A 224,773-nucleotide genomic window follows, 5' to 3' on the forward strand; every position below is an offset into this window, starting at 1 on the left:
ACGCCGAGCGAGCGCAGGGCGCCCTCGATGGCCTTGCCCTGCGGATCGAGCACGGCGGATTTCAGGGTGACGAGGACGCGCGCCTTCATGGAATCACTCTCGAGGACGTTCTTGCGGAAACAAAAGCGGGAAAAATAGAAACGGGGGCTTTTGCGGCCCCCGCCTATCATCTGGCCGCGAACGGCTCAATGCTTGAATGCGGAATGGCTGACCCGAGGGAACTGCATCCACGGGCCGCCCACTCTCACTCCTCGGGTTCGGACTTCACCAGAACCGGCCCGACGCCCTGCAGCCGCTCGTTCTCGGCCATGATGCCGAGGCGACGGGCGACTTCCGAATAGGCTTCGACCAGCCCGCCGAGATCGCGACGGAAACGGTCCTTGTCGAGCTTGTCGTTGGACTTGATGTCCCACAGACGGCACGAATCCGGACTGATCTCGTCGGCGACGACGATCCGCATCATGTCGTTTTCCCACAGGCGGCCGCATTCCATCTTGAAGTCTACGAGACGGATGCCGACGCCGAGGAAGAGGCCGGAGAGGAAATCGTTCACGCGGATGGCCAGCGCGATGATGTCGTCGATTTCCTGAGTGGTCGCCCAGCCGAACGCCGTGATGTGCTCTTCCGAGACCATCGGGTCGTTGAGCGCATCGTTCTTGTAATAGAATTCGATGATCGAGCGCGGAAGCTGGGTACCTTCCTCGATGCCCAGGCGGGTCGACAGCGAGCCGGCGGCGACGTTGCGCACGACGACTTCCAGCGGGATGATCTCGACCTCGCGGATGAGCTGCTCGCGCATGTTCAGCCGCTTGATGAAATGCGTCGGGACGCCGATGTCGTTCAGCTTCTGGAAAATGTATTCCGAGATGCGGTTGTTCAGCACGCCCTTGCCGTCAATGACGTCGTGCTTCTTGTTGTTGAAGGCAGTGGCGTCGTCCTTGAAGTGCTGAATCAGCGTGCCGGGCTCAGGGCCTTCGTAAAGGACCTTCGCCTTACCTTCGTAAATGCGGCGGCGGCGGCTCATGGGTGGGTACCGTCGGTTGAGGAAGTCCATTAGGGTGCCGGGGCTCCGGTTCCGGGTTCGCGGCTGGGGCGCCGTTTCGCGCGATCCGTTCGCGCTCTCACGATTCGTCTCGCATGGCACCGGCGTCCACGCGCGGACACTAGCCCATCGGGGGAGCGGATACAAACGGCACGGGACGCCACCACGCCGCATGGCTGCCATGTGGGCGCCATGTGCGATCGTGTCCTTTCGGGATATGAAATGATGAGCGTCACATTGACGTAGGGGCCATTGAGGCATCTCGACGGCGTTGATTTGGGGACGGGGGCGGGATAATCAAGCCCGCGCTTTATCGAGACAAAGGGCGATCACATGAGCACGTTCGACAACCGCAAAGACGCGTTCGAGGCCAAGTACGCCCACGACCAGAACCTGCGTTTCAAGGCGCTGGCGCGCCGCAACAAGGCCCTCGGCCTGTGGGCGGCGGAGAAGCTCGGCTTGACGGGCGCCGAGGCACAGGCGTTTGCCAGTTCGATCGTCGAGGCGGACCTCGAAGAGGCCGGCGACGAGGACGTCTTCCGCAAGCTGAAAACCGAATTCGACGCCAAGGGCGTCGATGTCTCCGAGCACCGCATCCGCCGCACGATGGAAGAGTTGCTGATGGCGGCCATCGAGACGCTGAAGAACGAAGGCTGAGGCCTTCCGGGCGCCGTCCCTGGCGCGACCGGCGAATCGACGGTCGCGCGGTAAGGCATGATGGTTGCACCTTGGCAACCATCTTCCGTTCATTTGATTGCGAAGGAACCGTATTCGCGTCATCCCTGATCCTCGCCGTTACCGTCCGTCATGGGCGGCGGTGGCATGGGAGGGACCGATGCGGTTCACGACTTCCTTCGCGTGGGCCACGGGCCTGTTCGTCACGGGTACGCTTGTGGCCGGCATGCCGGCTGCCGTCGCGGGACCGGCGCTGACGACGGCAAGCTCGAACGTGCGCGGCGGCCCGGGCATGGGCTACGAGGTGCTGGGCACGCTGCCGGCGGGTTCGCCGGTCAACGTCGTCGGCTGTTCGGGCAGCTGGTGCCAGACGCAATACGGCTATGTCAGCGCGCGCCTGCTGTCGCAGGGCAGGGCAGCCTATGCGCCGGCCGCCGGCTATGCCGCGTCGGCCTATCCGAGTCCGGGCACCAATTACCGCCAGCCCACGAGCGCGGCGAGCGTCCACACCTATTCGTCCTATCCGGCGGCCACGCCGGCCGGCGCGGCGGCGCTCGGTTATGGCGCCGCGTCGCCCGCCCTTGCCGGGACGACTGCCGTGCCGGCCGAGCGCGATGCCGTGCATCCGGGCACCGACACCACCATGGCCGGCCCGCGCACCACCATCGGCACCACCAATGTGCGCTCCGGTCCGGGCGTCGAGTACGAGGTGACCAAGACGCTGCCGGACTTCACCAAGGTCGAGGTGACGGGCTGCGCGAATGGCTGGTGCCAGACCAATGAGGGCTACATCAGCATCTATCTGCTGTCGCGGGGACCGGTGCAGCAGGTGCTGAACGAGGCGGCGCAGCCGCGCGTGCCCGGTTCGCAGACGCGCGATTCGCTCGCCTGGAACGCCGGCGCGCAGGCCGCCATGGGCTATGGCGCACCCGGCGCCGCGGTGCAGGGCTACGCGCCAGCGACCAGCGCGGCATATCCGGTCGCGAACTATGCCCGCACCGCGCCGCAGCTTGCGCGCAGCTATGCGTCGACACCTGCGGCAGGAACCCTCGGCGCGGCCGGCACGGCGCTGACGACGGCAAGCTCGAACGTGCGCGGCGGCCCGGGCATGGGCTACGAGGTGCTGGGCACGCTGCCGGCGGGTTCGCCGGTCAACGTCGTCGGCTGTTCGGGCAGCTGGTGCCAGACGCAATACGGCTATGTCAGCGCGCGCCTGCTGTCGCAGGGCAGGGCAGCCTATGCGCCGGCCGCCGGCTATGCCGCGTCGGCCTATCCGAGTCCGGGCACCAATTACCGCCAGCCCACGAGCGCGGCGAGCGTCCACACCTATTCGTCCTATCCGGCGGCCACGCCGGCCGGCGCGGCGGCGCTCGGTTATGGCGCCGCGTCGCCCGCCCTTGCCGGGACGACTGCCGTGCCGGCCGAGCGCGATGCCGTGCATCCGGGCACCGACACCACCATGGCCGGCCCGCGCACCACCATCGGCACCACCAATGTGCGCTCCGGTCCGGGCGTCGAGTACGAGGTGACCAAGACGCTGCCGGACTTCACCAAGGTCGAGGTGACGGGCTGCGCGAATGGCTGGTGCCAGACCAATGAGGGCTACATCAGCATCTATCTGCTGTCGCGGGGACCGGTGCAGCAGGTGCTGAACGAGGCGGCGCAGCCGCGCGTGCCCGGTTCGCAGACGCGCGATTCGCTCGCCTGGAACGCCGGCGCGCAGGCCGCCATGGGCTATGGCGCCCCCGGCGCCGCGGTGCGGGGCTACACGCCCGCGACCAGCGCGGCATATCCGGTCGCGGGCGCCAGTGCGCTGGGCTATCCGGCCGCGGCGCGGGCCTATGCTCCGTCCACGACGGTCGGGACCTACGCCACCGCCGGCACGGCGACCACCCGCGCGAGCGTGAATGTCCGCAGCGGACCCGGCGCCACCTTTGACGTGCTCGGGACGCTCCCGGCCGGCTCGCCGGTCGACCTCGTCGGCTGCACCGGAAGCTGGTGTCAGACGCAATATGGCTATGTGAGCGCCCGTCATCTTGACCGGGGCGGGAACCTCGGCGCCGGAGCGAATTACCGCCGGGCCGGTGCGGCGCCGGTTGCGCGCAACTATCCGGTCGGCACCAATATCGGCACGGTGCGCATCTCGCCCTCGCAGGCGCCGCGCTATCTCGGCGCGCCGGGGCGCGGCGCGGCGGTGGATCCGGCGAATGCCGCCGTCGCCACCACGCTCAGCGACCTCAATGTGCGCGGCGGCCCGGGCACGTCCTATGACGTGCTCGGCACGCTGCCGGCGGGTTCGCCGGTGGATATCGTCGAATGCGCCGGGAACTGGTGTCAGACGCAATATGGCTATGTCAGCGCCCGCCATCTCTCGTCCGGTGCCGAGGCGGGCGGGGTGCTGGCGCAGCCGGCCACTGTGCCGGGCGCCGACTATTCCAGCGCCGCCTATGTCGATCCCACCCTCGTCGACACCGCCTCGGCCTATGGGAACGTCGCCGAGGTGCAGGAGATCTATCCGCAGGGCGGCTATGTCACCGCCGCCAGCCTGCCGGTGCAGGATACGCTCGGCGGCATCGAGACCAGCCAAGGGGGCTATGGCCGCGGAATCGGCTGGACCAACTGGCGCACGAGCTGGGGACCCGGCTATTGGGGACCGGCGCTCTATGGCCGCAACGTGCCGTCGAACTGGGGTGCGCGCACCAGCTATTGGGGTGGCCGCACCAGCTACTGGAACGTCCATCCCGGCTATCCGACGCGCGCCTATGTCGGCGACAGGCGCGGCAATTACTACTGGTCGCGCCGGGGCGAGGGTCGGCTGCCGCAATCGGCCAGCTGGTACGGCATGGGACCGCGCTGGCAGGGCCCTTATGCCGAAGGTCCCCGCTACAACGGCCGACCTGTCCTGTGGCAGGCGCGCTCGGGCGTCTGGTGAGCATTACCACGAGTAACTTCGCGTATGTAATGCAACCAATTCCGCCGAACTCGATTGCTATCGAGGATGCTGCTGCCCACCGCGCCCGCCGGGACACAATGCGTGGATGGCGCTCCGATAGGGAGGTTCGAATGAAACTCATGAAAACACTGGCGCTGGCCGCCGGCCTGTTGATCGTCGGCAGCGTGGTGAACGCGGCCTCGGCGGCGGTTGTCACGCGCTCCGTGAACATTCGCAACGGTCCAGGCACGAACTACCGCGTCATCGGCCAGTTGCGGGCCGGTACGCGGGTCGATGTCGGTGGCTGCCGCGGCAATTGGTGCCGCGCGGCTGGTGGTTGGGTGAGTGCGAGCTATCTGGCGGGCGGAAGCTCCACCGTGATGGTGAATCCGAGCTACGAGGTCGCCGACGACGTCGCCCTCGGCGTGGGCGCCTTCGCGCTCGGCGCGGTCGCCGGTTCGGCCTGGGGGCCGGGCTGGGGCGGTTATTACGGTCCAGGCCCCGGCTGGGGCTGGTACCGTCCGGGCTGGCGTCCGGGCCCGTGGGGCCCCGGCTGGCGCGGTCGCCCGGTCTATTGGCGCGGCGCGCCCGGCTGGCGGGGCGGTCCGGGTTGGCGTGGTCGCCCCGGCTGGCGCGGTGGTCCGGGCTGGCGTGGTCGCCCCGGCTGGCGCGGCGGCCCCGGATTCCGTGGTCGCCCGGTCTATTTCCGCGGCGGTGGCTTCGGCCGCGGCTTCGGCGGTCGCCGTTTCTGACACCTTTAGGGTTAGGCCGGAGCTCAGCTCCGGCCGAACACCCGCCTGAAGATCGTGTCGACGTGCTTGAGGTGGTAGCCGAGATCGAACTTCTCGGCGATTTCCTCGGCCGACAGATATTTGCGGACCTCGGCGTCGTTGGTCAGCAGGGTCTGGAAGTCGCCTTCGCCGCGCCACACTGGCATGGCGTTGCGCTGCACGAGGCGATAGGCGTCCTCGCGCTGCGCACCCTTCTGGGTCAGCGCCAGCAGCACGCGCTGCGAATGCACGAGGCCGCCGAGGCGGTCCAGATTCTTCTGCATGTTCTCGGGGTAGACGACGAGCTTCTCGACCACACCGGCGAGCCGGTTCAGCGCGAAGTCGAGCGTCACCGTCGCGTCGGGGCCGATCATGCGCTCGACGGATGAGTGGGAGATATCCCGCTCGTGCCAGAGCGCCACATTCTCCAGCGCCGGCGTGACCATGCCGCGCACGAGGCGGGCGAGGCCGGTGATGTTCTCGGTCAGCACCGGGTTGCGCTTGTGCGGCATCGCCGACGAGCCCTTCTGGCCGGCCGAGAAGAACTCCTCGACTTCCAGCACCTCGGTGCGCTGCAGATGGCGGATCTCGGTGGCGACGCGCTCCATCGACGAGGCGACGACGCCGAGCGTGGCGAAATAGGCGGCGTGGCGGTCGCGCGGGATCACCTGCGTCGACACCGGCTCGACCTTCAGCCCCATCCTGGCGGCGACATACTCTTCCACCCGCGGGTCGATCTGCGCGAAAGTGCCGACCGCGCCGGAAATGGCGCAGGTCGCGACTTCCTCGCGCGCGGCGACGAGGCGGGCACGGTTGCGCTGGAACTCGGCATAGGCCTGGGCGAGCTTCAGCCCGAAGGTGGTCGGCTCGGCATGGATGCCGTGCGAACGGCCGATGGTCGGGGTCAACTTGTGCTCGAACGCGCGGGTCTCCAGCGCCGCGAGCAGCCGGTCGACATCCTTGATGAGCAGGTCGGCTGCACGCACGAGCTGCACCGAAAGGCAGGTGTCGAGCACGTCCGACGAGGTCATGCCCTGATGGACGAAGCGGGCCTCGGGTCCGACGATCTCGGCGAGATGGGTCAGGAAAGCGATGACGTCGTGCTTCACCTCAGCTTCGATCTCGTCGATGCGGGCGACGTCGAAGGTGGCATCCTTCGCCTTTTCCCAGATCTTCGCCGCGGCTTCCTTCGGCACCACGCCGAGTTCGGCCAGCGCGTCGGTGGCGTACGCCTCGATCTCGAACCAGATGCGGAAGCGGGTCTGAGGCTCCCAGATGGAAGCCATTTCGGGACGGGTATAGCGCGGGATCACGGGCGGCTCTTTCGGATGGAGGCTGACGGGCGCGCTCTAGCAGATAGGCGGGTGCGGGACAAATCCCGCGCGTCTCAGCCGGTCGCGGGAAAGCCGAGCCGCTCGAACCTCAGGCCGTCGATGTCCTGATGGCAGATGCAGTGGAACTGTCGCGCAATGTCCTCGACCAGACGGGCGCGCGTCACGCGAGATCCGGCGATGGTGCGCTCCATCCAGGCATCCGGCACGCTGAGGACCATGCCCGCTTCCAGGCGGCACAGGATTTTCCGGAGTTCTTCTCCGTTCACGGCGGTCTCCATCGTTCCCTCGCTCCCGATCTAGACCAGTTCGCCGCGCTCGCGCGCAGCGGCGTCGCGGATTGCCGCGATGTTGCCGGCATAGGCCCCCGCGCCGTCCTTGAACACGGCGGAACCGGCGACCAGCGCGTTGGCGCCGGCGGCGATGCAGGCCGCCGCCGTCTCCCGGGTGACGCCGCCATCGATCTCGATGTCGATCGGCCGCCCGCCGACCATGGCGGAGAGCCGGCGCACCTTGTCCATGACCGAGGGAATGAAGGCCTGGCCGCCGAAGCCGGGGTTCACCGTCATCACGATGATGACGTCGACCAAGTCGAGCACGTTCTCCACCGCGCTTGCCGGGGTGGCGGGATTGATAGCGACGCCCGCCTTCTTGCCCAGCGCGCGGATCGCCTGCAGCGAGCGGTGCAGATGCGGCCCGGCCTCGGCATGGACGGTGATGTGATCGGCGCCGGCCTTGGCGAAGGCTTCGAGATAGGGATCGGCCGGCGCGATCATCAGATGCACGTCGAACGGCTTGGAGCAGAGCGGGCGGATCGCCTTCACCACATCCGGGCCGAAGGAGATGTTGGGCACGAAATGCCCGTCCATGACGTCGATATGGATCCAGTCCGCCCCGGCCGCGTCGACCGCGCGCACTTCCTCGCCGAAGCGGGCGAAGTCGCAGGCCAGGATGGAGGGGGAGATGATCAGCGGACGGGTGGTCATGGAAAGAGGCTCCGGCTGTTTGCCGGGGCGTAGCATCATGGAGCCGGGGCGGCAATGCCGTCCCAGCTCTCCAAGGCCTCAGAGGCCACAGCTCGCACTGAGCGTGCCGGCCGGCACCGCCGCGCCGCCGATCGAGAAGACCTGGCCGTCGGTCTGGATCAGCTCGGTGCCCGACCACGCGCCGGCATCGGCGCTGCACGGCGCGGCGACGTCCGTGATCGCGATGTTGCCCGAGATGTCCTGGATCGGACCGGAGACATAGACGGCGGAATCGCCGCTGCGTACCACCTCGACATCGGCGAAGCTGACGCCGGTGACGGGACCGCCGGCGAAGCCCCAGGCGTCGCCGTAGAAATACACGCCGTAGCTGCCGGGTTCGACGATGGTGACGTTCTCGAAGCGGATGTCGCTCGACGGGTTCAGGAAGATACCCGCCCGGTAGGTGTCCTCTATCCAGGCGTTGGAGACCGCGATATCGGTCGTCTCGCCCGGCAGGTTGAAGGACGAGGCGAGCATCAGTCCGTTGATTCCGCCCTTCAGCGTCAGGTCGTCGAGCGTGGCGTGCACGGTCTTCTGCAGCACGATCAGGTCCATCGAGCGCTCCATGGCGGAATTGTCGATGCTGATGGAGCGCAGCGCGGCGCCGTCCACGCCGACGAGCAGAATGCCCTCGCGCCGGCTATTGACGATCGAGAGGTTGTCGATGGCGATGTTCCGGCTCTGGCCGGTGACGACGTTCTCCCAGTCGATCTCCTCGTAGCGGCTGCCGACGAAGAGGCCGTAGGTGACGTTCTCCATCGACACGTCGCTCAGCGTGAGGTCCTCCACCGCGAGCGCGGCGATGCCGGCATTGTGGACGACGTTCGGGTTGAAGATCGACCATTCGCATTCGGTGTTGTCCTCGCAGGTGGCGAGGTCGTGGATGCGGGTCGAACGGATCGCGGCTGCCGAGACATCGGCGAGCGAAATGCCGTGACCGGCGGTTCCGGCGATGTCGAGATCGCGCATGACGATGCCGGAAACGCCCTCCGCCACGACGCCCGAACGACCACCGCGCACGCCGAGCGCCGCGACCGCGCTCTGGTTTCCGGTGAGCGCGAGGACGTCGGCGAGGGGATCGCTGCCGGTGATGGTCGCGGCAGCAAGGTTGTTGCGGAACGCCGCCGTGCCGCCGCTCGAAGCGCCGCGCACCATGAGCGCGCCGCCGCCGCCGAGCAGGAACTGACCGGTACCGAGCGCGACGGCGGTATCAATGCTGATCGCGCCGGAAGCCAGTACAAGAGCGCCGGCGCCGGCGGCGTCGAGCTTCTCATTGATGTTGCTCGCGCTGTCGCTGGAGCCGATGCTGACCACCTTGCCGGCGGCATGGCCGGTCTCGACATAGATGGCGGTTTCCGCCGCGCCGGTGGCGCCGGCATAGGTGCGGATGGCGTCCTGCCGCTCCACGCGGCGGTAGAGCGGATCGTAGGGCGCCTGCGCCGAGGTATCGCCGAGCGGAACGCGCAGGCGGGCGAGGAAGATGCCCTGGGTGTCGCGCTGGTCGTCATGGGTGAGCCCGGCGATCAGGGTGAGGCGCGACCCGTTGCCGAAGGCGGGGAGGCCGGCGCGCGAGAGCTCGGCGCGCGCGGCGACGCCCGGGACGTCCTCCACATCGTCGCCGGTGTACCAGTAGCCGCCGGCGAACAGCTTGATCTGCGTGAGGTCGTCCGGCGACAGGAAGGGCAGGCGGTAGCCGATCTCGGCATCGAAGCCCTCCATGGCGGTTTCCTCGCCGGCGCGGAAGACGAGACGGCCCGCCTCGATCAGCGCGGCGTTGGCGATGGCCAGCGACGCCTCGATATTGCCGATCGGCAGGTAGGCGTTGGCCCGCATCTCCCAGTCCTGGCTCAGCGCCTCCGCGCCGAGGCCGAGCTGGGTGAAGCCGTTGTCGTACTGGCTGTTCAGATAGTCGAAATAGCCATTGATGCCGTAGACCCAGCCATTGTCGTGCCGGAAGCGGTAGCCGAGGCCGATCGAGCCCTGCTCGACTTCCTGCTCGCTGCCGAAGCTGGCGCGGGCATCGAGGAACAGCAGGCGATTCTCGTCCCCCATCATCGGAAGAAACAGGTCGAGGTTTCCGTAGGCCTCGTCTCCCACGCTACCGAGCGTGGCTTCCACCGAGGCGGGGCTTATCCTCACGGGCTCCGCCATCGCCGGCGAGCTCACCATGGCCGCCAGGACCACGGGAAGTACGGCGCGTCTCATGTGCACACTCCTGGGAAATGTGTCGGAGGGTTTCCGAACCTCTTTCCCGGCGCACTGCGTTAGCATCGCTGCTTGCCAAAAAGAACGAAGAACGACTCTAACTTATTGATAAATAACGTAATTTATAATTATTAGCAGTCTAATGAAATGACGTTTCGCCGTTGCTGACGTGCCGCAACGGCGGGGCGTCGGTGTTGCTGGAGACCCTGCGGAAGTTGCGTATTGTCGTGCACGTCGAAAAAGCCAACCATGGCGGCGTCGAATCCGGCTGCGAGCGACGGCGCCAGTGGACGGGCGAATTTCGAGAGGGAGAAACTCATGATCAGAAAGAGCATGCTCGCCGGGCTGGCGCTGCTGTCGACTATCGGCGTCGTCGGCACGACGCAGGAAGCGAGCGCCTGGCGCGCCGCCGGCTGCGGCGGGCGCGGCTGCGCTGCCGCCTGGGGCCCCGGCCCCGGCCACTATTACGGCCCCGGCCGCTATTACGGCCCCGTGCCGCGCGGTGGCGGTGTCGTGGTGGTCAATCCGCGTCCCTACTGGCCGCCGGGTGGCGCGGTTGCCGCCGGTGCCGCTCTCGGCTTCCTCACCGGCGTCGCGGCCGCCAATCTGGCAGGCCCGCCGCCGCAGCCGAACTATTGCTGGTTCTACACCAACCCGCAGCGCACGCAGGGCTTCTGGGAGCCATGCCCCTGAGGGGACGCGAAAGCAAAGCGGCCGGGTACGAGACCCGGCCGCCGTCAGCCATCCAGATGGGCCGGATCTTGTCCGGCCCATTTCATTTCATCGGATCCGTCGTTTCCGCGACCGCGCCGCGCCGGTTCTTCCCGGCTCGATCACTTGGTCCAGGCGTCGACCTTGGCCTTGTTCGCCGCGACCCAGGCCTTGGCGGTGGCGGCCGGATCGGCACCGGGCTTGTTGTTCTCGACCATCACCGCCTGCTCGTCGGCGAGCGACAGGTTGAAATTGTCGAGGATCTTGTAAGCCTCCGGCGCTTCTTCCTTCAGCTTGGTGGAGACGACGGTGTTGACCGTCTCCTCGCCGCCGAACACGCCCTTGGGATCGGCCAGATATTTCAGGTCCCATTCCGCGAACATCCAGTGCGGCGTCCAGGTGGTGACGACGATCGGCTCCTTCTTCGCGTAGGCGTCCTTGAGCGCCGCCACCATGGAGGCGTCCGAGCCCTCAACCAGCTTCACCGGCAGGTCGTAGTCCTTGATCGCCTTCTCGGAGGCCTTCATCAGGCCCGCGCCGGGATCGATGCCGATGACCTTGCCGCCGAACTTGGCCGGGTCCTTCTTGATGTCCTCGATGGTGGCGATGTCGACATAGGTCGGCACGGCCCAGCCGATCTTGGCGCCGGTGACGTTCGGGCCGAGGTCGTCCACCTTGCCTTTCAGCTTGGCGGCATAGGCGGCGTGGGTCGCCGGCAGCCAGGCGGCCACCATCGCATCGGCCTCGCCGGTGGCCACGGCCTGCCACATGGCCGCGCCGGAGAGCGGCACGATCTTGACCTTGTAGCCCTCGTCCTCCAGCACGGTCTTGATGATGTTGGTGGCGACCACCGCATCGGACCACTCCACATAGGCGATGGTGAGGTCCTTCTTCTCCGCCTGCGCCGCACCGGCGGCAAGGCCGAGGGCCGTGGCGGCGACGGCCGCGGTTCTCAGGAATTTTCCGAGGATCGACATGTCGGTAGCTCCACTCTGAAAGGGCTCGTTTGGGGGCGGAAGTCGTTGTCCTGCTTCCGTTGGTGATTGATCAGTCGCGCTGGCGGTCGCGGCGCATCTGCCGGGCGATGTGCTGGGTGATGCGGTCGAGGATGACGGCGAGCACCACGATGGCGATGCCGGCCTGGAAGCCCTGGCCCGCCTCGAGCCGCTGGATCGCCTTCCACACCTCGCCGCCGAGGCCGCCGGCGCCGATCATCGCCGCGATCACCACCATCGACAGCGCCAGCATGATGGTCTGGTTGATGCCGGCCATGATGGTGGGGATGGCGAGGGGGAGCTGCACCTTGAACAGCTTCTGCCAGCGACTGGAGCCGAAGGCGTCGGCCGCTTCCACCAGTTCCGGCGGCGTCTGCATGATGCCGAGCGCGGTGAGGCGGATGGTCGGCGGCATGGCGAAGACGATAGTGGCGAAACACGCCGACACCGCGCCGAGGCCGAAGAACGGGATCGCCGGGATCAGGTAAACGAAGCTCGGCATGGTCTGCATCATGTCGAGCAGCGGCCCGACGACGCGCCAGAAGCGCTTGCTGAGCGCGGCCGTGATGCCGATCGGAATGCCGATGGCGAGGGCGAACAGGGTGGAGACCAGCACCAGCACGAGCGACTGCAGCGTGGCGCGCCACAGTTCGAGGTTCCACAGGAAGGCGAAGCCGACCACCGTCCCGATGGCGATGCGGGCATTGGTCAGCCGCCACACCAGCAGCCCGAAGGCGATGATGACCACTGCGGGCGGCAGATCGACGAGGAAATCGGTGGTCGTCTCGATGCCGGTGCCGACCACCGCGCTCACCGCGCGCGTGACACCGGAAAAGTGTTCGGTCGCCCAGTCCAGCGCGATGTCGCACCATTCGGCCAGGGGAATGCGCGGGATCTCGAAGTCCATCGTCGTCTTCCCCTCAGTGCGCCGTTTCCGACCGGCGCCGCGCGAGGGCGGCGACCAGGTCGACATTGGCGATGACGCCCGCGAGTTCCCCGCCCGGCCCGATGACGGCGATCTCGCCGCGGCCGGCGGCCAGCTTGGCGACGGCCTCGTTCAGCGTCGCCGTGCCGGGCACCCAGGCCTCGCGGTCGCTGAGCAGCAGGCGCAACTCGGTATCGCCGGCGCGCCGCAGGGTCTCGGCGTCCACCGTGCCCTGGAAGCGGCCCTCATGGCAGACCACGGTGACGACCGGCTCGCCCGACTGGACGAGGCTCGCCAGTGCTTCCGCCGCTGTGCTCATCCAGGGCTTGACGGCGACCGGCTGGCGCATGGCGTCGCCGGCGGTGACGACCCCGAGCACGTCGATGTGCTCGACGAAGCGGCGCACATAGTCGTCGGCCGGATTGGCGAGGAAGTCGGCCGCGGTGCCCTCCTGCACGACGCGACCGTCCTTCATCAGCACGATGCGGCCGCCGAGCGCGATGGCCTCGTCGAGGTCATGGCTGACGAAGACGATGGTCTTCTTCAGCCGGCGCTGCAGCGCGACGAGTTCCTGCTGCATGTCGCGGCGGATCAGCGGGTCGAGCGCGCTGAAGGCTTCGTCCATCAGCAGCACGTCCGGATCGAGCGCCAGCGCGCGGGCGAGGCCGGCGCGCTGCTGCATGCCGCCGGAGAGCTGCGAGGGATAATGCTGGTCCCAGCCCTTGAGCCCCACCGTCTCGATCGCCGCCATCGCCCGTTCGCGGCGGCTGTCGGCCGCCACGCCCTGGACCTCGAGGCCGTACTCGACGTTGCGCAGGATGGTGCGGTGAGGGAACAGTGCAAATTGCTGGAACACCATGCCAAAGCGGGTCCGGCGGATCTCCATCAGCTCGCGCTCCCCGAGCGCGGTCACGTCGATATCGTCGATGAATACCGATCCGGCGGTCGGCTCGATCAGCCGGTTGATACAGCGCAGGCAGGTCGACTTGCCCGAGCCCGACAGGCCCATGACGACGAGGATCTCACCTTCGCCGACATCGAACGTCACATCCTGCAGGCCGATAACGGCGCCCGTCGCCTTCTGCACCTCGGCGCGGCTCTGTCCGGCCCGCAGCAGCGGCAGCGCCGCCCCGGCCTCGTCGCCGAATATCTTGGTGAGTCCCCGAACCCGGATGCGTGGCCGCTTGTCGCTCATGCGCTCCCCTCGCTGGTGAGGTGAGTGTCGGGCGCATGGCAGCCATGCCGATTGGACAGAAGCGACAAGCCGGGCTGCAAAGACGACAATACGCCGGTCTTATTGCGTCCTCGTCAATAAGCGCAGCTTGCGTCGCCGGATCGGCCGCTTCAGCGCTGGCCCCAACGGTCGCGCCACGCCGGCAGGGTGCCCGGCTGCGGCAGGGCGGTCGCCTCATAGATGGCGCGGGCACAGGCGCGAGCGAGGGTGCGCACCACGGCGTCGCCGATCAGCGCCAGGTCGAACACCGGGTCGGTGAGCGTGCGCTTTCCGGTGGCCGCGGCGAAGATGGTGTCGCCGTCGAGCGGCGTGTGCACCGGCCAGATCGCGTGGGCGTAGCCGTCATGCGCCATCACCGCGAGCCGCTTGCATTGCGCCTTGGTCAGCACCGCGTCGGTGGCGACAACGGCGATGGTGGTGTTGGCGCCCGGCGGCAGCCCCTTGAGCGGCGGCCGCTCGGGCAGATCGGGCAGGGGCGAGGGCAGGCCTAGCCCGCCGAATTCGCCGTTTCGCTCGAAGGGCGCGGCCCAGAAATGCGGCCCGCCGGCGAGGTTGGTGGCGCCGCAGGCGTTCACCGCCACCAGCGCGCCGACCCTGTGGCCGGAGGCGGAAACCATCGAGGCCGAGCCGAGGCCACCCTTGAGGTCCACCGTTGTCGCGCCGGTGCCGGCGCCGATCGTGCCGAGCGGGAAGTCGAGCCCGGCCGCGCCGGCCGCCTGGTAGCCGAGGTCGCGATAGGGGGCGAAGCGGCCCCACTGCTTGTTGCCGCCATTGATGAGGTCGAACAGCACCGCGCCCGGCACGATCGGCACCAGCGCATCACCCACCGGAAAGCCGATGCCGCGTTCGGCGAGCGCCGCCATGACGCCGGCGGCGGCGTCGAGGCCGAAGGCCGATCCGCCCGACAGCGTCAGCGCATGGATGGCGCCGACCGTCTCGTCGGGGGCGAGCAGGTCGGTCTCGCGGGTGCCCGGCCCGCCGCCGCGCACGTCGACGGAGGCGACGGTCGGCTCGTCGAACAGGATGGCGGTGACGCCGGAGGCGAGGTCGAGATCGGTGGCATGGCCGACTTTCAGGCCGGCGACGTCGGTAATCAGGTTACGCATCACGATCCTCGTTCACGGCGCATCACATCACGGGTAGAGGCCAAGCGGCCGCATTGCGCAAGCGGATGCAGCGGTGCATTGGGAAGCTCCCGGGAACGGCTAAGGTTGCCCATTTCATGGCCGACGTCACTCTACCGGCCGCCTTCGTGGCCGGCATCGCCAGCTTTGCCTCGCCCTGCGTCCTGCCGCTGGTGCCGCCCTATCTGTGCTACCTCGCCGGGACCAGCCTCGACCAGATCACCCACAAGGCGCCGACCGACGCGGCGGCCCGGCGCACGCTCGGGGCTGCAATGCTCTTCGTCGCCGGTTTCTCGACGGTGTTCGTCGCGCTGGGAGCCGGCGCGTCGGTGGCCGGCGGCTATCTGCGCCTCTATTCGCAGGAGCTCGCCATCGTGGCGGGCGTGGCGATCCTGCTGATGGGGCTGCATTTTCTCGGCATTCTCAGGTTTGGCTGGCTGACCCGAAGCAAGCGGGTGCATGTCGATGCGCCCACCACGCTGCTCGGCGCCTATGTGATGGGGCTTGCCTTCGCCTTCGGCTGGACCCCCTGCATCGGCCCCGTTCTGGCGGCGATCCTCGCGGTCGCGGCGAGCGAGCAGACGCTGACGCACGGCGCGGGCCTGCTGGCGGTCTATTCGGCCGGCCTCGGCGTTCCCTTCCTCGCGGTGGCGGCGATGGCGCGGCCGGCGCTGGGCGTGCTCGGCCATGCGCGACGCTACCTGCCGATGGTCGAGAAGGTCATGGGCGCGCTTCTGGTGCTGACCGGAATCGGCTTCCTGTCCGGCTGGATGGCGCAGATGAGTTATTGGCTGCTGGAGACGTTTCCGGCGCTGTCGAGCTTCGGCTGATCCCGCCGCCTCGTCGCCCGCTTTCGGAAAAGCAAAAAACCCGCCGGATCGCTCCGGCGGGTTTTCAGTAACGGGCCGCGCTCCGGGGAGCGCGGCCGCGAGCCAAGAGGCTCAGAGCTCGGTGTAGCCGCCGTCCTTCCAGACGTAGACGACGTAGTCGAGGTTGGTGCGGTCACCCTTCTTGTCGAAGGTGAGCTTGCCCAGGACGGTGTCGAAGGAGGCGCCCGAGTGCATGTACTCGGCGACCTTCTTGGGGTCGACCGACTTCACGGCTTCCGCAGCCTGCTGGATCACCTGGCCGGCGGCGTAGGAGTAGAGGACATAGCCTTCCGGATCGATGCCCTTCTTCTTGAACTCCTCGACGACCGCGGCGGCGGCCGGGTTCTTGCGCGGATCGGGACCGAAGGTCATCAGGGTGCCCGCGGCGCCCGGACCGGCGATGGTCCAGAACTCCTTGTCGGTGATGCCGTCGCCCGAGAAGAGCAGGGTATCCATGCCCTGGTCGCGCATCTGGCGCACCAGCAGGCCGGCTTCGGTGTGCAGGCCGCCATAGTAAAGGACGTCGACATCCGCCGCCTTCAGCTTGGAGACGAGGGCCGAATAGTCCTTTTCACCCGGGTTGATGCCTTCGTAGATCACTTCCTTGACGCCGGCGGCGTTCATCGCCTTCTGCGTCTCGTCCGCCAGACCCTTGCCGTAGGGGGTCTTATCGTGAACGATGCCGACCTTCTTGTCCTTCATGTTCTTGACGATGTACTCGGCGGCGACGGCGCCCTGCTGATCGTCACGGCCGCAGGTGCGGAACACCTCGGTAAGGCCGCGCTCGGTGAGCTTCGGGTTGGTCGAGGCCGGGGAGATCGCCAGCACGCCGGCTTCGGCATACTGCTCCGAGGCCGGGATCGAGACGCCGGAGTTGAAGTGGCCGATCACGAAGGTCACGCCGTCGGCGATGAACTTGTTGGCGACCGAGACGCCCTGCTCGGGCTTGGCGGCGTCGTCACCGACGAAGAGTTCGACCTTCTGGCCGAGAATGCCGCCCTTGGCGTTGACGTCGGCGACCCACTGCTCGGCGCCGTTTTTCAGCTGCGCGCCGAAGGTGGCATTCGCCCCCGTGATGGGACCCGCAACGCCGACCTTGACCTGCGCCGATGCCGGCACAGCGAGGGCCGCCATGGCGCCAAGCGCCATGCCAGCAATCAGAAGCTTCTTCATGAACTTCTCTCCTACTTCTGGAAGGATGGAATTCGCGGCCGTAGCGGCACGGCGGCTGTCGCCCCGGATCGCTATCATGCCATTTTCCCCGCTCTTGTCGACGAGCGAGCGAAACTTGGTGAAGGTACTCACGTGGCGTCGCCGGGTGTCTTGCCGACGGTGCCCTCGAACCAGCCGAAGAAGCCCGACTGACGGAATATCCAGCTATAGCGGGTCACCATCTGCTGCGCCCGTTCGGCACGGAAGCCGAGCGTCGCGACCGCGACCAGGAAGGCCGTGTCGGTCAGGAAATAGTGCCAGGAGAGCAGGGTGCCCTCGAACAGCGCGAAGTGGAAGAAGCGCACCACGCATCCCAGCAGCAGGGCATAGCCGAGCGCCAGCCGGTAGGGCCGCCAGGTGCGGGCGATGGAGCGGCCGGTCAGCCACGCCGCGCCGCCGCCGAGAAAGATCGTGACGAGCAGGAAATCGCTGCGCGAAACCTCGACCACGAGTTCCGGCATGAACATGCCGGCAGCCGCGACGAGGGCCACCACGAGGGCTGGGATCACCACCGCCGCGCTCGCGGAGCCGCCCTGTGAGACGAGTGTGCCGGGCTTGGCCATCAGTGCGCCCCTCCTTCGAGATAGGCGGCCCGCACTTCCGGGCGCTGCAGCAGTTCCTGGCCCGGACCGGACATGGTGATGGCGCCGTTCACCAGCACATAGCCGCGATGGGCGAGCCTCAGGGCGTGGAAGGCGTTCTGTTCGACAAGAAACACCGTCAGTCCCTCGGTGCGGTTCAGCTCGCGAATGGCGTCGAAGATCTGGCGCACAACGAGCGGCGCGAGGCCGAGCGAGGGCTCGTCCAGCATCAGCAGGCGCGGCCGGCTCATCAGCGCGCGGCCGATGGCCAGCATCTGCTGCTCGCCGCCCGAGAGCGTGCCTCCACGCTGGTTGATGCGTTCCTTCAGGCGTGGAAACAGGATGAAGACCTTTGCCAGATCCTCGTCGAAATGGGCGAAGCCGTCGACGGCCGCACCCATCTGCAGGTTCTCGAACACGGTCATGCGCGGAAAGATGCGCCGCCCTTCAGGTGACTGGGCGATCTTGAGCTTGGCGATGTCGTGGGTCGGAACGCGGGTGATGTCCCGCCCTTCGTACACGATCATGCCCTCGCGCGGGCGGGGCTGGCCGAAGATCGTCATCATCAGCGTCGACTTGCCGGCGCCGTTGGAGCCGATGAGGGTGACGATCTCGCCCTTGTAGACGTCGACGTCGACGCCCCTGAGGGCCATGATGTTGCCGTAGAAGGTCTTGACGCCGCGTAGCGAGAGCATCGGGGCGTCGGTGCGCGCGGGTGCGGCGGTGGCCGGTGCTGCGGCGGAGAGAGTGTCGCTCACGAGCTTGCTCCCGTCGCGGAATGTTCGATGTGGAGTTCGGCCTCGACTTCCTCGACGGCGTCCTCGTCGACGCCGAGATAGGCGGCGATGACGCGCGGGTCGTTCTTCACCGCCTCCGGCGTGCCGTCGGAGATCTTGGTGCCGTAGTCCAGAACGACCACATGGTCGGAAATCTCCATCACCACACTCATGTCGTGCTCGATCAGCAGGATCGAGGTGCCGTGCTCGGCACGGATGGTGCGCAGCAGCGTGTTGAGCTCGAGGCTCTCCCGCGGGTTGAGGCCGGCGGCGGGTTCGTCGAGGCAGAGCAGGATCGGCTCCGAGCACATGGCGCGGGCGATCTCGAGGCGTCGCTGGGCGCCATAGGGCAGGTCGCCGGCAGGATCGTCCGCCCGGTCGGTGAGGTTGACCTTGTCGAGCCAGTACTTCGCCTTTTCCGTCGCCGCGCGCTGCGCCCTCGACCAGCCGGGCAGGCCGAACAGGCCCTTGAGGGAATAGCCGGAGGCGGCCATCAGCGCGTTGTGCTGGGCCACCATCAGGTTCTCCAGCACCGTCATGCCGGTGAACAGGCGGATGTTCTGGAAGGTACGGGCCACCTTCGCCTGGCCGGAGACGAGATAGTCCGGCATGCGCTCCAGCAGGAACACGCTGGCGTCCGGCCCGGCGAGCGAGCGCTCGCCGATGCGCGTCACTTCGGCGATCTCCTCCGGCGTCGGCGTGCGTCCGTGCGCCAGCGCCAGGCGCCCCTCGCTCGGCTTGTAGAAGCCGGTGATGCAGTTGAACACCGTGGTCTTGCCGGCGCCGTTGGGGCCGATCAGGGCGGTGATGTCGCCGCGCCCGACCTTGAAGCTCAGATCGTTCACCGCGATCAGGCCGCCGAAGCGCATGAACAGGTGTTCGACCGAGAGGATGGTGTCGGCGTCCCAGCGCGGGATGCCGGCTACGGGAGAGGTTGCCATCAGCCGTGGCCCTCCTTCACGAGATCGCCGGATACTGCCTTGCGCTCCTTCAGGAAGATCGTCGGGTCACGGGTCGAGACGAGGCCGCGCGGCTTCCAGACCATGATGGCGACCATGGCGAAGCCGAAGATCAGCATGCGGTAGAGGCTGGGGTCGAAATCATTGCCGAAGAGCTGGGTGAGGAAGCCCAGATTGCGCAGCATCTCCATGCCGCCAATCATCACCGCAGCGGCGACGGCGACGCCGATCTGCGAGCCCATGCCGCCGAGAACGACGATGGCCAGGATCATCGCCGAGATGTCGAAGGTGAAGCTTTCCGGGCTGACGAAGCCGGCGCGCACGGCGAAGAAGCAGCCAGCGAAGCCGCCGAACATGGCGCCGGTGGCGAAGGCCGACAGCTTGGTGGTGGTGGTGTTGATGCCGAGCGAGCGGCAGGCGATCTCGTCCTCGCGCAGCGCCTCCCAGGCGCGCCCCACCGGCAGCCGGCGCAGCCGCACGGTCGCGAAGGCCGTGACCAGCGCCAGCGCCAGGATGACAAAATAGAGGAAGATGATGCGGTGCATCGGGTTGAACGGAAGCCCAAACAGCGCCGCGAAGCCGTCCTCGCTGGCATTGAACGGGATGCCGAAGAAGGTCGCCCTCGGGATCGAGGCGATGCCCGCCCCGCCATTGGTGAAGTCCACCCAGTTGATGAGCACCAGGCGGATGATCTCGCCGAAGGCCAGGGTGACGATGGCGAGATAGTCGCCGCGCAGGCGCAGCACCGGGAAGCCGAGGATCATGCCCCAGACGCCGGCGAAGAGGCCGGCCATCGGCAGGCAGATCCAGAACGCCCAGTTGGCCCAGAAGGTCTCGCCGAGCAGGCCGGCGAAGAAGTCGTTGATCGGCGCCGAGGTAGCGAGCAGGGCATAGGTGTAGGCACCGACGGCATAGAAGGCGACGTAGCCCAGGTCGAGAAGGCCCGCGAGGCCGACCACGATGTTGAGGCCCCAGCCCAGCATCACATAGGTGAGGATCAGGATGCCGAGGTCGATGAGGTAGCGGCTCTGGTTCATTCCTCCCATCGCGAAGGAGGCGATGAAGGGGAACATGACCGCGAAGGCCAGCAGCGCCGGCTTGACGGCGGGCCCGATCGTCGTGCCGGCACGGTCGATCAGGCTCGGGCCGCTGCGCGCCGAGGGTTTGCGGTTCGGCGACCAGATGGTCAGGTTGAGCAGCAGGCGGCCGACGAAGATGATGCCGACCATGATGGCCAGCAGCGAGGGCCTGTAGGCGAGCCCCAGCGCGCCGTCGATGATGACGGTCTCGAAGCCGATGAGCGGGCCGAACAGGCCGAGCGCGACAAGGCCGGCGATCAGCGCGTCCTTGAAAGCGTGAGCGAGCAAGGGGGTGGAACCGGCGGCCGGGGCCGCGGGCGGAGCGGAATCGGCGGTCTGGACAGCCATGATGTGCGACCTCAGACCTTCTCGACCTCAGGCCGCCCCAGAAGGCCCTGCGGCATGAAGATGAGGGTGATGGCAAGGATCGAGAATGCCGCCACGTCCTTGTATTCGATCGAGAAATAGGCCGACCAGAAGGTCTCGATGAGGCCGATCAGCAGTCCGCCCAGCACGGCGCCCGGCAGCGAGCCGATGCCGCCCAGCACGGCTGCGGTGAAGGCCTTGACGCCCGGCACGAAGCCGTCGGCGAAGTTCGCGACGCCGTAATACATCAGGTACAGCGTGCCGGCGACGGCGGCGAGCGCGGCGCCGATGACGAAGGTCAGCGAGATAGTGTGGTCGACATTGATGCCGAGCAGCGCCGCCATCTTGCGGTCCTGCTCGCAGGCGCGCTGTGCCCGGCCGAGCGAGGTCTTCTGCACGAGATACCAGAAACCGGCGAGCAGGATGGCCGTCACCGCCATGATGATGACCTGTTTCCAGGCCAGCGTGACCTGGTAGGTGCCGGTATCCATCAGCACGATCACGTCGGTGATCATCGGCGGGATCGGCTTATTGCGCGGCCCCTGCGTGACCTGGACGAAATTGGCGAGGAAGATCGACATGCCGATGGCGGAGATCATCGGCGCGAGGCGGAAAGAGCCGCGCAACGGCCGATAGGCGACCCGTTCGATGGCCCAGTTCAACAACGATGTGAAGAACATCGCCACGACCAACACGATGGCGAGCGCCAGGAAGATCGAGGTTATGCCGAGAACGGTGGTGACCAGCAGGAAGCAGATCAGTGCGATGAAGGCCGAGACCATGAAGACGTCGCCATGGGCGAAATTCACCATGCCGATAATGCCGAACACCATGGTGTAGCCGATGGCGATCAGCCCGTAGATCGAGCCGAGCGTCAGCCCGTTGATGAGCTGCTGAACAAAGATTTCCATAATTTTTGCCGGCTCCCCTCAGCCGAATTCGCGCAAGGCACGCCCGCCGGGCTTTTGCACAGTTTATAACCGTGCCCGTACAGTGTGCGCCTCTGACTCTTAGCCTGCGTCGCGCTCCGATACAATTCGATCGAAAGACGAAATGCAATCGATCGAAACAAATGATATAACGGTACTTAAATACCAGTTTGTTGAAATCCCTTGCAACTCAAGCGCTTATTCTGAGCGATGTGTGCAACGTATCCGTCGTCGAACCTTCGGGTTTTTGTCATGATCCGGTCGCACACACCGTGAGGAAGGCGCGGTTTTCAAATTCGCACGGGCGGAGTTATGCACAGTGCCAGCGCGCGAGGCTGACCGGCTACGGTGTGGAGCGCTTCCGGCAGGAGATGAGGACGCTTTGGACGAGGCAAGGGGACATGGTGCGGAGCGGCCGGTCGAGGCCGGTCTCTATCGGGAGGCGATGAGCCGCCTCGTGGCGGCGGTACATGTGGTGACGACGCATGGTGCGGAAGGGCGCGCCGGCTTCACGGCGACGGCGGTCGCCTCGGTCTCGGACAGTCCGCCGACCCTGCTCGTCTGCCTCAATCGGCGCATCCGCTCCGCCCCGGCCTTCCGGCATGCCGGCCGATTCGCCGTGAACATGCTGGGCGGCGACCAGCAGGCGGTGGCGGAGAGCTTCGGCGGGCGCGCGGTGCTGGCCGGTGAGCAGCGTTTCTCGGTCGGCCATTGGCGCGAGGGAGCGCTCGGCGTGCCCTGTCTCGAGGGTGCCGTCGCGGTGTTCGAGTGCCTGATGGTGGAGGTTCGCACCATCGCCACGCATGACGTGCTGGTGGGACGGGTCGAGGCGGTGACGCTTGGTCCGGACCGCGGCAAGCTCGCCTATCTCGGGCGCGAATTCCGGGTGGTCTGAGGCGGCGTCAGGCGAACTGTCCGGCGACCCAGCCGGACGACCAGGCCCACTGGAAATTATAGCCGCCCAGCCATCCGGTGACGTCCACCACCTCGCCGATGAAATAGAGGCCCGGCACCTCGCGCGCCTGCAGCGTGCGGGAATCGAGGCCGTCGGTGTCGACGCCGCCGAGCGTGACCTCGGCGGTGCGGTAGCCCTCCGAACCGGTTGGCTTGAGCCGCCAGGAATTCACCGCCTCGTCGATGCGGCGCAGCACCTTGTCGGAGAAGTCGGCGAGGTTGCCGGAGCCGGCCTCGCGCTCGGCGATGGTCTGGGCGAGCCGCTTGGGCAGGAGACCCGCCAGCACGCTCGCTGCCGCCTGCCGGCCATTGCCGGCGCGGGCCGCGCGCAGATGGGCGAAGACATCGGTGCCCGGCGCCATGGCGATGGCGATCTCGTCGCCCTCGCGCCAGTAGGACGAGATCTGCAGGATCGCCGGACCGGACAGGCCGCGATGGGTGAACAGCAGGCCTTCCTCGAAGCGGGTCTTGCCGTGGCTCACCCGCGCCTCCAGCGCCACGCCGGCAAGCGGCGAGAGGCGCTCCAGCAGCGCCGGGTCGAGGGTGAGCGGCACGAGGCCCGGGCGGGTGGGCTGCAGCTTCAGCCCGAAACGTTCGGCCACCTCGTAGCCGAAGCCGGTGGCGCCCATCTTCGGAATCGACTTGCCGCCCGAGGCGACGACCAGCGCGCGGCAGGCGAGCGGGCCCGTCGTCGTCGCGAGCGCGAAGCCGTCCGGCGTCCGGTCGATCCGCTCGACCGATGTCGACAGCCGCAACTCGCCGCCCGCCTCGCGCAGCCCGTCGGTGAGCATGTCGACGATCTGCCGTGCCGAGCCGTCGCAGAAGAGCTGGCCGAGCGTCTTCTCGTGCCAGGCGATGCCGCGCGCGTCGACGCGCCGGATGAAGTCCTGCGCCGGGAAGCGTTTGAGCGCGGAGATGCAGAAGCCCGGATTGGCTGAGAGGTAGTTACGCGGGCCGGCGTCGCGATTGGTGAAGTTGCAGCGCCCGCCGCCGGAGATGCGGATCTTTTCGCCCGGCGCGCGGGCATGGTCGATCACCACGACGCGGCGCCCGCGCCGGCCGGCCTCGATGGCGCACATCAGCCCGGCCGCGCCGGCGCCGATCACCACCACGTCGACGGTAGGCGTGCGGCTCACACGGCTTCTCCATAGGCGTGCACGCCGCCGCAATAATCCGTGACGCTCCAGCCTTCCGGAGCGGCGTCGAGATAGGAGGGGCCGACCGGTACCTTGCCGTGGCCGCCGGGAATGTCGAGCACATAGGTCGGCAAGGCGAGGCCGGAGACGCGCCCGCGCAGTGCCCGCATCAGTTCCTGGCCGCGCGCGATGGGCAGGCGGAAATGCGCCGTGCCGGGGGCGAGGTCGGGATGATGCAGGTAGTAGGGCTTCACACGGCATTCCACGAGCGCGCGGAACAGGGCGGCGAGCGTGTCGGCATCATCGTTGACGCCGGCGAGCAGCACGCTCTGGCCGACCAGCGCGACGCCGCTGTCGGCCAGCCGGGCGAGGGCGGCGCGCGCCTCGGGGCCGAGTTCGCGCGCATGATTGGCGTGGACGGCGACATAGGTCGTGCCCCCCGGCGCGCGCAGCGCCTCGACCAGCGAGGCGGTGACGCGCTCCGGTGCGGCGATCGGCACGCGGGTATGAAAGCGCACGATCTTCACGTGAGGGATGGCGGCGAGCCGCGCCATCAGCGCGGCCAGCCTGCGCGGGGCGACGACGAACGGATCGCCGCCGGTCAGCACGACCTCCCAGATCTCGGCATGTGCCGCGACATAGGCCAGCGCCGTCTCCAGCGCTTCGTCCGACAGGCTCGTCTCGGCGCCAGGCCCGACCATTTCGCGGCGGAAGCAGAAGCGGCAATAGACGGCGCAGACGCCGACCAGCTTGAGCAGCACCCGGTCGGGATAACGATGCACGATGCCCGGAACCGGGCTGTGCGCATGATCGCCGATGGGGTCGTCGCGCTCCTCCGGCCGTGTCTCCAGCTCGCGCACGTCCGGGACGAACTGGCGGGCGATCGGGTCGTTCGGGTCGTCGCGGTCGATCCGTGCGGCGAGCGTCGGCGTCACTGCGACGGCATAGCGGCCGGCGACCTTCTCGAGTCCGGCATCGGGCGCGACGAGGCCGGCGTTGGCGAGTTCGTCGAGACGGCGCAGCGTGCGGGCCGGCATTGCGGCAATGGGTGAGGAGGAGCGCGGAGGGGTCATGCGCGGCTTTGTGATGCTTTCCGGTCATCGGAGCAAGCGGGCCCACTCGCGGTGCCGTATATTGAGCCCGACATCGAAGACGCTATATTCATCCTAATGATAGGATGATTGGGAGGTTCGGATGCTGGCGCGCGAGGACGATGTGCTGGAGGCGGCGGCGACGTGGCGGCGTGGGGGACGCGGGGTCGCGCTGGCGACCGTCGTCGAGACCTGGGGCTCGGCGCCCCGCCCGGTGGGGAGTCATCTCGTCATCGACGGGGAGGGCAACTTCGTCGGCTCGGTCTCCGGCGGCTGCGTCGAGGGCGCGGTCGTGGCCGAGGCGGCCGATGTGATCGCCGACGGAAAGGCCCGCCTGCTCGAATTCGGCGTCGCCGACGAGACCGCCTGGCGGGTCGGGCTTTCCTGCGGCGGCCGCATCGCGGTCTATGTCGAGAAGGTCGCCTGATGGATCTCGCCCTTCTCGAAGCCCTGAACGGCGAGCGCGCCGCCCGGCGCACGGCGGTTCTCGTCACTGAAATGGATGGCGGCGCGCAGCGCCTGGTCCGGGCGGACGAGGTCGCCGGTGATCGGTTGGCCGGACCCTTGGCCGAGGCGCTGCGCAGCGGGCGCAGCCGGCTGGTCGAGGTCGAGGGGCGGCGGGTGTTCCTGACCGTCCAGATGCCGGTGCCGCGTCTCGTCATCACCGGCGCGGTGCACATCTCGCAGTCGCTCGCGCCGATGGCGGCGGCGATCGGGCTCGACGTCGTCATCGTCGATCCGCGCACGGCCTTCGCCACGCCGGAACGCTTCCCCGGCATCGACCTGCGTGCCCAGTGGCCGGAGGAGGCTCTGCCGGGCCTCGGGCTCGATGCCTTCACCGCCGTGGCGGCACTGACGCACGACCCGAAGATCGATGATCCCGCATTGAGCGCGGCGCTGGCGGCCGGCTGCTTCTATGTCGGGGCGCTGGGCTCGCGGAAAACGCATGGCGCGCGGCTGGAGCGGCTGGCGGCGCGCGGGGTGTCGCGCGAGGCGCTGGGAACCTTGCGTGCCCCCATCGGCCTCGACATCGGCGCGGTCAGCCCGGCGGAGATCGCGGTGTCGATCCTGGCGGAGATCGTCGCCACGCTGCGCCGCCGCCCGGCTCGGCCGCCCGCGGCGCTGGTGCTCGCCGCCGGACGCGGCACGCGCATGCCGCACGCCAACAAGCTGACGCTGCCCATCGACGGCGTGCCGCTGGTGCGCCGCGCGGTGGCGGCGGCGCTGGCGTCGACGGCGCGGCCAGTGATGGTCGTCACCGGCCATGAGGCCGCGCAGGTCCGCGCCGCGCTCGACGGGCTTGACGTCGTCTTCGTCGACAATGCTGCCTATGCCGAGGGGCTCTCGACCTCGCTGAAGGCCGGCATCGCCGCCTTGCCGAAGGAAGCCGAGCGAGTGGTCGTCCTGCTTGGCGACATGCCGAAGGTGGACCCGGCGCTGGTCGGGCGCCTCGCCGACGCGCTCGCGCCGGAGCAGGGGAGGCTTGTCGCCGTGCCGGTGTCGCAGGGGCGACAGGGCAATCCGGTGGCGCTATCGCGGCGGCTGTTCCCGGCGCTGATGACGCTCGACGGCGATGCCGGCGCCCGCCATCTCATTGCCTGCAATCCAGATATGGCCGTCGAGGTGTCCGTGGAAGGCGAGGGCGCCTTCCTCGACATCGACACGCGCGACGCGCTGGAGGCGCTGGAGATCCACGAGATCGCCGCGCGCGCGGACATCGACGCGCAGGTGGCGCTCGAGGCCATGAAGGCCGAGGACGCCTGAGCCCGGCCGGCGGCCGGTCAGAACGGCATGAAGATGGAGAGCGTGCCGTACAGGCTGTCGTCGCTGTCGCTGCTCCAGCGCCAGCCGCCGGCGGCGCGCAGTTCGCGGCCGGCGAAAGGGTAGGCGAGGAAGAGGCCGATGCGGGCGCTTTCGTCCAGCCAGTCGGTCGTCGCGCCGGTTTCCACGCCGACATCGAGCCAGTCGAAGGCGCTCCAGCCGGCGGTGGCGCGGCCGGAGACCGTGCCGTCGGCGGTCGAGGCGCCGATGGCGGCGGTTAGCGTCCAACGCGCGTCGAGCCGGTAGAACCACTCCGCGACGAACTTGGCGCCGACCTGCGTGCCCTGGTCGGGATTGCCGGGGTCCGGCTTGTCCAGCCGGTTGTCGACGACATTCACGCCGCCATAGAGCGCGAGGGCGTGGCGGCCGCGCTGGAATTGCCAGCCGAGCAGGATCTCGCCATCGAGCTTGTTGCCGGTGTTCCAGCCGCCGGGCACCGCCTGCGTGCGGTATTTGTAGCGCCCGCCGCCGGTCTGGGTGCGCACCCGCAGCCCTTCCGCGTCCATCGGCGCGAAAGGTGCCCAGGCCATGCCGCCCCAGCCGTAGCCATTGTCGCGGGCGATATCGATGCCGGAATAGAAATACAACCTGTCCTTGAGGGACGCCTCCGGCCGCTCCTCGGCGCCCGCGCCGGGACCGAGGCAGGCGAGGAACGACGTCGCCGCCAGAAGGCGCGCGCGGGTCGGCACTGGCGAAGGGAGCATCGCCGCGCTCGCGAAAGGAGGATTGGACGGGCTAACGTGCAACCCATCCGAGCACCGCTGACTAGCCAGCTCAATCAACGTTGGATTGAGTGTTGGAAATATGCTCGGCACGGTTGGAGACATTTTGTCGCATATCGGCGTCAGACCGGCGGAGCCGCCAGATGCTCCACATCCACCGCCACCCGCTCGCAGATCAGGTCGGCGATCATCTGCCGATGGCAATGTTCGGGATGGCGTTCGAAGCAGAGCAGGCAGACGCGCCGCCCCGCCTTCACCAGCCCGGTCAGTTCGTCGAGCTGCTCCTGCGCGGTCGGGGTCGCCAGATGCGCGTCATAGATGCGCCGCAGCTCGTCGTAGCGCCCGCTGCGTGCCGCCTGGCGTCCTTCCGCCGGGGTGCCGAGGCCGCGCAGGTGGAGATAGCCGATGTCGCGGCTCGCCACGCCGGCGGCGAGCAGGCTTTTGGAGAAGCCGGCGCGCCGGGAGGCGGCCACGGCGCGGACGTCGACCAGAAGTTCCACGCCCGCCGCGCTCAACGTGTCGAGCACGGCGGTGGACGAGACCTGCTCGTAGCCGATGGTGAAGAGCGGTGGATGGGCTGCCATGGGCGGAAGATGAACGTCCGACAGGCTCTTGTCGAGCGTCCCCGAATCTGTGGACTTCTCCCTGTCGGCCCTCCCATGCGCGCCCTGCGTGCTACACCCGGGGCCGAGTGGGACGGTCGACCAGGAACGCGTCATCGCAGATGAAGATCGGAATCGAGCTCGGGAGCAGCACTGCCGGCCAGCCGGTGCGGCTCGATCTGGAGGAGCTCCTGTCCACGCGCCTGCTGGTGCAGGGCAATTCGGGCTCGGGAAAGTCGCATCTGCTCCGCCGCCTGCTTGAGCAGAGTGCCGGCCATGTGCAGCAGGCGATCATCGACCCGGAAGGCGACTTCGTCGGCCTTGCCGAGCGCTTCGGTCATGTCGTGATCGACGCCGAGCGCACCGCCGGCGAGATCCAGCGCATCGCCGCCCGCATCCGCAAGCACCGCGCTTCCGTCGTGTTCAACCTCGAAGGGCTCGATGCCGATGCGCAGATGCGTTCGGCCGCCGCCTTCCTCAACGGCCTGTTCGACGCCGAACGCGAATACTGGTTTCCCATGCTGGTGATCGTCGACGAGGCGCAGCTCTTCGCGCCGGCCGGCGGCGGCGAGATATCGGACGAGGCGCGGCGCATCTCGCTCTCGGCGATGACCAACCTGATGTGCCGCGGCCGCAAGCGCGGCCTCGCCGGCGTCATCGCCACCCAGCGCCTCGCCAAGCTGGCCAAGAATGTCGCGGCGGAAGCCTCGAACTTCCTGATGGGCCGCACCTTCCTCGACATCGACATGGCGCGCGCGGCCGACCTGCTCGGCATGGAGAAGCGGCAGGCGGAGAGTTTTCGCGATCTCAACACCGGCTCCTTCGTGGCGCTCGGCCCGGCGCTGTCGCGCCGTCCGCTGCCGGTGAAGATCGGCCATGTCGAGACCGCCAGCCGCAACGGCCGCCCCTCGCTGATGCCGCCGCCGGAAATGGGCATGGCCGAGCTCCAGGACCTCATCTTCGACGATCTCGGCACCGAGCCGCTTCCCGCACCTCCGCGGCGCGTCGAGCCACGCCCGACGGAGACAATCCTCGAGACGCTGGAAGACGCACCGGCACTCGAGCCGGTACCGGTCGATCCGGAAGCGGCGGCGGCGTTCGACGCAGAGCGCGAGGCGCTGGTCGGCGAGATCGTGCGCCAGTTCGTGGCGGATCCGGACGCGCCGTTCCGCTCCGCCGCCTCGCTCTATCCCGATTTCCTGGTGCATTGCCGGGTGCGGCGGGTCGGCTCGAAGGTGCCGGACCTCGCCGAGTTCACCCGGCGCCTGGCGATCGCCCGCGCCGGGCTCGATGCGCCGGTCGGGGACGAGGGCTGGCAGCGTGCCGTGGAGCAGGCGGCGGGCCTGCCGGAGGAGATGCAGGGCGTGTTCCTATTGCTGGCCCGCGCCGGCATGGAGGGCGCGCCCTCGCCCGCCGACGAGGCGCTGGCGCGCGCCTATGGCAGCCGCTCGCCCTCGCGCGGGCGCTGGCTGCTGACCTATATGGAGGAGCGCGGCCATCTCGTCTGCGAAGCCGATTTCCGGGGACGGCGCGTCGTGCGCTTCCCCGCGCTCGGCTGGAAGACGGCGCCGGGCGATCCCAAGGCGCTCACCGTTTAGGACAGTCCATCGCCTAGCATGCCCCATCGCCGGACATGAAAACGGGCCCGTCGCCGGGCCCGTTTCCTTTTTTCTGTCAGCTGCGATCAGCCCCCGTAGAGGTAGTTCGGCAGCCAGAGCGCGAAGCCCGGGAAGGTGTAGAGCAGGATCATCGCGAAGACGACGATGAAGATGAAGGGCATCACGCCGGAGAAGATCTCGTCGATCGAGACATGCTTCGGCGCCACGCCTTTTAGGTAGAATGGTGCCATTGCCACGGGTGGAGACAGGAACGAGGTCTGCAGGTTCAGCGCCACCAGTACCCCGAAGAAGATCGGGTCGACGCCGAAATGGTCGAGCAGGGGCAGGAAGATGGGCAGGAAGATCACGATGATCTCCGTCCATTCCAGCGGCCAGCCCAGCACGAAGATGATCACCTGGGTGAGGATCAGGAAGCCGACGGGCCCCAGATTCAGCCCCATGATGAACTCTTCCACCACCCGCTGGCCGCCGAGCAGGGCGAAGACGGCGGAGAACACCGCCGAGCCCACGAACAGCCAGCAGACCATCGCCGAGGCACGGGCCGTCAGGAATACCGAGTCCTTCAGCTTCTCGATGCTGAAGGTGCGGTAGGCGAGGGCGAGAAGGATGGCCCCGAGTGCGCCGACCGCCGCCGCCTCCGAAGGCGTGGCAAGGCCGAAGATGATGCAGCCCAGCACCGTGACGATCAACGCCACCAGAGGAAGGAACGATGTCAGCAGGGCGATGACGATGGTCATCGTCGGAACGTTGCGTTCCGACTCCGGCAGCTTCGGCGCCAGTGACGGGTTGAGCATCGCCCGGATGACGACATAGGCGATGTACATGCCCGCAAGCGTGATGCCGGGGATGAAGGCGGCAGCATAGAGCTTCACCACCGAGACGCCGGCGGTGGCGCCATAGAGGATGAGCATGACGCTCGGCGGGATCAAGATGCCGAGACAGCCGCCCGCGCAGACGACGCCGGACGCGATCTTGGTGTCGTAGCCGGCACGCAGCATCGCGGGGAAGGCGAGCAGCCCCATCAGCGTGACGACGGCACCGACGATGCCGGTCGCGGTGGCGAACAGCGCGCAGGTGATGAGCGTGGCCACGGCGAGCGAGCCGGGAATCCAGCCGGCGGCGAGCTGGATGGCGCGGAACAGCCGATCGAGGATGTTGGCGCGCTCGATCACGTAGCCCATGAACAGGAACAGCGGGATCGAGATCAGCACGTCGTTCGCCATCACCGAATAGGTGCGCTGGACGAAGAGCTGGAAGATGCCGTCGCCGATCGAGAGGTAGCCGAAGGCCACGCCGAGCGCCATCAGGGTGAAGGCGATCGGGAAGCCGAGCATCAGCAGGATCAGGAACAGCACCAGCATCAGGATGCCGAGCGCGGGATCGGAGAGAAACATCACAGGGACCCCCGGGTGGTGGACTCACGCTCGGCGGCGTTGGCGGCGGCTTCTTCCAGCGCGGCCTTGGCGGCCGCTTCGTCGAGGATGACCTTCTCCAGTTCCTCCACATCGTGCAGGCGCTGCGGCCAGTCGCCGTCGCGGATGCAGATCCAGCAGCGCACGACCTCCACCATGCCCTGAAGCAGCATCATCACGCCGACGAAGGGAATGATGGCCTTGAACGGCCAGATGACCGGGCCTTCCGGACTGAAGGAGGAATGCTCGTTCAGCAAATAGGAGAGGTAGAAATAGCCCCAGCCGGAATAGATCAGCGCCAGGATGCCCGGGAAGTAGAACAGGAAGTACAGGACGAGGTCGCTCTTGGCCTGCGTCGTCGGGTGCCATTTCCGATAAATGAAGTCGCCCCGCACATGGCCGTTGCGCGACAGGGTATAGGCACCCGCCATCATGAAGAGGGCGCCATAGAGCATCAGGCTGACGTCATAGGCCCAGGTGGTGGGGTCGCGCAGAACATAGCGGCGGAACACCTCATAGCAGATGGCCGCCATGAGGATGACGATGCACCAGGCGAAAAGCTTGCCGATGAAGGCGTTCAGCCGGTCGACGCCGAGAAGGATGGATTGCATGGGGAGTGGCCTTTTGTGGCATGGCCTCTTGGCGCGGTTGCATAGCTGTGACTCATCGCCGAAACCGTGCCCCGAGGCAGGTTCCGCGATGCACTGTCATCCATGATGCGACCGAAACAAGAGCCCCCCTCCGTTGCCGGAGAGGGGCGCGCTAAGACAGCGGGATCAGGCCGTCTTGAAGAAGTGGTCGTAAGCGAACTTGGAATCCGGCTCGTATTCCAGACGGAAGCCGACGATGCGCTTGGCCCATTCCTTCTGGCTGTCGACCACCTTCTTGAAGACGGGGTCGGCCGAAAGGTTGGCGATCACGACGTCCCAGGCATTGAGCTGAGCCTCGAGCACCGCCTTCGGCGTCGGCAGCACCTTCACGCCACGCGCCTTGATCGCCGCAAGGTCCTTGGAGTAGCGGTCCTGCGCCTTCCACATCATGGTGGAGGAGGTGGCGTCGGACGCGCCCTTCAGGATCTCCTGTACATCCTTGGGCAGGCTGTCGAACTTGGTCTTGTTGAACAGGATCTCGAAGCACTCGAGCGCCTGATGGTAGCTGCCGAGCATGTAGACCTTGGCCACATCAGGGAAGCCGAGAATGAGGTCGGAGGACGGGTTGTTGAACTCGGCGCCGTCGAGCAGGCCGCGGTCGATCGCCGGCACGATTTCGCCGCCCGGCACGATGGTCACCGCCGCGCCGAACTCCTTGAAGAGGTCCGCGCCGAGGCCGACGGTGCGGTACTTCATGCCCTTCATGTCGTCGGCGCTGGTGATTTCCTTCTTGAACCAGCCGAGCGGCTGGCTGGGCATCGGCCCGGTCAGCATGCCGACGACGTTCAGCTTCAGCGTGTTCTGCACCAGGTCGTCATAGAGCTCCTGGCCGCCGCCGTAGCGTACCCAGCCGAGCAGTTCGTCCGCGTCCCAGCCGAAGGCCGGGGCCGTGCCGAACAGCGAGAACGCCTTGCTCTTGCCGTACCAGTAGGCGGCGACGCCGTGGCCGCCATCGAGGATGCCGGAAGACACCGCGTCGAGCATCTGGAAGGCGGGGACGACCGAGCCGGCCGGCAGGATCTCCAGCTCCACGCGCCCGCCGGTCATGGCGTTGACGCGCTTCACATAGTCGCCGGCGAACTCGTGGAAGATGTCCTTGTTCGGCCAGGTCGACTGGAATTTGAGCTTGATGGGCGCCTGGGCATGGACGGCCGGGGCGGCGATGACCGTCGCGCCGGCAGCGGCGGCGGCAGTTGCGATGAAGCGACGACGATTGGTGCGGACGTCGTGACGCGAGTCCACACTCTTCCCTGACGTATCGGTCATGGGCGGTTCCTCCTATGGCGTTTCCTACGCGGGTTATCCCGCCGGGCGGCGATCAAGCGCCTTGTCCCGTTGGTTCAAGAGACGATGCCGAAAGGGTAAGTGCAAGCCAAAACTCGCGCCATAATCATAAATTCCATTCGACCTAAGTCGAACTCGGCAGGCGTTTCGGCATGCTTGACGGCGAAATCGTCATCGCGCTGTCACGGGCCGGGAATTGAACGGCGTCAGGCGGGCGTTCGTCCGCATTCTGACGGGGATCAATTCCATGCGCTCGATTCTTCTCGCCGGCGTGTCGGCGGCAGTACTCGGCCTTGCCGCATTCGCGGCGCCGGCTCAGGCAGCCGATGCCGCGTTCAATCGCATCGCCACCTTCAACGTGGTCGAAAACCTGCCGGCGGGCGCCGATCCGGCCAAGTCGACGGCCGCCGAGATCATCACCTTCACCGAGGACGGCAAGACGCTGATCTACAGCGACAGTCCCGGCCAGCGCATCGGCTTCATCGACATCACCGACCCGGCTGCGCCGAAGCCGGCGGGCATTGTCGCGCTCGACGGCGAGCCGACCACCAGCGTCGTCATCGGCGGCAAGGTCTATGTCGGCGTCAACACGTCGGAATCCAAGGCCAATCCGTCTGGCCACCTTGCCGTCGTCGACATCGCCAGCCGCAAGGTCGAGGAGAAGGTCGATCTCGGCGGGCAGCCCGACTCGATCACCAAGAGCCCGGATGGCGGCTATCTCGCCATCGCGATCGAGAATGAGCGCGACGAGGACGTCAATGACGGCGCCATTCCCCAGTCGCCGCCCGGCAACCTCACCTATTTCCGCATCAAGGACGGCGTGGTCGATCCGGCCAGCAAGACGGTGGTGAGCCTCACCGGCCTCGCAACCGTCGCGCCGGAGGATCCCGAGCCGGAATATGTCGATATCAACTCCCGCAATGAGGTCGTCGTCACCCTGCAGGAGAACAACCATATCGTCGTCGTCGACCTGCCGACCGGCAAGATCGTCTCGCATTTCCCGGCGGGCACCGTCGATCTCGACCATATCGACACCAAGAAGGATGGCGTCATCGACCTGTCCGGCACGCTCAAGGCCGTGGCGCGCGAGCCCGACACCGTGCAGTGGATCGACGACGACCGCTTCGTCATCGCCAATGAGGGCGACTGGAAGGGCGGAACGCGCGGCTTCTCTATCTTCGACAAGACCGGCAAGCTGCTGTTCGAGAGTGGCGCGGCGCCCGAGCACATGGCAGTGCGGCTCGGTCACTATCCCGACAAGCGCAACAAGAAGGGCATCGAGATGGAGGGCGCGGAAGTCGCGACCTTCGGCGACGAGCGCCTGATCTTCGTCGCTTCCGAGCGTGGCTCGCTGGTCTTCGTCTACCGCGACAAGGGTGGCGCCGAAGCGCCGGAATTCCTGCAGGTGCTGCCGGGCGGCGTCGGGCCGGAAGGGCTGATCGCCATTCCCAGCCGCGAGCTGTTCGTCACCGCCGCCGAGACCGACCGGCGCGAGGATGGCGGCATCGGCTCGGTCGTGACCGTCTATCAGCGCCAGCCGGGCGCCAAGCCGTCCTATCCGACGATTCTCTCGGCCGACGGCCCGGACGGGCTGCCGATCTGGTGGTCGGCCCTTTCGGGCTTCGCCGCCGACGCCAAGCAGCCGGGCAAGCTCTACGCAGTGTCCGACAGCGCCTACGCGCAGGCGCGCATCCTCACCGTCGACGCCACTTCCCTGCCGGCGAAGATCGTCGCCGCCACCGTGCTGACCAAGGGCGGCGAACCGGCCAAGGGCCTCGATCTCGAAGGCATTGCGGTGCGTCCCGAGGGCGGCTTCTGGGTGGTTTCGGAAGGCAATCCGGAGAAGAAGGAGAAGGCGACGCAGAACCTTCTGCTGCGCGTCGATGCCGATGGCGCCATCGCGGAGGAAATCGCGCTCCCCGAGGCGGTGGCGGCGCAGGCCACCCGCTTCGGCTTCGAGGGCGTCGCGGTGGTCGGCTCGGGCGCCGAGGAGACGGTGTGGATCGCCGTCCAGCGCGAGTGGAAGGACGACCCGAAGGGTTTTGCCAAGCTGATCGCCTACAGGCCGGCCGACAAGAGCTGGGGCTATGTGCGCTACCCACTCGAAAAGTCCGCCAAGGGTTGGGTGGGTCTTTCCGAACTGGCGCCGTACAAGGACGGGCTGATCGCCATCGAGCGCGACAACCTGATCGGGTCGGACGCCGCGATCAAGAAGCTCGCCTATGTCTCACTCAAGGGCGTGAAGCCGGTGGCTCTCGGCAGCGAGGAAAAGCCGGCCGAACTCACCAAGAGCGAGGTGAAGGACCTGCTGCCCTTGCTTCAGGCTCCGAAGGGCTACGTGCTCGACAAGGTCGAGAGCTTCGCCATCGACGCGAATGGAAACGCCTTCATCGTCACCGACAATGACGGCGTGGACGGGACCTCCGGCGAGACGCAGTTCATGGCGATCGGAAAGCTCGACTGACCGGGATGTCCTGAGCCGAGGCATCGACCTCCCCGTTTCCCTCATCCCCGGGCTTGACCCGGGGACCCAGCCTTGCCGCCGGCTTCCGGTCCAAGTCTGGGTGGCCAGGTCGGGTCCGGCTATGAGGGGAGCAGGGGCGCTCGGAAACGGAGCATGGACGGGCGCCTCGGGCGCCCGTTTGCATTCAGGGGGTGCGCGCCGCTCAGTCGAGCACGGCGGCCTTGAGCAGGCAGACCATGGTGGCGTGCGCCGTTTCGTCGCTGACGTTGCGGATGATGTGGCGGCGGTCGCAACGGTAGCGCAAGGTCTCGCCGGCCCGCGCGGTCTCGATCACGTCGCCGCATTCCACCTGCAACTCGCCGGCGAGCACGGACAGGCACTCCACCGAGCCGCGCTGGTGGCCGTCCGAGACCAGTTCGCCGCCAGGCTCGGCAACGAAGTCGAACCATTGCAGCCATTCCACCGTCTTGATCCAGCCGGTGATGGTGAGGCGGCACTTGCCGTCCTCGGAGACCAGGATCGGCGTGTCGCCCCGCGTCAGGTGCTCGACGAAGGGCTCGTCATCCGTCGCCGCCATGAAGCGGTCGATCGACATGTCGAGGGCCTGCGAGAGCCGCCAGACCGTGGCGAGTGTGGGATTGGTCTCGTTGCGCTCGATCTGGCTGATGATCGACTTGGCGACGCCGGACTGCTCGGAAAGCTCGGAGAGCGAGAGGTTGTAGGCCTTGCGCAGGCGCTGGATGGTGCGGCCGAGCTGGCCGGTGATCGCCTGCGCCCCGGCATCCATGTCGCTCCGATCGAGACTGCGCGTGCGACCCGACATGCCTGCTCCTGTTTGGTGTTATGGGACATACATCTAGGTCGGCCCGGCGAGGTGGCGCAAGCGCGCCGCACGGGGGAGCGAAAAAGGTCGCGCAAAAGGCGGTGAAATCGCATGCACGCGACCTGCCGGCGGACTAAGCTTGCCGCATGATGCAGAGCAACGCCCTTCCCACCGTCGACGACGTCATCTCGGCCGCCGAACGCCTGTCCGGCGTGGCGGTGCGCACGCCGCTGATCTCCTGCGCCCGCCTTGACGAGCTCACCGGCGGGCAGGTGTTCCTGAAGCCGGAGCCGCTCCAGCGTACCGGCTCGTTCAAGTTCCGCGGCGCCTATAACCGCATCTCGCGAATCCCCGCGGACCAGCGCGCCGGCGGCGTCGTCGCCTGCTCCTCCGGCAACCACGCGCAGGGCGTGGCGGCGGCGGCCACGCTCATGGGCATGCGCTCGGTGATCGTGATGCCGAAGGACGCACCGGCGATGAAGCGGGCGCGTACCATCGCCTTCGGCGGCGAGGTGGTCGAGTATGACCGCGAGCGCGACGACCGCGACGCCATCGCCGGCGAGATCGCCCGCGAGCGGGGCGCCGTGTTCGTGCCGCCCTATGACGATTTCCACATCATCGCCGGGCAGGGCACGGTGGGGCTGGAGATCGCCGAGGACCTCGCGACGCTCGGCCTCCCGCCCGACGTGGTGGTGGCCAACGCTTCCGGCGGCGGCCTCGTCTCCGGCATCGCCCTTGCGGTGAAGCATCATTTCCCGCAGGCGCGGGTGATGACGGCGGAGCCGGCCGGTTTCGACGATCACGCGCGCTCCTTCCGCTCCGGCGGGCGCGAGCGCAACAACCGCGCCACCGGCTCGATCTGTGACGCGCTGCTGGCGGCGACTCCGGGCCGCCTGACCTTCGAGATTTCCTCGCGCATCGTCGGTGAAGGCGTTTCCGCCACCGACGAGGAAGTGGCGCGCGCCGTGGCCTTCGCCTTCGAGGAACTGAAGATCGTCGTCGAGCCGGGCGGGGCGGTGGCGCTCGCCGCCGTGCTGGCCGGCAAGCTCGACCTCAAGGGCAAGGTGGCGGCCATCGTGCTGTCCGGTGGCAATGTGGACCAGTCGACCTTCGCCCGCTGCCTCGCCGCCGCCTGAACCTCAGCCTGCCGCCGCGCCGGAGGGGGCGGCGTGGGCGCGCAGGTGGGCGGCCTCGATATTGTGCAGGAACTGCTCGGTGCAGGCCCGCCAGGAGAAGCGCAGCGCATAGGCGCGTGCAGCCTCGCGGTCGATGTCGAGCGCGGCCAGCGCGGCCTTTTGCAGATCGTCGCCGAGCACTCCGACCGGCGTCTGCGCGTCGCCGATCACGTCCTTCGGCCCGGTAACGGGGAAGGCGGCGACCGGCAGGCCGCTCGCCAGCGCCTCCAGCAGCACGATGCCGAACGTGTCGGTCAGGCTGGGGAAGACGAAAATGTCGGCGGCGGCATAGATCCGGGCAAGCGCCTCGCCTTCCTTCAGGCCGAGGAAGTGCACATCGGGATGGCGGGCCTGAAGCTCCGCGCGTGCCGGCCCTTCGCCCACCACGACCTTGCTGCCGGGCAGGTCGAGCTGGAGGAAGGCGGAGATGTTCTTCTCCACCGCCACACGGCCGACCGAGAGGAAGACCGGACGCGGCAGGGCGGCGACAAGCGCATCCATCTCGTCGCGCGGACGCGGGCGGAACAGTTCCGCGTCGACGCCGCGCGACCAGCGCATGATGTTGCGGAAGCCGCGCGCGCGCAGCTCCGTCTCCAGCGTCGGGGTGGAGACCATCACGCCGGCCCCGGCATTGTGGAAGCGCCGCAGCCAGGCATAGGACAGCACTTCCGGCACCGGCGCGCGGGCCGAGAGATATTCGGGAAAGCGGGTGTGATAGCTGGTGGTAAAGCTCTGCCGCCGGCTCAGGCAGACCCGCCGCGCCATGATGCCGATCGGCCCCTCGGTGGCGATGTGCACATAGTCGGCGCCGATCTCGTCCATCCGCCGGCCTACGCGGCCGGGCGTGGCGAGCGCCAGCCGGATCTCCGGGTAGGTCGGCATCGGCACGGTGCGGAAATCGGCGGGGGTGAGGAAGTCGATCCGCGCGCCGAGCGTTGCTGCCTCGCGCGCGGTGTTCTGCAACGAGCGGACGACGCCGTTCACCTGCGGCAGCCAGGCGTCCGTTGCGATGACAATGCGCATCAGGCGGCGACCTTCGGCCGTTCGAGCAGCAGCGGCGCGCTCACCCGCGCCCGGGTCTGGCGCGCCCAGTCGATCAGCTCCAGGCGTCCGTCGTCATGTTCGACGATCGCCGTGCAGCTTTCCACCCAGTCGCCGCAATTAACGTACGCGATACCGAAGCTGTCGTGAATGACGGCGTGATGGATGTGGCCGCACACCACGCCGTCCACCTTGTGGCGGCGCGCCTCGGTGGCGACCGCCTCCTCGAAGCGGCCGATGAAATTGACCGCGTTCTTGACCTTCAGCTTCGCCCACTGGCTCAGAGACCAATAGGGAAAGCCGAGCTTGCGCCGTATCCAGTTGAGATAGGTGTTGAGGCCGAGCGCGGCGGTGTAGGCGCCGTCGCCGAGGAAGGCGAGCCATTTGGCGTGGCGCACGACGACATCGAACACGTCGCCATGGATGACGAGGTAGCGCTTGCCGTCGGCGGCTTCGTGGATCGCCGTCTCGACCACCTCGATGCCGCCGAAATGATTGCCGTAATAGTCGCGGAGGAATTCATCGTGGTTCCCCGGCAGGTAGACGATGCGCGCGCCCTTGCGGCCCTTGCGCAGCAGCTTCTGCACCACGTCATTGTGCGTCTGCGGCCAGTACCAGCCGGAGCGCAGCCGCCAGCCGTCGACGATGTCGCCGACGAGGTAGATCGTGTCGGCCTCGTGGTAGCGCAGGAAATCGAGCAGAAGATCGGCCTGGCAGCCCTTCGTGCCGAGATGGACATCGGACAGAAACAGACTGCGGTACCGGCGCGCCTCGGGTGCGTCGTTCACCTCGAAAGCCCTCTCGGTCATGCCCTCGAACGGGCTGGGCGATGAGTTCATGCGGGCAGATAAGCCCGAGTCGCATCACGCTTTTATGACGATTGCTGCGCTGCACTTTCAGATGAAAAGCAGGACCACGCTCGCGGCAACCAGCGCCGCCATCGCGTAGTTCACCATCCGCTGCTGGCGCGGCGTCGAGAACAGGCGGGCGAGAAGCGCGCCGAAGCCGGCCCACAGGCAGAGGCTGGGGAAGGTGACGGCGCCGGAGATGAGCGCGATGATCGCCACCTCGCCGAAGACGTTGTCGCCGCCGACCGTCGTGAAGGCCGGCACGATGGACAGCGCAATGGTCCATGCCTTGGGGTTGACCCACTGGAACAGCGCGGATTGAAGCACGGTCATCGGCCGCTCGATGGCGGTTCCGCCGGCCGGCCCGCCAGCATTGGCGATCTTCCAGGCGAGATAGAGCAGATAGAGCGACCCGGCGATCTTCAGGGTCTGGTGCATGTAGGGGATCGCCAGGAACAGCGTGCCCAGCCCCATGCCGATGGCGACGACCATCACGGTGAAGCCGACCGTGACGCCCCAGATCTGCGGCAGGGTGAGCCGGAAGCCGAAGGCGGCGCCCGAACCGGCCGAGATCATGTTGTTCGGCCCCGGGGTCAGTGCCCCCGCCAGCGCGAACAGGAACATGGGCAGAAGCTGGGACGACAACAGTTGAGACGACACGCTGGCTCTCCTCGCAGATCGGCCGGCCCGGTCGGCCGCCCCGACCGACCGTCGCGACATGGCGCGCGAGAGCTAAGCCGCCGGCCGGAGCCTCGCAACCCGGAAACGCCGTTCCTCGTATCGGAGGGCGCCGACGAAAATGCCGCCGGCCCTGTCGAGGCCGGCGGCACGTCGTCGCGACGGATATCTGGTTCGGCAGCGCGCTCAGTGAGCGACGAACAGCGGCACCGGCGGATCGGTGAGCAGCGAGGCGGTGACGCCGCCGAGCACCATCTCGGCAAGCCGCGAGCGGCTATAGACGCCCATCACCAGAAGATCGGCACCGAACTTCTGCGCCTCGTTGGAAATGGCGCTGCTCGCATGGCCGTCCTTGACGTGATTGTGCTTCGCATTCACGCCATGGCTGCCGAGAAACGCGGCGAGCCGGGCGCCGGAATCGGCCACGCCGGCGTTGCCTTCCTCGACGGTCAGGACCTCGACCTCTTCGGCGAGCGCGAGGAGCGGCAGGGCGAAGCGGACGGCATGGCCGGCCTCGCGCGAGGGCTTCCATGCCACAAGCACGCGGCCGATGCGCGTCGGTACCGGCTTGCCGGTCGGCACCACGACGACGGGGCCATGGCAGGAGAGGGCGAGATGCTCGGGCAGGGTGGCGGCGAGCTGGTCGTCCACGGTGCCATAAGGCGTCTCGCTGACGACGGTGAGGTCGGCGAAGGTGACTTCGTCGCGGAGCGCCGGCGCAACTTCGCCCTCGATCGTCTGCCAGGAAGCCGCAATGCCGGCGGCGGCGGTGGAGGCTTCGAACTGCGCCTTGAGGCCGGCTTCCTTCTCCTTCGCCTCATGCACCAGTTCGTTCACATAGATCGAGAGGGCGCGGCCGACGCGCGGAACGCCGGCGGGGTAGAGCGTGTAGAGCGCCTTCAGGCTGGCGCCGGACTGACGCGCGAGAGCGATGGCAAGGGCGAGACGATCATTGAAGCCAGAGTCGGGCGCAGCGTGCAGGAGAATTGTGCGGATGGACATGGGCGCTTCTCTCTCTCGTGACAACGGTTATTGATTTTTACGTAGGGTTAGAGCCTGCCAATGAAAATGCGGAAAACCACGATCCGCAAGAGGCATTAGGTATTCACCATACCTCATCCGGCAGGATCTGACGTTCCCTTCACGAGCGCGCGAACGCGACTTCCTGCCGATTGTCATTGTCTGGAGCGACAATAAGGTGGCGGGGTATGTGCTGCGTCGCAGCACGTCGATGAGGGAGCTTTTCATGTCGCGTCGCCTGACGATTGCCGGTGCAATCGCCATCTTCACTGCCGTCGCGACCACCGCGGTGGTCGCCCAGTCCGACGTCGTGAAGGAACGACAGACCCTGCTGAAGGAGTTCGGCAGCGTGACCAAGCCCGTCGGCGGAATGCTGCGCGGGAACACGCCGTTCGATCTCGCGGCCGTGCAGGCGGCGCTCGACACCTATGTCAAGAATGCCAAGGTCCTGCCGACGCTTTTCCCGCTGGGCTCCGGGCCCGGCCCGGATACCGAGGCGCTGGAGACGGTGTGGACCAAGACGCCCGAATTCGAGGCGCTCTTCGCCAAGCTCGGCAGCGATGCCGCCGCTGCCCGTGCCGCGATCACCGACGAGGCCAGCTTCAAGGCGAACTTCCCCGGCGTGATCCGCACCTGCGGAACCTGCCACGACACCTTCCGCCAGAAGAAGTGACGTGAGCGCGCGTACCGATTCGCCCGCGCCGGCCGGCGTGCTGGCGTGGGACCTGCCGACGCGGATCGCCAAATGGGGGCTGGCGGCGCTGGTCGGCCTCGCTTTCGCGAGCCGGTATTACGGCGACGCCGATCTCGTCTGGCACCAGTGGAACGGGCTTGCCGTGCTGGTGGTGGTCGTGTTCCGCCTGCTGTGGGGCCTCGTCGGTGGCTCGACGGCGCGCTTCGCCGGCTTCCTGCGCGGGCCGGCGGCGGGGCTGCGCTATGGGGAGAGACTGCTGCGCGGACGTCCGCCGCATTATCTCGGTCACAACCCGCTCGGCGGCTGGATGGTCGCGGCGCTGCTGATCATGGTCGCGGCGCAGGCGCTGAGCGGGCTGTTCACCAGCGACGACATCACGGTCTACGCGCCGATGACGGCGACGGTCAGCGACGAGACCATCCGCAGCGCCTCGGTCTGGCACCAGCGGCTCTACCCGGTCCTGCTGTGGCTGATCGGCCTGCATGTGGCGGCGAACCTCGTCTATTCGCTGTTCGGCAGGGACAACCTGATCCGCGCCATGATCAGCGGCCGCAAGCCGGCCGGGGACTACGCCGACCGCGCGCCGGCCACGCCCGGTGCCGTCGGAGCGGCATTGGCCTGCCTCGCGGCCGCGGTCGCCGTGGTGTTCGGCGGCATCGCGCTGGCGGGCGGTGATCCCTTCCCCTGAAATGACGGGTCCGTCCCGCTTGCGGGCGGGGCGGACTCGTGCTCCATGGCGCCATCATGCACGCGCTCAAGGGCATCGCGCTTCAGATCAGCGCGACGTTCCTTTTCACCATCATGTCGGCCCTCGTCCGTATCGTCTCGGAACATGTTCCGACTGGCGAAGTGGTGTTCTCGCGCTCCTTCTTCGCCCTGTTTCCGCTCATGGCGCTGCTCGCCTGGCGCGGCGAGATCAGCGCGGCGGTGCGCACCGCCCATCCGTTCGGCCATATCGCGCGCGGCACCATCGGCGTCTGCGCCATGAGCCTGGGCTTTGCCGCGCTGGCGCGGATCCCGCTGGCGGATGCGACCGCCATCGGCTTCGCCACACCGCTGCTCACCGTCGTCCTCGCGGCGATCGTGCTGCGCGAGCGGGTGCAGGCCTATCGCTGGGCGGCGGTGACGGTGGGGCTCGGCGGCGTGGTGGTGATGCTCTGGCCGCATATGTCGGGCTCGTTCGATACCCCGGAACACATGTTCGGCGCGCTCTTCGCGCTGCTCGGCGCGAGTTGCACGGCCGGGGCGATGGTCCAGGTGCGGCGGCTGACGCAGACCGAATCGACCGCGGCCATCGTGTTCTATTTCCAGGCGCTGGCGGCCATTGCCGGGCTCGCCACCGCCGGCTGGGGCTGGGTGCTGCCGAGCGCGCGGGAGGCCGTGCTGCTGCTGGCGATCGGCTTCCTCGGCGGGGTCGGCCAGATCCTGCTGACCGAGAGCTACCGCTACGCCCCGGCCTCGGTGGTGGCGCCGTTCGCCTATTCGGCGATGCTGTGGTCGCTGCTGCTCGGCTTCATCCTGTTCGCCGAGATTCCGCCGGTGCTCGTCGTGCTCGGCGCGGCCATCGTGATCGGGGCCGGGCTCTTCGTCATCTGGCGCGAGCGCCGGCTCGGCATCGACCGCAGCCGGGCCGAGGAGGCGGCGACGCCGCCCGCCGGGCCGACGGCCTGAGGCGCGACGTCAGAACGCCTTGAAGGTGATGATGGTGCGGGTGTCTTGGATGCCCGGGAACTGCTGCACCTTCTCGTTCACGAAATGGCCGATGTCGGCGCCCTCGGGCACGTAGAACTTGACCAACAGGTCGAACTCGCCGGCGGTCGAGTAGATTTCCGAGGCGATCTCCGCGTCGGCGATGGCGTTCGCCACCTCGTAGGAGCGGCCGAGGTGACATTTGATCTGCATGAAGAAAGGGACCATCGCGGCGTTCCGGCTTCGGGGCGGGAGGCCGATAAGGAACAGAACGCCGGTTCGCGCGCAACCCCCTCGGCCGCCCGGGACGAGCCCGGCTTGCGCGGGCGCGCGGCTTCGCCTATCGCTCGCGGGACGATCTCGTTGGGGTGCCCGTGGCGTTGAGGCGCGGATGGGCTGAGAGGCGTTCAGCCAACCCACGAACCTGATCCGGGTCATGCCGGCGGAGGAAACGGATCGCGCACGTCCGGGGCGGCCATGTGCCCCCCGACGGGGACGCTTCCGGCCTCGATGCGGCGAGAGAGGCGTAGCATGGGCGGTTCCACACCGATCGCGGTGACGATGGCGGGTTCGGATTCCGGCGGCGGCGCCGGCATCCAGGCCGATCTCAAGACCTTCTCGGCGCTCTGCGTGTATGGCGCCAGCGTCATCACCGCGCTCACGGCGCAGAACACGCTCGGCGTGACCGGCATCCACGACGTTCCGCCGGCCTTCATCGCCGCGCAGATCGACGCGGTCTTCTCCGATCTCGACGTGGACGCGGTGAAGATCGGCATGCTGTCGCGTCCCGAAGCGATCACCGAGGTGGCGTCCGGCCTCGTGCGCCATGGCGTGTCGACCGTGGTGCTCGACCCGGTGATGATCGCCGCCTCGGGCGACCGGCTGCTGGTGCCCGAGGCCATCGAGACGCTGCGCCGCGAGCTGTTGCCGCGGGCGCTCCTGATCACGCCGAACCTGCCCGAGGCGGCGGCACTGCTCGACGAAGAGCCGGCCGAGGATCTCGCGACGGTGCGGGCTCAGGCCGAGCGGCTGCTGGCGTTCGGGCCGCGCGCGGTGCTCGTCAAGGGCGGCCATGGCGAGGGGCCGGACAGCGTCGACGTGCTGCTCGACGCCGATGGCTTTCTCGAACTCAGCGCGCCGCGCATTGTCACTCGCAACACGCACGGCACGGGCTGCACGCTCTCCTCCGCCATCGCCGCCGGCCTTGCCAAGGGCCTGCCTCTGCGCGCGGCGGTCGAGGCGGCGAAGGACTATCTCACCCGCGCCCTCGCGCGCTCCGAGGAACTGACCATCGGGCGGGGCCACGGCCCGGTGCATCACTTCCACGCCTGGTGGTGAGGTTTTCGCGGTTCGCGGCGGCGCTGGCCACTGAGGCCTCGTAAGCCGGCCCCGCGCCTGCTATCGAGGCGGCGAATCCCGCGAGTAGCCGCGTGCCCGTCATCGCCCCACGCCATGCCATTGCCGCCGTCTATGCCGGGCTGTTCTTCGGCATCGGCGTCTTCATGCCGTTCTTCCCGATCTGGCTGGAAGCGCGCGGCTTCGACGCGGCGATGATCGCGCTCGCGCTCGCCGTGCCGCAATCGGTGCGCCTCGTCACCATGCCGGTGGGCGGACTGCTCGCCGACCGCAGCGGCCGGCCGCGCGCGACGCTGATCGGCTATTCCTGCGCCACGGCGCTGTGCTTCGTCGGCATCGTCCTCGCCCCCAACGCGACACTGATCCTCGTCGGGCTCGGGCTTGCCGCCGCCTTCTGGCAGCCCAGCCTGCCGGTGCTCGATGCCTATGCAGTGGCGCGCCGCCGCGAGGGGCTGATCGACTACGGACGCGTGCGGCTGTGGGGCTCGATGGCCTTCATCGGCGGCAATCTGGTGGCCGGCGGACTGCTCGGCGGGCTCGTCCTCGGCGCCGTGCCGCACGACACGGTGATCTGGCTCATCGTCGCGGCGAGCCTCGCGGCGGCGCTGGCGGCGGCGACCCTCGAGGAGGTGAAGCAGCCGCCGCGCGCCGCGACGGCGGAAGCGCGCCATGCGCTGGCCGGACTGGCGCCGGTGCTGTTCGTCGGTCTGGCGGCGGCGGCGCTGGTGCAGGGGTCGCACGCGGTGCTCTATGCCTTCGCCTCCATCCAGTGGCACGGCAAGGGGCTGTCCGACACGGTGATCGGCCTGCTGTGGTCGCTCGGCGTGCTGGCCGAGGTGGTGCTGTTCCATTTCGGCACGCCGGTGACGCGCCGGCTCGGGCCGGAGCGCCTGCTCCTGCTCGGCGGCCTCGCCGGCGTTCTTCGTTTCGGCGGGATGGCGTTCGACCCGCCGCTGCTGCTTCTGCTGCTGCTCCAGCCGCTGCACGCACTGACCTTCGGCTGCACCTATCTCGGCACGGTCGAACTCGTCGCCCGCCACGCGCCGCCGGGGCGCGGCGCCAGCGTGCAGGCCATGGCAGCCTGGGCGACGGCGGTCGCCATGGCCGGGGCCACACTCGCCTCGGGCCCGTTGTGGCAGAGTTTCGGCGCGGCGGCGTTCTTTGCCTCGGCGGGGCTTGCCGCCCTCGGCACGCTGCTGGCCATCGTCGCCTGGGCCGGCGCCGGTCAGCCCCAGAGCGCGGGATCGGGCGGGTAGACGACGCTGCCCTCATAGCGCAGGGCCGGGGTGCGGTCGGCGGCCAGCAGCAGCGGGCCGTCGAGGTCGACGAACCGCGCCAGCGGCGTGAGCAGCAGCGCGGGGGCCATGGCGAGCGAGGTCGCGACCATGCAGCCGACCATGATGTCGAGGCCGGCCGCCTGCGCGGCGCGGGCCAGCGCGATCGCCTCGGTCAGGCCGCCGGTCTTGTCGAGCTTGATGTTGAGCACATCGTAGCGGCCGATGAGGCCGGGGAGGCTGTCCAGCCCATGCGCGCTCTCATCCGCGCAGACCGGGACGGGGCGCGCGATCCGCGCCAGGAGCTCGTCCTGCGCCGCCGGCAGGGGCTGCTCGACCAGCTCGACGCCGGCCTGCGCGCAGGCGGCGAGATTTTCCGCGAGATCACCGGGCGTCCAGCCCTCATTCGCGTCGACGATGAGCCGGGCGCCGGGAACCGCCGCGCGGACTGCGGCGAGCCGCGCCATGTCTCCCGGCGCGCCGAGCTTGAGCTTGAGCAGTTCGTGCCCGGCCGCCCGCGCGGCGTCGGCCATGGCCTGCGGCGTGCCGAGGCTGATGGTGAAGGCGGTGACGACCGGCCGCGGCGCCGGCAGGCCGGCCAGCTCATGCACCGGCACGCCGGCGCGCTTGGCCGCGATGTCCCACATGGCGCAATCGAGCGCATTGCGCGCCGCACCTGCAGGCATGAGCGACATCAGTTCGTCGTGCCGAAGCCCGTCGGCGACAGGCCCCGCGAGCGCGGCGAGGGATTGCGCCACGCCTTCCACGCTCTCGCCATAACGGGCATAGGGCACGCATTCGCCGCGCCCGACGAGCGCGCCGTCGCGCAACTCGGCCGTGACCACGGCGGCCTCGCTCTTCGAGCCGCGCGCGATGGTGAAGCTGCCGCGGATCGGGAAGCGTTCGGCGGTGACGTGGAGCTGGATCATGTGCGGGTAGCGGCCGGTGGCAGCCACGAATCAGTGACCGTCCGCCAGCATAATGCGCCCGCCCCCACGCGGGGCGTCGCCGCGAAAGCACAGTGGCCGCGATTAAGCTGCCGATCCGGCATCATAAATCCGAATCGGGACGCTGATATCTCGACGGCCGGAAGCCTCACGGCTAAGTAATATATTGGGAATTTAGCATTGGCGCCGTCGCCTCGCATCGTTCCGCGCCAGCAAAGGGAGCCGATCTTGGGAGCTGCTGAAGCGCCGCTTCTGGCCACCGCCCGCAATGGCCGCGAACTCGTGTTCGTGGGCAATGGGCGCTGGGTCGCGGCGCAGGGCCAGGCGCTGGAGGGCAGCGTCGATACCGCGCTCGCCGAGCTGCAGGGCGCGTCGGCCGAGGCGGCCCGGCTAGACCTGTCCGGCGTGCGCAGCTTCGACACGCTCGGCGCGGTTGTGCTCGACCGGCTGATCCAGGCGCTCGACAAGGCCGGCATCCGCTTCCAGATCGTCGGTCTGGAGCGCCGCTTCCGCCCGCTGCTCGACGAGATCGTCAAAGGCAGCCACGAGATGCCGGAGCGCCGGCGCTACGTGAACCCGGTGCTGGGCGGCGTGCAACTCGTCGGCAAGACGACGGTCTCCACGGCCGAGGATGCGCTGGCGCTGCTGTCCTTCATCGGGTCGGTGGTCGCCGCGTTCCTGCGCGTGCTCGTGCGGCCCCACACGTTCCGCTTCACCTCGATGATCTATCACCTCGAGCGCACGGGCCTGCGCGCGGTGCCGATCATCGCGCTGATCACCTTCCTGATCGGCTGCATCATCGCGCAGCAGGGCATCTTCCATTTCCGCAAGTTCGGCGCGACCACCTATGTCGTCGACATGGTCGGCATCCTCACCCTGCGCGAGCTCGGCGTGCTGATCGTGTCGATCATGGTGGCCGGCCGCTCGGGCAGCGCCTTCACGGCGGAGCTGGGCTCCATGCGCATGCGCGAGGAGGTGGACGCGCTGCGGGTGATGGGGTTCGATCCCAACGAGGTGCTGGTGCTGCCGCGTCTCGTGGCGCTGATCATCGCCGTGCCGCTGCTCACCTTCATCGGCAACATGTGCGCGCTGTTCGGCGGCGGGCTGGTGGCCTGGCTCTATGGCGGCATCTCGCCGGAAATCTTCATGAACCGCCTGCAGGAGGCCATTGCGCTCAACACCTTCGAGGTCGGCATGATCAAGGCGCCGTTCATGGCGGCCATCATCGGCCTTATCGCCTGCATGGAGGGCATGCGGGTCGGCGGCAGCGCCGAGTCGCTCGGTGCTCACACCACCGCCTCCGTGGTGAAGGCGATCTTCCTGGTGATCGTGGTGGACGGGCTGTTCGCCATGTTCTTCGCCGCGATCGACATGTGAGGCGCGGGTGCAGGTCGAGAGCGAAACCATCCGCACCGACGGTTCGGCGATCCCCGAGGTGGCGCCGGGCGAGCCGATCATCCATGTGAGCGATCTCGTGGTCGGCTTCGGCGACCGCATCATCCTGAACGGCCTGTCGCTCGACGTGATGCGCGGCGAGATTCTCGGCTTCGTCGGCGCGTCCGGCGGCGGCAAGTCGGTGCTGACGCGGACCATTCTCGGCCTCGTGCCCAAGCGCGCCGGCACGGTGCAGGTGTTCGGGCAGGACCTCGACAGGCTGGACTATGCGGCGCGGCGACGGCTGGAACAGCGCTGGGGCGTGCTGTTCCAGCAGGGCGCTCTGTTCTCCTCGCTCAGCGTGCGGCAGAACATCCAGTTCCCGATGCGCGAATATCTCGACCTGTCGACCAGCCTGATGGACGAACTGACCATCGCCAAGCTGGAGATGGTGGGACTGGCGCCGGACGTGGCGGAGAAGGCGCCGTCGGAACTTTCCGGCGGCATGATCAAGCGCGTCGCGCTGGCCCGCGCGCTGGCGCTCGATCCGGAGATCCTCTTCCTCGACGAGCCGACGTCGGGTCTCGACCCGATCGGGGCGGGCGAGTTCGACGAACTGATCACGACGCTGCAGCAGACTTTGGGGCTGACCGTATTCATGGTAACCCACGATCTGGACAGTCTTCACACCGTCTGCGACCGAATCGCGGCGCTCGCCGAGGGCAAGGTGATCGCAGTCGGGCCGATCGAAACCATGCTGGCGTCGGATCATCCCTGGGTTTCCGCCTATTTCCACGGCAAGCGGGCGCGCGCCGTCGGCTTCGGACTTGAGGAGGCGCGCTGAGATCGCCCATGGAAACACGCGCCAACTACACCATCATCGGCCTCTTCACCCTTGCCGTCATCGCGGCCGGGTTCATGTTCGTCTGGTGGTTCACCGGATCGGTCAATCGCGGGCCGCGCACCTCCTATGACGTGGTGTTCAGCGGCGTGGTGAGCGGACTGCAGACGGGTTCGTCCGTCACCTTCAACGGCATTCCGGTCGGCGAGGTGACTGCGCTGCGCCTCGACACGCAGGACCCGCGCAAGGTCGTCGCAACCATCTCGGTGCAGCCGAGCACGCCGGTCAAATCGGATACGCGGGCCAATCTCGACACGCAACTGCTCACGGGCCTCGCCTCGGTCGGCCTGGTCGGCGGTTCGACGCAGGCCGCGCCGCTGCCGACACCGCCGGAAGGCGAACTGCCGCGCATCGACGCCAATACCTCGGCGGTGCAGGACCTCATGCGCACCGCGCGCGAGGTGCTGGGGCGCGTCAACGACGTCGCCATCCGCATCGACGATCTGGTCAAGGCCAACGACGCGAAGATCTCCTCGGTGATCGACAATGTCGACAAGTTCACCCAGGCGCTGGGCGACAATGCCGGCAATCTCGACAGCTTCCTGAAGGAGATGGGCGGGGCGGCCGAGCGCATAAGCAGGCTGGCCGACAACCTCGACAAGGTCGTCACCTCCTTCGATCCGAGCAAGGTCGGCAACACGATCGACGATGTGAGCCGCTTCACCGCTCAGCTCGACAGCATGGCGCTCAAGTTCAACACCATCCTCGACAACGTCAACGCGATGACCACCAGCGAGGAAGGCAAGGGCATGTTCAACGAGATCAGCGGCGCTGCCACCGAGGTGCGCAAGCTCGCGGCCAATCTCGACACCCGCACTGCCGAACTTTCGGTCAATCTCAACAAGTTCACCGGGCCTGGGCTGCGTCAGTACGAGGCGCTGGCGGTGGACGGACGGCGCACGCTGGCGGAGATCGAGCGCGTTTTCCGTAATTTCGAACGTAACCCCCGCCAATTCATCTTTGGCGGGTCGAACGTTCCCAATTACAGTGGGCGGTAGCCGATGGGGCTCTGGGGACGTGACGGCGGCAGGGGCTTAAGAGTGACCTTTGACGAAAGGTGCCGCAGGCTTGCCGGCCGTGCGAGCGTTCTGGCTGTTGCCCTGATGCTCGGCGGTTGCGGCACGCTGCTGTCCGGCGGCGACAAATCGGTGCCGACCTTCGACCTGAGCGCGCCGGCGGATTTCAACGCGCCGCGCCGCGGGACGGGGTTGCTCGTGATCGGTCCGCCGAGCGCGCTGGCAGTGCTCGACACCGAGCGGATCGTCGTCGAGCCGCAGCCCGGCCAGATCACCTATCTCGACCGCGCGCAATGGAGCGACCGTTTGCCGGCGCTGTTCCAGGCGCGGCTGATCGAATCGTTCGAGAACGGCAATCGCGGCCGCTCGGTCGGGCGCGCCGGCGACGGGCTGAGCGCCGACTACATGCTGCTGTCGGACCTGCGAGCCTTCGGGATCCGCACCTATGAGGGCGGGCCGGAGGCCGTGGTCGAGGTCTCGGTGAAGATCGTCGGCTCGGCGTCGGGCCGGATCGCCGCCGCCCATGTCTTCACCGCACGGGCCCCGGCCTCTTCGACCAGCGGCCCCGACGCGACGCAGGCACTGGACGCCGCGTCCGACGAGGTCTTCGTGCAGATCGTGCGCTGGGCGTCGAGCCGGTTCTGAGAACGGCCTGATCGAAGGGATACTGAAAAAGCCCGGCCATTGGCCGGGCTTTTTGTTTTCCGGCTGGTCCGGGCGATGGCTGTCGACGGTGGGCAAGCCGGGGATGGCGCTCTTTCCGGGAGCGCAAACGAAAAGGGCGCGGCTCGCGCCGCGCCCTCGGGTTTCGCAATGAGGAAGGACGTCCTCAGAAGTCCATGCCGCCACCGAAACCGGGCCTGCCCGGTTTCGGTGCTCGACGAACCGCAGGGGTGGATGGACGTCCTCAGAAGTCCATGCCGCCACCGAAACCGGGCTTGCCCGGTTTCGGCACTTAGCGAACCGCAGGGGCGGATGGACTTCCTCAGAAGTCCATGCCGCCCATGCCGCCGCCCGGCATCGCCGGGGAGGCGGCGCCGCCCTTCTTCGGGATGTCGGCGATCATCGCCTCGGTGGTGATCAGCAGCGAGGCCACGGAGGCCGCGTTCTGGATCGCCGAGCGCAGCACCTTGGCCGGGTCGATGACGCCGGCCTTGTACATGTCGACATACTCGCCGGTCTGGGCGTTGAAGCCGAAGGAGTAGCTGTCCTTCTCCAGGATGCGGCCGACGATCAGCGAACCGTCTTCGCCGGCATTGGACGCGATCTGGCGAGCGGGGTACTGAACCGCCTTGCGGACGATGTCGACGCCGGTCTTCTGGTCGGCATTGGCAGTCTTGACGCCGTCCAGCGCCTTGATCGCGCGCAGCAGGGCGACGCCGCCGCCCGGAAGGACGCCTTCCTCGACCGCCGCGCGGGTGGCGTGCAGCGCGTCGTCGACGCGGTCCTTCTTCTCCTTGACCTCAACCTCGGTCGCGCCGCCGACGCGGATCACCGCGACGCCGCCGGCGAGCTTGGCCAGGCGCTCCTGCAGCTTCTCGCGGTCGTAGTCCGAGGTGGTCTCCTCGATCTGCGCCTTGATCTGCGCGACGCGGCCCTCGATGTCCTTCTTCGAGCCGTTGCCGTCGACGATGGTGGTGTTCTCCTTCTCGATCACCACCTTCTTGGCGCGGCCGAGCATGTTGAGGGTCACCGTGTCGAGCTTGATGCCGAGATCGTCGGAGATCGCGGTACCGCCGGTCAGGATGGCGATGTCCTGCAGCATGGCCTTGCGGCGGTCGCCGAAGCCCGGCGCCTTGACGGCCGCGACCTTGAGGCCGCCGCGCAGCTTGTTGACGACCAGCGTGGCGAGCGCCTCGCCCTCGATGTCCTCGGCGATGATGAGGAGCGGCTTGGAGGTCTGCACCACGGCCTCGAGGACCGGCAGCAGCTCCTGGAGGCCCGAGAGCTTCTTCTCGTGGATGAGGATGTAGGGATCCTCGAAGTCGACGCGCATCTTCTCGGCGTTGGTGATGAAGTAGGGCGAGAGGTAGCCACGGTCGAACTGCATGCCTTCGACCACGTCGAGCTCGGTCTCGGCGGTCTTGGCCTCCTCGACGGTGATCACGCCCTCATTGCCGACCTTCTGCATCGCCTCGGCGAGATACTTGCCGATCTCGGCGTCGCCATTGGCGGAGATGGTGCCGACCTGGGCGATCTCGCTGTTGGAGGTCACCTTCTTGGCGTTCTTCTTGAGGTCCGCCACGATGGCCTCGACGGCGAGGTCGATGCCGCGCTTGAGGTCCATCGGGTTCATGCCGGCGGCTACTGACTTGGCGCCCTCGCGCACGATCGCCTGGGCGAGCACGGTGGCGGTGGTGGTGCCGTCGCCGGCGAGGTCGTTGGACTTCGAGGCCACTTCGCGCACCATCTGCGCGCCCATGTTCTCGAACTTGTCCTCGAGCTCGATTTCCTTGGCGACGGTGACACCGTCCTTGGTGATGCGCGGAGCGCCGAAGCTCTTCTCGATGACAACGTTGCGGCCCTTCGGACCCAACGTGACCTTCACCGCGTTGGCGAGGATGTCGACGCCGCGCAGCATCTTCTCGCGCGCGTCGCCAGCAAACTTAACTTCCTTGGCAGACATGATCTTTTCTCCGGTGAAGCGTTGCGAGCAGCGTAAGGGGCGACCTCACGCGGCCTTCTTGGCCGCGGTGGTGCCTTCCAGCACGCCGAGGATGTCGGACTCTTTCATGATGAGGTAATCGACGCCGTCGATCTTGACCTCGGTGCCCGACCACTTGCCGAACAGCACCCTATCGCCGGCCTTGACGTCGGGCGGCACGAGCTTGCCCGCTTCGTCGCGCGCGCCGGGGCCGACCGCGATCACTTCGCCCTGCGAGGGCTTTTCCTTGGCCGAGTCGGGAATGATGATGCCGCCCGCGGTCTTCTCTTCCGCGTCAACGCGCTTGACCACGACCCGGTCATGCAGGGGACGGAACTTCATCGGTTCTCTCCAAAATTCTGGAAGATCGTTTGATCCGGCAAACGCACCGGCCGGCACCCTGAAGGCAGCCAGCGTTGCGGCACGCTACCGCTCGGACATCTAGGCGCCGGGCGAAAGCGGCGCAAGGTGCGCGGGGCAAAAAATTGGCAGTCGTGCAGCCTGAGTGCCAACAGGGCGCGGACAGCACTGTCAGCACTCAAGTGAATATGCTGCTAGTGCATTGAATTTGAACATGAATTTGAAAAATTCACCTTGTCGGCGACTCCGGCCGGCCGCACAATCGGATTCGGTCGCGAAAGGAGGTCCGCATGGCAGGTCATGGGGTATCGTCGAAGGGCGTGGCGTCGGGCAGGGTGGTGACGGAGGACTTCCGGCGGCAGCTTTCCGGTTACGGGCTGACCACGGCCGAGATCCTCTACCGGATGCCGGACCACCCGGCGATTCTGCAAAGCTATCTCTGGCAGCATTACGATCTGTGTCCGCATTTTCCGGAGCTGAACCGCTTCCTGGAATTCTGGAAGCGGGAGCTGGAGGGGCCGCTGCATTCGGTTAAGGTGGCCCATTCGCGGCTCATCGGCCCGGCGGAGCTGCGCAGCGTGGACGGAGTTTTCCTGCTGAACTGAGCCTTGCGGCTTTGCCTGTCTTTTGATCGCGCTGCCCTCTTAATGTCGCTTACGACGTGCTATGAGGACGGCGAAAAGGGGCCCAATGCCGGGTCCCGTCGGAATGCAGGCATCTGGTCAGCCCCTTGGATCATCGCTCGCCGCGTACGTCGGAGCTGCTCTCCGCCATCGTCACCGCCCATTCGGCGGAGCGTATCGGCGTGGGCGAGATCGTGCACGCGCTGCGCAACCGCGCCTTCGGCCTGTCCATCCTTCTGCTGGGCCTGCCGAACTGCCTGCCCATGCCGCCGGGCCTGCCGGTGATCTGCGGCATCCTGCTCTGCCTTGTCGGCGGACAGATGCTGGTGGGGCGCGACGAGCTGTGGCTGCCGCGCTGGCTGGCCAACCGCACGATCTCGCGCACGCTGCTCGAGAAGATCGTGCACGGCTCGCTGAAGTGGATCCGTCGCTTCGAGGGCTATTCGCGCCCGCGGCTGCCCTATTTCTCCAGCGCCTCGGCGCGCTTCGTGCTGGGCGGCATGGTGCTGCTGCTTGGCCTGCTGCTGCTGCTGCCGATCCCGATCTTCGGCAATCTGCCGCCGGGTATCGCGGTGGTCATCCTTGGCCTCGGCCTGGTCGAGCGTGACGGCGTTTTCATCATCGCCGGCGTGGTCGCCACGCTCATCAGCTTCGGTGTGATGGGGCTGCTGAGCTGGCTGCTGTTCCAGGGCGCCGTCGCCTACATCTGATCGCCGGAAGCGACATGTGCCGGCGGTTGCATTCCGTGAAATACAACCATAGGATGCTATCAAGGTCTGGGCACAATCGATTTGTGTGGGGCGGAGATGGCATCGGCGGATGGGCGGACGGGGTCGGCGGCGCATCCGGCGCCCGCCAATGCGCGCAAGCGGCTGATCCTCTGCCTCGACGGCACGTGGAACACGGCCGATGGCGAGGAGATCACCAACATCGTCCGGCTGCGCGACATGCTGCAGCCGGGGATCACCGACGGCGTCGAGCAGCGCGTCTATTACGACGAGGGTGTCGGCACGCTGGGCGGGCTCGACAAATTGCTCGGCGGCGGCACCGGGAAGGGCCTCGATGTCAATGTTCGCCAGGCCTACAAATTTCTCAGCCACTTCTATGAGCCGGGAGACGAGATCTACATCTTCGGCTTCTCGCGCGGGGCCTTCACGGCGAGCAGCCTTGCCGGATATGTGGGCGCCAGCGGCCTGCTGCGCCGCGACAGCTGCACGCGGGAAAATGAGGAGGCCACCTGGCTGCACTACCGCACCGACGCCAAGGACCGCTATCCCAAGGAAGGGCTGAGGCTGAGGGAGCTTTGCCACGAGGACGTGCGCATCCGGATCCTCGGAGTGTTCGACACGGTCGGCGCGCTCGGCGTGCCGCTCGACGTCACGGACTATCTTGTCGGCCGCCGCAGCCGCTACCAATTCCACGACACGACGCTGTCGTCGGTCATCGATCATTCGCTGCACGCCGTGGCGATCGACGAGAAGCGCCGGTTCTTTCCGCCCTCGCTCTGGCAGGTGCCGCAGCACGCCAACTTTCGGACCGTCGAGCAGGTCTGGTTTCCCGGCGTGCACTCGGACATCGGCGGCGGCTATGGCGAGGGCGGCGTCGGTGCCCTGACCCTGCGGTGGATGCTCGACCGCATCGCTGGCCTGAACGGGGAGGCGGGGCAGGCGTCGCTGGTCTTCCGGCGTGGCGAGATGGAGGCGCTGCGCGCCGACGGACAGGCGCCGATCCACGAATCCCGGCACCGCTTCAAATCGGTCCTCAGCAACTACAAGCCGGCGCTGCGGGTGATCGCCCAGCAGCGGCCGGACACCAGAGATTACAAGCTGGCGGCGTTGCCGCCGCATGCGCGGCCCATTGGCGAGTTCGTGCACCTTTCCGCCTTGGAACGGCTGACGAGCACCAATGCTGCAAAAAAGAAAGATTACGCTCCGCTCAACCTGCTCCACGCCCTGGCGGAGTTCTTTTCAGCCGAACACGTCGCGCTGCCCCATCCCAGGGTGCAACTCGGCTTTATGGGCAACGACGGTCCGCTGGACTGGCTTCACGATACGACCGATTTCACCGCACTCCAGGATGCGCTGGAGCCGGGCCGACATCCGGCGCTGGCAATGGCGAAGGCGAACTGGTCCCAGCCCGCAGCTTAGCCCGTCCTCATCCCCGCCCGACGAAGGGCGCGCTCGTGGCCATGATGGTCATGGTCAGCACGTTGGCGTCGAGCGGCAGGCCGGCCATATAGGCGACCGCCCGGCCGGCATGGACCGGATCGAAGGTCGGCTCGACCATGATCTGGCCGTTGGCCTGCAGGATGCCGGTCTTCATCTTCACCGCCATGTCGGTGTCGGCATTGCCGATATCGATCTGCCCGCAGGCGATGTTGTGGGCGCGGCCCTCCAGCGCCACCTGCTTGGTGAGGCCGGTGACGGCATGCTTGGTCGCCGTATAGGGGCCGGTAAGCGGGCGCGGGGCATGGGCCGAGATCGAGCCGTTGTTGATGATGCGGCCTCCCTTCGGATCCTGCGCCTTCATCAGCCGGATGGCGTGCTGGGTGCACAGGAACACGCCGGTGAGGTTCACGTTCACCACGCGCTGCCAGTCCTCCAGCGCGATGTCCTCGATCGGCGTGGCTGCCGACCAGCCGCCGGCATTGTTGAACAATACGTCGAGCCGGCCGAAACGCTGCGCGACGGCATCGAAGAGCGCGGCGACGGAAGCGGGGTCGGCGACGTCGGAGGTGACGACATGGCCGTTGCCGTCCATGGCGCCGGCGACGGCCGCCAGCGGCTCCGCCCTGCGGCCGGTCAGCACGACGGTGAATCCGGCCTCGCCGAGGGCGAGCGCGGCGGCCTTGCCGATGCCGGTACCGGCGCCGGTGACGAGGGCGATGCGATTGGCGTTCATGCTGGTTCCTCCCGAGGCCGGCGAAGATGGACGAGAGCTGGCCGGCGGACAAGACGGGCCGGCCTTTCCCACCAGTTACCGCCGAAAATCGCTCTCGCAAGGAACCGTGAAGATATTCTCACGTTATCGGGGAGACGTAAAAGTCATTCATACAGGAGGTGGACACCATGCCCGCGATTCTGATGTGGCTCATCGGTATTCCGATTCCGATCATCATTCTCTTGTACCTCATTACCTGACGTTAGTGAGGCGATGCCGCCGGGCGGCCCTTTCGTCTATTGCCTCCGGCGCTAGCGGCCGTAAGGCGGGCGGGGGATCGCGTTATGCGCAGCCCGCAGTGCCGCGGACCAGCGTTCGCGCAGATCGTGGAAATACGGCTCGCCCGGCTCGATCCGGTAGCTGAGTTCGGACTGACCGGCGTCGCGGCGCGCGACGATCAGGTCGATCGGCATGCCGACGCCGAGATTGGAGCGCATGGTCGAGTCCATCGAGATCAGGCCCGACTTCACCGCGTCATAGAGGTCCATCTCGAAGGTGATCGAGCGGTCGAGCACCGGCTTGCCATATTTGTGCTCGCCGATCTGCAGGAAGGGCGTGTCGCTGGTGCACTCGATGAAGTTTCCGGCGGCGTAGATCATGAACAGGCGCATCCGCCCGCCATTGACCTGGCCGCCGAACAGGAACGACACGTCGAAACGCAGGTCGGCATCCTTCAGCGCCTCGCCGTACAGCTCATAGACATGGCGCACCGCGCGACCGACGAGCTGGGTCGCCCGGAACATACTGGTACAGGTCGAGAGGGTTTCCTTCTGGCCGGTCTCCGGGTTGTCCAGTCCCTCCTGCAGCGTGCTGATCACCGCCTGCGAGATGGAGAGATTGCCGGCTGTGGAAAGCGCCAGGACATGGCGGCCCGGCTCCTCGAAGATGTGGAGCTTGCGGAAGGTCGACACGTTGTCGAGGCCGGCATTGGTACGGGTGTCGGCGATCATGACGAGGCCGTCACGCACCAAAATACCACAGCAATAGGTCATGAGAAGGCGCTTCCCTTGGTCCGCCGCCGGTACGAGGCCGGCGACTGCTCCCTGCGCCCTTATAATGGGGCGCTTTCCTGCCCGGCAACCTCAGCCCTGTATCTGACGGCTCGACTGGTCGACTTTGAGGGCGACGGTGAGGTTCTCGTCGCCGCCGCCGTAACGGTTTCCGCGCACGGGCGCGGCACCGAGATAGTCGAGCCCCACGGCCACCCGGACATAGGTGTCGGTCGGGCACTGCCGGTTGGCGGCATCGAAGCCGATCCAGCCGAGACCGTCGATATAGGCCTCCGCCCAGGCATGGCCGGCCTGGTGCCCGGCGCGTTGCGCGGCCTCGGCGCCGTCGCCGACGAGATAGCCGCTGACATAGCGGGCCGGCACGCCGATGAGGCGCGCGCAACTGGCGAAGATATGCGCGAAGTCCTGGCAGACGCCGCGCTTGAGCTTGAACGCCTCGGCGGCGGTGGTGGAGACATGGGTCGGGTCGGGATCGAAGGCCATGGCGTCGGCGATGGCCTCCATCAGGGCATGGAGCCGGGCGATCCGGTCGGTCTCGCCGCCGTCCACCGCCGCCGCGAAGGCGGCGATCTCGGAATCGGGCGCGGTGAGATCCGTGCCGCGCAGGAACAGCGAAGGGGGAAACCGCTCGCTGATGCCGCGAATGACGCCGGCCGTGTCCTGCGTCTCGACCTCGCCCTCCACCAGCACCCGCAATTCGCCGATCGGGCCGTCGACGGCGAAGGTGTGGGTGAGGTTGCCGAACGCGTCCTGATGCGCCTGCAGCCGGCAGCCTTCCGACACGTCGATGCGCCACGAGACCACGTACTGGCCGTCATGGTTGCGGGGCGTCAGCCGCAGGGTCTGGATCGCGCCGTTGGCCGGCGGATCGTAGGTGTAGGTGGTGGCGTGGTTCACATGGATACGCATGACGCTGGCCGGTTCAGAGCAGGTATTGCTCGGTGACGGAGGAGCCGAGGCGGTTGTTCTCGATCACGAAGGAATCGATGAACTCGTGCAGGCCGGTCACGAAGATGTCGTCCATCCGGCTGTTGCCGAGCCTGGTGAGGGTTGAGCGGGCGAGGCGCTGGGAGCTGCCCTGCCGGCCGTAATAGGCGGCGATGTCGTCGAGATAGCGGGTGATGTTCTGGTAGCAACTCGTCAGCGAGCGCGGCATCTGCGCGTTGAGAATGAGCAGGTCCGCGACGAGCCAGGGCTTCACGCTCTCGCGGTACACCCAGTGGAAGCTGGTCAGCGCCGACACCGAACGCAGGATCGAGGCCCACTGGAAATAGTCCAGCGGCCCGCCGACATGCTCGGTGTCCGGCAGCAGCACATGATACTTCACGTCGAGAATGCGCGCGGTGTTGTCGGCGCGCTCGACATACATGCCGACGCGCGAGAACCAGAAGGCGTCGTTGCGCAGCATGGTGCGGTAGGCGGCGCCGTCGAAGCGCAGCGAGGTCTCCTTCACGAAGGACATGAAGCGGGCGAGTTCCTCGCGGGTCATGTTCTTGGTGGAGTAGCGCTTGAGCTCCAGCCAGGCCGAGTTGATGGTCTCCCACATCTCCATCGTCAGCGCCGTGCGCACCGAGCGGGCATTGGTGCGGGCGATCTCGAAGCAGTTGCGGATCGAGGACGGGTTCTCCGGCGCGAAGGCGAGGAAATTGATAACGTTCTGCTCGTTGATCTCGTCGCCGTGGATCTGCTTGAACAGGTCCGCGCAGCCGGCGGTGAGCAGCGCCGAACGCCATTCATTGGTGGAGCCGCCATAGGCCGCCGGAAGCTGCGCCAGGCGCTGGGTCACGTCGAGGATGCGGGCAAGGCACTCCGCCCGTTCCATGTAGCGGGACAGCCAGTAGAGATTGTCGGCAGTACGAGAAAGCATGGGACCCGCGTTCTATTTGGCGTTGCGCCAGGCGAGCGTGGCGACGCCCGCTGCGATCAGGAGTGAACCGCCGACCCGGTTGATGGCGGTGACCAGGCGCTCGTTGTGGACCGCGCCGCGCAGGCGGCCGGCGAGCAGCGCGTAGCCGAAGGCGTTGGCGGCGGCGAGGGTGAGGAACGTCGCCTCGAAGATCATCAGCTGCGTGAGGAAGTCGCGCGCCGGATCGAGGAACTGCGGCAGGAACGCCACGAAGAAGGTGATGCTCTTGGGGTTCAGCGCCGTCACCACCCAGGCATGCAGCATCATCTTCCAGGACGAGCCGGCCGTCCGGGCCTCCCCAAGGCTGGCGCTGCCGCCGGCCCGCCAGAGCTTGATGCCGAGCCAGATGAGATAGGCCGCGCCGACCCATTTGAGGACGGTGAACAGCGCCGCCGAGGTCGCCAGAAGGGCGCCGAGGCCGAGCATGGAAAGCGTCATGGCGGTGAAGTCGCCGAGCGCCACGCCGAGCGCGACGGGAAACGCCACCTTGCGCCCCTGGCCGAGCGCATAGGAGACGACGAGCAGGATGGTCGGTCCGGGTATCACCAGCAGGACCGCCGAGGCGGCAATGAAGGCCAGCCATGTTTCAATCGGCATTGGTGCTCCCCCTCTTTGTCGGCCCTTCCGCGGGGAGGGGCCGGTTCCCTTCAGCTCTCCTCCAGCACCCAGGTGTCCTTGGTTCCGCCGCCCTGGCTCGAGTTCACCACCAGCGAGCCGGCTTCCAGCGCGACGCGGGTGAGACCACCCGGCACGATGCGAACCCGGTCGGAGCCGGTGAGCACGAAGGGACGAAGGTCGACATGGCGCGGCGCGATGCCCTCGTCGACAAAGGTCGGGCAGGTGGACAGCGCGAGCGTCGGCTGGGCGATGAAGTTGGTCGGGTCCTGCTTCAGCTTGGCGCGGAACAGCTCGATCTGCGCCTTGTCGGCGCGCGGGCCGATGAGCATGCCGTAGCCGCCGGAGCCATGGACTTCCTTGACCACCAGTTCGTTCAGGTGATCGAGGACATATTTGAGATGATCCGCCTCGCGGCAGCGCCAGGTCGGCACGTTCTTCAGCAGCGGCTCCTCGCCGAGATAGAAGCGGATGATGTCCGGCATGTAGCTGTAGACCGCCTTGTCGTCGGCGACGCCGGTGCCGACCGCATTGGTCAGCGTGACGTTGCCGGCGTTGTAGGCGCTCATCAGCCCGGGCACGCCGAGCGCGCTGTCCGGCCGGAAGGCGAGGGGATCGATGAAATCGTCATCGAGGCGGCGATAGATGACGTCGACCCGGCGCGGTCCCTCGGTGGTGCGCATGTAGACGACGTCGTTGCGCACGAACAGGTCGCGGCCCTCCACCAGCTCGACGCCCAGCTTGTCGGCGAGGAAGGAGTGCTCGTAATAGGCCGAGTTGTAGATGCCCGGCGTCAGCACGACGACCGCGGGGTCGCTGCTGGAGCTGCCCGGTGCGAGCGACTTGAGCGTCGCCAGCAATTCGTCGGTGTAGTTCTCCACCGGTGCCACGCGGTTGTCCGCGAACAACTCGGGGAAGAGCCGCATCATGATCTCGCGGTTCTCCAGCATGTAGGAGACACCGGAGGGCGTGCGGGCATTGTCTTCCAGCACATAGAAGGTGTCGGCGTCGACGCGCACCACGTCGATGCCGGCGATGTGCACATAGAGGTCGTGCGGCACCTTCTGGCCGTTCATCTCCGGGCGGAAGGCCGGATTCTGGTAGACGAGATCTTCGGGCACCACGCCGGCCTTGAGGATCTCACGGCGCGAATAGATGTCCTTGAGATAGAGGTTCAGCGCCTTGACGCGCTGTTCCAGCCCGAGCGACATCCGGCGCCATTCGGTGCCCGTGAGGATGCGCGGAATGATGTCGAAGGGGATCAGGCGCTCCTGGGCGTCACTGTCGCCATAGACGGCGAAGGTGATGCCGATGCGCCGGAAAATGAACTCCGCCTCCCTCCGGCGATAGTCCAGCACGTCTGGCGGAACGTCGCTCAGCCAGCGTGAGAGCGCGGCATAGGCGGAACGGATGGAGCCGTCCGCATTGGTCATTTCGTCGAAGGCGACGCTCATAGGTGTAAATCTACTCCCCAACTCCCTCAAGTTAGCTACAAAGCCCATGCCAGCGGAAGGGGAGGAACACTCCCCAGAGCGAATATCGGCAGATTGCGTGCGGTTTGCCCATTTGGCAGGCGGACTGCCCTTGCTTGTGGCGCAGCTTGCGTTGAATTGCGGCGGACGGCATGCCGGCCTGCCGGGTGACGGAGGAGAATCGGATGACGGCCTCGGCAGAGCCGGTGACGGCGGCGATCCTGGTGATTGGCGACGAGATACTCTCGGGCCGCACCAAGGACCGGAACATCGGCTATATCGCGGAATATCTGACGGCCATCGGTGTGGATGTGCGCGAGGTCCGGGTGGTGCCGGACGTCGAGGAGGAGATCGTCGCGGCGGTCAACGCGCTGCGCGCGCGCAACACCTATCTCTTCACCACCGGCGGCATTGGTCCGACCCATGACGACATCACCGCCGACTCGATCGCCAAGGCGTTCGGCGTCGCGATCGACGTCGACCCGCGCGCCCGCGCCATGCTGCTCGAATATATCAAGCCGGAAGACCTCAACGAGGCGCGGCTGCGCATGGCGCGCATCCCGGCCGGGGCCGAGCTGGTGCCCAATCCGGTCTCCAAGGCACCGGGCTTCTGGATCGGCAACGTGATCGTGATGGCGGGCGTGCCCACCATCATGCAGGCGATGCTCGACCAGGTGGCGCCGAAGCTGCGCACCGGCATCCGCATGCTGTCGGAGACGGTGCGCGCGGACGCCAAGGAGGGCGACGTCGGCGGTCCGCTGGGCGAGATCGCCCGCGCGCATCCGGAGGTGAGTATCGGCAGCTACCCCTTCATGAGCGAGGACGGCCGGCCGAACACCAACCTCGTCGTTCGCGCCCGCGACCCGGAGAAGCTCGCCGCCGCGGTGGCGCAGGTGCAGGCGATGGTCGAGGCGGTGAAGCGGCGCTGATCCTGATCGGCCTCGTGGTGGAGATGCTGCTCTTCGCGACGGCGACCCGGCTTGCCGCGTGGTGCGGAGGCGGAGACGCAAGGCGGGGGATTCCGGCGGTGCGGCACTGGAGAAGGCCGCCCGCTCCCGCTATTGATCTCGGTTGAACATTCCAAGAGCCGACCGGGATACTGCTCGATGTCCGACGACCGCCAGAAGAAGGCCTTTCCGGTCTCCTGGGACCAGTTTCACCGCGATGCCCGCGCGCTTGCCTGGCGTCTCGCCGGGGCGGGCCCGTTCACCGGCCTCGTCTGCATCACGCGCGGCGGGCTCGTGCCGGCGGCCATCGTGGCGCGCGAGCTGGGGCTGCGGCTGATCGAGACGGTCTGCATCGCCAGCTATCACGACTACACCAAGCAGGGTGAGATGGAAGTGCTCAAGCCGATCGCCGAGGTCGTCACCGCGGCGGCCGGCGCGGGCGGGCGGGGGCTGCTGGTGATCGACGACCTCGTCGATACCGGCAAGACGGCGCGGCTGGTGCGCGAGATGCTGCCCGAGGCGCATTTCGCCACCGTCTACGCCAAGCCGCTCGGCCGGCCGCTGATCGACACCTTCATCACCGAGGTGAGTCAGGATACCTGGATCTATTTCCCGTGGGACATGGGGCTGAGCTTCCAGCCGCCGATCCGCGACGGGGTGGCGTGAGGACGAGGCGATGACCAGCGGCTACGACAACCCGGACGACGAGACTGACGAGGCCTATGACGCGGCTTTCGAGGCGCACCGCACGGCGCTCTACGACATGCTCATGACCTATGCCGACGAGCACGATCTGAGCGACGGCTTCCTGTCGCTTCTGGCCTCCGACATCGGCCTGTCCCTGCGCATGGTGGCCTATGCCTCGGAGACCGAGAAGCCGTCGGTCGGCGGGCTGCGGCTCGACCTCGACCGCTTTGCCCGCGAGCTCGGCGAGAGCGTGCGCGACGCCAAGAAATATGCCGCCGAGTTCATCGCCGAGGCGAAGGCGGCGCGCGAGGCGGAAGACTCCGAGGAGGACGAGGAGCCCGAGGAATCCGATCCGGAAAGCCGCCCGTCATGACGGGTTCGGCTCCCGGGCCGTCTCGCCTTTCGGCTGACCCTGCGGTATGCCGGGGTGCGGCAAAACGCGCCGCTTAGGGAACCTTACCGATGACCCCCGCGATCATTTCCGCCATCCTGCGTTCGCCGATCACGGCTCTCGTCGCGCGTCTCCTCCTGGTGTTCATGTTTCTCGGCAGTGCCATCAGCAAGATCACCGATTTCGCCGGCGCACAGGCCGAGATGGCCTATTTCGGGCTCAACCCGCCGCGGCTCTTCGCCGTGGCGACGATCATCACCCAGCTGCTCGGCTCGGTGCTGATCCTCGTCAACCGCGCCGCCTGGCTCGGCGCCGGCGCGCTGGCGGTGTTCACCCTGCTGACCATTCCGATCGCCCACCATTTCTGGACCATGGAAGGCCAGATGGCGCTGATCGAGTTCTATTTCACGGTCGAGCACCTCGCGGTGATCGGCGGCATGATGCTGGTCGCCATCCTGGCCGAGCGCACGCGCGCGGCCTGACGGCGAGGAGTTGAGACGGGAGCCTTCATGAATACCGCGGTGCGCAAGATCGACCCCAACAGCGATGCGGCCATCGCCGCGTCGGTGACGCCGCGCCCCATCGAGGAGATCGGCGCCAAGCTGGGCGTGCCGGCGGCCTCGCTCTACCGCTATGGCCCCGACAAGGCGAAGATCGCGCTCGACTTCGCCCGCAAGGCCGAGGCGAAGGCGGATGGCAAGCTGATCCTCGTCACCGCGATCAACCCGACGCCGGCGGGCGAGGGCAAGACCACGACCACGATCGGCCTCGGCGACGCGCTGGCCCGCGCCGGCAAGCGCGTCGCCGTCGCGCTGCGCGAGCCGAGCCTCGGCCCGGTGTTCGGCTCCAAGGGTGGCGCGACCGGCGGCGGGCACTCGCAGATCGTGCCGATGCAGGACATCAACCTGCATTTCACCGGCGATTTCCACGCCATCAGCGCCGCGCACAACCTGCTCGCGGCGATGATCGACAACCACATCTACTGGGGCAACGCGCTCGACATCGACACGCGGCGCATCAACTGGCGGCGCGTCGTCGACCTCAACGACCGGGCGCTGCGCAGCGTGGTGGTCGGCCTCGGCGGACCGGGCAACGGCTTCTCGCGCGAGGACGGCTTCGACATCACCGTGGCGAGCGAGGTGATGGCGATCTTCTGCCTCGCGCGTTCGCTGGAAGACCTCGAGGACCGGCTCGGCCGCATGGTGGTGGCGCAGAACCGCGCCCGCCAGCCGATCACCGCCGGCCAGCTCAAGGCGACCGGCGCGATGGCCGCGCTGCTGCGCGACGCTTTCCAGCCCAACCTGGTGCAGACGCTGGAGGCGACGCCGGCCGTGGTGCATGGCGGGCCCTTCGCCAACATCGCGCATGGCTGCAATTCGGTGATGGCGACGCGCACCGCGCTCGGCCTTGCCGACTATGTCGTCACCGAAGCCGGCTTCGGCGCCGACCTCGGGGCCGAGAAATTCCTCGACATCAAGTGCCGTCAGGCCGGTCTCGCGCCCTCGGCCGTCGTCATCGTGGCGACGGTGCGGGCGCTGAAGATGCATGGCGGCGTGGCGCAGAAGGACCTCGGGCCGGAGAACGTCGCGGCGGTTTCCGCCGGCACCGCCAATCTGGTGCGGCACATCGAGAACATGAAGTCCTACGGCCTGCCGGCGGTGGTGGCGATCAACCGCTTCACCAGCGACACGCCGGCCGAGATCGAGGCCATCAAGGCCGCCTGCGCGGCGGTCGGCGCCAGCGTGCATCTGTGCTCGCACTGGGCGGAAGGCTCGGCCGGCGCGGTCGACCTCGCCGCCGAGGTGGTGGAGCTCACCGCCGCGCCCTCGTCCTTTAAGCCGCTCTATGAGAACAGCCTGCCGCTGGTGCAGAAGATCGAAACCATCGCCCGGCGCATCTACCGCGCCGGCGCGGTCTCGATCGAGCCGGCGGCGCTGCGTCGGCTCGGCGAGTTCGAGGCGCTCGGCTATGGCGAGCTGCCGGTCTGCATGGCCAAGACCCAGTACAGCTTCTCCGCCGACCCGACCCGCCGCGGCGCGCCGGAAGGCTTCACGCTGCCGGTGCGCGAGGTGCGCCTGTCCGCCGGCGCCGGCTTCGTGGTGGCGCTGTGCGGCGACGTGATGACCATGCCCGGCCTGCCGTCGCACCCGGCGGCGGAGGACATCTTCGTCGACGAGACGGGCTTCATCGGCGGCGTGTTCTGAGAAGGACGCGGCCCGCCATTGTCCCGGCACATTACCGGGGCGATGTCGGGAAGACCGTCGCGCGTGCGGGCGTGGCGAAATTGGTAGACGCAACGGACTTAAAATCCGTTTCTCTCTGAGAGTGCCGGTTCGAGCCCGGCCGCCCGCACCAGTTCGATTTTGCTATATGTTTCAATCGCTTGGCTTGTCACCTGTAGTGAAATCCGGGAGAAAATGACGGGAGAAATCGGGAGGCAAAACGGCCTTTTGTTCTCTTTTCGTTCTCGTGGAATCAATGGCGCCTTAACGAGGGCGCGTAATATCCCTATGGCCAGCTATCGAACCGCAATCCCACAAGGTTGAATTACCGGCCAAGGGTGATGTCCCGGGCGGGGATACAGTCCCTCAATCCATTCAGCGGATCGAATAGCCCTAGGCCCTAGCAGAATTCTGCATGGGGCAATCCCCGGAAGCCATCCTTCGTTAAGTAGAATATGGCGACATTGCCTGCCAAACTTTTCAATCGAGTAAATAGGCTTCGGTCGCCTTATCCCAATTAGAACTTCATAAGTGGATTGACTGTGAGGGATCGCAAATATCCGATGCTCTCTCTCGTCAATATAAGCGGGACTTTTGTGTGTTCCACAGAAAACAGAAAGTCGCCTGATAAAACGTGTTTCGTCATATATAGAAGAAATTCCTGATAGCCATCGACGATCATTCGTAAGTTTATAAGCCTCTTTGGCGTATCTGCTAAACAATTGATCTACCAAATATTCAAATTCGGGATCTTTATTATCAATGCCATACTTTATTCTTTCAAATGATATGTGTTGGTATGCATGTTGGCTTGATTCTTTATGAACTAGTTTTTCAATGTCTTTGACGTTAAATTGAAGGCAATATCCCGTTTGTTTTGTGTATTGAGTCCATAGGGTTAATACTCCATGCTCATCTTGGGCGGAATTATCTGCTTTGGCAAATGAAGCCATATACGGGTGGCCATATCCGATTCCAGATGAAGCGGTGCTAAATATTGATTGGCATATTGCTTCATAAAATTGAGATACAAGCCGATCATCTAGCGTTTGATTGAATGCATCCGCCGGAACGGCGTTCTTCATTCGGTTGGCAACAGCTTTGAATATGTATTTAAATCCAAAAACGAACTCTGTCTCGTCCTCCAAACCGGTAAATTCGGTCGCGCGTAAGCAGCCCGATTCATAAATACCTCTAAGTCCAGCCTCAGAGGTGTAGTGCGAGAGAAGAAAATCCCGGTTTGTGCCTCTGGTGTTCATGGTGGGATGACACCGTCTGTCCGCATGATTCGGAAGTGCCATTGATCATATCGTCGGCTGTGACGGGCGTATCCAATCAAATAGAAGCGCCCGGCGTGTTTGCCGGGCGCTCTTGAGTGCGGAGCAGGCGTTACGAGCCGAGCCACTCCACCGAATCGTCGTGCTCGGTCCACCGGAACACGTCGCGGATGTCGTCCGCGAGGTCCGGCCGCTCGCGGCAGGCGCTTTCAATCTCGCCGATCAGCACCTCCTTACTGCCACCCTGCCGATAGTGGTCTTCGGCCTCGAAGAGCGCCGGGAAGGTATCGGCGTGGCGCTGCCGGAAGGCATGGGCACGCTCGCGATTGGCGCGCATAGCCGGGGTGAGGTTGGGCATGTCGCCGCGGCGCGCCCTTCGTTGCTGCGCATGCCAGCTTTCCTCAGGGCGCCGATGAGCGCGAGGTCTGGCTCGACCGCTACATGGCCTACCCGATCGCGTCCGGGGCAGATCCCGAACAGGTCCAAAAGGCGCGTGCCGCCGTCGCGACGAGTTTGAACAGCTTTAGTCCCGAGCAGGACGAGGCGATCCTCCAGGCTGGCGGTTTTTCAAACGTCAGCCTGTTCTACGCCGCCTTCACCTGGCGCGGCTGGGTCGGGAACGCGTGAGCGAAGAACAGGGCGGCAGCGCCAGCCGGCACTGATGCACCAATGTGCCGCGGCGTCCGATCGTCACGGATGTCCGGGCCGGCAGCGAACCGCACGGTGTCAGCTTCCGAACACCTCGCGGGCGATGCTGGCGAAGGCCGCGACCGCGCCGAGGCTGCGGGTCTCGCGCCGTGTCACGAGATATTCGCCCGCGGTGGTGTTCGCGTCGCTGATCGGGAGCGCGCGAAGGCGGGGATCGAAGCCGAGTTCGCGGTCCATGACGATGCCGACGCCGATGCCGGCCGCGACCGCTTCCTTCACCGCCTCGCGGCTGCCGAGCACCATATGCGGGGCGATCGTGATGGCGTCGCGTGCCAGCGCGCTCTCGAACAGCTGCCGCGTCATCGAGCCGGGCTCGCGCAGCACAAGGCGCTGGCCGATCAGCTCGCGCGCCGTGACGCTGTCGCGCTCCCACCACGCATGCGCGGCGTGGACCATGATCAGCACGCTCTGGTCCAGAAGGTGGTCGCAGGCGAAGGCCGGATCCGGCGCGCGTAGCGTGACGATGGCGACGTCCACCCGGTGCTGCGCCACGAGGTCGAGCAGGCTGCTGGAATTCTCCAGCCGCACATCGAGCTGCACGCCGGGATACTGCGCAGTGAAGCGCTCCAGCAGCGGCATGGCGACATAGGGCGCGCACAGGCCGATCGCCAGATAGCCGGCATGCAGGGTGCGCCCGTCGTCCATCCGCGCGCCGATATCGTCGAGCATCAGCATCACCTGCCGCACGCGGGGCATGAGATCGCGCGCGTCCGGGGTGAGCTCGATGCCCGCGCCGGTGCGCAGGAAAAGCCGCGCGCCGACCGCATCCTCCAGCGACTTCACGTGCTGGGTGATGGCCGACTGGCTGACGCCGAGCGCCTGGGCGGCCTGAGAAAAGGTGCGATGGGTGGCCACGGCATGAAAGGCACGGAGCTGGGCGAAGTTCATGGCGGGCGGTTCTCGCGACTTAAGTTCGGCTTCATTCTGGCGTCACACACTTTAACGACACTTATATCACGGACCTCAACTCCCCCGCCGCCGGAGAGACCGATGCACGTGATTTCGATGAAGAAACTGGCCCGAGCCACCGTTTTTGCGACGGGCCTGATCGCCCTTGGCGCAACCGCCTCGCTGGCCAGGGAAGTGGTGATCTACAACGCCTCGGACAGCGTCAACAGCGCGCTGGTCGGCGCCTTCAAGACGAAATACCCGGACATCGAGGTGAAGTTCGTGTCCGGCTCCACCGGTCCGATCACCGAGCGCGCCATCGCCGAAAAGGCCAAGCCGCAGGCCGATGTCGTCTACCTCGTCAACAATGTCGCGCTCGATCAGCTCAAGCAGGCCGGCGTGTTCGAGCCCTATGCGCCGAAGGACAGCAAGATCGCCCCGGCCTTCCGCGACCCGGATGATTTCTACAGCAAGTACTTCGCTACCACGATGTGCATGGTGGTGAACAAGGACCGGTTGGCGCAGAAGGAACTGCCGATGCCGACCAGCTGGGAAGACCTGATCAAGCCGATCTACAAGAAGGAAATCTCGCTGCCGTCGCCGCTCAAGTCCGGCACCGGCGGGGCGATCCTGACCACTTTCGTCGACGCGTTTGGCTGGCCTTTCGTCGAGAATCTCAACGAGAACGTCTATCAGTACGCCGACGGCGGCTCGGCCGGCGCGGCGCTGGCGGCGGCGGGGGAAGTGGCGATCGGCCTGACCTTCGACACCACCTGCTTCGAGACCAGGTCGTCCGGCAAGCCGGTCGAGATCGTCTATGGCCGCATCACCCCGAACGTGACCGAGGGCGGTGGCCTGGTCGCGGGCGGCCCTAACCCGGAGGAAGCGAAGATCTTCCTCGACTTCATGGCGAGCGAGGAAGCCGCCGCCGTGCTCGGCAAGGTCGTCGGCGCAACGGCGGTTCCCGGTCACGGCCTCGTCGATCTCTCGCAGATCACGCTGTGGCAGATGCGCCGCCCGGTCGACATCGCCGCGTTCCGGCGCGAATTCGCCAGCCGGATCCTGAAGCAGTAATGAACGACACGAGCTTCCTGCGCGTGCCGGCGCGGCCGACCCTGGACCAGGGCCGGCCGCATCTGGCCGTTCGCGATGTCCATAAGCGCTATGACGGCCATCGGGCGGTGGACGGGGTGTCGTTCGAACTGGCCAGGGGCGAGTTCGTGACATTGCTGGGCGATTCCGGTTGCGGCAAGACAACGCTGCTACGGATCATCGCCGGCTTCGCGCAGCCCGATGGCGGGCAGGTGCTGCGGGCGGGGCAGGACGTCACCCATATGCCGCCGGCCAGGCGCCGCATGGGTTTCGTGTTCCAGTCCTACGCGCTGTTTCCCACCAAGACGGTGGCCGCCAACATCGGCTTCGCGCTGACCGGCGGCCGGGCGGCGCGGGACCGGCGCATCACGGAGCTCGCCCATCTCGTCGAGATCGCTCCCTTGCTGGCGCGTTATCCGCACGAGCTTTCCGGCGGCCAGCAGCAGCGCGTGGCGCTGGCCCGGGCGCTGGCCTCCGATCCCGAGATCCTGCTGCTGGACGAGCCCATGTCGGCGCTCGACGCCCGCATCCGGGTGAAGCTGCGGACCGAACTGCGCGCCATCGTCGACCGGCTCGGCATCAGCACGGTCTATGTCACGCACGACCAGGAGGAGGCGCTCGCGCTGTCCGACCGCGTGGCGGTGATGCGCGACGGGCGTATCGACCAGATCGGTTCGCCGATGGAGATCTATCATCGGCCGCGTTCGCTGTTTGCCGCGCAGTTCATCGGCATCTCGAACCTCGTCGAGGGCCGGGTGGCCGCGGGCGGCCTCGACTCCGCCGACGAGTTCTGGCCACTGGCCGTGCCGGCCGACGTGCTGCGGGGTACCGTCGTCACAGCCGTCTACCGGCCGGAGCACATCGCGCTGGCGACGGGCGAGGGCGGGCTCGCCGGGCAGGTCGACACCGTGACCTTCCTTGGCGCCAATGTTCGGCTCACCGTGAGGCTCGCCTCGGGCCGGGTGGTGACCGCCGACCGTCCCTCGCATGAGGCGAGCCTTTGGACCCGCGGGTTGGACGTGTCGCTGCGACCGGACGCGATGCGCGCGGTCGTTCTGGCCGAGGGGCGCGGTCGATGACGCCGTCGCTTCGGCATCTCCCCGGCAGCGTGCTTTCCGCCACCGTCGCACTGATCCTCTTCGTCTTCATCGCCTACCCGATCGGCGCGGTGCTGGTGGAGAGCTTCGTCATTTCCGGCCCGATGCCGCTGGCGAAGCTGAAAGCCGTGACCGAGGAGGCGCTGGAAAAGCTGCCTCCCGGCGAACGCGCGAGCCTGATCAGCCGCTGGAGCGAGACCGCGAACCAGACGGAAGAGGTCGACGCGACCGCGGCGGCATTCGGGCTGAACGGCGTGCCCGTCGATTGGGACTGCAAGGCCGCCTATTCCGATCAGGTCGTGGCGATGGCGGCAGCACTCGCCGCGCTGCCGGCGGACCAGCGCACGGCAATTCATCGCGATACCGCCATCGCCCATGTGATGCTGCACAAGCGCACCGCGCTGGCCTTCAAGGTGCGCGACCAGCTCGGCACCGCCAAATTCGACGCGCTGCGCAACGGGACGGAGGACCGCTGGGGCCTCGACCACTATCTCAGGGTCTTCGATGTTCCCTATCTGCGCAGCGCCGCGCTCAACAGCCTGGCGCTGGCGGGCATATCGGTGCTGTTCACGGTCTCGCTGGCCTTCGCGCTGGCCTATGGCATCAATTGCGGCGGCGTGCCGTGGCCGGGCGCGACGCGGGTCGTGCTGCTGATGCCGCTGGTGGCGCCGCCGGTGCTGATCGCCACCGCCACCATCATGCTGTTCGGCCGGCGCGGGCTGGTGACGCATACGCTGCTCGACCAGGGGCTTGGCCTGATCGATGCCGACCAGACCAATCTCTACGGCTTCTTCGGCGTCGTGCTGGCACAGACGCTGTCCTTCATGCCGGCCGCGCTGATCGTGTTCGACAATGTGCTGCGCACGCAGGACGGCCGGGTGAACGAGGCCGCCGCCGGGCTTGGCGCCGCGCATTCACGCACCTTCCGCCATGTCACGCTGCCGCTGGCATGGCCGGCGATGAAGCGCGCCATCGTTCTGGTGTTCATCATGAGCCTGACGGATTTCGGCAACCCGATGATCCTGGGTCGCGATACGCCGGTGCTGGCCGGCATCGTCTATGACGAGATCACCGCCTATCGGAACACCCCCTTGGCGGCGGCGCTGTGCATGTGGCTGATCATCCCCTCGCTGCTGCTCTATCTCGGGCTCGAGCTGATAGGGCGCCGCAAATCCTATGCCGGCGCCGGCGGAACGCGCTCCGAGTTGCCGATGCCGGCGCACTGGCGCGCCGGACTCGGCGTCATGACCGGCACGGTCGTCGCGTTGGTGTTCGCGGTCTATGGCACCATGGCCCTCGGCGCGGTGACGCGGGTCTGGGGCGTCGACTGGGGTTTCACGCTCGGCTATTTCGCCCGTGCCGGGGTCGATGTCGGACTGTCCGGCACCGGCTATGGCAGCTCGGAGCGCGGGCTTGACCTGGTGTGGGACAGCGTGCGCCTCGCCGGCATCGCCGGTCCGGTCGGCGGCCTGTTCGCGGTCATCGTCGCTTATGTCGTGGAGAGGCTGCGCCCGCCCGGCGCCAATCTCATCATGTTCCTGGCGCTGGTGCCGGCGATCCTGCCGGGCATCATCTTCGGCATCGGCTACATCGTCGCCTTCAATGTTCCGTTCGGCATTCCCGCCCTGTCGCTCACCGGCACGTCGGCCATCCTTGTGCTGAACATATTGTTCTCGAACCTGTTCGTCGGCGTGCTGGCGGCGCGCGCGGCGCTGCAACGGCTCGACCGCTCGGTCGACGAGGCGGCGGAGAGCCTCGGCGCCGGGCTGGTCTCGCGCTTCTTCCGGGTGACGCTGCCGATGCTGCGGCCGGCGCTGCTGCTCGGTATGCTCTATGTCTTCATCGATGGGCTCACCACCCTGTCCTCGGTGATCTTCCTGGTGTCCGGCAATCACAAGTTGGCCTCGGTGGCGATCTTCAATCACGCGACATCGGGCGACTATGGCTATGCCGCCGCCAAGAGCCTCGTCCTGCTCGGCTTCGCGCTGGCGGCGATGGGGCTTGCGTGGCTGATCGAGAACCGCAAGCTGAACCTTGGCCGGCTTTCCCTGCCGCGCCTTTCCCTCATGCCCCAGCGAGCCAGCCTGTGACAGACGACCTGGTCCGACGCGACGCGGCCGCCTTTTTCCATCAGACCGGCTCCAGCCCATGCCTCGGAGCGCTGCGCGCGGCCGACGGCATCTGGCTGGAGGACATGCAGGGCCGCCGCTTCATCGACCTGCACGGCAACACCGCTCACCATCTCGGCCACCGCCATCCCGAGCTGGTCGCCGCGCTCAAGGACCAGCTCGACACGCTGGCCTTCGCGCCGCGCCGCTTCACCAACGAGCCGGCGATCCTCCTGGCGGAGAAGCTGCTGGCGCACTGGCCTGGCGAACCGGCCCGGGTGCTGTTCGCCACAGGCGGGTCGGACGCCGTCGAGATCGCGCTGAAGCTGGCCCGTGTCGCCACCGGGCGGCATGAGACGATCTCGCTGGAGGGGTCCTATCACGGCCATGGCTTCGGGGCGTTCGGGCTGTCGCAGGCACGGCCGGATGCGCGGCTCGGGCCGTTCCTGCCAGGGCGCCATCATGTGACGCCCTATTGGCACGGCCCTGACGGGCCGGAGCGGATGATCGAGGATATGCGCCATATCTTCGCGCGCTCCCCCGGCATCGCCGCCGTCATCGCCGAGCCCCTGCGCTCCAATTGCCATGTGCCCCCACCGATGCTCTGGCCCGAGGTGAGGAGGCTGTGCGACGCCCATGGCGCCAAGCTGATCTTCGACGAAATCCCCTCCGGCCTCGGCAAGACCGGGCGCTTCTTCGCCTTCGAGCATTTTGGCGCGACGCCGGACATGGTGGTGCTCGGCAAGGCGCTGGGCGGCGGTCTCCTCCCCATCGCCGCCGTCATCGCCGACGCTCGCCTGAATGTGGCGCCGGAGCTGGAACTCGGCCACTACACCCATGAGAAGAATCCGCTCACCACGCGTGCGGCGCTGACGGCGCTGGAGATCATCGAACGGGACGGGCTGGTGGCGCAGGCGGCCCGGATGGGCGCGCGGCTGGTCGCCGGTATCGACGAGATGGCGCGGCGAACGCCCTTCATCGTGAGGGTGCGCGGCCTCGGGCTGCTGCTGGCGGTCGAGTTCGACGCGTCCTTCTCGGACATGGTGCCGGGCGACGCCTTCTCCGGCCGGCTGGTGGAGGCATGCTTCGCTCAAGGGTTGTCCACCACCTCGAAGGGGCCGGCGAGCATCGGCCTGTCGCTGCCGCTCGTCGTCACCGACGACGAGGTCGACGACGTGCTCGGGCGGATCGAGCGGGTCGGCTCCAAAGCCGGCCGGCCGGCGCGACCGGCCTGAAGTTACCGGCCGCCAAATAGGCTATGCCGGCCGCGCCGAGGGGCCGCCGGCCCGGGATCCGTCCGCTGCCGCCAATGCCTGGTCGGCGTCGAGGCCGGCCCGACGGGAGCGCAGAACGAAGCCCCACCTTCCTGGCTCCGTCGCCGATACGGGGCGCGATGTTCGAGAGGCTTGCCGGTTCGAACCCGGCCGGCCTGCTCTTGCGCGCCTGTATCCCCTTCATATCGGCGGATGATTGAACGATAATTTCGAGTAAGGGCGCGACGAACGATGTATCAGGATACTCAGAGGTCGGCATCGCAGACTTGATGGGATTCAGCCGCGAGATGAATGTGCCTTCACCTCCCGATCGCGCATCCGGGATCACGGCTGTGATGCTCACCTATGGCAACCGGTTGCCATATCTGCTTCGCAGCCTTGCCCGCGCCAGGGAGGAGGGGGTTGCTTCCTGCATCCTCGTCGACAATGGCGCCTCGCCCTCGCCCGGCGAGGTCCTGACGCCGATCCATGGGGATTGGCTGAATGTGATGGCGGTCGGTCGGAATGCGGGACCGGCCGTGGGCAATGCGCTCGGCCTTCGCAGGGCCCTCGATGACGGGGCGTCCTACATATTGCTGCTCGACGACGACAACGTCCTGCAGCAGGGCAGCCTTCAGAAGCTGATGACCGTCATGCATCGCGCCGAGGCAGAGGGCGGGGGAGGTCCGTCTGCCGTCATCGGATACCGACGGCACCTGATCCAGCCCAGCCTTGATCTGATCGCCGACGGGCGGCTCGCCGCCGGTGGGATCGATCGCAAGCCCCATCTGTTCCTGGACTTCGATATCCTGTCGACGACATGGCGCAGGCTGGGCGACCCGTTCAGGGCGCCAGCGACATCCGTTTCGGGCCATGGAGAAAGCCTGCCCCGCATTCCCTTCGGCCCCTATGGCGGATGCTTGTTCAATCGGGCAGCCGTCGAAAGGATAGGGTTTCCCGACGAGAGGTATTGCCTGTATTTCGACGACACCGAGTACACGTACCGGATGTCCGAGATCGGGGAGCCCCTGATCGTCGTGCCAGACGCACGGATCGACGACATTGACGAGGTCTGTAGCGAGGAGGCCGGGCGCCAGCGCAGGGACTCGGTGGACAGGCCGACGGATGGCCGTTCCGATCTCGGCCTCTACTATCTGTTGCGCAACAAGGTTTTCTGGGAGAGGCATGTCCGTGGCCATGGCGGGCCGCGCTACTGCCTCAATGCCGCGGCGTGGATCGTCGTCGCCGGTCTGACGACGGTGTTTCAGGCTCGCTTCAGGAAGGGGCGCGTCGTCGCGCGCGCCATTCTCGACGGACTGGCCGGGCGCATGGGCGAGAGCCCGCACTTCAGACTGCCCTGATCGACGGGAGCCGGCGCTCGCGGGGCGGGCGGCCACGCGCGCGGCATCTCACCTGCGCGATATCTCAATGGGCATTGGGGTGGATGGCGACGCGCAGCGTCAGGATGAGGATCTTCACATCCTGCCAGAGCGACCAGTTGTTGATGTATTCGAGATCTGCGGCCACACGCCACTCGATATCGACGCGGCTGTGCGTCGCGCCGCGGAGACCACGGATCTGGGCCAGACCGGTCATGCCCGGCTTTACCGAGTGCCGGGTCCAGTAATCCGGCACCAGTTCCCAGAAGAGCGCCCCTTCCGCGCGCGAACCCAGCGCGTGCGGTCGCGGTCCCACCAGACTCATATTGCCGATGAGGACGTTGATGAGCTGCGGCAGCTCGTCGATGCTGGTCCGCCGCAGCACGCGTCCGACCCGGGTCACGCGCCGGTCGCCGCGTGACGTCGATATGTTGCCTGTCGCGTCGCTGCCGTCGAGGTGCATCGTTCGCAGCTTGAAGCAGCGATAGGTCTGGTTGTTCCGGCCCACGCGTTCCTGGACAAAGAAGGCCGGTCCGAACGTGTCCAGCTTCACCATGACGGCCGCGACGGCGATGACCGGTGCCGCCACGAGAAGCAGCGGAATGGCCACCGCGAGATCGAAGGCGCGCTTTATGAGGCGCTCGCCAATGTTGAGCGGGCCGCGCGAGATGACCAGCGTCGTGCGATCCGCCCAGTGCGACAGGGCGAGCGGCTTGAAGCCCTTGACGTCAACGATGATCTCGGCGTCAAGCCCGCTCAGGCGCATGGCCTCCGCCCATTTCAGCCGCTCGTTCATGTCGGAAAAGGCGAGGACCACGCGGTCGACATAGCTGACCGCGCGGCTGAGATTGTCGAAGAAGCGCGGATCCTGCAGCGCCGGCACGAACCCCGCCTTCCGGACATCGAGCAGCTTTGTCAGGCGATTGCCGGCCGGCAGCTCGGTATCGCTGCCATCCGTCAACACGATCAGGCGCGGCTCGACAACCAGCAGGAAGACGCGGCGGATGAGATAGATGCCGCCCAGACGCACCAGGGTGAGGAATACAAACGCCAGCACCAACGTATAGCCGGTTTCCAGGCGAGACAGCACGCTGCCGACCTTCAGCGCGAAGGCCGCGCTCAGCGAGGTGCCGGTGGCGATGAGCAGGGCGGTGTAGACGGCCAGAATGGAGCGGCTCAGCGAAGCGAGCGTGGGTACCCGATAGGCACGCAACGCCAGCGCCGCGAGCAGGTAGGTTGGCGCGAAAAGGAAGAAGCTCTGCTCCCAATTGCCCGCGAGCGGATCGCCATAGCGCAGGGCGGATCCCAGGAGGCACGCCACCACGATCGCCGCCACGTCGGCGGCGGCGGCTCCCCCCATCAGGCCGAGACGAAGCGAAGCCCTGTACCGGAAAAGCAGGTCATGAAATCGCGCAGCCCGATCTCCGCCGCAACTGGCGTCGGATCGGCCGCCGTAAGCGCTCATGCGTCAATGATCCTGAATATGCACAATTGAAGCGTTGAAGCGACGCGTCGGTATCGGGAAACCGTAACGGGCTTGCACAAAGAATGGGCGAAAGTGCCCCTTGATCATCATTGCGCCACCGCATCCCCCAGTCAAGTCAATCTGGGGTGTCGATCTGTCTTCGTGCCCGATTTTGACGAATGATTTGAAAATTGAAACGTTTTTAGTTGGCTTTATTCATTTATTCGCTGGAATAGTTCGGATGGTTCAGGCCGCCTTCTACTCGCCCGTGAATGCGAGGCTTGAATGCCGGCACGGGTGGGAAGGAAGGGGCGCAGCGATGTCCACATCGCAGGAGCGATGTTCTCGCAGCACTTCTTGGCCGACACGGCCCGGCCGCGTCAGCGTGCCCGCGCGGCCACGGGCTGCGTTCCGTCGCGGAGGCTTTCGACGCCGGCGTGCCGGACGGCCAGCCCTTGCGTCAGCGCCAGCAACACCCCGAATCTGAGGGCTTCGAACACGCCGAAGTCCGGCGTGGTGGCGATCAGCAGGCTGACGATGAACGGGGGGAAGAACGACCATTTCAGCGCGCTGCACATCATCTGGCCATAGGGGTCGCCGGCCGGCGCAGAACGCAGCATCAGCCGTATGACGAAGCCGAAATAGAGCAGGAAGCCGAGTATCCCGGTGCTGGCAAAAATCGATACGGCGAAGTTCGATGCCCGCGTGGAGCCCAGGCCGACGCCGACGAGGTAACTGTCGAGCCCCGCCTCGAAAGAGCTGCTCGTCCACATGCTGCGCTCGATATAGGAGCCGGTCTCGGTCTTGTTGAAGACCAGCTCGTCGATGCGCGCGATGGCGGGGTCGAACATGTTCGGAGCGATCATGAGCGCCGCGGCCACGAATCCGAGGCCCGCAAGGGCGAGGAAGAACTCCAGCTGCACGCCGCGCACCAGGAATTTCGGTCGCGCGATGCGGAACACTCTTGTGAACCAGTCAAGGCCGATCAGGCCGACGAGAACCCCGATCCCGACATACCCGCCCGAAGAGGTGGACATTGCGAGCAAGATCGCCATCGCGACGACAAGCATGTTCGCGCGCAACATCTGCACGCGATCGTCGATCATGCGTCGGAGGAAATAGAGGCACGACAGAAGCGTCAAGGTCAGCGCCCCAAAGGACGAGGCTTCGGGCATGAGGCCCGTTATCCGCAGGGTGCCGTCCGAGAGCGTCGCTCTGTCCAATATGGCGTATTGCGCGGTCTTGAAGATGTCCAGGAAGCGGTCGAGCGGCAGGAAAGACGACAGATAGCTCAGTATGCCGGTGATGACCGTGATCGTACTCGAGAACATGATCCCGCGGATCAACAGAGGGCGCATCTTCGGCGAGCGGAAGATCTGGGCGAAGGCGAAGACGGAGAATACCGACACGCTGATATAGGCGAACTGTGAGAAGTTCTGCTTGGTCGGCGTCAGGGGCATGATCTCCATGAAGTCGGACACGGTCATCGGCACGATATCGATCTGGCCGGCGAACAGCCGGGGAGCGAAGAACGTGACGACCAGCCCGACACCCCAGAAAAGCAGCAGGACAAGGCCGTCGCCGCGCAGGGCACGCTTGCCGAGGGACTGGAGGCCATTGCGATACAACAGGAACTGCCGAGCCACGATAAGGGCGGCGGTCATCGAGGATCCCACGAGGGAGAGATTGCCGGTCAGCTGCGGCGGCACGATCGCCAGGGTTCCGAACGGCAGGATTCCGAAGAACAGCCAGAGCAGCACCGGGCGCCGCGAGAACACCCCCCATACGGCCAGGCTCCAGTAGATGGCGATCGGCAGCAGGGCTTCCATCGGTCAGTCGCCCGCCTGTCTGATCTTGGCTGGCAAGTCGCGGGCCATGTCGCGGGCCATGTCCGGATCTGCGCCGGATCGGCCCTGTGCCACCGCGTCGATTACCTCGATCAGGCGCGTCGCGGCGGCGTGCCATGTGAAGCGCGCGGCGACCTCCTGTCCCGCGTGCGCGAGGCGGTTCCACAGCTCGGGCTCCCGCCGCAGCCGCAGCAGCGCCGCCTCCCAGGCGGCGGGGTCGTACGGGTCGGCCCGCAGCGCGCCCGGCCCGCAGACCTCGGGCAGCGCACCGCAGGGCGCGATCACCGCGGGCGTGCCGAGCCGCAGGCCCTCCGCCGGCGGCAGGCCGAAGCCCTCCGTGAGCGAGGGGGTGCAGACGGCGAGCGCCTGCGCCTGCAGGCTGCGCATCTCGCCATCCGAGACGAAGCCGGCGAAGACGACATTGTCGGTGGCCACCATGCCGGCCGCGGCGAAATCCTCCCGACCGGCCTTTCCCGTCAGGACGAGCTTCAGGCCGGACAGCGCCGGGCGCGAGAAGGCGCGGATCAGCAGGGCGATGTTCTTGTGCGGCTGCAGGTTGGCCAGCGCCAGCGCATAGCCGCGCGGCGCGAGCTCCAGCCGGGCGACGATTTCATCCTGCGGGAGCGTGCGCAGGACATGGTCCACGCCATTGGGGATGACGTGGATGCGCTCGGCCGGCGCGATGCCGAAAGCGACCAGCTCGGACTTGGCGAATTCCGACACCGTCAGAAGCCCAAGCTGACGCGCTCCGGCCAGGCGGATATTCGCCGCCAGCGTTGTCCGGAACGCCCGGGAATAGGAGGCGGGAGAGGTGAAGATCTGCGCGTCATGGACCATCGTGAGCGAATTTCTCACGAAGAATGGGCTACGCGCAGCGAAGTTGAGCAGAAGCCGTCCCTTGACGGCCTGCGGCAGGGATATCTGCTCCCAGGGGTTTCCGGACAGCCGCCCCACCGTCTCCATGGGCAGGCCCATGTCGATGTGCCGGGCGTTGGTCGGCACGAGGATACTGGCCGCTCCCACGCCGTCGGGGCCTTTATCCTGTACCAGGAGAGAGGCGAGGGCGCGTGTCAGGTGTTCGGCGACAGCATAGGTCGCGGCGGCGGGGCCGGCGAGAAAGCGACCATTGATGCAGATGTCCAACCGAAGTCCCTTCTCAATCCGGCGTCGCCGCGTCGATCACCTCGATCAGGCGCGTCGCGGCGGCGTGCCATGTGAAGCGCGCGGCGACCTCCTGTCCCGCGTGCGCGAGGCGGTTCCACAGCTCGGGCTCCTGCCGCAGCCGCAGCAGCGCCGCCTCCCAGGCGGCGGGGTCGTACGGGTCGGCCCGCAGCGCGCCCGGCCCGCAGACCTCGGGCAGCGCGCCGCAGGGCGCGATCACCGCGGGCGTGCCGAGCCGCAGGCCCTCCGCCGGAGGCAGGCCGAAGCCCTCGGTGAGCGAGGGGGTGCAGACGGCGAGCGCCTGCGCCTGCAGGCTGCGCATCTCGCCATCCGAGACGAAGCCGGCGAAGACGACATTGTCGGTGGCCACGATGCCGGCGGCGGCGAAATTCTCCCGACTGGCCTTTCCCGCCAGGACGAGCTTCAGGCCGGACAGCGCCGGGCGCGAGAAGGCGCGGATCAGCAGGGTGATGTTCTTGTGCGGCTGCAGGTTGGCGAGAGCCAGCGCATAGCCGCGCGGCGCGAGCCCCAGCCGGGCGACGATGTCATCCTGCGCCGGCGTGCGCAGGACATGGTCCACGCCATTGGGGATGACGTGGATGCGCCCGGCCGGCGCGATGCCGAAAGCGACCAGCTCGGACTTGGCGAATTCCGACACCGTCAGAAGCCCAAGCTGACGCGCTCCGGCGGTACGGCCATGCAGCTGGCCCCACATGCGGCTCAGCAGAGGATAGGACTGCGGTGAGGTGAAGCCCTGCGCGTCATGCAGCATGGTGAACCCGTCACGGGTGATCAGCGGTGTCCTGTTGCACAGGTTTAGCAAGATTCCGCCGCGCGCGGTCAGGGGCAGCGAAAGCTGCTCCCAGGCGATCCCGCTGAACCGCCCCACGGGGATCGCCGGTATCCCCGGATCGTTCTGCAATTGCGACAATCCCGGAGGAACCAGCAGGCGCAGCTCGCGGTCCCCGACCAGCCGCGCCAATGCCGCGACGAGCTCCTGCGCGACCCGGTGCACGGCCGTCGGGCCGGCCGACATGAACTTCCCGTTGATGAGGAGAGGGGTCTTGCCGGGCATCTCAGATTTCCAAGATCCGCCGTGGATCCGCCCGTCCCAGCAGAATGTCCCGGATTGCCAGCCAGTTTCCCGCCACTCGTCCTTTCCGGTCGATCCAGGCCTCGGGACGCAGGGCGCGCGCGTGGTTCGCCGCAAGGCTGCGCAACATGAGCCTGTGCGCAAAGGCAGCGGGCATGGTGCCCTTGCGTTTGAGGTACCAGGGGTTGGCGATCTGGCTGTATCCAAGCCGCCGGCCGTTCCTGTCGCGGCCTCGCTTCTCGCCGCAATGCACGCCGTGGAAGGCGTCGGTGTAGATCAGGCGCCCGGAGATCTGGCCGCCGAAATCGATGTCTTCCTGCCATCCATAAAGCGGCAAATTCTCGTCGAAGCGGATGCCGGGGATCATCGACATGCGGTAGGCCATGTTGCAGCCATACAGCCCCGGGCCCGGATCGAAGACGGCGATGCTGGCCGGCATGCCGCGGGCGTCTTCCTCTTCCACCATGGCAATCGCGGCGTCGAAGTCGATGCCCGGCCCGCTGATCCCGTCGGCCAGCAGACGCCCGCTCGCGCCGGCAATTTCGGGGAAGGCGGAGAAGAGTTTCGCGATCCCCGCGATCGCGAAGCGGGAAGGAATGTAGTCGTCGTCGAGAAACACCACGATGTCGGTATCGGGCTGCAGCCTGTCCAGGCCGCGATTGCGCTGCTGGCACGAACCGCGCGGCCCGAAAATGCGCGTCAGACCAAACGGATGCTCGGCTTCCGCCGGTGCGTCGGCCGGGCTCTCCATCGACAGGACGACCTGATCCGGCAGCAGGCTCTGTGCGGCCAGTCGATCGAGCAGTGTCGCGACATTCCCCGGCCGCCCGAGAGATGCGATCACCACCGCAATGGAAAGCCGGCGACTGCTGCTCATGCACGACCTCTCTGACTTCCAGTGCCCCGGCATCGTTCGATAGGTCACGTCTACGACAAGGCGATGCGCGACGTCTCGCACAGACGTTCGATATGAACACCCGGCCACCGCCGATCCCACCCGCCGATCGGACCGCGCGGCACGGACGGCGACGGAAGCACCGCAAGCCTGTCGCGACTACCACAGCGGTGAAGTGTTTGCGCAATTGGTTTGGCCGCAATCCTATCCCGACGGAATGCCGACCCTATGAATCGATTGGCCGTCCAGTATAATCGCGCCACGGTTGGGAGACCTCGCGAACGTTCACATCGGGAGAGCCAGGGCGCCGCAGAGCTGTTTTGCCGGGTATCTATCTGGAATGGTTACTATGCACGGACAGATTTCGCGAGCGCCTGTGCCCGAGGAGGATGATCGTATCGACCTGCATCAGGTCGTCGATTTCCTGTTGCGCCGCCGACTTCTTATCGGCGCCGTCGTGATCGTGACCATGGCGCTCTCCCTGGCGGCGGCTTTCCTGATCACGCCGCGCTATACGAGCACCGCCGAAATCCTGCTCGATCAGACGTCTCGCGTCGCTCTGGGGGCCGAACTCAGTGGTGTCGACGCCGGTTCGATCGCGGTCAGCGCGACGATCGAGAACCAGGTCTCCATCATTGAATCCCTCAACCTGCTGCGTCGTGTCGTCGAACGGGAGGGATTGGTCAACGATCCCGAATTCGGCGCCCAGGCGTCGGCTCCGTCCTGGCGGACGGCCTTCTGGAACCTGTTCCCGTCCTGGAATGGCGAGGTCCGCGAGGTCGTCGAGCCGGTAGCGGAAAGCTTCAGCATTCCCAACGATGTCCGGGCGTCCATCGGCAAGCTGAAAGGGGCGCTCGACGTCGTTCGCGTCGGGCGCTCCTATATCCTGCAGATTTCCGTCACCTCGACGGATCGCGACCGCGCGGCGCGGCTGGCCAATGCCGTCGCCGACGCCTTCATCGTCGACCAGCTCGAAACGCGGTTCGAGGCCGCCCGGCGTGCATCGGACTGGCTGAATGAGCGGCTGCAGCGGCTGCGCGATTCCCTGCGCAAGTCGGAAGAGGCGGTGTCGCAGTTTCGCACCGAGCACAATCTTGTCTCACTGGGCACGCGCTCCCTGAACGAACAGCAGCTGTCCGAAATCAGCGCGGAGCTGGTGCAGGTCGAGACGGAGGCGGCCGAGAAGCAGGCGAAATACGAGCAGGCCAAGAAGATCCTGGACGAGGGCGGCAACCTCGCGTCGCTTCCCGACGTGATGCGTTCCGGCGTCATCTCCAATCTCCGCAGCCGTCTGGCGGAAGTGTCGGGTCGCGAGGCCGATCTCGTGACGCGTTACGGCGAGCGCCACCCCATGGTGGTCAATGTGCGCGCCGAGCGCCGGGAGATCGACCGGCAGATCAGTGCCGAGATCAGTCGCATCGTCGCCAACCTCGAGAACGACTACGACGTGGCGCGCACGCGGGCGAACGCCATGGCGGCGAACGTCGCGGCCGCCTCCGGCCAGAATTCGGCGGAGAACGCCCTCACCGTGAGGCTGCGCGAACTCGAGCGCGACGCCGCCGCCAACCGCACCCTCTATGAGACGTTTCTGAGTCAGTCGAAGGTCAGCTCCGAGCGCTCGGAGATGGATATTCGCGACGCGCGCATCATCACGCCGGCCCTGCCGTCGGGTGCGCCTTCCTATCCCAGGAAGTCCCTCTTCCTTGCGGCGGGAACGACCCTCGGCTTGGTCCTGGGCGTAGGGCTCGCGGCGCTGCTCGGCATGTTCAATGCCGGGTTCGATAATCCGCGCCAGCTGGAGGAGATGACGGGGCTGCCTGTGCTCGCTTCGGTGGAGTGGGCGGATTTCACGGATCTGGAGAAGACCAAGGACGCCATTCCGATCCTGCACTACCTCGCGACCAAGCCGCTCTCGCGCTTCAGCGAGTCGATACGCAGCCTGCGGGCCGGCGTGCAGATGTCGGATGTGGACAATCCCCCCCGTGTGGTCGAGATCACCTCGGCCTCTCCCGGCGAGGGCAAGACGTCGATCGCGCTGTCCGTGGCGGCGTCGGCGGCCAGTTCCGGGAAGCGGGTCGTGCTGATCGATTGCGACCTGCGCCGCCCCTCGGTCACCCAGCTGTTCGCACTCGACGAAAAGCCGGGCCTTGTCGAATGGCTGGCGCAAACGGCCTCCTCCGAGGGCATGCTGCATCGCGACGCCTCGTCCGGCGTCTATGTGCTGGGTGCCGGTGCCAAGACCCAGAATCCGCCGGACCTGCTGGGCTCCGCCCGCATGGTCCACCTCGTCGAGCAGTTGCGGCAGAGCTTCGATCTGGTGGTGCTTGATGCGCCGCCGCTCGGGCCGGTGATCGACGCGGCCGTGCTGGCGCCGGTTGCCGACAAGGTGCTGTTCGTCGTCCGCTGGAATTCGACGGCGCGGGAGTTCGTGCGCCAGTCGATCGAGCGCATTCCCGGCGACCGCAAGATCTGCGGTATCGTCCTCAACATGATCGATCTGCGCCGAACGCCGAAATATGGCCGCTACTCCTATTATTCCTCGGCCTATTACAAGAAATACTATGTCGGCTGACGGCGGTGTGGTGCCGGCCCGGCGGCGGCTGCGCCATGTGGCCTTCTCGCTGGTCCTTATCGCCGTGGCGGGCTGGATGACCTTCAAGGGAGTCCAGTTTGCGGGGATGGGCGCCGTCGAATGGCAGATGGAGCGGGCCAGGGGCAGCCGGCACGGCGGCGGCGTTCAGGACCACCGGGAGGTCGATAGGCGTGAGCGGCTCGCCGGATGGCGGGATGTCTGGGGGCTGAGGGACAAGGCGCGCCTGCTCTATTTCAGCATCGGGCAGCGCGGGCTCGAACCGCCCTCTTCGAAGGGGATCGAGGAACTTTCTGCCGCGCTCGCCGTCGACCCCGTGCGGGCCACGTCATGGATCGACTTGGCGCAGATGACGTGGAGCGATCTTTCCCTGCGCCCGGTGTCCCTGGCCGCCTGGGAGATGTCCGGCCTGGCGGGGCCTTACGAATATGGGGACATGTTGCGCCGCGTGCAGTTCCTGGCGCGGCGCTGGGTTTCCGTTGGTGACGAGCCCAAGCAGCGCTTCGTCTACGAAGTCGTTCTGATGAGCCGTTTTCCCGATCCGTTTCTGCCCGCCTGGCGCGATCTTCTGGCGTCGCTGCCCGCGCCCCAGCGCGCACGGCTGCAGGATGAGATGGAGGCGTCGTCGCCGCTCTACCGCCGCTGACGCATTGCGGGAGTCGTCTCTCCAAGAATACGCACGCAGAGGCTGCAATTGTGGAGATTGTGTCATTATTGCACTGGCTACGCGCTTGCCGGCCGGGTTATTATACCTAACAAATAGGGAAGGTCGGTGCGGGGGCATGACGGGCAGGACGGCACGCGCATTCGCTTTGGCGTTGCTGGTCGGTGCTTCGGCGCCGGCGTTTTCTGTTGCGCTGAGCGATGCCGCATTCGCCGTCGTCGGGGCTGCCGAGCGCGCCGTGTTGGACGTGGTCGTGGCGTCCGAGGGGCAGCAGGGCGCCGCCGCACAGGTTGCCCATATCATGGCATCCTCACTGACGGGCCCCGAGAAAGCCTTGGCTCTGCAATGGCTGATCGAAGGCGCCGCCACCGATGCTCAGGTGAGTGACCTGGCCAAGGCGGTGATTGCCGCGGCGGTTGCCGCGAGCGTGGCGAACCAGCCCGGACTGGTGGTGATTCTCGGCACGGGCCTCGGTCAGGGAACGAAGGCACTGAACAGCGACGGTCGCGTATCGGCGGCCGAAGCGATCTCGGCGGCGGTTCTTGAAGCGGTTTCCGCGCAGGGCGCGATGGGGAGTGTGTCGGGCCAGATGGCCTCGCTTTTCATGGGATCGTTCAGCAGTGCCGCTGCCGGTACGTCGCGTAGCGTGGTCGGTGTCGATGGCGATAGCGTCGACCCCGGCGAGACGGATACTCCGAATCCACCAAGTCAGTCTTGAGATGCCGGGGGCGCATGGGCAGGCTTAGGACATGGGGTTTTGCACTGGGATTGGCGCTGTTCCCGGCCTCGGCCTGGGCGCAGGCGGACAATTATGCGCCGAGCATCCGCAAGGCCGTCGAGGTCGATCCGGCGCGCGCGAGCGTGCTCGACCGTCAATCGGTGAATTATCTGCCGCTCGGCGTTCCCGTCGGCTCGTTCATCCTGTTCCCGACGCTCGGCGTTTCCGAGAGCTATGACACCAACATCACCGCCAGCAATAACAACGAGAAGGAGGACTGGATCCTGACGGTTCGTCCGGCCTTCGACCTGCAGTCGGACTGGGCGCGTCATTTCCTGGCGTTCGATGGCTATTTCGAAAGTGCCACCTACGCGAAGTACAGCGACGCAAGTTATGAAGACTATGCGATCGGCACGCGCGGCCGGATCGACGTAACCGCGGATCTCGATGTCGGCGGTTATGTTCGCTATGCCCACCTGAACGAATTGCCGGGCGACGACGAAACCAATGTGAACAACCTTGGTGATCCGCTGCCCTACGATCAGGTGACGGCAGGTGTGAATTTCGACAAGCAGTTCAACCGTTTCTGGGCGAAGGGCGGCTTCGATTTCCGCTATCGCGAATTCGACAGCTGGCTGGGGGGCGAGCCCACCGACCAGTCCTACCGCAACGGAGACGACTATCTGGTCTCCGGGCGTGTCGGCTATGAACTCAGCCCGCTGACCAGCGTGTTCGTGGGCGGATCCTTTCACTGGTTCGACATGCAGGATGCGGATTTCAATGCCGATGAATACAGGGTCATCACCGGCCTCCAGTTCGAACCGACGCGGCTGACGCGCGGCGAGGCCTTCATTGGCTATTACGACTGGAGTTCCGAGAACGGCTATCTGAAAGGCAGTTCCGGCATGACCTTCGGCGCCAACGTACAATGGTTCGTGACCCCGCTGGTGACCGCGACCTTCACGGCCGGGCAGGAGGTGCTGACCTCGAACTTTGTCTATGAGGGCTTCAACGGTTCGGCGGTTGTGAGCTCCACGGCGGGTGTGCGGCTTGATTACGAATTTCGCCGCAACATCATCCTGTCCAGCTGGTTCAATTATCTGAATCAGGATTACGATGAATATCCGCGCGACGACAATCAGTATGCCGTCGGGGCGGAGCTCAAATATTTCATAAATCGCTTCGCTGTCGCTAAATTCAATTATGCCTATACCGATTTCGATACCAATTTTAATAATATAAACGGCGCCGAAAGCTATACGCGGAATGTATTCACGGCGGGCCTGATGCTTGCCTATTGAGGGGGCCGCCTCGCGGCGAGCCTGCTTGCTCGATGCCGGTGCTTTTGTGGCGGGCCGGCCGTTCTGATATGATTACCATTGTAATGGCCGCATGACGGCATATGGCGGCTCAGGCAGGGCATGTTCTTTTCCCGTTTCCGCGCGGCCCCGATCCTTCACCAGCCCGCCCGCATTCCCGACGGCTTGCGCGTCTACGCGGTTGGCGACATCCACGGGCGCCATGACCTGCTGCTCCGCCTGCTCGAGGCCATAGCGGCCGATACGGCGTCGGCCGCGGCGGAGTGCCGGATGGTGTTTCTCGGCGATTATATCGACCGGGGGGAGGGCAGTGCCGCGGTGATCGAGCGGCTTCTGTCCGGGACCGTGAACGAGGCCTGGACCTGCCTGACGGGCAATCACGAGTCGATGCTGCTCGCCGTGCTCGCCGGCGATCTCGATTGGGATGTCTGGCTCGGGCACGGCGGCGCGGAGACCCTGTTCTCCTATGGCGTCTCTTCCCGTGACTTCGCCGATCCGGGAAGGGACGAGGCATTGCGCGCCGCCGTTCTCGCCGCGATCCCCGCCGCCCATCTCGATTTCCTGAGAGGGCTCGCTGCGCGGCATGAGATCGGCGACTATTTCTTCTGCCATGCCGGAATTCGCCCGGGCGTCGCGCTCGACCGGCAGTCGTTCGACGATCTGATCTGGATCCGCGACGCGTTCATTCAGTCGCCGCTCGACCACGGCAAGCGGATTGTGCACGGGCACACGCCGACGATGCAGGTGGAACGGCTGCCCAATCGCATCAATGTCGACACCGGAGCCTATCTGACCCATTGCCTTTCCTGCGTCGTGCTGGAAGGTGAGACGGTCCGGGTGATCCACACATGAGGCAGCCGCGGGCGCCTGCCGGCGCGGTGCGAAAGCCCCCGGTCGAGCACGATGCGTCCACGCGACCCTCCGCCTTCCTGGCGCGCAGGACGGGCCATGAGACCTATAACGACATCGTCTTCCTCGGCCTGGTCCTGTGCCTCGCCTGGGTACCCTTCCTCCTGGGCAGCAATCGCCTTGTCGCCTGGGGCGTGAACGCGGCTCTGTTCGGCACGCTTCTCATCCTGTTCGAGGCGGGCGTGCTGGCGACGGGCGCGCGCCATGCGATCGCGCCGCGCCGGCTCTGGTGGGCCCTCCTGCTCGGGACGGCGATTGTCGGGTGGATCGTCTTCCAGCTGTCGGGCCTGGCGCCGCAGGGCTGGAACAATCCCTTCTGGCAGCTGGCGGCCGACGTGCTGGGGCGCGTTCCCGGTGCCGCGCCGGTGTCCGGCAGTATTTCGGTGACGCCGGATTCCGGCGTGCGCGGCCTCGTCGTCCTTCTGACGAACGCGATCGCCTTCTATCTCGCGCTGCAGCTCTGCCGCGACGGCCGGCGGGCCGATGTGCTTCTGCGTTCCCTGGTCGTCATCGCCGTCGGTTACGCAATCTTCGGTCTCGCGCAATTGGCGCTGTCGCCTGAAACCCTGCTGTGGTTCGAGCGGCGGGCCTATGTCGGGCAGGTGACATCGACCTTCGTGAACAAGAACAGCTACGCCACCTATGCCGGGATCGGCCTCGTCGCGACGGTCGGCCTGCTGATCGACGTCTACCGCAGGGCCGAGATCCGCCGGAGCCTGCTGATGGCGATGCGCGCCACGGCGATCGTCGACGTCACGCTGAAGAAGGCACCCGGCATTCTCGTGGCCGTCGGGATCATTGGGGTCGCTCTCGTTCTGACGATCTCCCGTGCCGGGTTCATCGCCAGCATGGCCGGGCTCGCCACCCTCATTCTGCTCATGCTGACGTCGATGCGCCGGCGCTGGATGATCGTCGCGCTGGCCGTGCCGGTATTGTGCGTCCTGTTCGCCGCGATGGTCGCCTTCGGCGACGACCTTGGCCGCCGGTTCGACCTGCAGGGGGCCGACGATCCGCGCTGGGGGGTGGTGACGCGTGCGCTGGAAGCCATAAGGGACGCGCCCCTTACGGGCTTCGGCTATGGCAGCTTCGACCGGATGTTCGCCGTCTATCGCGGGGCCGAAGCCTTCTCGCCCTGGCATCACTGGGACAAGGCGCACAACACCTATATCGAACTGCTCTTCGATCTCGGCATTCCGGCGGCTGTGGCGCTTTTCGTCCTGGTCGGCGCCCTGCTCGCGACGACGCTGGCGAACGTGCTGCGGCGGGACAGGCCGCATGTCATGAGCTTCGTCGCGCTGGGCGCGAGCGCGACGGTGCTGTTCCACGCCATGCTCGATTTCAGCCTTCAGATACAGGCGGTCGCGATCACCTATTGGGCGATCGTCGGCGCGGGTCTTGCGCAGAGCTGGAGCCGGCGCATCGACACCAGCGCCTGACCGGGTTGGCGAGTTCTCTGCCGGCGCGGTCTGCGCCGGCACTCTTCCCGTTCAGAACAGGCGCTCGCCGATGCGCACGATGTCGCCGGGGAGCACCGTCGTGGTCGTCGCGACCGGATAGGAATATTCCTGCGTCTGGCCGGCCCGGCGGATATAGACCGTGGCGTCGTTCGCCCGGTAGGTGAAGCCCCCGGCGACCGCGACCGCGCTCATGATGTTCATGCCGTTGCGATAGGGGTATTCGCCGGGCTTGGACACTTCGCCGATGATGTAGAAGGGACGGTATTGCAGGACCTCGACATTGACGCGCGGGTCGCGCATGTAGCCTGAAGACAGCTTCTGCGCGATCGTGGTTTCCAGCGCATGAGCCGTCTGTCCCTGGGCGGGGATGTTGCCGATGAGGGGTATCGAGATGATGCCCGCCGAATTGATCTCGAACTCACCCGACAGCGACGGTTCGTTGAAGACGGTGAGGCGCAGCTTGTCGCCGGTGCCGAGGACGTATTCGGTCGAGGCGGCCTGATCCCCCGGCGCGGGCGGCGGTGCGCTGGGCACGGTCGAGCAACTGGCGACGACCAGCATGGCGGGTGTCAGGAACAGTATCTTCCACATGGGAACGTGGCGTGCGCGCCGGTTCAGTCTCATATCGCTACGTCTCACGCCCCTATCGTCGCCTTGATACTGACAAGTGCCATTCAACAATCTGCATAAAATCAGAGCTGATAAGCGGCCGCTTCGAGCGATAGTCGGCGAAGGGGCCGGGATAGTCCAACAAGAGCTGGATCAAATCGTCGGGCGACACGGTCGCACCACTGAAACGGGCCGTCGACCCGGCAGCGCTGCATCGTGGGAACCACTGCCCGGACGAGCAAGACCCGATCCATGTTCCGTCCTCACGCCCCCTTTGCGGCCACCCTGCCGAGTTGGTCGTCGATAAAGGCCTTTATCTGGCTTTCGAACACGTCGCGGCCATACCGCGCCACATGGGCGCGAAACTCCTCGGGCGTGCCGGTCACCGCCCCGGCTTCGAGGCGCGTCACCGCATCGATGATCGAATCCGCCGTCTGTTCATGGAACAGCAGGCCGGTCTTGCCGTCGAGCACCGTTTCCGTCGCTCCGCCGCGGGCGAAGGCGAGCACCGGCCGGCCGCTCGCCATGACTTCCAGCGGGACGATGCCGAAATCCTCCACGCCGGGGAACACCAGTGCCTGGCAGCGGGAAAAATGGCGCTCCATCTCCGCGTCGCTCACCGCGCCGAGAAAGCGGATGGTCGGCCCGGCGAGGCGCTTCAGCCGCTCGCTCGCGCCGCTGCCGACGATGTCGAGCCGCTTGCCCATCCGGTTGAAGGCGTCGATGGCGAGTTCGATCTTCTTGTAGGGCGTGATCTGGCCGGCGCAGAGATAGGCATCGTCGAGCGTCGGGCTGGGAGCGAAGCGACCGAGTTCCACCGGCGGATTGATGACGTGGGAATCGCGCCGGTAGAATTTCGCGATGCGCTTGGAGACGTAATCGGAGTTGGCGATGAAGGCGTCGACGCGTGCCGCCGTCGTCACGTCCCATTGGCGCAATCCGGGGCCGAAGGCCGACATGGCCAGTCGCGACAGCCAGCCCGAGGAGGCGCGATATTGCGGCTCGAGGTCCCATATGTAGCGCATGGGCGACTCGCAGTAGCAGATGTGCAGGCTGTCGGGCCGGGTCACGACTCCCTTGGCGGGGCCGGACTCGTTGGAGATCACCAGATCGTAGCCGGTGAGATCGAGGCTCTCCAGCGCATAGGGCATCAGCGGCAGCATCTTCTGATAGTGCCGCCGGCCGCCGATCTTCTGCAGGAAAGAGGTCGTGATGCGGTGCCGCCGGATCGTTTCGGAGAGATTGCGCGGCTCGGCCACGAGCGTGAAGATGTCGGCCTGCGGATAGAGGCGGCAGAAGGATTCAAGGACTTTCTCGCCCCCGCGCATGCCGACGAGCCAGTAATGAACCAAGGCTACCTTCATGGGAGGGCGTCTCTTGTTGAAATCCGAACAGGAGTGAAACGGGCTCGCGGCTGGTCAGTCAAAGGCGCCCGCCGAATCCCGGCTCCAGCGCTTCAGTGCCGAGGCAAGAAGACCCGAATGGGCGGCGCCGCGCGATTCCAGCCACTCCGGCGCGATGTCGGTCGAGCGTACCAGCTTCATCACGCGGTCGGGGTGGATGCCGATGCCCGCGCTGGAGACCGGCCGCAGCGCCTGGGCAAGGCCGAGAACCAGCGGGCGCGGGATCATGTAGGTCCTTGCCGCCGGGAAATGATCCGCCCTGAACGTCTCGACGATCTGCTCCAGCGTGTAGCGGTCCGGATAGCAGCCGTTGAACACGATGTATCGCTCGTTCAGCGAGAGCGCGTAAAGGATCGACTGAACGAGATCCTCGACATAATAGCAGGCCTTGATCGTGTCCTTGCGGCCCGGATAGACGAAGAAGCCCTTTCGCAGCAGCCTGGCCAGGCGGGTGAAGTTGCCGCCTTCCCTGTGGCCGAAGATGACGGCCGGACGGCAGATCACCAGCCGGCGCTGCGCATCCTCGTCCGCCCAGGAGCGGTGGATGCCCTCGGCCAGCCATTTCGACCAGCCATAGGCGGATTCCGGCGTCGGCGCCGACGTCTCGGTCTTCGTCTCCTCGCCCGGCCCGTACACCGAGATCGAGCTGGTGAACATGAGGGTCCGCACGCCGCGCCGGCGCGCGAAGGCGGTTATCTCGGTCGCCCCGCGAATATTGGTTTCGTAGTATTCGTGCGTGGGATGGCCCGGCGTCGTGTGCACGGCGGCCAGATTGTAGACGAGGTCGATCTCGCCGCCGACGTCGAATCCCGACAGGTCGCGCACGTCGGCAGTGACGTAGTCGACACCGGGCACCTCGATTCTGGGCGACCGGATGTCGACGCTGACGAGGCGGTGGGTATCCAGTGCCGCCAGCCGACGCAGCAGATGCGACCCGATGAATCCGCCGCCGCCAAAGACGATCACGGTCTTGCGATGCATCTCGCTCAATGTCCACCTTCGGCGCGCGGCCGGGATTGATCTGCAATCATACGCAAAATCGAAATAAATCGGGGCCGGGTTGCCGCCGTGGTCCGACCGTTCCGTGCGTTTTATTCGGCAGCGGCGAGACGATGTCCACATCTTTACCGGCACACGGTTCAGGAATAGAGCCGGACGGCGCGGGCGAGGAGCCTTGCGAGCGAAGGAGGGGATTGCGCCGGCGCGCCGTTGTGCGATCAGATAGCCTGTCCCAATAGCCGGAGCCGACCATGGCCAACTACGTGAAGATCAGCGGCTTTCTCGGTGCCTGCATCACCGGTGTGGTCCATCTGCTCACCGACCTGCGCAAGGCGCCGGCGCTGGCGGAGGAAGCCGGCTATGGAGACCTGCCGAAGCTGCCCAAGCCGAAGCCGACCCTCATTCCGATCATGAAGATCGCCCCGGCCGTCGGCTGGGGGCCGGGGCAGCAGCCCAGGCCCGCGCCCGGCTTCAAGGTCGGCGCCTTCGCCGGGGACCTCGATCATCCCCGCTGGGTCTATGAGCTGCCGAACGGCGACGTCCTCGTCGCCGAGACGGCCGGCCCGCCCTGGCCGGCGGGCATCTTCAGCCTGCGCTGGTGGGCGATGGGCTTCGTCATGGTGCGTGCCGGCTCGGGCGTGAAGAGCGCCAACCGCATCACCCTGCTGCGCGACGCCGATGGCGACGGCGTGGCCGAGATCAAGGTGCCGTTCCTCGAGAACCTGTTCTCGCCCTTCGGCATGGCTTTGGTCGGCGACCAGCTCTATGTCGCCAATGCCGATGCGCTGGTGCGCTTCCCCTATGTGCCGGGCGCCACCCGCATCGACGCTCCCCCGGTGAAGGTCTGCGACCTGCCCTCGGGCCGCAATCATCACTGGACCAAGAGCCTGGTCGCCAACAAGGCCGGCACCAAGCTCTATGTCGGCGTCGGCTCCAATTCCAACGTCGCCGAGTTCGGCATGCAGGAGGAGGAGAACCGCGCCAACATCCTCGAGGTCGACATCGCGACCGGGGCGGTGCGCGTCTTCGCCGGCGGCCTGCGCAACCCCGTCGGCATGGACTGGAATCCGGTGACGGGGGAGCTCTGGACCAGCGTCAATGAGCGTGACGAGATCGGCGACGACCTCGTGCCGGACTACATGACCTCGGTGAAGGACGGCGCCTTCTATGGCTGGCCCTATTGCTACTACGACAAGATCGTCGACGAGCGGGTGAAGCCGCAGCGGCCGGATCTCGTGGCGGCCTCGCTCAAGCCGGATTACGCGCTCGGCTCGCACACCGCCTCGCTCGGCCTGACCTTCGTCGACGACGGGCGCTTCGGCGCGCGCTTCACCAACGGCGTGTTCATCGGCCAGCACGGCTCGTGGAACCGCAATCCGCCCTCCGGCTACCGGGTGATCTTCATTCCGTTCGCGGAGGGCAAGCCGGTCGGGCCGCCGGAGGAGATCCTCGGCGGCTTCCGGGTGGACGGCAAGGCGCTCGGCCGCCCGGTGGGCGTCATCGTCGACAAGCGCGGCGGGCTGCTGGTGGTCGACGATGTCGGCGACTGCATCTGGCGCGTCACCCCGGCCTGACCCACCACGGCAGCTCGCGATCCGGTCCGACGGCGTCCAGAGCCCTTTGCGATCCGGCGAGAACGCCGGATCGACGGGAAACCGCTCTCGGTTCAAGCGGCTCTAGCGCGCCGCCGGCTCGTTCCAGACGATGGCGAACACGCTGCCGCCGCCCGGTCGCGGCGTGACGGCGGCTTTGGCGCCGTGGCGCACCGCGATCTCGTCGACGATGGCGAGGCCCAGTCCCGTGCCCGGCGAGGTCATGGCGCGTCCGCGCTGGAAGCGCTCGAAGATCATGGCGCGCTCCTCCTCCGGCACGCCCGGCCCGCGATCGAGCACGCGAATGGCCGGCTCGCCGGTGATTTCGATGTCGATCGGCGTTCCCTCGGGCGTGTGCAGCATGGCGTTCTCGACGAGGTTTGTGAGTGCGAGCTGAAGCGCGTTGGCGTTGCCCGCGACCCTGACCGGGGTCGGCGGTGCGGCGAGTTGCAGCGTCCGGTGCTGACGAACGGCCAGCGGACCCAGTGCGACGAGCGCCTCGCGGGCGAGGACCACCAGATCGACGCTGGCATCCATCGGCAGCGGCGCCGCGTCGAGCCGCGCCACGTCGAGCATCTGCGAGACCAGCCGGCTGAGCCGTGTCGCATCGCTGGCGAGTTCGCTCCTCAGCGGGCCGGGCGGCATGGTGTCGATGCGTGCGGTGAGCACCGCGACCGGCGTGCGCAGTTCATGGGCGGCGTCGGTGGTGAAACGACGCTCGACATCATAAGCGCGCCCCAGCCTGGCCAGCGCGTCATTCACGGCGGCGACCAGGGGGCGGATCTCGTCGGGGAGGCCGTCCGGGGAGAGGCGCCCCCCGGAGCTGTCGGGCTGGATCGCGTGCGCCTGCTCGGCGACGCGGTCGAGCTCGCGAAACGCCCGGTTCAGCGTCCACATGGCGACGATCAGCGTCAGGACGAGCAGTGGTACCGCGGTCACGAGGCTGAAATTCACGAGTTCGCGGATCACGCTGTCCGCCAGCGTGTCGTCGTGCAGGTCGCCCTGCGCCACCAATATCCGATAGTCCCCTTTGGTGGTCGCATAGCCGTACCAGGGTACGCCGCCATCCGGGCGGGGGACGGCGAAGAACCGCTCGTCCTCACTCCCCAGCGCCGAGTCGAGTGCTGCGGCGGCTACCGGCGACGAGGCGGCGAGCACGGTGCGGTCGGGGCCGGCCACCAGATAGAGATAGGCGTCGCCGGAGTTCACGTAGGCTGCCGCCAGGTTGTCCGGCAGCCGGAGCTGCGCCGGCGTCGCGCTGGTGTCGAGCGCATTGGCGATATCGGATGCCTGATCCTGCAGGGCGCGGTCGTCCATGCTGTTGATGGCGATCATGGCGGCGCCGATCATCACCATGGCGGGGCCCAGCACGCCGAGCGTGAGCACGATGGCGAGCCGTATTGCCAGGCGCCGCTTCAGCGACCAGCGGCCGGATGCGGAGGGCAGGGGGGATGGCGTCTCCGGGGCCTGAATTGCCGGAGCCGGCGTCTCGCCTGGCGCCGTCTCACGGGGAAGCGTCATGGCACGTCGTCCATCAGGTAGCCGATGCCCCGCAGCGTATGGATGGACGGGGTCGCCTCCGCGGCGGCGAGCTTGCGCCGGAGCCGGTGAACCAGCACCTCGACGGCGTTGGATTCGAGTTCCTCGTTGAAGCCGTAGAGCGCGCCCTCGATGACCTCCTTGGTCACGACGCGGCCGGCCCGTCGCATGAACAGTTCCAGCAGCCCCAGTTCGCGCCGCGAGAGGGCGAGCGGCTGCTCGCCGACATGCACGGTGAGGTCCATGGTGTTGAGCGACAGATTGCCGATCCCGACCTTCACGCCCAGCGCCTGGTTCGGACGGCGCAGCAGGGCCCTCAGCCGGGCGATCAGTTCGTCGACATGGAAGGGCTTGAGCACATAATCGTCGGCGCCCTCTTCCAATCCCTGCACCCGGTCCGGCAGGCTGTCGCGCGCCGTCAGCACGAGCACCGGCAGCGTCATGCCGGCATTGCGGCGCTGCCGCAGCAGGTCGAGGCCGTCGCCATCCGGCAGGCGGCGGTCAAGTACCGCGATGTCGTAGGTCTCGGCGGCCAGGGCGGCGTCCGCCTCGGCCAGACTCACCACATGATCGACCGCGAATCCCGCTGCCTTCAGGCTGCTGGCGAGCAGGCGGCCGAGCTCGCGTTCATCTTCCACCAACAGTAGACGCATCGCCGCTCGCCCCGATATCGGCTCCGGCAGCAGACCAGAGGCCGATCCATCTTTTATTATAGCGTTGGTTCCAGAGCAGGGATGCGTCGAAACGCGGTGGATCACCCTTGTAGCGGGCAACGAGCTGGCCGTCGCGATGGCGCGCCAGCCAGCGGGCGGCGTCGCCCTCGCGCAGGACCTCGACCGGGTTCTCCAGCCGCGCCGCAAATCCCAGCTCGCCCTCATAGCCGCCGACGAAGGCGATCGGCCGCGCGCCATCGAGCCTTGCGGCGAGGGGCGCGATATCGAAGTTCGGCAGGCCGCCCGCCGACGTCTCCAGCAAGCCGGCGAGCAGCAGGCTGGCCGTCAGCGCCGGTGCGGCGCGCCAGACGTCGTTGCGCAGCAGCCAGACCGCCAGCGACAGGGCCATGAGCAGCAGCCCCTCCTTGGCCGAAAGCGGCGGCAGGGTGTCGGGAAAGACCGGCGCCAGCATCGCGCAGCCCCAGAGGGCGAGGCCGGCGGCCAGCGTGGCGATCGCGAACCCGTTCTCCGGCCGGTCGTCGCCGCCGGCGCGCGAGATCACACGGGCGATGATCAGGGCGGCGGCCGGCAGGAGCGGCAGGAGGTAATGCAGCTGCTTGCTGGAGATCAGCGAGAAGCCGATGAACCCGGCGAGCGTCGCGATCACCGGGAGCCGCCAGACCCTGTCGCTCCAGAGTCCCGCCCAGGCGCTCCTGCACCACATGCGGTGGCTGCAGCCCCATGGAAGCAGCAGCGCCGACAGTAGCGGCAGATAGAACCAGAAGGGCCGGCGGTGGGCAAAGGCCCCGACCATGCGGCCGGCCGTCTGCTTCCACAGCAGCACGGCCGCGAAATCCGCACCGCCCGCCCCCGCCGCCGACACGGCCCAGGCGAGGGCCGGAAGCGCGCCGAGAAAGACCATGAGAATCAAGCTCATGTACCAGCCGGCCCAGCCGCGCGGGCGCGCCGGCGCCCAGAGCGGCGCCAGCACCGCCGCCGGCACGGCATGCATCAGCATGACCGGGCCCTTCGCCAGAAGGCCGAAGGCGAGGGACACGGCGAACATGATCCAGCCGAGCCGCGCCCGCCCGCGTGCAGCGTGCAGCAGTCCCAGCAGCGCCAAAACCCCCGCCCCCGTCAGCATCGCGTCGAACATTACCGCCGTCGCCATCGCGGCGAAGACGACCGTGCTCGCAAGGACGAGCGCAGCGCGGGCGGCGAGGAGAGGGCCCGCGATCTCCTTCGCCAGCCGATAGGTCGCCAGGACACTGGCCGGATAGAACAGTGCCGGCACCAGCCGCGCGCTCCATTCCGTCGGTCCCGTGACGAGCCAGGCGAGATTGATCAGCCAGAACAGCATCGGCGGCTTGTGGCTGTAGGGCGCGCCGTTGAGGTGCAGGAGAATGGGATCGCCGGAGTTCCACATTTCCCAGGCGACGGTCAGGTAGCGCGTCTCGTCAATGGCGAAGGGGCGGCGCAGCGTGAGCGTGAGCACGATAGCGAAGAGGCTCAGGCTTACGGCCAGCAGAAGGGGTTCCCTCGCCAGCGGCAGGGCGCCCGTCTGCCCCGTCGCCGGTTCGGCAAATGAAGAGGCGTGGTTCATGCGTCGGCACGCGCGCTGCGGCGTTCTCCGCGCAGCAGGCGAATGTTGCGCACATAGACGAGGAGGCCGGCAGACTGCCCGACGATGAAGACCGGATCGCGCTGGTAAATGGCGTAGGTCAGCAGGCTGAGCGCGCCGGCGATGCTCAGATACCAGAAGCCATGTGGCAGGATGCTGCGGCCCGCGCGCTCGCTCTGCCACCATTGAAGGAGGAAACGGGCGGAGAACAGGGCTTGTCCCGCCAGTCCGAAGGCCGTCCAGAACATGGCGGTCACTCGACGACCTCCGGATGGCGCATGCGCGCCCGCAGCCACATCACCCCGAAGAGATCGGCGATGCCGACCCAGAGCCTGTTCCAGGTACCGTATTTGGAGCGGCCGGCGGACCGGGGGCGATGGTTCACGGGATGGGTGAGAACGACATAGCCCTCGCGCTGCATCAGTGCCGGCAGGAAGCGGTGCATGTGATCGAAGTACGGCAGCCGCAGGAAGCAGTCGCGGTCGAATACCTTCAGCCCGCAGCCGGTGTCGGCGATGCCGTCATCGAGGAGGGTGCCCCGCACGCCATTGGCGATGCGCGAGGAGAGCCGCTTGGCGAGGCTGTCGTTGCGCCGCCGCCGCTGGCCGGCCACCATGCGGACCGGGATCCTCGATACGGAGGCCCGGCGGTACATGGCCAACATCGCCGGGATATCGGCGGGATCGTTCTGCCCGTCGCCGTCCATCGTCACCACGGTGCGCCCCAGCGCCGCCTGGATGCCGGTGCGGATGGCAGCACTCTGGCCGCAGCACGCCCGATGCCCGAGCAGCGAGAGGCTGGGCCAGTTGCGTGCCGTCCGGCGCACCAGATCCGCCGTTCCGTCCGTCGATCCATCGTCGATGACGAGTATCTCGAACCTCTCGGCCCGCAGGACGGTGGCGATCTCCTCGATGAGGGGAAGGATGGCTTCCGCCTCGTCCCGGACCGGAATCACGATGGAGACGTCCGGCACGCTGGCGCGCAGGGCGCTCAGGCTGGCCAGTGGAAGATCGAAAGCGTCGTGGCGCATGTGGGTCTCCGCCGGCGCGTCGTTCGCCGATGGCGGATCTCTCGTCTGCTCAGCTTACGCGATCCTTACGGCGGCGCGGCAGAGGTCGTTCGTGCCTCCAGAGCATGTTTCGCGAATGCTGATCGACTTGCGCGAAACATGCTGCAACTAATTGAAACGTATACATTTTCATGCCGATAAGGCGTTTCGCCTGATCGGCATGGGCTCTAGCTTCGCTTCTGGTTATAGACGTCGAGGCAGACGGCGCCGAGCAGCACGAGGCCCTTGATCACCTGCTGGTAGTCGATGCCGATGCCGAGGATGGACATGCCATTGTTCATCACGCCCATGATCAGCGCGCCGATGACGGCGCCGCCGACGCGGCCCACTCCGCCATAGGCCGAGGCGCCGCCGATGAAGCAGGCGGCGATGACGTCGAGCTCGAAGCCGAGTCCTGCCTTCGGCGTTGCCGTGTTCAGCCGGGCGGCGAAGACCAGGCCGGCGAGCGCCGCCAGCACGCCCATATTGACGAAGGTGAGGAAGGTCAGCCGCTCCGTCTTGATGCCGGAGAGCTTGGCTGCCTTCTCATTGCCTCCCACCGCGTAGATCTGCCGGCCGATCGTCGTTCGGGTGGTGACGAAGGCGTAGAGGGCGATCAGCGCCGTCATGATCACCAGCACGTTCGGCAGGCCGCGATGCGAGGCGATGAGATAGGCGAAATAGACAATGACGGTGAGGAGCAGCAGGTTCTTGAGGACGAAGAATCCGTACGGCTCGGTCTCGACGCCGTGCGCTTCCTGCCGGCTGCGGCCGCGGAAGTTCAGCCAGACAAAGGCCAGCGCCAGTGCGGCACCGATGGCCAGAGAGGTCGGATAAAGCGCGCCCGCATCGGGCACGAGTTCGGGAATGAAGCCGGAGGAGAGCTTCTGGAACTCGGGCGGGAACGGCCCGACCGACTGGCCCTGCAGGATGGCGAGGGCCAGCCCCTTGAACACCAGCATGCCCGCGAGGGTGACGATGAAGGACGGGATCTTGAAATAGGCCACCCAATAGCCCTGCGCCGCGCCGATGAGGGCACCGAGGGCCAGGCAGATCAGCGTCGCGGGAATGAAGTGCATGCCGAACTTCACCATCAGCACGGCCGCGACGGCGCCGATGAAGCCCGCCACCGATCCGACCGACAGGTCGATATGGCCGGTGACGATGACCAGCAGCATGCCCAGCGCCATGATGACGATATAGCTGTTCTGCAGCACGAGGTTGGTGAGGTTCAGCGGCCGCAGCAGCGTGCCGTTGGTCATCACCTCGAAGAAGATCATGATGGCGAACAGCGAGAGCAGCATGCCGTAGTCGCGCAGATTATTCTTCAGGAAACCGGCATGATGAGGCTTGTCCTGAAGTGCGCTGGTCTTCTCGTTCATTGGCCGGCTCCTTCCCTGCGCATGATGGAGCGCATGATTTTTTCCTGTGTCGCCTCGCGGCCGGCAAATTCACCGACGAAGGCGCCCTCGTTCATCACGCAGATGCGGTCGCATATGCCGAGCAGTTCCGGCATCTCGGACGAGATCACCACAACGCCTTTGCCGGCATCCGCCAATTCATTGATGATGCAGTAGATTTCATACTTCGCGCCGACATCGATGCCGCGCGTCGGCTCGTCGAGGATCAGCACCTTCGGATTGGTGAACAGCCATTTCGACAGCACCACCTTCTGCTGGTTGCCGCCCGAGAGCTTGCCGGCTTCCTGGTAGACGCTGTGGCTGCGGATGCGCATGCGGCCACGATAATCGGAGGCGACGCGCAGTTCCTTGAGGTCGTCGATGACCTTTGCCGAGGCCACCGCCGGCAGGTTCGCCAGCGTCACGTTCTTGCGCACGTCCTCGGCGAGCAGCAGGCCGAGCTGCTTGCGGTCCTCGGTGACGTAGGCGAGGCCGGCGTCGATGGCGCGACGGACGGTCGAGAGGTCGACCTCGCGCCCCTCGATCTCGGCGCGGCCGGTGATCTTCTGGCCATAGGCCCGGCCGAACACGCTCATGGCGAATTCGGTGCGCCCGGCGCCCATTAGCCCGGCAATGCCGACGATCTCGCCGCGCTTCACCTCGAAGTCGACATTCTTGATGACTCTCCGGTCGGCGTGGATCGGATGGAAGGCCGACCAGTCGGAAACCCTCAGGATGGTTTCGCCGATGACCGGCTCGCGCCTGGGATAGCGGTGCTCGAGGTCGCGATCGACCATCTTGGCGATGATGCGGTCCTCCTCCACCGCCGCGTCGCGGCAGTCCATCGTGTCGACCGTGCGTCCGTCGCGCAGCACGGTGATACGGTCGGCGACCTTCGATACCTCGTTCAGCTTGTGCGAGATGAGGATGGAGGCGATGCCCTGCGCCTTGAACTCGAGCAGCAGGTCGAGCAGGGCGGCGCTGTCCTTCTCGGACAGGCTGGCGGTCGGCTCGTCGAGGATGAGAAGGCGCACCTTCTTCGACAGCGCCTTGGCGATCTCGACCAGTTGCTGCTTGCCGACGCCAATGTCGGTGACGCGCGTGTCCGGCGCCTCGTCGAGCCCGACCTTGGCCAGCAACTCGCGGGTGCGCCGGTGCACCGCGTCGCGGTCGATGATGCCGAAGCGTGCCGGCGGATTGGCGATGAAGATGTTCTCGGCGATCGACATCAAGGGGATCAGTGCCAGTTCCTGATGGATGATGATGATGCCGAGCGCCTCGGAATCGTTGATGTCGCGAAACTGCCGCTCCTCGCCGTCGAAGACGATGGAGCCCTCATAGGAGCCGTGCGGATAGACCCCGCTCAGCACCTTCATGAGGGTGGACTTGCCGGCGCCGTTCTCGCCGACAAGGGCGTGGATCTCGCCGGGTTCGACCGTGAAGGAGACATCGCTCAGCGCCTTCACCCCGGTGAAGTGCTTGCTGATGCCTTGCATTTCCAGAAGAGCGTTCATTCCGCGTGCCGCCTTGAGAGAGCGCCCGCGCCGGTGCATGCGACCGGCGCGGGCCTTTACGACCGTTCCGCGGGTCTCAGTTGATCTGGTCCGCCGCGTAGTAGCCGCTGCCAACCAGCACATCGTTCCAGTTGCTCTTGTCGACGACGACTGGCTTGAGCAGATAGGAGGGCACGACCTTCACGCCGTTATTGTAGGTCTTGGTGTCGTTGACCGTGACCTCCTTGCCGGACAGCGAGGCGTCGACCATGTCGGCGGTGACCTTGGCGAGTTCGCGGGTGTCCTTGAAGATGGTCGAGTACTGCTCGCCGGCGAGGATCGACTTGACCGAGGGCACCTCCGCGTCCTGCCCGGTGACGACCGGCATCTTCATGTCGCCCGAACCGTATCCCACGCCCTTGAGCGAGGAGAGGATGCCGATGGATAGGCCGTCATAGGGCGAGAGCACCCCGTCGAGCTTCTTGTCGGAGTAGTAGGCGCTGAGCAGGTTATCCATGCGGGCCTGCGCGGTGGCGCCGTCCCAGCGCAGCGTCGAGACCTTGTCCATGCCGGTCTGGCCGGAGGGGATCTTCAGCGTGCCGTTGTCGATCAGCGGCTTCAGCACCGAGAGCGCGCCGTCATAGAAGAAATAGGCGTTGTTGTCGTCCGGCGAGCCGCCGAACAGCTCGACGTTGAACGGGCCCTTGTTCTCGGGGTAGCCGAGGCCCTTGAGCAGGGATTGCGCCTGCAGCACACCGACCTGGAAATTGTCGAACGTCGCGTAGTAGTCGACGTTCGGCGTCTCGCGGATAAGGCGGTCATAGGCGATGACCTTGATGCCCTTGGCCTGAGCCTGCTTCAGCACGTCGGAGAGCGTGGTGCCGTCGATCGAGGCGATCACCAGCACCTTCGCGCCCTTCGTCACCATGTTCTCGATCTGCGAGAGCTGGTTGGGAATGTCGTCCTCGGCATATTGAAGGTCGGTGCCATAGCCGCGCTCCTTGAGCACCTTCACCATGTTGTCGCCGTCGGCGATCCAGCGGGCCGACGACTTTGTCGGCATGGCGATGCCCACCGTCGCCTTGTCCTGGGCGGCGGCGGGGGCGGCGATCGAGAGCGCGAACGCCCCGAGGGCGATGGCGGAAAGCGTGTTGGTCAGGCGTTTCATGTTGAACTCCCTGGGTGGATGGATGGCCGCGTTTCGCGTGTCGTCTTGTTGGCGGGCGAGCCCGCGTCGCGCTTCATGTCCGACGTCTTGGCGCGTCAGGCCTCCCCTTTTGGAGGAAAGACCGCGTCATAGGCGGCGATGACCGCCCGGGCCTTCACCTTCACCTCGGATGCCCCGGCGCCGGGCCGGTAGAGGCTGGAGCCGAGTCCGAAGGTGCGGATGCCCGCCGCCGCATAGGCGGCGAAATCCTTCTCGCCGACGCCGCCGACGGCGCCGACCACCGTGCCGGGCGGCAGCACGACGGACATCGCCTGGATGATCGAGGGGCCGAGCAGGCTGGCGGGGAAGAACTTCAGCGCCGAGGCGCCGGCCTTCACCGCCGCAAGCGCCTCGGTCGGCGTCAGCACGCCAGGCATGGTGACCATGCCGTGGCCGGCCGCATGCCGGACGATTTCAGGAGCGATGTTCGGGCTGACCATGAGCCGGCCGCCGGTATCGGCAAGGCGGTCGACCTCCTCGATCTCCAGCACCGTGCCCGCACCGATCAGCACGCCGGGCGGTGCCATCCGTGCTGCCAACCCGATCGAGCGGAACGGCTCGGGCGAGTTGAGCGGAATCTCGATCGCCTCTAGCCCCTCCTCGATCAGCGCGCCGACGACCGCCTCCGCCTCCGGCGGCGTCAGGCCGCGCAGGATGGCGACCAGCGGCCGGCGCAGTCGCGGCCAGGCGATGCGCGTCGCTTCCGGGATGGTCATGCCGGGGCTCCTTCTGCGTGGAAGGCGATGAGCGCCGCCGCATGCAGCCCGGCGCGCACGCAGTCTTCCGCCCCCCGGAGGACGACGTCGGTGACACCAGCGACATCGAGCGCGCCGAGATAGGCTGCCGCCAGCGGACCGGCCGCGACCAGCGCGATCCGGTTCTGCGTGCCGAACTGACGTGCGGCGCCAGCGAGTTCGATGCCGATCAGGAAACCCGACAGGCGCGACAGCGTCGCCGTCGGGTCGGTTCCGGTCAGCAGCCAGGAGGCCCGCAACCGGAACAGCGCGCTGCCGAGCCTCTCGGGCGCGGCGAGGCCCTCGCTCACGCCCTGCGCGAAGGCGGCGCTGGCGGGGGCGATATCGCCGGCATCGGCGACTGCCGGTGCGAGGACCGAGGCGGTGCGCAGCAAATGGAACATTTCGCCGGTCATGAAGGTGGCGAAGCGTTCGACCGAACCCTCCTTCAGCACGACCCATTTCGAGTGGGTGCCGGGCAGGCAGACGAGACCGCTGCCACCTTCGTGGGTCAGCGCGAGCAACTGGGTCTCCTCGCCGCGCATCACGTCGGGATGGGCCGGGTCGCGCTGGGCGAGGCCCGGCAGGATGCGGACCGGCCGCCGGCTCGACCGTACGGCAACGGCTTGTCGCGCCAGCTTGTCGAGCCGCAGCGGCGTGTCGAGATAGGGCGCCTCGATCCAGCCGCCGCGCGAGCCGACCATGCCGCACATCATCACGGGCACGCCGTCCAGAATGCCGAGGGCGGCAAGATGGGTTTCGAGAATCTCCTCGAAGCCATGGGGGGAAGCGGCGATGAGCCCCTGCGCGCTGCGCCGCTCGCCGAGCACGCGCCCCGCGCGGTCGAGCGCCCAGAGGCGGAAGCTGGACGTTCCCCAGTCGACGACGACATGCGCGATGTCCGCCATCACGCGCCTCCCAGCAGCACGCGCGGCTCGGCGCGCCCGCGAACACCGAGGTCGAGGATGAAGGTGCGGCCATGATGCGGGTCGGCCGCCCGGGCCGCCGCGCCCATATCCTGAAAGGCCGAGGTGACGAGCAGGAAGTCGAAGCCCGGCCCGACGAAGACGGGGCAGCTCACCTGCCGCGCCGGCGCGCGCGCCGTGCGTACGAGCTGGCCGTCCGGCGAATAGACGTTGAGCCGCGCGCCGCCCCAGATCGCGCACCAGATCAGTCCCTCGGCGTCCGTCACCGCGCCGTCGAGTCCGCCTTCGTCGCGATGGATGTGGATCACGGCCGGTACTTCCAGTGGCAGGCCGGTCGCCGGGTCCAGGCGGACGCGATGGAGCCGGTTCGCCGCCGTGTCGGCGAAGTAGCCGAGCCGGCCGTCCGGCGAGAAGCAGATGGCGTTGGGAATGGTCACGTTGCGGAACAGCGAAACGACCGCGCCCTTGTGGAAGGCGTAGACGGTTCCCGCCTCCCGTTCGGCATTGCGGCCCATGGTGCTGAACCAGAGCGTGCCGCTGGGATGCACCCGTGCGTCGTTGGAGCGCGTGCGCGGGTTGGCGGCCTCGACGGCGGCGACGAGGTCGAACTGCCCGGTCGCCTTGTCGCGCAGGACCAGGCCGTCCTCGGTCACGAGCAATTGCCTCCGGCCGTCGATCGCCGCCAGGGCGCTCGCCATGAAGGGGAGCGCGTGGCTGCGGATGGCCCGGCGGGCGAGGCTGGCCTCGAACAGCCTGCGCTCGATTATGTCGAACCACCATGCGGTGTCGCTCACCGCCTCGTAGCTCGCCCCTTCGCCGAGATGGCAACGCTCGGCGCACAGCACGGAGAGCGGCAGGGAGTCCGCCTCCATCTCCGGTGCCGCGTGGGCGATGGGGCCGAGGCTAGTGGTTGTCACGGGGCAGCCCCTTGGTCTGGGCGATGCGCTGGTAGCGCACGGCGGGCTCCAGCACAGCGCCGGTCTCTAGCTGGCTGACGAGGCCGCGCTGGATTTCCTGCCAGGGCGTCTGGTGGGCGGGGAAGGGATAGCCGCCCTGCGCGGCCAGTTCCTGCCGCCGCCGTTCCAGCTCCTCTTCCGGCACCAGCATGTCGGCGCTGTTGCGACGCAGGTCGATGCGCACGCGGTCGCCGGTGCGCAGCAAGGCGAGGCCGCCGCCCGCCGCCGCCTCTGGCGAGGCGTTGAGGATGGAGGGCGAGCCGGAGGTGCCCGACTGGCGCCCGTCGCCGACGCAGGGCAGGGCGTGTATGCCGGCCTTCAGCAGGTAGTCCGGCGCCCGCATGTTCACCACTTCCGCCGCGCCGGGATAGCCGATCGGCCCGGCGCCGCGCATGAACAGGATGGTCGTCGCGTCGATGGCCAGCGCCGGATCGTCGATGCGGGCGTGGTAGTCCTCCGGTCCGTCGAAGACGACGGCCTGGCCCTCGAAGGCGTCCGGGTCGTCGGGATTGGACAGATAGCGCTCGCGGAATTCCGGCGAGATGACGCTGGTCTTCATGATGGCGGAAGAGAACAGGTTGCCGCGCAGCACGCGAAAGCCGGCCCTGGGCTTCAGCGGTCGTTCGAAGGGACGAATGACGTCCTCGTCCTCGATCGCCACCCCGCGGCAGTTCTCCCCGAGGCTGCGGCCGTTCACGGTGAGGGCGTCCTGCGCGATCAGCCCCTGGTCGAGGAGCTGGCTGACCACCGCGGGCACGCCGCCGGCGCGGTAATAGTCCTCGCCGAGATACTCGCCGGCCGGCTGGAGGTTCACCAGCAGCGGCACGTCCTCGCCATAGGTCTGCCAGTCGTCGATGGAAAGCTCCACGCCGACATGGCGGGCGAGTGCGTTGAGATGCACCGGCGCGTTGGTGGAGCCGCCGATGGCCGAGGTGACGCGGATGGCGTTGAGGAAGGCGTCGCGGGTAAGGATGTCGGAGGGCTTGAGGTCCTCGCGCACCATATCGACGATGCGCAATCCGGTGCGGTAGGCGATCTCCTGCCGGTCACGATAGGGCGCGGGGATCGCCGCCGCGCCGGGCAATTGCATGCCGAGCACCTCGGCGAGCGAGTTCATCGTCGTCGCCGTGCCCATGGTGTTGCAGTAGCCGGTCGACGGTGCCGAGGAGGCGACGAGCTTGACGAAGCCGCGATAGTCGATCTCGCCGGCGGCGAGCAGCTCGCGCGCCTTCCACACGATGGTGCCCGAGCCGGTGCGCTCGCCCTTGTACCAGCCGTTCAGCATCGGCCCGACGGAGAGCGCGATGGCCGGGATGTTGACCGTCGCAGCCGCCATCAGGAGGGCGGGCGTGGTCTTGTCGCAGCCGATGGTCAGCACCACGCCGTCGAGCGGATAGCCGTAGAGCACCTCGACCAGGCCGAGATAGGCGAGGTTGCGGTCGAGCAGCGCGGTCGGGCGCTTGCCGGTTTCCTGGATCGGGTGGACCGGAAACTCGATGGCGATGCCGCCGGCCTCGCGAATGCCCTCGCGGGTTCGTTTGGCGAGTTCGATGTGATGGCGGTTGCAGGGCGAGAGGTCGGATCCGGTCTGGGCGATGCCGATGATCGGCCGGCCGCTCTGCAGCTCCTCCTGGCTGAGGCCGAAGTTGAGGTAGCGCTCCAGATAGAGCGCTGTCATGTCGGCATTGGCCGGATTGTCGAACCACGCCTGCGAGCGGAGCGGGCGGTCGGTCTCGGGTGCCTTGCCATGCATCGTGGCGCTCCAGCGGTTCAGGCGGCGGAGAAACGGTAGAGGGAGACGTGACGGTAGGTCTGGCCGGGGTCGAGCCGGGCCGAGGGGAAGTCCGGCCGGTTGGGCGTGTCGGGCCATGCCTGTGGCTCAAGGCAGAAGGCGTCGGACTGGCGGTGGAGCCGGCCGAATTTTCCCTGGGCGGTGCCGTCGAGGAAATTGCCGGAATAGAACTGCACGCCGGGCTGGTCGGTCAGCAGTTCCATCACCCGGCCGGACGCCGGATGCTCGACGCGCGCGGCAAGTCGCGGCTCGGCGGCGTGTCCGCCGGGAAGGCAGTACGTGTGGTCGTAGCCGTGCCCGAAGCGGAGCTGCGCGTGCGCCTCGCGGATACGCGCGCCGATCGGCTGCGGCGTGCAGAAATCGAAGGGCGTACCGTCGACGCTGTCCGGGCCGTCCAGCGGAATCGCCCCGGCATCCACCGGCAGATAGTCGTCGGCGTGGATCGTCAGCACATGGTCGAGCACGTCGCTGCCCGCCTCGACCCCGCCGAGGTTGAAATAGCCGTGATGGGTGAGGTTGACGATGGTCGCCCGGTCGGTGGTGGCCTGGAAGGCGATGGAAAGCTCGCCGGGGCCGCTCAGCGAAAACGTCGCGCGAACCTGCAGTGTGCCGGGAAAGCCCTGATCGCCATGCGGGCTGACGAGGCCCAGCGTCACGGATGGCGCGGGGCCGTCCTCCACCGCCTCGACGGTCCAGAGCCGGCGATCAAAGCCGTCCGGCCCGCCATGCAGCGCGTTGGCGCCGTCATTGGCCGGGATGCGGACGGGGCTGCCGTCGAGCGTGAAGGCGCCGGCGCCGATGCGGTTGGCGTAGCGTCCGACCGTCGCGCCGAAATAGCGGCGATGGGCGAGGTAGGGGGCGAGGTCGTCATGGCCGAGCACGACGTCGGCGACATGGCCGTGCCGGTCCGGCACGCGCAGTGCCTGTATCGTGGCGCCATAGGTGAGGAGGGCGACCTCGAAGCCGCCGCTGCCGCGCAGCCGGATGCGCTCCACGGATCGTCCGTCCGGCAGGGTGCCGAAGGGGTCGCGCGCGAGGGTGTTGGCGGTCATGGCGGTCATCCCTCGAACGGGGCGGCGACGATGCGGCGCCCGAGCATGAAGGCATCCGCCACATGCGCCAGCGGCGAAACGTCGACATCGGAGGCGCCGCGACGGATCAGATCGACGAAGTGCCGGTAGATGCCGGCATATTCGGCTTCCTTCTCGTCGACGAGCGACGCGCCGTCGTGCAACAGGCGCGCGCCGCCGGAGGCGAGGGTGAGCCGCCCGCGGTCGGTGTCGACATGGATGTCCCAGGTCTGCGGGCCGGTCTGGAGGAAGTCGAGGTCGGCGTGGATTGGTGTGCCGGTCATGTCGGTGAAGTCGAGTTCGGCGGCGATGGGGGCGTCGCGGTTGGCGGGAAAGGCCAGCGTCGCCCCGGTCAGGAAGAAGGGACGCGGCAATATGCGGGTCAGGATCGACAGGGCGTTGATCCCGGGATCGAACACGCCGAGCCCGCCGGGTTCGAAGATCCAGTCCTGACCCGGATGCCAGACGCGCACATCTTCCTTCCACTCCACCGAGACCGAGCGGATCGCGGCCTCGGCGAGGAGCGCGCGCGCCGGCTCGACGGCCGGGGCGTAGCGGGAATGCCAGGCGGCGAACAGGGTCGTGCCGGCCGCGTCGGCAGCGGCGACGAGCGGGCCGATCTCGCCGACGGTGGCGCCCGGCGGCTTTTCCAGCAGCACATGCTTGCCCGCGGCGAGCGCCGCCGCCGCCTGGGCGCGGCGCTGCTGCGGCGGCGTGCAGAGCGCCACCGCCTCGACGTCCGGCGCCTTCTCCAGCAGTTCGTCGAGCGTGGCGAAATGGGCGAGGCCGTCGAGCGAGGCATTGCGGCTGGCGACCGCGACAAGCTCGATGCCCTCAGTCCTGGCGATGGAGGGCAGGTGCTGGTCGCGGGCGATCTTGCCGAGGCCGACGATGGCGAGGCGGATGGGCTTCATGGCCGGGAGTCCCCATCGAGATCGGGCACGCCGTCGACGAGGCGCGGCAGGCCGAGTGGGTTGCCGGTCCTCACGGCGGCGGGCAGCAGCGCCTCGGGTAGGTCCTGGTAGCAGATGGGGCGCAGGAAACGCCGTATGGCCAGCGTGCCGACCGAGGTCGAGCGCGGGTCCGAGGTGGCCGGGAAGGGGCCGCCATGCACCATGGAATGGCAGACCTCGACGCCGGTCGGCCAGCCATTGGCAAGGATGCGCCCGGCCTTCTCTTCAAGGATGGGCAGCAGCCGGGCGGCGAGGCGGTGGTCCTCCGCCTCCAGATGCAGCGTCGCGGTGAGCTGGCCTTCGAGCGCGCCGGCCACCGCCAGCATGTCCGCCTCGTCGGCGCAGCGTATGACGAGCGAGGAGGCACCGAACACCTCGTGGGAGAGAACCGGCTCGTTCAGGAACGCGTCGGCCTCGGCGATGAAGAGGGCCGGACGGCAGCTATTGGGACCGCCCTCATTGCCGTGGGCGACCTCGGCCACCTCTGCGCGGCCTTCCAACGTGGCGACACCCTTCGCATAGGCGCCGGCGATGCCGGGGGTCAGCATGGTGCCGGCCGGCGACGCCGCGACGGCCGCGCCGGCGGCCGCGATGAAGCGGTCGAGCGCGTCGCCGGCGAGGGCGATGACGAGGCCGGGATTGGTGCAGAATTGGCCGGCGCCGAGTGTCAGCGAGCCGACGAAGGCGGAGCCCAGTGTCTGCGCCCGCGCTTCCAGTGCGCCCGGCAGCAGGAAGACCGGGTTGATGCTGCTCATCTCGGCATAGACCGGGATCGGCACCGCGCGGTTCGCGGCGATGCGCGAGAGCGCCAGCCCGCCGGCACGCGAGCCGGTGAAGCCGACCGCCGCGATGCGCGGATCGCCGACCAGAGCGCCGCCGAGGTCATTGGTCGCCCCCGACAGCAGGGAGAAGACGCCTTCCGGCAATCCCGCGCCGGCGACGGCGGCGCGGATCGCGCGTCCGACGAGTTCCGACGTGCCGGGATGGGCGGGATGTCCCTTGACGATCACCGGGCAGCCGGCGGCCAGCGCCGAGGCGGTGTCGCCGCCCGCCACCGAGAAGGCGAGGGGGAAGTTCGAGGCGCCGAACACCGCCACCGGCCCGATGCCGATATGGCGCATCCGGAGGTCGGCGCGCGGCAGCGGCTTGCGCTCGGGCAGCGGCGTGTCGAGGCGCGGCTCGTCGGCGCCGCCGGCGCGGATCCAGCTCGCGAACAGCCGCAGCTGGGCGGTGGTGCGGGCGCGCTCGCCATTGAGCCGGGCGGCGGGCAGCCCGGTTTCCCGCTGCGCGCGCTCGACCAGCGCGTCGCCGATCGCCTCGATTCCGTCGGCGATGGCGTCGAGGAAGGCGGCGCGGGCTTGCGGCGTCGTGGCACGGTAGGCCGGCCACGCCGCCATGGCGAGCGCGGCGGCCTCCGCCACATGGGCCGGGGAGGCGTCGACGAAGGCCGGCTCCAGCGCCGCGCCGGTCGAGGGATCGACCGCGCGGAAGCTCGCGCCGTCGGTGACGTCGCGCGCGCCGATGAGGAGGGCGCCGGTAAGCGTGCTCATGGTCACTTCCCCCAGCGCAGCACGAGCGGATCGAGCCGCCGGGCGAGTTCCAGCAGGCCGGCGCGGGCGGCGGGATGCACGGCCGGGAGCGGCGCGCGCAGCGTGTCGTGAGCGATGACGCCGCCTTCCTTCATCAGGATCTTGGCTGTAGCCAGGCCGGTCTGGCGGTTCTCGTAATTGATCAGCGGGAGCCAGCGCATATAGGCCACGAGGGCGGCCTCGCGGTCGCCGGCGACATAGGGGTCGATGATCTGGCGGATGCCGTCGGGATAGCCGCCGCCGGTCATCGCGCCGGTGGCGCCGGCGTCGAGGTCGGCCATCAGGGTGATCGCCTCCTCGCCGTCCCACGGGCCGACGATGGCGTCGCCGCCGGCCTCGATCAGCGCCCGCAGCTTGGCGGCGGCCTGCGGCACCTCGATCTTGAAATAGGCGAGGTTGCCGATCTCCTTCGCCATGCGGGCGAGGAAGGGCACGGAGAGCGGCGTGCCGGCGACGGGGGCGTCCTGCACCATGACGGGGATGGAGATCGCGTCCGAGACGCCCTTATAGAAGTCATAGATCGCCGCTTCCGGCACCCGGAAGGTGGCGCCGTGATAGGGCGGCATGACCATCACCATCGCCGCGCCCAGCTCTTGCGCCCGGCGGGAGCGCTCGGCGCAGACGAAGGTGGAGAAATGGGTGGTGGTGACGATCACCGGCACGCGCCCGGCGACATGCGAAAGCACGGTCTCCATCACCCGGTCGCGCTCGTCATCGGTCAGCACGAACTGCTCGGAGAAATTGGCGAGGATGCACAGGCCGTGCGAGCCGGCGTCGATCATGCAGTCGATGGCGCGCCTCTGGCCGTCGAGATCGAGCCGGCCATCGGCGTCGAACACGGTCGGGGCGACCGGGAAAACGCCCTTGTGGGGACCGGCGGCGGAGTTGGTCGTCATCATGCACCCTTAGTGATTGTCGCGGGCGACGGGGGAGCCGCTGCGCCCGACGAGAAAGTCGAAATCGGCGCCACGATCGGCCTGCAATACGTGGTCGATATAGAGACGCTGGTAGCCGCGCACGGCGTGGGGCTCCGGCGCTACCCAGGCCGCTCGCCGGCTCGCCAGCTCTTCCTCGCTCACATGCAGGTGCAGCGCGCGGGCGGGCACGTCGAGCGTGATCAGGTCGCCGTTCCTCACCAGCGCCAGCGGGCCGCCGGCCGTTGCTTCCGGCGCGACATGGAGCACCACCGTGCCGTAGGCGGTGCCGGACATGCGGGCGTCGGAGATGCGGATCATGTCGCGCACGCCCTGGCGCAGCAGCTTGGCCGGCAGCGGCATGTTGCCGACCTCGGCCATGCCGGGATAGCCCTTCGGCCCGCAGTGCTTCAGCACCATGATGCAGGAAGCGTCGATGTCGAGCGCCTCGTCGTTCACGCCATGGTGCATCTCCTCGACGCTTTCGAACACCACTGCGCGGCCGGTGTGGACCATCAGTTCGGGCGAGGCGGCGGAGGGCTTGATGACCGCGCCGTCGGGGGCGAGATTGCCCTTGAGGATGGCGATACCGGCATCCGGCTTGAACGGCGCCTCGAAGGAGGTGATGACCTCGGCGTTCCAGTTCGGCGCCTTCTCGACATTCTCCCAGATCGTGCGGCCGTTGACGGTGCGGGCGTCCTTGTGGATCAGGTTCCGTTCGCCCAGCGCGCGCAGCACGGCGGGCAGGCCGCCGGCATAGTAGAAGTCCTCCATCAGGAAGCGGCCGGAGGGCATCAGGTCGACGAGGCAGTGGATGTCGCGGCCGAGCCGGTCGAAATCGGCCAGCGTCAGGTCGACGCCGACGCGGCCGGCGATGGCCAGAAGGTGCACCACGGCATTGGTCGAGCCGCCGATGGCGGCCAGCGTGCGGATGGCGTTCTCGAAAGCCTGTCGCGTGAGGATGTCGGAGGGCTTGAGATCCTCATGCACCATTTCGACGATGCGGCGCCCGGCCATGCGGGCCAGCAGGTTGCGGCGCGCATCGGCGGCGGGGATGGCGGCGTTCTCCGGCAGGCCGAGGCCGAGCGCCTCCACCATCGACGCCATGGTCGAGGCGGTGCCCATGGTCATGCAGCTTCCGGCCGAGCGGTTCATCGACGCCTCGGCCTCGTGGAACTCGTCGAGCGTGATCTCGCCGGCACGCAACTGCTCGCTCATCGAGATGATGTTGGTGCCCGAGCCGATGATCTGGCCGCGATAGACGCCGCGCAGCTGCGGCCCGCCGGAAACGCCGATCGCCGGCAAATCGGCGGAGGCGGCGCCCATGAGCAGGGCCGGCGTGGTCTTGTCGCAGCCCATGAGCAGCACAACGCCGTCGAGCGGATGGGCGCGGATCGCCTCCTCCACGTCCATCGAGGCGAGGTTGCGGAACAGCATGGCGGTAGGGCGCATCGTCACCTCGCCGAGCGAGGAGACCGGGAATTCCAGGGGATAGCCGCCGGCGTCCAGCACCCCGTAGCGCACATGCTCGGCCAGCGCGCGGAAATGGCCGTTGCAGGGGGTCAGCTCCGACCAGGTGTTGCAGATGCCGATGACCGGGCGTCCCTCGAAGCGGTCCTGCGGCTGGCCGGAATTCTTCAGGAAGGAGCGGTAGTAGAACCCCATCTTGTCCTGCCGGCCGAACCAGCTCTGGCTGCGCAGCGTCTTCTTGTCGTCGTCGTTCGAGCCGTCACTCATGGGGCACCTGTTCAGCCTGTCGCGCCGTGGCGGCGCAGGCCGTTGAAGATCACATTGGTCATCGCCGCCGCCGCCGCCTCGGCATCCTCGTCCGCTATGGCCTCGACGATGCGCTCATGCGCGGCCACCGCGATGTCGTGCTCGCGCGCGTCGCCGGGGGCGGAGAGCACGAAGGAGGCGCGCAGCGCCGCCTCGATCACCGCGCCGATGGAACGCATGAAGGGATTGCCGGAAGCGGTGGCGACCGCGACGTGCAGGGCGAGGTCCGCCTCTGCGAAGGCGCCCGAGGTGCCGGCCTCCCCCTTCATCTGCGCCACGGCGCGGCGCATCAGCGCGAGATCGTCCTCGCTCCGGCGTTCGGCGGCCAGTGCCGCGGCACGGGGTTCGACGGCGAGGCGTATCTCCGAGAGATCGCGCAGGAACTGCTTGTTGATGCCCGCGTCGAGGTGCCAGGCGAGCACGTCGGGATCGAACATGTTCCAGGCGGCGCGCCCGCGCACCACCGTGCCGACCCGTGCCTTGGTGGTAAGCAGGCCCTTGGCCACCAGCGTCTTGACGCTCTCGCGCAGCACCGGCCGGGAAACGCCGAAGATCAGCGTCAGCTCGGCATCGCCGGGCAGCTTGGCGCCCTCGCCGTAGCGGCCGGAGATGATGTCGATGCCGATGGTGCGCGCCACCTCGGCGTGGTTCGAATGGGCGCGGCGGGCGGGGATGACGATGATCTGCGACGTCACGACTGGGCAACTCCCTGTGCGGTTCCCGCGGGGCGCGCGCGCGAGCGGCGCGCCATGTGGAGCGTGGCCTGCTGGAAGGCGATGAAGGCGAAGAGCAGAAGGCCGGTGGCGATCTTCGCCCACCAGCTCGACAGCGAGCCGTCGAAGCTGATGTAGGTCTGGATCAGGCCCTGGATCAGCACGCCGACGAAGGAGCCGAAGACGAAGCCGTAGCCTCCCGAGAGCAGCGTGCCACCGATCACCACCGCCGCGATGGCGTCGAGTTCGACGCCGACGGCGGAGAGCGAGTAGCCCGAGGAGGTGTAGAGCGAGAAGACGATGCCGGACAGTCCCGCCAGCAGGCTGGACAGGGTGTAGATCAGCACCGTGGTGCGCGCGACGTTGATGCCCATCAGCGCGGTGGCGACGCGCGAGCCGCCGAGCGCGTAGACATTGGCACCGAAGCGGGTGAGGTGCAGCAGCGCCATGCCGCCGCCGACGACGGCGAGCATGAGCATCGCCGGCACGGTGAGGCGGGCGCCGCCCGACAGACGGATCGCGTGGTCGGAAAGGTGCGCGTAGAGATCGGCGGTGATCGGGATCGATTCCGTCGACAGCAGGAAGCTCGCCCCGCGCGCCAGGAACATGCCCGCCAGCGTGACGATGAAGGGCGGCAGCTCGAAATACTGGATGATCGCGCCCATGCCGGCGCCAAAGCCCGCGCAGATGACGAGAATGAGCACGAAGGCGGCGAGCGGCGATACGCCCCATTGCTCGATGGCGAGCGCCAGGAAGACGGTGGTGAAGCCGACCACCGAGCCGACCGACAGGTCGATGCCGCCGGAGATGATGACGAAGGTCATGCCGACGGCGACGATGCCGAGAAAGGCGTTGTCGGTGAGCAGGTTCATCACCACGCGCAGCGAGGCGAAATTCGGGTAGAGCGCCGAGCAGATGAGGAAGCCGGCGAGGAAGACCACCGTGGTGGCGAGGACCGGCGTGAGGCGTTGCAGCGAGCGGGGCATCCGCATTCTCCTCACGAGCGGCCGCGGCGGAACAGGACGCCGAGCCCGGCAATATGGGCGCCCAGCCGCGGCGACTGGGCCAGCAGCACGGCGAGCACGACCATCGCCTTGACCACCAGATTGGTTTCGGGCGGAAAGCCTGAGAGCAGGATGCCGGTGTTCATCGCCTGGATGATGAGCGCGCCGACCACCGCCAGGATCACGCTGAAGCGGCCGCCAAACAGCGAGGTGCCGCCGATGACGACCGCGAGGATGGCGTCGAGCTCCAGCCACAGCCCGGCATTGTTGGCGTCGGCGCCGAGGATGTCGGCCGCCGCGACGATGCCGGCCAGCGCCGCGCACAGGCCGCTCCACATATAGACCGCGACGGTGATGAGCCGCGTGCCGATGCCGGCCAGCGCGCTGGCGCGCGGATTGCCGCCGGTCGCCTCGATCATCAGTCCGAGCGCCGTGCCGCGCACGATGGCGAGGGTCAGCCCGGTCATGCCGAGCGTCAGCACCACCGGGGTGGGCAGGCCGAGCACCGAGCCGCCGCCGAGGAAGGCGAGGTCCGGCGAGGTGAAGGTGACGATGCGCCCCTCGGTGATGAGCTGGGCGATGCCGCGCCCCGCCACCATGAGGATCAGCGTGGCGACGATGGGCTGGATGCCGAGCACCGCGACGAGCAGCCCGTTCCACAGGCCGCAGGCGAGGCCGGTGCCGAGCGCGGCGGCGAGCACGATCGGGAGCGGATGGCTGTCCGCGAGACTGGCGGCGATGGCGCCGCAGATCGCCATGACCGCACCGACCGACAGGTCGATGCCGCGCATCGCGATGACCAGAACCATGCCGAGCGAGAGCAGCGCCACCGGCGCGCCGCGATTGAACACGTCGATCAGGCTGCCGAACAGCCGCCCGTCCTGCAGGCGGATGTCGAAGAACTGCGGCGACACCACCCAGTTGGCGGCGAGGATGACGAGAAGGGCGACGAGCTGCGAGGTGCCGACGCGGGGCAGGCGAAGCGACATAAGGACCTCCCTCACGCGTGCGCCATCGCCGGCGTATCGGCGGCGATGGCGGCGAGAATGGCGGGAACCTCGATCTGGGTGCCGGTGAGGTGGGCAACATGGACGCGGTCGCGCAGCACGATCACCTCGTCGGCATAGGTGACGATTTCCTCCAGCTCCGAGGAAACCACCAGCAGCGCCACGCCTTTCGCGCACAGGTCGCGGATCAGGCCGATGATCTCGGCATGGGCGCCGACATCGATGCCGCGCGTCGGTTCGTCGAGAATGAGAAGGCGCGGCGCGGTGGCGAGCCAGCGCGCCAGCAGCGCCTTCTGCTGGTTGCCGCCCGAGAGCAGGCCGATGGGCCGCTCCGGGTCCGGCGGGCGGATGTCGAGCAGGCGGATGAACCTGGCCGCGATCTCGTCCTGCTCGCGGCGCGAGAGCGGGGACAGGGCGCCGCGCCGCGCCTGCAGGGCGAGCACGATGTTCTCGCGCACGGTCAATTCGGCGACGATGCCTTCGGTCTTGCGCTCCTCCGGGCAATAGCCGAAGCCCAGCCGCATCGCCTCGCGCGGCGAGGCAATGGCAACGGGCACGCCGCCGACCTCGGCCGTGCCGCAATCGGCCCGCTCCGCGCCGAAGACCAGGCGGACGGTCTCCGTCCGCCCCGAGCCGAGCAGGCCGGCGAGGCCGACCACATGGCCGGCGCGCAGGGTGAGGTCGAAGGGCGCGACGTCGCCGGCCTTGCCGAAGCCCTCGAAGGTGGCGACCGGCGTGCTGTCCGGCTGCGCGCTGCGGGGCGGGCGCCGCGAGGTCGCCTCGCTCAGTTCGCGTCCCAGCATCAGGCGCACGAGGTCGATGCGCGGCAGCTCGGCAACCGACGCGGAGCCGGCGAGGCGGCCATTGCGCAGCACGGTGATGCGGTCGCAGACGGCATAGACCTGATCGAGGAAGTGGGTGACGAAGACGATGCCGATGCCGCGCGCCTTGAGCTGGCGCATGACCGCGAACAGCACCTCGACCTCATGCGCGTCGAGGCTGGCGGTCGGCTCGTCGAGGATGAGCACGCGCGCCGACTGGTCCACGGCGCGGGCGATGGCGACGATATGCTGGATGGCGACCGAATAGGTCTCCAGCGGCGCCGAGACGTCGATGGACAGGCCGAACTCGGCCAGCAGCACCTGCGCGTGGCGGCGCATCTCCCGTTCGCGCACGAAGCCGAACCGGCTCGGCTGGCGGCCGAGATAGAGGTTCTGCGCGACCGTGAGGTTCGGCGCCAGGTTGACCTCCTGATAGACGGTGGCGATGCCGGCCCGGGTCGCTTCCTCGGCCGAACGCGGCGCGATTTCGGCTCCTTCGAGCCGCATGCTGCCGGCATCGCGGGTGACGACGCCGGTCATGGCCTTGATCAGCGTCGACTTGCCCGCGCCGTTCTCGCCGAGCAAGGCGTGGATCTCGCCGCGGCGCAGCGTGAAATCGACCTGGTCGAGCGCGACGAAGCCGGCGAAGGCCTTGGAGAAGCCGGCGAGTTCGAGCAGGGGCCGCCCGCCGTCGGTGGCGGGCGAGGCGGGTGGATGGGAAGCAAGCATGGCGGCCTCGGAGGCGACAGGGCGGCCGTGGCGAGCCGGCAGGAGGAGGGCCGGCTCGCCCGGGCAGGGCGGACACCGCGGGACGGTGCCCGCGGCGCGGCCGGCTCAGTAGCCGAGATCCTTCTTGGATTCGTAGACCGCCTTCGGGTTGTCGGCGGCGGTGTAGAGCTTGGAGTCCGTCTGGATCCACTTGGGCGGCACCGTGCCCTTTTCCTTGAAGGCGATGACCGCGTCGAAGGCCGGGCCGGCCATGTTCGGGGTCAGCTCGACGGTGGCGTTGGCCTCGCCGGCGGCCATGGCCTTGAAGATGTCGGGCACCGCGTCGATGGAGACGGTCAGCACCTCGGAGCCGGGCTTGAGGCCGGCTTCCTTCATCGCCTGGATGGCGCCGACCATCATGTCGTCATTGTGGGCGTAGACCGCGCAGATGTTCTTGCCGCCGCCTTCCGCCTTGATGAAGCTCTCCATCACTTCCTTGCCCTTGGCGCGGGTGAAGTCGCCGGTCTGGCTGCGCACGATCTTCACGTTCGCATGGTCGGCGATGCCTTCCTCGAAGCCCTTCTTGCGGTTGGTGGCGACGCTGGCGCCGACCGTGCCCTGAAGCTCGACCACGCTGCACGGCTTGGTGCCGACGGTCTTGACCAGCCATTTGCCGGCGACGCGGCCCTCATGCACGCTGTCGGAGGTGACGGCGGTCAGATAGAGGTCCTTGCCCGAAGGATCGATGTCGCGGTCCAGCAGCACGACCGGAATGTTGGCTTCCTTGGCCTCCTTCAGCACCGAGTCCCAGCCGGTGGAGACGACCGGGGCGAGGAAGATGGCGTCCACGCCCTGGGCGACGAAGGAGCGGATCGCCTTGATCTGGTTCTCCTGCTTCTGCTGGGCGTCGGCGATCTTGAAAGTGATGTTCCGCTTCTTCGCCTCTTCCTTGGAGACGGTGGTCTCGGCAGCGCGCCAGCCGGATTCCGAGCCGATCTGCGAGAAGCCGATGGTGAGGTCCGCGGCCTGCGCGCCAGCGGAGACGAACGTGCCGGCGAGGGTGCCCGAGAGGGCGGTCGCGAGCAGCAAGGCCTTGAAATTCATTGGCGTTTCTCCCGTGATGTCCTGCCGGCACACCACTTGCGGGCGCTTTCGGCGAGGAATCTATGCCACAGGAGTGGCGATCTGAATAGTCATACTGTTTGACTTTTTATGAGCGCGCCATCGCCCGTCGCCGGCCCGCCAGAAGGATCCGTTCCGGGTGCTGTTCCATACGAAGCGGATCAGGTCGGTGATAGTCCCGTTGCTGTTGTCGAGCGTCAATAAAGGTTCGTCGAATACGATCGTTTCGAAGACCTTGTGTGTCATCATGTCGACTCGAGACGATAAGATGCCGTATTTTGCGCATAAAATCGGTAGAACGATGGTGGCCGTGCCCATCATCCATCCCGACGTGCGATCGGAAAACGATACCAACATTTTTCTTGCCAGAAACGTCGTGAGATCGTCGCTCGCGACGCAAGCTCGTCTGTAATCTGGATGGCAATGGCGCAGTAGCCGCGCGTCGATGGGCGGAACGGCGTTAAAGTCCGATGATCTGCGAGTGATACGTTTGCGGATTTGATAAGCATCCAGACAGCGCAATCCGTTCATCGGCAGCAGGCCGGCAGCTTATACTTGCGTGTTCCAGGGCTATGGAGGAAGGGTGTGCGAGAGGCCATGTGGCGAGCCGCGCTTCGCCAGATTGGGCTGGAGGTACGATGAGGCCGCGTTTCCGCTTGCCGACCAACATGGTCGTCGTCGTGCTCACCCTCATTCTGTTTTCGACGGCCGCTTTCTTCGTCGTGTCCGGGCCCGAGAGGTTCCAGGGCTATGCCGAGGCCGATTTCATCTTTGTCGGGCCCGACGAGGCTGGCCGCATCGTCGACATGGCGGTGGATGAGGGCGACCGGGTCGAGAAGGGCGCCGCGCTCTTTACCATCGACGAGGATCTGCAAGCCGCGGACATCAAGTCGGCCGAGGCCAGTCTCGGGCAGGCGCTGTCGGACCTGGCCAACATCAAGGCCTCCACCAAGCGTCCGGCGGAAGTGGCGGTGCTTGAGGCGAGCCGGCGGCGGGCGGCGGCGGCGCTGGAGCTGTCCCGCCTCGAACTCGAACGCCAGAGGGAACTCCAGTCCAAGCAGGTGTCCTCCAAGGCGGCGCTCGATGAGGCGCAACAGACCTACAACCAGAACGAAGCGTCGCTCGACGAGGTCAGCCGGCAGATCGCGGCTGCCCAGCTCGCCGGCCGCGACGACGAGATCGCCTCCGCCGAGAAGGCGGTGGAGGCGGCGCGCGCGGCGCTCGCGTCGGCGCAGGTGCGGCTGGACCGGCGGCGGATGATCGCACCGGTCAGCGGGTCGGTCGAAACCGTCTATTTCCGGCTTGGCGAACTCGTGCCGGCCGGCCGCCCGGTGGTCTCGATCCTGCCGCCGGAACTGATCAAGGTTCGCTTCTTCGTGCCCGAACCGGCTCTCCCCCGGTTCCAGCTCGGCACCAGGGTCTCCGTGACCTGTGACGGCTGCGACAGCAGCATCGAAGCGCGCGTGAGCTACATCGCCTCCAGCGCCGAATACACGCCGCCGGTGATCTACAGCCTCGACGAACGCTCGAAGCTCGTCTTCATGATGGAGGCCAGGCCCGACGATCCCTCGAAGCTGCGTCCGGGTCAGCCGGTCACGATCGAGATCGCGCAATGAGCGGGGCGGGGTCGCCCGACGGCGAGGAACGGCGGGACGCGCGGGCAGGGGCGGCGCCGGCAGGTGCCGACATGTCCTCCTATGCCATCGACGTGGAGGGACTGAGCAAGAGCTTCGGCGGGCAGAAGGTGGTCCGCAACCTGTCGATGCGGGTCCGGCGCGGACAGATCTACGGCTTCCTGGGGCCGAACGGCTCCGGCAAGACCACCACCATCCGCATGCTCTGCGGCCTGCTCACGCCGGACGAGGGGCGCGGCACCTGCCTGGGCATGGACATCCTCACGCAGGGCCGCGAGATCCGCCGTCACGTCGGCTACATGACGCAGAAATTCAGCCTCTACGCCGACCTGTCGGTGCGGGAGAACCTCGAATTCGTCGCCCGGGTCTATGGCGTGCCCGATCCGGCGGCGGCGGCGCGCCAGGCGGTGCATGACCTCGGACTGGAAGGGCGCGACCGGCAGCTGGCGGGCGAACTCTCGGGCGGCTGGAAGCAGCGGCTGGCGCTGGGCGCCTGCATCCTGCCGAAGCCCCGGCTGCTTCTGCTCGACGAACCGACGGCCGGCGTCGATCCCAAGGCGCGGCGCGAGTTCTGGGCCAAGATCCACGATCTGGCGGCGGAAGGGCTGACCGTGCTGGTCTCCACACACTACATGGACGAGGCCGAGCGCTGCCACGAGATCGCCTATGTCGCCTATGGCGAATTGCTGGCGCAGGGCACGGTCGAGAGCGTCGTCGCCGCCTCGCACCTCGTCACCTGGAGCGTCTCGGGCCCGGATCCGGCCGCGCTGGCGCGCGAGCTGGCGGACGTGCCGGGGATCGAGCTCGTCGCCCCCTTCGGCACCAGCGTGCATGTCGGCGGACGCGACCGCACGGCGCTCGAGGTCGCCATCGCGCCGTTCCTGCAGCGGCCGGAGCTGGACTGGCGCCCCGACGAGCCGAGCCTCGAAGACGTGTTCATCGACCTGATGAACCGTTCGAAGGACAATTTCCAATGAGCTGGGGCGGGGGCTTCCTGCGCCGGGTCGGCGCGATGATGCGCAAGGAATTCATCCAGCTCATGCGGGATCGGGTTTCCTTCGCGACGATGATCTCCATTCCGCTGCTGCAGCTCGTGCTGTTCGGCTACGCCATCAACACCACGCCCCGGCACCTGCCGACGGCCGTGCTGGCCTATGAGAACACCTCGCTGACGCGCGCCATACTGAGCGCGATGGAGAACACCAAGTACTTCGCCGTCACCCACCACCCGGTCAGCGAGGACGAGGCGGAGCACCTGCTGCGCTCGGGCCAGGTACTGTTCGTGGTCGAGATTCCGGCCGGCTTCGAGCGGGCCGTGCGGCGCGGCGAGAGCCCGGCGCTGCTCGTCTCCGCCGATGCCACCGACCCGGTCGCGTCCACCAGCGCGCTGGCGGCGCTCGGGCCGTTGGTGGAGACGGCGACCCGGCGCGAGCGCTTCAACCTCGAGGACGCGCCCGAGGGCAGCGGGCTGGAGAAGGCGCCGCCACCCTTCGAGTTCCGGACGCAGCCACGCTACAACCCGGCGGCGGTCACACAGCTCAACATCGTGCCGGGCCTGCTCGGCACCATCCTGACCATGACGATGCTGATCTTCACCGCGCTGTCGGTGACGCGCGAGATCGAACGCGGCACGATGGAGACGCTGCTCGCCATGCCGATCCGCCCGGTCGAGATCATGCTCGGCAAGATCGCGCCCTATGTGATGGTCGGCGCCATGCAGGCGACGATGATCCTCGGCGCCGCCGTGCTGCTGTTCGGCGTGCCGGTGGTGGGCAATCTCTTCCTGCTCACCGGCCTGACCGGCCTGTTCATCCTCACCAACCTGTCGATCGGCTACACCTTCTCGACGCTGGCGCAGAACCAGCTGCAGGCGGTGCAGATGACCTTCATGTATTTCCTGCCGAGCATCCTGCTGTCGGGCTTCATGTTTCCCTTCGCCGGCATGCCGCAATGGGCGCAATGGGTGAGCGAGACGCTGCCGCTCACGCATTATCTGCGCATGGTGCGCGGCATCCTGCTGAAGGGCGCCTCGGCGGGCGACCTCGTGCACGACATCTTCGGACTGGGGCTGATCATGCTGATCGCGATGCTGATCGCGGTGCGGCGGTTCCGCCAGACGTTGGACTGACGGATCGCTCAGCCGGGCGCGGCCGAGGCACTCTCGCGCATCATCAGGGCCGCGCCGATGAAGAAACCGAGCGCTCCGAGCAGCAGGTTGACGATGGAGATGTCCGCGATCCACCACGCTTGCGGGTCGCGCGGGATATAGGCGAGAACCGCCGCGATCATGAAGGCGATGCAGCCGAGCAGGTTGACGAAGACGATCTGCCAGTCGAGCTGCCTCGGTCGCCAGCTCCAGTAGCCGCGGCCCGCCTCGATGAAGGCGAGATAGCCGGAGGCGAGGAACAGCATCGAGCCGATCATGTCCGGCAGCCAGACCGCGAGATCCTGCTCATACCAGGCGCTGCCGACGCGCATCGCGTCGAAGGTGTTGAAATTGAACGCGACGGTGCCGAGGAACTGGGTGAAGGTGCTCAGCCAGCCCGGGCTGTGCGGATGCCAGCCGATCAGCGCTATCCGGCGCGGCGTCGAGGTCGACGCCGGGTCGACGCTGAACGCGGTCGCGTTGGCGGCCTGGAAATGCTGCAGATACCCCGCAACGGTGAAGGGGATCGAGCCCATGAAGAAGACGATATTGATCAGCGTGTCCGGCACATTTGCGGAGGCCGGAACCAGGCTCAGCACGCTGCCGAGCATGAACAGCAGCGAACCCACCGCGAAGAAGCCGCCGGTGTACCAGTTGTAGCTCTGCGTCTGCCAGAACGGGACCGGTGCCGTCTCCAGCGCCCGCGCGGCGCGCTCCAGTCCCTTTCGATGCTGGCGGGCCCGCCAGATGATGTGGCGGCCGGCGAAGACATAGCTGCGGAAGGTGATGAACGGCCACGGCCCCGCAATGTGCATGCGGAAGCCGAGCGGGTGGTCGAAATGACCTTTCATGGGGAGCGCCCGGACCGGAGCAGGGCGCGCGCTCCGGGAACGCCGGCGCTCACGCGGCCTTCACGTGCTTCAGCGCGTCCGTCGCGTCGCCCGCGTCGCCGTCGAGCTTGCCGACCGGCAGGACTTTCGGCTCCTTCACCGTCGCGAGCGCGCCGAGGTCGAAACGGGTGAAGTTCAGGCTGCGGTAGTCGCGCAGATAGAAATGCCTGCGGTCGAGGTCCGACAGGCTGGTCCAGGAGGTGAATTCGGTCGCGTAGGGCTCCGAGCCGGGCTGCTCCAGCCCCTGGACTTCCATATGGCCGCCGCCCTGCTGCGGATAATCGATGCTCACGCCTCGCGGCCGGTCGAAATTGTTCAGTATGTGCGCCAGCGTCTGCACGGCGAGGTCGGGTGTGGCCGCCTTCTCGGTGAACTGCGCGTAATAGGCGGCGCGGACGAAGCGGCCGACCGAGGTGTTCGACGACGGCAGTCCCGCCGTCGCGATGCCGGAATCCGGCTGCACCGCCTTGTAGCCGCCGAAGCTACCAGCGGACCGATCGACGTTGCTGAGGAAAGTGTAGTTGTTGAGGTTGGTGAGGTGCCAGCCGAATTCGGGGCCGTTGGTCATCACCCCCACGGGGTTGTCGTGGACGCTCATCTCGCCGCGATTGAACTCGATCACCAGCGCGGCGCCGGTGGCGTCGTGCACGACGTAGTGGAAGGGCGATTCGACCCCGCCGAGGATGGCGAGCGGCACCAGCAGGATCGGCTGCGCGTCCAGCGCCGATCGGACCTCGGCCACCGTGGCGAACTGGCCGAGGCACCAGCTGCCGAGGTCGGAGGCGGAGAGCACGGCCTGAGTCATCGCCACCGACCGGTGCTTGCCGGCCGCCGTCGGATAGGACAGCAGGCTGAAGGTCAGGCCCTGATCGTTCAACCCTTCGAGCACCTTGAGATCGGAAATGCCGATCGGGGCGGCGGGCGTGGGAACCCGGTTCGGCATGGTGACTGCGAGTACGGCGTGGCGGGACGTGTACGGCACCGCCGGGTGGCCCTCGACCTCCGAAACGGTCTCAAAGCTGGCCGGGAGATAGACCATCTGGTAGGGCAGATCGATCGTCAGCTCGAGCGTCCGGCCGAAATAGACCTTGCCCGCGGCGTCCCGATAGCTGAGCGAAGTGCACATCCCGCATTCCCCTTACGTGCTGGACGGACTGCGTTTTCCGTAGCCCGCCACAGAGGCATCCTGGTCCGCCGACATGGCATTGTCACGTCGGTGCCAATTCCCGCTCCGGCTCCGGAGCCGGGCCGGAAAACCGGCTCGCTGTCGCCATGGCCGGACGAATCCGACCATCGCCAGACGCCCGCACGTGGTGGCACATTTCGTCCGGCCGGCAAAGGGCGGCCGCCGGCGCGCAGATATGGCGCCCGATGAGGCATGGCGCGGCGCGCAATATGCGGCCGGCACGCGGCTGGCCATCGTGTGCCGCGCGAACGGGCAAGGCCGGAATTTGCTATTCGGTCAACGGCTTGGTACCCATTCTCACTGTCACTGCCGACTCGCGCGTTCTCCGCTGGAGGTTGCAGCTGTTGCACGGATCCCCCTTTTCCGGAGGGCTGAGCCGGTGGCTTGATCGGCACGTTCGGCCGGCAATGGCCCCGCTGGCACTGCCGGGTGCGCGCGCGGCGACGATCGCGGTGGCATCGCTGTCTCTTGCCGGCTGCGTATCGGCCGGCGCGCCGGCCATTCCTCTGTTCGGCGCCTATTTCCCCTCCTGGCTGCTGTGTGCCCTGTTCGGCGTTTTCGGCGCGGTGCTGGTGCGGCTGGTGTTCATTCGGGTCGGCATCGACGACGCGCTGCCCATCCGCCTGCCGATCTATGTGTGCATCGCGGCCGGCATCGGGTTTCTCGTCTCCATCGTCGGCTTTGGAAGGTAGGTCGTGGAGGAGGAAGGCAAACCGGGCCCCCGGCGCCGCCTCGGCGTCATCGTCAGCCTGCTGGCGGTGGTGGCGGCGGCGTTTTTCGGCTGGCGCTTCGTCCGCAACGCTGAACTCAATCCGCTGTCGCAGGATGCCGAGCTGACGGCCGACATCGCCGCCATCTCCGCCGCCGTGCCGGGGCGGATCGTCTCCATCGCGGCGCGCGAGAACGCGGCGGTACGCAAGGGCGCCCTGCTGTTCGCGCTCGATCCCGCCACCTACCGCCTGCAGGTGGAGCAGGCGAGGGCTGATCTCAAGCTGGCGGAAGCCGCGCTCGCCGACAAGCAACGCACCGTTTCCGCCGAGCGCAGCAACGCGGCCATCGCGCAGGAGCAGGTGACGCGCGCGCGCCAGAACCTCGAACTGGCAACGCAGACGCTCGGCCGGCTCGAATCGCTGCGGCCCAAGGGTTATGTCAGCGCCCAGCAGGTGGACGACGCGGCGACCGCCAAGCGGGACGCGGAGGTGAGCCTCAAGCAGGCGCTGCACCAGCAGGAGGCCGCCGTCGCGCTGGTGAGTGACACTGCGGCCGCCATCGCGCTGGTCGAGGCGCGCCGCGCGGCCCTCGCCATCGCCGAGCGGGCGCTCGGCGACACCCAGGTGCAGGCGCCGTTCGACGGCAAGGTGGTCGGCCTCGATACCGCGGTGGGCGAATATGTGCTGCCGGGCCAGTCGGTGTTCGTGCTGATCGACAGCGGGGCGTGGTTCGCCTCGGCGGCCTTTCTGGAGACCGAGCTGGCCAGCATCGCGGTGGGCAACTGCGCCACCGTCTACACGCTGGCCGACCGCGGCGTGCGCATTCGCGGCCGGGTGGAGGGAATCGGCTGGGGCGTCCAGTCGACCGAGCAGATCAACCTGCCGCGCAAGATGCCCCTCGTGCCCAAGAGCCTCGACTGGGTGCGGGTAGCTCAGCGCTTCCCGGTCCGCATCCGCCTGTTCGATCCCCCCGTCAACCTGATGCGCATCGGCGCGTCCGCCACAGCGACCGTGCACCATGGCACGGATTGCTGACTCGCCCTGGCCGGGCATCTTCCGCCAGGTCCGGCGCGATCTCATGCCGTTTCCCGGCCGCGCCGCCCTGACCTGGCGCGTCGCCTTGCTGTGCGCGCTCGTGTGCGGCACGGCGATGCTCTACAAGGTGCCGGAATCGGCGATCAGCTGCTATCTCGTCATCTTCCTGATGCGACCGAACGGCGCCGAATGCGTCGGGCAGGCGATCGGCCTCACCCTGCTGGTCAGCGTGGTGGTGGTGCTGATGGCGCCGCTGATCCAGGCGACGGCGGACGATCCGCTGGCGCGCATCGTGGTCATCGCGGCGACCTCCTTCGGCTTCCTGTTCCTGTCCTCGGCCTCGCAGCTCGGCGAGATCGGTGCCATCATCGCGCTGGTCATGGCCTTCATCCTGACGCTGGTGGATCAGGTGCCGGCCGGCGAGATCGTCACGCGCGGGCTGCTCTATGCCTGGCAGATGGCGGTCATGCCGATGGTGCTGATGGCGGTGTTCTGCCTCATCTTCGGCACCTCGCCGCACCGCCTGCTGCGCCAGGGCCTCGCCCGCCGGCTCGAGGCGGCCGCCGAGGCGCTGGAGCCGTCGGGCGCCGATGCTGGCGAGGAGAACCCCCTCGACGAGCAGCTGAAGGATGGCAGCGAGGCGACCGACAAGCAGGTGAAGCTCGCGCGCCTGTTCCACACCGCGCCGGGCGCCGAGATGGGCTGGCTTTCGGGCGCCGCCTCGACCAGCTACCGGCTGCTCATTGCCGTGTCGGCGCTGCCGTCCGGCCTCGCCGCCGATCTGCGCGCGCGGCTGGCCGGGCAATGCCGGGCGGCGGCCGCGGCGGTGGCGAGCGGACGACGCCCGCCCGCCGCGCCGCTCCCGGCCGCGACCGGCGTGGCGGCCTATGACGCGGCGCAGGACGCGCTGGCCGGGCTCTCCCGCGCGAATGGCGGGAGCGACGCCGTGGCGGCCAAGCTGCCCTTCCTCGCACCGGATGCCTTCACCAATCCCGACCACCAGCGCTACGCGCTCAAGACCACCGCCGCGGCGATTTCCTGCTACATCATCTATTCCGTGATCGACTGGCAGGGGATCCATACGGCCATGGTCACGTGCTACGTCGCCGCCCTCGGCACGACCGGCGAGACGGTGCACAAGCTGGCGCTGCGCATCGTCGGCTGCCTGATCGGCGCGGCGATCGGGCTGGGCTCGATCCTGTTCGTCATTCCCCATCTCGATTCGGTGGGCGGGCTGATGGCGCTGGTCTTCGCCGGCGTGCTCGTCGCGGCCTGGGTGTCGACGGGCAACGAGCGCATCTCCTATGGCGGCGTGCAGATCGGGCTCGCCTTCCTGCTCACCATCCTCGACGGCTTCGGCCCCAGCACCGACATGGACGCCGCGCGGGATCGTGTGGTCGGCATCCTGCTCGGCAATCTCGTCGTCTATCTCGTGTTCACCCAGATCTGGCCGAAGAGCGCCATCGTCGATGTGCGGCAACGGCTGCAGCGTGCGCTGGCGGCGCTGTCGCGGCTGGCGACCCAGGATCAGGCGGCGCGCGCCACCGCCGTCGCCGCGGCGGCGCTGGTGGAGAAGGAGACGGCCCGCGCGCGGGAGGTGCTTGCCCTGCTGCCGTTCGAGCCGTCGTCCCAGCGTTCGCCGGCGGTTGTCGCCCGGTTGAAAAGCCTGGTGGCCGAGACCCGCGCCACGCTGCCGGCGCTGATGTTATCTCCCGACGTGCCGGCCGGAACCTCGCGCCGGCTGGCCGAGGCTGCCAAGCGGATGGGCGACCGGCACGCCGCGCGGACCGGCGCACCAGATCCGGAGAGCGGCGGCAGCCCGGCCGACATCGAAGGCGAGGGACTTGCCGGCCGCACCGGCCGCATCGCCCGACTGGCGGCGGGGTGAGGGGCATGTCGACCCGCTTCCGCCAACATTCCCCGCTTCCTCGGTACCCCCGCGCCGGCAGGGTGTGGTTGCTGCTGCTCGCCGGCCTCGTGCTGCCCGGCTGCGCGGTGAACGCGCTGAAGACGGCGCCGCAGGATGCTTCCGCGCCGTGGACGCCGGCCGACGAGGCCGGCGTTGCCGGGGGGGCGGATGATGGCGGGATGCCGTCGACCGTGGCGGCGGGGTCGACGGCAAAGGTCTTCAGCGTGCCGGCCAATCCCGAGGTGTCGGAACTGCAGGCGACGCCCGACATCGCGCGGGACCGCGCCTACGGCCTGCCCGAGCTGATCGACATCGCCCAGAACCAGAACCCGCTCACCCGCGTGGCATGGCAGCAGGCGCGCCAGGCGGCGCTGGCGACCGGCATGGTCGAGGCGACCTATCTGCCCTTCATCTCGGCCAATGTGATCGGCGGCTGGCAGGATTTCTCGGCGCCGCTGCCGGTCCAGGTCGGCGACACCAGCCAGATCAGCACCAGGATCGAAGGCGTGTCGCCGCAGGTGGCGCTGCAATGGCTGGTGTTCGATTTCGGCCAGCGCGACGCCCTGCACAAGACGGCGAAGCACAATGCGACGGCGGCGAACATCCTGTTCAACGGCGTGCACCAGAAGATCATCTACGGCGTGACGCGCAGCTATTTCCTCTACAGCGCCGCGCGCAGCCGGGTCGGCATCGCCGAGCAGAATCTCGTCAACAGCCGCAAGATCGCGGATGCCGCCAATGAGCGGATGGACAAGGGGCTCGGCACCACAGTCGAGGTCGCGCAGGCGCGCCAGCAGGTGGCGCAGGCGCAGTTCGGGCTGGTGCAGGCGCAGGGCACCGAGCGCGACGCCTATCAGATGCTGCTCGGCGCGATGGGCGTGTCGCCGATGACGCCGATCCGCGTGCGCGAGGCCAACCGCCGCCGCCTGCCGGCGACGGTTGGGGCTCCGACGGAAGAGATGATCAAGGCGGCGCTCGCCCGGCGCCCTGACGTGCTGGCCAGCTTCTCCGCGCTGAAGGCGAGCCAGTCCGCCATCACGGCGGCGCAGGCGGAGTTCCTGCCGAAGGTCTTCCTCGGCGCGGTCGCCGCCGGCGGCGACACCAGCTTCAGCGCCACCGGGCTGCCGACCATCGGCCAGCAGGCATCGGCGACCGGCGTGCTGGTGGGCGTCACCATGCCGCTCTATGACGGCGGCCTGCGCGCGGCGCAACTCAAGAACGCGGAATCGCTGGCGGCGGCGAGCGAGGCCACCTTCCAGAAGACCCGCGACGACGCGGCCCGCGAGATCGTGATCAGCGCCGACACGTTGCGCTCGGCGCTCGCCTCCTACCGCGCCGCGACGGCGCTCGCCAGCGCCGCCGCCGTGACCTACGACGCCGCGCTCGATGCCTATCGCAGCGGCGTCGGCAACATCACCGTGGCGACCGCCGCCGATAGCGGCCTGCTCACCGCCCGGCAGGCGCAGGCCGACGCGCATGCGGCGTCGCTGGTCGCGGCGGCCAACCTCGCCTTCGTGCTGGGGGCTCTGACATCGAGCGACGTGTCGGCCAGTCTGACGGCACGGTAAGCTGCCCGGGAGGGGTTTCAGCCGTTCGCCGTTCGCTTGATTTCACCGGCATGATGACGCTTATTGACGGTAATGGGTCGCCATCGACGCGATTGCACCACCCTGCGGGAACGGCCGGCGACCGCTTCGGGCACCGATCAGGCGCCCTCGCCGGTACCGGGCCCTCGCCCCGCTCCGGAGCCGGCTCTCCACCGCCGCTCCCGCCATGCGAAAGCCTCAACATCTTGAAAGGACGCACGCTTTGACGTCGGAACAGTCCAACGCCGATCTGCGCAACGATCTTCTCGACGACCTCTATTCGTCGGCGGACCTGCTCGGGAAGCTGCCGAAGTTCGAGTTCCCGCCGGTGGAGAGGGAGCCGCGCCACGTCTTCGCCGCTGTACGCGACGAGCTGATGTTGGACGGCAATTCGCGCCAGAACCTCGCCACCTTCTGCCAGACCTGGGTCGACGACGAGGTCCAGGACCTGATGGCGCTGTCGATCGACAAGAACATGATCGACAAGGACGAGTATCCGCAGACCGCCGCGATCGAGGCGCGCTGCGTGCACATGCTCGCCGATTTGTGGAACGCGCCCGACCCGCGCGGCACCATCGGCTGCTCGACCGTCGGTTCCTCGGAGGCGGCGATGCTGGGCGGCCTGGCGCTGAAATGGCAATGGCGCAAGAGGCGGGCCGCGGCCGGCCTTCCGGCCGACAAGCCGAACATGATCTGCGGCCCGGTGCAGATCTGCTGGCACAAATTCGCCCGCTATTTCGACGTCGAGCTGCGCGAGATCCCGCTCGAGGGCGATCGGCTGATCATGAATCCGGAAGAGGTTCTGAAGCGGGTCGATGCGAACACCATCGGCGTCGTGCCGACCATGGGCGTCACCTTCACCTGCCAGTACGAGCCGGTGAAGGCGGTGAGCGACGCGCTCGACAAGCTGCAGGCCGAGACCGGCCTCGACATTCCGATGCATGTGGATGGCGCCTCGGGCGGCTTCCTCGCGCCGTTCTGCGCGCCCGACATCGAATGGGACTTCCGCCTGCCGCGCGTGAAGTCGATCAACGCTTCCGGCCACAAATTCGGCCTCGCCCCGCTCGGCGTGGGCTGGGTGATCTGGCGCGAGGCGTCCGACCTGCCGCAGGAACTCGTCTTCGACGTGAACTATCTCGGCGGCGACATGCCGACCTTCGCGCTCAACTTCTCCCGTCCAGGCGGGCAGGTGATCGCGCAGTACTACAATTTCGTCCGCCTCGGCCGCGAGGGCTACGCCAAGATCCAGAACGCATGCCATGACACGGCCGAGTATCTCGCCCGCGAGATCGCCGCGATGGGCCCGTTCGAGATCCTGTTCGATGGCAACCGGCGGGCGGGCATTCCGGCGTTGTGCTGGAAGCTGAAGGACGAAGCCGCGATCGGCGGCTACACGCTGTACGATCTCGCCGACCGGCTGCGCTCGCGCGGCTGGCAGGTGCCGGCCTATTCCATGCCGGCCAACCGGCAGGATCTGGTGATCCAGCGCATCCTGGTGCGCCACGGCGTGAGCCGCGACCTTGCCAGCCTGCTGATCGACGATTTCCAGCGCTCGCTGGACTTCTTCGCCAAGCACCCGGTCTCGCATCCGCTCACCGAGGACGAGGCCGCCGGCTTCAACCACAATTGAGGCGCAGCGCCGGGCGAAGGTAAATCCCAGAGGGGAAGGGCGCCGGATCGGCCGCCGCCCTTCCCGTTCGGGTCAGCCGATGCTCATCAGGCTCGCATTGCCGCCGGCGGCGGCCGTGTTGGTGCTGGTGGAGCGCTCCAGCATCAGCAGATCGAGCGGATAGAGCTCGCCGCGCGCAATGGCGTCGGGGGCGAGCCCATGCACCAGCACGATCGGTCCCTCGCGCTCGGCCAGCGCCGCGTTGAGCTGGCGCAGCGCGTCGCCGTCGCCTTCGAACAGGACGGCGTCGAAGCGCGCCGAGCCAAAGTCCTCCACCATGCTGACCCGGCCTTCCAGCCCCATCGGCAGGGTGGGCAGGAAGGAGCCTTCCAGCAGCACCCGGTTGCCGGTGGCGAGGGCCGAGGCGATCTGCACCGCCAGGCCGCGCTCGGTGGCCGCCAGGCACAGCACCGTGCCGCGCGGCGAGAGCGCGTAGACGTTGCGCTCGCCGACGGGCCCGGCAAGCTCGGCCCAATGGCCGCAGGGCGAAGTGTCGAGGACCGCGCCGCACAGTGCCTGGGTATCCGGATCGGACTGGAAGTCGACCCACAGCCGCGCCGGGCCCGAAGGCTGGGTATCCGGTAGGCGGATGGCGGGACGGACGGCCAGCAGCCGGCTGAGATAAAGCGGTCCGCCGGCCTTCGGCCCGGTGCCGGAGAGACCGTGCCCGCCAAAGGGCTGCACTCCCACCACCGCGCCGATGATGTTGCGGTTGATGTAGACGTTGCCGACCTCTATGCGGCCGCTGACACGGGCGATGGTCTCGTCGATGCGGGTGTGCAGGCCGAAGGTGAGGCCGTAGCCGGTGGCGTTGATGGCGTCGATCAGCTCGTCGAGCTCCTCGCGGCGGTAGCGCACCACATGCAGAACCGGGCCGAACACCTCGCGCGTCAGCTCGGCGATGTCGTCGATCTCGATCAGCGTCGGTGGCACAAAGGTTCCGTGCCGGCACTCCTCGCCGAGGGCGACCTGCTCGACCCGCAAGCCGGCCTGCCGCAGGCGCAGGATGTGCGCCTCGATGGCGGCCTTCGCCTCGGCGGTGATGACCGGGCCGATATCGGTCGACAGATGGACCGGATTGCCGACGGCGAGCTCGTTCAGGGCGCCGCGCAGCATCTCCAGCATGCGGTCGGCCACATCCTCCTGCAGGCAGAGGATTCGCAGCGCCGAGCAGCGCTGGCCGGCGGAATCGAAGGCGGAGGAGAGGACGTCCGCCACGACCTGCTCGGCGAGCGCCGAGGAATCCACGATCATGGCGTTCTGGCCGCCGGTTTCGGCCACCAGCGGGATGACGCTGCCATCAGGATTGAGCCGCGCGGCGAGCTGCCGGCGGATGAGGCGTGCCACCTCGGTCGAGCCGGTGAACATCACGCCGCGGGTGCGGGTATCACCCACCAGCGCGGCGCCGACCGGGCCGGCGCCGGTGACGAGTTGCACCGCGCCGGGCGGCACGCCGGCCTCACGCAGGATCTCGACCGCCGCGAAGGCGATGAGCGGGGTTTCCTCGGCGGGCTTGGCGAGCACGGCATTGCCGGCGGCGAGCGCCGCGCCGACCTGGCCGGTGAAGATGGCGAGCGGGAAGTTCCACGGGCTGATGCAGACCACCGGGCCGAGGGGGCGGTGGGTATCGCCGGAGAAGCCGTCGCGCACCTGGGCGCCGTAGTAGCGCAGGAAGTCGACCGCCTCGCGTACCTCGCCGATGGCGTTGGGGAACGACTTGCCGGCCTCGCGGACGATGATGCCGATGAGCGCGGGCATGCGCGCCTCCATCAGATCGGCGGCGCGGAACAGGCAGGCGGCGCGTTCCGCCGGCGGCGTCGACTGCCAGATCGGCGCGGCGGCCTGCGCGAGCTCCATGGCTCGGGCGACGATCTCGGGCGTGGCGTCCTCCACCACGCCGACCTGATCGCGGTGGTCGGCCGGGTTGAGCACCGGGCGGGCGATGCCGGCGGCCGGGCCGTCGCCGAGGAGCGGCGTTGCCTTCAGCACGGTGGCGCTGCCGGCAAGGAGTGCCGCGGCGAGGGAGGCGAGGCGCTGCTCGTTGGACAGGTCGAGGCCTGCCGAATTGCGACGCTCGGCGCCGAACAGCTCGGCCGGCGCGGCGATGCGCGGGTGCGGCGCGCCGAGCGGATCGATGCGCTGGGCGGCCTCGACCGGGCTCTCGATCAGCTCCTCGACGGGGACGTTGGCATCGGCGATGCGATTGACGAAGGAGGAGTTGGCGCCGTTCTCCAGCAGGCGGCGAACCAGATAGGCGAGCAGCGTCTCATGCGTGCCGACCGGCGCGTAGATGCGGCAGGGCCGGCCGAGCTTCTCGCGGCCGACAACCTCCTCGTAAAGAGGCTCGCCCATGCCGTGAAGACACTGAAATTCATATTGTCCGGCATAGTAGTTGGCGCCGGCCATTTCGGTGATGGTCGAGAGCGTCTGGGCGTTGTGGGTGGCGAATTGCGGGAACACCGCATCGGGCGCCGCCAGCAGCTTGCGGGCGCAGGCGAGATAGGCAACGTCGGTGTGAACCTTGCGCGTATAGACCGGGAAGCCCTCAAGCCCGTCCACCTGGGCGCGCTTGATCTCGCTGTCCCAATAGGCGCCCTTCACCAGCCGCACCATCAGTCGGTGGCCGGAGCGACGGGCAAGGTCGATCAGCAGATCGATGACATAGGGGCAACGCTTCTGATACGCCTGAACGACGAAACCGATGCCGTTCCAACCGCTTAGGGCGTCATCGAAACAAAGCGATTCCAGAAGGTCGAGTGAAATCTCCAGCCGGTCGGCTTCCTCGGCGTCGATGTTGAGGCCGATATCATAGTGCCGCGCGAGCTTCGCCAAAGCTACAACACGCGGCAGCAACTCCTTGATAACACGAGAATATTGCGACCTGTTGTAGCGTGGGTGAAGAGCCGACAGCTTGATCGAGATGCCGGGCCCCTCATAGATGCCGCGACCGGCGGAGGCCTTGCCGATGGCGTGGATAGCCTGCTCGTATTCGGCGAAATAGCGCTGCGCGTCGGCCTCGGTGGTGGCGGCCTCGCCGAGCATGTCGAAGGAGTAGCGGAAGCCCTTGGCCTCCAGCTTGCGCGAATTGGCGAGGGCCTCGGAGATGGTCTGTCCGGTGACGAACTGCTCGCCCATCATCCGCATGGCGACGTCGACGCCGCGGCGGATCAGCGGCTCGCCGCCGCGGCCGATCAGGCGGGTGAGGGCACCGGACAGCCCGGCTTCGCTGGAGGTCGAGGTGAGCTTGCCGGTGAGCACGAGGCCCCAGGTGGCGGCGTTCACGAACAGCGACGGGCTATGGCCGACATGGGCCTGCCAGTCGCCATGGCCGATCTTGTCGCGGATCAGCGCGTCGCGGGTGGCGCGGTCGGGAATGCGCAGCAGGGCCTCGGCGAGGCACATCAGCGCCACACCTTCCTGGCTGGACAGCGAATATTCGTGGATCAGCCCCTCGACGGCGCCCTTCTGGCCCTTCTCGCGCAACGTTTCGACCAGCATGCGGGCGCGCTCGCGCGCCGCCTCGGCCTTTGCGGGAGGCAGCGTGGCGGGACCGACCAGCATCGGCACGCACTCGGTTTCCGGCATGCGGTAGGCGCCGGTGACGCGGGCCCGCAGCACGCTCTGCGGCTGCACGCCGCGCGCGAAGGGCAGGAACGGACTTTCGTCCTGCAGACTGCCATCCTCGACTGCAGGGACTGCTGCTGCAGCCGGGGCGATGACTGCAGTCAAACCCCGTTCACTGCGCTCGATGGCGGCGACGAGGGCCTGCTTGACCAGCGCGTGCGGGGTGCAGCCCTCCCGCTCGGCGGCGATCTTCAGCCGCGCGCGGATCTCGTCGTCGATCTTCACGCCCATGGTGGTCGTGGACATGATGGCTTCCTTCCGGAGGTTGGGCTGGCGGTATGATTGAACGTAGGTGTAACCCCGCTTCCCGGATGGTGCAACCCGCAACGCATGCGACGCTCGAAAGTCGAGGCGGAGGCGCCCGGGATGAGGTCTGACGGCACCGGCACGGAGCACCCGGGGGCGGTTACACGCAGGGTACTTCTTGCGGTGCAGGCGCGGCTTCCCAACTAGGTTGGATGACCCGTCTCGCGAAACTGCCCCTCTCCGTCCTCGATCTTTCCTTCGTCGCCTCCAACGGCACCGGCCCGGAGGCGCTGCGCGGCACGATCGAGCTGGCGCGCCATGTCGACGGGCTCGGCTATGCCCGCTTCTGGGTGGCCGAGCATCACAATCTGCCCTCGGTCGCCTCCGGCGCGCCGGATGTGATGGCGGGGCAGATCCTCGCGGCGACGCAGCGCATCCGCGTCGGTTCCGGCGGCGTGATGCTGCCGAACCATGCGCCGCTGATGGTGGCGGAACGCTTCAAGGTGCTGGAGGGGCTGTATCCCGACCGGGTCGATCTCGGTCTCGGCCGCGCGCCGGGCACCGACCAGCTTACCTCCCATGCGCTGCGGCGCCGGCAGGATGTCGATCCCGGCGACGATTTCCTCGACCGCCTGCGCGAGCTGATGCTGTGGGACACCGGCGAGTGGCCGGACGACCACCCCTATCGCAACATCAAGGTGATGCCCGTCGACGTGAAGCTGCCGCCGATCTGGCTGCTCGGCTCGTCCGGCTATAGCGCGCGGCTGGCGGCGCAGATCGGCGTCGGCTTCGCCTTCGCGCATCATTTCGCCCAGCATGACGTGCGCGACGCCATGCTGAGCTACCGCTCCGGCTTCCAGCCCTCGGAACGGCTCGCCAGCCCGCACGCGATACTGGCGCTGGCGGCGGTGTGCGCCCCGACCGACGAGGAGGCCGAGTGGCTGGCCGGAAGCGTCGACCTCGCGCATCTGCGCCGCGCGCGCGGTGACTACGGGCCGATCCCGACGCCGGAGGAGGCGGCGGCCTATCCCTATAGCGAGGCGGACCGCGCCTTCATCCGCCGCAACCGCGAGAAGGTGCTGGTGGGCGGGCCGGCCAAAATCGCGGAGGGACTGGAACGCTTCCTCGACATGACGCTGGCGGACGAGCTGATGATCACTACCGCGATCACCGATCTGGCGGCGAAGCGGCGCTCCTACGAACTGATCAAGGCCCTGCAGACGGCGCCGGTGGCGGCCTGATCCGTCCTTGCCCGGCCGGGAGGACGGCAAGGGGCGGGGTGGCTCACCCCGCCGCGCGCGCCGGCCGTGTCACCAGCCAGATGCCCAGCGCGATCGGCACGATGCCGACGAAGTCGAGCGGCGGCACGGCTTCGCCCAGCAGCAGCCAGCCGAAGAACAGGCCGAGCGGCGGCATGAGGAAGTGCAGGCTCGACGCCGCCGTCGCGCTGGAGCGGGTGAGCAGGTAGAACCACAGCCCGAAGCCGCCGATCGACACGCCGACCACGAGGAAGGCGAGGCCGCCGACCAGATTGGCGGTGAGGTGGATGTCGGCCGGATTCTCGCCTGCCAGGGCGAAGGGGATCAGCACCACCCCGCCCGCCAGGCACTGGATGGCGTTTCCCCGCCAGATGCCGCCGCGCGGGGCGAAGTACTTGAAGGCCAGCGTGCCGGCCGCGAGGGCGGCGACGCCGCCGGCGATGAGCAGCGTGCCGGTGAGGCTTTCATGCGCCCCGGCGAGGCGCGAGCGCAGGACGATCACCACACCGACGATGCCGAGCGCGATGCCGCCGAGCTTGCCGAGCGTCAGCCTTTCGCCGAGCAGCGGGCCGGCGCCGAGCGCGACGAGCAGCGGCAGGCAGCTCGTCAGCACCGCTGTATAGGCGGAGGAGGTGAAGGTCAGCGCGGTCCAGTTCAGGCCGAGATAGACCGCATTGTTGAGGATGCCGATGAAGATGAGCGCGAACAGGTCGCGCCGGCGCATCCGCATCCGCCCGCCATCCCAGATCGGCGCCATGATCAGCATGATCGCGCCGGCGAGGACGAGGCGCACCATCAGCAGGGTCAGCGGCGGGCAATCGGCCAGCGCCAGCTTGGCGCCGGCGAAGGCCGACGACCACAGCACGCAGAACAGCGCGACCAGCAGCGGCAAGGGCACGACGGTACGGGTCGCGGCGGCCGGGGGCGCGCCGACACTCGATGCGACGGGCATCGGTCATCTCCATTCGTTGACGGCGCCGAACCTAGGTGAGGCGGCATCAATCGGAAAACGAGATGTTCTCATGACCCCCATGAGCAAAGTCGATCTATCGAAAAGGCACGGCCAGGAGCGGCCTCACGGGCGCCAGTCATAGATCCAGCGGTAGCGCTCCAGCACAGCGCTGCCCGGGCGCGCGCGCATGACGAGGTCGCGAGCCAGTCGCGCCGGGCCGGCGAGGTGGTAGATGCGGTCCATGCCGCGGGCGGCGCGCTGCACCCGCGTGGTGCGGGGAATCCGCAACGCCTCGTAGCGGCGCAGTGCCTCGGCCGTGGCGGACGTGCCTTCGAGCTGTTGCGCCAGCACCACCGCGTCCTCGATGGCCTGCGCGGCCCCCTGGGCGAGGAAGGGCGGCATGGCGTGGGCGGCGTCGCCCAGAAGTGTCACCGGGCCGGAGCCCCAGGCGGGCAGGGGATCGAGATCGAACAGCGCCCAGCGCAGCCAGCGCTCGGGCGCGCGCAGCAGCACGTGCGCGTCCTCGCTCCAGTCGCGGTAATGGGCGAGGAGTTCGTCCGGCGCGCCGTCCTCGCTCCAGCCGTGCACCTCGCGCGCGTCCGGTGTGACCGCGACGAGATTGATCGCCGCGCCGGCCTGCACCGGATAGGAGACGAGGTGCGCGCCCGGTCCCAGCCAGAGCCGCGTCACCGGATCGGCGAGGCGGGCGGGCAGGGCCTGCGCCGGCACGGTGGCCCGCCAGGCGGCGCGGTGGCGGAAGGACGGCCGCGCCTGCGGGTTGAGCGCCAGCCTTACCGCCGAGCGCAGCCCGTCGGCGCCGATGAGTGCATCGGCTTCGAGCGTCTCCCCGGCGTCGGCATGGCGCGTGCGGACGGCGACGCCGGCGCCCGGAGTGGCGAAGCCGTCCACCGCATGACCGAGCTTCAGGGTAATCGCCGGCACCTCGCGCACGGCCGCGAGCAGGGCGGCCTGCAGATCGGCGCGATGGATGACGATGAAGGGACCACCGAAGCGGGCCTCGGCCTGCGCGCCCATCGGCGCGCCGGTAAGGCGCGTGCCGTGCCGTCCGTCGATCACCTCGAAGGCCTGCGGCAGCACGGCGCGGGCGGCCACCCGCTCATAGACGCCGAGCGATTGCAGGCAGCGCGTGGCGTTGGCGGCGAGCTGGACGCCCGCTCCCGCCTCCTCGAGCTGCCCCGCCCGTTCGAGGAGCGTGACGGTGCAGCCGGCCCTGGACAGCGCCAGCGCAGCCGTGAGCCCGCCTATGCCGGCCCCGGCGACGAGAATGTGGCGGGTCACGACGCGGTCGGCCGGTCAGGCGGCGGCCGGCGTCTCGTACAGCGCGCCCGGCGGGGTCGATTCGGCGCCGTGCAGGTGCGAATCGTACTTGTAGAGGGTCGAGCAGTACGGGCAGACGATCTCGTCCTCCGACCCCATGTCGAGGAAGACATGCGGGTGGTCGTAGGGCGGCAGGGCGCCGACGCACATGAATTCCTTGGCGCCGATGGAAATTCTCGGCACGCCCGCCGAATTGTGGAAGTGGGGAACGACGTGGCCCGCCATGATGTTCGCCTGTCCGCGCTTTACGTTGAAATCGCCCGGAACATAGCCGCTGGCGCGCCGCGGTCCAAGGGGCGATGGCACGGGCCGTGGGTCGCAGGCCGCGCATCCCCGGCTTGCGGCGCCCGCCCCATCGCTTCGCCATAATGGGCGGGCAAGAGTGGACGCAGTCGCGCCGGGTGTTTCAGTCCCTCATGTACCGCTTCTTCGCCGCCGCCGGTTTCCTGCTCGCCTTCACCGGTGCCGCCCATTGGGTGGTGCCGATGGGACGGGAGGCGTTTGCCCTCGTCACCGCCCGCGACGACGCGGCGCGCATCGCCGACCTGCAACTCGACGGCGTGCTGACGCCCGCGCGTGTGGCCGGTGAGATCGAGGCCGCGCTTGCGGCGGCGGATGGCGAGCTGGCGGCCAGCTTCATGGAACTGGCCGATGCGCGCGCCATCCCGGTCGCTGCCGGGCTACGGGCGCGGGTCGCGCTCGCCAATGCGCCGGGCGCGACATTCGCGCGCGGCGCCGGGCATTTCGGCCATGGCTTCCTGACCGGGGAGGGCGAGGACCTCGCCGGTCTCGCCGGCGCGACGGCGAGCGACCTCACCGTCTGGGGCGATGTGCGCGACCTCGGCCGGGAGGCGCTGCACTGGGCGCGCGGCGGGCCGGTCGACCGGCTGATGGTCGACCTCGCCGGCGTCGGAGTCGCGGTGACCGGCGCCACCTATGCCGCCTTCGGCGCGCCGCTGACGCTGCGGGCGGGCCTATCCGTGCTCAAGGGCGCGCGCCGGGCCGGCGCGGTCGGCGGGCGTTTTGCCGGCAATATCGCGGCGGCGCTGCGCGGCGGCGGCAGGGCGCAGGTCGCCACCCTCGTGGGGGATCTCGGCACGGCCGGCACGCGGGCCGGCACGCGCGCCACCTTCGCCGGGCTGCGCCATGTCGACGACGCGGCCGGGGCGGCGCGCCTGCGCGCTCTCGCGCAGGCCAAGGGCGGGCAGACGCTGGCGATCGTCAAGACGCTGGGGCGCGGCGCGCTGTTCGTCACCGAGGCGATGGCGAAGCTCGCCTTCTGGGTGATGGCGGCACTGCTCAATCTTTTCGGCCTCGTCGCCTCGTTCAACACGGCCATGGTGGCGATGCTGCGTCCGATGTGGAAGAACAAGCGCAGCCGGTGGCGTCCGTTACCGGCATAAGCGCCACGAGGAGGCGACCAATGCGTGTCCTGGCCCCGATCCTGTCGATACTGATGCTCGCCTTGCTGGCGGCGCCCGCCGGCGCGGCGGAGAACCGCTGCGGCTGGTACGTCAACCCGACCCCGGGCAACTGGTATCTGTCCGATCGCGACGGCGACTGGTGGATGCGGTCGCAGGGCGGAATGGAAGCCGAGGGCTTCGACAACGCGCCCGACTTCGATTCCAAGGAATATGTGAAGCTGCAGCCGAACGGCTATGGCTATGGCTGCGCCTGCCTCAGCGTCGATACCGACAAGGCCGAGAAGAACATCACCCGGATCTATTCCGGCAAGATCCTGCCGCTGTCGCGCTGCAGGAACGACAAGAGCCTGAAAAAGCCGGAATAGGCCGGTGCCGGCAGGCGTCTCCGGCGCACGCCGCGCTGCCGCGCGCATGGCCGGCATCCCGCCGTGCCGGCTTGGCAGGGCGGCCGCGTCTTACTAGCTTGCGCCTCCCGTCGTCTCTCCCCGCCGGAGCGCCCGCCATGCCGACCTTCACCCACGACGCCATCGACTTCGCCTATCTCGACGAGGGCGAGGGCGAGCCGATCATCCTGATTCACGGTTTCGGCTCGACCAAGGAGATCAACTGGGTCGGGCCGGGCTGGGTCGCGACGCTGACCGGTGCCGGGCGGCGGGTGATCGCGCTCGACAATCGCGGCCACGGCGCCTCCTCCAAGCTCTACCAGCCCGAACTCTACGACCCCTGGCTGATGGCGCGCGACGTGATCGCGCTGATGGACCATCTCGGCCTCACGCGCGCCGACGTGATGGGTTATTCGATGGGTGGGCGGATCGGCGCCTGCGTGGCGCTGACGGCGCCGGAGCGGGTGCGCACGCTCATCCTCGGCGGCATCGGCATCCACCTCGTCGAGGGGGCGGGACTGCCGATCAGCATCGCGGACGCGCTGCGTGCGCCCCATCTCGACGACGTGACCGACCCGATGGGCCGGATGTTCCGGGCCTTCGCCGAGCAGACCAAGAGCGACCGCGAGGCGCTCGCCGCCTGCATCGTCGGCTCGCGCCGCACGCTGAGCCGCGACGAGGTCGGGCGCATCGCCGTGCCGACGCTGATCGCCGTGGGCACGCGCGATCCGGTCGCCGGCTCGCCGCATCCGGTCGCGGCGCTTGTCCCGGGCGCGCGCGCTTTCGACATTCCCGACCGCGACCATATGCGTGCCGTGGGGGACAAGGCGTTCAAGGAGGCGGTGCTCGCCTTCCTCGCCGAGCCGCGCTGAGGCGGGCAGGGAAGGGGGCGGTGTCCCGATGTGGGGCGGGCGTGCTTGCATTTTGATTCAACAAAGCCGGAAAGCCGAGTCGGCTGAATCGCTTGCCGGGCTTTGCTGGCAAAGGGAATCAGGGGTGGCTCACATTCTGATTCAGCGGCGCGGCCGCCGGTGGCGGGGGTGGACGTTCCTGCATTCCTGCAATGGTGGCGGCGTAGGCCGGCGCCGGGGCCTGTGCTAGGCTGAAACAAACTCGGGATATCCAGCCGGCGCCCCCCGGGCGAACGGCGAGGGAAGGAAAATGGCGAAGAATTCTCTCCATCGCGTCGAGGCGCCGCGCGTCCTCGACAAGGTCGATCCGGTCTGGGCACGCATCCGCTCCGAGGCCGAGGACATCACCCAGCGCGAGCCGGCGCTTGCCAGCTTCGTCTTTTCCACGGTGCTCTACCACACCACGCTGGAGCGGGCGGTGGCGCATCGCATCGCCCAGCGCCTCGACCATGGCGACGTGCCGGCGGATATCATCCGCCACGCTTTCGAAGAGGCGGTGGCGGACGACCCGGAACTGGGTGTCGCCATCCGCGCCGACATCGTCGCGGTGCTGGACCGCGATCCGGCGACCGAGCGGGCGATCCAGCCGCTGCTCTATTACAAGGGCTTCCACGCCATCCAGACGCACCGTCTGGCGCACTGGCTGTGGAAGAACGGCCGCAAGGATTTCGCGTTCTACCTGCAGAGCCGTTCCTCGGCCGTGAACCAGGTCGACATCAATCCGGCGGCGCCGTTCGGCCGCGGCATCTTCTTCGATCATGCCACCGGCATCGTGGTGGGCGAGACGGCGGTGGTCGAGGACAATGTCTCGGTGCTGCAGGGCGTCACGCTCGGCGGTACCGGCAAGGAGCACGGCGATCGCCACCCGAAGATCCGGCGCGGCGTGCTGCTGGGCGCCGGCGCCAAGGTGCTCGGCAACATCGAGGTCGGCCATTGCGCCCGCGTGGCCGCCGGCTCCGTGGTGCTGAAGCCGGTGCCGGCGCGCACCACGGTGGCCGGCGTGCCGGCCAAGGTGGTCGGCGAGGCCGGCTGTGCCGAGCCTTCGCGCAGCATGGACCAGATGTTCGACAGCCTGTCGGACCTGCCCTCCTTCCTCGGCGAGGCGATCTGATCCGGCGTGTGCGGCCGTCGCCTTGCGACCCCACTCGCCGGTGTATCGCTCCGGCGAGCCACAGCTATGCGGCCGACGCCGGTTGCGCCGGTCGGCGCGGCGTGGCAAGCCTGCCGCCCAATTCAACCCATCGCGGGAGCACGGACTTTGGAAAAGAAGGATCTCGAACGCGTCCAGACCTATATGCGGCGCCTGTTCAGCAACACGCAGCTGCGCGTCGTGGCGCGTCCGAAGAAGAAGGATTCGGCCGAGGTCTATCTCGGCGACGAGTTCATCGGCGTCCTGTTCGAGGACAAGGAAGACGGCGACCTCTCCTATAACTTCCAGATGGCCATCCTCGACACCGACCTCGAGGACTGAGGGCGATGCCCGTCTATGCGCTCGACGGGGTGGCGCCGGACCTGCCGGCGCTCAGCCGCTGCTGGATCGCCCCCACCGCCGAGGTGATCGGCAATGTGCAACTCGGCGACGAGGCGAGCGTGTGGTTCGGCTCGGTCATCCGCGGCGACAATGAGCGCATCACGCTCGGCGCCCGGGTGAACATCCAGGAACTGTGCGTGCTGCACACCGATCCGGGCTTCCCGATGACCATCGGCGAGGACTGCACCATCGGCCACAAGGCGATGCTGCATGGCTGCACGATCGGCGCGAACAGCCTGATCGGCATGGGCGCGACCATCCTCAACGGGGCGAAGATCGGCCGCAACTGCCTCGTCGGCGCCGGAGCCCTCGTTACCGAGGGCAAGGAATATCCCGACAATTGCCTGATCGTCGGGGCGCCGGGCAAGGTGATCCGCACCCTCGACGCCGCGATGGAGCAGCGCATCCACGGCACCGCCGCGCATTATGTGCGCAACTGGCGGCGCTTCGCCGAGGGGCTGAAGAGGATCGACTGAGGGGCGCGCGCCGCGCCTCCTGTTTCGGCCAAAGTCTCAGGCCACGCTTCGCGCAGGGGGCATCCCCGATGACAACGGCCGGTGACCCCGAATGGACGCGATCAAGACCGAGCGGCTGATCCTGCGGAATTTCCGGCCCGCGGATGCGCCCGACCTTCTGGCGTATCTGCGGGTGCCCGGCGCGAGCTGTTATCTGTCCCTCAGGCTGGACGATCTCGCGGCGGCGCAGGCCGAAGCGCAGGCGCGCAGCACAAGCGACGAACATATCGCCGTTTGCCTGGCGTCGACCGACAGGTTGATCGGCGACGTTTTCTGCATGCCGGAGCCTCCGGATACCTATTCCGTCGGATGGAACTTCAACGCCGAATTCGGCGGCGCCGGCTTCGCCACCGAGGCGGCGCGGGCGATGTTCGACTACCTGTTCGCGGTGAAGCAGGCCCGTCGTCTTTATGCCTATGTCGAGGAAGACAACGCCGCCTCGCAGCGCCTGTGCGAAAGGCTGGGGATGCGCAGGGAAGGACTGTTCAAGGAGTTCATTTCCTTCCGCCACGATGATGACGGCGCGCCGGTTTTCGAGAACACGATGCAATACGCCATCCTGCGAAGGGAATGGGCGGCAATGGACGAGCGCGTCCAGCGAGCCTCGCTTCCTCCCGGGCCGCTGGCGCCGCGTCGCCCCGGCGCTGAAGGGTGACGACAAGGGCGAAATCTAGTTCCGGCCGACCGAGAGCGGCGCCAGCACGTCGCCGAGCGACACCCACGCATTGATGTCTTCCTGTGCCTGGCGCTTGACGAAGCGGTAGCCGGTCTCGTGCCAGAGCACGATGGCGGCTTCCTGATTGTCGAGCACGAGGTCGCCGCGATCGGTCACCACGGTGAGGACGGCGTGGCCGTCGCCCTTGCGGTCGCGTACCACGGTGACCAGCAGCGTGTCGGCCGGCCAGCCGAGCCCGACCAGCGCGCGGCGCTTGAGCAGCACATAGTCCTCGCAGTCACCATAGCCGTCGTCCGGATAGGTCCAGCGCTCCACCTCGCCGTAATGATCGATGTCGGTCATCGGCTGGATGCGCTCGTTGATCTCGTCGTTCACCTTGCGCAGCTGGGTGAAATTGGCCTCGGTGAGCGCGACCTTGCCGCCGTTTTCCGTGCTTCCGCCGCAGTCGGCGGGGCTTTCCGCGCAGAACCTGACATAGCCGATCGGCACGCCGGTATGCGCGCCGACCGCCATGTTGGCGGCGAAGTTCGACAGCATCGCCACCTCTTCCTTCGCCATTGCTGGCCCGGCATCCGCGAAAAGCGTCGCCACAACTGCCAGCCCTGCCGCGAGAAGGGCCCGTTCGAGCCTCTTTTTCATCGCGCACCTCATTCCTGTCACTGGATGAGAGCATAGAGGCGAGGTTTTTATTCTGGTCTAAGCGATGTCGATGATTCGTAACAACGCTGGACAGGGAATGTTAATATGTTTTTTTATTGTCATTAACCAAACCAATAGGCAAACTGTTCATCAAGCCGCTTAAGCCGATGGCAAGGTCGCGCTGCTGCCCGACCGCGCCGCTATGCCTTGCCGCCGCGAGCCCGGCAGCCTATGTGATGCCCGTGCTCGAACCGCCCCGCCTTGCCGCCCAGAGACGCGAACCGATCCTCAACGTGCCGCCGGTGATCACCGTGCTGGCGGCGGTGATGCTGCTCATTCAGCTGGTGCGCGACTGGGTCGACCCGGAAACCGGCGTCGAGATCCTGGCGCTGTTCGCCTTCATCCCTGCGCGCTTCGATCCTTCCGTGCTCGCCGAGGGCGTGCTGCCGGGCGGCGTGGCGGCGGATGTGTGGACCTTCGTCACCTATGCCTTCCTGCATGGCGGCTGGACCCATGTCGGCCTGAACCTCCTGTGGATGCTGGCCTTCGGCACGCCGGTGGCGCGGCGCTTCGGCGTGGTGCGCTTCCTGCTGTTCTTCGCCGTCACCGCGGCGGCGGGGGCGGGGCTGCATCTGCTCACCCATGAGGGCGAGCTGGTGCCGATGATCGGTGCCTCGGCGGCGGTGTCGGGATTCATGGCGGCGGCGCTGCGCTTCATGTTCGCGCATGAGGGCTACGGCGCCTGGCGGCCCGACATGCTGGAGAACGCGGTGCACTATCCGGCCCCGCCGCTGGCCCAGGTGATGCGCGACCGGCGGGTCATCGGCTTCGTCGCGGTGTGGTTCGTCATCAATCTCGCCTTCGGCATCGGCGCGCCGGCGGGCATTGTCGACGGCAGTGTCGCCTGGCAGGCGCATATTGGCGGCTTCATCGTCGGTCTGCTGCTGTTCCCGTTCTTCGATCCTGTCGGACGCACGCCGGACGACCGGATCTATTCGCGCCGCGCCGGCCGCTGAGCCCGCCGGAGACGGCTCCGCGCCGGAGCCTCTTGCCTGCCGTTGCGTTAAAGCGGATCATCCACCTTCAAGGCTCGCCCGCTCGCGGCGGGAAGAAGCCAGGAAGAGCGGGCGATGGGTGCGGAGCGCGTGCCGTCTGTCCCGCCCAAGCCGGGAAGGAGGCATGCATGACGGTTCGAACGATTTTGGATGAGAAGGGCTTCGACGTTCAGACGATCGGCCCGCAGGCCACGCTGCGCGAGGCGACGGAGCTGCTCGCGGAGAAGCGCATCGGTGCCATCGTGGTGACGGATGCCGAACGTCGTGTCGTCGGCATCCTGTCGGAGCGCGACGTGGTGCGCGTGGTCGGCATGGACGGGCCGACGCGGCTCGACGATCCGGTCTCTTCGGTCATGACGGCCAAAGTCGTCACCTGCGACGGCAACGAGACCGTGCACCAGATCATGGAACAGATGACGGCCGGGCGCTTCCGCCATTTGCCGGTGGTGCAGGACGGCAAGCTGGTCGGCATCATCTCGATCGGCGACGTGGTGAAGCATCGCCTCGCGGAAATGGAGCGCGAGAGCCACGCGATGCGCGAATACATCATGTCGGCGTGAGTCGGCGCACAGACAGGCCGATACCGGCTGGTCGTCCCGGACGGCCGCAGGTCGATCCGGGATCGTCGCGTGGAGAGCGCAGGGCGATCCCGGCGCTCCGGCTTCGCCTGCGGCCGGGATGACGGCGTCATAGAACCGCCGGCCGCCTTAGAAACGCGGCGTTTCGGTCTTCTTCGGCGTGCCGTACACCGTTTTCGGGTCGAACAGCCTGCCGGCGTCGTTGACGCTGAGCTTCAGTTCGGGCGAGGGCGCCGCGCCGAGCGGCACCGAGCGGAAGAAACAGGAGCGATGCCCGGTGTGGCAGGCCGCGCCGGGAACTCCCGGGCCAAGGCTCGGCATGCGCACGCGCAGCACCACGGCGTCCTGATCACAGTCGACGCGCAGCTCGACCAGCTTCTGGACGTGGCCGCTCTCCTCGCCCTTCTTCCACAGCCGGCGGCGCGAGCGGCTGAAATAGTGCGCCTCACCGGTTTCTATGGTGAGTGCCAGCGCCCGCGCATCCATGTGCGCGACCATGAGCACGGCACCGTCGTCGGCATCGACGGCCACCGCGGTGACGAGCCCGTCAGCGTCGAATTTCGGGGAAAGGCGGTCGCCCTCCTCGATCTCGGCATTGCTGCCGCGCGGGGAAAAGGGGAGGTCGGTCACGAGAAGCAGCGGCGGGCGATCACGGACGCATCCCGCGCAGCAGGCTCATGAAGCGAACCTGCTCCTGCGGGTCGTCGCGGAAGATGCCGGTGAACTGCGAGGTGACGGTCGAGGCGCCCTGCTTGCGCACGCCGCGCATGGCCATGCACATGTGCTCCGCCTCGATGAGCACGGCGACGCCGCGCGGCTTCAGCACTTCGTCCATCGCCGTGATGATCTGCGAGGTCAGGTGCTCCTGGGTCTGCAGCCGGCGGGCGAACAGATCGACGATGCGGGCGATCTTCGACAGGCCGACGACGCGCTCCACCGGAAAATAGGCGACGTGCGCCTTGCCGACGAAGGGCACCATGTGGTGCTCGCAGTGCGAGTGGAACTCGATGTCGCGCACCATCACCATGTCGTCGAAATTGCCGATTTCGCCGAAGGTGCGGTCGAGGATGTTGTCGGGATTGGCGCGGTAGCCGCTGTAGAATTCCTCATAGGCGCGCACGACCCGCTTGGGCGTGTCGAGCAGGCCCTCGCGTTCCGGGTCGTCACCGGCCCAGGCGATCAACGTGCGGACGGCCGCTTCGGCCTCCTCGCGGGAGGGGCGACGGGCGGCGGACGCCTCGATCTCGTTCTGGGCACTACGCATCAGCGACTTAAGCACGGCATCCATGACGAACTCCGTTCGACGGCGTATCTCATCCCGGACGCCGAAGCGTCGCCGGTCCAACTCGCCATACGTGCCATCACCCGGTACGGATCAGTGACGCGTTCCAAACATAACCGCCCTGCACGAGCGCCGGAAGAGCCATCCGGTTGTCGCTTTCGCAGGTCGACCACCGCACCTATATATGGAGGCATGGGCTGGCTGCAATGCGGGCAAAGGGCGTCTTTGCGAGGACGAACGGACGAGGCATGCTGAACGAAATCTACAATCGCCGCATACTTGAACTGGCGGCCGATATACCACGCCTCGGCCGCCTTGCCTCGCCCGACGCGTCGGCAACGGCGCATTCCAAACTTTGCGGCTCCACCGTCACCATCGACCTCGCCATGCGCGACGGGGTGGTGACGGACTTCGCCCACGAGGTGCGGGCCTGCGCGCTCGGGCAGGCCTCCTCCTCGGTGATGGGCAGCCTCGTCGTCGGCTCGACCGCGCGGGAACTGCGCGAGGTGCGCGAGGCCATGCGCAGCATGCTGAAGGAAAACGGCCCGCCGCCCGGCGGTCGCTGGGCAGAACTCGCGGTGCTGGAGCCGGTGCGCGATTACAAGGCGCGCCATGCCTCGACCCTGCTGACCTTCGACGCGGTAGTCGACGCGCTCGACCAGATCGAGGCGCGCCGAGACAGCCAGGCGGCCGAGTAGGGCGCGGATCGCGTCCCGGCCGTCGTCATCCCGGACGGCCACAGGCCGATCCGGGATCGCGGGCAGAACGGAGAGCGATCCCGGCCCTGCGGCTGCGCCTTCGGCCGGGATGACGCTATGAGGGAAGGCTCAACGTTCGGTGAAGAAGGTGAACAGCACTTCGCCCTTGGCGCCGGTAAGGCACAGGAAGCGGTTCGCGGTATCGGAGCGGTCGCGTTGGATATAGGCCTCGCCCATGATCACGCCCTTGACCGCCGTGTCGCCGAGCTTGGCGTCGGCTTGGGCGATGGTGAGCCCGTCGACGTCCATGTAGATGTCGTCGATCGAGGGGGAGCGCTGCTTGAGCTTCTTCAGTGCCTCGGCCTTGCAGGCGGCGACGCGCTGCATGTCGGGATCGACCTCGGGCGAACTGGCGGCGGATTCGTCGGGTTGCGTGCCGCCTTCCGGGCCGGGCGAGGTGTGCGTGCCGGCCGGCGGCTGCTGGGCGAAGGCCGGGCTGCTGGCCAGGGTCAGGCAGGCGGCCAGCACCACGGTACTCCAGTTCCACTCGGCCATCGGCGCGTTCTCCCCATGCGGGTCGGACATGACCCGCGTCTGGGCAACGCGCCGGACTCTCACAGGTTCCCGGTTAGGGGCGAGAGACGATGAGCGCGGGGCGTGTCATCGCGCGTCTGCCGCGCCTTGCGCTGCGCGTGCCGATCCTCGTCTATCGCTATACGTTCTCGGCCTTCATGGGCCGGCAGTGCCGCTATCTTCCGACCTGCTCGGAATTCGCCGAGGAGGCCATCGAGACCCATGGCGCCTGGGCCGGCGGCTGGATGGCGGCCGGGCGCGTGTGCCGCTGCCATCCGTGGGGCGGATCGGGCTATGAGGCCGTGCCGGTCGAATTGCCGCCAAAAGCCGTGTGGTATATGCCGTGGCGCTACGCGCGAACCCCGAAGACGGAGGGCGCGCGCGACGATTGACCAACAAGCCTACTGACAAATCGCCTACCTGCGTGGTTCGCAGGAGTGGGCAGGAGAAAAGCCAGATGTCCGATATCAACCTGACCTTTCCCGATGGCGCTGTCCGAGCCTATGCCTCCGGCACCACGGGCACCGAGGTCGCCGCCTCCATCGCCAAATCTCTGGCGAAAAAATCGCTCGCCATGAAGCTCGACGGCGAACTGAGCGACCTTTCCGATCCCATCACCCGCGACGCGAAGTTCGAGCTCGTCACCCGCGAGAGCCCCGAAGCGCTCGAACTCATCCGTCACGATGCCGCGCATGTGCTGGCGGAAGCCGTGCAGACCCTGTGGCCGGGCACCCAGGTGACCATCGGCCCGGTGATCGAGAACGGCTTCTATTACGACTTCTTCCGCAACGAGCCGTTCAATCAGGACGATTTCGTCGCCATCGAGAAGAAGATGCGCGAGATCATCGCCCGCGACGCGCCCTTCACCAAGGAAGTGTGGGACCGCGACGAGACCAAGCGCGTCTTCAAGGAGAAGGGCGAGGCGTTCAAGGTCGAGCTGGTGGACGCGATCCCCGCCGACCAGAAGATCAGGATCTACAAGCAGGGCGAGTGGTTCGACCTCTGCCGCGGCCCGCACATGCCGAGCGTCGGCAAGGTGGGTGACGCCTTCAAGTTGATGAAGGTAGCCGGCGCCTATTGGCGCGGCGACGCCAAGAACCCGATGCTGACCCGCATCTACGGCACCGCGTGGCGCACCCGTGAGGAACTCGACGCCTATCTCCACCAGCTGGAGGAAGCCGAGAAGCGCGACCACCGCCGGCTCGGCCGGGAGATGGACCTGTTCCACTTCCAGGAGGAGGGGCCGGGCGTCGTGTTCTGGCACCCCAAGGGCTGGAACCTGTTCCAGAACCTCGTCTCCTATATGCGCCGCCGTCTCGCCGCCGACTATGCCGAGGTCAATGCCCCGCAGGTGCTCGACAAGTCGCTGTGGGAGACCTCCGGCCACTGGGGCTGGTACAAGGACAACATGTTCAAGGTGCAGCCGGCCGGCGACACCGAGGACAATGACCGGGTCTATGCGCTCAAGCCGATGAATTGCCCCGGCCATGTGCAGATCTTCAAGCACGGGCTGAAGAGCTACCGCGACCTGCCGATGCGCCTCGCCGAGTTCGGCGCGGTGCACCGCTACGAGCCTTCCGGCGCGCTGCACGGGCTGATGCGCGTGCGCGGCTTCACCCAGGACGACGCGCACATCTTCTGCACCGAGGAGCAGATGGCAGCCGAGTGCCTGAAGATCAACGAGCTGATCCTCTCCACCTATGCCGATTTCGGCTTCGAGGAGATCGTGGTGAAGCTCTCCACCCGGCCCGACAAGCGCGTCGGCTCGGATGCGGTGTGGGACCATGCCGAGGACGTGATGGGGCGGGTGCTGACCCAGATCGAGGCCGAGTCCGGCGGCAAGATCAAGACCGGCATCCTGCCGGGCGAGGGTGCCTTCTACGGCCCGAAGTTCGAATACACGCTGCGCGACGCCATCGGCCGCGAGTGGCAGTGCGGCACCACGCAGGTCGACTTCAACCTGCCGGAACGCTTCGGCGCCTTCTATGTCGACGCCGACGGCCAGAAGAAGACCCCGGTGATGATCCACCGCGCCATCTGCGGCTCGATGGAGCGCTTCACCGGCATCCTGATCGAGCACCATGCCGGCCATTTCCCGCTCTGGCTGGCGCCGGTGCAGGCGGTGGTGGCGACCATCACCTCCGAGGGCGACGACTATGCCGAGGAGATCGTCGCGGCGGCGAAGAAGATGGGGCTGCGCGTCGAGCGCGACCTGCGCAACGAGAAGATCAACTACAAGGTGCGCGAGCACTCGCTGGCCAAGGTGCCGGCGCTGATCGTCGTCGGGCGCAAGGAAGCCGCCGAGCGCACCGTCTCGATCCGCCGGCTCGGCTCGCCCAACCAGACCACGCTGACGCTGGACGAGGCGCTGGCCTCGCTGGTGGCGGAAGCCAGCCCGCCGGACCTGCAGCGGGACTGAGGGCTTCAGCCTCTTACACCGCGAGGACCGGGCCCGGTCCGGTCCTCCACGCCTTAGCTGAGGTCAAAGTCGTGGATCCCCGGGCCGATCCCCGGGGATGACGGCGCTCGTGCGGATGAGGCCGCTGAAGAAGCGTCATCCCGAGGCGCCCGGCGCCTGTGCGCGTCGAGTCCGGCCGCCGGCTGGTACCTCGGCATGACGGGGCAAAGATGGCCCCGGTTGCCTTTCACTTCTCCGGCGTCTCGGCGGGCCGGACCGGGGCGGGCGCGGGCGGTGCCGGTGTCACCGTCGCCGGTGGCGGCGCGGTATAAGGCAGGGTGTTCCGCCTCTGGCTCGGATTGCTGGTGGCGCCCGGCACGTTGAGCCGGCGCTGCTGCGGCGTCCAGTAGGACGGGCCCTGCATCAGGTTCTGGCTGTTCGGCTGAACCGAATCGCGGCGTGGCGGCATGGACTGCACCGGCCTTGTCTGAATCTGCGCGAGGGCCGCGTTGCCCGTGATGTCCAGCATCAATAGCAGCGCGGCGGTTGGGATGATCTTCATCGGTGAACGTCACGCCTCCCTGATCCCCTATTTAGGCGCCCGTGGGCGGCACCGCCATGGCCGGCGCCAAATGGGCGCATCACGTTGCGGGAGGCGTCGCGCCGGGGGCGATCGGTGCAATATTTGTCGCGGCACCCCCGTCCGGCGGCGTTGCTATGGCGGGTCATTGTGTGGATAGTCCGCGCTTGCCCCGCATCGGCCTGCCTCGCATTGGCGTGCCCGGCGCCGGGCAGTGTCGGGGTCGGAGCACGGTGGAAGCGGGATCATGACGGACCAGAACGCTGCGATTCTGGTGGTCGACGATGTCGCGGAGAACCGGGACCTGCTGATACGCCGCCTGAGGCGGCTCGGATTCTCGCACATGGACGAGGCCGAGAACGGCCACCAGGCGCTCGCCGCGATCGACCGCAAGGCCTACGACCTCGTCCTGCTCGACATCATGATGCCGGAACTCGACGGTTTCGGCGTGCTCGATCAGCTCCGCGCGGACGGGCGCATCAATGATCTGCCGGTCATCGTTGTCTCGGCGCTGAACGAGATCGAGCCGGTGGTGCGCTGCATCGAGCTGGGCGCCGACGATTTCATCTTCAAGCCGTTCAACCCGACGCTGCTGCGCGCCCGCGTGCTCGCCACGCTGGAGAAGAAGGGCCTGCGCGACCGCACGCGCGACGAGCTCAAGCGCAAGCAGGCCGAGCTGGCCGAGGCGCGCACCCTGCAGCTGGCGCTGGTACCGCCGCCCTTCGCCGGCCCGTTCGGCGGGCGCAGGCTCGCCATCGACGTGCTGCTGGAGCCGGCCAAGGAAGTCGGCGGCGATCTCGTGGATTATTTCCCGGTCGGCGACACGCATATGGTGCTGGTCGTCGGCGACGTCTCCGACAAGGGGGCGGGCGCGGCGCTGATGATGGCGCGCACCCATTCGATGTTCCGCTCGCTCGGCACGCGCCCCGACGCGGCCGAACTCTTCGCCGATCCGGCACGCGCGGCGGGGTTGGTCAACGACGCGCTGGCGCGAGGCAACGCGTCCTGCATGTTCGTGACGCTGCTGCTGGCGGTGCTCGACGTGGCGAGCGGCACCCTGGCCTATGTGCGCGCGGGCCATGTGCCGCCCTATCTGCGTGCGGTCGACGGAACGGTGTCGCGGCTCACCGCCGCCGGCGGGCCGGCGCTCGGGGTGATGGAAGAGTTTGCCTTCGGCGCCGCCTCGATCACGCTGGCGCCTGGCGAGCGGCTGATGGTGGTGACCGACGGGCTGACCGAGGCGCACGATCATGCCGGTGACCTCTATGGCGAGGAGCGGGTCGGCATGTTTCTCGCCGCGCTCGGCGAGGAGAAGGAGCCGCTGCCGCGCCTCGCGGCGGGGGTGCGGGCGTTCGAGGCCGGGCTGCCGGCCTTCGACGACATGGCGGCGCTGCTGCTGACGCTGGATCCGCCCGGCGCGGCGTGAGGGGACGAGAGGAACGGATGACCGAGGACGAGTGGGTGAGCGAGGCGACCTTGCTGCGCGCGACGCTGGAGAACATGTCGCAGGGCGTCGCCATGTACGACGCCCGGCACCGGCTGGTGACGTGGAACCAGCTGTTTCGCGACTATCTCGACATGCCGGAGGAGTTCCTCGGCACCGAGCACACCTTCTCCGACTACATCCGCTATCTCGGCGCGCGCGGCGAATTCGGCGACGTCGACATCGAGACCGCGCTCGCCCAGCGCCTCGCCCAGCTGGAGACGCCGCACCGCTTCGAGCGCACGCGGCCGGACGGCACCATCCTCGAAGTGCGGCGCGATCCTGTGCCGGGCGGCGGTTTCATCGCCATCTACACCGACATCACCGAGCGCAAGCTCGCCGAGATGAAGCTGCGCGAGGACGAGGAGCAATTGCGCGCCATCGACGCGGCGGCGCCGGTCGGCCTCGTCATCATGGATTTCGCGCACAACGTCATCCGACATTCCAATGGCTGTTTCGGCCGCCTGATCGGCCGCGACGTCGCCACGCTGATCGGCCAGCCGGTCTCGGTGTTGCTCGGCGATGCGGAAAAAGGCCGGCAGCTCGTCGACGTCCTCACCAGCCCGTCCACCGAGCGGCAGGAGTTCAACCTGCCGCATGCGGACGGCTCGACGATCTCCACCATCGTCTCGCATGAGCGGCTCGACTTTCGCGGCACGCCGGCGGTGATCGCCACCTTCGTCGACATCAGCGACCGCGTGCGCATGGAGCATCAGCTGCGCGAGGCCAAGGAGGCGGCGGAATCGGCCAGCCAGGTGAAATCGGCCTTCCTCGCCAATATGAGCCACGAGCTGCGCACGCCGCTCAACGCCATCATCGGCTACAGCGAGATCCTCTCCGAGGACGCCGCCGACAATGGCGACACCGCCATGGTCGCCGACCTCGACAAGATCCAGGCGGCCGGCAAGCACCTTCTGGGGCTGATCAACGACATCCTCGACCTCTCGAAGATCGAGGCCGGGCGGATGGACGTCTATCTCGAACAGGTGTTCCTGAGCCGGATGGTCGACGAGGTGAAGACCATCGTCAGCCCGATGATGCAGAAGAACGCCAACCAGCTGGTGATCGACTGCCCGATCGACATCGGCACGCTGCGCACCGACCTCACCAAGCTGAAGCAGAGCCTCATCAACCTGCTGAGCAATGCCGCCAAGTTCACCAAGGACGGCACCGTGACGCTGCGCATCTCGCGCGACAGGATGATCGACGGCTGCAGCGCCATCCGCTTCGATGTCACCGACAGCGGCATCGGCATGAGCGAGGAGCAGATGGGCCGCCTGTTCCAGGCGTTCACCCAGGCGGATTCCTCGACCACCCGCAATTTCGGCGGTACCGGGCTCGGCCTCACCATCACCAAGCATTTCGCCGCCATGCTGGGCGGCACGATCTCGGTAAAGAGCGAGGCGGGCAAGGGGTCGACCTTCACCATCGAGCTGCCGGTCGAGACGCATGTCGCGCCCGCCGAGAGCGGTGCGGCGGACATCGTCGATCCGGGCGCTCCCTCCGAGCCGGGCGCGATCACCGTGCTGGTGGTCGACGACGACCCGGCGGTGCATGAAGTGCTCGCGGCGACGCTCGGCAAGGAGGGCTACCTCCTGCGCCACGCCCGCGACGGCATCGAGGCGCTCAACATCATGCGCAAGGAGCCGCCGGACATCGTCACGCTCGACGTGATGATGCCGAAGATCGACGGCTGGTCGGTGCTCGGCATCATGAAGTCCGAGCCCGAGCTGGAGCATATCCCGGTCATCATGCTCACTATCGTCGACGACCGGAACCTCGGCTATTCGCTCGGCGCGTCGGAATACATGACCAAGCCGGTCGACCGGCAGCGGCTGATCGCGCTGATCCACAAATTCGCCCCCGGCGCCGACGAGGGCGTGGTGCTGGTGGTGGACGACGACCCGCAGGTGCGCGCCATGGTGCGTACGACCATCGAGGGCGCCGGGCTCGCCGTGGCCGAGGCCGGCAACGGGCAGGAGGCGATCGGCTGGCTCGATGCTCACCATCCGCCGTCGCTGGTGCTGCTCGACCTGATGATGCCGGTGATGGACGGCTTCACCTTCCTCGAAAAGGTGCGGGCGGTACCGAAATATGCCGAGCTGCCCATCGTCGTGCTGACCGCCAAGGAACTGACGGATCACGAGCGCGATTTCCTGGCGCGCAACACGCTGCTGATCCTCAACAAGAGCGCGCAGCCGATCGGCACGCTCGGTTCGGCTCTGGCGCATATCGCCGGTCGCGGCCATTGAACGGAGCGGGAGCGATGGCGAAGATTCTTCTGGTCGAAGACAATGAGATGAACCGCGACATGCTCTCGCGGCGGCTCGCACGCAACGGCTTCGAGGTGGTGATCGCGGTGAACGGGCAGGAGGGCGTCGATCTCGCTCTGTCGGAGAAGCCGGCGCTGATCCTCATGGACATGAGCCTGCCGGTGCTCGACGGCTGGGAGGCGACGCGCCAGGTGAAGGCCCATCCCGAGACCGCCGGCATACCGGTGATCGCCCTCACGGCCCACGCCATGGCCAAGGACCGCGAGGACGCCATGGCCGCCGGCTGCGACGACTTCGACACCAAGCCGGTGGAACTGCCGCGCCTGCTCGGCAAGATCAAGGCGCAGCTCGGCATGGCCGAGTGAGCGGGCCGCAGCGGGCGTGCGTCTTGTCACCGTCCCGTCATATGACGACCCGATAACGGCGTACGTCTTGCCTATCCCGACTCGGCCGGCGTTTCGTCGGCCGGATTTTTTCAGGCGTGATTTCCCCAGGCGTGCTTGTCCATTGAAGGGCCGTCCCGTGTCCGTTCGAAGCAGAGAGTAGTCGGGCGTATGGCGACGATCGCGCTTCTGCTGAGCGGCCTGGGACTCTTCTTCATCGGCGTCCGGGGGCTTTCGAGCAACCTTGTGCCGCTGGTCGGGCGCCGCGCGCGCGCGGCCTTCGCCCACGCGCTGCGCGGGCCGTTCAGCGTCGCCGTCAACGGCACCATCGCCGGCATGGTGACGCAGAGCTCGACGGCGGTGTCGTGGATCGTCGTGTCCTTCGTGCGCGGCGGCGTGCTGACCGACGGACCGGCGCTGCTGGCACCGACCTGGGCGAATGTCGGCACCTCGCTGCTGCCGCTCATCGTCGCCATCGACACCTCGACCGTCGCGGGAATCGTGATCGGCGTGGTCGGCTTCGCCACCTATTTCCGGCTCGCCCGCGGCGACCGCATGCGCAACGTGCTGGAGGCGGCGCTTGGGGCGGCGCTGCTGCTGTTCGGCATGCATCTCGTCTCCGTCGCCGTCGGTCCTATGCGCGAGGCGCTGATGCACCATCCCTGGTGGGATTCGGCGGTGCAGAACCCATGGCTCCTGGCACTGCTCGGCGCCGGCTTCTCGGTCGCGGCGCAGTCCTCCTCGGTGGCGGCGGCGCTGGCCGTGGCGGCGGTCGGCGGCGGGCTGCTCGACCTCTGGTCGGCGTTGCCGCTGATCGCCGGGGCCAACGCCGCCGCCATGATCAACAACGCGGCGCTGATTCCGGGCGAGACCAGTCCTGGCCGCGTCGTCTTCAGCCTGCAGGTGGTGCAGAAGGCCGGCGGGTCGATATTGCTGGCGGCTCTCGCCCTCTTTGCCGCCTGGCGCCCGGACGCCATGGCGGCGCTGCTCGGGCCGGAAGGACACGATGTCGGCGCCGAGCTGGCGCTGGTCTTCCTCGCCGCGCAGATCGGCGGTGCGACCATCGCGGCCCTGATGCAGAAGACGACCCGCCGCATCGTGGCGCGCCTGCTGCCGATGGACGCGGCCGAGACGCTGTCGCAACCTGCCTTCCTGATGCGCGAGGCGCTGAACGACACGGCGGCCGCGCTCGACCTGTCGACCCGCGAGGTGGCGCGCCTGAGCGCGCGGCTGCCGCAGCTGCTCGAGCATGTGCGCGAGGAGGGCGACGTCTCCGTGCCGCCGGCGCCGGTGCTGCGCGCCGCCGGGTCGAGCCTGTCGGGTTCCATCAAGTCCTACCTCGCCTCGCTGCTCGACGCGCATCTCGCGCGGGACCAGGTGGCGGTCGCGCTGCTGCTCGACGACGCGGCGACCAATGCCGGGGCACTGCATGAGGCGGTGGCGGACTATGCTCTCGAGGCGGCGACGGCGCGCGACCTGCCGACGGCGCAGCGGCTGACCGAGGCGCTGCATCTGCTGCTCGGCGCGGTGGCCGAACATGCGGAGAGCCTCGGCGCGGAGGAGCCGGACCTGGTGCTGAGCCTTCTGGGCCATCGCGACCATCTGATGGAGGAACTGCGCCAGCGGCTGTCCTCGCAGCAGGAGATATCGACCCAGGTGCAGAACGCGCTGTTCCGCATGACGGTGCTGTTCGAGCGCATCGTCTGGCTGGCACGCCGGCTGGTGAACGACTTTACCCAGGTGCACCGCGCGCTGAACGCCTCCTGAGACCTCGTCAGGCGGCGAGGGAAAAGCCCAGCCGGAGGACGTTGCGTCCCCCCGCTCGCTCATAGGCGAAGCTGTCGCTGAGGGTCCGCACCAGATGCACCCCGAGCCCGCCGATGCGGCGGTCCTCGACCGTGCCGGTGACGTCGGGCGCGGGGGCGGCGAAGGGGTCGAACGGCTCGCCGTCGTCGCTGAAGACGAGTTCGAGCCGGTCGCCGACGCGCCGCACCCGCACCTCGATCTCGCCGTCACGGCCGTCGGGATAGCCGTAGTCGACCGCGTTGTTGAAGAACTCGTCGACCGCGAGCTGGAGCCGGTAGGCCGGCGTCGGCGCGATGCCCGCCTCCGCGACGAAGGCCTCGATCCGGTCGATCAGCCCATCGAGCTGGCCCAGATCGTTCCTGAGGCGGATGTCGAGCTCAAGGTCGGTCATGGCCCGTTCCGCCGGTCCGGCTGGCTGGGTTCGGTCAGACTAGCGTGGCGAGTGCCGCCTCGCGGTTCTGGTGGATCGGGATGAGGGTCGAGAAGCCGCTGACGTCAAACACCTCATGCACCTGCGGAACCAGGCCGCAGACGGCGAGCGTGGCGCCCGAGCTGCGCGCCAGCTTGGTGGCCTTGAGCACCACGCGCAGACCCGCGGAGCTGATGTAGGTGAGTTCGGCGAAGTCGAGCAGGACGACGCTGCCGTCGCCCGGCACCGTCGCGAGGAACTCGTCCAGCTTGGGAGACGAACTGCTGTCGAGCCGTCCCTTCACGGTTGTGACGAGGACATTGCCCTGGACGATGCGGTCGATATGTATCAAGGCCCGGCTCCAGAAATACCGTTACGGCAACGCGTAAACGACGGCCCGCGCCTCTCGGCGCGCCTGCCAGCCACTCGCGTGAGGATCGCCCCAGAGTTATCGGCAAAGCTGAAATGGCGCAAGCGGAGGGCCTGCCGTCGGACCCCGGCCCCGCCTGGACCCGGGCCCCACTTAGACCTGGTCAGTGCTCGAAGCGCATGGTCAGCATCTGACGCTCGCCATCCTTGGCGAGCACCAGCTTGTCGGCGCGTTTGCTCAGCATATAGCCGACGAAGCGGGCGACGGCCTGCGCGTCGCCGAGCAGGTCCTCCGGCGCCGGGCGATGGGTGGGAATCTCGATCGCCTCGCCCTTGTAGAGCAGGCTGACGTCGAAATTGTTCTCGTCGAAGTGGGCACGCATCTCCAGACTCTCGGCGACGCCGGTGTCGAGCAGCATCTCCACGCCCTCGGCGACGACCGGAATGGCGACAGCGACGACGTCGCGCCGCGCGCCCCACAAATCGCCCTGGCGTTCGAGGAATTCGGTCGTGACGGTGAACGGATTGTCGCCGACCGCGACCTGGCGCGAGGCTTCCTGGCGGATGCCGATACGGAAGAACAGGTTCAGCGCGATGGCGACGCCGGTGGAGACGGACAGCGGCGATTCGAGGATGGGCTGCATCCATTCCGGCGTGCTGTGCACGAGTTCGGGCAGGATCGCCACGGCGAGGCCGGTGAGCACGGCGAGGCCGACCGTGAAGATGCGCCGGTCGCTGAGGCGCCGGGAAAGGATGAGCTCCATGCCCGCCACGATGAGGAAGGCGGCGGCATAGATCAGGATCGCGCCGATGACCGGGGGCGGGATGATGGTCAGGGCGGCGATCAGGCGCGGCGAGAATGCCGCCAGGATTATCACCACGCCCGACACGGCGCCGACCCGCCATGCCGTCGTACCGGTCGCAAAGGCGATGCCGATGGCGGCGGAGGACGAGGCGCTGGCGAAGCCGCCGGTGACCGCCGTGCCCATATCGGCGATGGTGTTGGCGCGGATGGCGCGGCCGGCCTGCAGGAGATCGGCGCGGCGCCAGTCCGCATCGTCCATGCGCTGCATCGACACGACGGTGCCGAGCATGTCGACCGCAGAGATCACGCCGGTGAGGATGGCGGCGGGAACCAGCGCCCAGGAAATGAAGCTGATGCCGGGGAAACCGAGCTTCGGCAGGTCGACGAAGGGCAGGGAGGAGAAGTTCTGCGCCGGCACCGGGGCAACGCCGACATAGGCCGCGAGCGCCCAGCCGACCCCGGCGCCGATGGCCACCGCGAACAGCCGCAGGAGGCCGCGCGAGAACACGGCGAGCAGGATGATGATGACGAGCGCCACCAGGCTGACCATCGGGTAGCGCAGGTCGATCGCGTGGCCGCCTTCGGCGCTCAGGCCGAACACCCGGCGCAGCGCCGGTTCGGCCAGCGCCACACCGAGCATGGTGACGGCGACGCCGCAGATTTCCGGTGGGAAGACCGCGCGCAACGCGCCCATGAAGCGGGACAGCGTGAGCTGAGACACGGCCGCGATGAGGCTCATGCCGGCATAGAGCGCCGGGCCGCCGGCCGCCAGCGACTGCACGGCGAGCGGCAGATGCGCCATGTTGGGAATCTGCACCAGCAGCATGCCGGCGCCGGGCCGGGGCAGGCACTCCACCAGCGTCGCGAGCCCCATGAAGATGATGCAGCTGGTGATGAATATCTGCGTATCCTCGAAGGACAGGCCGGCCTCGACGGCGGCGACCAGCGGGTAGACGAGGAAGAGCAGAGCGAGGGTCGCGTGCTGCACGCCGAGAACGATGAGCGTGCCGACCGGCGGTTTCTCGTCGACCGAATAGAGAATGTTGGAAGGCTTGCGCGACATAAGAGGGAGCTGACCAAAGGAAGGAGGGGCGACGGACGCCGCCATCGCCGGTCCCGTCTCGAAGCGGCGGATTTCTCAGCGGGTCGGTACCGTTGCGTGGGGAATCCGATGAGTGACTATGGAACCTCGACCGGTGGCGGGCAAGAGTGGCGGTATCCGGCTTCGGGCGAAGGCGGAGCACTTCGGTCCGTTCAAGTGTCCGGCATCGACGCGGGACCGCCTCCGGACCGGCAGGACGCGCCGGGGAGGGCGGTGTCGGCCGTCTCGATCACGAAGCGGCCAGTATCCGGCCACGACGAAGCAGTGCCGAGCCCGACCGGAATGGCAGGGCTCCGGAGGGGGCCCCGGGGCGGCGGTGCTGCCGGCGCCATCGGCCGGGAGAATATCCTCATTCGCCGAAGAGACTGTCCGTCGCGGTGATGAGCCCGATCTGGGGATTGGCGGCACAGTAGCCGGCGAGCTTCTCGGCGTTCTGCACGAACGCATCCGTGTCGATGACCGGCGGGGCGTCCTCGTCCTTGTAGTAGCCGTCGAGCCACGACAGGATGACCGATATCGTGGTCTTGTCGCTGTTGATGAACTGCTCGCAGGTCATCGTCGACAGGTCCCATTTTTCAGCCGCGGCAGGGGTCAGGCTGGCCATCATCGCCACCACGGCGATCACATATTTCATGGGCTCGTTTCCACACGGTTGACTGCGGCAACTGTCCGAGGCGCCAGCATTGCGCGCCGATTTCATCCTGCGCCGGGCGTCGCGAAATTACCATGACGGAAATGGCCGGCAATCCGGCTTCGTCATCTGCGAGGGCTGCCGACCTTGCGCGCGAAGCGATGGGCAGGAATGGCGCCTGACGGGTGCGGATCGGACCTTCGGGAGCGCGCAAGCCGCGCGAGCGATCAGGCCGGCTTTCACGGCCCGACAGGATCGGCCGCCCCCTAAGAAGCGGTCCTCCGCGAGGCCGCGCTCGAGCCTGAAGGGATTGTCGTGAAGCTCCGGCAGGTGGACGTTCCGATGTCACGGGGTGAAGGCCCATGGGTGAGTTTCTTCTGTCTGCCCGCGAATCTGTAGGCCTGCTGCCAGACCCGGGCGCCGTTGGGCTTCACGAAAAGATAGAGGCCACCACCGTCGGAAAGTTTGTATTCGCCTGCCCGGCCTTTGGCCGTCCGGCACGCTGCATCTGACAAGGCCATGTTCGCCATCCCTGCTGATTGCTGGGATCAGCAAAACATGGGCTGCAGGCCAATAAATTCGCGGGATGGGGTGGCTCTGGCTGATCCTGGCTGGGAAAGCGAGCGGAGGCTGGAAATGAAACTATTCAGCAATTTCAATGGGGTAGGGGAATGATCTGGGAAGATCTGAGCCGCCCCGGAAACGGGGGAGTGGCTCCCTGAGCAAGCAAAAAATACTCACGACAGTGTATTCAAATATATGTGATAAGTATTTTGATCGAATAGGCGAGGCCAACAGATAGGCCAACAATTTCAATGTACTATCTGAAATGGGCTGATTTCCCATGGGACGCTACGTGATTCTGGCTGGGGTGCAATGGGCAATTCAAATTTCTGCTGCGAGGCGCGGCATGATTTGCAGGGGGCGCTGGGTTGACTGGCCGTGTCGGCCGTCAGTTAGGTGCTGGTGGCTGACGAAAGCGCACACCTATCCTGCCGTCAGACTCGGAAATAAATTCAATACCCGCACGCTCCAAAGCGCTTCGGAGTTTCGCGTTCGTTATTCGACGTCCGCCTAATGCGCCGTCTTCAGCTTCTAGACGAGCAAGCGTCGGCTCGGACACACCTGACGCCTGAGCCAGGTCGGCCTGTGACCAATCCAGCAGAGCACGTGCCGCTTTGACCTGTCTCGTTGTAATGAGCTCAGGGCTCGGCTCTTGATCCTGAGTTGACACGCGGCGAGTCCTAATTGATATTATTTCTATCGTTTAGACGGCCGAACTAAGTACGGTAACACTCAGTCCGGCCTGACCACAACCCAAGCTGTGTGGAGCTCGGATCATGGCTGATTCTGAGACTAGCACGAGTCTGTCCCGACCATCCCGGAGGGACGTTCTCTCTGCCGCCCTGGCGACGGTCGGCGGCTCTTCCTTTAAAAGTTCAGCTGCAGCCGCGTCGCACGATGGCGGCATGTCGGATGCCGCCATCACTGCATGGAAAGCGTGGCGCACCGCGCATCGGCGCACGCTCGCTCTGTGCCGAAAACAGCAGCGACTGGAATCCGAACTCGCGCGGACGGTTGGGTTTCCGCAGGTGGTTCTTGCCGCAGCCGAGTTAGCGTCGCCCGTGCGGATCAGCTCGCTGCGGCAGCTCGATGAGCTTGCAGCCGATCTGCCGTCGCTCTGCTCACAGCGCGAAGAAGTCGCTGCCGCGCTGCGCGCGCATCAGCAGCGTTGGGACGAGGCGGATCGCACTGTCGGCTACTCCGGCACCAGAGAGGAGGAGGGGGCGGCGTCCACTGATGAAGAGCGCCTGATCGCGAGGCTCTTTGCAGCGGAGGCCACCTCTCTCAGCGGCCTCTCCGCGAAACTCGACGTTCTGATCGCCGTCGGCGCTGATGGCGCGGAGGGGCGGCATTTCCCGTGGCCTGAACTGCGGCGCATCCGCTGGGATGTTGCGCGCTTGATTCAGCTGCAACGTCACGATGCAGTCGGAGACATTACTTGAAACAGAATTGTAAGGAGCCGGATCGCGCAGGACTAGAGGTTCGCTGCGACGACGACGAATGGCCGGTTTGGGGCCGGGAGCGGACTGGCCGGTTTTGGCTACCGCTCGGCAGATAGCTGCCGTTCTGCATCCAATAGTTTGGCCTGCGACGACAGCGGAAGGCGCTAACTAGCCTTCCGCCCGTAATTCGATGACGCTCTCACCGCTTGATCGGCGCGCGCCCCGAACAATCTCGGATCCGTGGTGTCGCTGACCCCGTGCTTGCGACACAGGTCCGAGACCGGCAGCAGCTCATGATGCCTATACTCAATACTGGAGCGTTCGTGGCGCGGCATCATGAATATCGGGTTGGTGAATAGTCCTTGTAATTAAGCTCGGGCTCTTTGCTGTTGATCAAGTCGGCAAGGAAACGGGCGGAGCCACAGGACATGGTCCATCCCAGCGTGCCGTGTCCTGTGTTCAGATAGAGGTTCGGATAGCGTGTCATTCCGATGATCGGGGTGCCGTCCGGTGTCATCGGGCGAAGCCCCGTCCAGAACGTCGCCTGCTTCTGGTCGCCCGCGCCGCCGAACAGATCCTCCACTGAATATTCCAGCGTTTCGCGGCGAGCAGGCGGAAGGTCGGTCGAGAAGCCGGCGATTTCCGCCATGCCGCCTACTCGGATTCTGTTGCCAAGCCGCGTGATGGCGATCTTGTAAGTCTCGTCCATGACGGTTGAGAGCGGTGCCCGCGCCTCGTCGACGATAGGCACAGTGATAGAGTAGCCCTTCACCGGATAGATTGGCAGCTTCAATCCCAGCGGCGCTAGGAGTTGCGGTGAGAAACTGCCAAGCGAGACGATGATGAGATCGGCGCTCACATCGCCGGTGCAGGTCTCGACCGCGGAGACCTTTCCGCCCGTGATCTTCAGGCTTCGAATGTCGACGCCATAGCGGAAGGTCACGCCCAGTCCTTGAGTGATGTTCGCGAGGGCATTGGTGAACTTGAAGCAGTCCCCGGTCTCGTCGCCCGGAAGACGCAGTCCCCCGACTATTTTTTCCGCCGCAGGCGACAGTCCCGGCTCCGCCGTGACGCAACCGGCGCGGTCCAGCAATTCGAAGGGCACGCCGCCCGCCTTGAGGACCTCGATATCCTTGCCGACGCCGTCGAGCTGCTTGGCGGTGCGGAATACCTGCAGCGTGCCCTGCACGCGCTGGTCATAGGCGATGCCGGTTTCAGCGCGGAGCTCCATCAGGCAGTCGCGGCTGTATTCGGCGAGGCGCACCATGCGCCCCTTGTTCACCGCGTAGCGTTCGGCCGTGCAGTTGGTGAGCAGCGACAGCATCCAGCGCCACGTGGCAAGGTCGGTCTGCAGCCGGATGATCAGTGGCGCGTGCTTCATGAGCAGCCATTTCAGCGCCTTCTGTGGAATGCCGGGTGCCGCCCAGGGCGCGGAATAGCCCGGCGACACCTGACCGGCATTCGCGAAGCTGGTTTCGAGCGCGGGACCGAGCTGGCGGTCGAGCACCGTGACCTCATGGCCAGCCTTTGCGAGATAATAGGCGGCGGTGACGCCGATGACGCCCGACCCGAGTATGACGATGTTCATGACGGCCTCTGGTTGTTCTCTCGCCCGCCCTTCAGCGATAGACGCGGTGGTAGCGGCTGCCGAGGGAGGTCAGGATCTCGTAGGAAATGGTGCCAGCGTCCTGCGCGAGGGCTTCCAGCGACTGGTGTGGACCCACGATCTCGACGAGGCTGCCGAGCTTCAGCGTCCCTGCCGGGAGGGCGGTAATGTCGAGCGTCAGACTGTCCATCGAGACCCGCCCAACCATGGGAAGCTTCACCTCGCCAAAGTAAGCCGCGCCACGATCGCCCAAAGCGCGCGGCAGCCCATCGGCATAGCCGGCGGCGATGGTCGCGAGACGGGTCTCTCCCGCAGTGACATACGCGCCGCCATAGCCGACGCGAGCGCCTTCCGGCACGGTGCGGGTCTGCACCACGCACACGTCGAGCCGCACGACCGGTGTCATAGGATTGGACACGCCCGCGCTCGGCGCGCCGCCATAAAGCGCGATGCCGGGCCGAACCAGCGCGCCGTGATAATCGGCCCCAAGGAAGATGCCACCTGAGTTGGCGAAACAGGGCTCGGTGCCGGGGAAGGCGGATGCGAAGCGGCGCATCGTGGCGAGTTGGCCGGTGTTCTGCGCGCTTTCCGGATCGTCCGCGCTGGTGAGATGGCTCATGGCATAGAGCACGCGTACACCGGAGAGCCGCGATGGCTGCGCCAACAGCGTCGCGAGGTCCTCAGGAGCAAGGCCGAGGCGCGACATGCCGGTGTCGAACTGGAGCAGGGCGGGGAGCGCGGTCTTCCGCGCATGCGCCGCGCGCGCCCAGTTGTCGATCTGCTCCATGCTGTTCAATACGGGGACTATGCCCGCCTCGGCGCAGGCCATTTCGGCCCCGGCTTGCAGCCCGTTGAGAACGTAGATCCACGCGTCCGGCCCGAGAATGGGACGGATCTCCCGCGCTTCGCTGAATTGGGCAGTGAAGAAGTCGCGGCAACCGGCGGAATAAAGCGCGGGAGCTACTCGCGAGGCTCCAAGCCCGTAGGCATTGGCTTTCACCACGCCCGCGACACGCGCGCTTCCCACCCGTTGCTGGAGCAGTCGATAATTTGTGGTCAGAGCTCGCAGGTCAATGGTGAGGATGCCCGGCGCGGTATCGGCCGCTACACGCTGTTCTGAAATGTCGCTGAACATCGCCAGTCCCCTCGCGAACCCAATCGATGGAGAAATCTAGCGCAGGATTGGTGGATATGGCGGTCGAATAGTGCACACTTATTGCGACGAATACTCGAATATGATTGAAACGCTCAGGTTTTGAACGGATCTGCCATGAGCGCCCTCGACGCCACCGACCAAAACATATTGCGGCTCCTTCGTCTGGATGCGCGGATGAGCACGGCGAAGATCGCTGGCGAGGTGGGGTTGTCGCCGTCCACTTGTCAGCGTCGCATCAAGATGATGGAGCGCAGCGGAGCCATCCGCGGCTACACGGCGCTGGTCGACCATGCCACGCGCGACGCGGCGATGGCGGTTATCATCTCCATCACTTTGGAGAGGCAGACCGAGGATTACCTGAAGCGCTTCGAAGCCGCCGTGCGCTGGCACCCAGAAATTCAGGAGTGCTATCTCATGACCGGCGGAGCGGATTATCTACTGCGTGTCGAGGTCGAGAATGCCGCCGAGTTCGAGCGCATCCATACCGAGATACTCTCGACCATGCCGGGCGTGCTGCGCATCCAGTCCAGCTTCTCGATCCGCAATGTCCTCGGAAGCCGGCGCATGAGGCGCTAGCGGGTGCTTCGTGCTCGGCCTTTCGGCGCCTGTCTCGCGCGCCTCAGGCCCGTTTCGCGGCGAGATCGATAGCCTCGTCGATCAACCCGTCCGCCCCGAGATGGTTGATGAGGATCAGCACCAGCCGGGCGTTCAACGCGGCGCTTTCCGCCTCGTCGAGCCCCTTATGGGCCGCCAGAAGGCGCGCATATACGTCGTCCGGCCGGCGCAGATTTGACGTGATGATCAGCATGGCGACCTCATGAGAGTGCAAGAGCGCGGGCGAGCGCAGCCGTGAGCGCGGCGTGATCGAAATCGACCCAGCGCGCGACGACATGCTGATCCGGGCGGATCAGATAGACCGCGCGATCCGCGTCTCCCAGCAGGCGGCTGCGCAGGATCTCATTACCCACCGCCGACAGCGAAAGACGATTTACACGGATGCCGTGGAGGAGAAGCGTCTCCGGCACGTCCGTATCGACGGCCAGCAGAGTGAAGCCCTGCGGCAGCCGCGACAGCAGCCACCCATCGGCAGTCGGCGCATCGGGCAGCGGCGCGCCGGGGCGGGTGCGGACGGGCAGGGTGTCGTGATCCCCGCCATTCAGGGATCCTCCATCATAGACGCAGGGCACGGAAAGGCGGCCCGAGTTGACCAGCACGCGCGCGAAAGGCAGGGTTTCGGCGAGGTCCAGTACCGCATCGCGGAACAGCCTCGTGATCGGCGTGTCCGGCGAGATGAAGTCGCTCGAGCGGGACGAATGGAGGATGTTCTCGTCGGCCCCGGTGATACGTTCCTCGCTGTAGCTCTCCAGCAGCCGTGTGTCGGCACGCCTGTCAATGACCAGCTTGAGCTTCCAGCACAGATTATCCGCGTCCTGTATGCCGGAATTAGCGCCGCGTGCGCCGAACGGGCTCACCTGATGGGCACTGTCCCCGGCAAACAGAACCCGGCGATACAGGAACGCGCTCATGCGCCGGCACTGGAAGCTGTAGATCGACGTCCACGTCACCTCGAACTCGACATCCGGGCCAAGCATGGCCGCGACGCGCGCGCGAACGCGCTCCGGCTCCAGCTCGCGTTCGCGGTCGATGTCGCGGCCAAGCTGGAAATCGACCCGCCAGATTCCATCGGGCTGGCGATGCAACAGCGCGCTGTCGCCGGACTTGAAATAGGGCTGGAACCAGAACCAGCGCTCCGTCGGGAAATCGGCGGCCATCCTGACGTCCGCGATCAGGAAATGGTCCTCGAAGGCGCGACCGGGGAAGTCCAGACCCAGCATTCCGCGCATCGGCGAGCGCGCGCCGTCGCAGGCGACGACCCAGTCCGCGTCGATGCGGTACGGGCCGTCCGGCGTTTCAACGGTCAGCCGCGTCCGATCGTCCAGCGTCTCGACGGCGCTGACCCGGCTGCCGCCGCGTATGTCGATGGGCGCTCCCGCCGCGCGAAGCTCGGCGATGCGGTCGTGCAGGAACTTCTCGAAGTAAGGCTGCTGAAGGTTCACGAAGGCCGGAAAGCGATGTCCTTCTTCGGCCAGCAGGTTGAACTCGTAGACCAGCCTGTCGTGCCGGAAGACCTTGCCGACATTCCAGACGACGCCCTTGTCGAGTATCGGGCCGCTGGCGCCAAGGCGCTGGCAGATTTCGAGCGTCCGCTTGGAGAAGCAGATCGCCCGGCTACCCGTGCTCGCGCCCTCCTGATCGTCCAGAAGCAGCACGGGGGTGCCTTGAAGCCCAAGATCGAGCGCCACCGCCAGGCCAACGGGGCCGGCCCCGATGACGACGACGCTCTTGCGCGTCGGCTCCGGCGTGTCCTGGTCGGCGGACCTCTCATAGGGATAGAGGCGGAACGCCAAGTCGTGGCGTCGCGCGGCAGCTTCCTTCATCGTTTCCCCCTCGGCTCAGGTTTCTCAGCCCTGAAGCTCGTTCCACATTTTCAGGTCGCGTTCGGCGGTCCAAATCCGTGGATGGTCGATCCCGCGCGCTTCGTCGAAGGCGCGGCTGACGTTGAACGGCAGGCAATGCTCGTAGATGGCGTAGTCACGGAACAGCGGGTCGCAGACGGCACGCACGGCGTCCCACGCCTGCTTCAGCGTGCCGTCGCGGGCAGCTATCCGGGCGGCCGGCTGGAAGGTCGCTTCCAGGAAGTGACGGGTCCGGTCGATGGCGCTGCCCACATTGGCGGGGCCGATCACCGCGTCGCCGCGGCCTGGCGCCAGTGCGTCGAGGTTGAAGGCGCGAATGCGCTCGAGCGTCGGCCCCCAGTTGCGGAAATGACCATCTCCGCAGTAGCAGGCCGCGTGCGCCTCCACGATGTCGCCGGTGAACATGACGTTCTGGTCCGGCACATGCACCACGATGTCGCCCGCCGTGTGGGCGCGGCCGAGATGGAGCAGATCGACACGTCGTCTTCCAAGGTAAACGGTCATGCGGTCGCGGAAGGTGGTGGTGGGCCAGGTGAGGCCGGGAATGTCCTCATGCCCCTGGAACAGGCGTGGAAAGCGCTGGAACTCGCTGGCCCAGTCCTCGCTCCCGCGCTCAGCGATCATCGCGCGCGCGACCTCGCCCATGAGGATCTGGCCGGCGGGAAAAGCGGACGCGCCGAGCACCCGCACCGCGTGATAATGCGTCAGCACCACATGGGTGATGGGTTTGTCAGTGACCCGGCGCACCTCCTCGATGACACGCGCCGCAAGGCGTGGCGTCGCCTGGGCTTCCACGATCATCACGCTGTCGTCGCCGATGATCACGCCCGAGTTGGGGTCGCCCTGTGCGGTGAACGCATAGATGCCCTCGCCGATCTCGGTGAAGCTGGTGGTCTTTTCCGTCAGGTCTGCCTGCGAGGCAAAGGCCTTGGCCATAATGGCTCCTGTCAGCGTGCGTAGGGATCGGGGAGGGCCGGCAGCAGCGTGCCCGAGCAGGAGCCGAAGCCAATGAGGTAGTCCGCGCCCGCTGCGTGTCCGCGCAAAACGATGGTGTCGCCATCTTCGATGTAGCGCCGGACGAGGCCTCCGGGGAGACGCAGCGGCTCGGTGCCGTTCCAGGAGATTTCCAGCAAACTGCCGCGGCTCTCGCGGGTCGGTCCGGATATCGTGCCCGATCCCAGAAGGTCACCACTGTTCATCGGGCAGCCGCAGGCGGTGTGATGGGCGAGTTGCTGCGCCGCGGAGTAGTAGAGTTCGCTGGAATTCGTGCGGCTGATCACCGTCTCCTCGCCATTGGCCGGAAGAAGCGCGACTTCCACGTTGATATCGTGGCGCATCGGCCACGGTTCCCGCAGATAATCGAGCAGGGGCTCTTCGCGCTCCGGTACCGGAATGCGGAAGGGTTCCAGCGCTGCCGCCATTACGATCCACGGGCTGATGGTGGTCGCCGTTGCTTTTGACTGGAAGGGACCAAGCGGCTGGTACTCGAAGGACTGGATGTCGCGTGCCGACCAGTCGTTCAGCAGCACGTAGCCGAAGATCATGGCCTCAGCTTCGGCGACGGTAACCGGGCGATCGTGCTCCGAGGGCATGCCGACCACGGCGCCAATTTCGAGTTCCAGATCGAAGCGCTCCGAAGGACGGAAGACGGGTACGGTCTCGTCGGCCCTCTTCACCTGTCCCCAAGGGCGCCTGACGGGACTGCCAGACAGGACAACCGAGGAGGCCCGGCCATTATAGCCGATGGGCATGTGCAGCCAGTTGGGCGGCAAGGCATTGGCCGCGCCTCGGAACATCGTCCCTACATTCTCGGCATGATGCCGGCCGGCGTAGAAATCCGTGTACTCCGCAACTTTGAACGGCAGATGGAGAAGCGCTTCCGACTGCGCGACTAGGAACGGCACCACGGTGTCCTGATGGGGCGAGCCTTCGGTCAGCAGTTCCACCAGTCGTGCGCGCAGTTGCCGCCACACCTTGGGGCCGGCCGCCATCAGCAGATTCCATTCGGGCTGCTGCAGCAGCGGTGATCCATCGAGGATCAGCAGGCCCGCGGCTTCGAGGGCGGCGACATCCAGAATCGCGTCGCCTATCGCGACGCCGCATCGAGCGCGCGTTCCCGGCTGCGAGAACATTCCACATGGCAAATTGTTCAGCGGAAACGGGCTACCCGGCGCGTTTGCGGAGCCGACCCATGAGCGAAGGAGGGACATGAAAAGGATCTCGCGAGTTCACTTGAGGCCGGGCGTGCCGTCGAACTTCCTGTCGAGGCTCGACCAGCAATCGATGTAGTCCTGCTGCAGCGGAGCCTGCTCGGCGGCGAAGGCCGTCAGGTGTTGCGGGAAGCGGGTCTCGAACATGAAGGACATGGTCTCGTCGAGCTTTTCGGGGCGAAGCTCGGCATTCGAGGCGCCTTCGAAGGCGGCGCGGTCGGGGCCATGCGGAAGCATGCAATTGTGCAGGGACATCCCGCCGGGAACGAAGCCTCGCGGCTTGGCGTCGTAGATGCCGTAGATGTTGCCCATCAGCTCCGACATGATGTTCTTGTGGTACCAGGGCGGCCGAAAGCTGTGCTCCGCCACCATCCAGCGTTCGCGGAACAGCACGAAGTCGATATTGGCCGTCCCCTCCTGGCCCGAGGGCGCGGTGAGAACGGTGAAAATCGACGGGTCCGGATGGTCGAACAGGATGGCGCCTACCGGCGAGTAGGTTCGCAGGTCGTATTTCCAGGGCGCGTAATTGCCGTGCCAGGCGACGACGTCGAGCGGGCTGTGGCCGATGCTCGTGTGATGGAACTCCCCGCACCATTTGACGATGACGGTGGAGGGGGTCTCGCGGTCTTCGAATGCGGCGACGGGGGTCTTGAAGTCTCGCGGGTTGGCGAGACAGTTGGCGCCGATCGGCCCACGGTTGGGTAGCTCGAATTTCTGCCCGTAATTCTCGCAGACAAAGCCGCGGCACGGCCCTTCGAGCACCTCCACCCGATAGACGAGCCCGCGCGGCAGGATGGCGATTTCCTTGGGCTGAAGATCGATGATGCCAAGTTCGGTGCAGAAGCGCAGGCGGCCTTCCTGCGGCACCACCAAGAGTTCGCTGTCGGCGGAGAAGAAATACTGATCCACCATGGAGTGCGTCACCAGATAGACATGGCTCGCCATGCCGATCTGGATATTGACGTCGCCCGCCGTGGTCATGGTCCGCATGCCGGTGACCCAGTCCAGCGGAGTATAGGAGCGGCAGATCGGATCCCAACGATACTGTCCGAGCGAGACGATGTCTGGCAGGACGTGCGGGGCGCTGCGCCAGTGCGGCACGTCGATCTTCTCGAAGCGCGTGACGTGTTTCACGCTGGGGCGAATGCGGTAGCACCAGGTGCGTTCGTTCTTGCCGCGCGGTGCCGTGAAGGCGGTGCCTGAAAGCTGCTCCGCGTAAAGGCCATAGGCGCATTTCTGCGGACTGTTCTGCCCCTGGGGCAAAGCGCCGGGCAGCGCTTCGGTCTCGAAATCATTGCCGAAGCCCGGCTGATACCCGTCGAGGATTCCGCTGGAGCTGGCCGCACGCATCATTCCAGCCGGCAGGACATTGGCATTCATCGGCGAGCCTCCCGAACTCGATATGTGTTGTTCCCGGAGATAATGGTTGCAATTGCAACTATGTCAAGTAGCTTCCGCCTCATCTTCCGAGCCGTGGAACAGGAGGGGCGGTCATGGCCGACACGAGGATTGTGCTTCACGACTACTGGCGTTCTTCCTCGTCCTACCGGGTGCGCATCGGGCTGAACCTTGCCGGGCTTGCCTATGAAAGGCGCCCGGTCGACCTGCTGGCGGGCGAACAGAGCGAAGCGGCCAATCTCGATCGCAACCCGCAGGGGCTGGTGCCGACGCTCGAGATTGACGGTCTGGTGCTGACGCAGTCGCTGGCCATTCTCGAATACCTCCACGAGGTCCATGGCGCGCACCTCCTGCCCATTCCGGCGAGTGAGCGGGCGAGGGTGCGTGCGCTGGCGATGGCGGTGGCCATGGAGATTCAGCCGGTCAGCAACCTCGCCGTGGTCCGCCATGCGACAGCCGCTTCAGGCGGCGCGATCTCTCGCGAGGGATGGATGGCCCATTTCATCGCCGCCGGCCTTGCGGGACTTGAGGCGATGCTCGGTTCCGGGCCGACGGAAAGCTACTGCCATGGCGAGCAGGTGACGCTTGCCGACATCTGTCTCGTCCCGCAGCTCTACAACGCGCGGCGCTGGGGCGTGGATCTCGTTGGATTTCCGCGAATTCTGGGTATATCCACGCAGCTGGAGGCGCTGCCGGCCTTCGCGGCGGCCCATCCCGATGTCGCGGCGCCGGATGCGTGACAGGGTTTAAGCGCTTTGGAGTTTCGCCCGCAGAGGTATCGGCCGACATGAGCAAGGACACGGGGCCCAAGGGCACTTTCGATCTCGACAGTTTCCTGCCCTATCTCCTCAATCAGGCCGCGGAAGCGACCAGCCGCTCGTTCCATGCGCTCTACAAGGCCGAGTACGGCATGACCCGTACGCAGTGGCGAGTGCTGGCAAATCTCGGGCGGTTCGGCGAAATGACAGCGCGCGACATCTGCCGGATCTCGCATGTCGAAAAGACCAAGGTGAGCCGTGCGGTGTCGGCGCTGGCGGGCCATGGCTGGCTCGCGCGGCGCCGGCGAGAGGATGACCGGCGCGCCGAGCTTCTCATCCTGACCCCTAGCGGACGTGACGTGTTCGCGCGGCTCGGCGAACTCGCGAGCAGCTATGACAGCTCGTTGCGTGAAGCGTTCGGCACGAGGGATGCCGACAAGCTCGAAGAAATGCTCAGGCGCCTGATCGCGGAGCCGAGCCTCGAGGCGGATATCGACTGAGGTCGGGACCGGATCGCCTAGGTTGAGGGGTAGGGCGCCACCTAGGCGGCGTCGGTGCGGCCCTCGGTGCAGATTCGGTGCGCGATGTCGCGCACGGTACGAGCCAGTAGCCGGCTATTGTCGGCACGCCAGTGCAGGGCATAGGCGAGATCGGGCACCCGCAACCGATCCTCGACTTCCAGCCGCACCAGTTCGCCGCTGCGGATGAAGCGCTCCACGAAGGGGCCCGCAAGAAGCGCGATGCCTAATCCCGCGATCGTCACGGCCGCTACCGCTTCAGGACTGTTCGACGCGACGATGCGGCGGAATTTCAGGCCGTGCTCGGCGCTGAAGTTCTGCAGGTTGATGGTGCTGCCCGCCTGCACCGACATCGAGATCACCGGATGCGTCTGCAGCGTTTCGGCGGTGAGAACGCCGCCCTCGATCGGAAGGCTGGGGGCGGCGACCCAATGGAGTTCGACACGACCGATCTGCTCCGACTGGATCTGCGGGTCGGGAGAGGTGCCGGCGCAGAGCGCGAAGTCGGTCTCGCCGCGCTCCACGTCCCGCAGGAGTTCGCGCGTCACGGCCACATGCGGTTCGATCACCACGTCGGGATAGCTCGCGCGCACTTCCGACACGATGCGCGTGAGCCACTGCATCGCCATAAGCTCGCTTATGCCGAAGCGGCACGTGCCCCTGACGCGCTGGGGCACATTGGCGGCAACGAGGATCTCGTCGCACATGGCCAGCATCTGCTCGGCCTTGGCGAACACCCGCTCGCCGACCTCGGTAATGCGCGCGCTGGCACCCGACCGATCGAACAAGGGTTCGCCGACCTCGGCCTCCAGCTCCTGAATGCGCTTCGACAACGCGGAGCGGGTCATGAAAAGCCGCTCGGCCGCCAGCGCGAAGCTGCCGAGAATGGCCGACCAATAGAGTGCCTCGAGCTGCTTGAGCGTCATTCCGTTACTCCCGGCTCAAGGCTAGGCAATATCGGATAATCGGCCAAGTCGGTCCGTAAAACGCCTCGCGAACTCACAGGCGCATGACGAAGGGCGGCGGCGCGGCGTCTCCAAGGTCGATCCAGATCGATTTGACCTGGAGGAACTGGCGAATGGCATCCGCACCGCCCTCGCGGCCGAGCCCCGACCGCTTGTAGCCACCGAACGGCGTCATGGGAGCGGAGGTGCGGTAGGTGTTGACCCACACCGAGCCCGCCTCCACCGCCCGCGCCATGCGGTGCGCGCGGTTCAGGTCGCGGGTCCAGATGCCGGCGGCGAGGCCGTACTCCGTGGCATTGGCGAGAGCGATGGCCTCGGCCTCGTCGTCGAAGGGCATCACCGCAAGCACCGGCCCGAACACTTCCTGCCGGGCAAGCCGTGAATCCGCATCGACGCCGGAGAAGATGGTGGGTTCGACGAACCATCCTTCCCGATTCGCGCGCCGCCCTCCCAGCACGCAGGTCGCGCCGTCCGCCTTGGCGCCGTCGATGTGGTTGAGGATATGGCGCAATTGCTGCTCGGTCGTCACCGGACCGACCTGCGTCTCGGGATCGGTCGGGTCCCCGATCCGCGCGGTCCGCGCCAGCCGGAGCACGCGCTCCACGAATTCCGCGGCGATGGAGGAATGGATGATCAGCCGCGAGCCGGCGACGCAGGTCTGGCCGGTCGCCGCGAAGATGCCGCCGACAACGCCGTTTACCGCGCGATCAAGGTCGGCATCGGCGAACACGATGTTCGCGCTCTTGCCGCCGAGTTCGAGCGTGACCGGGATCAGCTTGCGTGCCGCGCTCTCGGCGATCGCAATGCCAGCGGCCTCGCCGCCCGTGAAGGCAACGGCGCGCACGCGCGGATGGGCGACGAGCGCCGCTCCGACCTCGGGACCGGTGCCGGTGATGGCGTTCACCACGCCCGGCGGGAAGCCCGCCTCGCGCACCAGCTTCAGGAACGGCGTGATGGAGGTGGAGGTAAACTCCGACGGCTTGATCACCACGGTATTGCCGGCGGCAAGCGCCGGAGCCAGTTTCCACGCCGTGAGGAGAAGCGGCGAATTCCACGGCACGATCGCCGCGACCACGCCGAGCGGCTCGAGCTGCGTGAAGTTAACCATGTCCGGCTTGTCGGAAGGAAGCACGGCGCCTTCGACCTTGTCGGCCAATCCCGCGAAATAGCGATACCAGCGGGGCATGTAGGCCATCTGGCCGTGCATCTCGGCAAGCAGCTTGCCGTTGTCGCGCGTCTCCGCGAGCGCCAGATCATCGGCATGGGCCGCGATCAGATCCGCGAGCCTTCCCAGCAAGACCCCGCGATCAGACGCGCTCATGCGGGCCCAGTCTGGTCGGCGAAACGCCCTGTCCGCGGACATCACCGCGCGGTCGACGTCCTCGGCTGTTCCAGCGGCAACATCCGCCCAAGGGGTCGCGGTCGCGGGATTGTCGGTCGCAAACCAGTTGCGGGAGAGTGAATCGACGAAGCTGTTGTCGACGAACATCTGGAAACGGGGCGTAGCGGTCATGGGGCGGTTCGCCTCTGATGTCACGGGAGGACAGGTCGCTTCGACGGGGTGAGGCCCCGGCTGTTCGGTCGGAAGCTAGTCCATCTGGAGAACTGTCCGGTAACGAATTTTCTTCGCCCTGGCCCTGTCGGAATTCGCGCCATCGGGCCGTTTGCCACCAAACGGCCTCGACTTTCCCGACAGTGCCGAGTGTCGTTTTATTCGTTAGGAAAGGACCGTATCGGTCGATATGTTTCTACAGCGAACGGCGCTTCCTGTCGCCTTCTCCGCATTCAGATAGAACCGACAGCACTTGGACTCCGGGGCGATGCTCCGGCCGGACCGCGCTTGTCCAGCGCGAGGCCGTTCGACGAGAAGGAATGCAGTGCGTGCACAATCGCAGCAGCGCCAGCAAGGTCGATGCGGCACATCACCTCCACCCCTACAGCGATATGCGGCAGGTGGAGACGGATGGCCCTCTGGTGATCACCGGCGGCGAGGGCATCCGCGTCGTCGACGAGAACGGGCGTTCTTACATCGAAGCGATGGCGGGGCTGTGGTGCGCGAGCCTTGGCTTTTCCGAGCGCCGGCTCGCCGACGCCGCCTACCGGCAGATGCTGGAGATGCCGTATTATCACTCGTTTAACGGCCGGGTTCCCTCCGTCGTGACGGAACTGGTGAACGAGCTGATGGACTGGGCGCCGGTGCCGATGGGGCGCGTGCTCTTCGCCAATTCCGGTTCTGAATCGAACGATGCCGCCTACAAGATCGTGCACTATTACAACAACGTGCTCGGGCGGCCGGAGAAGAAGAAGTTCATTGCCCGCGAGCGCAGCTATCACGGTAGCACCGCGGTCGCCTCCGCCCTGTCCGGCCTGCCCGGTGCCCGGCAGATCTTCGATCTGCCGATCGGCGGCATCCTGCGCGTAAGTGCCCCGCACTATTACCGCAATGGCCTCCCCGGCGAGAGCCTGCCGCACTATACGGACCGGCTGGTCGACGAGATCGAGCAGCTTATCGCGCGCGAAGGGGCGGATACGATCGCCGCCTTCATTGCGGAGCCCGTCATCGGCGGCGGCGGCGTCATCATCCCGCCACCCGAGTATTATCCGCGCATTCAGGCTCTACTGAAGCAGCACGACATTCTCTTTATCGCCGACGAGGTGATCTCCGGCTTCGGCAGGCTCGGCGCGCCCTTCGGCACGCAGGTGTTCGACCTCAAGCCGGACATGATCACCGTCGCGAAGATGCTGTCGGCCGCCTATGCACCGATCTCCGCGCTGTATGTGAGCGACCCCATCTGCCAGGTGCTGCGCGAGGGCAGCGACAGTGTCGGCTATTTCGGCCACGGCTACACCTATGGCGGACATCCCGTCTCGGCGGCGGTCGCTCTGGAGACGCTCCGTCTCTACCGGCAGGACGGCATCATCGAGCACGCCCGGAAAGTCGGCGCGCATCTGCAGGCCGGCTTGAAGCGCCTCGCTTCCCATCCCCTTGTCGGCGAGGCGAGGGGGCTGGGCCTGATCGGGGCGCTCGAGCTTTCAGCTGATCCCCAGACTCGCAGGCCCTTCGAACCCGAGCGCGGTGTCGGTGGCTGGGTGCTGCGGCGGGCGATGGAACACGGCCTGATGATACGGGCGATCCCCGGCGACATCATTGCGCTGGCTCCGCCCCTGATTATCACCGAGCCGGAGGTTGACGAGATACTCGCCATCCTCGGAAGGGTTCTCGACGAAGCGCTGGACTGGGTTTCGGCCTCGGCATGACGGCGTGTTCCCAAGAGAGAAACAGCGACCATGAGCTTCATTGTTTTCGACCGCATTCATAAGGCGTACGGCGTCAATGGCGGCGTCGTTGCAGTCGAGAACCTCGACCTCATCATCGACCGGGGCGAGTTCATGACGTTCCTCGGGCCGTCCGGCTCGGGAAAGACCACGACGCTGATGATGCTGGCCGGGTTCGAGGCGCCGACCTCCGGTGCCATCCTGCTCGACGGGCAACATATCGAGGATCTGCCGCCCTATGAGCGCGAGATGGGGGTGGTGTTCCAGAGCTACTCGCTGTTCCCGCACATGACGGTTGCGCAGAACGTCGCCTTCCCGCTCGAAATGCGCAAGGTCGCGACGAGCGAGATCCGCCGGCGGGTGACCGACGCGCTTGGCAAGGTGAGGCTCGACCGCCATGCCGACCGGCGGCCCTCCCAGCTCTCGGGCGGCGAGCAGCAGCGTGTCGCACTCGCGCGGGCCCTGGTTTTCGACCCGCAGCTCGTGCTGATGGACGAGCCACTTTCCGCGCTGGACAAGAGCCTGCGCGAAGAGCTGCAACTCGAGATACGCCGGCTGCACCGCGAACTCGGCGTGACCATGGTGTTCGTGACCCATGACCAGGCCGAAGCCATGACGCTGTCGGACCGTATCGCGGTGTTCAATCGTGGGAGGATCGAGCAACTCGGCGCGCCCTCGCAGCTTTACGACGCGCCGCGCAATCGCTTCGTCGCCGGTTTCATCGGGGACAACAACACCGCCGACGGAGCGATCGTCGAGACGGGCGGGCCCGGTCTTCCCGCGCGAATCTGCTGCGGAGACAAGATCTTCAGCGGCCGCAGCCACCCCGGTGCGCTCAAGGTCGGCACCACGGCGAGCCTGTGCATCCGGCCGGAAACGTTGCTCTTCGGAGGCGGCGAGGATGGCGAGGGAACGCGTAATCGCGTGCCCGCAACAGTGACCGACATGATCCATCAGGGAGACCATTGGCGCCTGATCCTCAGGCCCGACCTGCCCGGCGCGCTTCTGCCCTGGATGGTGAAGTGTAGTCCGTCCCAGCTTCCGGGAGGACTGCGTATCGGCGAGAGCGTGCGTCTGAACTTCGGGTGGCAAGATGCCTGGATACTGTGATGTCGAAATAATCAGAAATCAGGGGAATACAGATGAAGCACCTTCTGGAACGGCATGGTCGAACCCTCGCGCTCGCGGCGGTCCTGACCGTGGGGCTGTCGTCGACGAACGCCTTTGCCCGCGATCTCACCGTTGTGTCGTGGGGCGGCAAATACCAGGAGGCCCAACGCGAGTTCATGTTCGGCCCGTTCTCCAAGGATACGGGACTGAAACTCGTCGATGAGTACTGGGATGGCGGCATCGGCACGCTGCGGACCAAGATCAAAGGCGGCAGCAATAGCTGGGACGTGGTTCAGGTCGAGGCCGAGGAACTGGCCATCGGTTGCGAGGAAGGCCTGTTCGAGAAGGTCGACCTCGGGCTGGTCGGCGGAAAGGACCGCTTCCTGCCGGGAACGACGCATGAATGCGGCGTCGGCGCCGTCATCTACAATGTGGTGCTGGCCTTTGACACGGCACGGCCCGGCGCGAAGCCGACGGGATGGGCGGACTTCTTCGACACCAAGAAATTCCCCGGCAAGCGCGCGGTGCGCAACGGGCCGAAATGGAATCTCGAGATCGCGCTGCTCGCCGACGGCGTGCCGGCCGATCAGATTTACAAGGTGCTCGCTACTCCCGCAGGCGTAAAGCGCGCCTTCGACAAGTTCAGCACCATCAAGAGCGACCTGCTGTTCTGGAAGTCGGGTTCGCAGCCCGCCCAGATGCTCGCGGCCGGCGATGTCGTGATGTCGACGACCTTCAATTCCCGCATCACGGCTTCCAACGAGAACGACGGCACCAAATTCGGCATCATCTGGAATCAGTCGATCTACACGATGGATAGCTGGATCATCATGAAAGGAACGCCCTTCCTGAAGCAGAGCTATGAACTCGTCGAGTTCTCCACCCGCGCCAAGCCCCAGGCCGAAATCGTGCCGCTCAACCGTTCAGGCCCGACCAACAAGGGCGCGATACCGTTGATCGCCGAAAAGTACATGGCGGATCTTCCGTCCAACCCCAAGAACTTCGCGGTAGCCATCCCCGATAGCCCGGAGTTCTGGATCGACAATTACGACGACCTCAATGAACGCTGGGCCGCTTGGGCCGGCACGAAGTGATCGTGACGCTATGACCAGGAACATGGGCATGACGAGGAAAAACCTTCTGCTTCTGCCACTCACCGGCTTTCTCGTGGTGTTCTTCATCGTGCCCATGGCCTGGTTTCTCTCGTTCAGCGTGAGGCAGAACGAAGTTGCGAACGCGATGCCGGAGACGCTCGCGGCACTCGCGAACTGGAGCAGCGACACTCCCGTTCCGCACCGGGCCTATCCGTCCCTCGCCGAAGATCTCGCCTCCACCACGCAGGCGGGCTCGATGGCGGATGCATCCCGCCGCATGAATTACGAGGTTCCGGGTCTGCGATCGGCGCTTTCGCGCGCAGGACGAGCCGTGCGCGGCGCGGCATCCGGGACGGCATTCGACGCCGCATTCTTCGAGGCGATCGACCCGGTGCTCACGACGCCGGCGTTCTTCACCGTGGTCAAGCGAAGCGGTATGCCGCTGACCGATCATTACCTTCTCGCCGCCGTCGACCTGCAGCGCACGCCGGAGGGCAGTCTGACGCGAGCGCCGGTCGAAAACCGGATCTACCTTGACGTGCTCAGCCGAACGCTGCTGATCGCCGGTACGGTCACGCTCATCTGCCTGTTTCTCGGCTTTCCGGTGGCTGTGCTGATGACGACGGCAAGCGAGCGCGTCGCCGATTGGGTTCTGGTCCTGGTGATGCTGCCTTTCTGGACCTCGCTGCTGGTGCGCACCACGGCCTGGATCGTGCTCCTGCAAAAGGAGGGGCTCATCAACAGCACGCTCCGCTTTCTCGGCGTCATCGACGAACCCCTCGCAATGATCTTCAACCGGACCGGCGTGATCATCGCGATGACCCATGTCCTGCTGCCCTTCATGATCCTGCCGCTGTACAGCATCCTGCGGGGTATACCGCCCGGTTACATGAGGGCAGCCGCAAGTCTGGGCGCGCACCCGCTGACCGCCTTCCGGCGCGTCTACCTGCCTCTCGCCATGCCCGGCATCGCCGCCGGCAGTCTGATGGTCTTCATCCTGTCGCTTGGCTACTACGTGACGCCGGCTCTCGTCGGCGGCCCTGCAGACCAGATGCTGTCGGCGTTCATCGCCACCTACACCACCACGACAGGCAATTGGGGGCTGGCCTCGGCGCTCGGCCTGCTGCTGCTGGTCGTTACCATCGCGCTCTACTTCGTCGCCCAGCGTTTGTCGGGCGGTCGCGCGATCTCGCTGGGGTAAGACGATGACACTGTTCCAGTTTGTCTTCCGGGTGTTCTGCGGGATGGTTCTGGTGTTCCTGCTGACACCCGTCCTGGCCGTTATCCCGCTGTCGTTCTCCTCCAACAGCATTCTGACCTATCCGCTGCCGGGCCTGTCGTTGCGCTGGTACGAGGCGGTGTTCAGTTCGCCGCGATGGTTCTCCGCCTTCCTCAACTCGCTGCTGATCGGAGCCGTGGCGACTGTGTTCGCCGTTATCGTGGGTACGCTGGCCTCGTTCGGTCTGGCCCATCGGAAAGGCTTTTGCGTCGACGCGATCAAGGTGCTCGTGCTCTCGCCGATGATCGTGCCGATCGTGCTGGTCGCCGTGGCGCTCTATCTGTTCCTGGCGCCGTTCGGCCTCACCAACACGATGGCGGGCATGGTGCTGGCGCACACGGTGATCGCCGTGCCTTTCGTCATCATACCCGTGATGACGTCCATCGAACTGCTCGATCGCAATCTGATGCGCGCGGCCGCCGCCTGCGGTGCGCGCCCGCTCACTTCATTCCGGCGGGTCACGCTGCCCTCGATCGCTCCCGCGATGGCCACGGGCGCCCTGTTCGCATTCGCGGCCTCGTTCGACGATGTCGTGATCGCTCTGTTCATCGCGGGACCAGACCAGCGAACGCTGCCGCGCGAGATGTATTCCGGTCTGCGCGAGACCATCACGCCCGAACTCACCGCCGTCGCGACCATCGTGATGGTGTTCTCCACCTGCATCTTCCTTTTGATGCAACATCTTCAGCGCCGCCGCCGACGTCTTCTCCAGGCATCCGTCCGCACTTAAGCTGGCATTATCATCATGATTTCGACCACTCTCCTTGAAGGAAAGCTAGCGCTCGTCACCGGGGCCGCGAATGGCAACGGTGCCGCGATCGCCCGAGGCTTGGCCGAGCATGGCGCGCGAGTGCTCCTCAGCGATATCGACGCCAATACCCTCGAGACCCGCGTGCGCGCCTTCCGTGCCGATGGCTATGACTGCGCTGGCCTTAAACTAGACGTTGCCTGCATCGCGGACTGCCAGCGCGCTGCGGCGTCGATGGAGGTCGATTTCGGCGACCTCGATATTCTCGTCAACAATGCAGGCATAAGACCTCGCCACAGCTTCGACAGCGACGATCGGGATCTGCACTGGGAACGGGCGATACACGTCAATCTCGATGGAATTCGAAATACCACTCTTGCCTGGCTTAACAGCCTGCGCCGGACCCGAGGCGCCGTGATCAACATCACATCGATCGCGGCCTACAACGCCTCTCCTGGCTCGATTGCCTACTCGACCTCCAAGGCCGCAGCGCAGATGCTGAGCAAGGCTCTTGCCTGCGAACTGGCTGACGACGGCATTCGCGTCAATTCGATCGCCCCCGGAGTGATCGAGACAGAAATGACCCGCCCCTCCCGCGAGGAGCCTGGCCGTCGGAGCAGACTTCTTGCCCGCATCCCGATGGCCCGGTTTGGCAGGCCGGAGGAGTTGGTAGGAGCTGTTGTCTTCCTCGCGTCCGATTTATCGACCTATGTCACTGGAAGTACCATAGCAGTAGACGGTGGTTATTTAGCGACCTAGTGGATTGACCGAAACAGAAGAGTGCGAGGAGGGATTCCGTTCGGTGGCCGCCTGTGCTTGTCTGGGGCATGCGCAACGGGATATCGATCACTCTGGGCGAGGCTGACCGGCGTCGGCTCGCCGCGCTGGTCGCGGATCGCAACACGCCACAGAAGCACGTCTGGCGCGCCCGGATCGTGCTGATGAGCGGCGACGGCGTTGGCACGAGCGCCATCATGGCCGAGACCGGCACGGCGAAGACGACCGTCTGGCGCTGGCAGGCGCGCTTCATGACGGAAGGCGTCGACGGGCTGCTGCGGGACAAGACGCGCCCGCCGGGCAAGCCGCCCGTGGCCGAGGACAAGACCTCGGCCGTGATCGCCATGACGCTGAAGCCGCCGCCCTTTGAGGCGACGCACTGGACGGCTCGCGCCATGGCCGAGGTCGCGGGGCTTGCGGTCTCCACGGTTCAGAAGATGTGGAAAGCTCATGGCCTGGCACCCCATCGCTGGCGGCGGTTCAAGCTCTCCAACGATCCCGCCTTTGCCGAGAAGCTCAACGACGTCGTCGGGCTCTACGTCAGCCCGCCGGCCCACGCCATGGTCCTGAGCATCGACGAGAAGTCGCAGATCCAGGCCCTCGATCGCACGCAGCCTGGGCTGCCGCTGAAGCGGGGCCGCGGTGCCACCATGACCCACGATTACAAGCGCAACGGCACCACCACGCTGTTCGCAGCCCTCGACGTCCTGACCGGCGAGGTGTTCGGGCGGAACATGCAGCGCCACCGGCATCAGGAGTTCATCCGCTTCCTCAATGCTCTCGAGCGCGACATCCCGGCCGGCAAGCTCGTCCACGTGATCCTCGACAACTACGCCGCCCACAAGCACGAGAACGTGCGCGCCTGGCTCGATCGCCATCCGCGTTGGACGTTCCACTTCACGCCGACGTCCAGCTCGTGGTTGAACGCCGTCGAGGGCTTCTTCGCCGTCCTGACGCGGCGTCGGCTGCAAAACGGCGTCTTCCGCTCCGTCGTCGATCTTCAAGCCGCCATCAACCGCTTCATCGGCGAGCACAACCAGACCCCCAGGCCCTTCGTCTGGCGCGCCGACCCCAACGCCATCATCGCCGCACGGAACCGAGGGTTCCAAGCGTTGGAGTCAATCCACTAGGCAATGCCTTAGTTGCGAGTTTAAGGCACTCCGGCGAAAGTGGTCGCAACAGAGACAACATATCCGGGAGCAAGCGGTGAAAGTTCGCGTCGCAGCCTTGGCGATGGTCGCCATGTTTGTGTTGATGGTGAACGCCGTACCGGCCTGCGCGCGGCCGCTGCGCATCGTCACCTCGTTTCCGCCTTCCATGATCGAGCAGTACCGCAAGGCCTTCCGTGAGGAGCGGCCCGACGTCGACGTCGAGTTCGTGCAGCGCAAGACCACCGCAGCGGTAGCGCTGATAACTGGTGGCAAGCGCCTGGACGCCGATCTATTCTGGGCATCGGCCCCCGACGCCTTCGAGCTGCTGAAGCTGGAAGGCCAATTGGCGCCTCTCGCCCCGCGCGATACCGGCGCCCCGCCGGTCGTGGCTGGGTATCCAATCAATGATCCTGACAGCATGTATCTCGGCTTCGCGCTGTCGGGCTACGGGGTGGTGTGGAACGAGGCCTATCTCGATCGCTATGGGATTGCGGTCCCGCAGCGCTGGCGCGATCTCACGGCGCCGATCTATCACGGCCATATCGGGATTTCCTCGCCGTCGCGCTCGGGCACGACACACCTCATGGTGGAAGCGCTGCTGCAATCGGAAGGCTGGCAACAGGGTTGGGCCGTGTGGCGGCAGGTCGGAGGCAACCTCGCCACTGTCACGGCGCGCAGCTTCGGCGTGGCAGCGGGCGTTTCACGCGGGCGCTTCGGCCTGGGCATCACCATCGACTTCCTCGCCCAGCCGACCGAGCTGGACGCCGCGCCGGTGAAGTTCAGCTTTCCCGAACAGAAGGTGTTCACTCCCGCCAGCATCGCCCTGTTGAAGGGTGCGAAGAATCTGGAGGCAGCGAATGCCTTCGTCGACTTCTTGCTTTCCGTGCCGGGCCAGCGCCTGCTGCTCGACGCCCGCGTCGGCCGGCAGCCGATCCGCCCAGAATTCTATGCGGATGGCATGACCGAAGGGCCCAATCCGTTCGCGCTGAGTGACGAGGCGGCTACCTGGAGCTTCGACGCCGGCCGTTCGGCGCAGCGCTATGAGCTCATCAACATCCTGTTCGATGAACTCATCACCTTCCGCTTGGCGGAAGCCGCCGACATCTGGCGTACGATCTACGAGATCGAGGCGAGCCTCTCGACCGCCCCGGATACCGATGCCGCCAAGGGGGTGACGCGGGCACGGGTGCAGCTCGGCGAAATGCCTTTCGGAGAGAGCGATGCCGCCGAACTTGCCAGCACCGTCAAGCTGGTGCGCGTACCGCGCGGCCTGCCGGCATCTGACGAGCAGACCCGGCTCACCACCCGCATCCGCGACTGGACCTCGCAGAATTTGAACGATGCGCATGAGGCGGCGGAAAAAGCGCGAAGGCGGCTGGTCGAACTCGGGCGTCTGCCCGCACTACGCGCCGGGAATGTTGCGCAATGACAGGGGAGAGGACCCGCTTCGGCATTGGGGGTCGCCTGCTCGTCGCTTTCATCGGAGTCGGTGCGCTGGCGGTCATCGCTTGCATCGTCGGCTGGCTTTCCTACGCCCGGCTGTCCTCGGAGCTGGAATCGACCGCCCGTGGCCATGTGCCGGCGCTGGCGTTTGCCGCCCAGCTCTCGCAGGCTGGCGGCCGCCTGACAGCCGCGGCCACGGAGCTTGCCACTGCCGAGCGACGCGATGCCCATGATGCCGCAATGGAGCGCGCGCGGAGCCGGCTCAGTGATCTCGGCCGCCTGCTGGATGCAGCGCCATCCGGCGATGCCTCCGCTCGTTTTGGCGCGCTTCGGCGTTTGGTCACAGCGCTCGGCACAAATCTGGACGCAGTGGATGGCGCGGCCCGCCGCCGCTTCGACATCGAGACCCGTACGAGGGCCATCGTCGATGAACTCCGTTGGCTGCAGGCTGACCTTGTCGACGAGGTCGAGCCGCTGGTGGAGGATGCGCGGTTCAACATTCATGCCGCGCTCGAGCAGGTTGGACAGGCCGGCGATGCGGCCTTGGCGGCGCAGCGTGTGCTGCGCGACGAGACGGCCAAGACCGAGGCGATCCTTGCTTTGAGTGCGCAGGCGCATCTGTCCATCGGGCTTCTTGGGCAGGTGGCGAGCGTGCGCACGGTGGAGGATCTGCGCCAGACCGGGCACTTTCTCGGCGAGTCCGTGGACGAGCTGGTGATCGAGAGCAAGCGGTTGCAAAGCTGGGCCGACAGCATCACCGTGCGCCAGATCGTCAGCCGTCTCGCGGCGCTCTCCAATGCCGAGAGCGGCCTGCCTGGCTTGCGCGTAGCGGAGATAGCGGCATCAGAAGAAGGACAGAAGCTGCTCGGCACCAGCCGCGATCTCGCCTCCGAACTGGGCAGCAATATTGGCGAGGTGGCCCGGCACATCGAGACCGATGCGCGGGCGGCGGCGGCACGGGCGGCGGAAGCCATCGTTATCGGCCGCAGCCTTCTTCTCGGCATTGCCTTGCTGTCGCTTGGCGTCGCTGTACTCGTCGGCTGGTTCTATGTCCGGCGCAGCCTGATCGCCCGGTTGGAGCGACTGACACTGGCGGCCGGCGCCATCGCCAATGGAGGCCCGGTGGATTTGCCGGCACCGAAGACCCACGGCTATTTCGGCGAGGACGAGCTGGACGAACTGTCCCATGCGCTCGCTATCTTTCGCCAGACCCGGGACGAACTGGTGCAGTCCGCCAAGCTCGCCGCGCTCGGCCACATGGCGGCCGGCATCGGCCACGAACTCAACCAACCGCTCGCCGCCATACGCTCCCACGCCCATAATGGCGCGGTGCTGCTGGCGCGCGGGCGAAGCGATGAGGCCGCGTCGAGCCTCAATCGCATCGAGGGACTCACCGTCCGCATGGCGCAGAGCATCGCCCATCTCAAGCGTTTCGCGCGGCGCCCCGAGCCCGAGATCGGCGCGGTCAGCCTGGACGCGGTCATCGAGGGGGCGCTGTCGCTGTTTGCCCAGCGCATTGCCGATGAGCACATCGAGGTGGTGCGTGTAGTGCCATTCGGGCTTCATGTGCTGGCGGAAGAGGTGCGGCTGGAGCAGGTGGTCGTCAATCTCATCGCCAATGCGATGGACGCCGTGCATGACGCCGCGCAGCGCCGGATTGTCGTTGAGGTTCGACGCAGCGAGGACCATGTGAGCATCGCGATCAGCGACACCGGCATGGGGATTGAGGACGGCATGCGCACGGATATCTTCGACCCGTTCTTCACCACCAAGCCACCGGGCTCGGGGCTTGGGCTCGGTCTGTCGCTGTCGTTTAACATCATTCGCGACTTTGGCGGGCGGCTGCTGCTGACCGAGAGTTCGCCGGCCGGCAGCACGTTCGCCATTGAACTTCGCGAGGCCGCATGACGAACCCGCTTGATGTGCTGCTGGTCGATGACGACGAGGAGGTCCGGTACGCCTATGGCCAGACGCTGGGACTCGATGGACTGGCGGTGATGCCGCTCGGCAGTTCAACTGCGGCGCTTAAGCAGCTCTCGCGGAGCTTTCAGGGCGTCGTCGTTACCGATGTGCGTATGCCGGGCATGGGCGGCTTCGCGTTCCTCCACGAGGTGCGCCGGCTCGATGCCGAAATCCCCGTAATTCTGGTGACTGGCCATGGCGACGTGCCGATGGCGCTGAAGGCGCTGCGGGCCGGAGCGTGGGACTTCATCGAAAAGCCGGCCGATCCGGTGCTGCTGGTCGAGACTGTCCGGCGCGCACTGGAGCAGCGCCGTCTGGTGCTGGAGAACAGGACGCTGCGCGAGCAGGCGGCCAGCGTTGAGGGCGCGGTGGAGGATGCCTGGGCCAAGCGGCTCATCGGCCGCTCCGAGCCGATGCAGCGCCTGCGCCGCACCCTCGCCGTGCTGGCCGATACCCGTACCGACGTACTGGTGTTTGGCGAGACCGGCACAGGCAAGGAGATGGCGACGCGCGCCTTGCACGATTTCGGTCGTCGCCGCGCTGGGCGCTTCGTTGCTGTGAATTGCGCGGCGATCCCGGAGAACATGATCGAGAGCGAACTGTTCGGGCACGAGGCCGGGGCTTTCACCGGCGCGCGCGAGCGGCGCATCGGCAAGATCGAGCACGCCCATAAGGGCACGCTGTTCCTCGACGAAATCGAATCCATGCCGTTGGCGGCACAGACCCGCCTGCTGCGGGCCCTGCAGGAGCGTAGCATCGAGCGGCTAGGGTCAAACGCGGAGATTCAGGTCGATATCCGCGTCCTGGCCGCAACGAAGGTCGACCTGCTGGCGCTTTCGAGCCAGGGACGCTTCCGCGAGGATTTGCTCTACCGGCTCAACACCGTGACGGTGCGGCTGCCGCCGCTGCGCGACCGGCGTGAGGATATCCCCGCACTGTTCCGGCACTTCGTCACCTTGCTGGCGGAGCGCGACGGAGTGCCGGCCGAGCCGCCGGATGCCGCAAGGCTGGCCGAACTGATGCAGCGACCGTGGCCCGGCAATGTGCGCGAGCTGCGAAATGCCGCCGAGCGCCATGTTCTCGGGCTGGAAGATGAGCAGGAGCCGGTGCTCGAGCCAGCAGGCGTGCAGTCGCTGGAGGCGATGGTGGATGTCGCCGAGCGGCAGGCCATCATGCAGGTTCTCGCGAGCCATGGCGGGCGGGTCGGGCAGAGCGCGGAAGCGCTCGGCATCTCGCGCAAGACGCTCTACCTCAAGATGCGCAAGCATGGGCTTGAGCGCGACGCGGTTGAGGACTGACGTTACCGAAATGACCCATCGCGCGGCTTGCGGTGTCACCTGGATTGCCCAACTGCGCGAAGGTGCCGGCGCGCCTTCCTTGGCCAAGCCGAGCGATATCAACGCTTAGCAGGCCCTCTCATACTTTGGCACGCTCGTTGCGGATAGGAAGCCGCAGCCTTCGGGCCGCCAAAGCAAAAGTATTGGGAGAAGACGCCATGATCCGCTCTGCCGCCCTCGCGGCCACCCTCGCGCTTGCCTCGTTCACCGCCATTCCGGTTGCCGTTGCGCAGTCCGGCAAGGTCACCGTCGTCACGTCCTTCTCCAAGGACGTCACCGACCCCATCAAGGCCGCGTTCGAGAAGGCAACCCCCGGCGTCGTGCTCGACGTCCAGAACCGCAACACCAATGCGGGCGTGAAATATCTCGACGAGACCCGCTCCAACCCTCAGGCCGACCTGTTCTGGGCCTCGGCGCCGGATGCGTTCGAGGTGCTGAAGTCCAAGCAGTTGCTGCAGAAGTTCGCGCCCACCGCCGAAGGCATTCCCGACAAGATCGGCGCTTACCCGATCAACGACCCGGACGGCTATTATTTCGGCTTCGCGGCGTCGGGCTACGGCATCATGTGGAACACCCGCTATGTCGGTGCCAATGAGCTGCCGGAGCCGAATGAGTGGGGCGATCTCGCTACGGCCCCCTATTACGACCATGTCGCGATCGCCTCGCCCTCGCGTTCCGGCACCACCCACCTGACCATCGAGACGATCCTGCAGGGTGAAGGCTGGGACAAGGGCTGGCAGACCATCAAGGACATGGCCGGCAACTTTCAGACCATCACCGACCGTTCGTTCGGCGTGCCGGAGGCGGTCAATTCCGGGCAAGTCGGCTACGGCATCGTCATCGACTTCTTCGCCTTTTCCGCGCAGGGCTCGGGCTTTCCGGTGAAGTTCGTCTACCCCACCGTGACTACCGTCGTGCCGGCCAATGTCGGAATCGTCGCCAATGCGCCGAACACCGAGAACGCCACGAAGTTCGTCAACTTCCTGCTCTCTCCCACTGGCCAGGAAGTGCTGCTTGAACCCAGCATCCGCCGCCTGCCGGTGAATCCCGCCGTGTACGCCAAGGCGCCCGAGGGCTACCCGAACCCCTTCACCGACCCGCGCTTCAAGGCGATGACGATGTTCGACGTCGACAAGTCCGGCAAGCGCACGGCGGTGGTCGATACGCTGTTCGACCAGCTGATCTCCTTCCAGCTGGATGACCTGAAGTCGGTCACCAAGGCGATCCACGAAGTGGATGCCAAGCTCGCGGCCAAGGACAATCCGCAGGCCCGCGCGCTCATCAAGGAAGCCCGCGCCATGATCGGTGCCGTGCCGGTGAGCGAGGAGCAGGCGTCGAGCAAGGAAGTGCTCGCGGCGTTCAGCGGTGGCAAGGAGAAGGGCGCCCGCCAGGCCGAGATCGAGCAGCAATGGGCCTCGTTCGCCAAGGACCACTACGCCAAGGCGAAGGCCAAGGTCGCGGAAGCCGCCAAGCTCGCAAACTGAGTCGCCAATGGGGCGCGGCTGGCTATCCGCCGCGCCCACCTCTCATCCACGCCATAGCTGGAGCGTGTTGCATGTCGCTCGCCCTCACCCAGACTCCGGCGCGCCGCTGGCGCATGTCTGGAACACCCGGCCAGATCGCCCTCGCTCTGGGCCTCGCCGCCTTCCTTCTGGCCTTCTTGCTGGTGCCCGTCGGGTCCGTGATCTACGTCGCCTTCACCGAGAAGGGCAGCGGCGACTTTACGCTGGTCAATTTCGCCGATTTCTTCCGCACAGACCTGTTCATGAGGTCGTTCTGGAACTCGTTTTACGTCTCGGCGATGACCGTGGTTCTGGCCTCGATCTTCGCGCTGCCGCTGGCCTACATCACCACGCGCTTCGAGTTTCGCGGCTCGCTGATCATCCAGACGCTCGGCTTCGTACCGCTGATCATGCCGCCTTTTGTGGGTGCGGTGGCGATGCAGCTGCTGTTCGGCCGCAATGGCACGGTCAACCTGCTGCTCAACCAGTATCTGGGGTTCCGCATTCCCTTCATGGAAGGGTTGAACGGCGTCATCTTCGTTCAGGCGATCCATTATTTTCCGTTCATCCTGATCAATCTCTCCACCGCGCTGCGCAACATCGACCGCTCGATGGAAGAAGCGGCGCAGAACCTCGGCTCGTCGGGCATGCGGATGTTTCGGCGCATCGTGCTGCCGCTCGCCATGCCGGGCTATGTCGCCGGCGCATCGTTGGTGTTCGTGAAGGTGTTCGATGATCTCGCCACCCCACTGCTGCTCAATGTGAAGGACATGCTGGCGCCGCAGGCCTATCTGCGCGTCACCTCCATCGGCATCACCGATCCCATGGGCTACGTCATCGCCGTGGTGCTCATCGTGGTGTCCGTGCTCGCCATGTGGGTGTCGGCACTGGCGCTGAAGGGGCGGGACTACGCCACCACCCAGCGCGGCGGCGGCGGGCTCGCCAAGCGCAAGATGAGGCCATGGGAACTCGTCATCGCCTATAGCGTGGTCGGCCTCATACTGATGCTGGTTCTGGCCCCGCATATCGGCCTGCTGCTGCTCTCATTCGCCACCATCTGGTCGTTCAGCCCGTTGCCGGACGGCTTTACGCTGGCCCATTACGGCCGGGTATTCGGCGAGAGCTCGACCTACATCAAGAACACACTGATCTACGCCTCGATCGCCGGTGGCATCGATGTCGTGGTCGGTACCGCCATCGCCTATCTCCTGCTGCGCACCAAGCTGATCGGTCGGCATTGGCTGGACTGGGCGGCCACGGCTGCCCTGGCGGTGCCGGGCGTGGTGCTCGGCATCGGCTATCTCCGCACCTTCTTCGACATCAAGCTCCCGGACGGTACGCCGCTCGCGACGATGTGGATCGTGCTGGTGATCGCGCTGGCGATCCGCCGCCTGCCTTATGCGCTGCGCGCCTGCTACGCCGCGCTCCAGCAGATCTCCGTTTCGCTGGAAGAGGCGGCCGAGAATCTGGGCGCCACCAAGCCTCGCACCGTGCGGCGCATCGTCGTGCCGCTGATGATGGGCGGCATCCTTGCCGGCTTCGTCACCAGCTTCGCCACCGCCGCCGTCGAGCTCTCCGCCACACTGATGCTGGTGCAATCCAACGCCGACGCCCCGCTGGCCTACGGCCTGTATGTCTTCATGCAGTCGGCCGCCGGCCGCGGACCCGGCGCTGCGCTCGGTGTCATCGCCGTGGTGCTGGTCGCGGCCTGCACCCTGCTTTCGCAATACATCATTGATCGCAATCAGAAGAACACGGGGGCCGCCCGATGACCGCTCATGCCACGATGGATGTTACTACCACCGACACGGCCGCGGCCGTTCTGCACACCACAGCGCTCGACCTACACATCGAGGGAGTGAACCTTTTCTATGGTAGCAACCATGTGCTGAAGAACGTCAATCTCGACATCAAGCCGGGCGAGTTCTTCGCCTTTCTCGGCCCGTCGGGTTGCGGCAAGACAACGCTGCTACGGCTGATCGCTGGCTTCAACATTGCCGACACCGGTCGCGTCGTCGTGGGCGGGCGCGACATCAGCGGCCTGCCGCCGTGGAAGCGCGATGTCGGGCTGGTTTTCCAGAGCTACGCGCTGTGGCCGCACATGACGGTGGCAAAAAATGTCGCCTTCGGCCTCGAGGAGCGTGGTGTGCCGCGTGCCGAGATCCAGCGGCGCGTGGCTGCGGCGCTCGAAATCGTCGGTCTCAGCCATCTCGCCGAGCGCCGGCCCTCGCAGCTTTCTGGCGGCCAGCAGCAACGCGTCGCGCTGGCGCGCACCGTGGTGATCGAACCGAAGGTGTTGCTCCTCGACGAGCCGCTCTCCAATCTGGATGCCAAGATGCGCGTGCAAGTGCGCCGCGAACTCCGTGATCTGCAGCAGCGCCTCGGCCTTACCACCATCTTCGTCACCCATGACCAGGAGGAGGCCAATACGGTTTGCGACCGCATTGCGGTGATGAATGACGGGGTGGTGCAGCAGGTTGGCACGCCGGTGGAGCTGTATGAGCGACCGGCCAACCTGTTCGTTGCGACCTTCCTTGGCACGGCCAATGTGCTGGAGGGCAAGGTGGTGACCTCGGGGGTGGAGCGCCATTTCGAGAGTTTGGGCGGCCTGCGCATCGCCATCGCGCCGGATGCCGTGCTGCCGGCCGAGGCGCGCCTGGTGTTTCGCCCGCAGGTGGCAAAGCTGTCTAAGGACAGGCCAGCCAGCGCAAGTGCGTTCGAAGGCGAAATCATGCGCCGGGAGTTCCTGGGCAGCATTATCCGGTTCGGGATTCTCGTCGCCGGTCAGGAGATCACCGTGGACGAGGTGTTCCACCCGGGCGCACGTGAGCCGCACGAGATCAGCGATCAGGTATGGGTGGAGATCCCAGCATCTTCGGCACTTTGGCTCGGACCGAGCATTAGCGTTTAACGGACGCGGCCCATCACCACGCCACATATGCTGGTTGGCCGGCCCACCCTCAACTGTCATCACAAAGGGCGATAAGCACGCCAGTCTCTGGAGACCATGATTAAGGCCAAGCAAAAAATAAAACGGGCAAAGGCAGGGCGCGTGCTCGAGCAGGTTGCAGCGCTACCGTATCGCTGGTCCAAGGCCGGGGCGCTGGAAATCCTAGTAATGAGTTCACGCCAGACCCACCGGGCGATCATTCCCAAGGGGTGGCCGATGAAAAACCGCAAGGATTGGAAATCCGCGCAGATAGAGGCGCAAGAGGAGGTCGGGGTGGTCGGCGAGGTCGGCCGAAAGCGTATCGGCCAATATCGATACTGGAAGCGCCTCGAAGCCCACTTCGTGCTGTGTAAGGTTTCGGTCTTTCCGCTTGCTGTGAAACGCCATCTCGACGACTGGCCAGAGCGGCATGAGCGAGCTCATAAATGGCTGACACCGGAAGACGCCGCCGTCTTAGTAGACGAAACCGACCTGGGAAAACTGATCCTTGAGTTTGCGAGAGCGCAGCAGGAACATCGGCGTGGGATGTCATCCGGCCCGGATAGGCACACCGAGGCAGGTCAGTCAGCTGAATGAACGGTAAGGCGCGGGTCCGCTTTTCATTAGCTCTGCCATGTGAGCTTTTGGCGCAAAGGTGCCGACGTGCCGCACCTCGCGAATGTCGGCTTTCGGGCCGCGGCCGTTACCAAATCAATGGCCGAGATGGGGGCGCAAAGCGGACGTCGCGGCTAGGGCAGTCGAAGGGCAGCTAATGGGTCAACTTCGACCAAGTCTATGGCAGTGAAAACTCGCTTTAGTGGTCCCGAACGCGGCGCCGCCGCGCTTCCATCGATGCTGAAGCGGGCCATCGCGCACAGCACAGCCTGCAAGACTAATCGATTTCACTTTGGGTGCCATGTGTTTCCCCGGGCCGGTGATGCTTCTCAAACGTGGTTCGTCCTTTCGCCGTCCAAAGGGCGCGCGCCCGTTCGCTCTCCCCGCTCCTGAGCTTGTCGGCCACCCAGAGCAGCGCACCATAGATGACGGCGCGATCGTCGCCGGCCAGTTCGACGACGCCTGACTTGACCACAAGCCCGCCGAGTTCGATCAGGTGCCGGGTGCGCCTGCGGCGCTCGACCTGCCACTCGCGCATGTCAGTCCGCGCCCGTGCCGCTTGATGGCGATTGCGTGCCGCCCGGTTGCGCCGGAGAGCTGACTGCGTCCCCGTAAGCTGCCGCTGCAGATCGGCGTGCCCGTCCTTGAAAGAACGCCGCGCCCCGTCGCGCCCACGCCTCCTTCCGTCCGGGGTCCTTGGTCTCGGCGAGCACGATCAGCGCTCCCGCCAATTCCTCCGCCGTGAGCGCGTCGGCGCCGGTGGCGATCACCAGTTCGCCGAGCTGCTGCACCTTGCGGGTTCTGAGCTCTCGCGCTTTATCTTCGAGTGCCTTCAGCTCCGCGTCGAAGTCCCTTGGCCTGCGCATGTTCCTCTCCATCAGCAATCGATGGAAGATGATAGTTGAGCGGGTGCCAGATGGCTGTAATGTTGCCGGGACAGACTGGGATGGGCTCGTCGCTCCCGAGATTTTTCGAGGGAGGGCGCGCTTATACGTCGTTCCGACGTGCGCTTCGCCGTGCTGATGTTCGGATCGCGATGGCGATCTATCATCTTCACGTCAAGGTCATCGGCCGCAAGGCCGGCTCCAGTGCGGTGGCGTCCGCAGCCTACCGCTCGGCCTCAAGGCTGCGCGATGCACGGATCGATCGCGTCCAGGACTTCTCCGCCAAGCGCGGCGTCGTCCATTCCGAGGTGCTGCTGCCGGACGGGGCACCCGAGGCGTGGGGCGACCGCGAGCGGCTGTGGAACGATGTTGAAGCCTTCGAGCTGCGCAAGGACGCGCAACTCGCCCGCGAGGTCGAGTTCGCCCTGCCGCGCGAGATGAGCCAGGCGCAGGGGATCGCGCTCGCCCGTGACTTCGTCCAATCCGAGTTCGTCGATCTCGGAATGGTCGCCGATCTCAATGTGCATTGGGATATGGGTGAGGACGGCATGGCCAAACCCCATGCCCATGTCATGCTCACCATGCGGTCGGTCGACGAGGACGGCTTCGGCCCAAAGGTGCGGGAGTGGAACGCGACCCAGATGGTGGAGCGCTGGCGCGAGCGTTGGGCGGAGCTCGCCAATGAGCGGCTTGCCGAGCTCGACATCGACGCGCGCATCGATCATCGCAGCCTGGAAGCCCAAGGCATCGCACTGGAGCCGCAGAGCCAGATCGGCGCGCCCGCGCAGCGCATTGAAGCGGAGGGGATCGAGGCGGCCGATCGGGCGGAGCTGCACCGGGAGATCGCGCGCGGCAATGGCGCGCGGATCATCGCCGATCCGTCACTGGCACTGGACGCCATCACCCATCAGCAATCGACCTTCACCCGGCGCGACATGGCGCGCTTCGCGCACCGCCACAGCGACGGGATCGAGCAGTTCAACGAGGTGATGGGCGCGATGGGCCGCGCCCCCGATCTCGTCGAGCTCGGCAAGGATGGACGCGGCGAAGATCGCTTCACCACCAAGGCAATGATTGAGGCCGAGCAGCGCCTGCACAAAGCTGCCGAGCTGATGGCCGAGCGCGAACGCCATTCCGTGAACGACAGGGACCGCGAAGCCGCCTTGGAGCGCGCCGAGCAGCGCGGCCTCGTTCTCTCCGCTGAGCAATCTGATGCGCTGTCGCACATCACCGGCACCCGCGATCTCGGCATCGTCGTCGGTTATGCCGGAACGGGGAAGAGCGCCATGCTGGGCGTCGCGCGCGAGGCCTGGGAGGCGGCCGGCCTGGAGGTTCGCGGCGTCGCCCTGTCCGGTATCGCGGCGGAGAATCTGGAGAGCGGATCGGGCATCACGTCCCGAACGATCGCCGGCCTGGAACATGGCTGGGGGCAAGGCCGGGATCTCCTTACATCACGCGATGTTCTGGTGATCGACGAGGCCGGCATGGTCGGCACGCGCCAGCTGGAGCGCGTGCTCTCCCATGCCGCTGACGTCGGCGCCAAGGTGGTGCTGGTTGGCGATCCGCAGCAGCTGCAATCGATCGAGGCCGGTGCCGCCTTCCGTTCGCTCGTCGAGCGCCATGGCGGCGCGGAGATCAGCGAAGTCCGCCGCCAGCGCGCGGACTGGCAGCGCGACGCCACGCGCGACCTCGCGACTGGCAAGATCGGCGATGCGATCCAGGCCTATGAGAGGAATGGCATGGTCCATTCCTCGCAAACGCGGGAGCAGGCGCGCGGCGAGCTGATCGACCGCTGGGATCGTGACCGTCAGGCCGCACCTGACCGCAGCCGCATCATCCTCACCCACACCAATGACGAGGTGCGTGCCCTCAACCAGGCCGCCCGCGAACGCATGCGGGAAGCCGGCGATCTCGGCGAGGAGGTGCGTGTCACCGTGGAGCGCGGGGAGCGCTCAGTCGCCCGCGGCGACCGTGTCATGTTCCTGCAGAACGAACGTGGGCTCGGGGTGAAGAACGGCACGCTCGGCACTGTCGAGCAGGTCAGCGCGCAGTCCATGTCGGTGCGCACCGATGAGGGCCGATCCGTCGCCTTCGACCTGAAGGATTACGATCGTATCGACCACGGCTATGCCGCCACCATCCACAAGGCGCAGGGCATGACGGTGGACCGCACCCATGTGCTGGCCACCCCCGGCCTGGATGCCCATTCCAGCTATGTCGCGCTGTCACGCCATCGCGACGGCATGGACCTGCATTACGGACGTGACGACTTCGCCGACGGGGAGCGCATGGTGCGTACCCTGTCGCGTGACCGGGCCAAGGACATGGCGTCGGACTATGCGCCCTCCGATCCCGCTCAGGCCTATGCCGAGCGGCGCGGCATCTCCTTCCGCCAGCGTGTCGTCGAGATCGCGCGCAAGGTTCCGGAAAAGCTGCGCGACCTTGTCGATGGGCTGCGCCTGTCGGTGGACACCGTACGGGAAACAAAGGGTGTGCGAGAGGAGGTGGGGCACAAATCGGAAGCGCCTGTGAAGGAGGCTCCCGAGGATCCAGAGGCGGCGCTGCGCAAGGCGAGGACCAACGCGCTCATCCGTCATGCCCGTGCATGGGATGGGATCCTGGCTAACCCGGATGCGGGCGGCCAGGGCACCCCCGAGCATCTGCGCGAACTCTCCGACGCACGCAAGGCGTTCGACAAGGTGCGCCCTCATGGTTGGCGCGATGCGGAAGCCGCCTATGTCAAAAATCCCGAACTCGTCCACGAGACGGCGAGCGGCCAGGTCAACCGCGCCGTCCGCGCGCTTCAGCTTGAAACCGAAATACGCACCGAGCCGAGCCGCCGGGCCGACCAATTCGTCGAGCGCTGGCACAAGCTCGGCCGGACCAGCCAGCATCAGTACGAGACCGGCGATATGGCCGGCTATAAGGCAACACGGGTTCAAATGGGCGACATGGCGAAAAGCCTGGAGCGCGATCCGCAGCTGGAATCCCTTCTCGCCAATCGCACGCAGCAACTCGGCATCTCGCCCGATTCTGGCCGCAGGCTCGGCGCTGAACTCGCCTTCAGCCACGGTATTGATCTCGGACGCGGCCGTGGTCTCGGTCTCTAAGCCGTCCGATATGCCGCCGCCTGTTCGCTACTCCACGTCGACGCCATTCGCCCTCTTGCCCCTCGGTGATGGCTTGCTCTGTCTGTTGCAGGCGCCACCAGGCGCATCCAGCAGGAGGCAGCACCACCATGCAGACACCGGAGCGTATCATCCGCCTGAAGACCGTCCTCGCCCGCACCGGCCTGTCCCGCTCCACCATCTATCGTAAGATCGCCGAAGGCACCTTCCCCGCCCAGTTCAAGATCAGCACCAACGGCGCCGGCTGGCGGGAATCAGACATCAATAGATGGATCGCGGATCCACCGCGGTGGCGGGCACGGGACGAGTCGGCATTCGATGAGTTTTGGTAGCAGGCATACCATTCGGCGAAACAGCGCCGATGTAATCGCTTGCCAAGCTGCCACCGATAGAGGTGGCACGTCTTCATTGATCGAAGTTGGATCATTGTTCGCGGCGGCGTCTACCCGGCCTCGTGATCAGATACAAATGCCGCCGCGTAGGCGACTTCGATCCGCTCAACCTCCTCGGACCTAAGCTCGCGAAATTCCTGCTCACGGGCACGCTTTGAGAGAGCTCCTCTGTTCTGACGCAGAAAGCGGAAGAGGAGATCTATGGTGCGATCCGGCATGTCTACGATCCGTCCGATCGCGACGCGGAACTCGTCATGTGCCCGCAGGAAGCGCGTTTCCGCCGGCAGGTCGATCTCGATCGTGCGCTCGACACATTCGTAGAGGAATTCCGCGTGAGGGGTCGCATCGAAATAGCGGTAGAAATCCGCCGTCTCATTCAGCACCAGGACGTTTCCGTTCTGCGTCGGTTCCCATTGGATAAAGGGGAGAAGGCGTGCGGACCAGCTTTCTAGCGTCCTACGGTAGTCGTCGATCCGGTCGAGGATCGCTGACGACACGGGGAAAACAACGCCCGGCGGATTGAAACCGCGTTCAGCAAGGACGTGGTGGATCAGGTAACGGTGCAGGCGCCCGTTTGCATCTTCGAACGGGTGGATGTAGACAAAGCCGAAAGCAAGCGCTGCCGCGGCGATCACGGGATCGAACTCGCGCATTGCTGCTGTGCGGTCGAAGATCACAAGTCCGGCGATGAGATCGTGCAGGTCCTCGTGCCTGGCACTGATATGATCGGGCAGAGGCATCCGGGTGTCGCGGTCATGCTCGCCGACGAACCCACCCTCCATGCGCAGTCCAAGATGGACGAAGCGCGCATCGCCGATGACGATGCGCTGAAGCCTCAAGAGCTCATCAAGGTCGATCGGGCGCCGGCCCGCCTCGCCGATGGCCCGGCCCCATCGCTGGATACGATCTTGCGACGGGTGCTCTCCTTCGATTGCGAAGCTGGAGCGGGAATCCTTCAGCAGCAGGAAAGCGGCGGTGCGGGCAAGCAGGTCGCGCGGCACGTCGGCAATCGCGGCGCGCGCCCGTTCGGCGAGATTCCTGCCGTGGAAAGCTTTCAGGGCTTGGGTCGCGAACACCATCGGGCAGAATGCCGGCGTGCCAGGCAAGTTGTCCCTGACCCGATGGCGGGGCGACGTGGTCCCGGACGCCGCCCATTGCAGGTCGGGATCGACAATAAGGGCATAGGCCCCCTTTTCGGCAGGGGAAAGATCGAGCGTCTCGCCAAGCAGCCATTCATACAGAAACCAGACACGCCTTGCGTAGGAGCCGGTCGGCGTCGCGCGCACCAGCGCTTCGATCGGCGCCGGGCCGGTGGCGCGAAAAAGATTCTTGAGGACGAGAAGATCAAGCCCCTCATACTTCAGAGCGAAGGTGAGGTGTCCTTCAAGATCAGCCGCCGGCGCGTGCCGGGGCGTGTAAATTCGCCAGCCATCACGTTCATAGAGGCGGTGGCGAGCTCCTATAGCGCAGAGTGTCCGTGGCAGGGGCACGGCAAGGCTGAACGCGCCGATGAGTGCGGCATAGCCGGCGGGTGTCGCTTCTTCAGGGAGTGGCTGGTCCTGAAAAACCGTAACCGGCCCTGAAAAATTATACGTCGTGCCGTCACTCATGGAAAAACCGTTCTGATGCGCCGGGTAGAAGCGTCAGAGACCAAGCTAACTTGAAAAAGCGTAACTATCTATGAAAACGAATAACTGAGATCAGGTATTTCTGAATTTTGCGTCTAGACGAGTGGCTGGCGGCTCTCAGCACCACTCAAATGCCGCAGCGCCGCGCGGAACTCGCGGCAGGATAGCCGCACTCCAGCGTCCCCTCACTAGTGAGCAGCAGCGTCCGACGGCCGTCACTGGCGAGCCGATTGGAACTTTGCAGGCCTGCGCTGTGGAGGCACTGGATTGCGAGCTTCCGCGATAGCCGTTTCTCGAAGCCGATCCAGCTCGTCAGCCCACCACTGCATCATCAACACGCGTTCGTCCCAATGCTCGCCGCGGGTATAGGCCCGGCGCACGTTATTGCCCTCAATGTGAGCGAGTTGCCGCTCTATCGCATCGGGATGCCAGCGTCGGCTCTCGTTAGCGAGCGTGGCAAACGCGGCGCGAAATCCGTGAGCGGTCATTTCCTCCGCCCCTATATCCAGGCGACGTAGAGCGAAGTTCAGGGTGTTCTCACTCATCGGCTTCCTCACCGATACGGTCGCCGGAAACACGAAGGTACTGATCCTGCTACGGGTGGTGTCCCGCAGTGCCTGCAAGGTGGCCACGGCCTGTAAGGGCAGGGGCGTGCGGTGTGGTCGGCGCATCTTGGTTCGGCTGGCTGGAACGGTCCAGACCCCCGCTTCAAGGTCAATCTCGTCCCATGTAGCGGCGCGAAGTTCGCCAGGACGGAGCGCAAGCAGAGACAGCAGCTTCAGGCCTGCCACCGTCGTCTCCTGACCCTTCGTCCAGCCGTATATGGCAGCCATAAGCTCACCCAGCCGCTTCGGGCGTGTGATGGCGGCACGATGCTTGGTCGTAGGTGCGATAAGCGCACCTCGCAGATCGGCCGTCACATCGCGTTCCGCGCGGCTGGTTGCGATCGCGTAACGGAAGACCTGACCGATGATGCTGCGGGAGCGGCGCGCGGTCTCGTAGTGACCCTTGACCTCCACTGCTCGCAGGACGGCAAGAATCTCTGGCGGTGTAATCTCGGCGATGGGGCGGTTGCGAAGGGGGAGTGCGATCTCCTCCAGCAGCCAATGCGCTTTCAGGAGGGTGGCTAGGGCTCGCCCTTCCTTGGTCATTTTGTCGATGAACTCCGTCGCAATGACCCCGAATGTGCTCGTTGCGGCCGCGACAGATGCCGCAACGGCCGCCTTGTTGGCTCGTTTGTTGGCTCCCGGGTCTACCCCCGAGGCCAACAACCTCTTGGCTTCGTCCCGAAGCCTCCGCGCGTCGGACAGCGAAATGAGCGGATAGGGCCCATGGGTGAGTTTCTTCTGTTTGCCCGCGAACCTATAGGCCTGCTGCCAGACTCGGGCGCCGTTGGGCTTCACGAAGAGATAGAGGCCACCACCGTCGGAAAGTTTGTACTCGCCTTCCCGGCCTTTGGCCGTCCGGCACGCCGCATCTGACAAGGCCATGTTCGCCATCCCTGCTGACTGATGGCATCAGCAAAACATGAGCTGCAGGCCAACAACAAGGCCAACAAATTCGCGGGATGGGGTGGCTCTGGCTGACGTCGGCTGGGACAGGGAGCAGGTGCTGAAAGTGAAATTATCCAGCAATTTCAATGAGTAGGGGAGTTGTTTGGAAAAGGCTGGGACGCCCCGAAAACGGGGAAGTGGCTCCCTGAGCAGGACTCGAACCTGCGACCATTCGATTAACAGTCGAACGCTCTACCAACTGAGCTATCAGGGACCGGGGACGCCGAGGCATCCCGGAGGCCGGCGATATAGCAACGTGGGACCGGTTTGTGAAGCCCGGAACCCACGGCCATGTGGATATCCTCAGGCGCTGAGCCGCTCCTGCTGCCCGGCGAACTGCAGCTGATGGAAGGTGAAGTAGCGCCCGCGCTTGCTCACGAGCTCGTCGTGACGGCCGCTTTCGACCACGCGGCCCTTCTCCACGACGCAGATCCGGTCGGCGTTGATGACCGTCTGCAGGCGATGGGCGATCACCAGCGTGGTGCGATTCATCTGCAGTTCCTGCAGTGCCTTCTGCACCTCGGCCTCGGATTCGCTGTCCAGCGCCGCCGTCGCTTCGTCGAGCAGCAGGATCGGCGCGTCCTTGAGGAAGGCGCGGGCGATGGCAATGCGCTGGCGCTGGCCGCCCGAGAGCTGCGTGCCGCGCTCGCCGACGCGGCTGTCATAGCCACCCTTGAACTCCATGATGAAGTCATGGGCGTGGGCGGCCTTGGCCGCGGCGATGATCTCCTCCTCGGTGGCCGAGGGACGGCCGGCGGCGATGTTGTCGCGTACCGTGCCGGAGAATAGGAACACGTCCTGACTGACGAAGCCGATCGCCTGCCGCAGCGACTTCCGGGTGATCTGGTTGATCTTCTGGCCGTCGATGGCGATGGTGCCGGACTCGATGTCGTAGAACCGCTCCAGAAGGCTCATCACCGTGCTCTTGCCGCCACCGGAAGGACCGACCAGGGCGGTGGTTTGCCCGGGCTCGGCGACGAAGCTGAGGCCACGCAGCACCGGTTCATTCTCGCGGTAGCCGAAGAACACGTCGTCGAACTCGATCTTGCCGCCCTTGATCGCCAGTTCCGGCGTGCCGGGCGGGTCCTGCTCCACGGCCGGGCGGTCGAGGATGGTGAACAGCATGCGCGCGCCGAGCAGATGCGTGGTGAGATCGATGTTGAGGCGGGCCAGCCGCTTGGCGGGCTCGTAGCTGAGCAGCAGCGCGGTGATGACCGAGAAGAACTCGCCGGGCGTGCGCCCGCCATGCAGCACGCCCCAGCCGGCATACATGACCACGAGGCCGATGGCGACGCCGCCCAGCGCCTCCATGAGCGGGCCGGACTGCGACTGCGCCCGCATCATGCGGTTGGAGGCCTTCTCCATCCGGTCGATGCGTTCGTAGATCTTGGTGCGCTGGTCGTCCTCCATGGTGAAGGACTTGATGGTGCGGATGCCCTGGAACGCCTCGATCGACTCCGTCATGATCTGGATGGCGGTGTGGAATTCGCGGCTGAAGATCTTCTGCACCTTGCGGATCAGCGAGCGTACGCCGCCGACCGCGACCGGCATGACGACCAGGCCGATGCACGCCATGAAGGGATCCTGCACGATCATCACGGCGGTGAGGCCGATGACCGAGAGCAGGTCGCGCCCGAGGCTGGTGATGATCAGGTTGAGCACGTTGCGCGCGGCCTGGGCGCCGGTGTTGAAGCGCAACATGATCTCGGCCGTGTGGCTGCCGGCGAAGAAGGCCACGTCCTGCGCCAGAAGCCGGTCGAGCACGCGCTTCTGGTTGTCGGCGACGATGCGGTTGCCGACCCGCGCCAGAGCCACAGCCTGTCCATAGGCCGCGAACCCCTTGGTGATGCTCAGGGCGACCACCGCGGCGGACAGGATCCAGATGGCCGCCGATTTCTGCTCGACGAAGATGCGATTGATGACATCGCCCATCAGAAAGGCCAGGCCAGAGGTCGTCGCGGCCATGATGCCCATGAAGAAGAACGAAATCGCGTAGCCCTTCCAGTGGCGGCGACCGTCCGTCAGGAAAAGCCTTCCGACCGTATCCCGGGTCTCGGGGCTGATCATGTTGCGAAGCGAGTTGACCATCTTGGCTGGCAACATCAGGTATTATCCTTTGCGCGGAAGCCCGGCCTGGTCGGGCGTCGTCCTCCCGACCTGCTCGTCGCAGCGGGGGAGGGTGGCAGGATCATCAACGACGATCCCGGGTCATTGTCAAACCTAGGGATGGGGCGCTCCAGGGCGGCGTCAGGCATGTCTCGTCTGGTGCGCTCAAGCCTCTGTCATGCCGTACGTCACGTGCCGCCGGCCCCTCGGGAGCCGGCGGCACGTGCGTGAACTGGAGGCCACGCCCGGAATCGAACCGGGGTGCACGGATTTGCAGTCCGCTGCGTAACCACTCCGCCACGTGGCCGAACCGAGTGTGCATGGCAGCACTCGATGGGCCGGGGCGCCTCATAACAGAGCTCTCGGCGTTGGGCAACGCGCGGCGGCGGACAGTACGGTGGGTAACGCGGCGGGCGCCGCGCCGTTCGGTCGCGGGATCCAGGAGCCGCAAAGGCTGGAAATCTTCGAGACAGTGCGCCGGGAAGCTTGCATTGGGCGCCCGCGTGCCGCAATTCTGCTCCCGGCTCCGCCGCGGTACCGCCGTGCGCGCGGGCTATCCGTTTCGTTTCGAGGTTGTCGCCGAATGATCGATTTCGCCGAGATGCGCCGCGCCATGGTCGATGCGCAGGTGCGCGCCAACGACGTCACCGACCTGCGTATCGTTGCCGCCATGCTGGAGACCCCGCGCGAGCGTTTCGTGCCGGCTGGCCTGCGCAACTTCGCCTATATCGACGACGACCTGCTGGTGAAGGAAGGCGCGCCCGCGCGGTACCTGATGGAGCCGATGGTGCTCGCCAAGCTGCTGCAGGCGGCGGAGATCGGCCCGGACGCGCTCGTGCTCGATGTCGGTGCGGCGAGCGGCTATTCGACCGCCGTTCTGGCCAAGCTGGCGGGGCAGGTGGTGGCGCTCGAGGAGGATGCCGAGCTGGCGGCCCAGGGTTCCGCGCTCCTCGTCGACCTGGGTCTGCTCAACGCGGCCTATGTCCAGGGACCGATGACCGCCGGTTGGCCGGCGGAGGCGCCTTACGACGTGATCCTGCTCAACGGCTCCATCGATGCGGCGCCCGAATCGCTGCTCGCCCAGCTCAAGCCCGGCGGGCGACTCGTCGCCGTGGTCGGGCGCGGGCGCGCGGGCCGCGCAACGGTGTTCACGCACACCACCGGCGGCATGGGTTCGCGGGTCGTGTTCGACGCGGCGGTGCCGACCCTGCCGGGGTTCGAAGCGCGTCCGGGCTTTGTATTCTAAGGCTTTCCCGGCGGCCCTGTGGCTGATCTGCCGCGCGTCCGATTAAATCGTCCACACGACCAGACCGACCGGTTCACAGCCCCCTTCCGAACACCTATTCTGCATTCGCGTCATTCAGACAATGAGAGAGTCGCCCGGGGGCAGGTGACTCCACCAGTGCAGCGTTCGCAGAGGTTTGGACCATGTGGCTGTCGGCTACCGGGGGGAAGGTCGTCGCATTCGCGACGGTCGTTTTTTTTGTAGGTGCTTCACTCCCGGCGGGGGCTCAGACACTCGAGCAGTCGCTCGTCGCCGCCTATCGAAACAATCCGACCTTGAACTCATCGCGCGCGGCGACGCGCGCCACCGATGAGTATGTGCCGATCGCCCTGTCGGGCTATCGGCCGCAGATTTTCGGCACTGCCTATGTCGGCGCGCAGTGGGCCGAAACCCGTGTCGATTCGGGCTATGCCGCGCTGCAGGGCGGTAGCTCGATCAGCAGCGCCAAGACCTATCCCTCGGGTTTCGGCGTCACGATCAGCCAGACCATCTATGACGGCCTGAAAACCGCGAACTCGGTGCGCAGCGCCGAATCGCAGGTACGGGGCCAGCGCGAACTGCTGCGCAACACCGAGCAGCTGGTGCTGCTCGATGCCGCCACCGCCTATATGAACGTGCTGCAGAACGCCGCTCTTGTGGACCTGCAGAAGCAGAACCTCGAAGCGCTGCGGGAAGAGCTGCGTGCGGCGCGCGACCGCTTCTCCGTCGGCGAGATCACCCGCACCGACGTCGCCCAGGCGGAAGCCAGCGTCGCCAATGCGCAGAGCGAACTCGCGCTCGCCGAATCGAACCTGAACACCGCCAATGCCGTGTTTTTCCAGGTGATCGGATTGCGCCCGACCAAGCTGAGCCCGGGCCGTCCGATTGACCGGCTGCTGCCGAAGACGCAGAAGCTCGCCGTCGAGTCGGGACTCACCCGGCACCCTGCCGTCAAGTCGGCGGAATTCGCCGTCGATGCCGGCATGTCCAATGTGAAGGTCGCCGAGGCGGCGCTGTCGCCGACGCTGACCCTGAACGGCTCGGCCTCGTCCGACTACAACAGCACCATGGATGTCGAGCGGCAGACCGCCGCCGCCGCCACGCTGAACCTCACTGTGCCGATCTATCAGGGCGGCGGCGAGTACGCGACGATCCGCCAGGCCAAGGAGACGCTGGGCCAGCTGCGCATCGAGGTCGACGTGAACCGCGAACAGGTGCGTTCGAACGTCGTGCAGTTCTGGGGCGCGCTGGAAGCGTCGAAGGCCGCCATCGAGTCGGCGCAGGCTTCCGTCGCGGCGAACGAGATCGCGTTGCGCGGCGTGCGCGAGGAATGGCGCGTCGGCCAGCGCACCACGCTGGACGTGCTGAACGCCCAGACCGCGCTCTTCGATGCCCGCGCCAGCCTCGTCATCGCCCAGCGTGACCGTGTCGTCGCCTCCTATGCGGTGCTTTCGGCCAGCGGCCAGCTGAGCGCCGCCACGCTGGCGCTGAAGGTTCCGGTCTACAATCCGCAGGTCCACTACAACCAGGTGCGCGATGCCTGGATCGGCGTGCGTACGCCCGGCGGTCAGTGACCGTCCGCCGGCGAGCGGCGGCCCGTTAACCTTACGGGCTGTCCTTTGCCGTCATGACGGTGTTACGGCTTGGCGGACAGCTTCCGGCGGTACACACTTTATAAAGTCTTAATGGGTGATTCGCGCGGCGCGGCGGCAGGGCTGGCGCCGTGGCGTCTGGGTGATCGGAAATCAGCGCATGTCGGTGAATGCGAGGGCCAGTGAGCCGTCCATGGAGGAAATTCTGGCCTCCATCCGGCGCATCATTTCCGATGAGGTGGCGGCCGAGCCGGTGCCGGCCCCTCCCATTCCCGCCCGCTACGAGCCATCGCGCCCGCCGGGTGCGCGCGAGCCGTCCTTCGGTCGCGAGACCGCGCCCAACCGCGAGTATTCGTCCAGCCGTGAGCCGTCGCCCGGGCGTGAGCCTGCTGGCCGGACATCATCGCCCACGAGCCGCGAGTCGCTAGGCGGCTCCAGCATCCCGCCGGCCCGGCCGGCGTCTCCTGCTTCGGCGCCGCTGCGCTCGCGGGAGCCGGCGCCGTCGACCTATGCCCCGCTGCGTCCAGCGGCTTCCGCTGGCCAGTACCCCTCGGCTTCCCAGGCAGAGGCGCCGATTTCCTATGCTCCGTCCGGGATGCCAGTCCGCGAGCCGTCCGGCGGCGCGGTGAACTATGTCCCGCCGGGCCGGGCGCCGGCAGTCGATCCCTTCGCGCCGCGTCCGCGCAGCCTTTCCGCCGCCGCGCCGCTCTTCTCCTCCGGTTCGGCCGCGCGGGCTGTGGCTACGGCGGCAGCCCCGGCCTATCCGCCGGTCGAGTCGCGCCCCATGGAATCGCGCCGCGCCGAGCCGAATGCGCGCGTGGAACCACGGCTGACGGTTCGACCCGCCCCGTCGGCAGAGAACGACCTCGACAAGCCGCTCGCCGCCGCCCTGCTCGATCTGGCGATGGTCGAACAGGCGGTGCAGGCCGAGCTGGCCAATGTCTCGGCGGAGGCCATCGCATCCAAGCCGGTTGCGACGGAGGCGATTGAGTCTGCGGCCGCAGCCGGTGGCGAGCTTGGTGACGCCGCGAGGAGCGGCGCGGAGAGCGCTGCCGATGAGGGGGCCCGGCGGGAGAGCATCCAGGCGGAGAGTGTGAAGGCGGAAAGCCTCGAAGTGGAGACCGGCACGGTCGACGCACCGATTGCCGCCGAAGAGGCGGAGGCTGTGGTCGCTGCGGTGTCCGCCGATGCGGCTCCCGTCGCAATGCCATCGCCTGTCATGTCCGCGCCGGCCCCGGCGGAGGAAGCCCCGTCCGCACCCGTGAAGGATGAGGCCGCTCCGGTCGCGCGTCCGGCGACGGCGGCCACGCGCAGCGAGGCGCGTCTTGCGGATGCGCGGCCTCTCGAAGCCCGTCTGGAGGCCCGCCTTGCCGAGTCGAGGCTCGCCGATAATCGACTGACCGATACCCGTCTCACGGAATCCCGCCTGGCGGAGTCGCGTCTCGTCCTGGGCAGCCGCCAGAGCGGCAATGCCGATCAGGCGGCGCTGGAGACGACACGCGAGCGGCTGGTGTCGGCCCCTGCGGGCAGCGCTGTTTCCGCCGCCTTCGGCTCGCTGCACCGGTCTGTCAATTCGAACTCGCGCACGGTCGACGATCTCGTCTCCGAGGCGCTGCGGCCCATGCTGAAGGCGTGGCTCGACGAGAATCTGCCGGCGCTTGTCGAGCGCCTGGTGCGTGCCGAAATCGAGCGCGTGGCGCGTCAGGGGCAGTAGGCGCGGCCGATTTCCGCGGCCGCGGCGGCGCGCTCGTCCTATGGCGTGTTGACTTGGGCCGTCGGCTCCGCTTTCTCTCGCACCCATTCAATTGAGGTGCCGGAGCCAAAATGCTCGACAACAGGTTCGATCCCGCCGCCGTCGAAGACCGCATCTACCAGAACTGGGTGGAGGCGGGTGCCTTCAAGGCCGGACGGCCCGAGCGGGCAGGGGCCGAGCCCTATTGCATCGTCATTCCGCCGCCGAACGTCACCGGCTCGCTCCATATGGGGCACGCGCTCAACAACACGCTGCAGGATATTCTCTGCCGCTTCGAGCGCATGCGTGGCAAGGACGTGCTCTGGCAGGTCGGCACCGACCATGCCGGCATCGCCACGCAGATGGTGGTCGAGCGCCAGCTCGCCGAGCGCCAACTTCCCGGTCGGCGCGACATGGGGCGCGAGGCCTTCGTCGAGCGCGTCTGGACGTGGAAGGAAGAGTCCGGCGGCACCATCATCAACCAGCTCAAGAAGCTCGGTGCCTCCTGCGACTGGTCGCGCGAGCGCTTCACCATGGATGAGGGGCTGTCGCGCGCCGTCCTCAAGGTGTTCGTGCGGCTCTACAAGGAAGGGCTGATCTACAAGGACAAGCGGCTGGTCAACTGGGACCCGAAGTTCCAGTCCGCCATCTCCGATCTCGAAGTGCTGCAGGTCGAGGTGAAGGGTCATCTCTGGCACTTCCGCTATCCGCTCGCCGACGGCATCACCTATCAGCACCCCATCGCCTTCGACGAGGACGGCCAGCCGTTCGAGTTCGAGACCCGCGACTACATCGTCGTTGCCACCACGCGCCCTGAGACCATGCTGGGCGACACGGCGGTCGCAGTGAATCCGGAGGATCCCCGCTATCAGGGGCTGGTCGCCGCCGGCGCAAAGGTCCGCCTGCCGCTGGTCGGGCGCCTGCTCCCGATCGTGCCGGACGACTATTCCGACCAGACCAAGGGCACCGGCGCGGTGAAGATCACCCCGGCGCACGACTTCAACGATTTCGAGGTCGGCCGCCGGCACGACCTGCCGATGATCAACGTGCTCGATGCCGAGGCGCGGCTGACGCTGGCCGGCAATGAGGATTTCCTCGCCGGCGCGCAGCCGGGCGCCGATCTCGACGCCGCGCTGGCGCTCGACGGGCTGTCGCGCGAGGCCGCGCGCAAGGCGGTCGTCGCGCTGCTGGAGGAACGCGGCCTGGTCGAGAAGATCGAGCCGCACACCCATGTGGTGCCGCATGGCGACCGCTCCAACGTCGTCATCGAGCCGTGGCTCACCGACCAGTGGTATGTCGACGCCCACACCCTCGCCCAGCCGGCGCTCGCCGCCGTGCGCGAGGGGCGCACGAACTTCGTGCCGAAGAACTGGGAGAAGACCTATTTCGAGTGGCTGGAGAACATCCAGCCCTGGTGCGTCTCGCGCCAGCTCTGGTGGGGCCACCAGATCCCGGCCTGGTACGGGCCGGACGGCACGATCTTCGTCGAGGAGACCGAGGAGGCGGCTGTTGCCGCCGCGCTCGCCCATTGCGTGCAGGCCGGCATCATCACCGACGCCGAGGCGCAGGAGCTCGCTCTCGACCCGGAAAAGCGCGCGGCGCTGATCACCCGCGACGAGGACGTGCTCGACACCTGGTTCTCCTCGGCGCTGTGGCCGTTCTCCACGCTCGGCTGGCCGGACGAGACGGCGGAGCTGAAGCGCTTCTACCCGACCTCGGTGCTGATCACCGGCTTCGACATCATCTTCTTCTGGGTCGCCCGGATGATGATGATGGGCCTGCACTTCATGCCCGACGTGCCGTTCGGCGACGTCTACATCCACGCCCTCGTCCGCGACGAGAAGGGCGCCAAGATGTCGAAGTCCAAGGGCAACGTCATCGACCCGCTCGACCTCGTCGACAAGTACGGCGCCGACGCGCTGCGCTTCACGCTGGCGGCGATGGCGGCGCAGGGGCGGGACATCAAGCTCGCCACCTCGCGCGTCGAGGGCTACCGCAACTTCGCGACCAAGCTCTGGAACGCCGCCCGCTTCGCCGAGATGAACGGTTGCGGCCGGGATCCGTCCTTCGATCCGCGCAACGCGGAATCGCGGCTCAACCGCTGGATCCTCAGCGAGACGCAGCGCGCCGGCGTGGAGATCACCGAGGCGCTGGAAGCCTACAAGTTCAACGAGGCGGCGGGCGCGGCCTATCGCTTCGTGTGGAACATCTTCTGCGACTGGTATCTGGAACTCGCCAAGCCGGTGTTCATGAGTCCCGGCGGCGGCTGGAAGGCCGAGACGCGGGCGACCACGGCCTTCGTGCTCGACGAGATTCTCAAGATGCTCCATCCCTTCATGCCCTTCCTCACGGAGGAGCTGTGGGCGCGAACCGCCGAGGCCGGCGCGCCGCGCGAGAGCCTGCTGGCGCTCGCGTCCTGGTCGAAGCTCGAGGGACTGGAGGCGCCGGACGCGGAAGGCGAGATCGGCTGGCTGGTCGACCTCGTGACGGAGATCCGCTCCATCCGCGCCGAGATGAACGTTCCAGCCGGCGCGCAGCTCCCGCTCGTGCTGGTGGGCGCGCGCGAAGAGGTGCACGACCGCGTGGTTGTGTGGCACGACGCGCTGACGCGGCTGGCGCGCCTCTCCGGCATCACGTTCGGGTTCGAGGCGCCCGCCGGCTCGGTGCAGATCGTCGTGCGCGGCGAGACCGCCGCCCTGCCGCTGGCGGGGATCATCGACATGGAGGCCGAGGCCGCGCGTCTGACCAAGGAACTGGCCAAGGCCGCCGACGACATCGCCAAGGTCGACGCCAAGCTCGGCAATGCCGACTTCATCCGGCGCGCGCCGGAGGAGGTGATCGACGAGCAGCGCGAGCGCCGCGACGGCGCCGAGGCCCGCGCCGCCAAGATCCGCGAGGCGCTCGTGCGCCTCGGCCGGATGGGCTGACCGGCAGCAAGCGACCGGCCGGGGGACCGCGATGGCCTTTATCCAGTCCTTCGAGGCGAGCGACTTCGCCTCGACCGTGATCAGCCTCCTCGTCGCCTTCGCGATGGGGACGCTGATCGGCGCGGAGCGGCAGTACCGTCAGCGCACCGCCGGTTTGCGCACCAATGTGCTGGTGGCGATCGGCGCCTGCCAGTTCGTCGACATGGCGATGCATCTGGCCGGACCCGACGGTGCGGTGCGGGTGGTGGCCTATGTGGTCTCCGGCATCGGCTTCCTTGGTGCCGGCGTGATCATGAAGGAGGGCACCAATATTCGCGGCCTCAACACGGCCGCGACGCTGTGGTGCTCGGCGGCGGTGGGGGCCTGCGCGGGTGCCGACCTCATCGCCCAATCGGTGCTGCTGACGCTGTTCGTGCTGGCCGGCAACACCATGCTGCGCCCGTTGGTGACGGCGCTGGAGCGCCTACCGCGCGACGACGAATCCACGGAGGCGACCTATGGGGTCAGCCTGATCACCAGCGCACAGGCGGCGGTCGAGCTGCGCGGCAAGGTCGCCGAGCTGCTCGAAGCCGCCAAGTTTCCGATCGAGGAGGTCGAGCTGCAGGACCGGCCGGACGGGACGGCGGAGTTGCGCGCCACGCTGGTGAACACGTCGGTGCGGGTCGCCGAACTCAACGCCGCCATCGCCCGGCTGCGCCATCTGCCGGGCGTGGCCTCGGCCAACTGGACGCGCTCGGCGGTCGACTGACCGGACATCCCGGCTTGCCGTCGCCGTCCTAGGCGGTGGGCGGCGACGAGGCGGAGGAAGGAACTGCCGCCCGCGCCTGCGTCAGCAGCGCGTCCAGACGGTCAAGTTCTGCCCGCAGGCGCTCGATGACGTCGGCGGCCTCCGACAACTCGTCTTCCACCTTGTCGCGACGAAACTGGTCCAGGTCGGCCGCCATGGCGCGAAGGCGTTCGACGATGTTGCCGCTCGACATTTGGTTCTCCCCGTTTGCCCTGTTCCGAGACCATGTTAGGCCCCGAATCCCTTTTATCGTCCCATTTCCGCGACTTTCCCGGACCCCTGGAACCGACCCGACGACCTAGCGCGGATTTGTGACTGGCCGGCAACAGTGTCACGCTTTCGCAACCATATCCGGAGGCGACGGCGCAGGCGCCGCGAAGCCGCCACAAACCGGCACGAAATCCGACTGATAGACGGAGGATGTTGGTGTCTGGGCGCGGTTGCCCATGGAACCTCCGCGTCGGGATGCGTGAAGTAGAAATGAACGCCAAGACGATCATCGACAAGCGGAACCTGCCGAGCCGCCATGTGACGGAAGGCCCGGCGCGGGCGCCGCATCGCTCCTATCTCTACGCGATGGGGCTGACCCGCGAGCAGATTCACCAGCCGCTGGTCGGGGTCGCCTCCTGCTGGAACGAGGCCGCGCCCTGTAACATTTCGCTGATGCGCCAGGCGCAGGCGGTGAAGAAGGGCGTCGCGGCGGCCAACGGCACGCCGCGCGAATTCTGCACCATCACCGTCACCGACGGCATCGCGATGGGCCATGAGGGCATGAAGGCCTCGCTGGCCTCGCGCGAAGTGATCGCCGACTCGGTCGAGCTGACCATTCGCGGCCATGCCTATGACGCGCTGGTCGGCCTCGCCGGCTGCGACAAGTCGCTTCCCGGCATGATGATGGCGATGCTGCGCCTCAACGTTCCGTCGATCTTCATCTATGGCGGGTCGATCCTGCCGGGCTCCTTCCGCGGCCAGCCGGTCACCGTGCAGGACATGTTCGAGGCGGTCGGCAAGCATTCGGTCGGGCTGATGTCCGACGACGATCTCGACGAGCTGGAGCAGGTCGCCTGTCCCTCCGCCGGGGCCTGCGGCGCGCAGTTCACCGCCAACACCATGGCCACCGTCTCCGAGGCTATCGGCCTCGCGCTGCCCTATTCGGCCGGCGCCCCCGCGCCCTACGAGATCCGCGACCGGTTCTGCATGACGGCCGGCGAGCAGGTCATGGAGCTGATCGCGCGCAATATCCGCCCGCGCGACATCGTGACCCTGAAGGCGCTGGAGAACGCCGCGACCGTGGTCGCCGCCTCGGGCGGCTCGACCAACGCGGCGCTGCATCTTCCGGCCATGGCGCATGAGGCCGGCATCAAGTTCGACCTGTTCGACGTCGCCGCGATCTTCAAGCGCACGCCCTATATCGCCGATCTCAAGCCGGGCGGCCGCTACGTCGCCAAGGACATGTTCGAGGCCGGCGGCATTCCGCTGCTGATGAAGACGCTGCTGGAGCATGGCTATCTGCACGGCGACTGCCTCACCGTGACCGGCCGCACCATCGCCGAGAACCTCGCTTCGGTGAAGTGGAACCCGCATCAGGACGTGGTGCGCCCGGCCAACGACCCGCTCACCGCCACCGGCGGCGTGGTCGGCCTGAAGGGCAACCTCGCCATGGACGGCGCCATCGTGAAGGTGGCCGGCCTGAAGAACCTGAAATTCTCCGGCCCGGCCCGCTGCTTCGACGGCGAGGAGGCCTGCTTCGAGGCGGTGACAAACCGCGCCTACAAGGACGGCGAGGTACTGGTCATCCGCTATGAGGGGCCGAAGGGCGGCCCCGGCATGCGGGAAATGCTGTCCACCACCGCCGCGCTCTACGGACAGGGCGCCGGCGACAAGGTGGCGCTGATCACGGACGGGCGCTTCTCGGGTGCGACGCGCGGCTTCTGCATCGGCCATGTCGGGCCGGAGGCGGCGGTCGGCGGCCCGATCGCGTTGATCCGCGACGGCGACATCATCACTATCGACGCAATCGAGGGCACGCTTGACGTGGCGCTTTCGGACGAGGAACTCGCCGCCCGCAGGGCGGAGTGGAAACCGCGTCCCTCGCCCGTCGGCTCGGGGGCCATCTGGAAGTTCGCGCAGGCCGTGGGTCCCGCCCGTGAGGGCGCGGTCACCCATCCCGGCGGCGCGGCCGAGACTGCGTGCTATGCGGATGTTTGATCGCCTGGCCTTGAGGCCGCTTCTCGCCCTTTTCGCGGTCGCGCTGGCGCCGTCGCTGGCGCTGGCCTTTGACGGCACGCCCGGCGGCGACGTTGCGCCGGGCGTCGCTGGAAAGCCCCGCACGGTCGAGGAGATCGTCCGTTTCGGCGCCCAGGCGCTGCGCTCCGGTGAGACCGAGAAGGGCATCGACTCGCTGCGCTACGCCGCCGATCAGGGCCATGCCGGCGCCCAGTGGAAGCTCGGCCGCATGTATGCGGAAGGCGAGGGCGTCGAGCGCAGCGACATCAAGGCGTTCGACTATTTCAGCCAGATCGCCAACATGCATGCCGACGACAACCCGGCGGCACCGGAAGCGCGCTTCGCCGCCGATGCCTTCGTCGCGCTCGGCGCCTATTATCTGGTCGGCATTCCCAACAGCAAGGTGCGGCGCGATCCGAGCCGGGCGCGCGACATGTTCGCCTATGCCGCCTCCTATTTCGGCGATCCGGGTGCGCAGTATCACCTCGCCCGGCTCTATATCGACGGCGACGGGGTCGACCGCGATCCGCGCTTCGCCGCGCGCTGGCTGGGGCTGGCCGCACAGAAGGGCCAGTATCAGGCGCAGGCCGCGCTGGGCGGGCTGCTGTTCAAGGGCGACGAGGGTGTTCCGCGCCAGGCCGCGCGCGGCCTCATGTGGCTGACGCTCGCCCGCGACGCCGCCGCCGGCCCGCAGGACAAATGGGTGGTCGAGCTCTACGAGGACGCCTTCTCCAATGCGAGCGCCGACGAGCGCGCCATGGCGCTGGTCTATCTCGAACAATATATGCGAACGGTGCGCTGAGGCGCTCGTACTGTTGTCATCCCGGCCGAAGACGAAGCCGTAGAGCCGGGATCGCTCTCCGTTCGCCATCGTTCCGGATCGGCCTCCGGCCGTCCGCGACGATGGCGCCAAGAGGATGACGGCGCCAAGAGACTGGCGCGCTCAGCTCCCGAAAGCCAGCTCCGCCCAGACCGGCACATGGTCGGAAGGCTTCTCCCAGCCGCGCACATCCTTGTCGATGCCGACGGCCTTGAGCCGGTCGGTGGCCTGCGGCGAGAGCAGCAGGTGGTCGATGCGGATGCCGTTGTTCCGCTGCCAGGCGCCGGCCTGATAATCCCAGAACGTATAGAGCCCCGGTGCGTCGGTGGTCGCGCGCAGCGCGTCGGTCATGCCGAGATTCAGGATCTCCCGGAAGGCGGCGCGGGTCTGCGGCAGGAACAGCGCGTCGTTCACCCAGGCTTCCGGGTGCGCCGCGTCCTCGGGCGCCGGGATGACGTTGAAGTCGCCGCAGAGGACGAGCGGTTCCTCATAGGCGAGGCGGCCGGCGATGTGCGCCTTGAGCCGCTTCATCCAGTTCAGCTTGTAGGGGTATTTCTCGCTGTCGACCGGGTTGCCGTTCGGCAGATAGATGCCGCACACCCGCAGTACGCCTTCCGGGGTCGACACCACCACCTCGATGAAGCGCGACTGCACGTCGCCATCGTCGCCCGGCAGGCCGGACGTCACCTCGTCGAAGGGCAGGCGGGAGAGCACCGCGACGCCGTTGAAGCCCTTCTGGCCGTGCACGGCGACATTGTAGCCGAGCGCCTCGAACGCCTCGCGCGGAAACGCCTCGTCGACGCATTTGAGTTCCTGCAGGCAAACGACGTCCGGCTTCGTCTCCTGCAGCCAGGCGACGGCGTGCTCCTGCCGCTGCTTGATCGAGTTGACGTTCCAGGTGGCGATGCGCATCGGGACCTCGTCGGGGCGGTGAATCAGGCCGCCACCTTACAGCACCGGAAGCAGCCGGCGCACGATGAGCGCGGAAGAGAGCGCCACCTCGTCCACGAACTGCCGGAAATCGAAATGGGATTCGCTGCCGGCGAGGTCGGAAAGCGCGCGCACCACCAGCCAGGGCACGCCGAAGGCGGCGCAGGCCTGCGCCATCGCGGCGCCCTCCATCTCCACCGCGGCGCCGCCGAGCTCACGGAACAGCCGCTCGCGCAGCGTTTCCGAGTTCACGAACTGATCGCCGGTGAGGATGCGCCCGAAATGCAGGCGCGGCGGGCGCTCGCCGCCATTGGCCGAGAGCGGCGCGAGCGAAAGCTCTTCAAGAGCCTTCCGAACGCGGGCGATGAGCTCGACGTCGGCGGCATGGCCGAGGTCGCTGTGCGGGCTGAAGAACGGCAGGTGCCCCGCTTGATAGACGACGAAACCTTCCTCGGAAGTGTAGCCGGCGTCGTGCTGCACCACATGCTCGGCAATGACCACATCGCCGATGGACAGCGCCGGGTCGAGCCCGCCGGCAATGCCGGAGAACAGCAGCAGGCGGCAATTGAACCGCTCGATCAGCAGTGTCGCGGCGATAGCAGCGTTCACCTTGCCCATGCCGGCGCGGGCGAGCACCACCGGATGGCCGTCCAGCCGCCCGGCATGAAAGACCATGCCTGCCCGTTCGGTGATCTCGGTTCCGGTGAGGTTGTCGGCGAGAAAGGCGAATTCCTGCGGAATTGCGCAGAGGACGCCGACCGGGCCCATCACAGGGCGAAGCTGGTGCCGCAGCCGCAGGACGCCGTGGCATGCGGATTCTGGATGCGGAACGACGAGCCGACGAGATCGTCGACGAAGTCGATGTTCGAGCCGGACATGTATTCCAGCGAGACGGGGTCGATCACCACGGTCGCCTCGCCCTCGGCGATGACGATGTCGTCAGTGTCGCGCTCGCGGGTGATGTCGAACTTGTACTGGAAGCCGGAGCATCCGCCGCCTTCCACACTGACGCGCAGCATGCTCTGCGGCGGCTCGACGCGCAGGATTTCCGCGATGCGCCGGGCGGCGCTGGCGGTGACGCCGACCAAATGGGGCGGCGGGGGCGAGCCGGCTTCCGGGGAAGCGGACTTCATTGAAGGGCTTGCGCTCATGTCGCGTTCTTCGGGTTGAATATGACCTGACCGAATAGTTAAGTGCTGCCGGTCCCGATTCAAAGGGGCTTTACGGGTTTGGCAGGGAGATCGTGCATGGCGGTGGCCGGGGCGGAGCCGCGCGCGCCATGGGCGTCGAGGGCCGAGGAGAGCCGCGGGCGGCTGTATTCCGAGCCCGGCAGCGACGCGCGCAGCGCCTTCCGGCGCGACGCCGACCGCATCATCCATTCCTCCGCCTTCCGGCGCCTGGCCTACAAGACGCAGGTTTTCTCCTATCACGAGGGCGACCATTACCGAACGCGCCTGACCCATACGCTGGAGGTCGTGCAGGTCGCCCGCTCCATCGCCCGCGCGCTCGGCCTCGACGAGGATTTGAGCGAGGCGCTGGCGCTGGCGCACGACCTCGGCCATCCGCCCTTCGCCCATGCCGGCGAGCGTGTGCTCGACGCCTGCATGGCCGCCTATGGCGGCTTCGATCACAACGCTCAGTCGCTGCGCGTCGTCACCCGGCTGGAGAATCGCTACCCGGACTTCGACGGGCTGAACCTCAGCTGGGAGGTTCACGAGGGCATCGTGAAGCATAACGGGCCGCAGCGGGCGCCACTGCCGCACGCCATCGAGGTGCATGCCGAGCGGCAGGATCTGTGGCTGTGGAGCTGGCCTTCGGCGGAAGCGCAGGTCGCCGCCATCGCCGACGACATCGCCTATGACGTGCACGACCTCGACGACGGGCTGCGCGCCGGGCTGTTCGAGATCGACGAGCTGACGGATCTGCCGCTGGTCGGGGCGATCATCGCCGAGATTCGTGCGCTCTGGCCTTCGCTCGACCGGCCGCGCTTCATCCATGAGCTGGGCCGGCGCATGATCACGGTGCTGATCGGCGATGTCGTGGCGGAGACCCGCCGGCGGATCGCCGATGCGGGCCCCCTCGACGCCGATGCCATCCGCCGGCTCGGCGGCCCGGTAGTGGGCTTCTCGGCGGCGACGGCGCAGGCGGAGAGGGCGATCAAGTCCTTCCTTTTCCCGCGCATGTACCGCCATCCGCGCGTCATGCAGGAGATGGAAGCGGCGGGCGAGGTCGTGCGCGCGCTGTTCGGGCGCTACATGGCCGATACCGGCGCCCTGCCGGAGGAGTGGCGCGCCAGCGTCGAGGGGCGCGGCGAGATCGCCCGGGCCCGACGCATCGCCGACTTCCTGGCCGGCCAGACCGACCGCTATGCGCTGGCCGAGCATGCGCGCCTCTTTGACAGGGCCGCGGAACTGCGGTAGCGGCAGCGGCCCCTGTTGGGCCTGCCGTGCCGGGAGCATTGCCGCCATGAACCTGTTCGCGATCTTCGCCGATCACGTCCGCGACGCCGTCGGTCAGCTTGTCGCCGAGGGAGTGGTGCCCTCCGGCATCGACACTGCGCGCGTGGTGGTCGAGCCGCCGCGCGACGCGAGCCACGGCGATCTCGCCACCAATGCCGCGATGGTGCTCGCCAAGGATGCCGGCCTGAAGCCGCGCGACCTGGCGGAGAAGCTGGTCGCGAAGCTGGCGGCGCTGCCGGGCGTGGCCAAGGTGGACGTGGCCGGTCCCGGCTTCATCAATATCACGCTCGACGGCTCGTACTGGCCACGTGTCATCGCCGCCGCGCTGACGGCGGGGCGGGATTTCGGGCGCTCGGAGGCGGGCGCCGGACAGCCGATGAACGTCGAGTACGTCTCGGCCAATCCGACCGGGCCGATGCATGTCGGCCATTGCCGCGGCGCGGTGTTCGGCGACGCGCTGGCCAATCTGCTGGCCTTCGCCGGCTGGAAGGTAACGCGCGAGTACTACATCAACGACGCCGGTGCGCAGGTCGACGTGCTCGCCCGCTCCGCCTATCTGCGCTACCGCGAGGTGCTGGGCGAGACGATCACGATCCCCGAGGGCCTCTATCCCGGCGACTACCTGGTCCCGGTCGGCAAGGCGCTGGTGACCAAGTACGGCAACACGCTGCTCGACAAGCCCGAGGCCGACTGGCTGCCGCTGGTACGCGAGGCGTCCATCGACGCGATGATGGCGATGATCCGCGATGACCTCGCCGCGCTGAGCATCCATCACGACGTATTCTTCTCCGAGCGCACGCTGCATGCGCGGGTGGACGGCGCGCCGAGCATCATCGACCGCGTGCTGGACAGTCTGCGCGCCCGCGACCTCGTCTATGAAGGGCGCCTGCAGCCGCCCAAGGGGCAGCCGGTGGAGGACTGGGAGGATCGCGAGCAGACGCTGTTCCGTGCCACCCAGTTCGGCGACGACGTCGACCGTCCGCTGATGAAGTCGGACGGCAGCTACACCTATTTCGCCGCCGACATCGCCTATCACAAGGACAAGTTCGACCGCGGCTTCGCGCGCATGATCGACGTGTGGGGCGCCGACCATGGCGGCTACGTCAAGCGCATGCAGGCGGCGGTCAAGGCGGCGAGCAACGGCGAGGCCAGCCTCGACGTCGAGCTGTGCCAGCTCGTGCGGCTGCTGCGCCATGGCGAGCCGGTGAAGATGTCCAAGCGTTCGGGGGACTTCGTCACCCTGCGCGATGTCGTCGACGAGGTCGGCCGCGACGCGGTGCGCTTCATGATGATCAACCGCAAGAACGACGCGGTGCTGGATTTCGACTTGGCCAAGGTGATCGAGCAGACTCGCGACAACCCGGTGTTCTATGTCCAGTACGCTCATGCGCGGGCGTGCTCGATCCTGCGCAACGCGAAGGAAGCCTTCCCCGACCTGCCGCAGCTCCCGGCCGCCTTCGCCGAGGCCGAACTCTCTCGTCTCGATGACGAAGGGGAAATCACTCTCGCCAAACTGATCGCCAGTTATCCGCGAATCGTCGAACAGGCAGCGCTCGCGCGCGAGCCCCACCGTCTGGCATTCTACCTCTACGATCTCGCCAGCGCCCTGCATGGACAGTGGAATCGCGGGAAGGACCTGCCTCATTTACGCTTCATTATCGAAGATGATCGAAAGTCCACCTATGCGCGGCTGGCTCTTGTGCACACGGTCGCGTTGATCATCACGTCAGGACTTTCGATTCTTGGAGTCGATGCTCCTGAAGAAATGCGGTGAGCGCGTCGCGCGTCGGATCGTTCGGGCTGCCGCTGCCGTAATGCCGCCCGACGGGCGGTGGTGTATAAGTCGCAGCGAACAGGTTCTGTAGAATGGGCAACGATACAATGCGCAATCGGCCGGAAGTCCCTGCCGAGGATCCGCTTGCCGAACTTGCCCGCCTGATGGGTCAGGAAGACGAGTTCGCCGACCTTCTGCGCCAGTCGCAGCCGGCGCCGCGCCCGGCTGCAGTGTCGCCGCCTCCGCGTGCGCCGCAGCCTGCGCGTCCCGTGACGCCGCGCGAACCGGCCGAGGCCGGGCGGCCGGCTCCCGGTTCCTTCGCCGCGCTGGCAGCGGAAGTCTATGGCGAAGGCGTGCAGCGCCCGCCCGCTCCCCATTCGCGCCCCACGCTCGAAGATGCCGCGCGGGAAGCCAATCGCGGCATAGTCCGCACCGAGCGATCGCCCGAATCCCGGACGGCGGAAGCGCCCGAATCGCGTTCCCCCGAACCACGCGCGCCCTATGTCCCGCCACGCCCGCAGCCCACCGAAGGGCCGCGCCGCCCGGCGGCGCCAGCGCCGCGTCCCATGCCCAACGAGCGTGGCGGCAGCGCCAGCGCGGAAGCCGTTTCCCGCGCGCTGGGCCAGTCGTTCGATCCCGAGGAAGCGGTAGCCCGTCCGGTCGCCCCGCGTCCCGAGGCGCCGCGTCCGGCTGCACCGCGTCCGGCCCAGCCTCGCCCCGCCGCTCCGCATGCCGAGGCTGCGCGCCCGGCCGCTCCCGCTGCCGCCGACGAGGCGTCCCCGGATGAAGCCCGCTTGCCGTCCTGGATGGCCCGCGCCAGCGCCTCGGCGCGTGCCGCCGCTGCGGGCGCTCCCGTCCCGTCCGCGCCGACGCCGGCCGGTCCGGCGCCGGCTGCCGCCCGGGCGCCGATGCCGAAGCCCGGCCAGCCGTTCGATCTGGACGACGACGCGTATGATTATGGCCGCTCCTCGGCCGAGTACGAGCCCGGTCCGGATGCCTATGAATCCTATGAAATCGAAGAGGATCAGCCGGAACGTCGTGGCCGGCGCCGTCTGCTTCTGATCGGTGGGGCGCTGGTCGTCGTCATCGCGGTCGTGGCCGGGAGCTACGCCTTCCTCGTCTCACCGAAGGGGTCGTCCGGCACCGCCGGCCAGCCGCCGGTGATCCGCGCCGAGCAGGGACCCAACAAGGTCGTGCCGAACCAGCCGGCCAAGGAGCAGGCGTCCGGCGACGGCCAGAAGCTCATCTATGACCGGGTCGGCGGCAGTGCGACGACGGGCAACGAGCAGGTGGTTTCCAGCGAGGAACAGCCGGTCGACGTCTCGCAGGCGGCGCAGCCGCAGCCCCGCGTGATCCAGACCGCACCGTCCTCGACGACCCCGACCAACGCGGCGCCGGCCTCTGCCGAGCCGAAGCGCGTGCGCACGCTCACCGTGCGGGCGGACGGCACCATCGTCGAGGACGACGCCACGCCCATGCCGGCCGCGACCGGTTCGGTTCAGTCCTCCGCGCAGCCGACCGTTTCGACGCCCATTCCGCTGAATGCGGGAACGGGCGAGCCGGTATCGACGAATCCGACGCCGCTCGCAGCGACGCCGTCGATCGTCAACAACGTGCCGAACCCGACCGCGCCGGCGCGCGTCGCGACGACAACGCCGCCACCCGCTCCCGCCGCAACGCCGGCGCCGGCAGCGCCTGCCACCCGCACGACGGCCGCACCGGCGGCGAGTGCGACGCCGGTGCCTTCGGGGGCCTATGTCGTCCAGATCGCCTCGGTCCGCTCGGAAGCGGAGGCACAGTCGACCTGGCGCGCGATGCAGTCGAAATATGCCGGCCTGCTGAGCGGCCAGCCCTTCAGCGTCAAGCGTGCCGATCTCGGCGACCGGGGCGTCTATTATCGCGCCCAGGTCGGTTCCTTCGGCTCGCGGGAAGATGCGGTCGGCCTGTGCGAGGCGCTGCGCTCGCAGGGTGGCGATTGCATGGTTCAGCGCAACTAGTCCGCACGACATGACCCGCATTGCGGCGCCGCGCGCCTTCATCACCGGCTGCGCCGGCACCTCGCTGACGCCCGAGGAGACCGCCTTCTTTCGCGAGGCGGCTCCTTGGGGGCTGATCCTCTTCCGGCGCAATATCGACACGCCAACGCAGGTGGCGGCGCTGGTTGCCGCCTTCCGTGCCGCGGTCGGCCGGGAGGACGCGCCGGTGCTGATCGACCAGGAGGGCGGGCGCGTGCAGCGCCTTGGGCCGCCGCACTGGCCAGCCTATCCGCCGGCGGAAGTCTTCGCCCGGCGCGCCGAGGCGGGCGATCCCGACGGTGCGGCCGGTGCGGTCCGGCTCGGCGCCCGGCTGATGGCGGCCGATCTCGCCGCGCTCGGCATCAATGTCGATTGCGTGCCCTGCGCCGATCTGCGCCTGCCCGAGGGGCACGGCATCATCGGCGACCGCGCCTACGGCTCCACGCCGGCGCAGGTCGCGCGGCTCGCCCGCGCGGCGGCGGAAGGGCTGATGAGCGGCGGCGTGCTGCCCGTGCTCAAGCACATTCCCGGTCATGGACGCGCCCGCGCCGACAGCCATGAGAGCTTGCCGGTGGTCGAGACGCCGCTGGCGGAACTGGAGGCAACCGATTTCGAGCCGTTCCGCCTCCTCGCCGACCTGCCGCTCGGCATGACGGCGCATGTCGTCTACACGGCGGTCGACCCCGAGCGGCCGGCGACGACGTCGAAGCGGGTCATTGACACGATCATTCGCGGTCATATCGGTTTTGACGGCGCGCTGATGAGCGACGATCTCTCCATGGGCGCGCTTGCCGGCGCGCTTGCGGAGCGGGCACAGGCGGCCTTCGCGGCTGGCTGCGACCTCGCACTGCACTGCAATGGACGCCTCGACGAGATGACCGAGGTCGCCGCCCATTCGCCGGTGCTGCAGGGCGAGGCGGCACGGCGCTGCGCGGCGGCGCTGCAGTGTCTCGCACCGGCGGAAGAAATCGCGCAGAACGAGGCGCGGGCGCGTTTTTCGGCTATGATCGAGGCGTCCTGAACGCCAGCCGCGGTCCGCCATGGTTCAAAGCCAGTTCACCTTCGAAGCCGACGTGCGCCAGGCGGGCGATCCCGCGCTGATGATCGATGTCGATGGCTTCGAGGGGCCGCTCGACCTGTTGCTGGCGCTGGCACGCACGCAGAAGGTGGATCTGTCGCGGATCTCCATCCTTGAACTGGCCGAGCAATATCTGCGCTTCGTGGAAGAGGCGCGGCGCATCCGGCTGGAGCTGGCTGCCGACTATCTCGTGATGGCGGCGTGGCTCGCCTATCTCAAGTCGCGGCTGCTGCTGCCCGATCCACCCAAGGAGGAGGGGCCGAGCGCCTCGGATCTCGCGGCTGACCTTGCCGAGCGTCTGCGCCGGCTGGAGCGCATCCGCGCCGCCGCCGCGCATCTGGCGACGCGCGACCGCATCGGTCACGAGGTCTTTCCGCGCGGCGCACCCGAACCGCTGGAGCGGACGGGGCCCATCGTCTACGAGGCGACGCTCTACGACCTGCTCGCCGCCTATGGTGCCCAGCGGCAGAAGATGATGCTGTCGCATGTACGTTTCGCACCGCGCAACGTGATTTCGCTCGCCGACGCGCGCGAACGGCTGGAGCGGCTGATCGGACGGCTGGCGCTGCAGGGCGAATGGGCGCGGCTCGACGGCTTTCTGCTCAACTGGATGGCCGATCCGAAGATGCGGGCCACTGCGCTCGCTTCCGGCTTCTCGGCGACGCTGGAAATGGTGCGCGAGGGCGTGATCGACGTGCAGCAGGAGGACACCTTCGCGCCGATCTGGATTCGCAGCCGCGATATCGGATCCGGGGA

204 protein-coding genes, 3 tRNA genes, 2 pseudogenes and 1 riboswitch (2 of these 210 running past the window's edge) are annotated in these 224,773 nt (G+C 67.0%); of the genes and pseudogenes, 100 read left to right on the top strand and 109 right to left on the bottom strand.

The features are described 5' to 3' along the window. Positions 1-89: the 5' portion of a phosphoribosylformylglycinamidine synthase subunit PurS gene (gene purS / locus AC1PZ7_RS11710; protein WP_482355404.1), read on the bottom strand. The gene continues 154 nt to the left of window position 1, outside the view; the window shows 89 of its 243 coding nt (coding positions 1-89); its start codon is at positions 87-89; the stop codon falls past the left edge of the window. A gap of 155 nt (positions 90-244) precedes the next feature. Next, complete coding sequence (gene purC / locus AC1PZ7_RS11715; RefSeq protein WP_482355405.1) at positions 245-1,054, bottom strand: phosphoribosylaminoimidazolesuccinocarboxamide synthase; 810 nt, start codon at positions 1,052-1,054, stop codon at positions 245-247. Positions 1,055-1,375: 321 nt separating this feature from the next. On the opposite strand from purC, the gene AC1PZ7_RS11720 reads away from it, so the two are divergent. The 3 genes from AC1PZ7_RS11720 (at position 1,376) to AC1PZ7_RS11730 (ending at position 5,401) form a co-directional block, all read left to right on the top strand. Then, positions 1,376-1,699, top strand: a complete 324-nt coding sequence (locus tag AC1PZ7_RS11720; protein WP_482355406.1) for a DUF1476 domain-containing protein — start codon at positions 1,376-1,378, stop codon at positions 1,697-1,699. 178 nt (positions 1,700-1,877) lie between these two features. Beyond that, positions 1,878-4,649, top strand: a complete 2,772-nt coding sequence (locus tag AC1PZ7_RS11725) for an SH3 domain-containing protein (RefSeq protein ID WP_482355407.1) — start codon at positions 1,878-1,880, stop codon at positions 4,647-4,649. Positions 4,650-4,780: 131 nt separating this feature from the next. Beyond that, complete coding sequence (locus AC1PZ7_RS11730) at positions 4,781-5,401, top strand: SH3 domain-containing protein (RefSeq protein WP_482355408.1); 621 nt, start codon at positions 4,781-4,783, stop codon at positions 5,399-5,401. A 23-nt stretch (positions 5,402-5,424) separates the two neighbouring features. On the opposite strand, the gene purB is transcribed toward AC1PZ7_RS11730, so the two are convergent. From purB to AC1PZ7_RS11750, 4 genes are all read right to left on the bottom strand, one after another. Next, a complete protein-coding gene (gene purB / locus AC1PZ7_RS11735; RefSeq protein ID WP_482355409.1) occupies positions 5,425-6,732 on the bottom strand; it encodes an adenylosuccinate lyase in 1,308 nt (435 codons plus the stop codon). Positions 6,733-6,806: 74 nt separating this feature from the next. After that, on the bottom strand, positions 6,807-7,031 hold the full coding sequence (locus AC1PZ7_RS11740) for a hypothetical protein (RefSeq protein WP_482355410.1): 225 nt from the start codon (positions 7,029-7,031) through the stop codon (positions 6,807-6,809). A gap of 18 nt (positions 7,032-7,049) precedes the next feature. Beyond that, positions 7,050-7,736 (bottom strand): ribulose-phosphate 3-epimerase, encoded by a 687-nt coding sequence (gene rpe, locus AC1PZ7_RS11745; protein WP_482355411.1) that lies wholly within the window; start codon positions 7,734-7,736, stop codon positions 7,050-7,052. 78 nt (positions 7,737-7,814) lie between these two features. Beyond that, positions 7,815-9,980 (bottom strand): inverse autotransporter beta domain-containing protein, encoded by a 2,166-nt coding sequence (locus tag AC1PZ7_RS11750; protein WP_482355412.1) that lies wholly within the window; start codon positions 9,978-9,980, stop codon positions 7,815-7,817. A gap of 318 nt (positions 9,981-10,298) precedes the next feature. On the opposite strand from AC1PZ7_RS11750, the gene AC1PZ7_RS11755 reads away from it, so the two are divergent. Beyond that, the gene (locus tag AC1PZ7_RS11755) at positions 10,299-10,673 is read left to right on the top strand and encodes a hypothetical protein (protein WP_482355413.1); all 375 of its coding nucleotides are present in this window, start codon (positions 10,299-10,301) and stop codon (positions 10,671-10,673) included. Positions 10,674-10,813: 140 nt separating this feature from the next. On the opposite strand, the gene AC1PZ7_RS11760 is transcribed toward AC1PZ7_RS11755, so the two are convergent. The 4 genes from AC1PZ7_RS11760 to AC1PZ7_RS11775 all read right to left on the bottom strand — a co-directional run bounded on the left by AC1PZ7_RS11760 (position 10,814) and on the right by AC1PZ7_RS11775 (position 14,951). Beyond that, entirely contained in the window at positions 10,814-11,668 is an 855-nt protein-coding gene (locus tag AC1PZ7_RS11760; RefSeq protein WP_482355414.1) for a glycine betaine ABC transporter substrate-binding protein, read from the bottom strand. 70 nt (positions 11,669-11,738) lie between these two features. Next, on the bottom strand, positions 11,739-12,593 hold the full coding sequence (locus AC1PZ7_RS11765; RefSeq protein ID WP_482355415.1) for an ABC transporter permease: 855 nt from the start codon (positions 12,591-12,593) through the stop codon (positions 11,739-11,741). A gap of 13 nt (positions 12,594-12,606) precedes the next feature. Continuing rightward, on the bottom strand, positions 12,607-13,806 hold the full coding sequence (locus AC1PZ7_RS11770; protein WP_482355416.1) for a quaternary amine ABC transporter ATP-binding protein: 1,200 nt from the start codon (positions 13,804-13,806) through the stop codon (positions 12,607-12,609). Between the two features lie 149 nt (positions 13,807-13,955). Beyond that, entirely contained in the window at positions 13,956-14,951 is a 996-nt protein-coding gene (locus AC1PZ7_RS11775) for a P1 family peptidase (RefSeq protein WP_482355417.1), read from the bottom strand. 116 nt (positions 14,952-15,067) lie between these two features. Between AC1PZ7_RS11775 and AC1PZ7_RS11780 the strand changes: the two genes are divergently transcribed. Beyond that, positions 15,068-15,799 (top strand): cytochrome c biogenesis CcdA family protein, encoded by a 732-nt coding sequence (locus AC1PZ7_RS11780; RefSeq protein ID WP_482355418.1) that lies wholly within the window; start codon positions 15,068-15,070, stop codon positions 15,797-15,799. A 111-nt stretch (positions 15,800-15,910) separates the two neighbouring features. Here AC1PZ7_RS11780 and AC1PZ7_RS11785 read toward each other — a convergent pair whose 3' ends face one another. From AC1PZ7_RS11785 to AC1PZ7_RS11810, 6 genes are all read right to left on the bottom strand, one after another. Further along, positions 15,911-17,011: a branched-chain amino acid ABC transporter substrate-binding protein gene (locus tag AC1PZ7_RS11785; RefSeq protein ID WP_482355419.1), complete on the bottom strand. Its 1,101-nt coding sequence runs from the start codon at positions 17,009-17,011 to the stop codon at positions 15,911-15,913. Between the two features lie 128 nt (positions 17,012-17,139). Beyond that, positions 17,140-17,511, bottom strand: coding sequence for a DUF6867 family protein (locus AC1PZ7_RS11790; protein ID WP_482359626.1), 372 nt, complete (start codon positions 17,509-17,511; stop codon positions 17,140-17,142). Between the two features lie 101 nt (positions 17,512-17,612). Further along, positions 17,613-18,389 carry an ABC transporter ATP-binding protein gene (locus tag AC1PZ7_RS11795; RefSeq protein ID WP_482355420.1) on the bottom strand — a complete coding sequence of 259 codons (777 nt, stop codon included), beginning with the start codon at positions 18,387-18,389 and terminating at the stop codon, positions 17,613-17,615. Then, a complete protein-coding gene (locus AC1PZ7_RS11800) occupies positions 18,386-19,348 on the bottom strand; it encodes an ABC transporter ATP-binding protein (protein ID WP_482355421.1) in 963 nt (320 codons plus the stop codon). The genes AC1PZ7_RS11795 and AC1PZ7_RS11800 overlap by 4 nt, the downstream gene beginning before the upstream one ends. After that, a complete protein-coding gene (gene livM / locus AC1PZ7_RS11805; RefSeq protein ID WP_482355422.1) occupies positions 19,348-20,793 on the bottom strand; it encodes a high-affinity branched-chain amino acid ABC transporter permease LivM in 1,446 nt (481 codons plus the stop codon). Before livM ends, AC1PZ7_RS11800 begins: the two co-directional genes overlap by 1 nt. 11 nt (positions 20,794-20,804) lie before the next feature. Continuing rightward, complete coding sequence (locus tag AC1PZ7_RS11810) at positions 20,805-21,722, bottom strand: branched-chain amino acid ABC transporter permease (protein WP_482355423.1); 918 nt, start codon at positions 21,720-21,722, stop codon at positions 20,805-20,807. 400 nt (positions 21,723-22,122) lie between these two features. On the opposite strand from AC1PZ7_RS11810, the gene AC1PZ7_RS11815 reads away from it, so the two are divergent. Continuing rightward, positions 22,123-22,635, top strand: coding sequence for a flavin reductase (locus AC1PZ7_RS11815; RefSeq protein ID WP_482355424.1), 513 nt, complete (start codon positions 22,123-22,125; stop codon positions 22,633-22,635). A 7-nt stretch (positions 22,636-22,642) separates the two neighbouring features. On the opposite strand, the gene AC1PZ7_RS11820 is transcribed toward AC1PZ7_RS11815, so the two are convergent. Then, complete coding sequence (locus AC1PZ7_RS11820; protein ID WP_482359627.1) at positions 22,643-23,773, bottom strand: BaiN/RdsA family NAD(P)/FAD-dependent oxidoreductase; 1,131 nt, start codon at positions 23,771-23,773, stop codon at positions 22,643-22,645. A 53-nt stretch (positions 23,774-23,826) separates the two neighbouring features. Beyond that, entirely contained in the window at positions 23,827-24,903 is a 1,077-nt protein-coding gene (locus AC1PZ7_RS11825; RefSeq protein WP_482355425.1) for a lysine-2,3-aminomutase-like protein, read from the bottom strand. Between the two features lie 121 nt (positions 24,904-25,024). Between AC1PZ7_RS11825 and AC1PZ7_RS11830 the strand changes: the two genes are divergently transcribed. The 3 genes and pseudogenes from AC1PZ7_RS11830 to AC1PZ7_RS11840 form a co-directional block, all read left to right on the top strand. Further along, complete coding sequence (locus AC1PZ7_RS11830; RefSeq protein ID WP_482355426.1) at positions 25,025-25,348, top strand: XdhC family protein; 324 nt, start codon at positions 25,025-25,027, stop codon at positions 25,346-25,348. Further along, positions 25,348-26,019, top strand: a pseudogene (locus tag AC1PZ7_RS11835) (XdhC family protein); the annotation flags it as partial. The gene AC1PZ7_RS11830 and the pseudogene AC1PZ7_RS11835, both read left to right, overlap by 1 nt. 33 nt (positions 26,020-26,052) lie before the next feature. Beyond that, positions 26,053-26,685: pseudogene (locus AC1PZ7_RS11840) on the top strand (nucleotidyltransferase family protein); the annotation flags it as partial. 17 nt (positions 26,686-26,702) lie between these two features. On the opposite strand, the gene bcsS reads toward AC1PZ7_RS11840, so the two are convergent. Continuing rightward, positions 26,703-27,446: a cellulose biosynthesis protein BcsS gene (gene bcsS / locus AC1PZ7_RS11845; RefSeq protein WP_482355427.1), complete on the bottom strand. Its 744-nt coding sequence runs from the start codon at positions 27,444-27,446 to the stop codon at positions 26,703-26,705. 140 nt (positions 27,447-27,586) lie between these two features. Next, positions 27,587-28,048, bottom strand: coding sequence for a DUF488 domain-containing protein (locus AC1PZ7_RS11850; RefSeq protein ID WP_482355428.1), 462 nt, complete (start codon positions 28,046-28,048; stop codon positions 27,587-27,589). A 140-nt stretch (positions 28,049-28,188) separates the two neighbouring features. On the opposite strand from AC1PZ7_RS11850, the gene AC1PZ7_RS11855 reads away from it, so the two are divergent. After that, complete coding sequence (locus AC1PZ7_RS11855) at positions 28,189-29,664, top strand: ATP-binding protein (protein ID WP_482355429.1); 1,476 nt, start codon at positions 28,189-28,191, stop codon at positions 29,662-29,664. An 86-nt stretch (positions 29,665-29,750) separates the two neighbouring features. On the opposite strand, the gene AC1PZ7_RS11860 is transcribed toward AC1PZ7_RS11855, so the two are convergent. The 3 genes from AC1PZ7_RS11860 to AC1PZ7_RS11870 all read right to left on the bottom strand — a co-directional run bounded on the left by AC1PZ7_RS11860 (position 29,751) and on the right by AC1PZ7_RS11870 (position 33,013). Continuing rightward, complete coding sequence (locus tag AC1PZ7_RS11860; RefSeq protein WP_482355430.1) at positions 29,751-31,079, bottom strand: TRAP transporter large permease; 1,329 nt, start codon at positions 31,077-31,079, stop codon at positions 29,751-29,753. Beyond that, the gene (locus AC1PZ7_RS11865; RefSeq protein ID WP_482355431.1) at positions 31,079-31,708 is read right to left on the bottom strand and encodes a TRAP transporter small permease subunit; all 630 of its coding nucleotides are present in this window, start codon (positions 31,706-31,708) and stop codon (positions 31,079-31,081) included. The genes AC1PZ7_RS11860 and AC1PZ7_RS11865 overlap by 1 nt, the downstream gene beginning before the upstream one ends. A 165-nt stretch (positions 31,709-31,873) precedes the next feature. After that, positions 31,874-33,013: a TRAP transporter substrate-binding protein gene (locus tag AC1PZ7_RS11870; RefSeq protein WP_482355432.1), complete on the bottom strand. Its 1,140-nt coding sequence runs from the start codon at positions 33,011-33,013 to the stop codon at positions 31,874-31,876. 265 nt (positions 33,014-33,278) lie between these two features. On the opposite strand from AC1PZ7_RS11870, the gene AC1PZ7_RS11875 reads away from it, so the two are divergent. Further along, positions 33,279-35,495 (top strand): esterase-like activity of phytase family protein, encoded by a 2,217-nt coding sequence (locus AC1PZ7_RS11875; protein WP_482355433.1) that lies wholly within the window; start codon positions 33,279-33,281, stop codon positions 35,493-35,495. 202 nt (positions 35,496-35,697) lie between these two features. On the opposite strand, the gene AC1PZ7_RS11880 is transcribed toward AC1PZ7_RS11875, so the two are convergent. After that, entirely contained in the window at positions 35,698-36,318 is a 621-nt protein-coding gene (locus tag AC1PZ7_RS11880; RefSeq protein WP_482355434.1) for a helix-turn-helix domain-containing protein, read from the bottom strand. 146 nt (positions 36,319-36,464) lie between these two features. On the opposite strand from AC1PZ7_RS11880, the gene AC1PZ7_RS11885 reads away from it, so the two are divergent. Further along, on the top strand, positions 36,465-37,454 hold the full coding sequence (locus AC1PZ7_RS11885; protein ID WP_482355435.1) for a threonine ammonia-lyase: 990 nt from the start codon (positions 36,465-36,467) through the stop codon (positions 37,452-37,454). Positions 37,455-37,457: 3 nt separating this feature from the next. On the opposite strand, the gene AC1PZ7_RS11890 is transcribed toward AC1PZ7_RS11885, so the two are convergent. From AC1PZ7_RS11890 to AC1PZ7_RS11905, 4 genes are all read right to left on the bottom strand, one after another. Then, positions 37,458-38,516, bottom strand: a complete 1,059-nt coding sequence (locus tag AC1PZ7_RS11890) for a glycosyltransferase family 4 protein (protein ID WP_482355436.1) — start codon at positions 38,514-38,516, stop codon at positions 37,458-37,460. Further along, complete coding sequence (locus AC1PZ7_RS11895; protein WP_482355437.1) at positions 38,516-39,373, bottom strand: UDP-2,3-diacylglucosamine diphosphatase; 858 nt, start codon at positions 39,371-39,373, stop codon at positions 38,516-38,518. The genes AC1PZ7_RS11890 and AC1PZ7_RS11895 overlap by 1 nt, the downstream gene beginning before the upstream one ends. A 57-nt stretch (positions 39,374-39,430) precedes the next feature. Continuing rightward, on the bottom strand, positions 39,431-40,042 hold the full coding sequence (locus tag AC1PZ7_RS11900; RefSeq protein ID WP_482355438.1) for a LysE family translocator: 612 nt from the start codon (positions 40,040-40,042) through the stop codon (positions 39,431-39,433). A gap of 204 nt (positions 40,043-40,246) precedes the next feature. Beyond that, entirely contained in the window at positions 40,247-41,062 is an 816-nt protein-coding gene (locus tag AC1PZ7_RS11905; protein ID WP_482355439.1) for a universal stress protein, read from the bottom strand. 244 nt (positions 41,063-41,306) lie between these two features. Between AC1PZ7_RS11905 and AC1PZ7_RS11910 the strand changes: the two genes are divergently transcribed. Genes AC1PZ7_RS11910 through AC1PZ7_RS11920 form a run of 3 tightly spaced genes read left to right on the top strand, consistent with a single transcriptional unit; the run spans position 41,307 to position 43,445 of the window. Beyond that, the gene (locus AC1PZ7_RS11910; protein WP_482355440.1) at positions 41,307-41,753 is read left to right on the top strand and encodes a c-type cytochrome; all 447 of its coding nucleotides are present in this window, start codon (positions 41,307-41,309) and stop codon (positions 41,751-41,753) included. Between the two features lies 1 nt (position 41,754). After that, positions 41,755-42,462, top strand: coding sequence for a cytochrome b/b6 domain-containing protein (locus AC1PZ7_RS11915; protein ID WP_482355441.1), 708 nt, complete (start codon positions 41,755-41,757; stop codon positions 42,460-42,462). A 38-nt stretch (positions 42,463-42,500) separates the two neighbouring features. Continuing rightward, positions 42,501-43,445 carry a DMT family transporter gene (locus AC1PZ7_RS11920; protein WP_482355442.1) on the top strand — a complete coding sequence of 315 codons (945 nt, stop codon included), beginning with the start codon at positions 42,501-42,503 and terminating at the stop codon, positions 43,443-43,445. A gap of 9 nt (positions 43,446-43,454) precedes the next feature. On the opposite strand, the gene AC1PZ7_RS11925 is transcribed toward AC1PZ7_RS11920, so the two are convergent. Continuing rightward, complete coding sequence (locus AC1PZ7_RS11925; protein ID WP_482355443.1) at positions 43,455-43,691, bottom strand: Lrp/AsnC ligand binding domain-containing protein; 237 nt, start codon at positions 43,689-43,691, stop codon at positions 43,455-43,457. A gap of 126 nt (positions 43,692-43,817) precedes the next feature. After that, a riboswitch (TPP riboswitch) is annotated at positions 43,818-43,931 on the top strand. Between the two features lie 63 nt (positions 43,932-43,994). On the opposite strand from AC1PZ7_RS11925, the gene thiD reads away from it, so the two are divergent. Both thiD and AC1PZ7_RS11935 read left to right on the top strand, forming a co-directional pair. Further along, entirely contained in the window at positions 43,995-44,801 is an 807-nt protein-coding gene (gene thiD, locus AC1PZ7_RS11930) for a bifunctional hydroxymethylpyrimidine kinase/phosphomethylpyrimidine kinase (protein ID WP_482355444.1), read from the top strand. Between the two features lie 92 nt (positions 44,802-44,893). Beyond that, the gene (locus tag AC1PZ7_RS11935) at positions 44,894-46,075 is read left to right on the top strand and encodes an MFS transporter (protein ID WP_482355445.1); all 1,182 of its coding nucleotides are present in this window, start codon (positions 44,894-44,896) and stop codon (positions 46,073-46,075) included. On the opposite strand, the gene dgcA is transcribed toward AC1PZ7_RS11935, so the two are convergent. Next, positions 46,045-47,022 (bottom strand): N-acetyl-D-Glu racemase DgcA, encoded by a 978-nt coding sequence (gene dgcA, locus AC1PZ7_RS11940; RefSeq protein ID WP_482359628.1) that lies wholly within the window; start codon positions 47,020-47,022, stop codon positions 46,045-46,047. The two genes, AC1PZ7_RS11935 and dgcA, sit on opposite strands and share 31 nt — an antisense overlap. A 246-nt stretch (positions 47,023-47,268) precedes the next feature. Between dgcA and AC1PZ7_RS11945 the strand changes: the two genes are divergently transcribed. The 4 genes from AC1PZ7_RS11945 to AC1PZ7_RS11960 are packed head-to-tail and all read left to right on the top strand — an operon-like array spanning position 47,269 to position 50,976. Continuing rightward, entirely contained in the window at positions 47,269-48,417 is a 1,149-nt protein-coding gene (locus tag AC1PZ7_RS11945; RefSeq protein WP_482355446.1) for an MlaE family lipid ABC transporter permease subunit, read from the top strand. Positions 48,418-48,445: 28 nt separating this feature from the next. Next, positions 48,446-49,258, top strand: a complete 813-nt coding sequence (locus AC1PZ7_RS11950; RefSeq protein ID WP_482359629.1) for an ABC transporter ATP-binding protein — start codon at positions 48,446-48,448, stop codon at positions 49,256-49,258. An 8-nt stretch (positions 49,259-49,266) separates the two neighbouring features. Further along, complete coding sequence (locus AC1PZ7_RS11955; RefSeq protein WP_482355447.1) at positions 49,267-50,313, top strand: MlaD family protein; 1,047 nt, start codon at positions 49,267-49,269, stop codon at positions 50,311-50,313. Positions 50,314-50,316: 3 nt separating this feature from the next. Beyond that, the gene (locus AC1PZ7_RS11960) at positions 50,317-50,976 is read left to right on the top strand and encodes an ABC-type transport auxiliary lipoprotein family protein (RefSeq protein ID WP_482355448.1); all 660 of its coding nucleotides are present in this window, start codon (positions 50,317-50,319) and stop codon (positions 50,974-50,976) included. A 340-nt stretch (positions 50,977-51,316) separates the two neighbouring features. On the opposite strand, the gene groL is transcribed toward AC1PZ7_RS11960, so the two are convergent. Further along, positions 51,317-52,957 carry a chaperonin GroEL gene (groL, locus tag AC1PZ7_RS11965; RefSeq protein WP_482355449.1) on the bottom strand — a complete coding sequence of 547 codons (1,641 nt, stop codon included), beginning with the start codon at positions 52,955-52,957 and terminating at the stop codon, positions 51,317-51,319. 45 nt (positions 52,958-53,002) lie between these two features. Then, a complete protein-coding gene (gene groES / locus AC1PZ7_RS11970; protein WP_482355450.1) occupies positions 53,003-53,317 on the bottom strand; it encodes a co-chaperone GroES in 315 nt (104 codons plus the stop codon). Positions 53,318-53,625: 308 nt separating this feature from the next. Here groES and AC1PZ7_RS11975 point away from each other — a divergent pair, with 308 nt between their 5' ends. From AC1PZ7_RS11975 to AC1PZ7_RS11985, 3 genes are all read left to right on the top strand, one after another. After that, entirely contained in the window at positions 53,626-53,940 is a 315-nt protein-coding gene (locus AC1PZ7_RS11975) for an usg protein (RefSeq protein ID WP_482355451.1), read from the top strand. 125 nt (positions 53,941-54,065) lie between these two features. Continuing rightward, positions 54,066-54,668, top strand: a complete 603-nt coding sequence (locus AC1PZ7_RS11980; protein WP_482355452.1) for an exopolysaccharide biosynthesis protein — start codon at positions 54,066-54,068, stop codon at positions 54,666-54,668. A 96-nt stretch (positions 54,669-54,764) separates the two neighbouring features. Beyond that, positions 54,765-56,105: a DUF2235 domain-containing protein gene (locus tag AC1PZ7_RS11985; RefSeq protein ID WP_482355453.1), complete on the top strand. Its 1,341-nt coding sequence runs from the start codon at positions 54,765-54,767 to the stop codon at positions 56,103-56,105. Between the two features lie 7 nt (positions 56,106-56,112). Here the strand turns inward: AC1PZ7_RS11985 and AC1PZ7_RS11990 are convergent, their stop codons facing one another. The 6 genes from AC1PZ7_RS11990 to AC1PZ7_RS12015 all read right to left on the bottom strand — a co-directional run bounded on the left by AC1PZ7_RS11990 (position 56,113) and on the right by AC1PZ7_RS12015 (position 61,883). Next, a complete protein-coding gene (locus tag AC1PZ7_RS11990; protein ID WP_482355454.1) occupies positions 56,113-56,859 on the bottom strand; it encodes an SDR family oxidoreductase in 747 nt (248 codons plus the stop codon). Between the two features lie 290 nt (positions 56,860-57,149). Then, positions 57,150-57,890, bottom strand: a complete 741-nt coding sequence (locus AC1PZ7_RS11995) for a proteasome-type protease (protein ID WP_482355455.1) — start codon at positions 57,888-57,890, stop codon at positions 57,150-57,152. 90 nt (positions 57,891-57,980) lie between these two features. Then, positions 57,981-58,817 (bottom strand): transglutaminase family protein, encoded by an 837-nt coding sequence (locus tag AC1PZ7_RS12000; RefSeq protein WP_482355456.1) that lies wholly within the window; start codon positions 58,815-58,817, stop codon positions 57,981-57,983. Between the two features lie 13 nt (positions 58,818-58,830). After that, complete coding sequence (locus AC1PZ7_RS12005; RefSeq protein ID WP_482355457.1) at positions 58,831-59,775, bottom strand: alpha-E domain-containing protein; 945 nt, start codon at positions 59,773-59,775, stop codon at positions 58,831-58,833. 12 nt (positions 59,776-59,787) lie between these two features. Next, complete coding sequence (locus AC1PZ7_RS12010; RefSeq protein WP_482355458.1) at positions 59,788-60,411, bottom strand: LysE family translocator; 624 nt, start codon at positions 60,409-60,411, stop codon at positions 59,788-59,790. Between the two features lie 50 nt (positions 60,412-60,461). Further along, complete coding sequence (locus tag AC1PZ7_RS12015; RefSeq protein ID WP_482355459.1) at positions 60,462-61,883, bottom strand: circularly permuted type 2 ATP-grasp protein; 1,422 nt, start codon at positions 61,881-61,883, stop codon at positions 60,462-60,464. 203 nt (positions 61,884-62,086) lie between these two features. On the opposite strand from AC1PZ7_RS12015, the gene AC1PZ7_RS12020 reads away from it, so the two are divergent. The 6 genes from AC1PZ7_RS12020 to AC1PZ7_RS12045 all read left to right on the top strand — a co-directional run bounded on the left by AC1PZ7_RS12020 (position 62,087) and on the right by AC1PZ7_RS12045 (position 66,281). Next, on the top strand, positions 62,087-62,830 hold the full coding sequence (locus AC1PZ7_RS12020; RefSeq protein ID WP_482355460.1) for a competence/damage-inducible protein A: 744 nt from the start codon (positions 62,087-62,089) through the stop codon (positions 62,828-62,830). A 177-nt stretch (positions 62,831-63,007) separates the two neighbouring features. Continuing rightward, the gene (gpt, locus tag AC1PZ7_RS12025; RefSeq protein ID WP_482355461.1) at positions 63,008-63,514 is read left to right on the top strand and encodes a xanthine phosphoribosyltransferase; all 507 of its coding nucleotides are present in this window, start codon (positions 63,008-63,010) and stop codon (positions 63,512-63,514) included. A gap of 10 nt (positions 63,515-63,524) precedes the next feature. After that, positions 63,525-63,908, top strand: coding sequence for a hypothetical protein (locus AC1PZ7_RS12030; RefSeq protein WP_482355462.1), 384 nt, complete (start codon positions 63,525-63,527; stop codon positions 63,906-63,908). 89 nt (positions 63,909-63,997) lie between these two features. After that, positions 63,998-64,408 (top strand): DoxX family protein, encoded by a 411-nt coding sequence (locus tag AC1PZ7_RS12035; protein WP_482355463.1) that lies wholly within the window; start codon positions 63,998-64,000, stop codon positions 64,406-64,408. Positions 64,409-64,435: 27 nt separating this feature from the next. Next, complete coding sequence (locus AC1PZ7_RS12040; RefSeq protein ID WP_482355464.1) at positions 64,436-66,130, top strand: formate--tetrahydrofolate ligase; 1,695 nt, start codon at positions 64,436-64,438, stop codon at positions 66,128-66,130. Positions 66,131-66,195: 65 nt separating this feature from the next. Continuing rightward, a tRNA-Leu gene (locus tag AC1PZ7_RS12045) sits at positions 66,196-66,281 on the top strand. A gap of 163 nt (positions 66,282-66,444) precedes the next feature. Here AC1PZ7_RS12045 and AC1PZ7_RS12050 read toward each other — a convergent pair. Both AC1PZ7_RS12050 and AC1PZ7_RS12055 read right to left on the bottom strand, forming a co-directional pair. Then, on the bottom strand, positions 66,445-67,407 hold the full coding sequence (locus AC1PZ7_RS12050) for a DUF2971 domain-containing protein (protein ID WP_482355465.1): 963 nt from the start codon (positions 67,405-67,407) through the stop codon (positions 66,445-66,447). Positions 67,408-67,537: 130 nt separating this feature from the next. Beyond that, positions 67,538-67,783 (bottom strand): hypothetical protein, encoded by a 246-nt coding sequence (locus AC1PZ7_RS12055; RefSeq protein ID WP_482355466.1) that lies wholly within the window; start codon positions 67,781-67,783, stop codon positions 67,538-67,540. Between the two features lie 83 nt (positions 67,784-67,866). On the opposite strand from AC1PZ7_RS12055, the gene AC1PZ7_RS12060 reads away from it, so the two are divergent. Next, complete coding sequence (locus AC1PZ7_RS12060; RefSeq protein ID WP_482355467.1) at positions 67,867-68,052, top strand: hypothetical protein; 186 nt, start codon at positions 67,867-67,869, stop codon at positions 68,050-68,052. A gap of 99 nt (positions 68,053-68,151) precedes the next feature. Here AC1PZ7_RS12060 and AC1PZ7_RS12065 read toward each other — a convergent pair whose 3' ends face one another. Continuing rightward, entirely contained in the window at positions 68,152-69,021 is an 870-nt protein-coding gene (locus AC1PZ7_RS12065; RefSeq protein WP_482355468.1) for a LysR substrate-binding domain-containing protein, read from the bottom strand. Between the two features lie 102 nt (positions 69,022-69,123). Between AC1PZ7_RS12065 and AC1PZ7_RS12070 the strand changes: the two genes are divergently transcribed. The 5 genes from AC1PZ7_RS12070 (at position 69,124) to AC1PZ7_RS12090 (ending at position 75,932) form a co-directional block, all read left to right on the top strand. Beyond that, positions 69,124-70,095, top strand: a complete 972-nt coding sequence (locus AC1PZ7_RS12070) for an extracellular solute-binding protein (RefSeq protein WP_482355469.1) — start codon at positions 69,124-69,126, stop codon at positions 70,093-70,095. Further along, complete coding sequence (locus AC1PZ7_RS12075; RefSeq protein ID WP_482355470.1) at positions 70,095-71,192, top strand: ABC transporter ATP-binding protein; 1,098 nt, start codon at positions 70,095-70,097, stop codon at positions 71,190-71,192. The genes AC1PZ7_RS12070 and AC1PZ7_RS12075 overlap by 1 nt, the downstream gene beginning before the upstream one ends. Beyond that, positions 71,189-73,300 carry an ABC transporter permease gene (locus AC1PZ7_RS12080; protein ID WP_482355471.1) on the top strand — a complete coding sequence of 704 codons (2,112 nt, stop codon included), beginning with the start codon at positions 71,189-71,191 and terminating at the stop codon, positions 73,298-73,300. Before AC1PZ7_RS12075 ends, AC1PZ7_RS12080 begins: the two co-directional genes overlap by 4 nt. Continuing rightward, positions 73,297-74,553 (top strand): aminotransferase class III-fold pyridoxal phosphate-dependent enzyme, encoded by a 1,257-nt coding sequence (locus AC1PZ7_RS12085; protein ID WP_482355472.1) that lies wholly within the window; start codon positions 73,297-73,299, stop codon positions 74,551-74,553. Before AC1PZ7_RS12080 ends, AC1PZ7_RS12085 begins: the two co-directional genes overlap by 4 nt. 374 nt (positions 74,554-74,927) lie before the next feature. Then, complete coding sequence (locus AC1PZ7_RS12090) at positions 74,928-75,932, top strand: glycosyltransferase (RefSeq protein ID WP_482355473.1); 1,005 nt, start codon at positions 74,928-74,930, stop codon at positions 75,930-75,932. Between the two features lie 64 nt (positions 75,933-75,996). Here AC1PZ7_RS12090 and AC1PZ7_RS12095 read toward each other — a convergent pair whose 3' ends face one another. From AC1PZ7_RS12095 to AC1PZ7_RS12115, 5 genes are all read right to left on the bottom strand, one after another. Continuing rightward, positions 75,997-77,310, bottom strand: coding sequence for an exopolysaccharide biosynthesis polyprenyl glycosylphosphotransferase (locus tag AC1PZ7_RS12095; protein WP_482355474.1), 1,314 nt, complete (start codon positions 77,308-77,310; stop codon positions 75,997-75,999). 485 nt (positions 77,311-77,795) lie between these two features. Beyond that, a complete protein-coding gene (locus AC1PZ7_RS12100) occupies positions 77,796-79,244 on the bottom strand; it encodes a hypothetical protein (protein ID WP_482355475.1) in 1,449 nt (482 codons plus the stop codon). A gap of 3 nt (positions 79,245-79,247) precedes the next feature. Then, the gene (locus AC1PZ7_RS12105) at positions 79,248-80,285 is read right to left on the bottom strand and encodes a glycosyltransferase family 4 protein (protein WP_482355476.1); all 1,038 of its coding nucleotides are present in this window, start codon (positions 80,283-80,285) and stop codon (positions 79,248-79,250) included. Between the two features lie 133 nt (positions 80,286-80,418). Further along, positions 80,419-81,498, bottom strand: coding sequence for a glycosyltransferase family 4 protein (locus AC1PZ7_RS12110; protein WP_482355477.1), 1,080 nt, complete (start codon positions 81,496-81,498; stop codon positions 80,419-80,421). 1 nt (position 81,499) lies between these two features. After that, positions 81,500-82,393, bottom strand: coding sequence for a glycosyltransferase family 2 protein (locus AC1PZ7_RS12115; RefSeq protein WP_482355478.1), 894 nt, complete (start codon positions 82,391-82,393; stop codon positions 81,500-81,502). A 394-nt stretch (positions 82,394-82,787) separates the two neighbouring features. Between AC1PZ7_RS12115 and AC1PZ7_RS12120 the strand changes: the two genes are divergently transcribed. From AC1PZ7_RS12120 to AC1PZ7_RS12145, 6 genes are all read left to right on the top strand, one after another. Continuing rightward, complete coding sequence (locus tag AC1PZ7_RS12120; protein WP_482355479.1) at positions 82,788-84,983, top strand: exopolysaccharide transport family protein; 2,196 nt, start codon at positions 82,788-82,790, stop codon at positions 84,981-84,983. Beyond that, complete coding sequence (locus AC1PZ7_RS12125; RefSeq protein ID WP_482355480.1) at positions 84,973-85,647, top strand: hypothetical protein; 675 nt, start codon at positions 84,973-84,975, stop codon at positions 85,645-85,647. The genes AC1PZ7_RS12120 and AC1PZ7_RS12125 overlap by 11 nt, the downstream gene beginning before the upstream one ends. Before the next feature lie 136 nt (positions 85,648-85,783). Then, positions 85,784-86,383: a hypothetical protein gene (locus AC1PZ7_RS12130; protein WP_482355481.1), complete on the top strand. Its 600-nt coding sequence runs from the start codon at positions 85,784-85,786 to the stop codon at positions 86,381-86,383. 14 nt (positions 86,384-86,397) lie between these two features. After that, positions 86,398-87,684, top strand: coding sequence for an outer membrane beta-barrel protein (locus AC1PZ7_RS12135; protein ID WP_482355482.1), 1,287 nt, complete (start codon positions 86,398-86,400; stop codon positions 87,682-87,684). 120 nt (positions 87,685-87,804) lie between these two features. Next, positions 87,805-88,554, top strand: coding sequence for a metallophosphoesterase family protein (locus AC1PZ7_RS12140; protein ID WP_482355483.1), 750 nt, complete (start codon positions 87,805-87,807; stop codon positions 88,552-88,554). Beyond that, a complete protein-coding gene (locus AC1PZ7_RS12145; protein ID WP_482355484.1) occupies positions 88,551-90,047 on the top strand; it encodes an O-antigen ligase family protein in 1,497 nt (498 codons plus the stop codon). Before AC1PZ7_RS12140 ends, AC1PZ7_RS12145 begins: the two co-directional genes overlap by 4 nt. Positions 90,048-90,098: 51 nt before the next feature. Here AC1PZ7_RS12145 and AC1PZ7_RS12150 read toward each other — a convergent pair whose 3' ends face one another. The 3 genes from AC1PZ7_RS12150 to AC1PZ7_RS12160 form a co-directional block, all read right to left on the bottom strand. Next, positions 90,099-90,692 (bottom strand): polysaccharide biosynthesis/export family protein, encoded by a 594-nt coding sequence (locus tag AC1PZ7_RS12150; RefSeq protein ID WP_482355485.1) that lies wholly within the window; start codon positions 90,690-90,692, stop codon positions 90,099-90,101. 248 nt (positions 90,693-90,940) lie between these two features. Then, positions 90,941-92,041, bottom strand: coding sequence for a glycosyltransferase (locus AC1PZ7_RS12155; RefSeq protein WP_482355486.1), 1,101 nt, complete (start codon positions 92,039-92,041; stop codon positions 90,941-90,943). Between the two features lie 54 nt (positions 92,042-92,095). Next, a complete protein-coding gene (locus tag AC1PZ7_RS12160; protein ID WP_482355487.1) occupies positions 92,096-93,061 on the bottom strand; it encodes an NAD-dependent epimerase/dehydratase family protein in 966 nt (321 codons plus the stop codon). Between the two features lie 269 nt (positions 93,062-93,330). Between AC1PZ7_RS12160 and AC1PZ7_RS12165 the strand changes: the two genes are divergently transcribed. Beyond that, a complete protein-coding gene (locus tag AC1PZ7_RS12165) occupies positions 93,331-94,653 on the top strand; it encodes a PQQ-dependent sugar dehydrogenase (protein ID WP_482355488.1) in 1,323 nt (440 codons plus the stop codon). Positions 94,654-94,755: 102 nt separating this feature from the next. Here AC1PZ7_RS12165 and AC1PZ7_RS12170 read toward each other — a convergent pair whose 3' ends face one another. From AC1PZ7_RS12170 to AC1PZ7_RS12280, 23 genes are all read right to left on the bottom strand, one after another. Further along, positions 94,756-96,192: a sensor histidine kinase gene (locus tag AC1PZ7_RS12170; protein WP_482355489.1), complete on the bottom strand. Its 1,437-nt coding sequence runs from the start codon at positions 96,190-96,192 to the stop codon at positions 94,756-94,758. Continuing rightward, complete coding sequence (locus AC1PZ7_RS12175; protein ID WP_482355490.1) at positions 96,189-96,863, bottom strand: response regulator; 675 nt, start codon at positions 96,861-96,863, stop codon at positions 96,189-96,191. Before AC1PZ7_RS12175 ends, AC1PZ7_RS12170 begins: the two co-directional genes overlap by 4 nt. Beyond that, complete coding sequence (locus AC1PZ7_RS12180; protein WP_482355491.1) at positions 96,838-98,466, bottom strand: ArnT family glycosyltransferase; 1,629 nt, start codon at positions 98,464-98,466, stop codon at positions 96,838-96,840. Before AC1PZ7_RS12180 ends, AC1PZ7_RS12175 begins: the two co-directional genes overlap by 26 nt. Continuing rightward, the gene (locus AC1PZ7_RS12185) at positions 98,463-98,732 is read right to left on the bottom strand and encodes a lipid-A-disaccharide synthase N-terminal domain-containing protein (protein WP_482359630.1); all 270 of its coding nucleotides are present in this window, start codon (positions 98,730-98,732) and stop codon (positions 98,463-98,465) included. The genes AC1PZ7_RS12180 and AC1PZ7_RS12185 overlap by 4 nt, the downstream gene beginning before the upstream one ends. Positions 98,733-98,737: 5 nt before the next feature. After that, positions 98,738-99,514, bottom strand: coding sequence for a glycosyltransferase family 2 protein (locus AC1PZ7_RS12190; RefSeq protein WP_482355492.1), 777 nt, complete (start codon positions 99,512-99,514; stop codon positions 98,738-98,740). 206 nt (positions 99,515-99,720) lie between these two features. Further along, entirely contained in the window at positions 99,721-100,914 is a 1,194-nt protein-coding gene (gene mmsB, locus AC1PZ7_RS12195; RefSeq protein WP_482355493.1) for a multiple monosaccharide ABC transporter permease, read from the bottom strand. Beyond that, positions 100,911-102,446 (bottom strand): multiple monosaccharide ABC transporter ATP-binding protein, encoded by a 1,536-nt coding sequence (gene mmsA / locus AC1PZ7_RS12200; protein WP_482355494.1) that lies wholly within the window; start codon positions 102,444-102,446, stop codon positions 100,911-100,913. Before mmsA ends, mmsB begins: the two co-directional genes overlap by 4 nt. A 76-nt stretch (positions 102,447-102,522) precedes the next feature. Beyond that, positions 102,523-103,593 (bottom strand): multiple monosaccharide ABC transporter substrate-binding protein, encoded by a 1,071-nt coding sequence (gene chvE / locus AC1PZ7_RS12205; RefSeq protein WP_482355495.1) that lies wholly within the window; start codon positions 103,591-103,593, stop codon positions 102,523-102,525. A gap of 95 nt (positions 103,594-103,688) precedes the next feature. Then, a complete protein-coding gene (locus AC1PZ7_RS12210; RefSeq protein WP_482355496.1) occupies positions 103,689-104,348 on the bottom strand; it encodes a 2-dehydro-3-deoxy-6-phosphogalactonate aldolase in 660 nt (219 codons plus the stop codon). Next, positions 104,345-105,274, bottom strand: a complete 930-nt coding sequence (locus tag AC1PZ7_RS12215; protein WP_482355497.1) for a 2-dehydro-3-deoxygalactonokinase — start codon at positions 105,272-105,274, stop codon at positions 104,345-104,347. The genes AC1PZ7_RS12210 and AC1PZ7_RS12215 overlap by 4 nt, the downstream gene beginning before the upstream one ends. Then, positions 105,274-106,164 (bottom strand): SMP-30/gluconolactonase/LRE family protein, encoded by an 891-nt coding sequence (locus AC1PZ7_RS12220; RefSeq protein ID WP_482359631.1) that lies wholly within the window; start codon positions 106,162-106,164, stop codon positions 105,274-105,276. The genes AC1PZ7_RS12215 and AC1PZ7_RS12220 overlap by 1 nt, the downstream gene beginning before the upstream one ends. A 31-nt stretch (positions 106,165-106,195) precedes the next feature. Then, entirely contained in the window at positions 106,196-108,001 is a 1,806-nt protein-coding gene (locus AC1PZ7_RS12225) for an IlvD/Edd family dehydratase (RefSeq protein WP_482355498.1), read from the bottom strand. 17 nt (positions 108,002-108,018) lie between these two features. Then, positions 108,019-109,092 carry an aldose epimerase family protein gene (locus tag AC1PZ7_RS12230; protein ID WP_482355499.1) on the bottom strand — a complete coding sequence of 358 codons (1,074 nt, stop codon included), beginning with the start codon at positions 109,090-109,092 and terminating at the stop codon, positions 108,019-108,021. Between the two features lie 5 nt (positions 109,093-109,097). Beyond that, positions 109,098-110,024: a Gfo/Idh/MocA family protein gene (locus AC1PZ7_RS12235; RefSeq protein WP_482355500.1), complete on the bottom strand. Its 927-nt coding sequence runs from the start codon at positions 110,022-110,024 to the stop codon at positions 109,098-109,100. After that, positions 110,021-111,613 carry an aldehyde dehydrogenase (NADP(+)) gene (locus tag AC1PZ7_RS12240; protein WP_482355501.1) on the bottom strand — a complete coding sequence of 531 codons (1,593 nt, stop codon included), beginning with the start codon at positions 111,611-111,613 and terminating at the stop codon, positions 110,021-110,023. Before AC1PZ7_RS12240 ends, AC1PZ7_RS12235 begins: the two co-directional genes overlap by 4 nt. A 2-nt stretch (positions 111,614-111,615) precedes the next feature. Continuing rightward, complete coding sequence (locus AC1PZ7_RS12245; RefSeq protein ID WP_482355502.1) at positions 111,616-112,551, bottom strand: dihydrodipicolinate synthase family protein; 936 nt, start codon at positions 112,549-112,551, stop codon at positions 111,616-111,618. A gap of 6 nt (positions 112,552-112,557) precedes the next feature. After that, positions 112,558-114,303, bottom strand: a complete 1,746-nt coding sequence (locus tag AC1PZ7_RS12250) for an IlvD/Edd family dehydratase (protein WP_482355503.1) — start codon at positions 114,301-114,303, stop codon at positions 112,558-112,560. An 11-nt stretch (positions 114,304-114,314) separates the two neighbouring features. Further along, on the bottom strand, positions 114,315-115,037 hold the full coding sequence (locus AC1PZ7_RS12255) for a FadR/GntR family transcriptional regulator (protein WP_482355504.1): 723 nt from the start codon (positions 115,035-115,037) through the stop codon (positions 114,315-114,317). Continuing rightward, positions 115,034-116,029: a galactofuranose ABC transporter, permease protein YjfF gene (yjfF, locus tag AC1PZ7_RS12260; protein WP_482359632.1), complete on the bottom strand. Its 996-nt coding sequence runs from the start codon at positions 116,027-116,029 to the stop codon at positions 115,034-115,036. Before yjfF ends, AC1PZ7_RS12255 begins: the two co-directional genes overlap by 4 nt. Positions 116,030-116,052: 23 nt before the next feature. Then, positions 116,053-117,048: an ABC transporter permease gene (locus tag AC1PZ7_RS12265; RefSeq protein ID WP_482355505.1), complete on the bottom strand. Its 996-nt coding sequence runs from the start codon at positions 117,046-117,048 to the stop codon at positions 116,053-116,055. A gap of 11 nt (positions 117,049-117,059) precedes the next feature. Then, positions 117,060-118,616 carry a sugar ABC transporter ATP-binding protein gene (locus AC1PZ7_RS12270; protein WP_482355506.1) on the bottom strand — a complete coding sequence of 519 codons (1,557 nt, stop codon included), beginning with the start codon at positions 118,614-118,616 and terminating at the stop codon, positions 117,060-117,062. A gap of 105 nt (positions 118,617-118,721) precedes the next feature. After that, complete coding sequence (gene ytfQ, locus AC1PZ7_RS12275; RefSeq protein WP_482355507.1) at positions 118,722-119,699, bottom strand: galactofuranose ABC transporter, galactofuranose-binding protein YtfQ; 978 nt, start codon at positions 119,697-119,699, stop codon at positions 118,722-118,724. A gap of 60 nt (positions 119,700-119,759) precedes the next feature. Further along, the gene (locus AC1PZ7_RS12280; protein WP_482355508.1) at positions 119,760-120,248 is read right to left on the bottom strand and encodes a hypothetical protein; all 489 of its coding nucleotides are present in this window, start codon (positions 120,246-120,248) and stop codon (positions 119,760-119,762) included. 107 nt (positions 120,249-120,355) lie between these two features. Between AC1PZ7_RS12280 and AC1PZ7_RS12285 the strand changes: the two genes are divergently transcribed. The 3 genes from AC1PZ7_RS12285 to AC1PZ7_RS12295 all read left to right on the top strand — a co-directional run bounded on the left by AC1PZ7_RS12285 (position 120,356) and on the right by AC1PZ7_RS12295 (position 123,479). Next, positions 120,356-121,333, top strand: a complete 978-nt coding sequence (locus AC1PZ7_RS12285; protein WP_482355509.1) for an HlyD family secretion protein — start codon at positions 120,356-120,358, stop codon at positions 121,331-121,333. 71 nt (positions 121,334-121,404) lie between these two features. Then, positions 121,405-122,328, top strand: coding sequence for an ABC transporter ATP-binding protein (locus AC1PZ7_RS12290; RefSeq protein WP_482359633.1), 924 nt, complete (start codon positions 121,405-121,407; stop codon positions 122,326-122,328). After that, complete coding sequence (locus tag AC1PZ7_RS12295; protein WP_482355510.1) at positions 122,325-123,479, top strand: ABC transporter permease; 1,155 nt, start codon at positions 122,325-122,327, stop codon at positions 123,477-123,479. Before AC1PZ7_RS12290 ends, AC1PZ7_RS12295 begins: the two co-directional genes overlap by 4 nt. Before the next feature lie 8 nt (positions 123,480-123,487). Here the strand turns inward: AC1PZ7_RS12295 and AC1PZ7_RS12300 are convergent, their stop codons facing one another. Continuing rightward, on the bottom strand, positions 123,488-124,348 hold the full coding sequence (locus AC1PZ7_RS12300) for a hypothetical protein (protein WP_482355511.1): 861 nt from the start codon (positions 124,346-124,348) through the stop codon (positions 123,488-123,490). Between the two features lie 49 nt (positions 124,349-124,397). Further along, positions 124,398-125,513, bottom strand: a complete 1,116-nt coding sequence (locus AC1PZ7_RS12305; RefSeq protein WP_482355512.1) for a linear amide C-N hydrolase — start codon at positions 125,511-125,513, stop codon at positions 124,398-124,400. Between the two features lie 467 nt (positions 125,514-125,980). Between AC1PZ7_RS12305 and AC1PZ7_RS12310 the strand changes: the two genes are divergently transcribed. From AC1PZ7_RS12310 to gad, 5 genes are all read left to right on the top strand, one after another. Further along, the gene (locus tag AC1PZ7_RS12310) at positions 125,981-126,265 is read left to right on the top strand and encodes a YtcA family lipoprotein (protein WP_482355513.1); all 285 of its coding nucleotides are present in this window, start codon (positions 125,981-125,983) and stop codon (positions 126,263-126,265) included. A 3-nt stretch (positions 126,266-126,268) separates the two neighbouring features. Beyond that, positions 126,269-127,318 (top strand): multidrug transporter subunit MdtN, encoded by a 1,050-nt coding sequence (mdtN, locus tag AC1PZ7_RS12315; RefSeq protein WP_482355514.1) that lies wholly within the window; start codon positions 126,269-126,271, stop codon positions 127,316-127,318. Beyond that, positions 127,302-129,206 (top strand): FUSC family protein, encoded by a 1,905-nt coding sequence (locus AC1PZ7_RS12320; RefSeq protein ID WP_482355515.1) that lies wholly within the window; start codon positions 127,302-127,304, stop codon positions 129,204-129,206. The genes mdtN and AC1PZ7_RS12320 overlap by 17 nt, the downstream gene beginning before the upstream one ends. A 68-nt stretch (positions 129,207-129,274) precedes the next feature. After that, complete coding sequence (locus tag AC1PZ7_RS12325; protein WP_482355516.1) at positions 129,275-130,795, top strand: TolC family protein; 1,521 nt, start codon at positions 129,275-129,277, stop codon at positions 130,793-130,795. A 241-nt stretch (positions 130,796-131,036) separates the two neighbouring features. Then, positions 131,037-132,443 carry a glutamate decarboxylase gene (gad, locus tag AC1PZ7_RS12330; RefSeq protein ID WP_482355517.1) on the top strand — a complete coding sequence of 469 codons (1,407 nt, stop codon included), beginning with the start codon at positions 131,037-131,039 and terminating at the stop codon, positions 132,441-132,443. 72 nt (positions 132,444-132,515) lie between these two features. Here the strand turns inward: gad and putA are convergent, their stop codons facing one another. After that, positions 132,516-136,352: a trifunctional transcriptional regulator/proline dehydrogenase/L-glutamate gamma-semialdehyde dehydrogenase gene (gene putA / locus AC1PZ7_RS12335; protein ID WP_482355518.1), complete on the bottom strand. Its 3,837-nt coding sequence runs from the start codon at positions 136,350-136,352 to the stop codon at positions 132,516-132,518. 212 nt (positions 136,353-136,564) lie between these two features. On the opposite strand from putA, the gene AC1PZ7_RS12340 reads away from it, so the two are divergent. Then, the gene (locus tag AC1PZ7_RS12340) at positions 136,565-137,593 is read left to right on the top strand and encodes an LLM class flavin-dependent oxidoreductase (RefSeq protein WP_482355519.1); all 1,029 of its coding nucleotides are present in this window, start codon (positions 136,565-136,567) and stop codon (positions 137,591-137,593) included. Positions 137,594-137,636: 43 nt separating this feature from the next. Here AC1PZ7_RS12340 and AC1PZ7_RS12345 read toward each other — a convergent pair whose 3' ends face one another. The 3 genes from AC1PZ7_RS12345 to AC1PZ7_RS12355 all read right to left on the bottom strand — a co-directional run bounded on the left by AC1PZ7_RS12345 (position 137,637) and on the right by AC1PZ7_RS12355 (position 140,126). Continuing rightward, a complete protein-coding gene (locus tag AC1PZ7_RS12345; RefSeq protein WP_482355520.1) occupies positions 137,637-138,563 on the bottom strand; it encodes a DMT family transporter in 927 nt (308 codons plus the stop codon). A gap of 123 nt (positions 138,564-138,686) precedes the next feature. Next, positions 138,687-139,862, bottom strand: coding sequence for an FAD-dependent monooxygenase (locus tag AC1PZ7_RS12350; protein WP_482355521.1), 1,176 nt, complete (start codon positions 139,860-139,862; stop codon positions 138,687-138,689). A 15-nt stretch (positions 139,863-139,877) separates the two neighbouring features. Further along, positions 139,878-140,126: a zinc-finger domain-containing protein gene (locus AC1PZ7_RS12355; protein WP_482355522.1), complete on the bottom strand. Its 249-nt coding sequence runs from the start codon at positions 140,124-140,126 to the stop codon at positions 139,878-139,880. A 176-nt stretch (positions 140,127-140,302) separates the two neighbouring features. On the opposite strand from AC1PZ7_RS12355, the gene AC1PZ7_RS12360 reads away from it, so the two are divergent. The 7 genes from AC1PZ7_RS12360 (at position 140,303) to AC1PZ7_RS12390 (ending at position 145,320) form a co-directional block, all read left to right on the top strand. Beyond that, the gene (locus tag AC1PZ7_RS12360; RefSeq protein WP_482355523.1) at positions 140,303-141,304 is read left to right on the top strand and encodes a hypothetical protein; all 1,002 of its coding nucleotides are present in this window, start codon (positions 140,303-140,305) and stop codon (positions 141,302-141,304) included. A gap of 20 nt (positions 141,305-141,324) precedes the next feature. Continuing rightward, positions 141,325-141,690, top strand: coding sequence for a DUF4087 domain-containing protein (locus AC1PZ7_RS12365; protein WP_482355524.1), 366 nt, complete (start codon positions 141,325-141,327; stop codon positions 141,688-141,690). Positions 141,691-141,827: 137 nt separating this feature from the next. After that, positions 141,828-142,580, top strand: a complete 753-nt coding sequence (locus AC1PZ7_RS12370; RefSeq protein WP_482355525.1) for an alpha/beta fold hydrolase — start codon at positions 141,828-141,830, stop codon at positions 142,578-142,580. A 289-nt stretch (positions 142,581-142,869) separates the two neighbouring features. Beyond that, a complete protein-coding gene (gene cysE / locus AC1PZ7_RS12375; protein WP_482355526.1) occupies positions 142,870-143,730 on the top strand; it encodes a serine O-acetyltransferase in 861 nt (286 codons plus the stop codon). 147 nt (positions 143,731-143,877) lie between these two features. After that, entirely contained in the window at positions 143,878-144,090 is a 213-nt protein-coding gene (locus AC1PZ7_RS12380; protein WP_192638782.1) for a DUF3126 family protein, read from the top strand. Positions 144,091-144,095: 5 nt separating this feature from the next. Then, complete coding sequence (locus AC1PZ7_RS12385; protein ID WP_482355527.1) at positions 144,096-144,626, top strand: gamma carbonic anhydrase family protein; 531 nt, start codon at positions 144,096-144,098, stop codon at positions 144,624-144,626. A 91-nt stretch (positions 144,627-144,717) separates the two neighbouring features. Beyond that, positions 144,718-145,320 (top strand): GNAT family N-acetyltransferase, encoded by a 603-nt coding sequence (locus tag AC1PZ7_RS12390; RefSeq protein ID WP_482355528.1) that lies wholly within the window; start codon positions 144,718-144,720, stop codon positions 145,318-145,320. A 15-nt stretch (positions 145,321-145,335) separates the two neighbouring features. Here AC1PZ7_RS12390 and AC1PZ7_RS12395 read toward each other — a convergent pair whose 3' ends face one another. Then, positions 145,336-145,980 (bottom strand): transglutaminase-like cysteine peptidase, encoded by a 645-nt coding sequence (locus AC1PZ7_RS12395; RefSeq protein WP_482355529.1) that lies wholly within the window; start codon positions 145,978-145,980, stop codon positions 145,336-145,338. A gap of 236 nt (positions 145,981-146,216) precedes the next feature. Between AC1PZ7_RS12395 and AC1PZ7_RS12400 the strand changes: the two genes are divergently transcribed. Together AC1PZ7_RS12400 and AC1PZ7_RS12405 are read left to right on the top strand one after the other, a co-directional pair. Then, positions 146,217-146,996, top strand: a complete 780-nt coding sequence (locus tag AC1PZ7_RS12400; RefSeq protein WP_482355530.1) for a rhomboid family intramembrane serine protease — start codon at positions 146,217-146,219, stop codon at positions 146,994-146,996. Between the two features lie 167 nt (positions 146,997-147,163). Then, on the top strand, positions 147,164-147,595 hold the full coding sequence (locus tag AC1PZ7_RS12405) for a CBS domain-containing protein (protein ID WP_482355531.1): 432 nt from the start codon (positions 147,164-147,166) through the stop codon (positions 147,593-147,595). A gap of 147 nt (positions 147,596-147,742) precedes the next feature. Here the strand turns inward: AC1PZ7_RS12405 and hisI are convergent, their stop codons facing one another. Both hisI and folE read right to left on the bottom strand, forming a co-directional pair. Further along, positions 147,743-148,243, bottom strand: a complete 501-nt coding sequence (gene hisI / locus AC1PZ7_RS12410; protein ID WP_482355532.1) for a phosphoribosyl-AMP cyclohydrolase — start codon at positions 148,241-148,243, stop codon at positions 147,743-147,745. Between the two features lie 19 nt (positions 148,244-148,262). After that, entirely contained in the window at positions 148,263-148,901 is a 639-nt protein-coding gene (gene folE, locus AC1PZ7_RS12415; protein WP_482355533.1) for a GTP cyclohydrolase I FolE, read from the bottom strand. Between the two features lie 242 nt (positions 148,902-149,143). Here folE and AC1PZ7_RS12420 point away from each other — a divergent pair, with 242 nt between their 5' ends. After that, positions 149,144-149,593, top strand: a complete 450-nt coding sequence (locus tag AC1PZ7_RS12420) for an iron-sulfur cluster assembly scaffold protein (RefSeq protein ID WP_482355534.1) — start codon at positions 149,144-149,146, stop codon at positions 149,591-149,593. Between the two features lie 129 nt (positions 149,594-149,722). Here the strand turns inward: AC1PZ7_RS12420 and AC1PZ7_RS12425 are convergent, their stop codons facing one another. Further along, entirely contained in the window at positions 149,723-150,178 is a 456-nt protein-coding gene (locus AC1PZ7_RS12425; RefSeq protein ID WP_482355535.1) for a hypothetical protein, read from the bottom strand. 59 nt (positions 150,179-150,237) lie between these two features. On the opposite strand from AC1PZ7_RS12425, the gene yidD reads away from it, so the two are divergent. Beyond that, positions 150,238-150,558 carry a membrane protein insertion efficiency factor YidD gene (gene yidD / locus AC1PZ7_RS12430; RefSeq protein ID WP_482355536.1) on the top strand — a complete coding sequence of 107 codons (321 nt, stop codon included), beginning with the start codon at positions 150,238-150,240 and terminating at the stop codon, positions 150,556-150,558. 65 nt (positions 150,559-150,623) lie between these two features. Continuing rightward, a complete protein-coding gene (gene thrS / locus AC1PZ7_RS12435; RefSeq protein WP_482355537.1) occupies positions 150,624-152,585 on the top strand; it encodes a threonine--tRNA ligase in 1,962 nt (653 codons plus the stop codon). A gap of 226 nt (positions 152,586-152,811) precedes the next feature. Here the strand turns inward: thrS and AC1PZ7_RS12440 are convergent, their stop codons facing one another. Continuing rightward, complete coding sequence (locus AC1PZ7_RS12440) at positions 152,812-153,126, bottom strand: hypothetical protein (protein ID WP_482355538.1); 315 nt, start codon at positions 153,124-153,126, stop codon at positions 152,812-152,814. Between the two features lie 265 nt (positions 153,127-153,391). Between AC1PZ7_RS12440 and AC1PZ7_RS12445 the strand changes: the two genes are divergently transcribed. The 4 genes from AC1PZ7_RS12445 (at position 153,392) to AC1PZ7_RS12460 (ending at position 159,050) form a co-directional block, all read left to right on the top strand. Continuing rightward, positions 153,392-154,570, top strand: a complete 1,179-nt coding sequence (locus AC1PZ7_RS12445) for a PP2C family protein-serine/threonine phosphatase (protein ID WP_482355539.1) — start codon at positions 153,392-153,394, stop codon at positions 154,568-154,570. A 17-nt stretch (positions 154,571-154,587) separates the two neighbouring features. Further along, entirely contained in the window at positions 154,588-156,879 is a 2,292-nt protein-coding gene (locus AC1PZ7_RS12450; protein WP_482355540.1) for a response regulator, read from the top strand. Positions 156,880-156,893: 14 nt separating this feature from the next. Then, the gene (locus tag AC1PZ7_RS12455; RefSeq protein WP_482355541.1) at positions 156,894-157,265 is read left to right on the top strand and encodes a response regulator; all 372 of its coding nucleotides are present in this window, start codon (positions 156,894-156,896) and stop codon (positions 157,263-157,265) included. A 189-nt stretch (positions 157,266-157,454) separates the two neighbouring features. Continuing rightward, complete coding sequence (locus tag AC1PZ7_RS12460) at positions 157,455-159,050, top strand: Na/Pi symporter (protein ID WP_482355542.1); 1,596 nt, start codon at positions 157,455-157,457, stop codon at positions 159,048-159,050. Positions 159,051-159,057: 7 nt separating this feature from the next. Here AC1PZ7_RS12460 and AC1PZ7_RS12465 read toward each other — a convergent pair whose 3' ends face one another. From AC1PZ7_RS12465 to AC1PZ7_RS12490, 6 genes are all read right to left on the bottom strand, one after another. Continuing rightward, the gene (locus AC1PZ7_RS12465) at positions 159,058-159,480 is read right to left on the bottom strand and encodes an ATP-binding protein (RefSeq protein WP_482355543.1); all 423 of its coding nucleotides are present in this window, start codon (positions 159,478-159,480) and stop codon (positions 159,058-159,060) included. Between the two features lie 34 nt (positions 159,481-159,514). After that, positions 159,515-159,850, bottom strand: a complete 336-nt coding sequence (locus tag AC1PZ7_RS12470) for an STAS domain-containing protein (RefSeq protein ID WP_482355544.1) — start codon at positions 159,848-159,850, stop codon at positions 159,515-159,517. A gap of 181 nt (positions 159,851-160,031) precedes the next feature. Then, positions 160,032-161,735 (bottom strand): uracil-xanthine permease family protein, encoded by a 1,704-nt coding sequence (locus AC1PZ7_RS12475; protein WP_482355545.1) that lies wholly within the window; start codon positions 161,733-161,735, stop codon positions 160,032-160,034. A gap of 388 nt (positions 161,736-162,123) precedes the next feature. Next, the gene (locus AC1PZ7_RS12480) at positions 162,124-162,408 is read right to left on the bottom strand and encodes an HdeA/HdeB family chaperone (RefSeq protein WP_482355546.1); all 285 of its coding nucleotides are present in this window, start codon (positions 162,406-162,408) and stop codon (positions 162,124-162,126) included. Between the two features lie 263 nt (positions 162,409-162,671). Next, positions 162,672-162,935 (bottom strand): Arm DNA-binding domain-containing protein, encoded by a 264-nt coding sequence (locus tag AC1PZ7_RS12485; protein WP_482355547.1) that lies wholly within the window; start codon positions 162,933-162,935, stop codon positions 162,672-162,674. A 422-nt stretch (positions 162,936-163,357) separates the two neighbouring features. Continuing rightward, positions 163,358-163,639, bottom strand: coding sequence for a helix-turn-helix domain-containing protein (locus AC1PZ7_RS12490; RefSeq protein WP_482355548.1), 282 nt, complete (start codon positions 163,637-163,639; stop codon positions 163,358-163,360). Between the two features lie 235 nt (positions 163,640-163,874). On the opposite strand from AC1PZ7_RS12490, the gene AC1PZ7_RS12495 reads away from it, so the two are divergent. Then, the gene (locus AC1PZ7_RS12495; protein WP_482355549.1) at positions 163,875-164,411 is read left to right on the top strand and encodes a hypothetical protein; all 537 of its coding nucleotides are present in this window, start codon (positions 163,875-163,877) and stop codon (positions 164,409-164,411) included. 334 nt (positions 164,412-164,745) lie between these two features. Here the strand turns inward: AC1PZ7_RS12495 and AC1PZ7_RS12500 are convergent, their stop codons facing one another. Then, a complete protein-coding gene (locus tag AC1PZ7_RS12500) occupies positions 164,746-165,999 on the bottom strand; it encodes a D-amino acid dehydrogenase (protein WP_482355550.1) in 1,254 nt (417 codons plus the stop codon). Between the two features lie 31 nt (positions 166,000-166,030). Continuing rightward, positions 166,031-167,152, bottom strand: a complete 1,122-nt coding sequence (gene alr, locus AC1PZ7_RS12505; RefSeq protein WP_482355551.1) for an alanine racemase — start codon at positions 167,150-167,152, stop codon at positions 166,031-166,033. Positions 167,153-167,287: 135 nt separating this feature from the next. Here alr and AC1PZ7_RS12510 point away from each other — a divergent pair, with 135 nt between their 5' ends. After that, on the top strand, positions 167,288-167,749 hold the full coding sequence (locus tag AC1PZ7_RS12510) for an Lrp/AsnC family transcriptional regulator (RefSeq protein ID WP_482355552.1): 462 nt from the start codon (positions 167,288-167,290) through the stop codon (positions 167,747-167,749). A 43-nt stretch (positions 167,750-167,792) separates the two neighbouring features. Here the strand turns inward: AC1PZ7_RS12510 and AC1PZ7_RS12515 are convergent, their stop codons facing one another. The 5 genes from AC1PZ7_RS12515 to hmgA are packed head-to-tail and all read right to left on the bottom strand — an operon-like array spanning position 167,793 to position 173,240. After that, positions 167,793-167,981 (bottom strand): DUF2783 domain-containing protein, encoded by a 189-nt coding sequence (locus AC1PZ7_RS12515; protein WP_482355553.1) that lies wholly within the window; start codon positions 167,979-167,981, stop codon positions 167,793-167,795. Positions 167,982-167,988: 7 nt separating this feature from the next. After that, complete coding sequence (locus AC1PZ7_RS12520; RefSeq protein WP_482355554.1) at positions 167,989-169,611, bottom strand: FAD-dependent oxidoreductase; 1,623 nt, start codon at positions 169,609-169,611, stop codon at positions 167,989-167,991. A gap of 24 nt (positions 169,612-169,635) precedes the next feature. Continuing rightward, positions 169,636-170,586: an MBL fold metallo-hydrolase gene (locus tag AC1PZ7_RS12525; RefSeq protein ID WP_482355555.1), complete on the bottom strand. Its 951-nt coding sequence runs from the start codon at positions 170,584-170,586 to the stop codon at positions 169,636-169,638. A gap of 11 nt (positions 170,587-170,597) precedes the next feature. Beyond that, positions 170,598-171,860, bottom strand: coding sequence for a fumarylacetoacetase (gene fahA / locus AC1PZ7_RS12530; RefSeq protein WP_482355556.1), 1,263 nt, complete (start codon positions 171,858-171,860; stop codon positions 170,598-170,600). 18 nt (positions 171,861-171,878) lie between these two features. After that, positions 171,879-173,240, bottom strand: coding sequence for a homogentisate 1,2-dioxygenase (gene hmgA, locus AC1PZ7_RS12535; protein WP_482355557.1), 1,362 nt, complete (start codon positions 173,238-173,240; stop codon positions 171,879-171,881). A 113-nt stretch (positions 173,241-173,353) separates the two neighbouring features. Here hmgA and maiA point away from each other — a divergent pair, with 113 nt between their 5' ends. Together maiA and AC1PZ7_RS12545 are read left to right on the top strand one after the other, a co-directional pair. After that, positions 173,354-173,998: a maleylacetoacetate isomerase gene (gene maiA, locus AC1PZ7_RS12540; RefSeq protein WP_482355558.1), complete on the top strand. Its 645-nt coding sequence runs from the start codon at positions 173,354-173,356 to the stop codon at positions 173,996-173,998. A 47-nt stretch (positions 173,999-174,045) separates the two neighbouring features. Beyond that, entirely contained in the window at positions 174,046-174,516 is a 471-nt protein-coding gene (locus AC1PZ7_RS12545) for a MarR family winged helix-turn-helix transcriptional regulator (protein WP_482355559.1), read from the top strand. A 41-nt stretch (positions 174,517-174,557) separates the two neighbouring features. Here the strand turns inward: AC1PZ7_RS12545 and AC1PZ7_RS12550 are convergent, their stop codons facing one another. Together AC1PZ7_RS12550 and AC1PZ7_RS12555 are read right to left on the bottom strand one after the other, a co-directional pair. Further along, positions 174,558-175,460: a LysR family transcriptional regulator gene (locus AC1PZ7_RS12550; protein WP_482355560.1), complete on the bottom strand. Its 903-nt coding sequence runs from the start codon at positions 175,458-175,460 to the stop codon at positions 174,558-174,560. A gap of 73 nt (positions 175,461-175,533) precedes the next feature. Beyond that, a complete protein-coding gene (locus AC1PZ7_RS12555) occupies positions 175,534-177,012 on the bottom strand; it encodes an aldehyde dehydrogenase (protein WP_482355561.1) in 1,479 nt (492 codons plus the stop codon). Between the two features lie 368 nt (positions 177,013-177,380). Here AC1PZ7_RS12555 and AC1PZ7_RS12560 point away from each other — a divergent pair, with 368 nt between their 5' ends. The 14 genes from AC1PZ7_RS12560 to AC1PZ7_RS12625 all read left to right on the top strand — a co-directional run bounded on the left by AC1PZ7_RS12560 (position 177,381) and on the right by AC1PZ7_RS12625 (position 194,704). Beyond that, positions 177,381-178,757 (top strand): aminotransferase, encoded by a 1,377-nt coding sequence (locus AC1PZ7_RS12560; RefSeq protein WP_482355562.1) that lies wholly within the window; start codon positions 177,381-177,383, stop codon positions 178,755-178,757. A gap of 30 nt (positions 178,758-178,787) precedes the next feature. Then, positions 178,788-179,885 (top strand): ABC transporter ATP-binding protein, encoded by a 1,098-nt coding sequence (locus AC1PZ7_RS12565; RefSeq protein ID WP_482355563.1) that lies wholly within the window; start codon positions 178,788-178,790, stop codon positions 179,883-179,885. A gap of 32 nt (positions 179,886-179,917) precedes the next feature. Next, entirely contained in the window at positions 179,918-180,979 is a 1,062-nt protein-coding gene (locus AC1PZ7_RS12570) for an extracellular solute-binding protein (RefSeq protein WP_482355564.1), read from the top strand. 28 nt (positions 180,980-181,007) lie between these two features. Further along, on the top strand, positions 181,008-182,180 hold the full coding sequence (locus tag AC1PZ7_RS12575) for an ABC transporter permease (protein ID WP_482355565.1): 1,173 nt from the start codon (positions 181,008-181,010) through the stop codon (positions 182,178-182,180). 4 nt (positions 182,181-182,184) lie between these two features. Continuing rightward, complete coding sequence (locus AC1PZ7_RS12580; protein WP_482355566.1) at positions 182,185-182,988, top strand: ABC transporter permease; 804 nt, start codon at positions 182,185-182,187, stop codon at positions 182,986-182,988. Between the two features lie 15 nt (positions 182,989-183,003). After that, the gene (locus AC1PZ7_RS12585) at positions 183,004-183,765 is read left to right on the top strand and encodes an SDR family NAD(P)-dependent oxidoreductase (protein ID WP_482355567.1); all 762 of its coding nucleotides are present in this window, start codon (positions 183,004-183,006) and stop codon (positions 183,763-183,765) included. Between the two features lie 68 nt (positions 183,766-183,833). Next, complete coding sequence (locus AC1PZ7_RS12590) at positions 183,834-184,913, top strand: IS630 family transposase (RefSeq protein WP_482359634.1); 1,080 nt, start codon at positions 183,834-183,836, stop codon at positions 184,911-184,913. A 103-nt stretch (positions 184,914-185,016) separates the two neighbouring features. Beyond that, positions 185,017-186,363 (top strand): ABC transporter substrate-binding protein, encoded by a 1,347-nt coding sequence (locus AC1PZ7_RS12595; protein WP_482359635.1) that lies wholly within the window; start codon positions 185,017-185,019, stop codon positions 186,361-186,363. Beyond that, positions 186,360-188,285 (top strand): ATP-binding protein, encoded by a 1,926-nt coding sequence (locus tag AC1PZ7_RS12600; RefSeq protein ID WP_482355568.1) that lies wholly within the window; start codon positions 186,360-186,362, stop codon positions 188,283-188,285. The genes AC1PZ7_RS12595 and AC1PZ7_RS12600 overlap by 4 nt, the downstream gene beginning before the upstream one ends. Beyond that, positions 188,282-189,637 (top strand): sigma-54-dependent transcriptional regulator, encoded by a 1,356-nt coding sequence (locus AC1PZ7_RS12605; RefSeq protein WP_482355569.1) that lies wholly within the window; start codon positions 188,282-188,284, stop codon positions 189,635-189,637. The genes AC1PZ7_RS12600 and AC1PZ7_RS12605 overlap by 4 nt, the downstream gene beginning before the upstream one ends. A 197-nt stretch (positions 189,638-189,834) precedes the next feature. Beyond that, complete coding sequence (locus tag AC1PZ7_RS12610; protein WP_482355570.1) at positions 189,835-191,160, top strand: ABC transporter substrate-binding protein; 1,326 nt, start codon at positions 189,835-189,837, stop codon at positions 191,158-191,160. Between the two features lie 71 nt (positions 191,161-191,231). After that, positions 191,232-192,950, top strand: coding sequence for an ABC transporter permease (locus AC1PZ7_RS12615; RefSeq protein ID WP_482355571.1), 1,719 nt, complete (start codon positions 191,232-191,234; stop codon positions 192,948-192,950). Then, entirely contained in the window at positions 192,947-194,089 is a 1,143-nt protein-coding gene (locus AC1PZ7_RS12620; RefSeq protein WP_482355572.1) for an ABC transporter ATP-binding protein, read from the top strand. Before AC1PZ7_RS12615 ends, AC1PZ7_RS12620 begins: the two co-directional genes overlap by 4 nt. A 96-nt stretch (positions 194,090-194,185) precedes the next feature. Next, positions 194,186-194,704 carry an NUDIX hydrolase gene (locus tag AC1PZ7_RS12625; protein ID WP_482355573.1) on the top strand — a complete coding sequence of 173 codons (519 nt, stop codon included), beginning with the start codon at positions 194,186-194,188 and terminating at the stop codon, positions 194,702-194,704. A 295-nt stretch (positions 194,705-194,999) separates the two neighbouring features. On the opposite strand, the gene AC1PZ7_RS12630 is transcribed toward AC1PZ7_RS12625, so the two are convergent. Both AC1PZ7_RS12630 and AC1PZ7_RS12635 read right to left on the bottom strand, forming a co-directional pair. Then, the gene (locus AC1PZ7_RS12630) at positions 195,000-195,260 is read right to left on the bottom strand and encodes a conjugal transfer protein TraD (protein WP_482355574.1); all 261 of its coding nucleotides are present in this window, start codon (positions 195,258-195,260) and stop codon (positions 195,000-195,002) included. Position 195,261: 1 nt separating this feature from the next. Next, on the bottom strand, positions 195,262-195,588 hold the full coding sequence (locus AC1PZ7_RS12635; protein WP_482355575.1) for a conjugal transfer protein TraD: 327 nt from the start codon (positions 195,586-195,588) through the stop codon (positions 195,262-195,264). 170 nt (positions 195,589-195,758) lie between these two features. Here AC1PZ7_RS12635 and traA point away from each other — a divergent pair, with 170 nt between their 5' ends. Continuing rightward, positions 195,759-198,716, top strand: coding sequence for a Ti-type conjugative transfer relaxase TraA (gene traA / locus AC1PZ7_RS12640; protein WP_482355576.1), 2,958 nt, complete (start codon positions 195,759-195,761; stop codon positions 198,714-198,716). Positions 198,717-198,844: 128 nt separating this feature from the next. Beyond that, complete coding sequence (locus tag AC1PZ7_RS12645; RefSeq protein ID WP_482355577.1) at positions 198,845-199,066, top strand: helix-turn-helix transcriptional regulator; 222 nt, start codon at positions 198,845-198,847, stop codon at positions 199,064-199,066. 110 nt (positions 199,067-199,176) lie between these two features. Here the strand turns inward: AC1PZ7_RS12645 and AC1PZ7_RS12650 are convergent, their stop codons facing one another. The 5 genes from AC1PZ7_RS12650 to AC1PZ7_RS12670 form a co-directional block, all read right to left on the bottom strand. Then, the gene (locus tag AC1PZ7_RS12650) at positions 199,177-200,736 is read right to left on the bottom strand and encodes a Fic family protein (RefSeq protein ID WP_482355578.1); all 1,560 of its coding nucleotides are present in this window, start codon (positions 200,734-200,736) and stop codon (positions 199,177-199,179) included. 233 nt (positions 200,737-200,969) lie between these two features. Then, on the bottom strand, positions 200,970-202,244 hold the full coding sequence (locus AC1PZ7_RS12655; protein WP_482355579.1) for a tyrosine-type recombinase/integrase: 1,275 nt from the start codon (positions 202,242-202,244) through the stop codon (positions 200,970-200,972). 201 nt (positions 202,245-202,445) lie between these two features. Further along, positions 202,446-202,521, bottom strand: a tRNA-Asn gene (locus AC1PZ7_RS12660). A gap of 89 nt (positions 202,522-202,610) precedes the next feature. Further along, a complete protein-coding gene (locus AC1PZ7_RS12665) occupies positions 202,611-204,410 on the bottom strand; it encodes an ABC transporter ATP-binding protein (protein WP_482355580.1) in 1,800 nt (599 codons plus the stop codon). A 236-nt stretch (positions 204,411-204,646) separates the two neighbouring features. Further along, positions 204,647-204,720: transfer RNA gene (locus AC1PZ7_RS12670), tRNA-Cys, on the bottom strand. 276 nt (positions 204,721-204,996) lie between these two features. On the opposite strand from AC1PZ7_RS12670, the gene AC1PZ7_RS12675 reads away from it, so the two are divergent. The 5 genes from AC1PZ7_RS12675 (at position 204,997) to AC1PZ7_RS12695 (ending at position 212,676) form a co-directional block, all read left to right on the top strand. Then, positions 204,997-205,659 carry a protein-L-isoaspartate O-methyltransferase family protein gene (locus AC1PZ7_RS12675; RefSeq protein ID WP_482355581.1) on the top strand — a complete coding sequence of 221 codons (663 nt, stop codon included), beginning with the start codon at positions 204,997-204,999 and terminating at the stop codon, positions 205,657-205,659. A gap of 182 nt (positions 205,660-205,841) precedes the next feature. Further along, entirely contained in the window at positions 205,842-207,251 is a 1,410-nt protein-coding gene (locus AC1PZ7_RS12680) for a TolC family outer membrane protein (RefSeq protein ID WP_482355582.1), read from the top strand. A 178-nt stretch (positions 207,252-207,429) separates the two neighbouring features. Then, positions 207,430-208,983 carry a PopZ family protein gene (locus AC1PZ7_RS12685; protein ID WP_482355583.1) on the top strand — a complete coding sequence of 518 codons (1,554 nt, stop codon included), beginning with the start codon at positions 207,430-207,432 and terminating at the stop codon, positions 208,981-208,983. 110 nt (positions 208,984-209,093) lie between these two features. After that, on the top strand, positions 209,094-211,928 hold the full coding sequence (locus AC1PZ7_RS12690) for a valine--tRNA ligase (RefSeq protein WP_482355584.1): 2,835 nt from the start codon (positions 209,094-209,096) through the stop codon (positions 211,926-211,928). A 31-nt stretch (positions 211,929-211,959) separates the two neighbouring features. Further along, positions 211,960-212,676 (top strand): MgtC/SapB family protein, encoded by a 717-nt coding sequence (locus AC1PZ7_RS12695; protein ID WP_482355585.1) that lies wholly within the window; start codon positions 211,960-211,962, stop codon positions 212,674-212,676. Between the two features lie 28 nt (positions 212,677-212,704). On the opposite strand, the gene AC1PZ7_RS12700 is transcribed toward AC1PZ7_RS12695, so the two are convergent. Next, positions 212,705-212,908, bottom strand: a complete 204-nt coding sequence (locus tag AC1PZ7_RS12700) for a hypothetical protein (RefSeq protein ID WP_482355586.1) — start codon at positions 212,906-212,908, stop codon at positions 212,705-212,707. Positions 212,909-213,195: 287 nt separating this feature from the next. Here AC1PZ7_RS12700 and ilvD point away from each other — a divergent pair, with 287 nt between their 5' ends. Both ilvD and AC1PZ7_RS12710 read left to right on the top strand, forming a co-directional pair. Next, on the top strand, positions 213,196-214,923 hold the full coding sequence (gene ilvD / locus AC1PZ7_RS12705; RefSeq protein WP_482355587.1) for a dihydroxy-acid dehydratase: 1,728 nt from the start codon (positions 213,196-213,198) through the stop codon (positions 214,921-214,923). Continuing rightward, positions 214,910-215,743 (top strand): tetratricopeptide repeat protein, encoded by an 834-nt coding sequence (locus AC1PZ7_RS12710; RefSeq protein ID WP_482355588.1) that lies wholly within the window; start codon positions 214,910-214,912, stop codon positions 215,741-215,743. The genes ilvD and AC1PZ7_RS12710 overlap by 14 nt, the downstream gene beginning before the upstream one ends. Before the next feature lie 141 nt (positions 215,744-215,884). Here the strand turns inward: AC1PZ7_RS12710 and xth are convergent, their stop codons facing one another. The 3 genes from xth to AC1PZ7_RS12725 are packed head-to-tail and all read right to left on the bottom strand — an operon-like array spanning position 215,885 to position 217,824. After that, on the bottom strand, positions 215,885-216,673 hold the full coding sequence (gene xth, locus AC1PZ7_RS12715; protein WP_482355589.1) for an exodeoxyribonuclease III: 789 nt from the start codon (positions 216,671-216,673) through the stop codon (positions 215,885-215,887). 36 nt (positions 216,674-216,709) lie between these two features. Then, positions 216,710-217,459, bottom strand: a complete 750-nt coding sequence (locus AC1PZ7_RS12720; protein WP_482359636.1) for a 5'-methylthioadenosine/adenosylhomocysteine nucleosidase — start codon at positions 217,457-217,459, stop codon at positions 216,710-216,712. Continuing rightward, positions 217,459-217,824, bottom strand: a complete 366-nt coding sequence (locus AC1PZ7_RS12725) for a HesB/IscA family protein (RefSeq protein WP_482355590.1) — start codon at positions 217,822-217,824, stop codon at positions 217,459-217,461. The genes AC1PZ7_RS12720 and AC1PZ7_RS12725 overlap by 1 nt, the downstream gene beginning before the upstream one ends. Positions 217,825-217,938: 114 nt before the next feature. Here AC1PZ7_RS12725 and AC1PZ7_RS12730 point away from each other — a divergent pair, with 114 nt between their 5' ends. The 5 genes from AC1PZ7_RS12730 to AC1PZ7_RS12750 all read left to right on the top strand — a co-directional run. Next, the gene (locus AC1PZ7_RS12730) at positions 217,939-219,111 is read left to right on the top strand and encodes a deoxyguanosinetriphosphate triphosphohydrolase (protein ID WP_482355591.1); all 1,173 of its coding nucleotides are present in this window, start codon (positions 217,939-217,941) and stop codon (positions 219,109-219,111) included. Positions 219,112-219,157: 46 nt separating this feature from the next. Next, positions 219,158-220,924: an arginine--tRNA ligase gene (argS, locus tag AC1PZ7_RS12735; RefSeq protein ID WP_482355592.1), complete on the top strand. Its 1,767-nt coding sequence runs from the start codon at positions 219,158-219,160 to the stop codon at positions 220,922-220,924. Between the two features lie 92 nt (positions 220,925-221,016). Beyond that, positions 221,017-222,921, top strand: coding sequence for an SPOR domain-containing protein (locus tag AC1PZ7_RS12740; protein ID WP_482355593.1), 1,905 nt, complete (start codon positions 221,017-221,019; stop codon positions 222,919-222,921). Between the two features lie 10 nt (positions 222,922-222,931). After that, positions 222,932-223,960 carry a beta-N-acetylhexosaminidase gene (gene nagZ / locus AC1PZ7_RS12745; RefSeq protein WP_482355594.1) on the top strand — a complete coding sequence of 343 codons (1,029 nt, stop codon included), beginning with the start codon at positions 222,932-222,934 and terminating at the stop codon, positions 223,958-223,960. Between the two features lie 19 nt (positions 223,961-223,979). After that, a protein-coding gene (locus tag AC1PZ7_RS12750; RefSeq protein ID WP_482355595.1) for a segregation and condensation protein A crosses the window boundary here: on the top strand, positions 223,980-224,773 show its 5' portion. Its footprint extends 10 nt past the window's final position; the window shows 794 of its 804 coding nt (coding positions 1-794); it begins with the start codon at positions 223,980-223,982; the stop codon falls past the right edge of the window.

It is taken from the genome of Ancylobacter sp. TW_SC_1 (genome assembly GCF_056836805.1).

Excerpts from the sequence above, each read along its gene's own strand:
- purC (WP_482355405.1), bottom strand. The coding sequence starts at position 1,054 with ATGGACTTCCTCAACCGACGGTACCCACCCATGAGCCGCCGCCGCCGC.
- AC1PZ7_RS11720 (WP_482355406.1), top strand. The coding sequence starts at position 1,376 with ATGAGCACGTTCGACAACCGCAAAGACGCGTTCGAGGCCAAGTACGCC.
- AC1PZ7_RS11725 (WP_482355407.1), top strand. The coding sequence starts at position 1,878 with ATGCGGTTCACGACTTCCTTCGCGTGGGCCACGGGCCTGTTCGTCACG.
- AC1PZ7_RS11730 (WP_482355408.1), top strand. The coding sequence starts at position 4,781 with ATGAAACTCATGAAAACACTGGCGCTGGCCGCCGGCCTGTTGATCGTC.
- AC1PZ7_RS11740 (WP_482355410.1), bottom strand. The coding sequence starts at position 7,031 with ATGGAGACCGCCGTGAACGGAGAAGAACTCCGGAAAATCCTGTGCCGC.
- rpe (WP_482355411.1), bottom strand. The coding sequence starts at position 7,736 with ATGACCACCCGTCCGCTGATCATCTCCCCCTCCATCCTGGCCTGCGAC.
- AC1PZ7_RS11750 (WP_482355412.1), bottom strand. The coding sequence starts at position 9,980 with ATGAGACGCGCCGTACTTCCCGTGGTCCTGGCGGCCATGGTGAGCTCG.
- AC1PZ7_RS11755 (WP_482355413.1), top strand. The coding sequence starts at position 10,299 with ATGATCAGAAAGAGCATGCTCGCCGGGCTGGCGCTGCTGTCGACTATC.
- AC1PZ7_RS11760 (WP_482355414.1), bottom strand. The coding sequence starts at position 11,668 with ATGTCGATCCTCGGAAAATTCCTGAGAACCGCGGCCGTCGCCGCCACG.
- AC1PZ7_RS11765 (WP_482355415.1), bottom strand. The coding sequence starts at position 12,593 with ATGGACTTCGAGATCCCGCGCATTCCCCTGGCCGAATGGTGCGACATC.
- AC1PZ7_RS11770 (WP_482355416.1), bottom strand. The coding sequence starts at position 13,806 with ATGAGCGACAAGCGGCCACGCATCCGGGTTCGGGGACTCACCAAGATA.
- AC1PZ7_RS11775 (WP_482355417.1), bottom strand. The coding sequence starts at position 14,951 with ATGCGTAACCTGATTACCGACGTCGCCGGCCTGAAAGTCGGCCATGCC.
- AC1PZ7_RS11780 (WP_482355418.1), top strand. The coding sequence starts at position 15,068 with ATGGCCGACGTCACTCTACCGGCCGCCTTCGTGGCCGGCATCGCCAGC.
- AC1PZ7_RS11785 (WP_482355419.1), bottom strand. The coding sequence starts at position 17,011 with ATGAAGAAGCTTCTGATTGCTGGCATGGCGCTTGGCGCCATGGCGGCC.
- AC1PZ7_RS11790 (WP_482359626.1), bottom strand. The coding sequence starts at position 17,511 with ATGCCGGAACTCGTGGTCGAGGTTTCGCGCAGCGATTTCCTGCTCGTC.
- AC1PZ7_RS11800 (WP_482355421.1), bottom strand. The coding sequence starts at position 19,348 with ATGGCAACCTCTCCCGTAGCCGGCATCCCGCGCTGGGACGCCGACACC.
- livM (WP_482355422.1), bottom strand. The coding sequence starts at position 20,793 with ATGGCTGTCCAGACCGCCGATTCCGCTCCGCCCGCGGCCCCGGCCGCC.
- AC1PZ7_RS11810 (WP_482355423.1), bottom strand. The coding sequence starts at position 21,722 with ATGGAAATCTTTGTTCAGCAGCTCATCAACGGGCTGACGCTCGGCTCG.
- AC1PZ7_RS11820 (WP_482359627.1), bottom strand. The coding sequence starts at position 23,773 with ATGTGCGCCATCGAGGCCGGCCGGCGCGGGCGCCGCGTCGTGGTGATC.
- AC1PZ7_RS11825 (WP_482355425.1), bottom strand. The coding sequence starts at position 24,903 with ATGACCCCTCCGCGCTCCTCCTCACCCATTGCCGCAATGCCGGCCCGC.
- AC1PZ7_RS11830 (WP_482355426.1), top strand. The coding sequence starts at position 25,025 with ATGCTGGCGCGCGAGGACGATGTGCTGGAGGCGGCGGCGACGTGGCGG.
- bcsS (WP_482355427.1), bottom strand. The coding sequence starts at position 27,446 with ATGCTCCCTTCGCCAGTGCCGACCCGCGCGCGCCTTCTGGCGGCGACG.
- AC1PZ7_RS11850 (WP_482355428.1), bottom strand. The coding sequence starts at position 28,048 with ATGGCAGCCCATCCACCGCTCTTCACCATCGGCTACGAGCAGGTCTCG.
- AC1PZ7_RS11855 (WP_482355429.1), top strand. The coding sequence starts at position 28,189 with ATGAAGATCGGAATCGAGCTCGGGAGCAGCACTGCCGGCCAGCCGGTG.
- AC1PZ7_RS11860 (WP_482355430.1), bottom strand. The coding sequence starts at position 31,079 with ATGTTTCTCTCCGATCCCGCGCTCGGCATCCTGATGCTGGTGCTGTTC.
- AC1PZ7_RS11865 (WP_482355431.1), bottom strand. The coding sequence starts at position 31,708 with ATGCAATCCATCCTTCTCGGCGTCGACCGGCTGAACGCCTTCATCGGC.
- AC1PZ7_RS11870 (WP_482355432.1), bottom strand. The coding sequence starts at position 33,013 with ATGACCGATACGTCAGGGAAGAGTGTGGACTCGCGTCACGACGTCCGC.
- AC1PZ7_RS11875 (WP_482355433.1), top strand. The coding sequence starts at position 33,279 with ATGCGCTCGATTCTTCTCGCCGGCGTGTCGGCGGCAGTACTCGGCCTT.
- AC1PZ7_RS11880 (WP_482355434.1), bottom strand. The coding sequence starts at position 36,318 with ATGTCGGGTCGCACGCGCAGTCTCGATCGGAGCGACATGGATGCCGGG.
- AC1PZ7_RS11885 (WP_482355435.1), top strand. The coding sequence starts at position 36,465 with ATGATGCAGAGCAACGCCCTTCCCACCGTCGACGACGTCATCTCGGCC.
- AC1PZ7_RS11890 (WP_482355436.1), bottom strand. The coding sequence starts at position 38,516 with ATGCGCATTGTCATCGCAACGGACGCCTGGCTGCCGCAGGTGAACGGC.
- AC1PZ7_RS11895 (WP_482355437.1), bottom strand. The coding sequence starts at position 39,373 with ATGAACTCATCGCCCAGCCCGTTCGAGGGCATGACCGAGAGGGCTTTC.
- AC1PZ7_RS11905 (WP_482355439.1), bottom strand. The coding sequence starts at position 41,062 with ATGTCCATCCGCACAATTCTCCTGCACGCTGCGCCCGACTCTGGCTTC.
- AC1PZ7_RS11910 (WP_482355440.1), top strand. The coding sequence starts at position 41,307 with ATGTCGCGTCGCCTGACGATTGCCGGTGCAATCGCCATCTTCACTGCC.
- AC1PZ7_RS11925 (WP_482355443.1), bottom strand. The coding sequence starts at position 43,691 with ATGGTCCCTTTCTTCATGCAGATCAAATGTCACCTCGGCCGCTCCTAC.
- thiD (WP_482355444.1), top strand. The coding sequence starts at position 43,995 with ATGGGCGGTTCCACACCGATCGCGGTGACGATGGCGGGTTCGGATTCC.
- dgcA (WP_482359628.1), bottom strand. The coding sequence starts at position 47,022 with ATGATCCAGCTCCACGTCACCGCCGAACGCTTCCCGATCCGCGGCAGC.
- AC1PZ7_RS11955 (WP_482355447.1), top strand. The coding sequence starts at position 49,267 with ATGGAAACACGCGCCAACTACACCATCATCGGCCTCTTCACCCTTGCC.
- AC1PZ7_RS11960 (WP_482355448.1), top strand. The coding sequence starts at position 50,317 with ATGGGGCTCTGGGGACGTGACGGCGGCAGGGGCTTAAGAGTGACCTTT.
- groL (WP_482355449.1), bottom strand. The coding sequence starts at position 52,957 with ATGTCTGCCAAGGAAGTTAAGTTTGCTGGCGACGCGCGCGAGAAGATG.
- groES (WP_482355450.1), bottom strand. The coding sequence starts at position 53,317 with ATGAAGTTCCGTCCCCTGCATGACCGGGTCGTGGTCAAGCGCGTTGAC.
- AC1PZ7_RS11975 (WP_482355451.1), top strand. The coding sequence starts at position 53,626 with ATGGCAGGTCATGGGGTATCGTCGAAGGGCGTGGCGTCGGGCAGGGTG.
- AC1PZ7_RS11985 (WP_482355453.1), top strand. The coding sequence starts at position 54,765 with ATGGCATCGGCGGATGGGCGGACGGGGTCGGCGGCGCATCCGGCGCCC.
- AC1PZ7_RS11990 (WP_482355454.1), bottom strand. The coding sequence starts at position 56,859 with ATGAACGCCAATCGCATCGCCCTCGTCACCGGCGCCGGTACCGGCATC.
- AC1PZ7_RS11995 (WP_482355455.1), bottom strand. The coding sequence starts at position 57,890 with ATGACCTATTGCTGTGGTATTTTGGTGCGTGACGGCCTCGTCATGATC.
- AC1PZ7_RS12000 (WP_482355456.1), bottom strand. The coding sequence starts at position 58,817 with ATGCGTATCCATGTGAACCACGCCACCACCTACACCTACGATCCGCCG.
- AC1PZ7_RS12005 (WP_482355457.1), bottom strand. The coding sequence starts at position 59,775 with ATGCTTTCTCGTACTGCCGACAATCTCTACTGGCTGTCCCGCTACATG.
- AC1PZ7_RS12010 (WP_482355458.1), bottom strand. The coding sequence starts at position 60,411 with ATGCCGATTGAAACATGGCTGGCCTTCATTGCCGCCTCGGCGGTCCTG.
- AC1PZ7_RS12015 (WP_482355459.1), bottom strand. The coding sequence starts at position 61,883 with ATGAGCGTCGCCTTCGACGAAATGACCAATGCGGACGGCTCCATCCGT.
- AC1PZ7_RS12020 (WP_482355460.1), top strand. The coding sequence starts at position 62,087 with ATGACGGCCTCGGCAGAGCCGGTGACGGCGGCGATCCTGGTGATTGGC.
- gpt (WP_482355461.1), top strand. The coding sequence starts at position 63,008 with ATGTCCGACGACCGCCAGAAGAAGGCCTTTCCGGTCTCCTGGGACCAG.
- AC1PZ7_RS12030 (WP_482355462.1), top strand. The coding sequence starts at position 63,525 with ATGACCAGCGGCTACGACAACCCGGACGACGAGACTGACGAGGCCTAT.
- AC1PZ7_RS12035 (WP_482355463.1), top strand. The coding sequence starts at position 63,998 with ATGACCCCCGCGATCATTTCCGCCATCCTGCGTTCGCCGATCACGGCT.
- AC1PZ7_RS12040 (WP_482355464.1), top strand. The coding sequence starts at position 64,436 with ATGAATACCGCGGTGCGCAAGATCGACCCCAACAGCGATGCGGCCATC.
- AC1PZ7_RS12050 (WP_482355465.1), bottom strand. The coding sequence starts at position 67,407 with ATGAACACCAGAGGCACAAACCGGGATTTTCTTCTCTCGCACTACACC.
- AC1PZ7_RS12055 (WP_482355466.1), bottom strand. The coding sequence starts at position 67,783 with ATGCCCAACCTCACCCCGGCTATGCGCGCCAATCGCGAGCGTGCCCAT.
- AC1PZ7_RS12060 (WP_482355467.1), top strand. The coding sequence starts at position 67,867 with ATGGCCTACCCGATCGCGTCCGGGGCAGATCCCGAACAGGTCCAAAAG.
- AC1PZ7_RS12065 (WP_482355468.1), bottom strand. The coding sequence starts at position 69,021 with ATGAACTTCGCCCAGCTCCGTGCCTTTCATGCCGTGGCCACCCATCGC.
- AC1PZ7_RS12070 (WP_482355469.1), top strand. The coding sequence starts at position 69,124 with ATGCACGTGATTTCGATGAAGAAACTGGCCCGAGCCACCGTTTTTGCG.
- AC1PZ7_RS12075 (WP_482355470.1), top strand. The coding sequence starts at position 70,095 with ATGAACGACACGAGCTTCCTGCGCGTGCCGGCGCGGCCGACCCTGGAC.
- AC1PZ7_RS12080 (WP_482355471.1), top strand. The coding sequence starts at position 71,189 with ATGACGCCGTCGCTTCGGCATCTCCCCGGCAGCGTGCTTTCCGCCACC.
- AC1PZ7_RS12090 (WP_482355473.1), top strand. The coding sequence starts at position 74,928 with ATGCTCACCTATGGCAACCGGTTGCCATATCTGCTTCGCAGCCTTGCC.
- AC1PZ7_RS12095 (WP_482355474.1), bottom strand. The coding sequence starts at position 77,310 with ATGGGGGGAGCCGCCGCCGCCGACGTGGCGGCGATCGTGGTGGCGTGC.
- AC1PZ7_RS12100 (WP_482355475.1), bottom strand. The coding sequence starts at position 79,244 with ATGGAAGCCCTGCTGCCGATCGCCATCTACTGGAGCCTGGCCGTATGG.
- AC1PZ7_RS12110 (WP_482355477.1), bottom strand. The coding sequence starts at position 81,498 with ATGCCCGGCAAGACCCCTCTCCTCATCAACGGGAAGTTCATGTCGGCC.
- AC1PZ7_RS12115 (WP_482355478.1), bottom strand. The coding sequence starts at position 82,393 with ATGAGCAGCAGTCGCCGGCTTTCCATTGCGGTGGTGATCGCATCTCTC.
- AC1PZ7_RS12125 (WP_482355480.1), top strand. The coding sequence starts at position 84,973 with ATGTCGGCTGACGGCGGTGTGGTGCCGGCCCGGCGGCGGCTGCGCCAT.
- AC1PZ7_RS12130 (WP_482355481.1), top strand. The coding sequence starts at position 85,784 with ATGACGGGCAGGACGGCACGCGCATTCGCTTTGGCGTTGCTGGTCGGT.
- AC1PZ7_RS12135 (WP_482355482.1), top strand. The coding sequence starts at position 86,398 with ATGGGCAGGCTTAGGACATGGGGTTTTGCACTGGGATTGGCGCTGTTC.
- AC1PZ7_RS12140 (WP_482355483.1), top strand. The coding sequence starts at position 87,805 with ATGTTCTTTTCCCGTTTCCGCGCGGCCCCGATCCTTCACCAGCCCGCC.
- AC1PZ7_RS12145 (WP_482355484.1), top strand. The coding sequence starts at position 88,551 with ATGAGGCAGCCGCGGGCGCCTGCCGGCGCGGTGCGAAAGCCCCCGGTC.
- AC1PZ7_RS12150 (WP_482355485.1), bottom strand. The coding sequence starts at position 90,692 with ATGAGACTGAACCGGCGCGCACGCCACGTTCCCATGTGGAAGATACTG.
- AC1PZ7_RS12155 (WP_482355486.1), bottom strand. The coding sequence starts at position 92,041 with ATGAAGGTAGCCTTGGTTCATTACTGGCTCGTCGGCATGCGCGGGGGC.
- AC1PZ7_RS12160 (WP_482355487.1), bottom strand. The coding sequence starts at position 93,061 with ATGCATCGCAAGACCGTGATCGTCTTTGGCGGCGGCGGATTCATCGGG.
- AC1PZ7_RS12165 (WP_482355488.1), top strand. The coding sequence starts at position 93,331 with ATGGCCAACTACGTGAAGATCAGCGGCTTTCTCGGTGCCTGCATCACC.
- AC1PZ7_RS12170 (WP_482355489.1), bottom strand. The coding sequence starts at position 96,192 with ATGACGCTTCCCCGTGAGACGGCGCCAGGCGAGACGCCGGCTCCGGCA.
- AC1PZ7_RS12175 (WP_482355490.1), bottom strand. The coding sequence starts at position 96,863 with ATGCGTCTACTGTTGGTGGAAGATGAACGCGAGCTCGGCCGCCTGCTC.
- AC1PZ7_RS12180 (WP_482355491.1), bottom strand. The coding sequence starts at position 98,466 with ATGAACCACGCCTCTTCATTTGCCGAACCGGCGACGGGGCAGACGGGC.
- AC1PZ7_RS12185 (WP_482359630.1), bottom strand. The coding sequence starts at position 98,732 with ATGTTCTGGACGGCCTTCGGACTGGCGGGACAAGCCCTGTTCTCCGCC.
- AC1PZ7_RS12190 (WP_482355492.1), bottom strand. The coding sequence starts at position 99,514 with ATGCGCCACGACGCTTTCGATCTTCCACTGGCCAGCCTGAGCGCCCTG.
- mmsB (WP_482355493.1), bottom strand. The coding sequence starts at position 100,914 with ATGAACGAGAAGACCAGCGCACTTCAGGACAAGCCTCATCATGCCGGT.
- mmsA (WP_482355494.1), bottom strand. The coding sequence starts at position 102,446 with ATGAACGCTCTTCTGGAAATGCAAGGCATCAGCAAGCACTTCACCGGG.
- chvE (WP_482355495.1), bottom strand. The coding sequence starts at position 103,593 with ATGAAACGCCTGACCAACACGCTTTCCGCCATCGCCCTCGGGGCGTTC.
- AC1PZ7_RS12210 (WP_482355496.1), bottom strand. The coding sequence starts at position 104,348 with ATGACCATCCCGGAAGCGACGCGCATCGCCTGGCCGCGACTGCGCCGG.
- AC1PZ7_RS12215 (WP_482355497.1), bottom strand. The coding sequence starts at position 105,274 with ATGGCGGACATCGCGCATGTCGTCGTCGACTGGGGAACGTCCAGCTTC.
- AC1PZ7_RS12220 (WP_482359631.1), bottom strand. The coding sequence starts at position 106,164 with ATGGAGGCGGACTCCCTGCCGCTCTCCGTGCTGTGCGCCGAGCGTTGC.
- AC1PZ7_RS12225 (WP_482355498.1), bottom strand. The coding sequence starts at position 108,001 with ATGCATGGCAAGGCACCCGAGACCGACCGCCCGCTCCGCTCGCAGGCG.
- AC1PZ7_RS12230 (WP_482355499.1), bottom strand. The coding sequence starts at position 109,092 with ATGACCGCCAACACCCTCGCGCGCGACCCCTTCGGCACCCTGCCGGAC.
- AC1PZ7_RS12235 (WP_482355500.1), bottom strand. The coding sequence starts at position 110,024 with ATGAAGCCCATCCGCCTCGCCATCGTCGGCCTCGGCAAGATCGCCCGC.
- AC1PZ7_RS12240 (WP_482355501.1), bottom strand. The coding sequence starts at position 111,613 with ATGAGCACGCTTACCGGCGCCCTCCTCATCGGCGCGCGCGACGTCACC.
- AC1PZ7_RS12245 (WP_482355502.1), bottom strand. The coding sequence starts at position 112,551 with ATGATGACGACCAACTCCGCCGCCGGTCCCCACAAGGGCGTTTTCCCG.
- AC1PZ7_RS12250 (WP_482355503.1), bottom strand. The coding sequence starts at position 114,303 with ATGAGTGACGGCTCGAACGACGACGACAAGAAGACGCTGCGCAGCCAG.
- AC1PZ7_RS12265 (WP_482355505.1), bottom strand. The coding sequence starts at position 117,048 with ATGTCGCTTCGCCTGCCCCGCGTCGGCACCTCGCAGCTCGTCGCCCTT.
- AC1PZ7_RS12270 (WP_482355506.1), bottom strand. The coding sequence starts at position 118,616 with ATGCTTGCTTCCCATCCACCCGCCTCGCCCGCCACCGACGGCGGGCGG.
- ytfQ (WP_482355507.1), bottom strand. The coding sequence starts at position 119,699 with ATGAATTTCAAGGCCTTGCTGCTCGCGACCGCCCTCTCGGGCACCCTC.
- AC1PZ7_RS12280 (WP_482355508.1), bottom strand. The coding sequence starts at position 120,248 with ATGAACGGATTGCGCTGTCTGGATGCTTATCAAATCCGCAAACGTATC.
- AC1PZ7_RS12285 (WP_482355509.1), top strand. The coding sequence starts at position 120,356 with ATGAGGCCGCGTTTCCGCTTGCCGACCAACATGGTCGTCGTCGTGCTC.
- AC1PZ7_RS12290 (WP_482359633.1), top strand. The coding sequence starts at position 121,405 with ATGTCCTCCTATGCCATCGACGTGGAGGGACTGAGCAAGAGCTTCGGC.
- AC1PZ7_RS12295 (WP_482355510.1), top strand. The coding sequence starts at position 122,325 with ATGAGCTGGGGCGGGGGCTTCCTGCGCCGGGTCGGCGCGATGATGCGC.
- AC1PZ7_RS12300 (WP_482355511.1), bottom strand. The coding sequence starts at position 124,348 with ATGAAAGGTCATTTCGACCACCCGCTCGGCTTCCGCATGCACATTGCG.
- AC1PZ7_RS12305 (WP_482355512.1), bottom strand. The coding sequence starts at position 125,513 with ATGTGCACTTCGCTCAGCTATCGGGACGCCGCGGGCAAGGTCTATTTC.
- AC1PZ7_RS12310 (WP_482355513.1), top strand. The coding sequence starts at position 125,981 with ATGGCCCCGCTGGCACTGCCGGGTGCGCGCGCGGCGACGATCGCGGTG.
- AC1PZ7_RS12320 (WP_482355515.1), top strand. The coding sequence starts at position 127,302 with ATGGCACGGATTGCTGACTCGCCCTGGCCGGGCATCTTCCGCCAGGTC.
- putA (WP_482355518.1), bottom strand. The coding sequence starts at position 136,352 with ATGTCCACGACCACCATGGGCGTGAAGATCGACGACGAGATCCGCGCG.
- AC1PZ7_RS12340 (WP_482355519.1), top strand. The coding sequence starts at position 136,565 with ATGACCCGTCTCGCGAAACTGCCCCTCTCCGTCCTCGATCTTTCCTTC.
- AC1PZ7_RS12345 (WP_482355520.1), bottom strand. The coding sequence starts at position 138,563 with ATGCCCGTCGCATCGAGTGTCGGCGCGCCCCCGGCCGCCGCGACCCGT.
- AC1PZ7_RS12355 (WP_482355522.1), bottom strand. The coding sequence starts at position 140,126 with ATGGCGGGCCACGTCGTTCCCCACTTCCACAATTCGGCGGGCGTGCCG.
- AC1PZ7_RS12365 (WP_482355524.1), top strand. The coding sequence starts at position 141,325 with ATGCGTGTCCTGGCCCCGATCCTGTCGATACTGATGCTCGCCTTGCTG.
- AC1PZ7_RS12370 (WP_482355525.1), top strand. The coding sequence starts at position 141,828 with ATGCCGACCTTCACCCACGACGCCATCGACTTCGCCTATCTCGACGAG.
- cysE (WP_482355526.1), top strand. The coding sequence starts at position 142,870 with ATGGCGAAGAATTCTCTCCATCGCGTCGAGGCGCCGCGCGTCCTCGAC.
- AC1PZ7_RS12385 (WP_482355527.1), top strand. The coding sequence starts at position 144,096 with ATGCCCGTCTATGCGCTCGACGGGGTGGCGCCGGACCTGCCGGCGCTC.
- AC1PZ7_RS12390 (WP_482355528.1), top strand. The coding sequence starts at position 144,718 with ATGGACGCGATCAAGACCGAGCGGCTGATCCTGCGGAATTTCCGGCCC.
- AC1PZ7_RS12395 (WP_482355529.1), bottom strand. The coding sequence starts at position 145,980 with ATGAAAAAGAGGCTCGAACGGGCCCTTCTCGCGGCAGGGCTGGCAGTT.
- AC1PZ7_RS12400 (WP_482355530.1), top strand. The coding sequence starts at position 146,217 with ATGCCCGTGCTCGAACCGCCCCGCCTTGCCGCCCAGAGACGCGAACCG.
- AC1PZ7_RS12405 (WP_482355531.1), top strand. The coding sequence starts at position 147,164 with ATGACGGTTCGAACGATTTTGGATGAGAAGGGCTTCGACGTTCAGACG.
- folE (WP_482355533.1), bottom strand. The coding sequence starts at position 148,901 with ATGGATGCCGTGCTTAAGTCGCTGATGCGTAGTGCCCAGAACGAGATC.
- AC1PZ7_RS12420 (WP_482355534.1), top strand. The coding sequence starts at position 149,144 with ATGCTGAACGAAATCTACAATCGCCGCATACTTGAACTGGCGGCCGAT.
- AC1PZ7_RS12425 (WP_482355535.1), bottom strand. The coding sequence starts at position 150,178 with ATGTCCGACCCGCATGGGGAGAACGCGCCGATGGCCGAGTGGAACTGG.
- yidD (WP_482355536.1), top strand. The coding sequence starts at position 150,238 with ATGAGCGCGGGGCGTGTCATCGCGCGTCTGCCGCGCCTTGCGCTGCGC.
- thrS (WP_482355537.1), top strand. The coding sequence starts at position 150,624 with ATGTCCGATATCAACCTGACCTTTCCCGATGGCGCTGTCCGAGCCTAT.
- AC1PZ7_RS12440 (WP_482355538.1), bottom strand. The coding sequence starts at position 153,126 with ATGAAGATCATCCCAACCGCCGCGCTGCTATTGATGCTGGACATCACG.
- AC1PZ7_RS12445 (WP_482355539.1), top strand. The coding sequence starts at position 153,392 with ATGACGGACCAGAACGCTGCGATTCTGGTGGTCGACGATGTCGCGGAG.
- AC1PZ7_RS12450 (WP_482355540.1), top strand. The coding sequence starts at position 154,588 with ATGACCGAGGACGAGTGGGTGAGCGAGGCGACCTTGCTGCGCGCGACG.
- AC1PZ7_RS12455 (WP_482355541.1), top strand. The coding sequence starts at position 156,894 with ATGGCGAAGATTCTTCTGGTCGAAGACAATGAGATGAACCGCGACATG.
- AC1PZ7_RS12460 (WP_482355542.1), top strand. The coding sequence starts at position 157,455 with ATGGCGACGATCGCGCTTCTGCTGAGCGGCCTGGGACTCTTCTTCATC.
- AC1PZ7_RS12465 (WP_482355543.1), bottom strand. The coding sequence starts at position 159,480 with ATGACCGACCTTGAGCTCGACATCCGCCTCAGGAACGATCTGGGCCAG.
- AC1PZ7_RS12475 (WP_482355545.1), bottom strand. The coding sequence starts at position 161,735 with ATGTCGCGCAAGCCTTCCAACATTCTCTATTCGGTCGACGAGAAACCG.
- AC1PZ7_RS12480 (WP_482355546.1), bottom strand. The coding sequence starts at position 162,408 with ATGAAATATGTGATCGCCGTGGTGGCGATGATGGCCAGCCTGACCCCT.
- AC1PZ7_RS12485 (WP_482355547.1), bottom strand. The coding sequence starts at position 162,935 with ATGGCGAACATGGCCTTGTCAGATGCAGCGTGCCGGACGGCCAAAGGC.
- AC1PZ7_RS12495 (WP_482355549.1), top strand. The coding sequence starts at position 163,875 with ATGTCGGATGCCGCCATCACTGCATGGAAAGCGTGGCGCACCGCGCAT.
- AC1PZ7_RS12500 (WP_482355550.1), bottom strand. The coding sequence starts at position 165,999 with ATGAACATCGTCATACTCGGGTCGGGCGTCATCGGCGTCACCGCCGCC.
- alr (WP_482355551.1), bottom strand. The coding sequence starts at position 167,152 with ATGTTCAGCGACATTTCAGAACAGCGTGTAGCGGCCGATACCGCGCCG.
- AC1PZ7_RS12510 (WP_482355552.1), top strand. The coding sequence starts at position 167,288 with ATGAGCGCCCTCGACGCCACCGACCAAAACATATTGCGGCTCCTTCGT.
- AC1PZ7_RS12515 (WP_482355553.1), bottom strand. The coding sequence starts at position 167,981 with ATGCTGATCATCACGTCAAATCTGCGCCGGCCGGACGACGTATATGCG.
- AC1PZ7_RS12520 (WP_482355554.1), bottom strand. The coding sequence starts at position 169,611 with ATGAAGGAAGCTGCCGCGCGACGCCACGACTTGGCGTTCCGCCTCTAT.
- AC1PZ7_RS12525 (WP_482355555.1), bottom strand. The coding sequence starts at position 170,586 with ATGGCCAAGGCCTTTGCCTCGCAGGCAGACCTGACGGAAAAGACCACC.
- fahA (WP_482355556.1), bottom strand. The coding sequence starts at position 171,860 with ATGTCCCTCCTTCGCTCATGGGTCGGCTCCGCAAACGCGCCGGGTAGC.
- hmgA (WP_482355557.1), bottom strand. The coding sequence starts at position 173,240 with ATGAATGCCAATGTCCTGCCGGCTGGAATGATGCGTGCGGCCAGCTCC.
- maiA (WP_482355558.1), top strand. The coding sequence starts at position 173,354 with ATGGCCGACACGAGGATTGTGCTTCACGACTACTGGCGTTCTTCCTCG.
- AC1PZ7_RS12545 (WP_482355559.1), top strand. The coding sequence starts at position 174,046 with ATGAGCAAGGACACGGGGCCCAAGGGCACTTTCGATCTCGACAGTTTC.
- AC1PZ7_RS12550 (WP_482355560.1), bottom strand. The coding sequence starts at position 175,460 with ATGACGCTCAAGCAGCTCGAGGCACTCTATTGGTCGGCCATTCTCGGC.
- AC1PZ7_RS12555 (WP_482355561.1), bottom strand. The coding sequence starts at position 177,012 with ATGACCGCTACGCCCCGTTTCCAGATGTTCGTCGACAACAGCTTCGTC.
- AC1PZ7_RS12565 (WP_482355563.1), top strand. The coding sequence starts at position 178,788 with ATGAGCTTCATTGTTTTCGACCGCATTCATAAGGCGTACGGCGTCAAT.
- AC1PZ7_RS12570 (WP_482355564.1), top strand. The coding sequence starts at position 179,918 with ATGAAGCACCTTCTGGAACGGCATGGTCGAACCCTCGCGCTCGCGGCG.
- AC1PZ7_RS12575 (WP_482355565.1), top strand. The coding sequence starts at position 181,008 with ATGACGAGGAAAAACCTTCTGCTTCTGCCACTCACCGGCTTTCTCGTG.
- AC1PZ7_RS12580 (WP_482355566.1), top strand. The coding sequence starts at position 182,185 with ATGACACTGTTCCAGTTTGTCTTCCGGGTGTTCTGCGGGATGGTTCTG.
- AC1PZ7_RS12585 (WP_482355567.1), top strand. The coding sequence starts at position 183,004 with ATGATTTCGACCACTCTCCTTGAAGGAAAGCTAGCGCTCGTCACCGGG.
- AC1PZ7_RS12590 (WP_482359634.1), top strand. The coding sequence starts at position 183,834 with ATGCGCAACGGGATATCGATCACTCTGGGCGAGGCTGACCGGCGTCGG.
- AC1PZ7_RS12595 (WP_482359635.1), top strand. The coding sequence starts at position 185,017 with ATGGTCGCCATGTTTGTGTTGATGGTGAACGCCGTACCGGCCTGCGCG.
- AC1PZ7_RS12600 (WP_482355568.1), top strand. The coding sequence starts at position 186,360 with ATGACAGGGGAGAGGACCCGCTTCGGCATTGGGGGTCGCCTGCTCGTC.
- AC1PZ7_RS12605 (WP_482355569.1), top strand. The coding sequence starts at position 188,282 with ATGACGAACCCGCTTGATGTGCTGCTGGTCGATGACGACGAGGAGGTC.
- AC1PZ7_RS12610 (WP_482355570.1), top strand. The coding sequence starts at position 189,835 with ATGATCCGCTCTGCCGCCCTCGCGGCCACCCTCGCGCTTGCCTCGTTC.
- AC1PZ7_RS12615 (WP_482355571.1), top strand. The coding sequence starts at position 191,232 with ATGTCGCTCGCCCTCACCCAGACTCCGGCGCGCCGCTGGCGCATGTCT.
- AC1PZ7_RS12620 (WP_482355572.1), top strand. The coding sequence starts at position 192,947 with ATGACCGCTCATGCCACGATGGATGTTACTACCACCGACACGGCCGCG.
- AC1PZ7_RS12625 (WP_482355573.1), top strand. The coding sequence starts at position 194,186 with ATGATTAAGGCCAAGCAAAAAATAAAACGGGCAAAGGCAGGGCGCGTG.
- AC1PZ7_RS12630 (WP_482355574.1), bottom strand. The coding sequence starts at position 195,260 with ATGCGCGAGTGGCAGGTCGAGCGCCGCAGGCGCACCCGGCACCTGATC.
- AC1PZ7_RS12635 (WP_482355575.1), bottom strand. The coding sequence starts at position 195,588 with ATGCGCAGGCCAAGGGACTTCGACGCGGAGCTGAAGGCACTCGAAGAT.
- traA (WP_482355576.1), top strand. The coding sequence starts at position 195,759 with ATGGCGATCTATCATCTTCACGTCAAGGTCATCGGCCGCAAGGCCGGC.
- AC1PZ7_RS12645 (WP_482355577.1), top strand. The coding sequence starts at position 198,845 with ATGCAGACACCGGAGCGTATCATCCGCCTGAAGACCGTCCTCGCCCGC.
- AC1PZ7_RS12650 (WP_482355578.1), bottom strand. The coding sequence starts at position 200,736 with ATGAGTGACGGCACGACGTATAATTTTTCAGGGCCGGTTACGGTTTTT.
- AC1PZ7_RS12655 (WP_482355579.1), bottom strand. The coding sequence starts at position 202,244 with ATGGCCTTGTCAGATGCGGCGTGCCGGACGGCCAAAGGCCGGGAAGGC.
- AC1PZ7_RS12665 (WP_482355580.1), bottom strand. The coding sequence starts at position 204,410 with ATGTTGCCAGCCAAGATGGTCAACTCGCTTCGCAACATGATCAGCCCC.
- AC1PZ7_RS12675 (WP_482355581.1), top strand. The coding sequence starts at position 204,997 with ATGATCGATTTCGCCGAGATGCGCCGCGCCATGGTCGATGCGCAGGTG.
- AC1PZ7_RS12680 (WP_482355582.1), top strand. The coding sequence starts at position 205,842 with ATGTGGCTGTCGGCTACCGGGGGGAAGGTCGTCGCATTCGCGACGGTC.
- AC1PZ7_RS12685 (WP_482355583.1), top strand. The coding sequence starts at position 207,430 with ATGTCGGTGAATGCGAGGGCCAGTGAGCCGTCCATGGAGGAAATTCTG.
- AC1PZ7_RS12690 (WP_482355584.1), top strand. The coding sequence starts at position 209,094 with ATGCTCGACAACAGGTTCGATCCCGCCGCCGTCGAAGACCGCATCTAC.
- AC1PZ7_RS12695 (WP_482355585.1), top strand. The coding sequence starts at position 211,960 with ATGGCCTTTATCCAGTCCTTCGAGGCGAGCGACTTCGCCTCGACCGTG.
- AC1PZ7_RS12700 (WP_482355586.1), bottom strand. The coding sequence starts at position 212,908 with ATGTCGAGCGGCAACATCGTCGAACGCCTTCGCGCCATGGCGGCCGAC.
- ilvD (WP_482355587.1), top strand. The coding sequence starts at position 213,196 with ATGAACGCCAAGACGATCATCGACAAGCGGAACCTGCCGAGCCGCCAT.
- AC1PZ7_RS12710 (WP_482355588.1), top strand. The coding sequence starts at position 214,910 with ATGCGGATGTTTGATCGCCTGGCCTTGAGGCCGCTTCTCGCCCTTTTC.
- xth (WP_482355589.1), bottom strand. The coding sequence starts at position 216,673 with ATGCGCATCGCCACCTGGAACGTCAACTCGATCAAGCAGCGGCAGGAG.
- AC1PZ7_RS12720 (WP_482359636.1), bottom strand. The coding sequence starts at position 217,459 with ATGGGCCCGGTCGGCGTCCTCTGCGCAATTCCGCAGGAATTCGCCTTT.
- AC1PZ7_RS12725 (WP_482355590.1), bottom strand. The coding sequence starts at position 217,824 with ATGAAGTCCGCTTCCCCGGAAGCCGGCTCGCCCCCGCCGCCCCATTTG.
- AC1PZ7_RS12730 (WP_482355591.1), top strand. The coding sequence starts at position 217,939 with ATGGCGGTGGCCGGGGCGGAGCCGCGCGCGCCATGGGCGTCGAGGGCC.
- argS (WP_482355592.1), top strand. The coding sequence starts at position 219,158 with ATGAACCTGTTCGCGATCTTCGCCGATCACGTCCGCGACGCCGTCGGT.
- AC1PZ7_RS12740 (WP_482355593.1), top strand. The coding sequence starts at position 221,017 with ATGGGCAACGATACAATGCGCAATCGGCCGGAAGTCCCTGCCGAGGAT.
- nagZ (WP_482355594.1), top strand. The coding sequence starts at position 222,932 with ATGACCCGCATTGCGGCGCCGCGCGCCTTCATCACCGGCTGCGCCGGC.